Source organism: Vibrio sp. SSH13-20, from assembly GCF_040104475.1.
GTDB lineage: Bacteria > Pseudomonadota > Gammaproteobacteria > Enterobacterales > Vibrionaceae > Vibrio > Vibrio harveyi.
In genome coordinates, this window is the sequence record NZ_JBECOU010000007.1 from 57,672 (window position 1) to 288,357 (window position 230,686).

Here is a 230,686-nt window from a genome sequence, read left to right on the forward strand (position 1 = left end):
ATTCCGGTTTCCGATAAGCCCAACCACGCCATCAAACTTGCATGCAATTGATCTGAAGAAATAGTGGGAATAACACGCCCACGAGAAAGCAAATACGGACTCTGTTCAGATAAATCTGGGTACTCACCCACAATTGCTTTTCCTGCTACACCACCGCCCATGACTAAGGCGTGACTTGCCCAGCCGTGATCCGTGCCATCGGTGCCGTTTGGAATCAGAGTTCGACCAAACTCAGAGTGAGTAAATGTCGTCACTTGCTCAAACAACCCATTGTTTTGTAATGCTAATTGGAACGCTGCCATTGCTTCTGCCAACTCTTGCAACAAACCAGTTTGACGATTGATTTGTGCTGAGTGAGTATCAAATCCTCCCAACTTACAACTGAAGTACTGAGCAGGATGTTGGAATTGATCTTTATGCAGAATCAGCTTGAACACCGCTTTCAATTGCTTACCGATTCGTGTTTCAGGGAAAACATCGGTGATCTCGGAATTCAGAATCGAACTAAACTGCTCATACATTCTGGTGGAATCTACCGCGACTCCTGCGTAATGCGATTGAAAAATATTGCTGTAACTGCCGGTACTTTGCAGTTGATCGAACAAGTCGCGTGAACGTTGATCATTAAAAATATCGCTTGGAGGTTGAGATCCCACCGAGTTGGATTGTGCTTCAATACAATTTGTCCACACCTGCGTACCGCCAATATCAAACATTGGCGATAGTTCGTTTAGATTGCGCAGCATGGTACCTAGCTCGGTGGATGTCTTTGCACCAAAGCCTTCTTTCGATAAAGACTTGGTCGCATGAGACTGAACCATGGTGGATTGATGCGAGTGGCTGAACAGATGCGCTGGTCGCGTACTTTCGCCATATATCACGTTGTTTACGCGTTGAGTCAGTGGTCCTAGGTTAATCACAGGTACAAGGTTCGCGCTGTCCCAGTAAGGTTTGAGCGCCGCCATGGCAGGGTTGAGCGCCAGTTTTGCCGTGTCGTTCACGGCATCTAGGTAAATACACGTAGTTTCATCCAAAGCCAAATTGCCACGTAGGGCGCGATATTGAGCGTTGGCATTGGCTGCCGTTGGAATAAGCATGTTGTAGCCATCATTACCGCCTGCAAGGTCAATGCCGACAACAGCGCGATATCCGTTTTGGCATTGACTAAACGAGTCAGCAAAGGCAGGAAATGCCGCTAGGTTCAGCGCAGAAATACCCACACCAGCGGAACTTGCTTGTAAAAATCGACGTCGAGTTAAGTTCATGATGTTTACCCCTGTGTGATGAATTCTGGTGAAAGCAGTGCGTTCATGACGAGATTCTTAATCTCTTTGCGCCATTCCGGTTTGCGTCCCGGACACTGAGCGAGGTAATCGAGATAGCACTGGCGCGCTTGCTCACTCATTTGAAAAGCGAACAAATGCTCGTTGAGGTAATCAACAACCCCTTTATCATCAAACGCAAGGTAACGGATGAACAAGGTTTCATCCATGTACCAATCTTTGTTTTCCTGTTCGAAGCGAGCAATCAACTCACGGAACTGAATCCCGTATTGGTAAATGTCATGCCATTGATACACATTAAACTCGGGTGCCACCAAACCATTAAAATCAGGATGATTTGGCGCGTCATCAGGTTGATAGTAATAAAACACAGATGGGGCAGATAAAGGCAGCGTTCGACTATACCAATTGAATTGTTTTGGCCACATCATCACACCGTCACGACGCTTCACTTGCAGAGCGCGCATCGCATGAGTAAAGACAGATAGCGGGTCACGCAATTTGCCCACTGAGTTACCAGAACGCAGGGCGTCTTTGTCAGTTAAAATCGCAACTACTAGAGTTTGCATGTCGCCATCAGAGCGTTTAAATGCCCGGCGGACACGGCGAATGTAGCCCGCTCTCGGGTTACTGGTCACAAGCTTATTGATGAAGAACTTGGTTACAAAAGTGTAGAGTGTGTTCTGTTTCATCAAATGCTCAATCACTGCTTCCAGCTCATCCTCTGCACCTACACCGGCGGGGAAGGTTTTACCAAGAATACGTTTTTCGCCCATGTCATGCTCGCCGCGTGGCAACATCGGTTGGCTGTATTTGTCATTACCGCGGATATCAATGAACTTCCAGCCGGTAAACACGCGGGCCAGTTGTTCAATATCTTCTTGGGTGTAAGATGCCATTTCGTTACCTTCGGCATCCAAACGGACTTCACCGTTATTGCGCAGCTTGACAGGACCAAGAGTGAATAACTGCAACAGCTCTCGCGCGTAGTTTTCATCTGGTGCAGTGAGCTCATTAGAAACGTTGTTTACAAAGGTTAGGTATTCGCCCATGATTGGCGATTTCGATACAAAGCGAATCACATCACGGAAGTTCGCAAAAGCGTTATCGAGCAGCCCATCGAAGTAATTACACATGTAACGACGCTTAGACACTGCACTAAATGCTGGGTCTTTTACGCTCACGACAAACAGTTGAGAAAGGGTATAACCGACGCGTTGACGCAGAATATCGTTGCCTTCCACCGTCATGCGCGTCCAACTGCTGGCGTAATACAAGCCCTGTCCTAAGTCGGGAACATTCAACTCATCTTGTTCAAAGTGAGTAAGCCAAGATGAAGAAGGGATAAGTGTTTGTTGAGCGACCCAGTTTTCAATGCTTCCTGATTGAACGAGGTCATTAATGTCACGTTGGGATGGCCCAAATGTGCACTGTTGCAGCGTTCTTGCTGCATCTATGTAAGCCTGATTCATTTTATCTCCCGTAGGTATTGTTATCTTTGTCAGGTGAGGCGTCTTTCTCGCATCCATGTTTAAAAGCACGCTGTATCTTTAAAATCGTAATCCAGATTTTTGATAACAAGAATGTAATACCCACAGGTTTATTGTGACTTTGCTGCATAATCTAAGAATTAAATGGGTGAGCTTTAAGTGAAAGGCTGCTTATTCAACAAAAAGCGCATTTGTTACGCAGCAACATCGATAGAACAGTGACGGAAACGCATTATTTGGCAAACCATCATCAAGATGTCTTGATTAGTTCACATCCGACTCCCAGACTGTTTCTATAGTTTATGAAAGACCCTGCGTACGAGAAGCGCAGCTATAACGCGACTAAGCATAAAAACAACAAACGCTAGGGATAACAGCGAATTTGTAATCTCAACATTTAAGGAAGACCAAGATGAAACCGGAAAAAGTAGCAGTAGTCACTGGTGCGGCTCGTGGTATTGGCCAAGCTATTTGTGAGCAATTACTGGAGGATGGATTCCACGTAGTCGGGCTGGATATATCGCCTGTGGAATGGAGCCAGTCAGCGCAGTTAAGCAGTTATCAAGTCAATTTGTGCGATGCCGCAACCGTTAGCGAAGTGGTAGATAGTATCGTAAAACAGCATGGCAGAATTGATGCGCTGGTTAATAACGCCGGCATTACTCGTGATGCATTGCTGCCAGACATGCTAGAGCAAGATTGGGACAGCGTTATCGACGTGAACTTAAAAGCCGTATTCTTACTAACTCAACGTGTTGCCCCTGTTATGCTAGAGCAGGGGGAGGGCAGTATTGTAAGCATTTCTTCTATCGTGGGAACGGATGGCAATATCGGTCAGAGCAACTATGGCGCAAGTAAAGGCGGCGTTATTTCAATGAGCAAAGGCTGGACGAAAGAGCTATCGAGAAAGGGGGCACAGATCCGCGTCAATTGTGTCGCGCCAGGTTTTATCGCCACCGACATGACCAAAAACCTACCAGAAAAAGTCATTGAAATGATGGAAGGCAAAACCCCATTAGGTCGAATGGGGTCAGTACAAGACATCGCTAATGGTGTGTCCTTCCTCACCTCCGACAAGAGCGCTTACATTACAGGACAAGTGCTCAAGATTGACGGTGGTTTAGTGCTTTAACCAACGAACTAAACCTCAAATAACAAACGCCCTTCATCTGAGTGAAGGGCGTTTTTGTTGGATAGAGTCAACTTAGTTATTGGAACCCGTTTTCCATAAAAACAGGTTGAAGCTGTTAATCATAAAAACGCTTAATAGCTTCATTGACGCCTCGATATAAACGATTGAGCATTTTATTGAAGATACCTCTAATGGTTTTAAAGGTTAAATCTTTAACAATTGAACTAGCTGAACCAGCAAATACCAACATATGACCCAACAAGCCTTTTACTTGTGATGCTGCAGTTTTTCCGGCTTCTGTTATTTTAACCAAAGTTTGAGCGATAAAATCATATAAAGTCGCTCCACTGCTGATGGCAGCTTGAGCGACCACTGCAGTATAATAACCTGCGTCTTTAAGAAGCGTTAGTAGAGCGGCGCTTAATCGGTCAGTCCAGTAATTATTGTAACTAGCTTGGTTGCGCTTATCATAATCTAGCCGTACAGGGGAAAGATAATCACTAGCAGTTTTTTGCAATGTTCCCCAATCTTCTTTTTTTGCTGTAGCAAGATACCCCGGAATAGCACCTGCTTCAGGATCCATACCATGAGCGCTAGGGCAGATTCCCTGTCCACCATCGAGTCGGAACTCAAAGCCTTTATACGGAGAATGAACAAAGGGCCAAAGAGGCACTTTAGGCACGACATCTGCGCCATGAGTGCAGCGATAAATGTTGTTAACTCTATTTGTATTTGCCATAGCAAAACCAGATAGACCTGCACGAGGAGCGCCAAAGGTATATAAGTTCACATTGCTAGCAAGAGAGCTTGTCGCCAACCAGTCGGCAGTAAGCGTGGCTAAGGCACCTCCTAGGCTATGTCCAACACAATGCACGATTCCAGAATTTGAATGTCCGTACCACTCATCAAGAAACTTTTTTAGTTGGGGACGTAATAATGAAAACGTACGTTGAAATCCCGCATGTACTGTCTGTCCATTATCGCTGCCCTTTAAGCCAACTTGAGCGTTAGTCCCCCAATCGTGACCAGAGGTCATTTTTGTACCTCTTATGGCAATGATTGCATCACCTTTGTATCTCTCTTTACCATATCCTAAAGCGGCAAAACCTGTTTCTTTATTGAAAATATAACCACCAGTTTTGCTAGTTGCCCTATGTTGAGTTTCGAAATACTTTTGTATGTAAGGTAAGGGCTCAATTCTTCGTTTGCTTTCACGAATAGAATAGGCAAAGTTAGCTAGCTCAGAGGCTAACCTTGGAGAAAGTGTTGTCATTTTAATCCCTTAAATTAATCCATTAATATTACCGTACTTATCCAAATTTTTTAGCTCATCAAACTCTTCAATGTCTGCGGCTTTTCTTTTTTCAATTTCAGATCGTTTAGGCCATCTGCAAATACTGACTATAGGGTATACAATTACGCCACTGGGGTATTTTGAGTTATACACATAAATCACTTCTTCACTATTCGATAGATCGCAATTTAGAGCAGATAACATCTCTACAAAGTAAGCATTATGTTTAACTCCTCGAGAGTTCGCATCCCAAAGGTAGACTTCATCATCTTCTACCTTGTTTTGATCATCATCGTCAATACGAATTCCCTGCCAGATAACATTGGTAGCAAAGGGATTGTCGGCATGGCGTGATTGCATGGTTAACTCAGGAAAACTAAAGCGTCCCTCGCTGTCAGTTGTCGTGTAATCATGTATTTCACCATCAGTAACATCGATAAATTCATAGCTTCTTTTTAATTTAACATCTGGTAAAGGGGAACCATTGTTGGTAAGTTTTCCAGCCACTGGAGGGAAAAGCTGAACTGTTTTCTTTCTAAACATTTTGTTCTCCGAGCCACAAGCTGAAAGTGCAAAAACTAACAGAAAACTAAGGTGCGTTAACGATAGTAAACTTCTAAACATGTTCAACCTGTTGATATGCATGTAGTTTGTATTGGCATGCTATATGCTGAAAACAGAACTGGCAATATTGTCTAAGGCAAGATAGTGATCAATTTGGATTTGTTGTCAAAAATGAGACGTCAATTCCATTGGAGCGGCTTTCTATTATATTTGCCGTTAACAAGAATATTGCTTTTTTCAATAGTATATTAGACTGAAATTTCCTTAGATGTGTTATGCGACAGCTTATGGATAGAAGTTATTTGTTGTTAATGTCCTCAAATGATTATGTCCAACAATGAGTTTAGTTAAGGTTAAATAATTAAAAAAACTAATGCCTTCATTGACGCCTCGATATAAACGATTGAGCATTTTATTGAAGTTATAGCCAAGACTTTTCTAATTTACCTATTTTGAGTTTAGAAATGTTTTTGTATGTGAAGTAAGAGCGCAATTTTTCGTTTCTTATTCAATAATAGAATGGGAAAAATTAGTTGGATCAGAGGTTAACCTTGGAGGAAGTATTGTCATTTTTATTCCCTAAATTAATCCATTAATATTTCCGTATTTATCCAAATTTTTAAGCTCACCAAACTCTTCAATGTCTGCGGCTTTTCTTTTTTCAATTTCAGATCGTTTAGGCCATCTGCAAATACTACTTATAGGGTATTCAATTACGCCACTGGGGTAATTTGAGTTATACACATAAATCACTTCTTCACGATTCAATAGATCGCAATTTAGAGCAGATAACATCTCGACAAAATAAGCATTATGTTTAACCCCGCGAGAGTTAGCACTCCAAAGGTAGATTTCATCATCTTCAGCATTGCTTGGATCATCACTTTCAATACGAATACCTTGCCAGATAACATTGGTAGCAAAGGGATTGTCGGCATGGCGTGATTGCATGGTTAACTCAGGAAAACTAAAGCGTCCCTCACTGTCAGTTGTCGTGTAGTCATGTATTTCACCATCGGTAACATCGATAAATTCATAGCTTCTTTTTACTTTAACACCAGGTAAAGGAGAGCCATTGTTGGTAAGTTTTCCAGTCACTGGAGGGAACAGCTGAACCGTTTTCTTTCTAAACATTTTGTTCTCCGAGCCAAAAGCTGAAAGTGCAAAAACTAACAGAAAACTAAGGTGCGTTAACGATAGTAAACTTCTAAACATGCTCAACCTGTTGATATGCATGTAGTTTGTATTGGCATGCTATATGCTGAAAACAGAACTGGCAATATTGTCTAAGGCAAGATAGTGATCAATTTGGATTTGTTGTCAAAAATGAGACGTCAATTCCATTGGAGCGGCTTTCTATTATATTTGCCGTTAACAAGAATATTGCTTTTTTCAATAGTATATTAGACTGAAATTTCCTTAGATGTGTTATGCGACAGCTTATGAATAGAAGTTATTTGTTGTTAATGTCCTCAAATGATTATGTCCAACAATGAGTTTAGTTAAGCTTAAAAAATTTAAAAAATGTCCTTCGCTTAGGTTAAGGGCGTTTTGGTTTCAAGATAAAGGCATAAATATTTGGAGAATTAAGTTGCCAGTTGTTTACTCGGTATAACAAAACGCAATTGGTCTATCCGTAAAGCACAGATGTAATATCTATAAAAAACATGGATTATGCATATGAAAAAAATATCGCTACTCGCTCTGCTTGTTCTCTCTGGCTGTAACCAGCAAAACACCACGCCTTCAGCGCCAAATCACAATAGCCAATATCAGAGTTTTAAAAAAACACCGGAGCTTGCTGAAGAACTTAAAGCTCAGCCTACAATTGATGACCAATTTGCTCTGCTATATCGAAAATTTGATTACACACTAGACAGAAGCGACTCCCTGACTGGTCATGATGAAAACAAGGACGGAATACGCGACGATATTGAGGCATTCATCAATGCGTTAGAAGTGTCAGAGCCAGTGCGTAATGCATTGAAACAAGATGCACGTCAAACTCAGAAAAACCTATATTACGATTGGAGTGAAAAGACTGAGGCTAATATTGACAAAGCCATGGCGATTGGTGACGAATACGATAAAGTCATCGCTTGCAAAGATTTTGTGGGTATCCCAGTAGATGATTTAATCGAAACTTCTAAAACAATCAGAGCATTAACATACAATACAAAAGCCAGAACTATGGCTTATCTGGCTTACAATCATTTGCAAGATGGTGCAGTCAGTACATCGCTTCCAGCTGAGGAAAAGTACTGTGAATAAGCTAACAAGTGTTCTTTTGCTTTGATCTCCAGTGATAGTGACTTTACAAGTCTTGCCACGAGATTGAGAGAGTCGGAGATCCATGTCATTGGTGTTGGAAAAGCAATGACACCGACTTCATTTAAAAACGCTTGTGATGATTTTGTTGCTATTGAAAACTTGAATGCTGATGTTGAACTGGGGGGAGCACAACCTAACTCTAGTCAAGACGCTGAACGTGAACTTTGGCGATTGATGCATCAGGCATGGCAAAACTATAGAGACGAGTCAGGATGGGCTAAAGTTGGTGAAATTGGTAAGTATTTGAAGAGATTGAAGCCAGATTTCGATCCTAGAAACTACGGATTAAAGAAGCTGTCTGGTTTTTTTGACAAGTATCCGACACGCTACAAAACCCGCAACACAAAACGTTCTGGTATGGAGTTTCAGTTGATAACAAAGGCGAGCAAACAGAAGTAATGGGTTTTCAGGTAGATTCAATAGATGTGGTGACTCATTATTGCCCCAAAGTGTGCTTCGACCGCTATAAGGGAACATTACTTAAACTAATAAGAACCCCAATACCTGTGCGTGCCCAGTATGGTGATGGTTCCGCATGGCATGAAGAATATGAGGAGCCCAACCGCACTTATTGCGATCCAGATTTCTGGAATGCTAGTAAAGTTTGATAGCGATTCCCGATATCGAGAACGTGGTTTTGTTTTTAGCATCAATGACTATTTGCCTTAATGAGACGCCTGTTTTAGTTTTTGAGGAACACTTAACTTGCTTCCACTCTTTTATCGCTTCCTCATCAATCCAGAAGGTTAAAGAACCACGGTTATTCAGAGCTTATCAACGCTGCTTCTAGTTAAAGGTTTTATATCGAGGCTTTGGCAAGGAGCTACATGAACTGAAGAATGTAGCTGGTTAGATCATATGTTCCTGTTTTATTTCCGCCGAATTTTGCAACGAAGCAAACTCAAACCTGTGGATCTGCTTAACGTTTTGAAAAGCAAAACAGTGTAATGTTTATCAACGAGTTAAGTACGAGAATTATAGGTTATAAGGTACTTCGGAGTTAGCTAGGTAAGTAGAGGTAGGGTTTGAAAATTGAGCTATGGGACGGTGGTTTGCTTGAGCATGAAGTTAGTGCAATAGAGCGAATTGAAAAACACTTTTGTGCAGGAAAAAAATCAAAAAAAATCGACACAAAAGGATCTATGAAAGAGCAACTGGGAGCTCTAAAGAACGATGGCATGTTCCCATGGAAAGGATACGCAGGCTTTAGGTTTGTTGATAAAGGAAAAGAAGGTGAATTTGACCTTGTGGTTATCACACATTGCAAAGTCTTGATTATAGAACTAAAGCATTGGAACAACGGTGTGATTACTTGCAAAGGTGACCGTTGGTATAAAAATGACCAGGATATGGGGCGCTCTCCCGTAAGTGTTACTCGTAATAAAAAATTTCTAATGGAGAATAAGCTCAAGAAATTTAGAGGAAAATTCACCAACGAAGGAAGATTACCGTTCGTTGATTTTTTAGTTGTTATGACAGGAAATGCGGATTTCTCACAACTAAAAGGGGAACAAAAAGAACATACAATCTCTCTTAATGATTTTCTTAATTTTAAAAATGAGCATGCTTTCAATAAAAGATTCCGACCACATCCAGATTCAAAAACACTAAATAGTGACTTTCCGATATTTGATGAACTGTTTGACAGAACAAATACTGAAAACAAAACGATTTACTCAAATGGTTACAAAGCTGTAGATGAAATATTTGATCACCCTAAAGGTGTGTATAAGGAGTATCTCTCTGTTTCGGAAGCTTCAAATAAAGATGAAGCTTTGTTGAGGTTATGGAATTTCGGAAACATACCAGGGCGAAAAGCAAAAACACCAGAGGGAAGATTTGAAATTGTTTCAAGAGAGAGAGAAGTATTAGGCTATATAAAGCATCAAGATTATGAGCTCTATAAGTATTGTCTGAACTCATTGACAAGCGTACATAAAGATCAAATAACATCTCAGTTTATTGAGTTATACGAGCTTCCTCCAAGCCACATTCGATTTAATGAGTTTATTGGTAGATTTGGAGAGTCGTTACCTGATCAAGACAGATATAACCTTGTAAAAATGTTGGTTGCGAAGTTTGCAGATCTGCACGAAATTCGGTTAGCCCATCGAGATCTTGGAGATCATAGTATCTGGATATCTCCTTCAAAAGAGGTGGCTTTATCGAGCTTTATTTCTGCTTATCACCAACCCAAGGGGACCGTTGGTGATTACAGAGATATTCTTTCCGCAAACAATGGTATAGCACCATTTGGTATGAACGTTACTGATAAAACGACGCCATACCAAATAGATGTATATGCACTTTCAATTATGGCATGGCATGTATTGAAGGCAGAACGAATTTCACCAAATAGTTTAAAAACTATAGAGGAAAGGATCTCTGATAGCAGTGACTGGTATAGCTGTGTACTAGAACAGGCAGTAAAACAGCCATTCTCAAGTGCTAAAGAGTTTTTCGATGCTTTAAAAGAAAGTGAGCCTAAAGCAGATTTGAACTTAGATTTTGATTTATCTTCTTTAGAGCCATATAAAAGGAGTATTAAATTAGCAAGGCAATATCCAGAAGATGATTTGCTTTCTGAAGACGATGAAAAAGAAATCTATCGATCAAATGGATTGCTTGTTAAATCATGGCTTCATGTTAACCCATCAGACAACGACCTTCTCCTAGGGTCGAAAACTTTAAGCTTCTTAGAGAGGCTATCTAAGCTTAAAACGTTGTCTCCTCCGTATTTGCCGCAGATTCATGATTTTGGTTTGGCTACAAAAAGTGACTGTCTATATGTAGTAATGGATGAAGTTGAGTCGACTCCTTGGAATAAGTTGGATAAAGGTGTTCATAGATTAGAGCTAGTCACAAAACTTCTGTCTGTGATAGAGCATTTGCATGGTTTGCATATTCCTCATGGAGATTTACACCCTGAGAACGTTCTTGTAGACAAACAAGAGGGAAATATATTCCTCATTGATATACCTGATTTTCAATTAGATGGCGACGAACCTAAAAATCATCGTTATAGCCCTCCAAATATTGATGCCTGCTCGGCATTTGAGAGGGATAACTATGCTGTAATGAAAATGGGGATGGAAATACTCGGACTTGAATTTGGCGAACAAAACTCTGAGTTGTCACCAGTAAGTGATGCTGTGCTAGCTGAAATCAATGATATTGAGTTTGGTTTTAAATCATTAGAGAGATTTAAAAGCTCTTTGGTAGATGACTTATCACCGCAAGATGAATTTATAGAAATTGCGCATAGAGATTTAACTGAGGATCTGCTTATTTATCCTGACAATGGAAAGCTATATGTAGATCTTGAAAAAAGCAGAAAGAACCCACACCAGGCAATGGTTACTTTTCACGGGGTTGGGGGAAGTTTATCCTTTTTTTATTCTCCCTTTGAGAAGAGAGTTACAGGGGTCCTTAAGCCACGGCTTCGTTCGTCTGTTGGCAAAAAAATCATAGATGCGGCTAAACTTGAATTACCTTTTGGCCTCAAAGTCAGAAGTAGTCGTCTTAATGACTCAAATCAATTATCAGATTCACTCAGAGAGAATGATGATTTTCAACGCGCAGTAAACTTTACGATATCTCAAGATGAGGACGAGAACACAGAAGCAGAAGCAATAAGCCTTGTTGATGCTGATAAAGAGGTAGTAGCTACTGAAGAACAACAGCAGATTGTAATACCCACAACCAAACTATGGCGCAGTATATTGGAGACCGAAACTGAATCTCATCCATTTGCAGAGCTATCAGCCCAGCCTGAGAAGGTAAAACAACATCCAGATCAAATCATACTTCACCACAGGTCTGAAACAGATCCTTTAGCTTCATTTAAGAAAGGTGATGTGATAGAAGCGCTAATCATCGACAAAGATGATCGAGAGTTTGTCTTGGGTGAGGTTTTGCTAAAGTTGTCTACCCTTCACGAAGTTCGGATGAATAAGCTAAAAGCTCGAGCCTTCAAACTAGATGAAGACGATATAGTATTTTTTAGATCTAGGCAGGATAAAGCGTCTTACGTTAAACGAAGAAGCGCATTAGAAAGGATTCTGTCAAAAGAGAGTACTGTTAGTGAATTAATAAATTACTTTGAACCAGACTGTTCTTTACAAGCAGTAGAATATGGCATTGAAGTTGATGATGAGGACTATGCGAGATACGACCGTAAGGATGCTCATGGAAATAAGATAAAGTTGAATGACCAACAACGAACAGCTTTCCAGCGATTAATTGATACGGGACCTGTTTCTTTGCTTCAAGGACCTCCTGGAACAGGAAAAACAGAGTTTATAGCAGCTTTTGTCCACTTCTTAATTGAGAAGCAAAATGTGAACAACATTTTGCTAGTAAGCCAGTCTCATGAAGCTGTAAACACAGCAGCAGAGCGGATAAGAAGTCACTGCCAGCGTTTAAAAACGCCACTAGAAGTAGTTCGCTTCAGTAACCGAGAGGGGGCTGTATCTGATGGTTTGAAAGATGTGTATTCTCAATCTTTGATAAATGAGAAAAGAGAGCTGTTTGCATCAGAAGCTGCTTATAGAACATCTGCATTGAGTAAAGGGCTCGGATTACAAAAAGGTTATATTGAAGAAGTAACACTACTAGAACTGAAACTGTTTAAAAAGATCGATGAACTCATATCTATCTCAGAAGAACTGCAACGTAAAAAATTATCAGACAAAGATAAAAATGGTTTAAAGAAAGCGCACAAGCAACTTGAAGGTAATGTTTCAGAAATTTTGCTTGATAAGTATGAGTTAAAGCTGGCAGACCACGATATTGATGAAGTTAAAGGACTAATAAGGCAGAAGCTTGATAGAAACTATGCTATTCGACCAGATGAAGCAAAGCGAGCACAAGCGTTAGCAAAGATTTCTAGTGATATGTTAGATGTTCTTGCTACAGATAGCGTGAACTACGATGAGTTTTTTGCACGCTCGCGTCAACTTGTAACGGGGACTTGTGTTGGTATTGGTCAGTTTCATATTGGTGTAAGTGGTAACCAATATGATTGGGTAATCATAGACGAAGCTGCAAGGTCTATTGCAAGCGAACTAGCTATAGCGATGCAATCAGGTAAAAGAATTTTACTTGTCGGAGACCATAAACAATTACCACCTTTGTATTCAGAACCTCATAAAAAAGCCCTTGCACGTAAACTTGGTATTGTTTCTGATGATATGGATGTTGATGAGTTATTGCAAAGTGACTTTGCCAGGGTTTTTGAGTCTGAATATGGTAAGCAAACAGGTGCTCAGCTCCTTACGCAGTATCGTATGGCTCGTCCTATCGGCAACTTAGTATCCTCATGCTTTTACGATGGGGAACTAGAAACTGGTGAACGTAAGATACCTGATGTTTATAAACATGCGCCAAACCTGTTAAAAAGCTATGTAACTTGGCTTGATACCTCTTCACTTGGTAAACGCTCGTATCATCAAGATGACAGAGGAACAAGTATATACAATCGAGAAGAAGCTGATCAGATTATTAATCTTCTTAAATCTATTGCGGACAATGATAGATTTGTTCAGGAGTTAAAGAAGACTGTCAAAGAGGGAGAACCTGCTATTGGAGTCATCTGTATGTATGGTGAGCAGAGTCGTTTAATCAGAAGAAAGTTCAAAGATTTACCATGGGAAGATGATTTTAAGTCGATGGTGAAAATTGACACGGTGGACAGCTATCAAGGAAAGGAAAACAGAATAGTGATCCTTTCAATCACCAGAAGCATTTCTAACCTTTCTACGGGCTTTCTTCGTTCTCCTAACAGAATAAATGTGGCTTTGTCGCGAGCAATGGATCGGCTAGTCGTTGTTGGGGCAAGTGAAATGTGGCAGGGCAAGAATCAGACTAAGCCTTTAGGTAAGGTGTTCGATTATATCCATAGAGGTAAAAATCAAGAAGATTACCGAATTATTAATGTGAAGCCTAATAACAGAAGGAGTAAGAGATGATGTCTGAAGTAGATCATATTACCTACAACGAGGTTGAGTTTCTTATTCCAGCATATCGCTTCAATATCCGTTTCTCATACGTTACTCAGAAAGCTCTACCATTTATCAGAGAGTTTATTTTGCGCCTTGTTCATCTGGGTGAATTAGAGCCGATTTCTATTTCGGAATATTTTGGATTGAGTGAAAGAGAAGTTAGAGAAGCGTTAAGAGACTTGATTGAACGGGGAGATCTGAAGTACACGGAACAAGGTAGGTTAAAGTTAACTGAACAAGCGAAAAAGTACTTTTCAGAATATGGAGGAGCTTTAAAAGTTACTGACCTCGCTTCGACAGGTGTTGTTTTGGGATTTGAGTCAACAGCATTTAACTGTGTGTCTTCCCACACTGAGCGGTTGGATAATGACTGGAGTTTCGGCTTTCGGCTTGATGTTCCCAGTGAGAATATAGCAAAAAGGGAGAGGCTGGCTAATCAAGCATTCCAGAGACAGTTTTCGCAATTGGTTGAAGAAAAGTATTTAGATAATATCAAAAGCACAAGTGCTTTAGGAAGATTACGAATCTATAAGCTTGACTCTATAAGACAGGTCGCTCAAGGACCATTTAGAATTAAACTCAGTTTTAAAATGGATGAGTTTGGTCGAGCTATTGAACGTGAAGACTTGGAGCAGCTAAAAAACTCATCGACAGCAGATGAACTTATAACTAACGCGATCCATCAAAATACAGGCATAAACAATATCCATGAAATTCTTGGAGCCTGTGAAATACTGGGTGATACAAAAACCAAGGACTTTATAACAGAAAGAGGCATTGATGTTTCTGGTTTGAAGGAGTTTTCTAACCAAAACTTAGGTAAGGAGAGTGACTTTATTCCATTCATTGGGGCTTTATATACTGAAGGTAACTGGAAGTTATTGGAGTCTCAGTTCAAACGCATAAGAGATAAGCTTGCTAGAAACCACCAAGATGGAACCAAGGAGCTTTCTTGGCTATTTCCTAGTACTGCTTTGTGGGGAAAATCTAGTGAACTATCGACAAGGCTACAGCAGATAATAGACCAAAGAAAGACTTCGGGGAAAAAAGCAAAGGCGTTATATAAGCCAGCATTCTTTGCTCCTGTTAGTGGTCCTGATGCTAGAGGAGAAAGAAACCACTGGAAAAATGAGTTATCTTCATATCTCGACTATACAAATACCTACGTTGAAGGCTTACTAGGTGGTTCAGTAGAAACCTTATGTATAGAAAATGAACTGGCGGTGGTTGTATATCACATTAACTTACCTGATGTATATCCTGTGTCAGTTCCTTTAGGGTTCATGACCTGTGAGCCTCGTTTAGTGAACAGGATCTCTGATGGGGTTAAAGAGTATCTGGATGAGATGGTTGATGGTGAGTATCGCAAGAACTTGGGAACGATAAAGTGAGATAACTTGGAGTAGCTGGAGGATTGGTGCCTATCCTTGACCAACTAACTAACTTGCCCAAACTCAAATTATCCGAAGTAGTCGAACTCAAGTTCATACTCTAGCTCGGAATTGTCCACGGATGATTCTGAGCACCCTGAACGACTGCGTGATCGATGGCTATCAGGCTGGAACAGTTTCAGTTTATAGCCAGACTTTATGTTGACCAATAATATCGAAGAGGAGGTCAACATGAGAAAGTTATCTTCTGGTAAATGCAGCGGCATCAAAAGGCCATTTAAGCTTGAAGAGATCTGGCGGATTAGAACTAGGCTGGAGATTGAAAACGATCTAATGCAGCTTGCACTACTGAACCTAGCGATAGATAGCAAGTTAAGAGCGAGTGATTTGCTAAAGCTACATGTTTACGATGTTTCTTCGCAAGGGGTTATCTATGAGAGGGTTCAGTGCATCCAGCAAAAAACGGGCACCGATGTCCACTATGAGATTACTCCGAGAACGCAGCAAAGTATTAGCAGGTGGGTTTTTGCAGCATCCCTAGAGGCAAGCAGTTTTCTATTCCTGAGCAGCCGACGATCTGGGCAACCTATCAGCTACTCATTTTACCGTTCTATTATCAGAAACTGGGCTGAAAAACTGGGATTGAATGCTGACTATTACGGCACTCATTCCATGCGCCGTACTAAAGCTACTTTAATCTATGCCAGAACGAAAAACATCAGGGCCGTACAGATCTTACTTGGACATTCGAAGCTAGATAACACAATTCGATACCTTGGCGTTGAGCTAGAAGACGCTCTGAGGCTTTCTGAGAAAACAGACTGCTGACAGGCAGGAACTGTTACAGGCTTTTCTTCTGAAAAGCCTGTGCCCCAATGTTTGTTTCGTCAAAAAGTACGGGATCGTTGCTGGTTGAATTATGACCAAGTATAACTAATCTGACACCCACGATTCACAAAGTACGAAAAATGGGCATCATTGTGCCGTTCTTGTTTCAAACGCACTCACTCATTCTTGCCCTGTAAATCAAGTTCAAAGTGTCACAAACTTTCAAACCGATTTTTGGCTATCTAGGTGATGATTTCTTGCTAAAACACCGTATAGAGCTTTCTGGTGCTCCGGAAGCATGGTTTTTGATGGCTAACTTACAGATTTAACATAATAGGAATAATGAACACCAGATATGTAAGCCCCCGATAGTAATGTCCGGTTTGACCCATTTAGAAATGTCCTCTTTTATGGCTTATCGCCTTAAGAGGATTTACCGGAATGCTGATAACCATGAGCACCAAAGAACTAGAAAGAATCAAAATATTACAAGACGTGATCGAAGAATGCGTCAATGTGATGCTGCCAAACGATTAAATATCTCCCCTCGACAAGTGCGTCGGTTAATCAAACAGTTAGAGCAAGATGGACCATCGTCGCTAGCTCACAAAGCTAGAGGCAAACCTAGCAACCGAGGTCACTCACCAGAATACCGCCTGACGGTCTTACAAACGATAAGAGAGCACTATCCCGACTTCCCACCTACCTTCGCTAGAGAGAAGTTACTTGAGTGTCACAATCTCCCTGTTGGGTTAGAGACACTGCGCAATTGGATGATCGCAGATTTGATTTGGAAACCAAGATCTCAAAGTAAACCAAAGGTTTACCAACCTAGGCATCGACGTGACTGTTTAGGTGAGCTGATTCAAATTGAAGGTTCACATCATGATTGGTTTGAAGGTCGTCGCCCAAATGTTGCTTGCTCGTTTTTATCGACGATGCCACTGGGCGCCTGGTGAACCTACGATTCAGCGAAACGGAATCCGTCATAGATTACATGGTTACCACTCGTGAATATGTCGAGGCTCACGGAAAGCCACAGGCATTCTACAGTGACCGTCACGCAATATTTCACTCCAGCACAAAAAAGGAATTGAGGCTAAAAACTCAACTCAATTTGGGCGTTCATTAAAAGAGCTCGGCATAGAGCTCATTTGTGCCAATAGCTCACAAGCTAAAGGTCGAGTCGAACGAGCCAATTCACCGCCAGCCACTCCCGTTAACGAAATTTCTTTTCTCCCCAAAGCGGACATTTCTATCGGGGATTGACAAAACCCTGTTGCAACAATTTAAAAATGTCACACGGCACCGCAAGTTAGAAATGTCACATTGCTATGTAACCATTTCCTCTTTCATTGAGTTTAAAACAGTTAAATTCATGCGCATCTGTCTTACCTTCTTGATGATTCCGTAGATACGGCGAACACGCTGGGGTTTATTACCAAATCCCACTGACCGCCGGTTCATCTCCGTGGATATAGAGAACACAGTTCAACATGCAGTGTTGGGTACATAAGACAGCGAATGTGCTTAACAAAGTGCCCAAAAACGTACAACCACGAATGAAGGAAGCACTATAAGATATCTAGATGGCAGAAACTAAAGATGACACTTATCACGCCTTCTCAACCTTCCAGAAACGTTTTAAAGTCAAGTATCTAAAGGCAACCGACTGTTTATGCTGGCGTTCTACGATTACCCAGCAGAGCATTGGGTTCATATAAGGACAACGACCCCGATAGAATCGATGTTCGTCATAGTACGCTTACGCACAAACAAGACGAAAAATTGTGGAAACAGAAAGACTACGTTGATGATGGTCTACAAGTTAATGCGCAGTGCAGAGACTAAGTGGCGTCGTTTACGGGGTTTTGCACATCCTAACGGATGTTGTGAAAGATGTTCGCTTTATCGATGGAGTGAAAGAAATGGATGCTCATCAGCAGGCTACTGCATGATCCTCCATACACCACATTTGACATGGCTCGATTTGTGACGCACCGTCTCAAAAATATAAATTGAATAAATATTCTAAACCCTCTCAATGAAACATATGGACACAAAGTTTCATTGAGAGGGAAAGGTAATTGATTACATTGCGTTATTTAACTGATTTATTTGTGTGGGGTGCTATATATATTTTTTTGATAAAACTGTTATTAGTCAATTCTCTGAAGCTGCCTTTATTCTTCTAGCCCTTATATAGTCTCGATTTAAGAAAAATAACAAAAAATAGTAACTGAATTTATATGTATATTTCTATTATCGCAGAAACGTGGCGATATTTGAAAGTATCTTAATAATATGAACATAATTGATGTGAAATTTATCTGTCTAGTTTCCTTTATGGATCACTAATTAATGTTGCCATAATGTAAATTTAGAGGATGATTCAAAGTTAGACCTATAAATCAAATAAACTTAGCGTAAGTTTTCTCGTGAATTAAAAAGAGGAATAGGCCATTATTAATCGAAAGGGAAATAATTACTACACGTAACAACTTACATAATCATCAACAAAGATAAGGTTGAATAATCATGGCTAATACAATTGTAGATAATAAATTTGATCCATCCAAAAGAGTATTTTTGAAATACTCTTCACTCTCTGCTATCACCTTGCGGCAAGTACTGTCTTAGTACACTGTGAAGGCTAAGTCTCTTTGCTTTCGAGCGTAGCTCGCTCAGGTGGCTATGCAGCCGATTCAATATACAAATGGAATGTGTTTGTGTGGGTGCAATGAGTGAGTCATTTTATAGAGTTAAATTTATATATCGGGTAGTAATGAAAGTTAATTAATTGATTCTCATTATCAGTTTTATTAACGGATAAAATTGTCCATAAACCTTTCTAAGGTGTTATTTTAAGGGTTCGTTTATGAAAATTAACGGTTTAAATAGCTATATTATTTTTTTGCTAATTCTTTTCTCCAGTCGTTCATATGCAAAATATGGTGAGGATGTTTCGATATATAGTATTGCAAATGGTACTTTGATTTATTCGTATGAATACTCGAATGATGAGTATGTTAGTGCAGATTATGCGTATGAACTTAAGGGACGTTGGATTAAGACGGCTAATTGGAAAACATTTCATACAAGTGACGGTTATATCATGCTTCAAAATGCGTATTCAAGTAATTGTTTAACGTTTTATGGTAAAGGTTATCAAGCTATAGAAAAAAAATGTGATGTTAATGATGAAAATCAAAAGATAAAACCTGTTCTTGTAAGTACTGGTGCAGTGCAATTGACATATCCTCTTGTTAAAGATGAGGACATTTGTCTTTATAATCATGCAGGAGATAGCAGTTTTTATGTTTATACGGATTCTTGTTCAATAAAGAAAAAATATTTGTGGTCCTTAGTTCCAATTCTAAGTGACGCAGAAGAATCATAATGGAGCTTATAATGAAAACATTACTAATTATATTTGTAAGCTTATTTTCCTGTCTATCCTATGCGAGTATTCACGATTATAAGAAGGTGACTTGGAATATGCAAGGTTCTGGGGGAGGGAATAAATGGGCTACCAGTGTTCTAAATACCTTACTTAATAATGGTGATGCAGCAGCACCGGATGTTGTCGCTATACAAGAAGGAGGTGCTGGACCAGGATATTTCGACAATTTAGGTGTTTATCGTCCTATTTCTGGAGTAACTCAACTTCCTGAACCTGGAACATCCCTATCACCAATTCCAGTAACCGCTGAAGGGTTTTCTACAGGATACCCTGAAGTAATGGAGTTTAAATGGGTTATTACGAGAAGGGGGCAGGTAGTTGCGACGTATTATGTATATGGTGCTATTTCTGATTTGTCTTCATCCGGAAGGCCTGGGCGAGTGAACTCATTTTTAATAACTAGACATAGAGCCGATGAGGTAATACTAATTGCCTCTCGTTTGCAGGATACTGTATCGGGAACAAGGCCTAATTTTGGGATAAGGCTTGGTACTTCTTATTTGTTTAGTAACCATTCTGTTTCGAATACCTCAGCAGCTAGTGACTCCGCTCATAGAATGTCTCAAATAGAGCAATTTGTCTCAGCAAGAGGTCCCCAAAATGATTGGGTATTAATGGGGGATTTCAACGCTAGCCCTGAGAATGTCACTCTTCAAGCATCAAATTTTCCTGAGTTGTCAGATATTGATTTCGTTTATACAGGTGAGACAACTCAAACTTCAGGAAATGAGCTTGATTACATGGTTTTCAGAGATGTGCAAGGAGCTGGAGGCGGTAATGTCTCTGCGACGGTATTTTTTGCCATGCTTATCTCTATGTATAACTCAGATCACTTTCCTGTAAGGTTTTATTAGCTTCGTCGCTGCTTTTCTATATTTTTATTATTGAAAAAACATGGTGATTTTAAAAAATACTTTAATGATATGAAAATAATTTACGTTAAATTTATTTGCTGAGTTTGAATGATGGATTCCTGATTAATATCATCATAATGTAAACTCAGAAAAAAATTAAAGAACTACTTGATGGTTAGGATTGAAAATCCTAACCATCAAGCCTTTTTATTAGCAACTGCTTATTTAACATATCATCCGTTGTTCGCACAACAACAAATAACATAACCTAAGCCATAGGGCCATCTCAACCTAAGCGCTAGCTCTTCCTAACCCACATTGCCATACAAAAAGTAATTTATGAATTGCTAATTTAAATAGATGCTCTAAATGATTTTTGTCCAAAACGGCCCTCACCAAGCTAGAACAATACAAATAAAAACGCCTCTCCTATCTCTAGGAAGGGCGTTTTTCTTTTGTTTAAATTACCTAGGTAGATTACCTTTCACGCACGTAAGTGGTTTGTACTAAGGTATCCAAAACAACTTCGCTCTTGGTCACTTTAAAATTGAGAGGCTGTTGCAAATCACCAAACAAAGGTGCACCGCCGCCAAGTAGAATAGGGAAGCGCGTGATCACCATTTCATCGATAAGATCTTCTTTTAAAAAGTTCTGAATCGTCACACCGCCGTCGATGTATAGTTCGTTAAAGCCTTTTGCATTCAGGTCAGTAAGCACATCTTTTAGCTCGCCTTTTACTAAAAAGACTTTGTCTTCGTAGCCCTGTGGGACTTCTGTCATGGTATTGCTGAGTACGAACACGGGTTTACTGTACGGCCAATCACAATCAAAACTCAGCACAACATCTAAGGTATTACGCCCCATGACTAAGCCGTCAATACGTTCCATTAATGGGAAGAAGCCAGTATCAATATTGTCGGGATTTGGTACGGATTGTAGCCAGTCGAGTTTGCCTTGTTTATCTGCGATGTAACCGTCCAGACTGGTTGCAATAAATACGATATTTGCCATGAGTACCTCATCAAAGTAGTGATGCTTGAGCCAAGCTAAAGTATGGGTTAAAATTAATTCTACAATGTAGAATAATGCTGAGTTTATCGAGAAGATCAAATGTCTGTCAACGAAAAGAAACGTGGAAGACCGACCGCAAAGCAGTCACAACTGAGTGCAGAAAGCATTTTGGAGTCGGCTAAGTTATTGATGAAAAAGGAAGGAAAGGTACCAAGTATTCGCCTGCTAGCGACCCAATTGAATGTGGATCCTATGGCGATCTATTACTACTTCAAAAACAAAAATGCTTTGCTTGAAGCGTTAACAACATCGTTGGTGGAAGACATTTATCAACCGCAAGCAAATGAAGATTGGCAAAGCGAACTCAAACAACTGTGCGCTAGTTATATTGAGCTGTTGCGTGAGTATAACGGGCTGTTGCAAACCATGTTGAGCATGACATCCCACGGACCGGCTCAAGTGTTTACTGAGCGCTATCAATTGATTGTTCAACCCTTGGATTTATCCCAGCAAGTAGAGAAAGACAGTTTGGATCTGCTGGCGGATTACTTACACGGTTTTGCGCTGTCGATTAGCTGTTGCCATGATGCGAGCTTGATTAAGACTGATATGTTGGATGGACCGTTAAGTCTGATCTGCTCATCATTGTTGGTATCTCGAACCTAGCTCACATTAACGCGGTGTTTGGGTATATACCCTGAAAGAAATTCCCATAACCAAAGGTTCTAACTAAAAGAGATTACAGGACTTTTATTTGGTTAATTAGACCTAATATCTTGGTTATGCCCGAAGCGAAAGGCGAAGGGATACTTTCAATAATGCTTGCTGGCGTGCTAGAGCCGTCAGTTTGAAGATGCATTCAAACACAATAAGGGATAACAATGGCTAACGAATACATTCCACCAAAAGTTTGGACAAACGATAATGAAAATGGCGGTCAGTGGGCGAGCATTAACCGTCCGGATTCTGGCGCACGTCATGAGCAAGAGCTTCCAGTTGGTGAGCACCCATTCCAGCTTTACTCAATGGGTACGCCAAATGGTCAGAAAGTGACGATCATGTTTGAGGAGCTTTTGGCGGCAGGCGTAACAGCAGCTGAATACGACGCATACCTGATCAAGATCGGCGATGGTGACCAATTTGGTTCAGGCTTTGTGTCAGTAAACCCGAACTCGAAGATTCCGGCTTTGGTTGACCGTTCAGGTGCTGAACCGGTGAATGTTTTTGAGTCTGGCAACATCTTGTTTTACCTAGCAGAGAAGTTTGGTCACTTCCTACCAACAGAAGGCGCGAAGCGCGCTGAGGTAATGAACTGGTTGTTCTGGTTGCAAGGTTCTGCGCCATACCTAGGCGGGGGTTTTGGTCATTTCTACGCGTATGCACCAGAGAAGTTCGAGTACCCAATTAACCGCTTCACTATGGAAGCCAAGCGTCAGCTAGACGTGCTGGATAAGCGCCTTGCGAACAACGAATTCCTAGGTGGTGACGAGTACAGCATTGCCGATATCGCAACATGGCCATGGTACGGCAACCTTGTTCTGGGTCGTGCGTATGATGCGGCAGAGTTCCTAGATGTGGCGAGCTACAAGAATGTTGTGCGTTGGGCGAAAGCGATTGATGAACGCGAAGCCGTACAACGTGGTCGTATTGTTAACCGTTCATGGGGTGAAGAGTGGGAACAAGTACCTGAGCGTCACAGCGCTGCAGACATTGATTCCGCACTAGCGAAAAAGTCTGCGTAATCGCTTCATCGTACTAAACGAAAAAGGAATGCCTGTGCATTCCTTTTTTTGATCCCTAGTGGTGTGTTTTCTCGATTAAGAAGTCGATAAGCACACGAACCCGCTTGGCTTTTTGGGTGTTCTTGTGAAAGTAAACATATAAGCCAGAATAGGGCTGCCAATATTCTTCAAGCACAGGCACCAACTCTCCAGTGCGAAAGCCCTCTTGTACGATAGGCGTCACAATACGACCAATGCCTAACCCGTTGATGGCAGCGTCAACCATGAGATCGGTGTCGTTGACGATCAGCGCGCTTGGCATGTCGACGGTGATGGCTTCCCCTTTGTTGTTTAACTTCAGCGGTGCGATTTGATTAGAAGAAATAAAGCGGTATTGAATCAACTTATGCTTTTTTAAGTCTTCTGGCGTATTGGGTAAGCCGAACTGCGCGACATAGCTTGGTGATGCGAATAACGCTTCTTTCACTGGGTGAGTGAGCTGACGAGCAATCATTCCTTCTTCCACTTTATCGCCAAAGCGGATACCCATATCGAACCCTTCACGAATGATATCGACAGTTTTATCGGAAACAGAAATTTCCAACTGGATATCGGGATAACGTTGGCAAAACTCAATGTAGATGGGTTTGAGCAAAGATTGATAAACAAAGCGTGGCACCGTGATACGAACTTTGCCCGATGGCACTCGGCTCAAATCACTTACACTCTCGACTGCGAGGTTAAGATCAGACATGGTAGTCAGTGTTCGATCGTATAAGCGTTGCCCTGCTTCTGTCAGCTCAATGCGACGAGTGGTGCGGGTAAATAATGGCAAGCCGAGTTGTTCTTCCAGCATTTTTAATGCCTGACTCACCGATGGTGGTGCGATTTCTAACTTACGTGCTGCGGCGGTGATGCTGCCTTCTTGTGCAATAGTATGGAACATCATTAATTGATTGTAGGTGGTGCCGTTCATGTTTCATCCTAGTGTTGCGTTTATTGTTAGTTTCTACCTAATAATAATTTAAGTAAAGAGCATCTAAAACTAAAGGTTACTTCAGCGTATTCTCTCTTCATCGGTTAACGCTTCGAAACAGAGGAATCACGATGAGCAAAGTACTGGTAATTTCAGGTCACCCAAACCTAGATGAGTCATACACCAACACAGTTATCCTAGACGAGCTAAAAGCAGGGCTTAGTGATATTGAAGTTCGTCGTTTAGACACTCTGTATCCGAACTACCAAATTGATGTTGAGGCAGAGCAAACTGCGCTTATGAGTGCTGATGTGGTTGTGTTGCAATTCCCATTTTACTGGTACTCAGCACCGGCGTTGTTGAAAAAGTGGGTAGATGATGTATTCAGTTTTAACTTCGCTTACGGTCCTGAAGGCGACAAGCTAAAAGGCAAAGACTTCATTCTGTCATTTACGATTGGTGGACCTGCAGAGTCTTACGATCCACTTGGTTACAACCACTTTACTATCGAGCAGTTTGTTTACCCATTCCAACAAACGGCTTATTTGGCGGGTATGAACTATCGTAAGCCAGTTTATACCCATCGTATGGTGTACATTCCAAATGTGTATAACAAGTTGGAAGAAGTGCAAGCACGTGCAAAAGATCATGCGAGCCGCTTAGCTGCACAGATTGAAGAAATCACCGCTTCACCAGAGAGCCGTATGCAGACATTTGTTGCTGAGTGGTTCGCCAAATTTGATGTTTTAGAAGAAGGGACGGAGTTCTTCACAGACAAGCTAGCGCAAGACGTGAAATGGTCGATGCCAGAAGGTGAATTTTTAGGTCATGATGGCTTTCGTGATTGGTATGCGATTGCCCGTTCGACTTTTAAACCAAACTGTGGCCACGACGTTCAGCAGATCGAAGTGAAACCTAATGGTGATCGTTTTCAAGTGGAACTGCGTATTCGATTAACAGCAGACAGTTATGATGATTCGATGATGAAAGGTGAAGCAGTCAACTTAAACGTTAATGAGACATGGCAAGTGTCGATTGATGAGAGTGGACGAGTCATCATTCATGAATACAGCGTTGTTCCAGTGGTGAGTTAACGGCCCTTAGCTAGCAATTCATTGCTTTCGCCCTAAGCCCAGATGCTTAGGGCTTTTTTTATTTGTTTAATATCTAAAAAACGAGCGCCATATTGACGCTCGTTTTCTCTAGATTATGTGCAGCTTAAGTTAAGCAACAGATTGTTCCCGCGCGGTGTTCTGATAGGCAGGTAATTCCGATCTCAAGCCTTTGATCAAGCTGACACACATCAGCAATAGAACAAAAGTGAAAGGTAAACCTGTTGCCACCACCCCGGATTGAAGCGCTTGCAAGGCCTCTTTACCACCAATCCACAGCATTACCGCAGCGATAGAGCCTTCGATACATGCCCAGAAAATGCGTTGTGGTACCGGCGCATCAATTTTACCACCAGCAGTGATGCTATCGATAACCAGTGAACCAGAATCTGAAGAAGTGATAAAGAACACTAAAATCAGAACAATAGATAATACCGAGATGACCGAGCTAAACGGCATTGCATCGTAAACGTGGAAAAGGGTTAGTGAGATATCTGTAAGACCATTCGCACCCAGCTCGCCGACTTTGTTGACCACTTGATCAAGCGCGATACCGCCGAATACTGCCATCCAAATCAGTGTTACTGTGGTTGGAATAACGATAACAGCGAATAGGAATTCACGAACCGTACGACCTTTCGAAACTCGAGCGATAAACATACCGACGAATGGTGACCAAGATACCCACCACGCCCAGTAGAAGACCGTCCAACCATGCATCCATTCGGTATCATCTCGACCGTGAGGGTTACTCAGTGCGAAGATGTCTTTTGCGTATGCGACTGTGGTATCCCAGATCGACGTTGTTGCTACATCAAAGCTGATGAATAGCACAAAAGCCAGTAGAGCAAATGCCACCGCCATGTTGATGTTACTCAGTAGCTTAACGCCACCGTCGATGCCTCGAACAACAGAAAGTACGGCAATAAAGGTTACGAATGCGATAACGATCATTTGCATGCCAATGCCGCCATCCAGACCAAATACATGGTTGATGCCGCTCGTTGCTTGCTGTGCACCCAGACCAAGCGAAGTCGCTAGACCAAACAGGGTTGAAAGTACCGCAAGAATATCAATGACGTGACCTAACCAGCCCCAAGCTCTATCACCAAATAGCGGGTAGAACGCAGAGCGTAATGAAAGTGGTAAGCCTTTGTTGAAGGCGAAGAAAGCTAGCGAAAGTGCCACGATGGCGTAAATTGCCCAACCGTGAATACCCCAGTGGAACATGGTTGCACCCATAGCCAGGGATTTCGCTTCCTCTGTGTAAGGCTCAACATTCAGGGGCGTGCCATACCAGTCAGTGAAATAAGCCGTTGGCTCAGAGACACTCCAAAACAGAAGACCGATACCCATACCTGCGGCAAAGAGCATTGATAACCAAGAAACGGTTGAGTGTTCTGCTTGTGCATCTTTACCACCAATGCGGATTTTACCTAGTGGTGACAGTAAGACTGCGATAGCAAATACGATGAAAAAGTTTGTTGACCACATGAAGAACACATCGAAGTCAGAAATGATGCTGTTCTTTACGCCATTTAAGGCATCACGGGCTGTTGAAGGATCAACGATTAATAGAGAAGCAAGACAGAGAAGAACAAGACCAGCACTAATCCCAAATACTGGATTGTGGATATCAAATCCCCATTTTTGAACGTTATCTTGACCAACCTGATAGTCGGTAGTGTCGATACTATATTTTTTTAGTGCATTATCCATAAATACAACATGTACGCTTTATTAAATGTGCCCTTCTTGAGTAAGAAAAACACTAAAACCGCCCTCCAATTGTTTTGAGTTCAAATTAAAAAATGCGACACAATCATAATGTTTTGTGTAAAACAATGCAAATTGATGGTTTATTTAAAGGTATTAACTACGTTTTAATGTGATTTTTGGTTGAAAATGCAATGAGGTGTAATGTTTTGATGTGTAAATATTTGCTTTTTGTTGTAGAGGAAGGTTTGTTCAAAAGGGAGGGGCAAAGCACGTGAGTGGTAACAAATCCGCGTGATTCTCGATAGACATGTTTGGCTAACTTATAAGCACAAACTCCAACCGACTTCGCATTCTTTTCGACAAATATCGAGTAAACGTAACCAATCGTAACAGAGCTGCTGTAACTGAACAGCGTTTCCATATACTCGACTTAATTTGTAAGCCACAGAATGCTGCTATGAGAAAAAACACTTTAATCAATGCTACGTTAGCGACCACCTTGACCGCTGTTTCTGCGTTTAGTTTTGCTGCTCCTACCGTTGTTCCTAATGCCCCAGAGTTAAGCTCTCGAGGTTATGTTTTAATGGATTACCACACTGGCACTGTGCTGGTGGAACGTGATGCCGACAAACGCCTAAACCCGGCGAGTTTGACTAAGTTGATGACCGCTTATGTCGCGGGGCAAGAGGTGAAGTCAGGCAACATTAGCCTAGACGATGAAGTGGTGATCAGCCGCAATGCGTGGGCGAAGAACTTCCCTGATTCTTCAAAAATGTTTATCGAAGTTGGTACCTCGGTTTCGCTTTCCGATCTTTACCGCGGTTTGATTGTGCAATCAGGTAACGACGCCAGTGTCGCGATTGCTGAGCACGTCGCCGGAAGTGAAGCAGGCTTTGTTGGTTTGATGAATAGCTGGGCGAACCAGCTTGGTTTATCGAACTCTGCCTTTACCAACCCACATGGTCTAGACAGTGACGGTTTGTACTCGACCCCGCGTGACATCGCAACGCTAGGTCGTGCCATCATCCGTGATCTTCCTGATATCTACCCGCTGTACAGTGAAACGTCGTTTACCTACAACGGCATTACTCAATACAACCGTAATGGTTTGCTGCGTGACCGTAGTATGAGCGTTGACGGTATGAAGACGGGTTACACCAGCGGTGCCGGTTACAGCCTTGCAACGTCTGCTACCAATGGCGACATGCGCTTAGTCGCGGTTGTTATGGGAGCAAAAAGCCCAAGTGTACGTGAATCAGAGAGCAAACAGCTTCTGAGTTACGGTTTCCGTTTCTTCGATACTGTTGTGCCAACGCAAGCGGGTAAAGAAGTCGCAACAGCACGTGTTTGGATGGGTAACCAAGACGAACTTAAAGTTGGCGTTGAACGCGATATTTACCTAACGCTACCGAAAGGTGACGTGAACAAGTTGGAAGCAGAAGTGGAATACAACGGCGACCTAATGGCTCCGATTCAACAAGATCAAATTGTTGGCAAAGTCCTATATAAAGTGGATGGTGATGTAGTGAAAGAAGCGGATCTCGTCGCACTTGAGCCAGTAGAAGAAGGCGGTATCTTTAAGCGCCTAGTGGATTGGTTCAAGCGTTTGGTTGCAAGCTGGTTCTAACCTTCTTTTTTCTCTGATTTTATTTGAAGCCGCATCTTAGTTTTAAGTTGCGGCTTTTTGTTTATTTAAAGCTCAGTTTTTTCTCCCAATGGTTTCCCACAACGCCAATACAAGGATGACAGGAAATCTTGCCATTAGAGCAACATTTATATGACCGTGACATTTATATAAAAATCGATTCTTATGCGCACTTGGGAATGTATCGGATTGATGTTATTGTTCGCTTATAAATCAGATGCTTCTAAAAAGAAAATTCTTAATACAATCGAGATGGAACGTAATACTTCGTGAGAAAAAGCTATGTTGTCACTTTGCTAGCGGCACTGCTTTGGGTAGTGGTCGCTTTTGCTTTACACGATTACTGGCGTAAGGATTCGCCAAGTGAAAATATTCAACAAATCATCAGCCAAGATCCTCAGGTTTTGCTTGCTAAATCAGCTCAAGGTGAGGCATTGCTGGATGTCAGTGCATTGGCGTACAGTGATCCGGAACGCGCACAACAAGCATTGGCTGCAATCGGCAACACTTTTTCGACTGAGCTTGAAAAATCCTACGCCTTGTATCAGCAATATCGTGTTGCTCGTGCGAACGATGAGCCACAACTGGCGGCAGAGTATCGTGGGCAGCTCCAGACCATCGCTCGTGAAACTGAACAACCTTGGCTTGATGCAGTACTTTTGGCAGACAGTGCCATGCAGCACACCTTGCACGGGCGTAATGATGTTGGTTTGACTGAAATAAAACTTGCCATTGATATCGCCAAAAAAGAACAAATTAACTCTCTATTGCCACGGTTCTACAATATCGCGGGGGCGCTAAATAATGCGACCAATCAATTAGTCGATGCCCAGCGCTATTTCCTTGATGCAATAGATATCGCCAATAAAGTGGGGCAAGAGGCGTACAAAGGGACAATCTATAACAACCTAGGGCTGCTTTATCTGCATATTGAAAGCTGGGATAGGGCGTTAGAGTTCATCCAAAAAGCGCAGCAGATTTATCTAAAGCGTCACGCTCAAGGGCATAAAGCGCGAGGGCTACAGATTCTGTATCTCAACGAAGCGCATGTTTATAACCGACAGGGTAACGTTGAGCTTGCTCGTGCTGCTTATGAGAAATCTCAAGAGTTCTACAAGGCAACCTCAACGAACCTTCGCCATCATCTAATTCAGCTGAAAGGCAAAGCTGACATGCTGTTGCTGGAAAAGCAGTTTACTAAAGCGCTCGAAACTACGCAGCAGTGTGTTATGTTGCCTTCTGCTGCTGACTTTCCAATTGAATATGGACAGTGTTATTTGATTATGTCGAAGTCTCAATTGGCGCTCGGAGACTTAGATAAGGCGATGCAAAGTGCGGCATTGAGTGCGGCTGCGTTTCGTTCGATAGAGCATCAACGTTGGCTGATTCGAGTTGAAGAACAGAAGGCAAAGATATTCGAACAACTTGGCGAGTATGAGAACGCTTTGAATTCCTTTAAGCATTTTTCTGCTAACAGTAAGAAGCAGTTACTCGGCAAAGTGTATGATTTAGAACAGGCGTTTGCGACAGAGCACATCCAGCGTGAAAGAGACGTATTGGAAGTAGAAAAACGTTTGGCGGAATCGGAGCTGGATCAAGAGAAGCTGCGCTTTCAGATTGCGATTATCTGGATAGCGGTTTGTGCTGTCGTACTGGCGCTTACGGTGTCTAAAGTCTTAGCGACGCAGCGAAAAAACCAAGAGCTTCATCAGCTTTCTTTGCTTGACCCACTGACTCAATTGCATAACCGACGCTTTTACTATGATCAGATTGATCACCCTGCACAGTTAGACGCAAAAACAGAGTATCGCGTTGTGTTGTTTGATATTGATAACTTCAAAGACGTTAACGATATTCACGGACATGAGGCAGGCGACCGCGTTTTGGAAGGTTTTGCAGAACGATTGAGGCTTCATGTTCATGCCCAAGAGTTGTTGATTCGTTGGGGCGGTGAAGAGTTCTTGATGCTATTAAGAGCAACCGATGACCTAGCGAAACGTCTCGAAGAAATTCGTCAGCACATTGATGACGCGTTGTTCGAAACCGAAGAGGGAAGTTTGCACATCACTACGTCAGTTGGAGTAAGTCATGGTGGGCAGATTGATACCTTCACGTACAACGACGAATATTTCCGCCGCGCAGATAAAAGCCTCTATGAAGCGAAGCAAAACGGTAAGAATCAGGTGGTATTTCCTGACGGACGATAAAGAAGATTGGCAACATTGCTTGTAAACGAATCGGCAGATTGAAGCGTTCAATCTGCCGTTTTTGTTTTGTGCTTCATTTTTCTGTCGTTGCGGTCGCCTACTCAGCGTAGAGCACTCTTAAAGAGAACCATTCAGAACAAAAACGGAGTTACGCGTGCGCAAGATTCTATCTTTGACCTTGGCTATGTCACTTACTGGCTGTGTTATGCCTCAGCATCAACCTGTAGAAACGGGGCAATGTGTGGGGGTAATGTCATCACAAGATGCTTACGGCTACCTCAACCCAAACCATTACACCATGCAAGTGTTGGCATTGAAGAAAGAAAAAGATGTCAAAGAGTACATTCGTTACATTGACCCGAAACATCCGGTATGGGTGAACTGGAAAAACAGCCGCGGCACTCGTTGGTACACAGTGACGGTGGGTGACTTCAAGACCAAGCAAGATGCCTACAGTGCACTCTCTTCTTTACCAAGCCGAGTTAAGCAATCTTCTCCTTTCGTCATGACGTTTGCTGAAATGCAACGCAAGCAAGAAACCAGTGTAGTACGTATGCGCTAGTACTGTTCTCGTCATCCCAATAAGCGCTTTGTTGTTACATATAGAGCCTTTGCAATTGGTTGGAAAGGCTCAATAGAACCATCAGTCACCGATCTTCTCCAATGTACACGCAAGATCACGCTTCTAACGCGCTTTTGACTTTACTTGTTATCGGGTATTTTTTAGTCTTCGCATCCCACTTTTTCTGTTGGAGTCACCATGAAGCAAGAAATGTACACCACCTACGCAAAGCAATACGATGTGGCAGCCCAAGATAACCTGTACAACGCGCACTTTGAGCGTCCAAATACCTTTGAACTTATCGGTGATGTTACAGGTAAGAGGGTGCTGGATTTAGGCTGCGGTTCGGGTATTTACGCACAGCTTCTATTGGCGCGAGGCGCAAGCTCTGTGACTTGTATTGATGCTGCGCAAGAGATGATTGATATCGTTAAGGGTAAGCTGGGTGATTCAGTTACAGCTTATGCGCAAAACTTGGCGTTAGGCTTACCAGAAGAGCGAGATGCGCAATATGATCTTGTTATTTGTCCGCTCATGGTTCATTACATCGAAGATCTTCGCCCTTTGTTTAATGATATCCAACGTGTGTTAACAGCAGGTGGTCAGTTCGTATTTTCGACTCATCATCCATTTGCGGATTTTGAGTGTTCTGCTTCAGGCAATTATTACGACAAAGAGCTCGTAGAAGATATGTGGAACACCGTTGGTGAGCCAGTTCCTGTGGCATTCTATCGTCGCTCTTTGCAAGACATTACCGATGCGATCAGTGGGGCTGGTATGGCGATGTTGGCGATCTCAGAAGGTAAGGTGAATGAGAAGATTCGTGAAATCTCAGAAGAACATTACCAACGCTTGGCGACATTCCCGAACTTCATCTTCATTAAATGTGTGGTGCTTAGCTAGTAAAATCAGTGAGTTAAGATAGAAAAAACGGAAGCGCAGAGGCTTCCGTTTTGTGATCTTAGCGTTGAGCTTAAAGTGCTGCGAGAATGGTTTCCGCTTTGCTTGCTTCAAATGTCTTTGGCTCTTCAACGTTTAATGTGGTGACCACACCGTTGTCGATGATCATTGCGTAACGCTGTGAACGAACGCCGCCAAAACCGCCGGTGTCCATTTCTAGGCCCAGTGCTTTGGTAAAGCTTGCGTCGCCATCGCCAAGCATTAATAACTCAGACGCGTTTTGCGCTTCACCCCAAGCTTGCATCACGAATGCATCGTTAACAGAAACACAAGCAATCAGGTCCACACCTTTCGCTTTAAGTTGGTCAGCCAATACGACATAACCTGGCAAGTGCGCTTCTGAACACGTTGGCGTAAATGCTCCAGGAACCGCAAACAGAACCACTTTCTTATCCGCAAACAGTTCTGTCACTTGGTGGTTAACCATACCATCGGCAGTCAGTTCGCTTAGCGTTGCCGCTGGCAGTGCTTGACCTTGTTGAATCATGATTTTCTTCCTTTTGGGTAGCTTTATTTAGCTCACTCAGTCTAGCGCTAAAACCACGGGCTAACCACGGAAGAAATGTAAGGTCTTAATTGGCATCATAAAAACAAACCGCCTCAGTGGACGGTTTGTTTATTTTTTACATTGCGTTTAGATAAGACTTGTAAGAATGAAGTCGGACGGTTGCTGCGCCGATAACATCAATGAAACCGAACAAACTGTGTGGCTTATTCGCTGCAATCCATGCTGAACCAGTGGCTCCGATCGGGATGGTTTTGCCTTCCGGTTCGAAGATCTCCAGAATCACGGTACGACCATGGCTACTGGTATTTGCGCCGACATGCTGACGGACGCTTTGTGGTCCTTGCAATGGTGAGACAGAGGATTCCCCAGTGCCTGCCGTAATGCTGTGTACACGAGCGCGGAATACTTCGCCTGGGTAAGCATCGACGTAAAATTCGGCAAACTGTCCTTTTTCAACATAGCGGTAGGTTTGGTCAGGTATACGCATTTCTAAGAACTTACGTGACGTATCGTAGATGTGCATATTGCCGACACGGCTTCCATCCGCGATATTCACTACCGCAACTTGCCCATCATAAGGCGCTCGAACTGTCTTACGCTCTTGCTCAAATTGGGTCTTTTGCAGGTCGGCATGCAGGGATTTTAACGAGGCTTCTGCAACGCGCAGTTGAGACTCGTAGTATTCGATGTCTCGACCTTTAAAGATCTCTGGTGATGTTTTGCCGCGAATGATGTCGCGCTTCAACTGCGCCACATTTTCTTCTTGCTGAACAATCCCTGCTTTGATTTTTTCTACATCTGCCAAGGAGGTGGTATCGACAAGGGTATAAATCACATCGCCTTTCTTCACTTCTTGGTTGTGGTCGACATAGATGTGGTCAATCTGTTCTCTAAATAGGGGAGAAAGAACCGAATGAGGTGCTTTTACGGTGGATGAGTAGGTCAAATCAACCGGAGCCCAAAGGCGTGAGAGTATCCCTAATACCACCAGAATAAATGCACCACCAGAGATAATCCAAAATGCGCTTTTGAACGTCCATTTTATCGCGCCTGTCGAAACCAAAATCCACATGATCAGAATGTACGGAATCATTACCTCTTTCATGGATTATTCCCCTGCTGTTTTGGTCGTTGTTTGTTGCTGTGAAGCCAATCGACTATTGCGAATGATGTTGCTCAGTGAGCTGCCGATGTGTTCCCAGTTGGCGAACGCAATGATTAACGCCAGCACCCACCACGCTTTATGGATGAACAAACCGCATAGAGAAAGCGCAAATACCAATTGGATATGAGAGCTTTTCTTCTCTTGAGCTCGATGTACCGCAACTTCGTGGATCTGCCATAGCAAATAGATGACAAAAAGGGCAAGCGCTATGGTGACGGAAAATAGATAACCGCTGAAGTACTCGGAGTTGAAGATCACCATCATGGTGTCGTTAGGGGTATTGGTAAACAAGCTCATATCAATATCTTTCGAATTGATCGTACCCATAGGCGCAAGCACGTAAGCTCCACCGAGCATTAGAGCCATGAAAAGTGAGAACTTTAATAGCACCATAAAAATCGCAAAAATGACACGACCTATGGCTTTTATGACGTTCATAGTTATACCTTTTGTCAATGTGTGAGGGTAAAACGTTGAGCGCGTGATTATTGTTTTGTCTTTTGTAATCACATGCGCGGAATTGTATGAAAAAACGCCATAAGTTGAGTGATATATGATATAAGTTAAGCTCATGTCAGCATGAAAATATTAGAGAACACATAACCTATGAAGCACTCAGATTACAGTCTTATCCCGACCTTTGTGGCGATTGTGGAAGAGAAGAGTTACACCAAAGCGGCGCAACGTCTGGGTGTGAGTCAATCTGCGGTCAGCCAAGCGGTAGTCAGGCTTCGTGAGGTGTTTAAGGATGCGTTATTCATTCGTGAAAGCCACGGCGTTGCACCAACGGCGTTTGCAGTTGATATCTACCCGACATTAGCGAGTGCAGTAGAGAGCATCGCATATATGCTGCCAGAACATACTCGGTTTGATCCTGCTGAGTGCGATAAGCGTTTTGTGATCTCTTCCCTTAGTGTGTTCGGTTTTACTCTTCTTCCTGAACTTTCCGCTTTGATCAGTGAGAGAGCGCCAAAAGCCAGCACACGCATTGAACCGTTATACACCATGGATTTGACGAACCTACTGAGAACCCAGCAGTGTGACTTGGTGATAGAGGCTCACACTAATCTGCACCCACATTTACGTTCTAAAGTATTGATGTCTGATAAGTTGACCGTGGTGTGTCGCAAAGATCATCCTCGCTTAACGGACAACAGGATCAGTGTCAAAGAGTACCTCAATGAAAAGCACGTCACTTTGTCTCAGTTCAATCAACAAAATGGTTACCTAATTGGTCGAGGAATCAAGGATGAAAAACTCTTAGGTCAACGTGATGTGGCATGGCAGGCGAGTAGCATTATTGAAGTATTGCCGGTTGTGCAGCGTTGTGATTATCTCGCTCTGATGCCACAAACCTTGCTGAAGCAGTATTGCGACCTCTATCAGCTCAAAGAGCTAAAAGCAGACTTCATGAAAGATCCAATTGATGTCGCCATGTATTGGCATTCTTCTCGCACAAATGATCCTAGTCATCAGTGGTTGAGAGAGCAGTGTTTATTAGCCGCTGAGAAATTTACCGAAAATCATTAGATTAAAGTGAATATTTTCACTATACCGTATGGATGGTTCTTTAATGAGACACTAGACTGTAAATATATTCCTCAATATCACTGGGGCTTTTGTGCAGGGAGGTCGGTTTTTTTTCACGAGCATTCGAACTAAGTTCATTGTCATCTATACCTTGATGACGATTTGCTTTGTTTTGATTTTGTTTGGTGCCCTTTATTTTAAAGAGCAGCAACGTGTGTTTAGTGTTGCCTTAAAAAACTCGATTCAAGTTTCAAACCTCCATTCTGATGTGATTAGCCAAGAGCTACAAAGAAACGTCGCCTCACTTCAAACCATCAGTGGGCATCAAAGGGTTCAGCATGGTGATGTTCCATTCATTATTGAAGAACTGAAATGGCTGCAAAGCATGTCGAAACATGCGGTGGTCAATACTTTGTTCGTCGACAATGAATGGAACTTGGTCGATTATCAAGGTCGCAGAACCAAAGTGACGCTGGCAGACATAACTGAGGATGTTAACTGGCAACAGGCAAAATACCATGTCACTAAGCCGCACATTGGTTTGGTGACGGGAGAGCCGTTGATTGCATTGGGTGTCCCTGTTTTTAATTCACAAAATGAGTGGAGTGGTATTGTTGGAGTATCCATCTCTATTGACTATTTGAGTAAGAGACTGTCCAAAGTCAAACTTGGAAACAGCAGCTATGCATGGATTGCCGATAATTACGGAAATGTGGTCTCCCACCCGAATAACACGCTTATTCTAGCGGCAAATATCTTTGATTCTGACAGTATCGGTTTTGAAGGCTTTGGGAATATTGCCTTGCAAACACGACAGCACGATATCGGCTACGGACATTATTATGATGAGAATGTGGGTGAATCCAAGATCGTCACCTTTTCTGCCATTGATAGTCTGCCGGGTTGGACGTTGTTTGTCACAACGGAAGAGTCAGACATATTCCTTGATATCAAAGCACTAGTAGAAGACGTCACCATTACCTTATCGGTGGTGATCATCGTTTTTCTACCGATTATCATCTATCTGACCAACTCTGTGACGTTACCGATTGTGGAGTTAACGCAGGACGTTAAAAATTCGGTCAGCAGTCACTACACCGAATTTGCTGGGCAAAACTCTTTGGATGAAATTGGGCAATTGTCTAACGCATTTAAAAACACCATAGAAGAGATTCAACAGCATAATCGAAACTTGGAAGATGTGGTGGCGAGCAGAACTAACGAGCTGAACGATGCCAATCACGACCTCGCGATGTCTGTGAAATTACTCAACGAAAATAATCAGAAGTTAACTTGGTTAGCCATGTATGACCCATTGACGAACTTATTCAATCGACGAGCTTTAATTAACCAAGTACATCAAGAATTGACCAATAAGACGATACCTTTTCACTCTACTTCTCTGATTCTTATTGATCTTGACTATTTTAAAGTGGTGAATGACACCTTTGGGCACGATGTGGGTGACCAAGTGCTAATGCATATAGCCGATTTCCTGAGTAACAATTTGAGAAAACAAGATCTTATTGCAAGATGGGGCGGGGAAGAGTTTGTCATTCTAATGAGAGATACATCGATTGAGCAAGGCGAGCAAATCGCTCTCAACTTACAAGAGAAAATGAAACAGGAGAACTTTTCGCCCGTGACGTGCATGACATTTAGCGCGGGTGTTGCAACGTTAGAAGTTGGGCAAAACTTCGATGAACTGGTTGCCTGCGCTGATAAGGCGCTTTATCTCGCCAAGAATTCAGGAAGAAATTGTGTCAAAACCAGTTTAAGCGTAGCGTCGTGACAAAGAGCTAGGGTTTGTTGTTCTTTCTCGGCGAAAATCTGTTAGAAAAGTCAGCAAACCCTAGTCACCTAGCACTAATATTTAGTGGCTTGCCAAGTAGTTCGCGACTTGAGTACGGTATTTCGCTTTAAGCGCTTCATCAATGAAACTGGCGTTGATTGCATTAACCGTAAACTGAGCCAGTTCTGATTTCGTCATTGGATGAGCATCGCTGACCGCTTTAAAGTTATCCGTCATGTAGCCGCCAAAGTACGCCGGGTCATCCGAGTTAATCGTCACCGCGACCCCCTTACGCAGCAAATCGACTATGTTGTGCTGCTCCATTTGATCAAACACACACAGCTTAATATTCGACAATGGACAAACCGTTAGTGGCATTTTGCTTTCGATAAGTGCGTCTACCAATGAAGCATCTTCAACACAGCGAACGCCATGGTCCACACGACTAACGCTAAGCATCTCAACAGAATCAATGATGTTTTGCGCCGGACCCTCTTCACCCGCGTGTGCTACCGTCAATAAGCCTGCTGCTTTTGCTTGTTGGAAAGCGCGTTTGAATTTCTCTGGCGGGTGACCGAGTTCTGAAGAGTCCAAACCTACACCGATGATTTTGTCTTGATGTTTGATGATTGATTGCAGCGTTTCAATGGCGCTTTCTTCCGATAGGTGACGCAAAAAGCATGCGATAATTTGAGACGTAATACATAACTGCTCGTTACCATCTTGCATTGCTCGGTGAATACCGTTGATGACCGTTTCAAACTCAATGCCACGGTCGGTGTGGGTTTGCGGGTCAAAGAAGATCTCAGTATGGATGACGTTGTCGGCTTTGCAGCGCTCTAAGTATGCCCAAGTCAAATCATAGAAATCTTGTTCTGTACGCAGCGCGTTAGCACCTTGATAATAGATATCTAGGAAAGACTGTAAATCTTCGAATTCGTACGCTTTGCGCAGTGCCTGTGGTGATTCGTATGGGATGTCGATGTTGTTGCGCTGTGCAAGCTCAAACAACAGTTCTGGCTCTAGCGAACCTTCGATATGTAAGTGTAACTCTACCTTTGGAAGACCTTGAATAAATGCGTTCATAATAAACTCCCACTTTTTCTTATGGTTGTTGTGGATGCAATTACTCTAAGGATAGGTATAGATTGAGAAAAATCGAACGCCATTACAAAGAGTAAGATCCACAGTGATCTCGACTCTTCGTAATCAGCACTTTGCGGGAGCTGGTAGAGACCCCCAAACCATATCATTGGGGTTATACGAAGCAAACGGTTGCGATTATACGCAAAAATTGAAGCTTGGCTAGAGTCGTTGATGAAATTGTTATTTGTGGAGAACGGAGAACGGAGAACGGAGAACGGAGAACGGAAAGGCAAAAAAGTGTTGGTTTAATTGAGCGATGGAGATCTGTATCGAGGCTGTGATTCATCGCATGATGGCTTCGTTGTCAGCACACACCTTGCTGAGCGTCGAATATTCAGTGGCTAATACTGAACCACACCATGCGAGAAACATTGGGAGTCATATCGAGTTTAATGTGCGTTGCTCATTGTGAACTGAGAAGAGGGGTGGCGATACCTTGCACGTCGATATTTTAGATTGAGAAGAGTAGAGAAAAGAAAATGGAATGTATTTATAGTTCGAACATTTTATCAAATTCTCTTTGCTCCATGATGTCCTCAATTCGGCGGCGCGTTTGTTGTTTAATCGCTGCGGCGTTTTGTTCGGACTCTTTCTTTTCTTGCTCAATTTGCTTCTTGCTTTTCTTTGCCATGATTTTTCCTTTGGAAATTCTTCCTAAATATCCGCATTATTCATTAATGCACGAAAATTGATTTATTTAATAATAAAACTTCCTAGCTTTGAACCTGAGTCACACAGAATGTCTCCGGAGTAGGTTTTCTCACAGTATTTAAAATCAATGAGATAACAAGCAGATTGGAGTTTTGGCAATATATGGCGCCTTAAAATATCACTATTGAGTTGATGAATTTTGGCGTTCCAAGAGATGTCGGGTTGTTTTAAACGGAATTCAATCTCTATCATTTATTCTCCTGTTTTTTGGTGATCTTTTCTTTATTCAATAATTGGTACCAGTGTCTTTGACGACCTGTTCTTCTAGACATAATTTTTCCTAATTTTAAGTAAGTGAAATACCAACGATGGCTATCGGGTTCGATAGATCTAGTGTTCCAACGATGGATATCGTATCCGCCGCGTCTACAAACCAAGTCATTCTCGCTGAACTTAGCATCTCGAGGTTACTTGGGTATATTTTAGGCAGCAGAAAACCAAGCAAAATTTAATTGCTAAATATTAAGTTTGAGGAATTTTTTGAAGGGGGAGAGAGTTTGGTGCAGCGAGGAAATGCTGCACCAAGAAAAGCTATCTTATAGAGGAGTAACTTCAGTCGCTTGAGGACCTTTTTTACCTTCTTCTACATTGAAGCTTACTTTCTGACCTTCAGTCAAAGTTTTGAAACCGTCAGCAACGATTGCGTTGAAGTGTACGAATACATCTTGACCGCCGTTGTCTTGAGTTAGGAAACCAAAGCCTTTAGTTTCGTTAAACCATTTTACTGAACCAGTTACTTTACCAGACATAAAAACCTCTGAAATTAAACAATAATATACGAATTGTGATGGATCTTTTTTAAGCTATTGAATGTGCAATCAAGAGGAAGTTTTACGCAGGAGTCTGAATCAAGGATTCAGGGTGTTACTGAGAGGGAACTTAAACTAAATGTAGCATTAACAGCTCTTTTCTAGAGCCAGCCGCCACTATACAGGGTGTTTAAAAAATAGCTACATTTATTTTTCAAATTCTTTTCGTTCGAAAAAACTGATGGAGTAGAACAATTTCATCCCCTCATGATTTGGCATCCCCCTTCCTACAATGAGTCCATACCAATAAGGGAGGCAATATTATGAGCACAGTGAGAGAGATTCGTCAGATCATTCCATCGCATGCAACCGCAGATGGTGATGGGGTTAAAATTCGTCGCGTAGCCGGATTCAATAACACGAGCTTTTCACCATTCTTGATGGTCGATGAGCTTAAATCAGACCAACGTGCAGATTATGTGGGTGGTTTCCCTCCACATCCACATCGGGGCATTGAAACACTAACTTATATGCTCACCGGTCATTTCCAACATCGTGACCATATGGAAAACATTGGTGAGCTTCGTTCTGGCGGTGCGCAATGGATGGCTGCTGGTCGTGGTGTGATTCACAGTGAAATGCCAATCATGGAAGACGGCGAGCTGCACGGTTTCCAAATTTGGATTAACCAACCTGCACGAGACAAGATGTCTCCGGCGCAATATCACGACTTCCAACCGGAAACTATTACCGAGCATCGCGCAGAGTCCCATGGTTTGGTTCGTGTTATTTCTGGCGAGTTAAGCATCGGCGATGAGGTTGTCAAAGGACCGCTAAGTAAAACGGGTGTACCGGTGACGGTTGCTGATTGGCGATCGCATCCAGGTGCGACAATGACATTAATGACACCGAAACATCACAATATGATGACCTATGCTTATAAAGGAAGTATTAAGGTGGGCGAGCGCGTGGTCATGCAAGGTGAGATGGCACTGCTTTCGCAAGGTGAGTGGGTAGAGCTGCAAGCCAATGACGCTAGCGGAGTACTGCTCTTTATTGGCGAACCGATTAATGAACCTGTTGTGCATTATGGTCCATTTGTGATGAACAGCATCGACGAAATTGAACAAGCGATTCAAGACTACAATTCTGGTGTATTTGAAACTTATTAAGGCACCCAATACCGTTGCTTGGCACCAAGTCTTGACGCCAACTCTTGGAGTTACAGTTCGAGAGAAAAACATTAAGTGATTTGGAGTCCGTTTATTGGGCTCATACGCAAGCAAAGACGATATCCACTGCCATCGAATTTGCATCAGCCACACCAATTGGGTGTGGCTTTTTTTGTCTTTCACGAGGGCAGTGAGCTTTTTTGTGCTCTGTTTAGCTTTACTCCCAGCGTTCAATGGCTTGTGGACCACATTCCACACCCAGCTCATAAGCTTGACGTAAAGGTTCTGGCGAGCGGCTTAAACGCTTTAACTTAAAGCCTTCTGGTGGACAGATTTGGATGATCTCAACGCCAACTGGCGGGTTCTCTATCAGTTCCAGACTCTGGTTGTAACGAATATGGCGCGTGAGCATTGGCTCGATTAACGCTGGATGATCTTTCAGTAAACGTGAAGTTAGCTTTTCAAACTTAGGCTTGGATTTGCGATAGCTGGCAGGGCGGCTTCGTAGCACCATGATTTTGGTTGCACCGCGTTTGATGGCTTCGGCAATAGGGATTGCATCCGCTACACCACCATCCACATACCTTACGCCATCTAATGGCACACCATTGCGGTACATGATTGGTAGGGCGCTGCTGGCTTTCATGGTTTCCGCCAACATTTCTACGGAAGGTGTTAGGTACTCTGGTTGTCCGTTGTCTTGTCGTGTGACACCTAAAAAGAATGGTCGAGGATCGGCAGAAAGTACGGCTCGATCAATGCCCAACTCTTTAAGCGTGACGTCCCACATCCAATCTAAATCCATCATATCGCCACCGCGTACGAGTTGAGTGGGGGAGATAAATTCTTTTCGTAAACTGTAGTCGAGATAGATTTTGAGGTTTCTGCCCGGCATTTTAGCAAGGTAAGCCGCTAAGTTACTTGCGCCCGCCGAGACACCCCAAAAGCTGTCAAAAGGGGAGAAATCTTGTGCCATAAAGTGATCGAGTATGCCGCAGGAGAACACCCCACGCATCGCGCCGCCTTCTACAATCAACGCTCGAGAACCAACATGTTCCATCCTAGCCATCCGTTTCGATTATTCTGATTTGGATACGAACTAATTAGAGTAACGGATCTAATGCGTATACCCAAGTCGCGTTCACTTTGACCTTACCTTGATGAATCTATTTTTTATGTTATAACATAACAATAATCAAAATTATTATAAGGTAGCGTGTGTCTTGTGTGAGGTGAAAATGAGCGATATTGACGCCATTATTAAGCATGTTGAGGTGAGCTTTAAAGCTCAAGGAAAGCAATTAACTTCCAAGAGAAAACTGGTGTTGAAAGCGTTGGTCCATGCCGATAGAGCCTTGTCAGCTTATGAGTTGGTGGATTATTGCAAAGCCCATTTTGAACAAAATATTCAGGCAATGTCGGTGTATCGAATCTTGGATTTTCTTGAAGGTGAGCACTTGGCTCACAAGCTTAAAGTTTCTAATAAATACATCGTCTGCTCCCATATCCTCTGCGAACACGAACATGGCGTTCCTCAATTTCTCATCTGCTCCAAATGCAACAAAATTAGCGAGCAAGCCATCGACCCAAACTTGATTCACGGTCTGCAATCCCATGCAAAAGAAGAAGGCTTCACCGTTGTCAGCCCTCAACTAGAGATTAATTGTGTTTGTGATGACTGTGCGAAATCCCAGTAAGTGTTTTTGAGTGTCCACTTATTGTCGTTTTCATCACTGCCACTTTACGACGTTTATCCTTTCCCATTATTAGCATCATCAGCAAGGAGTTCTGAACCGCTATGCCTGCAACACTGATTAAAAACGCCCTTGTCGTCAACGAAGGAACCATTACCGAGACCGATTTACGAATTGTCGATCAGCGAATTGAAGCTATCTCGACCGATATCGCCTCAAAACCGGAAGACACGGTGATTGATGCTAAAGGGTGTTATCTAATCCCCGGTATGATAGACGACCAAGTACACTTTCGTGAGCCGGGTTTAACGCACAAAGGTTCGATTGCAACAGAATCCCGTGCAGCGGTTGCAGGTGGTATCACAAGCTATATGGAAATGCCGAACGTAAACCCTGCCACGACGACCATCGAGGCGTTAGAAAGCAAATTCTCCATTGCCGAGCAGAGCTCTCTCGCGAACTACTCTTTCTATCTTGGTGCGACCGAAGACAACCTTGAGCAAATCAAACAGCTTGATCCAAAGAGACATTGTGGCGTGAAAGTGTTTATGGGGGCTTCGACGGGGGATTTGTTGGTGGAAGCACCTCAAGCCTTGGAGGAAATTTTCCGTGATTCACCAGTGCTCATCGTAACGCACTGTGAAAGTGGACCTGTGATTGCGCAAAACAAACAGCGACTACTCAAAGAGAAGTCGGAATTCACCATTGAAGATCATCCGATACTGCGTGATGACGAAGCGTGTTATGCGTCCTCTTCTTATGCGGTAGAACTGGCTAAGAAGTACAACAGTCAGTTGCATGTTCTGCATATCACAACGGCAAAAGAGTTAGCACTGTTTGATGCAGATCCAATCGAGAACAAAAACATTACTGCTGAAGCTTGCGTTCATCACCTGTGGTTTAGCAATGAAGATTACGCAGAGCGTGGTAACCAAATCAAATGTAACCCAGCGGTGAAATACCCAAGTGACCGTGAGGCTATTCTAAAAGCACTTAATACAGGTCAAATTGACATTATCGCGACAGACCACGCCCCCCACACGAGGGAAGAAAAACAGGTGCCTTACGAACAAGCGCCAGCGGGGTTACCTTTGGTACAGCACGCACTGTTGTCTTTATTTGATCAAGTCGCTCGCGGACATATGACGATGGAGCAAGTGGTTCAAAAGACGGCACATAACCCAGCCATCCGCTACGGTATTGAGCAACGTGGCTTTATCCGTGAAGGGTATTTCGCTGATTTGGTGCTGGTGGATACAAAAATGCCGACCTTAGTCACCAATGACAATAGCTTGTACCACTGTGGTTGGTCGCCTTTTGCTGGCCATCAGTTCTCCTCACAAATCAAGAAAACTTGGGTCAACGGTGGGTTGGTGTATGTCGACCAACAAGTCAATGAGCAGGCAGCACATGCTATGCGATTGGTATTTGATCGCTAAGACTCACGTTTTTCAAAAACTTAGATTATTTGAAAGCTCAGTTTATTTTCGAAAGCTTACATTTATCCGCTTTCATCGGGCTTTATTTGTAGAAGTATAGTTGTCGTAACTTGAGTGTCTTTTCGGCACCAAATAAAGAGAATTCAATATGTTAAGAAGAAATCCCACAGGTCACATGCCCGAAGTGTCGGAAACAGCCTTCATCGATCCGACTGCAATCATCTGTGGCAAAGTGATCATTGAAGATAACGTTTTTATTGGTCCTTACGCGGTGATTCGTGCTGATGAGGTGAACGAGCAAGGCGATATGGAAGCCATTGTCATCAAGCGCGATACCAACATTCAAGATGGCGTGGTCATTCACTCAAAGGCAGGCGCTGCCGTGACCATTGGTGAGCGCTCTTCCATTGCACACCGATCAATTATTCATGGTCCGTGTGAAGTTAGCGATGATGTGTTCATTGGTTTTAACTCGGTGGTATTTAATGCTGTGATTGGGAAGGGTTGTGTTATTCGCCATAACTGTGTGGTAGATGGTCTAGACTTGCCAGAGAATTTCCATGTTCCGCCAATGACGAATATTGGTGCCGACTTTGATTTGAACAGCATCTCGAAAGTGCCACCTGAGTACTCGGCATTTTCAGAGTCTGTGGTTTCAGCAAACCACGAACTGGTGCAAGGCTACAGGAGAATTGCCAATGAGCTCTGAGAGCCAACCTATACTTGGTGTTCCTACCAACATGATTACGGGGTTTCTTGGTGTAGGAAAGACCTCAGCGATTTTGAATTTAATGGCGAATAAGCCAGAGAACGAGCGCTGGGCGGTATTAGTGAATGAGTTTGGTGAAATCGGCGTTGATGGTAGCTTGGTTCAGGGGCAACAAAGCGAAGATCAACAAGTGTTTATTCGCGAAGTACCCGGCGGCTGCATGTGCTGCGCGGCGGGGTTGCCAATGCAAATCGCCTTAAACCAACTGCTTAATGAAGCAAAGCCAGACCGTCTGCTGATTGAGCCTACTGGGCTTGGCCACCCGAAAGAAGTGCTGCAAGTGTTGTCGACAGATCATTATCGCCAAGTGCTTTCGCTACAAAAGAACATCACTTTGGTCGACGCGCGTAAGCTTGCGGATGAGCGCTATACACAGCATGACACGTTCAACCAACAAATTGCGATTGCCGATACAGTGGTGGGTAACAAGCTCGATTTGTATCAAGAGGGAGACACCCAGAAGCTAGAAGCTTACGTGGCGCAAGTTGGGCGCCCAAATACCAAAGTGGTTTTTGCTCAGCATGGTGTGATTCCGTTTGCCGAATTTGAAGGTGAGACCACCATTCATGAACATCCCCCGCATCACCACCATCATGCGAGTGACAAGCCTTTGGCTTCAGACATGCCAATGCCTGAGAGTGGTATGCTCAAAGCGACCAATTCAGGCGAAGGTTTCCAGAGTGTCGGTTGGCGCTTTTCACCTGAGAAAGTGTTCGATCGCCGTAAGCTGATTCCTCTGTTGGTTGAGCTGGAAGTGGAGCGCATGAAAGCGGTGTTTATTACTGGTGATGGCATTTATGGCTACAACCTAACGCCAGATGGGTTACAGGAAGTGGAGTTAGATGACTGTGCTGAAAGCCGAATTGAACTGATTGCAGACAGCATTGATGAGCAATTTGAAGCCAAACTGCTTTCTTGCGAATTGGCGTGATCTATAGGCTCAGGCATTCTCAATATGAGTGTCTGAGTCTTCTTCTATGTTTCTAATCACTTCCTGTTTTCTCCCTGTCGTTTGTGCTTTTCCGATTCAGCCCGATCCGTTACTCTTCTTGAAAACATTGAAACATGAGCACTGATATGATCGACAAGCTACCTGGCATTCTTACTTTTTTGCGCGAGGCTGAGCAGCTCAAAAGCACCTTACGCACCGCATGGACGTCTTCTGGTCGCCATGAAAGTACTGCTGAGCACACGTGGCGATTATGCTTACTTGCCATGCTGGTAGCAGAACATTATCCACATTTGGATAGCTTGAAAGTGCTAAAACTCTGTGTTGTTCATGACTTGGCAGAAGCGGTCAGCGGTGACATTTCGGCGTTGGAGCAACACGATGGGCTGGGTAAAAGCGCACTAGAACTGGCAGATTTGAAGCAACTCATCGCTCCGTTAGACGCTTCTCTGCAAAAGGATCTACTGGAGCTATGGTTGGAATACGACAGTGCTACTACCGCAGAAGCTCGACTCACCAAAGCGTTGGATAAATTGGAAACCATTCTGCAGCACACTCAAGGCGATAACCCTACCGATTTCAATTACGCCTTTAATCTGGAATACGGCAAAAAGCACACGGACTTTGATGATCTGACCAAAGCGCTTCGAGCGATCATCGATGAAGATACCCGTCGATTAGCTGAGCGCTAGTTCTCTCGCTCAACTTAAAAACATCACTTTCTGCAAAATCACTTAAGCTTCTCTGGTGAACCTATACCCAAGTAACCTCGAGATGCTAGGTTCAGCGAGACTGACTTGGTTTGTAGACGCGGCGGCGATTTAAAGGTTTAGTGGGTCTAAATCAAGAATCGGCAACAAAGTATACAAGCCAAGGCAGCTCGCCCTTTGGGAGCGTGTCATTGACCCGATTGCTGCGTCAAACAACTTGGAAAGAGCTGGCTATTACGCTGTGTTGTTTTCCTTGAACTCGAATCAATGACAACGCTCTGAATCCTGCATCTTGAAGTCACTTGGGTATAAGTGCTTTAGCTCGTTTGTGTTTTTTATACTGAGTAAGACTCTTTTTAAAACTTCCCTTTGATCAAATTCCCTTCCTAGGTTGACATTGTTTGATGGTCAAACTAAATTAAAATCAAATAATTTGATAATCAAACTAAAATTGGAAGGTAAGTGTCGCAATGGCTGTATCGCAACATTCACATGATTTCGTTTCTCACAACCAAAAGGGTGAAAAACGCACGCTCTACGTATTGATCCTAACCGTGACCACCATGGTGGTGGAGATTGCTGCCGGGACCATGTTTGGTTCAATGGCATTGCTCGCAGATGGTTGGCATATGGGTACACACGCAGCGGCATTTTGTATCACCTTGTTTGCTTACCGCTACGCGAAACAAAATGCACATAATGACCGCTTCTCATTTGGTACGGGTAAGGTGAGTGTACTCGGCGGTTTTACCAGTGCCATTGCGTTGGGGATTGTGGCATTGATGATGATGGTCGAGTCGATTCATCGTCTCTTCAACCCAGAAAGCATTCAGTTTAACGAAGCTATTATGGTGGCGGTGATTGGTTTAGTGGTGAACCTTGCGAGCATGCTGCTTCTGCAAGATCACTATCATCATGGGCATGACCATCATGATCACCATTCTCACGATCATGAGTACGAACATCATCACGACCACAACCTAACTGCTGCGTACTTCCACGTGTTAGCGGATACGCTGACCTCTCTACTTGCGATTGTCGCGTTGATTGTCGGTAAGTTTTACGGCTGGGTTTGGTTAGATGCCATGATGGGGATTGTTGGTGCTGTTGTGATTGGTAAGTGGACCTTGGGTTTAATGAAACAAACCGCACCAGTCTTGTTGGATGAGAGCATCAACAAGTCATACCGAGATGAGATTACTGAAACACTTACTCCTTATGCCGAGATTGTTGATTTACACATCTGGAAGGTGAGTGGTCATCATTATTCTGCGGCTATCGCGCTTAAAAATCATAGCAACAAAACGCTGGATGAATTTAAGCAATTATTGAGTAAATTTGATAAGATTCACCACCTAACTTTGGAAGTTCAAACGACTGAGTGATGCGCGAATTAGAAAAGCTGAATCAAACGCTTACCGAGTTCTATGACAAAATGTCTTCTTGGGAGCAATCTGTAGTAAAAGGCACGGGTTACTCACTAGCTCAAATCCACACGATTGAAGTACTGGGTGGGCATGGTGCGTTGCGTATGAAAGAACTGGCGGAAAAGCTTGGGATTACGACAGGCACGTTAACGGTTCAAATTGAGAAACTGGTGAAAGCGGAGCTTATTGAGCGCTGTCCGCATCCAGAAGATCGTCGCGCTATCGTAGTAAAGCTTACGCCAGCGGGTGAAGAGATTCACCGTCATCACAATCAGCTGCATTTAGATTTGGTTCAAGACTTAACGCGCAATATCGAGCCTGAGCATCAAGCGATCTTGTTTGCTTGCTTACAGAAGATGAATAAAGAGTTCTGATTGCGCTTTTCGTTTCTCAACTCAAATATTGAGTCTCAAACAGCAAAAAAGTAGAGCACCGAAGTGCTCTACTTTTTTATAAGCTCGATAGAATTTGTTCGATTGGCAGTTGTGTGAACGCATACGTAATGCCAACACAGAATGCAGCACCGGTAACGCCAATACCGACAGTCGTTGCGAGTAGCAGAAGGGTAATCTTAGGCATCAGAGATTAAACTCCTTCTTAAAGGTTGGGTAAATGACACCATTCGCTTCTTGATAGGATTTAAAGCCATAACCAAACGCAAATGCTGCCACCACAATGGCAAATGCCGCAATGTTTCTTCCTTTCATCCTTAAACTCTCAACTGTTTGTATTGAACAAAGGTAATAAACACCCTGCCAATAGTTTATCTATTGCTTATTTAATTCGGTTATTCAATTACTGGGTAAAACACACGAACAGTACCCATGCTGTTGTTAGCACAAGTAACGGTGTGAACACTTTCTGAATTGAAGCGCCATCGGTTAGGTCATAAATCACGATCGATTCTTTATAGAATGCGCGTTTGAATGAACCAAAGCTGATTTCATTTTTAACGTCAGATTGCTCATAGTGATGACGAGCAGAGTCTGCCATTTGAGACTCTAGATCTTGCATCTCGTATTCTTTGTTAAAAAATGCATCCCACGCCGAAATACGTGCAATAGTTTTTGGCGAACGATTGCCCTTCAGTTTTTCTAGACGCTTAGCGTATGCAGCTTGATATTTATCCACGATGATTTCCTACATGAATAGACTGTAATGCAGAACATAGCTTTAAATGCTCTGCGCAGTGGTTGTAAAAATTTGAAAATGGGAATCAAAAGGGAATTTTTACATCAGTAGGAAAGTTGTCAGATGAAGAAGTACGGCATTTGATTGTTAAAGAGCGTAAGGAATGTCATCCCTTGTGCTGCGGATAATATGGGCTGCTTTTGAATGCGACAAACAAAAATAATTAGTTAGGACAACAATCAATTTTTGTTGCGGATTGCTTCGTTCTGAGCATGGTAAGTAGTAAGAAATGAAAAAACGCCATATATAGCAAGGGATTGAGAGCAAATTAGTAACGAGAGTTTTTTGAGCGTTTTTGGTAGATAACAAAACGATAATTGCGAATGATAAATAGAGATTTTATGTATCAGAGACAAAAATAATGTCCATTCACCGACTTAAGAAAAGCGGAAGGGTGAATGGACATGCTGTTGAATTACAGGCTTTTTGCTTGAACGATCAAGCTTGCCAATTGAGCAAACCCGTAGCCGCCGTTCTCTTGTGTGACATAGTTAGGTTGATGGTTCAGTTTCGCCAATAAAGGGCGAATGTTATTCACGCCAAAGGTCATTGGCAACCACTCAAACATGCCTTCATCATTGAGTGAATCTCCCACATACGTGATGCGCTCTAAGCTCGGTAATTCGCCGTTATTGAACTGCCTAATGTACGCTTCACCACTTGTACGCTTGCTGTGACTACCGACCCAAGCATTGATGTGAATCGAACTCAATGTTGCATTGACGGGATTAGACTCCACATTCAAATTCATAATGTGGTTAAGAATTTCCATTGTCGTGGAAGGGGAAACAGGCGTTCTATCTTGCGCTATGTTCACCGCAACGTCACAGTAGCGAAAACTCTGATCTTGGCTGAACTCGACATTGGGATAGCCTGCCAAAATGCCGGTAATACTTTCTTGTAATGCGCGTTGTTCTTTGCGCATTGCTTCGGCTGGGCGAGCAAAGGTGGTGTGGAATCCTGCCGCGTCTTTTCTCATCCAAAACGCGCCATTTTCACCAATCACACCATGCAGTGACCACATCTTTGCCATTTGGTCACACCAACCGGCACATGCGCCTGTTACTGCCACCACTTTTACGCCGACACGCTCTAGCTCGGCTAACGCAATGAGTGTTTCAGGTGGCAGCTTGCCTTGCCAAGTCAACGTGTCATCCACGTCGGTTAGCAGCCATTCGATCTGTTTCAGACTCTCTAACTTGAGCTCTGATAACGGGTTAGGCATTCACCACTCCTTGCTTGTTTACTCTAGGGTTGATTGCTTGAGTTTCGTCACTGACGCCTTGCAGTGATACCGCGGAAGCCAGTGTACTCTCGATACGCTTTTCTGTGTTGGCATCAAATAGATGAACATGTTTTGGCTTTATGTCTAGACCAAGCTTGTCGCCAATTTGAATTGGCGTATGTCCCTCTACACGAACAACAAGCTTTTGTGAGTCACCACCTTCTGTGCGGCAGTAAAGCAACAGATCGGCACCGAGCGATTCAATCAATTCGACTTCTACTTGCAACCATGGGTTATCTTGGCTGATTTGTAAATGCTCTGGACGAAGTCCTAGCTTTATTTCGCCAAGATCCAAGTTTGTTGTGGAGACAGGAAGCAGCGCGTCACCGATAGTGATGCCGTCAACGCTAACATTGCCATCTAAGATGTTCATGGATGGTGAACCAATAAAGGTCGCGACGAACAAAGATGCAGGGTTGTCGTATATCTCTAGCGGTGTGCCAACTTGTTCGACGTTACCTTTGTTCAAAACAACAAGTTTGTCCGCCAGCGTCATTGCTTCAACTTGGTCGTGGGTAACGTAAACCGATGTTGTTCCGAGGCGACGCTGAAGCTTCTTGATTTCCAAACGCATTTGAACACGCAGTTTGGCGTCTAGATTGGACAGTGGCTCGTCAAACAGAAACACCTTTGGTTCACGTACAATTGCGCGCCCCATCGCCACACGTTGACGTTGTCCGCCAGAAAGCTGTCCTGGTTTGCGGTCGAGTAGGTGATCCAACTCCAGCATCTTTGCCGCTTCGTGAACCAATCGTTCGATTTCCGCTTTCGGTGTTCTGCGGTTGCGCAGACCGTAAGCCATGTTGTTGTACACCGTCATGTGTGGGTACAAGGCGTAGTTCTGGAATACCATGGCAATGTCTCGCTCGCCAGGTTCGAGATCGTTGACGGTTGTGGTGTCGATCTTAAGCTCTCCTGAGCTGATTTCCTCTAGCCCTGCAATCATGCGAAGTAAGGTGGATTTACCGCAACCACTCGGGCCAACCAACACGACCATTTCGCCGTCGCAGATATTGAGATTAAGTTTTTGGATCGCCTGATAGCCGTTCGGATAACATTTAGCGATATTAGAAAGAGTTAACGTGGACATTTATTTCTCCGAATCTACCAGACCTTTAACAAAGGCTTTTTGCATTGCAATTACCACAATCACGGGTGGCAACATGGCGATAATGGTGGTGGCCATAATTTTGTTCCATTCGATCACGCCATCAACCACTCCAAGCATCTGTTTAATGCCCATCACGATGGTGTAGTACTGCACGTCTGTGGTGATCAAAAGCGGCCACAAATATTGGTTCCAGCCGTAAATGAAGGTGATGACGAATAGTGCGGCGATGTTGGTGCGCGATAGAGGCAACAAGATATCGAAGAAGAACTTGATTGGTCCTGCGCCATCAATTCGTGCTGCTTCCACTAACTCATTCGGTACCGTTAAGAAGAACTGACGGAACAAGAAAGTCGCTGTCGCACTGGCAATCAGCGGAATGGTTAAGCCGTAAAATGAGTTCAGCATGTTGAGGTTCGTAATCACCTCAAATGTCGGCATGATGCGCACTTCTACTGGTAACATAAGTGTGAAGAAGATCATCCAGAACGCCAGCATTCGTCCCGGAAAACGGAAGAACACCACTGCATACGCTGACAGGATGGAAATGCTTAACTTGCCGATGGTAATGCACATCGCCATGATGAAGGAGTTCAGCAACATGCTACCAATCGGCAATGTATTGTTGTTGTATTGGGTGTCGTTACTCAACAAGTCAGTGAAAACGCTAAAGCCCAAATCGCCAAACCACAACGGTGTACCAGTAGCGAACGCGCTGTTCTCATGTGTGGTTGCTACGATCGCAATCCAAACGGGAAGCGCAATCGAAATAATGCCAAGAATTAAAATGACATGACAAAACAGATTAAAAAACGGTCTTCTTTCTACCATTAGTACGCCACCTTCTTCTCAACATACTTAAATTGAATCACGGTTAGGGAAGCCACCAAGATCATCAGGATGACGGATTGCGCTGCTGATGAGCCTAAGTCCAAACCAATAAAACCATCGTTATAGACTTTATAAACCAAGGTGGAAGTGCTGTTACTCGGACCGCCTTGTGTCATCGCATGGATGATGGCGAAGGTATCGAAGAACGCGTAAACGAAGTTCACGACCAATAAAAAGAAACTGGTTGGTGAAATCAGCGGGAAGCTAATGGTGATAAAGCGTTTGATTGGACCACTGCCGTCAATGGCCGCGGCTTCGTGCAGAGACTTGGGTACTGATTGAAGCGCCGCAAGGAAGAACAGAAAGTTGTAGCTGATTTGCTTCCATGTCGAGGTGATGATCACCATCCACATAGCATGGGTGCCATTGAGCGTTGGATTCCAGTCTACGCCAAACAGATTCAACAGTTCGGTCATCACACCGATGGTTGGATCGAATAGAAATAGCCATAGTGAACCTGCGACAACCGGAGCCACCGCATAAGGCCAAATCAAGAAAGTGCGATACATGGTCGCGCCACGGATGATTTGCTCGGCAAAAGCGGAAAGGATCAGCGCACTGACCAGAGCAAGCACCGCAACACTGATGCTAAATTGCAGCGTGGTCATTAACGAATCTAGGTAAAGTGGATCATGGAAGAGCGTTTCAAAGTTCTCTAAACCCACAAACTCACGGCTCATACCGAAAGCATCTTCAAGTTGTGAAGATTGGAAAATGGCTTGTCCTGCCGGCCAGATGAAGAACACCAAAGTGATCACCAACTGAGGCGCAATCAGCGCAACCGGAAGCCATTTGTGTTTAAAAACAACAGGTGAGGACATACAAATACCAAAATAAAACAGGCAAGGTGTGTAAACGAATTCCCCACCCATGATGGGCGGGGAGAGTGCATCTCTGAGTACCTACTGGAATAAGACTCGGTGCATCATTGTTCGTTATTAAGGTTCGTTATTTCTGTGTGCGCTCAAAGCGACGTAGCTGCTCGTCACCACGACGAACCGCATTATTTAGCGCAGCTTGTGCTGTTGCTTTTCCTGCCCAAACCGCTTCCAGCTCTTCGTTGATGATGTCGCGAGTTTGCAGGAAGTTACCAAAGCGAATGCCTTTCGAGTTTTCCGTTGGCTTTGTCGACGTCATTTGCAGAACGGCTGTGTCTGTGCCTGGGTTCTTAGCGTAGAAGCCTTGCTCTTTCGTTAGCTCATAAGCCGCTTTAGTGATTGGTAAGTAACCAGTGAATTGGTGCCAATCTGCTTGAACTTCTGGGCTTGAAAGGTAAGAGAAAAACTTCGCCACGCCTTTGTATTCTTCGCTTGAGTGACCACGAAGCACCCAAAGAGAGGCCCCTCCGATAATGGTGTTTTGTGGCTTAGATACTAGCTCTGAATCGTATGGCAATTGTGCTACGCCGATATCAATGCCTTTCATGTTCTCTTTGATGCCCGCCAGACCTGCGGAAGAGCCCATGGTCATTGCACACTCTTGGGTGTAAAACAGTGGCATACCATCAGACTGACGACCACCGTACTTAAAGATGCCTTCTTTCGACCATTTACCCATCTGTTCGATATGATGTACGAACGCTGAGTCATTGAACTTGAATTTTGTGTCTAAGCCAGCAAAGCCGTTGTTGTTATTGGCAACAGGAACGTTGTTACGCGCACCAAAGTTTTCGATTTGAGTCCATGATTGCCAGGTTGTGCTGAAACCACATTTCGCACCAGACGCCAGTAGTTTACGAGACACTTCTTCCATCTCTTTCCACGTCTTAGGTGGATTTGCTACGCCTGCCTTCTTAAACATGTCTTTGTTGTAATAAAGCACAGGAGTGGAGCTGTTGAATGGCAGTGAAAGCATGTTGCCTTCATTGGTGGTGTAGTAACCCGTTACTGCCGCAAGATAATCATCTGGATTAAACGACTCTTTGGTGTCTTTCATCAATTGATAAACGGGATAAATCGCTTTATCTGCCCCCATCATTGTCGCCGTGCCCACTTCGAACACTTGCACGATAGCTGGTTGCTCTTTCGCTCTGAATGCGGCGATTGCACTGGTCATGGTTTCTGCGTAGCTGCCTTTGTAAACTGGCTTGATCTCGTATTCTGATTGGCTTGCGTTAAAGTCTGCGGCAATTTCGTTGACCTTTTTACCTAGTGCGCCACCCATTGCGTGCCACCACTCAACCTCTGTTTTTGCTTGTGCTTGCGTGCTGATGAATGCCGCTGCAATTGCAAGTCCGGCGAGGTGTTTAATAGCCATAATGATTCCTTTTCATAGATGATTTGAACAGGTTGTTCCCTTGCAGGTTTTCATTTTGATAATGAATCCGCTTCAAAAAATTCAAATGAACATTAAATGAGCTAAATGACGTTCTAGTTACAGAAAAATGAACTTATTTGAGCATTATTTTCGTCACGATTTTGTAATTAAACCGTCATTGAGGGCTGAGATAGTTCATTTGAAAACAAATGAAAAAGACGGAATAAAAAATGACAATAACGGCACACCGTGGCTTATCCAGTTTGGCTCCAGAAAACACCTTATCGGCAATGCAACGCGCTATTGAGTTTGGCTGTGAATGGATTGAAATTGACGTTCAACTCTGCGCAGACAACATCCCTGTGGTTATCCATGACAAAACCGTAAACCGCTGCACAAATGGTCGCGGTAAAGTGAAAGAGCTGACTTGGCACGAGCTAAGGTTACTTGATGCTGGCTTATGGTTCGGTGATGACTTCGCTGGCGAGCATATCCCGAGCTTAGAAGAGACGCTTGAACTCACCGCAAAGGCTGGCGTGAAGCTCAATATTGAATTGAAGATCTACTCAGGCGATGAAATTGATTTGTTGTGTGAAAAGGTGGCACAGGTAATTGAGCGCTTGGATGTGGATACGGACATGATTCTGTTTTCTAGCTTTAATACGGAAGCTTTGGTGACGATGAGAAACTATCTGCCAGAAGTGAGAAGAGGACAGTTGTGGCAAGAGATTCCTGATGATTTTGCTATCGTGCTACAACACATTGATGCTTACAGCGTGCATTGTGATTACCGTTTCCTGACCGAATCGCAGGCTAAGCAAATCAAGCAGTTTGGCTACCAACTATTTTGTTATACACCGAACTTCCCTCAATTAGTTGAAGCGCATTGGTTGTGGGGTGTGGACATGATGATCACAGACACACCACAGAGTTATAAAGTTGAAGCGACTGTAGTCAGACGAGAAGCAGCATTGAATGAATAACCTCAACGTCCGTCAGCAAAGCATCATTGAACTGGTTCATCAGCAAGAATATTGTGCGATAGAAGAACTTGCTCAGCGCTTCGAAGTCACGACGCAAACCATTCGACGTGACATTAATCAGCTTTGCCAATTAGGACTGACCCGACGCCATCATGGTGGTGTCGGATTGCCTGCTACCTTGAGTAATCGCAGCTATGCTTCTCGCCAAGTTACCAATCAACAAGAAAAGCAGATCATTGCAGATGAAGTGGTCAAAGCCATCCCGAACGGCGCGACTTTGTTTTTGGGTATCGGTACTACCATCGCATTGATTGCAGAGCGTTTAGTCCACCACAGTGAGCTTCGCGTGGTGACGAATAACTTCGAAGCGGCGCACATTCTTTCTCATTTTGAGAACATTGAAACTTGGATTCCGGGTGGGCGTATTCGTACCAATGACCGCGATGTAGTAGATGGTGCGGCGGAGCACTTTTTCGCTCAGTTTTCCGCAGATATTGGCATTATCGGTTGCGCAGGTGTAACCGAAATCGCCGAACTTCATTCCGCGCAGATCAATCTTGGTAGCACTAAAGGTGATACTCATGCTTTTGCGATGGAACATGAGTTGCGAGAAGCCAGAGTGAGCCAAGCGATTTTAGCCAACTCAGAACAAAAGTGGCTGGTGGCGAACCGCAGCAAGTGGCAACGAAGAGCCAATACCAAGGTGGCGCCACTCAGTTATTTTGACCGCGTTTTCAGTAACTAAGCTTTTACTTTCCTTGTTTGTCTAGCCCTTAGGAAAATCCGTTACCTATTCAAGTTGGCATGGTGCTTTCTCATCGCGATTCGCTATGCTTAGATAATTGAAATTAAAGAGGTCATGTCATGTTTGAATCGGATAAAACCAAAGTGAAAAACTTGCTTATTGCAACGCGTTTTGGTGTCTCTGCCTCTGAAATGCCGACCATTATTGGTGTGAAGCAAGATAAAGCGCTCAAACTGATTAACGAGCTCAAACAAGAAGGGGAAGACATTCACTCGTTAGGGGAAGGGAATAACCCACAAGAGTTGGTGCTGTATTCGATTGGTGAAATAGAGCCTTAATTGAGCCAACAAGAAACTCAAAAAAGCCGCCCATCGTGGCGGCTTTTGGGATGGTTCATTCACGCTATTCGTGAATTGGTACAACTAGAATATCAACCGGAGACTTGTTGATCAGATGTCTTGAGTAAGAAATGATCTTGCTCCAGAAGTCTTGATGGTGACCACAAATCAGCAGATCAACTTCTTGTTCTTTGATAGTCACTTCCAGTTTGTCCGCTAAATCACCAGTGCCTACGAAGAAGTGCTTCAATGGTTGCTCCATGTAATCGCTAAAGGACTTCAAGCACTCCATTGAATGTTCATTCAACGGTCTTTGGTCTGGGTTTGCTTTAATATCGACAAGCTCACGATAAATTTCGCCATGAGTACCATCGATATGAATAAAAGAAATCTCGGCACCGAGATAACTCGCCATAGATACCGCTCGGTCAATCAACACAGTACTCTCATCAGACAGTTCCAGTGCGACTAGGATATGTTTGTATTTCATAACCACGCCCTCTTGTGGAATACACTACCAATAGCATAGTACGCCTTTAACAAAAAATGTGTTGATAAGATCCCGAAATCGCTCAAAGTTTTGGCAAATTACGCTTGTTGCAAATGTTTTGGAAACCATGCTTTTAAGTGATTTAAGAACAAAGATAAACGGTAGGGCACATGCTTACGTGTAGGATACATTCCATAAATATTAACCAGCGGGAATTCAGCAACGCCTTTGATTTCAACAAGAGTATTTTGTTTTAGTTCTTTGTGCACAAACAAACTCGGCATCATAGAGATTCCCATGCCATCTACCATGGCGGCGATTAGAGTATGGGTATCGGAAATGACTGCCGCCCATGGTTGGCGATAGGTGATGCTCTTACCTTCTACCTGCAGCACCCAGTTATCACCGTAACGCGAGCGCCCCATGTGTAAGCAATCATGCTGCTCTAACTCTTTGTAGTGATTTGGCTGCCCGTGTTCAAGGATATAGCTTGGTGCTGCGTACAATCCAAAGCTAGAACTGCCTAGTTTCGTTGCAATATAGGAAGAGTCCTGTAAGTCATATGAGAGACGGATAGTTAGGTCAATCTCTTCTTCAATCAGGTTTACGTGGCTATTGGACAACACCAAATCAAAGCGGATGTGCTGATAGGTTTGGCGAAACGCCTTAATCGCTTTCATCAGAAAAGGGCCCATTGCATCTGGGGCTGAAAGTCTGATTAATCCGGTTGGATTCAGTTGGTGGGCGCTAGTTAAAGAGTCTTCTAACTGCTCTATGTTTTCGAGAATCGCACGTGACCCCTCGTAATAGGCTCTGCCTCCTGGGGTCAGTTGCATGCTCCGAGTTGTGCGATTAAGAATTACAAACCCTAACTCGCCTTCCATGGCTGCAATATGTCGCCCGACAATCGCGGGTGTGACACCTAATGCTTTTGCTGCTTTTGCGAAACTGCCTTTCTCTACCACGGTGCAGAGCAGTTGCATGTTTTTGTATTTGTCCATTCGATACTTTTGGTATGTTATGAAGTTACTTTTTACTCAATTGTTTCATTAAAGTATACAAATTATCTTTAACAACACCAAACACAAGTAAGACAAAAGGTGTGTCCTATGAAGATGATTTACCAAGCTATGATTGGCGGGCTTTTGATGAGCTCAACGGTAGCGGCTGAAGCGGTGCAATTTGACCCAACCAAACCAGTGATGATTGAGTTGAAAGATGGTGTTTATCAATACTCGCAGTATTTCTATAACAGCTTAGTTGTTATAACGCCTGAAGGGGTGATTGTGACGGACCCGTCCGGTGAAGCGCGATCCAAGCAAATGATGCAAGAAATTAGCAAGCTAACCAAGCAACCAGTCAAAAAGGTGATTTATTCACACGACCATTTTGACCACTCTCGCGGTGGTCAGATCTTTAAAGAGCAGGGAGCAGAGTTCATCTCTCAAGAAAAGTGTGTTGAGCTTTTAAGTCGAGACTTAGAGAACCGCGTTGTTCAACCAGATCAAACATATGATGACACCATGAGCGTGAGTTTAGGTGGCAAACAAGTCGATTTGCATTACTACGGTCCTAATGATGGGGATTGCATGAGCATCATTCATATGCCGAAAGACAAAGTCCTACTCGCCGTTGATTGGCATTTGCCGGGTATGGTTAATGAACCACACCGTTTGAATACGCATAACTACGTCAGCATTTTGAATACCTTTGAACGTGCGCGGAATGAATTAGCATTTGACACTGTCATTAGTGGTCACATGCCTGTCTCATCAGCCGAAGCATTTGAAGAAGATTATCAATTTAACAAAGCGTTGTTTGATGCGGTTTGGAGTGGTATGCAAGCTGGTAAGACTCCAGAAGAACTCAAGCATTCAGTGAAGCTACCAGAGTTCGAACATTGGGTGGGCTATGAACAAAACCTTCCTGCTCATGTAGAGCGTATGGCTTATTCCATCTGGCATGGTAACTAGGAGGGACAGGAAAATGATGACATTACATACGTTTGATAGCTGTCCTTACTGTACGCGAGTTAAAGCATTAATTGGGTTGAAGAATCTGGATGTTAAGGTCACAGCATTCCCATTGGGAGAGCTCGAACCATCGGTCGCAGCGAAACTAGAAAAGTTTACCGTTCCTATTTTGCAGCTCACTTCTGCTGCGGAAAAGCAAACAGAGCTTATGACGGAGAGTCTCGATATTTTTGCTTTTTTGGACCAACTTCCTAGTTCCCTTAACGTCGAGCCTTATTTTAGTCGCTATACACTATCGACCGTCGTTCAGGATATGTTGGATGATTTGAAGCCACATACTGCCAAGCTGTGTTATCCGCGCATGCCATTGCTTGGGCTCCCTGAACTCAGCACGGAGTCGGCAATGGCATTATTTGTTCACTCTAGAGAAGAGTATTTAGGTGCTTCTTTAGCTGAGTTGCTGAGCAAGACCGAAGATTACTTACCTCAACTGGAGGGCGCACTGCTCAAGATGGTGCCTGAGGTTGATATGATGTCTGTTGTAAACACAACACGAGATCTGACGATTGATGACATCGCGCTGTTTTCGGAGCTGAGAAACCTAACCATGATCGGTGAGCTTTCGCTACCTCAGATAATGCGCGATTATTTAGAGATCATTTCACAGCGAACTCAAGTGGCACTCTTTGCTCCAGTTTATGCTGATCGCACGGTGAGGTAGGGGCATGGAGAAGGCAGGTAATAGGCTTTTGCCACTGATTGTTGTTTTCGCTTTAGTACCACTTGGACCTCTTGCTATTGACGTGTACTTGCCGTCCATTCCTCAGATGATGGATGTGTTTGGTGCTAGCGATGGTGATATGCGCCAAACCATCTCTATCTATATTCTTGCTCTGGGGGCGAGCCAGTTATTAGCTGGACCAATCTCTGACCGATTTGGTCGTCGGTTTTCGGCTGTGCTTGGTACGTTGGTTTACGCGATGGGCAGTATTCTTGTGTCATTGTCACCGAATATGGAAGTACTATATATCGCGAGAGGAATGCAGGGCATTGGGGCTTCCTTTACCATGATCACCGCTATGGCGTGGGTACGAGACAATTACCAAGGTAATGATGCTGGAAGGCTGTTGAGTTACATCGGCGGTGTTACTAATGCGATTCCAACCATCGCGCCATTGATTGGTAGTGGTTTAGCCATGGCTTGGGGATGGGCTGGTGGCTTCTATATGATGGCAGGGTTAGCACTGTTACTTATGGTGTTAGCGACCGTCGGATTTGACAGCCCAAAGCCAGTTAAGGTGTCGGTTGATATCGAGAACACGGTGGCATTGCGTTGCAATATCAAAGACATTCTAAGTAATAAGAACTTCCAGGTGTTTGCATTGGCAAACCTGTTGAGTTTTGGCGGGCTTTTAACTTATGTCTCTGTCGCTCCAGTAGTGGCAATGCAGCAAGGAGGTTTAAGCCAAGTCGAGTTCTCTATGATGTTTGGCTTGATTGGCGGTTCTCAAATCCTATTTAGTGTGATTGCACCTAAAGTGATGAACAGGTTGGGACGTATTGATACGGTATTAACCGGCACGATCATGGTTGCAATGGCAGGAATAGGCTTGGTATTAATGCCCGAAGGTGAAGTTGGTGGATTTTTCCTGATGGCAGGAATGGCGAGCGGCGGATTTAGCTTGTTGGCTGGCGCAGCGACTTCCATGGCGTTGGAACCATTTCAGTATTGTGCTGGTTTAGCTTCTTCCATTGATGGCTTTTTGAGAATGATGGGAGGTGCAGTCCTCGTCGCTATAGCGAGCGCGTTGAATGTGGATGGCACAACTGCGCTGGCAATAGTGTATATGATGTCACTGTTGGCAACCATGGTCTTGATGGTGAGGAAGCGCCAAATCGCTGTAGGTAAAGATCAGGTCTGATAGCTAAGAGCTGGTGTTAATACCAGCTCAATTCAATCTCTAATGGCATGTCACAGCGTATTCTTTCCCCACACATCTCATCGGATGCGTTGAGGTGGACCAGTTTGGCTGAGGAGTATCCTTCTCCTCGGAAGTGGTCTCTTGCCTCACAGAGGCTGGCGAACGTGAGTGGGCTCTTGTGCTCGTTCAAGATCAACGATCTTGTTTGGTTTTCTACGTTGTAAGCGAGGTAGATACCACCCTCAACCGATTCAATCAAAAGATTCATAGCCGTTTCCCATTAGTGTTTTCACTCTTTGGCTATTACGGCGAGCGATGGATTTTAGTTCACTTCTGATGCTCGATCGCTGCCAACAAAAACTCAGTCACTTCTTGCACGTGCTCCTTAATCTCAGCTTGCGTTGGCTTTTCCATTCCCATTAAAACGCTAGAGCGGATCGACAGTAGCATGCCTGTCCAGAGGCGAATCTGTGTTTCTGGTTCCTTAACATCGAAACGATCTTGGAAGAACTGAGTGAGCTTAGCATCGGTATCGTCCGGACCGACTTCGCGGAAGATCGTCGTGATCTCAGGTGCTTTGGCACTTTCTGCAATCAACAAGCGGAAGGTCGCCAAGTGTTCATCAGAAAGGTGGAAAGAAACGAAGTGTCCACCAAATGAGTTCAACGCTTCTCGCAGATCATCCTTTTGTAGATGAGTAATGAAGCCACCATCCATGTTTTCACCTATCTGGCGCAATGTTGCTTCAAATAGCGCTGCTTTAGATGGAAAGTAGCGATACACGGTTTGCTTTGTCATGCCTGCTTGGGCGGAGATTTTATCCATGTTCGCTAATACATATCCCTCGGACAAAAAGTTCTCTTTCGCGGCTTCCAAAATAGCTCGGCGTTTCTTCTCTCGGTTTTGCTCGATCTTGCTCATGCTCAGATTCTCTTGATTTGATAATCATACTATACGGTATGATTTTTGTTGACACAACTCCGAAATTAGAAAATCATACTCACGAGTATGATTTAATTTTTGAGGACAAAGACGATGACGACGGCATTAATGAATAACCTAAACGCCAAAGGCGCACGCTTTGCCGGGGTGATGATCACCTTGGTTGGTGCACTGCTGATGAGCTTAGACCCAATTTTTATTCGCTTCTCGGGCGTGAGTGGTGTGGATACCGCATTTCTATTTGGCTTGTTTACCGCAATTTCGATGCCAATATTTATCCAACTTCGCGATGAGCGCGGTCTGGTTCGAGCGGTGAAAGAGAGCGGCTGGCATGTCTTGTTGTCTGGCTTATTGATGCTCGGCAGTGCTGCTGGTTTGGTGATGAGCATTAAGCTCACCACGGTTGCCAATACCTTTGTGATTCTGAGTGCAGCACCAGCTTTGGCTGCATTGTTTAGCTGGTGGTTTTTGGGTGAAGTGACCCAGCGTTCGACGTGGATTGCGATTGTTGCTGTGATGGTAGGTATTGCGATTGTGGTCTCTGGTTCTTTTAAATCGGGTAACTGGATTGGCGATGGCTTAGCAGTGTTTGCTGTGGTGTGTTTGTCGCTCAACCAGGTGCAATTGCGTAAGCATCAGCACGTAAGCCGCATGGCAAGCGTTGGTTTTGGTGGGCTGTTCTTAGCGATGGCAATGCTGTTTTGGGCAACGCCTTCAACTTACAGCGCGAACACTTGGCTGATTATGGGCTTGATGGGGCTGTTTACTGCGCCGTTTGGGCGTGTGCTTTCACAAGTTGCGACTCGTTACATCACTGCACCTGAAGTAGGCATGATTCTGATGATTGAAACCGTGCTAGCACCACTTTGGGCATTACTCTTCTTTGATGAAATCCCAGCAGTGGCAAGCATTCTTGGTGGTTCAATCATCTTGGTCACTATTACCATTTACGCTTTTTCAGCGATGAAGTCAGAACAAAAATAGAGGTTGATATGAACACAATTCAAACCCCACAACTTGAGTTTATTGGGCAAATTCGTACGCCATATACTGAGGTTTCTCAGTGCCCAAATAACATTCAGCCACAAGATGGACCTGTGTGTGAAATTCAACTTAAATCTCAGTATCACCAAGGTCTTGTAGGACTTGGAGTGGGGCAGAAAATACTGGTTCTGTATTGGCTTTCTGGTGCGAACCGCCAACCTGAAATGATGCAAGGGAAGAAGGGCACCTTTGCTTTACGTTCTCCGCACAGACCAAACCCTATTGGCGCGGCGGTAATACCGATTGAGTCTATCGACGAGGGAGTAATTAAAGTGCGTGGTTTGGACTGCCTGGATGGCACGCCTTTGGTTGATATCAAACCTGCAATTTACTTTGAAGCACAGTCCTAGGTTTTTGCCCTTGTAAGCGAGGGCATCCAAACGAGCTTTCGGTTTGAAAGCGGCTTGTGACAGAAGTCGCTTGCTTTTTATACAAGAAAACCTTTAGACTTTGCCCATCACTTCTTTAGGAGATTACGCCAACATGAACAACTAAACCTGTCATCCAACTCTCATTTTATTTTTTGGATTTACAGGGTTAGTAGGCGTAGCTCACTTTCCGATATTTCTTTGCAGTTACCATTTTTCTGTTTGAAGCGCTTCTATGGGCGCGTGTATTTGCATCGATCTCATCTCTAGATTTATCTCAAGCTACGGCTGTTGTCCCTGTCATACAGGAGGCAAATTATGCCAGTCTTACAGGCTTACAATATCAGTCATCAATTTGGTAATGGCGAAACGCTGTTTCAGCAAATCTCATGTTCTATGACCAAACGTCGTGTTGGGTTAGTTGGGCGCAACGGTGTCGGAAAATCGGTGTTTGCATCGATACTCAGCGGTGAGCAAACCTCAACCAGCGGTACAGTCACCTTACCAAGGTCCTTTGCGGTGTATCGCCAGCAACCATCTCATTTGTTGGCGGGAGAGCTTTCGATTGCCCAATTTTTATCAAAGGACAAAGTGCTAAGCGCGCTCAAGCAGATCGAAATGGGCGATTGCTCAGAGCATTTGTTTGAGGTGGTGGGTGAACAATGGGATTTGCCTATCCAACTTGCTAAGCAGTTAGAAACCATGGGTTTGCCATCACAGCCAGACTTCCCTTGCTCGCAATTGAGTGGCGGACAGTTAGCACGTTTGCAACTGTGGCAGTTGTTCGACAGCGAAGTGGAATTGCTGATCCTTGATGAACCGTCGAACCATCTTGATACACATGCCAAGCAGTGGTTGATTCATTCGATGCGCAATTTCTCAGGAGCGATTCTGCTCATCAGTCATGACAGAGAATTACTTCGCGAGATGGAGGAAATCTGGGAACTGTCCGGACTAGGCTTGCAAGTGTTTGGTGGTAATTACGACGTGTATGCCGAGCAAAAGCGCACCGAACTACAAGCGGTGGAACGCCAGTTAGCCAGTGTCGATAAACAAAAAAAGCAATTAGAAGAACAAGCTCAGCGCAATCGGGAGAAAGCAGAGCAACGAGCGGCTCAAGGTAATAAGCTAAGAAAGGATGGCAGTCAGCCGAAAATCTTACTGGATGCAATGAAAAACAAAGCTACAGCCCGAGCTGCCAGTCGTAATAAAAACGAGCAACTTCGCCAAGCGCATCTGCAAGAGAAAGAGCAAAGTTTGCGAGTGCGTAAAGAGCAAATCAAAGGGCAAAAACTGTATTTGGCAGACAGTCAAAACCGTTCACGAAAAGTTGTGTCGCTTTTAGAAGGCATGTTGCCATTTGGGTCGGCTCAACCCATCACTGCGCAAGTTCATGCGGATGATAAATTGCATTTATTGGGCAAAAACGGATGCGGTAAATCGACCTTACTGAAAACCCTCTTGGGGGAGTTCTCACTGCAAAGTGGTGAGCTACAAATCAATACGCCGCTTTATTATCTCGACCAACACTTTGGTGCGATACAGCCTGAACTCTCCATGTTGGAAAACCTGATGCAACATTGTGAGGGGATGAAAGAGAGCGATGCCAGAACATTACTCGCAGGCATTGGTTTTCGCCGAGACAGTGTATTTCGTTTGGGCAGCGTATTGAGTGGCGGCGAGAAAATGAAGCTTGCGATGCTGATTGTCAGTCATCAACCAACGCAGCCTTTGTTGCTCTTGGATGAGCCAGATAATCACCTCGACTTGGACTCGAAAATCATGCTTGCTCAGGCACTAAGCGCGTATCGAGGCGGCTTTATTCTTATCAGTCACGACCAAGATTTTGCCGCGGAGTCGGGTGTGTCTCGAAGCATTGAACTGAGTTAATGCAAGTCGGTCTATAAACCGAGGTTTGTCTATCTCACGGAGGCAAAGTGAGTCACTTTGTCTCCGTGGATTCACAGCTTTATTCAGACGATTAGAATCATTTCTCTAATATAGGTAAGATGCTTGGTGCATTACATAAAACAAAAACAGAAAAGGAAGTCTATGAAAAAGAAAACCTTAGCGCTGGTGACCGCGTTTGCGATGACGGGCATATTGCCGAGTGCTTATGCCGAAGACTCAACAAAGGAGTTGGTTGAACACGTACACAAAATGGCGGTGAAGTACCCAACGACAAAGAAAGTCGATGTAGTGGACGAGTATTTTGGTACCAAAGTCAGTGACCCATATCGCTGGTTAGAGGACGACCGCAGTAAAGAAACGGCGGATTGGGTCAAAGCGCAGAACCAAGTCACGTTCGATTACTTGGCGCAAATTCCTTATCGTCACCAGATTGAAGAACGCTTAACTCAGTTGATGGATTACGAGAAGTTAGGGCGTCCATTCAAAGAAGGTAAATACACCTATTTCTACAAGAACGACGGTTTGCAAAACCAAGACGTGCTTTACCGCCAACTTGATGATGGCAAGCCTGAGGTTTTTCTCGATCCAAATACCTTTAGCGAAGATGGCACGACCTCGTTGGCGAACGTGAGCTTCACCAAAGATGGTTCTTTAGTCGCTTACAGCATTTCAGAAGGCGGTAGCGACTGGCGCAAAGTGATTGTGCTTGATGCCGAAACCAAAAAGCCTGTCGGTGAGACGCTAGTGGATATTAAGTTCAGCGGCGTAAACTGGCTGGGGAACAAAGGTTTCTACTACTCAAGTTACGACAAGCCAGAAGGCAGCGAGCTTTCGGCAAAAACCGACCAACACAAGCTTTACTATCACGAGCTAGGCACTAAGCAGAGTGAGGACAAGCTTATCTTCGGCGGTACAGAGGAAGAGAAGCACCGATACGTTCGTGGTTACACTTCGGACGACCAACGTTACCTGTTTATTTCGGCAAGCACTTCAACGTCTGGCAATAAACTGTTCTTCAAAGATTTGACCAAGCCAGACAGTCCGCTGCAAACCATTTTGGATGACACCAATTCTGATACTTGGGTGATTGATAGCAAAGGCACCAAGCTGTATTTGGTCACCAACTTAGATGCACCAAATAAACGAGTGGTGACGGTGGATGCGAGCAACCCTGAGCCGAAGAATTGGAAAGATTTAATCCCTGAAACTGACAACGTGCTTAGCCCATCAACCGCGGGCGGTTATCTATTCGCAAGCTACATTGTTGATGCCCTTTCTATGGTCAAACAATACGACATGGACGGCAAGTTCATTCGTGAAATCAAGCTGCCAGACATCGGCAGTGCTTACGGCTTTTGGGGTAAGAAAGAAGACGCTGAAGTCTACTACTCTTTCACCAATTACAAGACACCAAGCACGACCTATCGTTTAGACATCAAAGACGGTGACAGCGAGGTTTACCACAAATCGAACGCACCATTCGATCCGTCACAATTTGAATCTCGCCAGGTGTTCTACAAGTCGAAAGATGGCACCAAGATTCCAATGATCATTACCTACAAAAAAGGCACGCCGATGGACGGCAGTGCGCCAACGATCTTGTATGGTTATGGTGGTTTCAATATCAGCCTGACGCCTTACTTTAGTCCGAGTCGAGCAGCATGGTTGGAAATGGGCGGTATCTACGCTGTCGCGAACATCCGTGGCGGTGGTGAGTACGGCAAAGAGTGGCACAATGCTGGCACCAAATTAGAGAAACAAAACTCGTTTGATGACTTTATTGCTGGAGCTGAGTACCTTATCGATAAAGATTACACCTCATCAGACAAGCTTGCGATTAACGGTGGCTCGAACGGCGGCTTGCTTGTTGGTGCAGTGATGACGCAGCGCCCAGAGCTGTTCAAAGTGGCACTGCCAGCAGTGGGTGTATTGGATATGCTTCGCTACCATACCTTTACGGCAGGAGCGGGCTGGGCTTATGACTACGGTACAGCAGAGCAAAGTAAAGAGATGTTCAATTACCTCAAAGGTTACTCGCCAGTTCATAACGTAAAAGCCGGCGTTAAATACCCGGCAACCATGGTGACAACGGGTGACCACGATGACCGTGTAGTCCCTGCGCACTCGTACAAATTTGCGGCTGAGCTACAGTCTAAACAAGCGGGTACAAACCCAACTTTGATTCGAATCGAAACCAATGCAGGTCACGGTGCAGGCACACCGACTAGTAAGGTTATCGAGAAAACCGCCGATGTTTACAGCTTTACTTTGTTCAATATGGGCGTTGAAAAGCTATAAGCGAGAGGGCGAAATAAACAAAGGGCTTAAGCTCATTCACATTGGAATTAAAACGCAGTCTTCGGGCTGCGTTTTTTTGTTTCTCTCAGCCAAAATAAAAATAAGGTTATAACGCATATAACCATAGGTGATAGAACTTCCTATTATGCTTCCACTTAGTTTTATACAACGTTGAATAGTCCGTCCTTACTTATCCAAAGTTTGTTTACTTACCTGTTCTTTGAAGGGGATTGGATGACGTATGTACACCCAAGTAACCTCATCCTTCGGGAGCGCACTACCTTGAAGTCACTTGGGTATCGTTAGCTTAAGTGGAATAAATATAATATGAAAAATCTTACCAAATTCGTTGTTGTGGGGTCCCTCCTTTCATGTGCAGCAGCTCAGGCTGGAGGCTTGTACTTGTACGAGACTTCTACCACAGATATTGGTTTAGCCTCTGCTGGTATGGCAGCGCGAGCGCATGATGCCTCAGTAATGGCGGCTAACCCCGCAGGTTTATCCAATGTAGCGGGTCAATCTTTCTCTGGTCATCTGATTAGCTTGTATGGTGATGCAACACTAGACACCATCGATGGTGGAGATGCCGGTAATATCATAGGTTACGTGCCTCTTGGCTCAGCCTTCTATAGCCAACAGGTAAACGACAAGTGGACTTTAGGCATTGGTATGTATGGGAATTATGGTCTGGGATTGGAATATGACCAGCTTTTTAACCGTATCGATATTCCTAATGCCATCACTCAAGCCGTAACGGTTCAGCCTTCTGCTTCTTACCGTATCAACGAACAGTGGTCTGTGGGTGCTGCGCTTGGCATTCACTACGGGATTCTTGATATGGATGTAAAAGTGGACGGAACTTCGCTAGCCGGCGGTATTGAAGATACCGATGTCCAAGTGAATGGTCGTGTTGGCGCGCTTTATGAGCTGAACTCGGGCACACGTTTAGGTTTATCTTATTCTAGTGAAGCAGAATTCGACTTCGCAGATAAAGACCTGACAACCAGCGCAGTGTTACCTCAACAGGTAGTATTTAGTGCTTATCATGAGCTAAACGACAAACTTGCCCTTATGGGTAACTTGAACTGGCAAGATTGGAGCGCGTACGACACCTTGATGGGAGTGGAAACACAAGATACTTATCAAGTCGCGATTGGATCCCAATACAAGATCAACAGTAAGGTGACATGGAATGCGGGTTTTGCGTTTGATACGAGTATGTACGCAGATCAGTCAAACGGTGACCTTACGATTCCTGCTGGTAAATCTTATCGTTTAGGTACTGGTTTTGATTACAAGATTGATGAAGCAAGCTCGGTATCTGTAGCATTTGAAGCAATGCTAATTGATTCATCTGAAATCAAATTGGCGGGCATTCCCGTTGCGAACTTTGATGACCCAGCGTTGTATTTCCTAAGTGTCGGTTACAACTGGAAAAACCAATAAATCAGTTTAAAACAACGGTAAGCAGGTGTTCGCTTACCGTTGTTTTATTGTTATTGATTGTTCTCGAGTTTCTCGCGGTATTGTTCTTGTAGAATGTACATGCGTTTTACGTCACGGTAGCTGCCGTTGATAAAGAACTCTTGCACCAAATGCCCCTCTTCAATAAAGCCGCACTTTTGATATAGGTGAACGGCTTTTTCGTTGTCTAAAGCAACCAAAAGATAGATTTTGTGCAGGTTAAGAATCGAGAACGAATAATCCAAAGCTCGATTGATGACCTCTTCCGCGTAGCCACGTCCTTGATGGTCTGGTGCGATGATGATTTGAAATTCTGCACTACGGTGAATGTAATTAATCTCTATTAACTCTACCAGACCAATTAATACACCATGTTCATCTTCTACGACAAAGCGGCGCTCAGCATCATCGTGAATGTGCTTGCGGTAAAGTTCCTCTAATTCATCATGGGATTCGTACGGCTCTTCAAACCAATACGTCATAATATTGCGGTTGTTGTTGAGGTCGTGAATAAAGCGCAGGTCTGAACGTTCTAAAGCACGAATAGTGAGACCATTTTTCATCGTTTATCTCCAGAGAGCAAAAGCATAATCAAAGGTAATTATGATTCCTCCATCTTAGCTCATTAGGGGGAAATCTCCCCTTTACTTCTCTGAGTTTAAGACGGTAAAAGCGATCTTCGTCATACCCTTACAATCCCTTTAAATATAAGGACTTTGGTAATAATAAAAGTTAATCATAACGACAAAAAACCTGATTAGTTTAAGGGTGCGATTTCAGATTAAATACCGCCAACGACTTAAGGTCATAATCTACATACACAAGGTATTAAATATGTTTTCAATCGGTGACGTAGTAGTAGCTACTAAAGGTATCGAGCTAGGCGAAATGGTTGTTACAGGTCTAAGCAGCGGCGGTTTTTACGCGCACGTTAAAGCTGGCGAAAAAACGCTAACTTACCCAGCTAAAGATCTTAAGAAAGCATAATTTAATTTGCTGACTTGCGAAAAAGGTAGCTCACGAGCTGCCTTTTTTTGTGCCTACAATTCCTTCCTAAATTCCTACTTTATTTCCCTCTGATTTATTTTTATTCAATTTTGATTCATTGTGGTTATACCCAAGTAACCTCGAGATGCTAGGTTCAGCGAGAATGACTTGGTTTGTAGACGCGGCGGCGATTTAAAGATCTAGTCATTCTAAATCAAGAATCGGCAACAAAGTATACAAGCCAAGGCAGCTCGCCCTTTGGGAGCGTGTCATTGACCCGATTGCTGCGTCAAACAACTTGGAAAGAGCTAGCTATTACACTGCGTTGTTTTCCTTACTCTCGAATCAATGACAGCGCTCTGAATCCTGCATCTTGAAGTCACTTGGGTATATATACCATTTTTGACTCATATCAATAAAAGCTTTGGTTTTAAGTTGTTGTTTTTATGTTGTATTTTTTACTTATCTCCACAAGTGTCTGTTTTTATAAACTTTAGATGTTAAATTAGTTGCTCATCTAAATATTCGATTAATATCAATTCCTTTTTCCCATTTTTAAATATTTGGGCATTTCAATAACTTTCGCCTTAACTGATTTAGGGGAACAGTTATGAATAAAAAGAAAATAGCACTAGGGATCGTGGGAGTTGGTTTGGTGGCTTACTTCGGTACCGTTTACATGGTGAACCAAGACGATAAAAAGGTAGCTCAACAGAATCTGACGCAATTTAGCTCGTTAGATCAATCTACGTTGGATTACCAAGCAATGAAAGTACTGGCAGACAAAGGCTGCGGTTACTGCCATACACCAAATAGCGAAATGCCTTTCTACTCAGAAATGCCAGTCGCGAAACAGATAATGGAAGCGGACGTCAAAGTCGCGATGCGCCACTTTGATATGACCAATTTGTTTGATGACGTGAAGCAAAGTGACCCAGTGTCTGAGGTTGCGCTTGCTCGACTTGAGAAAGTGCTTTACGACGATTCCATGCCGCCAGCGATTTACCTGACCATGCACTGGTCAGCAAGCATGTCAAAAGATGAAAAGCACACGCTGTTAAAGTGGATTCGCGAAAAACGATCAGAGCGTCATGCGCAATCGCCTGTATCTGAAGAGCGTAAAGGCAAAGTCCTACAGCCAATTTACACCACGTTTGAAACTGATGCAGATAAAGCTGAGTTGGGTAAGGTGCTTTATCATGACACGCGATTGTCAGGAGACAATAGTGTCTCATGTGCGTCATGCCATAGCCTTGATACGGGCGGCGTGGACCGACTAGTAACCTCTGTCGGCATTCATGGTCAAGTCGGCGGTATTAACGCGCCAACGGTTTTCAATGCCGTGTACAACAAACTGCAATTCTGGGATGGTCGTGCTGCAGATCTGCAAGATCAGGCTGGTGGTCCTCCATTTAACCCAATTGAAATGGGCTCTGTGGATTGGGATGAAATTGTCGACAAGTTAAGCCAAGACCCAGAAATGGTCGCGATGTTCAAAAAGGTTTATTCAGGTGACATCAATGGCAACAACATTACGGACGCGATTGCCGAGTTTGAGAAAACGCTTACCACACCAAACAGCCGTTTCGACCAGTATTTGATGGGTAATACGGATGCACTGGACTCACATGAGAAATATGGTTTGATGTTGTTCAAGAAATACGACTGCCAAACCTGTCACGCAGGTGAAGCCATGGGTGGTGAAACGTTTGAAACCATGGGTATGAAAGCCGATTACTTCGCAGACCGTGGCACAGAAATGACCGATGCAGATCTTGGTCGCTACAACTTCACTGGCAATAAAGAAGATAAGCATAAGTTCAAAGTGCCAACGTTACGCAACATTGAACTGACGCCGCCATACTTCCATGATGGTCATGCGGATACGTTAAACAAAGCCATCTACGACATGGGTAAGTATCAAGTCGGTGTGGAGATGTCAGAACAAGAAGTTGACGCCATCAAAGCCTTCCTCAAAACCTTGACGGGTGACTATGAAGGCCGCCCATTGAGTTAAGCTTAAGCAATATGCCAAAGCGAATCTTTGATAAAAGATAGCTCCCACACTTAAGACCACCTTGAACTGAGGTGGTCTTTTTTATGCTCCGAACTCAACCAAATCAGCACTTTAGTGATTGGTTTGTCGACTCTTCTAGATGATAATGACGCCTTAATTTCATCCATATAAAAAGAACGAAAAATATTATGAAAGTGATAGTTAAGAACGCACAAAAACAACACGCTCAAGGCATTACCGAAGTGTTGAACCCAATTATCGAAGAGGGCTTATATACGATTCTCGATACCACCTTTACGACAGAGGAGGAAGAAAGCTTTATTGAGAGCTTTCCTGAAATGGGCGTATTTAATGTGGCATTGAACCCAATCGATGAGAGTGAAGAAGAGGGCAATGTGCTGGGTTTCCAAAACGTAGAGCCTTTCGCGAGTTATACCAAGGCGTTTGCGCACGTTGGTATTATCGGTACCTTCGTTGATGCAAAATATCGTCGCCAAGGTGTGGCTTCGGCTCTGTTTACCGCTACCTTTGCTGATGCGAAATCGAAAGGTTATGAAAAGCTGTTTGCGTATGTGAGAGAAGACAACCCTAACGCACTTGCCACGTATCTAAAACATGGTTTTGAAGTAGTTGGTACGGCAAAGAAGCACGCCAAGATTAACGGTCAGTATATCAATGAAGTTCTGATTGAGAAGTTTCTCTAACGCTTAGAAGGAAAGCAAGATGCACAATATGCATAAGTCAGCAGGTATCATCATTAAAAACGGCGCACTTCTGGTGTTACGTTCAAAAGGCAAAGACACCTTCTACGCGCCAGGTGGCAAACTTGATAGTGGCGAAACTTCAGAGCAAGCATTATGTCGCGAGCTACATGAAGAAGTGGGGATTAAGGTAACGGAAGAGAACTTGGTATTGTTTGGGCGATTTGAAGCACCAGCGCACGATAAAGACGGCATTACTTTGGTCATGGATGTGTTCTTCGTTAGCGATTACTCGGGCGAGGTGGTTGCCAGTAACGAAATCGAAGAGTGCCAATGGATAGATTCTTCAAACGTGGATGACATCGCGATAAGCACGATTTTTCGCAATAACGTATTCCCTCAGTTGGTGGAACAAGGACTGGTGAAATAGCGCATCCTTGAGTCACTGATAGAAAGCAACACGCCCGTAATGTGAGAGCATTACGGGCGTTGTCTTTCGAGCTTTGTTCTAATCGCTATTCAGATAATCGATTTGAATCAGCCATTGTTTGGCAGAGCTGTCAAACTTGCCTCCAAGTAAAGATTCCAATAATGGTTTTGCTTGTCGGTACTGATGCAATTCAAAATGAGCAATTGCTTTAAGCAGTTGCCACCTCTGGTTCTCTGGTTGCTGCTTAATTTGTTGCTTTATGGGCTACAGTGCCAGTCGAGCAACTTAATGATTTTTACCAAGCAAATTCGCTGAAGGTTGAGTTGAAAGGCGATGCACCAAAAGTTGAAAAGGTAGACGTGTCTTTGCGAGGTTTTAAAACCATGTATCAGACCTTGATACCAAGCTGTAAGTAAATACATAGATAGGCGTATCGAAGTGAACGATATGCCTATCTCGCGAGTCTTCAACCTTACTGTCCTAACTTCTCCGCATACTCTGTTAGGATTTGTTTATACACTTCCACTGGTTGTGCGCCTGTCACAGCACTTTCCATATTGAACACCACTGTTGGTACTGAGCTCACGCCAAGTTGATGCCATTGGCTTTCTTGATACTCGATAGAGTCAGCATTACTTGCATCGTCTAGGGTGGCGATGCCCATATTTGCATCTAAACCAATGTCAGTCAGAATCGCTGCCAGTGTGCTTCGGTCAGAGACATCTTTGCGTTGACCAAAGAACGCAGTAAACAGAGCTAACTTCAATTCAGTTTGCTTACCAAATTGCTCCGCCCATTGCAGCAGTACGTGTGCATCTCGCGTATTGACCATCTTCATGTCATCAAAGTAGTCAAAGTCGAATCCCACTTCTTTACCCAGATTAGTCAGGTTATCGCGTGCACGAACGCTGTCTTCCGGCGTTGTTCCGTATTTATTCGCTAGGTGTTGGCGTAGGTTTTCTCCTTCTGCTGGCATGTTTGGGTTCAATTCGAACGGTTGCCATTCCAACTCAATTTTGTCTTCCAATCCTAGCTCTTGAATTGCTTGTTCTAAGCGTTTGTAGCCGATGATGCACCAAGGGCAAACCACATCCGACACTACGTCGATTTTGATTACTGATTCCATAAAACAGACCTTACTTTTTCGAGTTATAAAATGGATATGGAGACCAAGAGTGTGAATTCAACCAGTTACCTTTTAGTAACCTGATGCTTTTCTCATCGCATTTTATCTTTCAGCGTATCTTTTTCTACAATTCATGTTGACCTGTCTATAACTCTACAGTTTAAGATGCTTTCATCAGCGCTGAGGAAAATTACATGTATCGGATATCGGAACTGGCAGAGATGCTGGGTTTGTCTCGCACCACATTGCTCTATTACGAGAAGATTGAGCTCATCAAAGGGCAACGGTTAAGCAACGGCTACCGCGCGTATAGCGATGCGGATCTACAACGCTTGCGTTTGATCCAGCAATTGCAAAGCGGCGGACTGACGCTCAAGGAGTGTAAAGCCTGTCTGGAAGCTAAAGTAGATCGCCAATTGATGCTAGAAAGGCTCAGGCTCCTCGATGAAGAGATTGAGCAAAAGCAGAAATCACGTCAGCTTTTGGCGGCGCTGCTGGGCGAAACACCGTTAACCGATTGGCATGAATCGTTGGATGAAGTTGCACCGGATGCGCACTTGAAATGGCTTATGACGCAAGGTTTTAGCGAGAAAGAAGCCCTTCACTTACGTTGGTTATCAAAAGATATGAACACTCATGAAGATTACATGGCGGACTTCTTCCGCGTATATGAAGCCTTGGAATTTTGGGGCCCGGGAGCAGAGCAAGACACCTTGAAGGCATTGAGTATGCTACCTACGCAACCTGATGAAATTCTGGAAATCGGCTGTGGACAAGGTATCGCGACTCGCACGCTGGCTCAACACGCACATGTTACTGCTGTTGATAATGACGAACCATCGTTGCAGCGCCTGAAAGGCAAAGCCCAAACTCTCGGTTTAAGGGACAAGATCACAACAGTGTGTGCCAGCATGACAGAGCTCCCGTTTGCAGAAGGCTCGGCCGATGTCATTTGGGCAGAAGGCAGTGCATACATCATGGGCGTGGAGAACGCATTCAAAGCATGGCGTCCATTGCTTAAAGAAGGTGGTATTTTAGTGCTGAGCGATTTGGTTTGGAACACCGAGACTCCAAGTGAAGATACGGTGGCGTCCTGGAAGAAAGAGTACCCAGATGTGGGCAGTGTCGAGAAGCGAATTAAGCAAGCAAATGCAGCGGGATACCATGCGCTAGAGACGTTCCCAATTAGCCAACAGGCATGGGATAACTACTACGTTCCTTTAGATGAGCGTGTGCAAAGTTTGAAAGCTGAGATGCTGGAATCGCAAGCATTAAAAGACATACAAGTTGAATTAGATATCGTTAAACGCCGTCGTAACGAAGTGGCGTATCAGATGTATATCTTACAAAAATATTGATAGAAAAATGAACGAAACAACAAATCAAAACACACAAAAAACAAACTACACATTTTCTCCTTACGAGAGAGTAATGAGCAGCGAGATGATCGCTTTATTTACTCAAACCTTTTCTGATTCTGAAGGCGAAGTAGAAGGCAAAACCATCGGCTCGCTCGTCGGTGACTTACTGACAACAACCCCAGAACAGGAGCTAAAAGGCTTTGTGGCTAAACAAGGTGAACGTTTAATTGCAGGTGTGTTGTTTACGCCACTACGCTTTGAGAGTGGTGAAGTAGGTTATCTGTTATCACCAATGGCAACTCTGACAGAATGTCAAGGAAAAGGCGTAGGACAAGCCTTGATCAACTTTGGTCTGGAACACTTAAAACAGCAAGGCATTGAGTTGGTATTTACCTACGGCGATCCTAACTTCTATTCGCGCGTTGGGTTCCAACAAGTCTCCGAGGAGCAGTTCAAAGCGCCACATGCCTTGAGCTTTCCACATGGTTGGTTGGCACAATCATTTACAGGTGAGTTGACGTCAACTCAAGGCACATCTTCTTGCGTGCAAGGTTTGGATAGTCCTGCGTATTGGTAGGATTGTGCACTAGAAAAAACGGAGCCTGAGAGCTCCGTTGTTAATCATAAAGTTAGTGTTAAATATTTTTGTATTCATCCAACACCAGTTGGCTAATCTGAGCAATCACTTGGTCACGAGCTTGCAGTGACAGATCGGTGCCGGTGATATAGATACTGATGTAAACAGGCTTGTGATTTTCTTTCCAGATCATCGCGGTGATACCACGTGAGCCAAAACCGCCTGCGCCAGAACGATCTGCAATTGACCAGCCTTTAGGCAACACAGAACGCATTAGAGAGTCAGATACCTTGTTGTCTTGCATCCAGATCTTTAATTGAATGCGAGATTCATACGATAGCGCGTCGCCTTCTAGTAGGGTGTGCAGGGTGTTTACCATGGCGTTAGGTGTTGTCGTGTCTTGCTTGTCGCCCGGTTTCGCTTCATTCAATCTCGGCTCAAAACGGTCAAGTCGGGTTGCTTTGTCTCCAATGGTACGCAAGAACATTGTCACACCACGAGGTCCACCCACACTGCGCAAAACAATGTTGGCTGCGGTGTTGTCACTCATCAGCATCGCGGCTTCACAAGCATGCTCAATGCGAGTCGTTTGACCAGCCATGCGGTCCATCACCGGAGACCACACCACCATGTTGCGTTCTTCTACTTTAGCGGTCGCGTTCTTATCGAGCTTTTCATTATCCATGTCATTGAGCATGGTCGCACATGCGAGTGTTTTGAAGGTGCTCATCATGGGAAAGCGCTCATCGCCACGATAATCCCAATGCTCACCGGTTTGTGTATCCCAAACCGAAACACCGATGCGACCTGAGATATGTTCTTCTATTGCAGCGAGGTCTTCATTGATTTTGGCGGCGTAAGTTGCACTTGAACAGGCTAACAATCCGAGCAGCAGAAATAGCTTTTTCATCGTTGATTTTCTTAGTGTTATTAATACCAGTTCTTACTCTGGTGACATTACCCGGAACTATAACGAGTGAATACTCTAATAACTGTTAGATTCATGTCTTTTTTCTGTAGGAATCTTTGCATATGCCAAGCTTTACCCGTTTTTACGCTTATTGACGTTGTTTTACATGTGAAGGACTAAAGTAAAGTTGTCGATTAACCGAGTAACCAATCATGAAAACAATCCGCAATATCATCTGGGCAATGATCGCTGTGATGTCCGTTTTATGGTTTGCGATGGAGCCGCAGCTTTTCTCTTCCAGCAATGTCTTTGAATGGCGATCTGCCATGATCCAATATTCAGGCATTTTGTCTTTGATGTTGATGTCGGTCACCATGGTGTTGGCAATGCGTCTGCCTGTGGTTGAAAACTGGCTACATGGCATGGACAAAGCGTATCGAGTGCATAAATGGTTAGGTATTAGCGGTGTTGCATTGGGTATTGTGCACTGGCTTTGGTATCAAGTGCCGAAATGGTTGGTTATGTCGGGAGTATTGGCGAGACCAGTAAAACACTCAGGAGCAGGACCTGCTGGTAATTTGTCTGGCATTGAAGCTTGGGTTAGTGGCTTACGTGAATTTGGGCAGAGCCTTGGTGAGTGGGGGTTCTACTTACTGTTGGTGTTGTTGGTGGTTTCTTTGTGGAGTGCGATAAAATACAAACCGTTCAAACTCTCTCACCGTTTGATGTCGGCTGCTTATCTATTGATTGCTATTCATTCCGTGCTGTTGTTAAAACGCGCGTACTGGGGTGAGCCTGTTTACTACGTTACGGTCGCCTTTGCAGTCGTTGGTTCGATCGCCGCACTTTACAGTTTGTTTGGCTTGGTTGGACGTCGGAATAAACACTCCGCTATGGTGACTTCTACACGTTACTTCCCACAAGCAGAGGTGATGGAGTTAGTTTTAAAATCAGACGCGTCTTGGCAAGGACATAATGTGGGGCAATTTGCCTACTTACGCTTTGGTGACGAAGATGCGCATCCATTTACCATTGTATCCGGTAGTGAAAGTAACGAACTGCGTTTCTTAATCAAGGAGCTGGGTGACTTTACCACTGGGCTTTATGAACGAGTGCGAAATGGGGACGCAGTCACGATAGAAGGTCCTTACGGTCGTTTAGCATTTGATTTAGATAAACCGCAAATTTGGGTTGCTGGTGGGGTAGGTATTGCTTCTTTCTTCGCTGCTTTGGAAGCATTAAAAACGAAAGCGAGTAACAATAACGTGCACTTGTTTTATTGTACACGTGGTGTGGATAGCCATTTAGTTGATGAGCTATGGCACCTTGCTCACCAAGCCAACGTCAACTTGCATGTGATAGATACACTGAAAGCACCACGTTTAAATGCTGAACGTATCATCGCGCAATGTGGTCATTTGAATCAATATGAAATGTACTTCTGTGGACCTGAAGCGTTCTCAAAAACATTGAAAAAAGAGCTCGAGGCGTGTCAATTTAATATTGAAAGAAGCTATCACGAAGAGCTGTTTGTAATGAGATAAAAATCGTTATTGAATGAGAAAGGAGCTGAATGAACAGCTCCTTTTGTATATTTGATACTACAGCTCGATACTTTTAACCATGCCAGCTTCCGCATGCCCCGGAATGTTGCACGCGAACTCAACGTTGTTGTCACCGTGGAAATGCCACAGCAACTGCTTCGCTTTACCCGGTTCTACCGTCACAGAGTTGCCCGAGTCGTGCATGTGCCCACCAGTCATTGTCTTCATCATTTCACGATGCTCTAGCTGCTCTTTGGCAGAACCGATAGTGAACTCGTGGTTGATTTTACCCGTGTTCATGACTACAAACTGCACCACATCGTTTGGCTCAATCTTAATATCCTTCTTGAACTTGATTGTCATGTCATCACCTAAGATAACGTGTACCACTTTGTCTGGCTTTGCCCCTTTTGCAGGCATACCAACTGCCGACATGCCCGGCATATCCATCATGTTTGAATGGTCCATTTTACTGTGGTCCATCTTCATGCTGCCGTGGTCCATATTTTTATGCTTCATATTGCCATGATCCATTTGGGCAAAGGCAGCCGTTGTAGTTAGGGCTAGAGCAAGAGTGATTAGTGTCTTTTTCATTTTTATATCCTTGTTTTAATTCATTAATAACTTGGTTACTTCCCCTCAAAACGGATTGTTTGATGGGAAGGTAGGGATTACGCCTTGTTGCCAGTGCGATCTTTGTTGTCGGCGTTTTCGATTTGATTACCAGCTTGCGTACTTGTATGACTAGGAGCTGAGTTACTTGGGCGCAACTCGCGTTGTTTCCACAGCTTGAAGATGGCAGGAAGTACCAAGAGCGTCAGTAGCAGTGCTGATGCCATACCACCAATCATTGGTGCGGCGATACGTTGCATCACTTCTGACCCTGTACCTTCGCCGTACATGATCGGAATCAGACCAATAATGACCGTTAGTACCGTCATCATTACTGGGCGAACACGTAAGCCTGCACCTTCGCGAATGGCATCGGTTAGGTCTTTCGCCTCAAGCTTTTGTTGGCTCTCTTCCGCATCGAGTTTTTTGTAGTGCCACGCTTGGTTGAGGTAGACGAGCATGATGACCCCAATCTCAACTGCGACACCTGCTAGGGCAATAAAGCCGACCCCGACGGCAATCGAGAAGTTGTAGTTGAGGATATGCATGAGCCACAAACCACCGACCATAGCGAGCGGTAGGGTAAGCATGATGATCATCACTTCGCCGACACGACGGAAGCTGAAGTAAAGCAGCAGCATAATGATGGCGATGGTGATTGGTACCACGACACTCAAGCGATCTTTCGCACGCTCCATGTATTCGTATTGACCAGACCAAGCCAGCGAGTAACCTGCAGGAAGCTCCAGTTGATCTGCCACGACCTGTTGCGCTTCCACGACGTAAGAACCAAGGTCACGACCATCGATGTCGACAAACACCCAGCCGTTTGGACGTGCGTTTTCCGTCTTGATCATTGGAGGACCGTCTTCGTAACGAATGTCTGCTACGTCAGCCAGTGCAATACGAGCGCCATTTGGTGTCACTAACGGTAAGTTTTGCAGTTTTACCACTGAGTCACGGTAGTCTTGTGGGTAACGAACGTTGATTGGGTAACGCTCCAAGCCTTCGATGGTTTCACCCACATTCATGCCGCCCACCGCGGTCGAGATCACCTGCTGAACATCTTTGATGCTTAAACCGTAACGCGCTGCCGCACGACGTTTAATGTCGATCGTGACATAGCGGCCTCCTGCTACACGCTCTGCATAAACCGATGCCGTGCCTTGTACACCATTAAGAATTGGCTCCAACTGAGAACCGATTTTCTCGATCACTTTCAGATCGGGTCCGGCGATCTTGATACCGATAGGGGTTTTGATGCCCGTTGCCAGCATGTCGATACGCGTTTTGATCGGCATAACCCAAGCGTTAGTAAGACCAGGGAACTGAACCAGACTATCGAACTCTTTGCGTAGCGACTCGGTTGTTACGCCTTCACGCCATTGATCGCGTGGCTTCAACTGAATCACGGTTTCGATCATGGTGAGTGGCGCTGGATCGGTTGCAGTCTCAGCACGACCAATCTTGCCCCATACGGTTTTCACTTCTGGAACGGTTTTGATCAGCTTGTTGGTTTGTTGTAGAAGCTCGCGCGCTTTACCAATCGAGATACCTGGGTAGGTCGTTGGCATGTACATCAAGTCGCCTTCATCCAGCGGTGGGATGAACTCGCTACCCAGTTTACTGGTTGGGTAGTAAGCCGACGCCATTAGACCCAATGCAATAACAATCATGGTCTTAGGGTATTTTAAGCTGGTGTTCAACAACGGGCGGTACAACGCGACCAAGCCGCGGTTAACCGGGTTTTTGTGTTCCGGTAACACCTTACCACGAATGAAGTAGCCCATAAGAACAGGGACGAGTGTGATTGCCAAACCTGCTGCCGCTGCCATGGCGTAAGTCTTAGTGAACGCAAGCGGCGAGAACATCTTGCCTTCCTGACCTTCTAAGGCGAACACCGGTACGAAGCTAAGTGTAATGATCAGCAACGAGAAGAACAGCGGTGCGCCGACCTCCTCTGCGGCTTTGCCAATTACTTGCCAGCGGTTCTTGTCGGTCAGTGGCGTTCGTTCAATGTGCTTATGAACGTTTTCAATCATCACGATTGCGCCATCCACCATGGCACCAATGGCTATCGCAATACCACCCAAGGACATGATGTTGGCGTTGATGCCTTGCCAATGCATCACGATAAACGCACTAAGAATTCCGACAGGTAGACTCAGAGCGATAACCAATGAAGAACGAATGTGGAATAGGAACAACGCACACACAATCGCAACGACGATGAACTCTTCTGCAAGCTTCTTCCATAGGTTTTCTACCGCTGAATCGATAAGGGTAGAGCGGTCGTAGGTTGCCACAATTTCTACGCCTTCTGGTAGGCTGCGTTGTAGGTCTACAAGTTTGTCTTTGACTTTCGCAATCACTTCACTGGCGTTTTCACCAAAGCGCATCACGATAACCCCACCCACAGCTTCACCTTCGCCATTCAACTCAGAGATACCACGGCGCATTTGTGGACCAAGGTTAATGTCTGCGATGTTTCCTAATAGTAACGGCGTGCCTTTCTCGGTGACTTTTAGAGGCAGTGATTTGATGTCTTCAATGCTGGTTAAGTAACCCGTGGTACGAACCATGTGTTCGGCTTCCGCAACTTCGATAACGGACGCGCCGGTTTCTTGGTTGCCGTTTTGGATTGCCATGTTCACTTGTTGCAAAGTGAGGTTGTAAGCACGCAGCTTGGCAGGATCAATCTGTACTTGGTATTGCTTCACCATACCGCCCACGGTAGCGACTTCAGAAACGCCATCAACGGTTTGCAACTCGTACTTCAAGAACCAGTCTTGCAGGCTGCGAAGATCAGCCAAATCATGCTTGCCGGTTTTGTCTTGTAATACGTAGCTGTAAACCCAGCCTACGCCTGTCGCATCAGGACCTAAGGTTGGTTTTGCGTTCGGTGGGAGCTTTGGTGCTACTTGGCTTAAGTACTCCAACACGCGAGAACGTGCCCAGTACATGTCGGTATCATCGTTGAAAATGATATAAACGTAAGAGTCACCAAAGAAGGAGTAGCCACGAACCGTCTCAGCACCCGGCACGGCAAGCATGGCGGTTGTGAGTGGGTAAGTGACTTGATCCTCGACGACTTGAGGAGCCTGACCTGGATAGCTTGTCTTGATGATCACTTGCACATCAGAAAGATCCGGAATGGCATCAACAGGCGTATTCTTTACACTGTAAAGTCCGCCTAATACAAGAGCTAAGGTCGCGATCAACACTAAGAAACGGTTGCTCAATGACCAACGAATAATTGCACTGATCATAGTGATTCCTCAACCGCCTCTGTTGCTGGCGTTAGCTGTTTAAGAATGTAATCAGATCCTTGTTTTTCAACTAGAAACCGAACTTTTTCTCCTTCTTCAAAACCTGATAAATCCACCTCTTCACCGACAGAGAAGTTCATTTCGCCCGCATCCCAATTCCATTCTGCTACTGGTAGGTGGTTTAAGGTAATCATGCCAAAATCAGCCATCAGCATCGTGATGTCACCAGTTAGCCAAACTTCAGCTGCAATGACGCTGTTGTCTGCCTTATAGTCAACGATTTGGTACTGACCAGATTCTGTTTTCTGCATTTCAAATTCGATAGCCTGACCTTTTTTCAAGTCACCCATCTCGACGCCATCAGCAAAAGTAAAGTTCATCACCATGCCTGGCCAATCCCATTCTGGTACCGGCTGGTGGTTAATAGTCAGCATGCGGTGATCTCTCATTACATCTGTGATTTCGCCTTTTGCCCATGCCGTTTCTGCCGCTGCTTCTATGCCGTTGATGCGAGACAGATCTGCTGACTGGCTTGATTCAGAGTCAAGCATGAAGTGAGATGACGTTACGATCTTGTCGTCTTGTTTAAGTCCTTGTAATACTTCGATTTGTTCGCCAGCTTCACGACCGACTTCAATTCGAGCAGAACGGTATTTGCCATTACCTTCAGCCAGAACAACGCGAGTCATACCGCCGGAGCGAATAACGGATGACTTAGGAATGGTTAATACCGCATCGTCAGTGACAGGCTGCAACGCGATATTGGCAAACATGTTAGGCTTTAGATCGCCATTTGGGTTAAGGAACTTGAGACGTACGCGTAACGTACGTGTTTTAGGGTCGAGGATTGGGTACACGTAATCCACGACACCTTGCCATTCAGTACCCGGAATGGCGTCAAGGGTCATCGTGGCTTGAGAGCCGGCTTTCATCCAATGTGCTTGACGCTCAAAGACTTCCGCATCAACCCAAACATTGTCCAAAGGACCAGCACTGATCACCGCTTGAGCCGGAGACAAATAGCCACCTTCTCGCACGTTTAAGCTCGCGATAACACCATCAGCAGGTGCTTTAATTTCAATGGTTTGGGATGCTTTACCACGACGGGTAATGGATTTGATTTGTACACGGTCAACACCAAGCGTTACTAAGCGCTCGGTCGCCCCTTTCACTAGTCCTTTACGACCAGTACGGTAAGCATTCAGCAGTTCTTCCTGTGCCTTAACCAGTTCCGGAGAGTAGAGAGTGAAAAGCACATCGCCTTTCTTCACCTTCTCACCCACAGCATTGATGTAGAGTTTTTCTACCCAACCCGCAACACGAACGTTGGTTTGCCATAACAGACTTTCATCGAAGGCGATATAACCAACCGTTTCGATGCGTGGTGATAACTGTTGTCGTGCCACGTTTGCGGTTTTGACCCCGAGATTATTTTCTACTGAAGGATCGATAGTCACCGTGCCGGGCGCCTCTTGTTCACCGGATAGGTCTTCTGCGTAAACCGGAATCAAATCCATGCCCATTGGAGATTTACCCGGTTTATCACGTTTGTAGTTGGGATCCATTGGAGCAACCCAATAGAGTGGATCATTAGAACTTGCTGCGGAAGTTCCACCCATCGCACTCATGTCGTGAGCTGAGCCCGCAAGAAAATGATTAGCACCAAACCCTAAAGCACCACCAACAATCAGCGCGATGGTTGCAACTTGTAATGTTTTCATTCTTATACCTTATTTTCCCGTTTGCGCATGACGCTACAGCGTTGTTGACTGCTCTATATCGGTCACATACTTGTAGCCCCAACGTTTTTGGGAATCACAAATTAATATGTCGAGATAGAGCGAGCTTCTGGAGAGGCCACTTGATAATCGAAACCACCGAGTAGGGTGGCTAAATTGCTGTTTGCGATGTTGAGATCGGTGAGCAGACGTTGTTGCTCTAATTGCAGAGCCAATTCGTCTGTCGTGGCTGAAATCACATCGTTAAACTGCGCTGTGTTGTTTTGGTAGCCCCGCTCAACGGCTTGAATGCGCGCTTTCGCTTGGGGCAATAAGGTGGATTGGTAACGTTCTAAACGTTGGGTTAAGTTGCCGCGATCAACCAGCAAAGTGTTCACCTTGGCATTCATCTGCGTTAATAAGGTGTCTTTTTGTGATTGTGCTGCACCAACTTGGTATTGTGCGGCAGCGAGATTGCGATCTTGGCGATCACCCGTGAACAGTGGAATGTCCATGGTTAGATAAGCGCTGACCAAGTCTGATGCTGGCTCACCCTTCATGTTATTGGCTTGACGATAAGCGTACATAACCTCCACACCAAACTGCGGGTTATAAGCTTGTTCAGCAATCTCTACCTGAGTTTTATTGGCAGAAATACTCACATCGGCCATTTTAACCATTGGGTGCTGACTAAGTTGTTGGTAGTGCTTGGTGGAATCTTTGCTGGAAGCAAGGTTGCTATTCAGTGTATCCCAGTTGAGTTGATTGGTAGCGTACAGAGCCTGTTCCGTCGCTAACCAGTCCGAGCCTAGCCATTCCGAAAGCTGAGAAACAAGGCGTCGCTGCATTTGCGCATTGGCTTGCAGTTTTTCATCCAGCTTGCTCACTTGTAATTGAGCGTTGAGTAGGTCTTGCGCTTCACTCTTACCAATCGAATAGTTGGTTTGAATAAAGCTTTCCATCTCCTTCATCAACTTGCGGTTCTCAAGCAAGATTTGCTCAGCTTTTTGCTGATATCCAAGCTCTAACCATAGTTGAGTCATGCTGTTGGCAACTTCAAGTTCGCGAGCATGAACTTGAAGCCCAAGTCCATTGGCTTGTTGATTGGCTTTCTTCTGTTGCAGATCGAGCGTGGAGCCACGTTCGAATTGCTGCATTAAACCAACAGAGATGTTGGTCATTGGGTCGTCATCGAACTTAAAGCTGTCGACAGGTAAACCACCAAAACCCACTTTGAGTTTTGGATCCATCAAGGTAGAACTTGCAACACCCGTTTCACGCATCGCAGCGGATTGCGCTGAATATTGTTGGCGGTTGCCATCATTGCTCAGGGCAACATTGATCAGTTGCGCGAGTTTTTTTGATGATGTGCGCATCTCTGGCGCAGTAAGGTTTGCTGCTTTGGTTTCTTTGCTCGGCACTTTTGTATTTGGCATCGCCGCATTCACCAAAGTTGGAGCAGAAACCAAAGCCAAGGCACACATAGGTGCAGCAAGGCGGTATGGTCTAAAATCCATAATCTAAATCCAGTGTTTGCCGAAACGACGAAGAAGGGGTTGGCTTAAAGCAGAAACAGTAATCCAGATTTATCTGCGTCGTATTGGCACATTAAAACCACCTGCGATAGCTACGCAGGGTCGAATGCAATACAGATTTAAATTATTGGAGGTCGGTACAGGTCACGGCTGACGTGTACAACAGGGGAGGTGACTTCAGGAGTAATTGCCGCGCGATAAACGATCGGCAATGCGCGATTGACAGGGACAGGTAGGGGGAGGAAAACCAGAGAACAAGCCGCCGTGCAGCAGGTGTGAACCATGCCGGAGCCTCCACCGCAGTTCATTCGGCTTTCTCTCACTTCACCGTCTTCGGTGATGGATACGTCCATCATTCCGGGCATGCCACAATGTTCACTGTCGTCCATCATCATAGATTGTCCATGATTCATCACGCCATTTGACATCATTTGGATGTTCATCAAAGGGGCACTATTCGCCACGCTTGATACTAATAGCATCAGCGTTGTGAAGAGAGTTAACCAAGTTGTATGCAGCGATTTTAGGCGCATACCTTTTCCCGTGTATTTGATTAAATGATGAAAACCACTCGATTCTAAAGGTTAACCTTAGGGTAAGGTCAATGTTTTATTACTCTTCTTATCAAAATAGTTCAGCCAACCATTTTTCGCATTATCTGACGAGTAAAACGTTTGTTGAACACTGATTCCTAGGACTTCGCGCAAGAAGCTCATTCTTTTTATGACACGTAAAAAATGTGGTTTATAAGTTTTACATCACACTAACTTGTCTTACAAATGATTATCCTTATAGAATGCATGGTTTTACTTGTGCAGATTTGGATTTGCTTTGCTGCGGGGGTTGCATGATAGAAATTGTCATCGATGGAAAATATAGAATTGTAGAAGAGGGTTTAACCCTTTTAGAAGCAGCAAAAGTGTGTGGGGTCGAGATCCCATCGCTGTGCGGAATGAACAAAAGTAATGAAAAAGTGCCGTGCGACTTGTGTGTGGTTGAAGTCGAAAGTGGCGGCACTAAACGCGCGTGTGAACTCGAAGTTTACCGTGGTCTCAATGTGGTTACGCAATCAGAGCAGTTAAGCGAGCACCGCAGAAAAGCACTTAACCGCATCATGACGGACCATTACGCCGATTGTGAAGCGCCATGTAAAACCGCGTGTCCAGCGGGTGTGGACATCCAATCCTACCTTTATCACATCGCACAGAACGATCATCAAAAAGCGATTGAAGTGATTAAGCGTACGCTTCCTATGCCGTTATCGATTGGTCGTGTGTGTCCGGCATTCTGTGAGAGCGAATGTCGCCGCTCGTTAGTCGATGAGCCTATTGCAATTCGTCAGCTTAAGCGTCATGCCGCGGATGCGGATTTGTCTGCGCATGAAGCCTATGTACCAGAAAAGAAATCAAGCAAAGGTTTGAACATTGCCGTCGTAGGCAGTGGTCCTGGTGGTCTAACGGCTGGCTACTACTTATCGAATGAAGGCTACGACGTCACTGTCTTTGAATCCATGCCAAAAGCGGGCGGTTGGTTGCGTTATGGTATTCCTGAATATCGCCTACCAAAAGACATTCTCGATAAAGAAATCGAACTGATGTGCCGCAATGGCATGCAGGTTCGCACCAACCAAAAACTGGGTGTGGATTTCACGCTTTCTCAATTGAGCGAAGAATACGATGCAGTGTGTTTAGCTGTCGGTGCGTCTCAAGCGGTTGAAATGCATTACACAGGCAGCGACCTTGAAGGTTGTTACCTGGGTGTTGATTACCTGAAAGATTACGTTACTGAGCAAAACTACGTCACGGGTCAGAAAGTCGCGGTGATTGGTGGTGGTAATACGGCAATTGACTGTGCTCGTACTGCGCGTCGTGCTGGTGCAGACACCACGTTGATTTATCGTCGTACACGTGACGAAATGCCGGCAGAAGACTACGAGATTGTCGAAGCGGAACACGAAGGGGTGAAATTCCACTTTTTGACCAACCCAGCAGAAAACCTTGCCGATGAAACCGGACGCGTGAGTGCGATTCGTCTAGAGCGCATGGCGTTGGGTGAGCCGGATGCATCTGGTCGTCGAAGCCCTAAACCAACCGGCGAGTTCTTTACCGAAGAGTTCGACACCGTGATTGCGGCAGTATCGCAAAAGCCGGATCTGAGCTTCCTCGAAGGCGAAGATTTGTCGATCCCACTTACGCGTTGGAACACCTCCGATGCAGATGAAAAGACCATGCACACAGGCACGGGTAACATCTTCAGTATTGGTGATTTCCGCCGTGGTCCAGCAACGGCAGTTGAAGCAGTGGGTGATGGTCGCGTTGCGGCAAAAGCCATTGATCTGTTTTTGAATGGCGATATGGCAGACATGCCAAAGGCGGCGTTCAACTCACGAAAAGAGAAGAAACTTTCTCAAGTCGATCCGCTTCACTTCGAGAACATCCAAAAAGTCGCTCGTTCTATCATGCCTGAACTGACTCCAGCACAACGCGAGCAAAGCTTCGCTGAAGTGGAGTTAGGCTTTGATAACGAAGAAGCGATGAAGGAAGCTGCGCGCTGTCTAGAATGTGGTTGTCAGGCAAATACCGATTGTGCGCTGCGTGATTACTCCACCGAATATGAAGCTGAGCAAAGCTTTGACTTCTCTTTGCAGATTAAATCGCATCAAGATTGGTTAGATCTTCGTGCTAAAGACTTGCGTCATAAGTACGAAGTTGACCGCAGTTCTGAGTTTATTGAGTTTGATGCTAACCGCTGTATTAGCTGCGGTCAGTGCATCCAAGCGTGTCGCGACAAAGCCGTGCACGGTGTACTGAACTTTGTGTGCGACAAACAAGGTCGCCCTGCGTTACGTCCAGACGATCGTCCACACTTTGGAAGTAACAAGAATGGTTTAACTCTGATGGGCGATTCGAACTGCGTGCAATGTGGTGCGTGTGTTCAAGTGTGTCCAACGGGCGCGATGGTCGATAGTCGTGACCGTTCGCAAGGTCGTACTGAAGATCTGAAAGCGGTCGACACCATTTGTACATACTGTGGTGTGGGCTGTAAGTTGACCATGTTCGTGGACGAAGCAACCAATACGATTCGTTACGTGAAAGGCGGTGACTCGCCGGTGAACCAAGGTATGCTGTGTGTGAAAGGGCGCTTTGGTTTTGACTTCATTGGCAGTGAAGAGCGTCTTACCACGCCATTGATTCGTAAAGACGGTTGGTTGCAGCCTGCAAGTTGGGAAGAGGCGATTCAGCTGGTTGCGAGCAAGTTCTCTGGCATCAAGCAAGATTTTGGCAGCAACGCATTAGCGGGTTTCTCTTCAGCGAAAACCACCAACGAAGACAACTACGCGTTCCAAAAATTTGTCCGCCGTGAATTGGGCACCAATAACGTCGACCACTGTGCGCGTTTGTGTCACGCATCGAGTGTAACCGGTCTTGAGGCATCACTCGGTAGTGGTGCAATGACCAACGACATTCCGAGCATTAAGCACTCTGATGTGATCTTTATTATTGGTTCGGATACCACATCGGCGCACCCGATTATCGCTTCACATATCAAACAAGCAATTCGTCATCACGGCGCTCGTTTGATTGTAGCTGACCCGAAACGTGTCGATATGGCAGAGCATGCTGAGTTGTACATGGCGCACCGTCCGGGTACGGATGTGATGCTCCTGAACGGCGTCATGCAACAGATCATCAAGAACGGTTGGTACGATCAAGAGTACATCGAAGAACGTGTCGACGGCTTTGATACCTTACTGCAAGAGGTGATGTCGCCAGCTTACAACCTCGATAAAGTGGAGTTGGTTACAGGTGTTAAAGCCGAAGACATTCAAGCAATGGCGCGTATGATTGGCACGGCAGATCGTACCGCTGTGTACTACTCGATGGGTATTACTCAGCACACGACAGGTCATGACAACGTGCGTTCTATCGCTAACCTGCAATTACTGTGTGGCAACATCGGTATTGAAGGTGGTGGCATCAATCCGCTACGTGGTCAATCAAACGTGCAAGGCGCGTGTGATATGGGCGCTTTGCCAAACAGTTTCCCGGGTTACCAAAAGGTATACAACCCAATTGTGCGTCAGAAGTTTGCGATTGAATGGAACGCGCCAAATCTGCCTTCTGAGCAAGGTCTAACCTTGACAGAAATCATTGATGCGGCTTGCCATCGTGACGTTCGTGGTATGTACATCATGGGTGAGAACCCAGTATTGAGTGACCCGAACCAAGCGCATGTGATTGAAGGCTTAGAAGCGCTCGATTTCTTGGTGGTTCAAGACATCTTCCTAACGGAAACCGCTCAATACGCGGATGTGGTTCTGCCTTCTTGCTCGTTTGCAGAGAAAGCGGGGCACTTCACCAATACGGAACGTCGTGTTCAGCGTGTGAATCCGGTTGTAACGGCACCGGGTGAAGCGAAAGAAGATTGGTGGATTATTCAAGAAATCGCCAATGCAATGGGCAGTGATTGGGATTACCACTGCGTGTCTGATATCACTAACGAGATTGCACGAGTGACGCCTCAATACGCAGGTCTTCGTTGGGAGGCGATAACGCCAAACGGAGTGCAGTGGCCGAGCAACAAGAACAACCCAGCAGGTACTCGCATCATGCACCAAACCCAGTTTACTCGTGGTAAAGGTCAAATGGTGGGCGTACCGTTCCGTTATGCGGCTGAGCTGCCAGATGAGGAGTATCCGCTTGTGTTAACGACTGGTCGTGTGCTTGAGCAGTTCCACACCGGCACTATGACGCGCAAAACCAAAGGGTTGGATAATCTTGCTGGTCCACGTGCGATGGTGAGCGTGGAAGACGCAGAAGCGCTCGGCATCAGTAATGGTCAGCGTTTGAAGGTGTCTACACGTCGCGGCAGCATTGAGATTGATGCCTTTGTGACTAAGCGCATTCAAAAAGGTGTGGTGTTCATTCCATTCCACTTTGTTGAATCCCCGGTGAACCGTCTAACGACAACGGCGACTGATCCGCATGCGAAGATCCCTGAGTTCAAGGTCGCTGCGGTTAAAGTGGAAGTGAGCGAAAAGGTTCTACATACAGAGCCTGCAACGGAAGCGGTTCATACTATTTAAGCTGATACGCTACGTATTGGTCAGCGACGCACTGGCGAGTTAGCAAACTACATATAAGCTTATGATATGTAATCGCTAAATGAGCCGTGCGTGTGCTGAGAGTCATTAAATGGATCATGTTGTTTTTACCCGCTTCAATTTGGCTGGTGGCAAGGCAATATCATGATATCTGGTGGGCGGAGAATCTGACCTCGATTCCCGCCCTCATTTTATTCGTCTATTTCAGTCTCGCTATCGCGCTTTTAGTCTTTCGTCGCTGGGCGAAGGCACTTACCTCAATTGTGATCAGCGGTGCTTTTGTTCCATTTCTCTTACCTGCACACATCAACCGCAGCGAAGCCTGTGAGCACCCACTGACAATCATCCAGTTCAATCTGTTCTACGAAAACCCAGACATCAATCAGTTTATTAACTACTTGCTAAAACATCCCGTGGATTTGGTGGTGATGCAAGAGCTCTCGCCACAAGTAGGGAATAAGTTGCACCTTCTCGATGACATTTATCCTTTTTATTACGGAGGGCAGCGTGGCATTGGTTACCCTTCTAACCAGATGATTCTAAGTCGTTATCCTTTGGAGTCAGTCTCGATTTATCACACCCCTGATGGGCAAGAAGTCATTCGCGCTGTATGGCAAGTAGATGAGCCTATTACTTTGATGACAGCACATCCTCCTTCGCCAAGAACTGAGCTGTTGTGGCAACGCAGAAATGCACTGATTCGAACCATAGAAACTCTTACTGATTTGTACCCAACACCGGAAATGATTGTGATTGGGGACTTTAACCTATCTGCAGTAAGTCCTAGGTTTAATGAGTTGTTTTCACGTTTTCATTCCCAACCTGTCGCCAGTTGGCCTGCGTCACTCAAAGGCATATCTATCCCCTCGATCGCGATGATAGGCATCGATCACCTTTGGCTTAAATCAGAAAAGGCTGACAGAAAAATTTGCTCACGTTTATCGTCGAGCCAGCCAAAGGGGTCAGATCATAGGTTAGTTACGACTCTAATAGGACAATGAACTGGTACTTTTTAATGGCAAGATGATCAAAGAACCAAAGTTTCTAATTATTTAGAATGAGGTTAGATTGTGCTACGGCTTGTCATGGAATTGACGGATTCTGGCCGTCGCTTGTTATTTGTGTGAATTCTTTAACCTAAACTTCATCCGCTTTCTATACTGAAAGTATACCCAAGCCGTTCTTATGCAATCAGTACGCAAAAGTGGATCGGGTATAACAAGAAATTCATAACGATAAGAGGCAACTTGCATGACAAGAACTACCTCAGCAGTGTTAATACTTATTTTAATGAGCGCTTACTTTGCCTATAACCGCTTTTACGTTTATCCGCAAAAGTTAGAAACGCAGGCGGAATCGATGCTGATCCAAATGGCGAACCGAGAAGAGTGGCTGGATGTACATGAGATGATGGCGCGTGTAGAAGAGCACAAAGCTCATCTAGAACTCAATGCCGACATTACCTCGACCAACGGTAAGCGGGCTTACAGTGAAGGTTATATCACTTACAGCGACCGCAGCCGAAATATCTGCAAGCAAGTAGTCTTCAATTTTAAAATCAACTCACTAAGAAGCTACATAATCTCTGATTTGCATGATTGCTCTTGGGGCGAATACTACTGAATGCTGCATCTTGAAGTCACTTGTATATAGCATGGTGAGTAGCTGATATCTTTCAATCGTCCCTTTACCAAGTAGCGAATAAACAAAAGCCCGATGTTGAATATCGGGCTTTGTCGTTTCCGGATTCGACTGTCATCGATATGAGTTACCTCGGTTTAATCACCAAGAGGCTGTCTTTCCAAACCGCCACGATAAGAGTCGAGGGCAACTTTGAGTCGACGAAGTTTATCGCGCGAGCGTCGCTTATGATTAACGGCTAACGCCATCGAAAGTACATCAACCAAAGCCAACATCGCGTAACGAGAAGCCGATGGCTTGTAGATGAAGTCCGTCTCTTGGTGCTCAATAGGCAGAACCAAATCGGCTTGCTCAGTCAAAGGCGTGTCTTTCGGAGTAATCACAATGACTTTTACGCCGTATTGCTTAGCTAATTGTGCGGTTTCAATGATGGCAGGGGTATAGCCAGTGGCTGAGATCATCACCAACACATCGTTCGCGTCTGCCGTCGCTGCAATCATGCGCGATAACAAGCCATCGTTGTACGCCACAACAGGGTAGCCCAGACGGAACAAACGATGTTGCATCTCCTGTGCTGCAATGGTTGAGCCGCCACCCATACCAATACAGATCACTTGTCTTGCGTTGTGCAGCCAGTTCACGGCAGTGTCGATATCTTCTTCAACAATCAAGCTGCGGTTTACATCAAGGGATTGCTTGATCGACTCATAAATGCCTTGGTAGCCACTTTGGTCAGGCGGCTCAAGGATGAATCGTTGCCCAACCGTTAAGGTTTGTGCCAGTTTGATCTTCATATCACGTACGTTTTTACAGCCAACAGCTTTGGCAAAACGGGTGATGGTGGCTTCACTCACTTCTGCGCTTTCTGCCAGTTCAGTAATGCTGGCATTGGCGGCAGTTTGAATGTCGTCCATGATCAACTTCGCGACCTTCTTTTCGGCATCGCGCAGCGCACTGAAACGTTCAGTGATTTGAGAGATAATATCGACTTCTAAACTCAATCTGTGTTCCTATCTATTGCATGGAGGCGATTGTGCCGCCTCCACTGGTTTGGCATGAAGTATAACGAAAAGCCTCACTAAGCTCATCATCAGAAACGGGTTTTCACCCAATGAGTGACTTGATACTCATCATCACAAACCGCCACGGCACGCCACTTATCAAACGTTAAACATGGGTGAGAGGTTGAGAAGGCAATCATATCACCCACTTGAAGGTCGCTGTTTGCGTCTACTTCGATGAACGCATGCTGATCCATCACCGCGGTCGTTACCGCACTTTCAATAGAGATTGACTCACCATCGCGGTAAGCACGCTCGGGGATTGGCAATCCAGCATCAAACGCCACGTCACGTTTGCCAAAGCCGGCAACTAGCTTGGTTGGCTCAGGACGAGAAATCACATAAGCCCAAAGCTCTAGTGCCGATTCTAAATCACCACCTAGATCACACGCCGCACCTTGGTTGTTTTCAGCGCGCTGCATGACTTTGTTTTGTGCGTCTAGGTAAATGCCTGTGTCATGAATCGCGTAGCAACCTGGGCGAATGACGGCATCAAAATCCTCTAGGTTGGCAAAGCATTCAGAAACTACGTCATACCAAGCAGAGCCAGCGCCAGTGACCAGAGGTTTAGACTCAATCAACTTGTCGTTTTGTAGTTGGGCTGCGATTTCTAATGTGGTGTTGAGGAAGTTACGGATGTCCTGCTCAGCATTGTCACCATGAATGACACCTTCGTAAACCTCGATACCTTTGAGTGTAAGGTGAGGTTGCTGGTGGATGAGTGTGGCGAGCTCAACCACATCTTGTTGATTACGGCATCCACAGCGACCGCCTTCGACACCAAACTCAATCAGTACATTAAGCGGCAATTGATGCTCAGCGAAGGCACGCTCTAGCGCTTTGACGTTTCGGCTTGAATCCACACAGCAATAGAAGTTGATTCCATGGGTTTCAATCAGGTTGGCGATGATAGTCATGTTTGCGCGCCCAACTAGTTGGTTCGCCATGATGATGTTTTTCGCTCCGCCTAGCGCCGCAATCTCTGCCTGAGCCGGCGTTGCGACGGTAATGCCCCAAGCGCCGTTTTCTAATTGCTGCTGAAAGAAAGCGGGAGTCATGGTGGTTTTACCGTGCGGTGACAACTTCACTTTGTGCTGATTGGCAAAACGCTGCATCCAATCGAGGTTGTTCTTCAATGATGAAGATTTGATCACCGCTGCGGGCAGGGTGATCTCTTCATGGATCAAGCTGTGTAACCCATCGGAATTGCACGCAACAGGTTGAGCCTTCTCTCCGTAACCTGGCGTGGTAACACACTCATTATGATAGTTTTTATCACACTTTTGGCGATTGTCTTTCATGGCGCACCTACTTCTAACATGGTCTAAGTGATTGATATTAAGTGTTTGTTGCTAACTACCATAAATAATATGTTAGAAAGTATCAAACAAATCTGAGTTTTTTGTGTGTTTCTTCACTGTTTAAATTTCAAGAATTATTAAGATGGAATCATGTTAACGACGGACGAAGAGAGTGAAGTATGTTGTTCGATACCATTATCAAAAGCGTAGAGGTATTTGACGGTACGGGTGCAGCACCATTCATTGCTGATGTTGCGATTCGTCAAGATCGTATTGAGCAAGTAGGGCAGCTAGACGAGCTTTCTGCAAAGAAGGTTATCAACGGTCAGGGTCTTGCGTTGGCTCCGGGATTTATTGATGTGCACACGCACGATGACACCAATGTGATTCGTTACCCTGACTGCTTGCCAAAGATCAGCCAAGGTGTGACGACAGTAATCGTAGGCAATTGCGGAATTAGCGCGAGCCCTGCGGTACTCAGTGATACTCCGCCAGACCCAATGAATCTATTGGGCAAGCAGGAAGACTTCAAATACCCAACCTTTGGGGAGTATGCGAAGGCGGTACAAGCGGCGAACCCTGCGGTCAACGTTGCAGCGTTAGTCGGTCACACAACTTTACGTAACAACGTAATGGACGACTTACTGCGCACGGCAACCGATGAAGAAATCGACCAAATGCGTCAAACACTGGCACAAGCGATGGAAGAGGGTGCGTTGGGTTTGAGCTCGGGTCTTGCTTATGCGAGTGCCAAGCAAGCCAACGCGGATGAAGTCATGCGCTTAGCGGAAATTCTCGGTCATCACGGTGGTATCTACACCACGCACATGCGCACCGAGTTTGAAGAAATCATCAGCGCAATGGAAGAAGCCTTTGAAACTGGGCAGTACGCGAAAGTGCCAGTGGTGATTTCTCATCTGAAATGTGCTGGCGCAGGCAACTGGGGACGCACAGTAGAAGTGCTGGATTTGATGGATAAGGTTTCTGAGCATCAAGACGTGTCTTGCGATTGCTACCCATATTCTGCGAGTTCGTCAACGTTGGATTTAAAACAGGTGACCGATGAAATCGACATCTTCATCACTTGGTCTGAAAGCAAACCTGAACACGCTGGCAAGATGCTGAAAGACATTGCTGACGAGATGCAGCTGCCTCTTATGGAAGCAGCAAAAGCGTTGCAACCTGCGGGCGCGGTTTATCACTGCATGGATGAAAACGACGTCAAACGTGTACTTAAGTATAAGTTGACCATGGTGGGCTCGGATGGATTACCAAACGACCCGCACCCACATCCACGTTTGTGGGGCACATTCCCGAAAGTCTTGGGGCATTACTGCCGTGAAGAACAGCTTTTCCCATTAGCAGAAGCGATTCACAAGATGACGGGTATGTCGGCAACACGCTACCAATTGAAAGATCGTGGGGAAATAAAAACAGGCGCTTACGCAGACTTGGTTTTATTTAACCCAAATACAATTAAAGATACTGCAACGTTCGAAAATCCAATTTCCGTCGCGCAAGGTATTGAATCTGTATTTGTAAATGGCGAACTATCTTATTTAAAAGATAAAGTCACCGAAAATAGAAATGGCGTATTTATTTATAGAAATAATACCCATCAATAACTTATTAAATAAATTAATTTTATAGATTAAGCATTATCACTGGAGAATATTATGTCAATTAAACGTTATGGTGTAGAAGGCGGCGTAGGTACTGGCGGTCAACATTTACCATTTGCACGTGCAACAGAAGCGGGCGGCTTCTTATACGTCTCGGGTCAAACACCAATGACTGACGGCGAAGTGGTAGAAGGCGGTATCGTTGACCAGTCTCGCTTAGCGATTCAAAACTGTGTTGATATCATGGAAGAAGCAGGCTACACGCTTGCTGACGTGGTACACGTAAAAGTGGTATTAACGGATTCTCGTTACTTCCAATCGTTCAATAAAGTGTTCAGAGAGTTCTTTGGTGATCACCCACCTGCACGTATTTGCATGGTGTGTGATCTCGTGGTGGACGTAAAAGTTGAAGTCGATGTGACTTGCTACCGCGAAGATCGCAGATAGAAATCACACTTTACCTAATTAAATAAAATAGAGTGCCGGAAATAATTACTTTCCTGTTATTATCTTTTTGGCACTCTCACTCCCTACATAAATATAATTTCATAAAGCAGTAGTGCCTAATATATTTAGCAAAAGCTATAAAAATAAAATTAGATAATTTCTGGAATAAAATCTAATACTTGCTGCTGGAATTATATCAATCTGAAAGATGGATTTTGATATGAGAGGTGTTCAATGAACAGTACACTTTTTCTTACCGGCTTCGGTGCGTATGTCTTATTTTTAATTTGGTTGGGATGGTTTGTCTCTCGCAATCAAAAATCAGGTGAAGACTTTCTACTCGGTGGTCGAGGTTTACCTCTGTTCCTCGTATTAGGTACCACGGTAGCAACCATGGTTGGCACGGGCTCAAGTATGGGCGCGGTTGGCTTTGGTTACTCAAACGGTTGGGCTGGTGCGCTTTACGGCATTGGCGGCGCAATTGGTATCTTGTTATTGGCGCTGTGGTTTGCGCCAGTTCGTAAACTCAACTTTATGACTATGAGTGAAGAGCTCGCATACTACGTAGGTGCAAACCGCATCGTGAAGAACGTGGTTGGTCTGCTTATCTTTATCGCTTCTATTGGCTGGTTGGGCGCACACATCCTTGGTGGTGGCATGTACCTAGCGTGGATTGCCGATATTGAGCTGAGCACTGCGAAGATGATCATTGCAGCAGCGTTTACCATTTATGTGGTTATTGGCGGCTACACTGCGGTGGTTTGGACGGACACCATTCAAGCTATCATCTTATTCGTTGGCTTCATTCTAATGGCGGTACTGTCAGTGCAGCACATTGGCGGCTTGGATAACTTGTACTCAGCCATGGACCCAGAAGCAGTGAGCTTCCTTGCGATTGATAAGCTTGGTTTAATCCCAGCAGTTTCTCTTGCTGTTGTGATTGGTGTGGGTGTACTTGCAACCCCTTCATTCCGCCAGCGTATCTACTCAGGTAAAGACGTATCAACCATCCGTCGCTCATTCGTGGCTTCTGGTGTGCTGTACTTGTTCTTCTCTATCATTCCAGCAGTCATTGGTATGGCGGCGCATGCGATTGACCCTGAACTGAACAACGCAAACTTTGCGTTCCCATACATCGCGGCAACGGTATTGCCAGTAGGTGTTGGTCTTATCGTTCTGATTGCAGGTCTATCAGCAACCATGTCGAGTGCAAGTTCCGATGCGATTGCGGGCGTGTCTATCCTACTGCGTGATGTTTACGTCATGTTCACCGGTCGCGTGCCAAATAAAGAATCCATGTTGAATTACTCTCGCTTGGCTTTGGTTGTAGTGATCGGTTGTGCATTGCTGTTCGCGCTAACTTCGAACGACATCATTAGCTACATCACTAAGATGATCTCGACAGTCATGTCTGGCATGTTCGTGTGCGGTATGTTGGGTCGCTTCTGGAAGCGTTACAACTGGCAAGGTGCATTGGCAACATTGGCAGGTGCGTCCATTGCTTCATTTGCAGTCATGATGAGCCCTAACCTGACTGCTTTCTGGGGCAACCCAGTGATTCCATCTTGCTTATTTGCCCTAACTGCTGGTGTGGCAGTGAGCCTAGTGACTCCAGCTAACCAAGTATCACCAGAAATGGCACGAGCAATCCTTGATGATGAGCGTGCTCTAATGGAAATGGAACTGTCTGACAAAGGTGTTCTGGAAGAAGACGCTTCTCTACAAAATCGCGCAACGGCGGCAAATCAAAACGCTTAACAGCAGAGAGTTTCCGGCTCGAACAGAAACTCGCTCATAAGCTCCTGACAAACTGGTGGCTCCCCCGAGCCACCATTCTAAATTTATCCAAAGTAGGTGAACGATGACCGATTCATCCCAGACTAAAATTGCTTTCTTTGGCGAATGCATGATTGAACTAAGCGGCGACCCAATTCGCAAAGGCTTTGGTGGCGACACGCTCAATACCGCACTTTACCTCTCTCGACTGACGGCTCAGCAGCCTGTCCAAGTGTCATACGCGACCGGTCTTGGGGAAGACGTACTTTCTCAAGAGCTTCTGGAAAACTGGCAACAAGAGGGCATTGCGACTGATCTTGTCGAGATCTTCCCAGCTCAACTACCGGGTTTGTACATGGTGCAGACCGACCAAGAGGGCGAACGCAGCTTTCTTTATTGGCGTGACAGCGCAGCCGTTAAAAGTTACTTCTCTACCTCTTCACTCAACAAATTAGAAGCCGCGATTGCGAACCGAGAGCTGGATTACCTCTACCTAAGTGGTATTAGCATTGCGATATTAAATGACGATAGTAAAGTAAGGCTTAAAAAGGCGTTAAGTCAGTTCTCACAAGGTGGAGGCAAGGTTATCTTTGATAATAACTTCCGTCCTCAACTTTGGTCTGCACAAGAGGCAAAGCATTGGTACAGCCAAATTCTGCCTTTAGTCGACATTGCGCTTATCACTGAAGACGATGATGTCTTGGTATGGGGTGAAGAGGAAAGTGCCGAGCAGCGCTGCCTTCGCTTTGGTTGTCAAGAAATCGTGATTAAACGTGGCTGTGAGCCTTGCAAATTGGTTTGGTCGCATGGTGATGACAAGCAAACCGCTTACGTAGCCGCCGAGAATGTCGTCAAAGTGATCGACACCTGTGCTGCTGGCGATTCATTCGCTGCAGGTTACCTTGCAGGACGATTGACCGGACAAAGCTGCGAGCAGTCTGCCCAACTCGGTCACGCACTAGCGGCAACCGTTATTCAATATCCTGGCGCAGTCATTCCAAACGACGCCATGACTCATCTAATTCGATAATTTCCGAGAACGTATTATGTCCCAAGCAATGATTGAGCAACTTCAGCAATTTAAAGTTATTCCTGTTATTCAAATCAATAAGGTTGAGCACGCGATTCCATTGGCAAAAGTGCTAGTAGAAAACGGTCTGCCAGTTGCGGAAGTGACCTTTCGAACAGAAGCCGCTACCGATGCGATTAAAGCCATGCGCGATGCCTACCCGCAAATGTGCATCGGTGCTGGCACGGTACTGACGCCAGAGCAGATTACCCAAGCAAAAGACGCGGGTGCAGAGTTTATTGTTGCGCCGGGGTTGAACCCCAATACCGTGCGTCGCTGCCAAGAAATCAATATGCCAATCGTACCGGGCGTCAATAACCCAAGTCAGGTTGAACAAGCACTCGATCTGGGTTTGAACTTCCTCAAATTCTTCCCGGCGGAAGCGAGCGGCGGTATCGCGATGGTGAAGTCACTACTCGCACCTTATGTTGATGTGAGTCTGATGCCGACAGGTGGTATCGGTAAAAGCAACGTCAATGATTACCTAGCCATCGACCGTGTGGTTTGTTGCGGTGGTACTTGGATGGTGGCACCGAGCTTAATTGAAAACGAACAATGGGACGAAATTGGCAAGCTGGTTCGTGAAGCTGTAGAGCTGGTTGCGTAACTCAAACAGAGCTCTTTTACCCAAGTCACCAGACCCCATTAAATAGCGTGACTTGGGTTGAACAATAATAACAACGACAGGATGGCGCGGATGAACAAAGGTACATTAGCACTACTCATTTCAGGCTTAATCACAATTCCAACGGAAGCGATGGTGATGACTCCCAACACCGATCTTAACCTAATGCCTTACCCACAAAATGTAGAGTTGGGGCAGGGTAAAATCACACTGGATAAATCCTTCAGCATTTACATCAAAGGCTACGATTCACCGCGCGTGCAGTTCAATGCAAAGCGCACTATGGATCGTCTATATCGCCAAACCGGCTTACCAATGTTGAACTGGCATGCTGAGTCGGAAAAAGACGCGACCTTGGTGATTGATATTCGTAATGCGCCCAAGTCCGAGGTGCAAGACATTAACAGTGATGAATCATACCAACTTGAATCGCGTAATGGTCAGATCATCATTCGCTCCGAACGCCCTTACGGTGCTTTCCATGGTTTAGAAACATTCTTGCAGTTGGTGACTACGGACGCGACTGGCTATTTTGTGCCTGCGGTGTCGATTCAAGATGAGCCACGTTTTCCTTGGCGTGGTGTTTCTTACGATACTTCCCGTCACTTTATCGAACTTGATGTGATTCTTCGCCAACTCGATGCGATGGCATCAGCAAAAATGAACGTCTTCCATTGGCATATTTGGGATGACCAAGCGATTCGTATCCAGCTCGATAATTACCAAAAGCTGTGGCAAGACACCGCAGATGGTGATTACTACACCAAAGATGAAATTCGCTATGTAGTGAATTACGCGCGTAACCTTGGCATTCGAGTTATCCCTGAAATTTCTTTGCCGGGGCATGCTTCGGCTGTAGCGCACGCTTACCCTGAATTAATGTCTGGTATGGGTGAGCAGTCTTATCCGCATCAACGTGGCTGGGGTGTGTTTGAGCCGTTAATGGACCCGACCAACCCTGAACTCTACAAGATGCTGGCGAGCGTGTTTGACGAAGTGGTTGAGCTCTTCCCTGATGAGTACTTCCATATCGGCGGCGATGAACCAAATTACCAACAGTGGAAAGACAACCCGAAGATTCAGCAATTCATCAAAGACAACAATCTGGATGGTGAGCGTGGTCTGCAATCGTATCTGAACACCAAGGTTGAACAGATGCTGGAACAGCGCGGTAAGAAGATGACTGGCTGGGATGAAATCTGGCACAAAGACCTTCCTACCTCGATTGTGATCCAAAGCTGGCAAGGGCACGACAGTATCGGTCGAGCAGCAAAAGAGGGCTACCAAGGTATTCTCTCAACAGGCTACTACCTAGACCAGCCCCAACCAACCAGTTACCACTACCGAAATGACCCAATGCCGAAAGGAATCACGGTAGATGACCAACTTCATCAAGGTGAGAAATTCGCGACTTACGATTGGGTTAAACCGCGCAACAAAGGCGGTCCGCGCACCGGCAATCTAACCATTATTGAAGCAACAGACGGCAGCTATCGTGCGTTTACCGATTACAACGGTAAGTCCCGCGAAGAGGTGTTCATCATTGAGTATGTGCCGGGTGTGAAGTTTAAAGGGCACTTCGATAACTTTATGTCTTACACCGAATTCAACTATGACTTCGCAGATGGCAAGTTGAAAGATACTAGTTACCAGTTGATAGGCAATGTTCGTTGGCCTGCGACTGGAGAGTTGGTCGCGAGCAGTGACATGGCAGGGAGTGTCATTCCTGAGCCGAACGGTGGCTATCCGGCTGAGCTGACCGAGAAAGAACAGCAGCGAATTTTAGGCGGAGAAATCACCATCTGGGGTGAGAACCTCGATTCAATGACCATCGAGCAACGCTTATGGCCACGAAGCTACGCGATTGCAGAGCGTCTATGGTCTAGCCAAGACCTGACCGATGAGCGTAGCATGTACAAGCGCATGAAGGTGATGGATACATGGTCTGAGATTTCGCTTGGTCTGCGCCATCATGCCGATGCCAATATGATGTTGAAACGTCTTGCTAATGGTGCGGACGAAGCACCGCTACAAACGTTAGCGAAGTACATCGAGCCGGCTCAATACTACGCTCGTCATTGGGAGAAGTGGATCTCTACGCCAAACGAGGGTGATTTGTACAACCAGTATGAGCGACTAAACCGCTTTGCGGATGCATTGCCAGTAGAAAGCCTAGCAGTGTACGAGATGAAAGATTTGGTCGCAGTTTATGCTCAAGGTGATAAAACCGCGTTGGATGCGTTAGCGATGCATTATCAAAGCGTTAAGTTAGCGGCGCAGCAAGCCAAACCTATTTTCGCGACCAACGTGGCGTCAGTAGAAACGGTGCCAGTTGCAGAGTCTGCCATCAAAGTTGCCGACTTAAGTTTAACCTTGATTGAGCTCGCCAAGCAGGGCCGTGGTATTAGTCAATCTGACGCTAAAGCGTATCAACAAATCATCAATGAAAATGCGATTATCTTTGATGAAACCATTGTCGCTATTGTCGTACCAACTGAGCGGTTGCTTCACACTTTAACCGATTGATAACTAAAAGGGATTGCCGTCTGGTAACGCAGGCGGCATCTTATCGTTTAAGCACTCTTATATCTCCCAAAGGTTTTCTCATGACAGTAAATGGTCACTTACATTTTTATGTAGGCACCTATACCGATTCACCAAGCCAAAGTCAGGGCATCGCGTGTGTTTCTCTTGATATTGCTACTGGCGCATTAACGCTCACCAATGAACTTGTTCCTGAAGCGGTGAAAACGGTTCGTAACCCTTCTTACCTTGTGCTCAAAGGAGAGGGGTTATATACCTTTAATGAAGTAGAACGCTTGGAAGGAGCAGAACTGATTTTTGCTGAAAAAACAGATAGCTATGGATTGCCAATTGAAGGTGACTACCCTTGCCATATCGACATTAAAGAGCCGCTAATTGCTGTTTCAAACTACGGTTCCGGTAATGTAAGTGTTTACCAACTTTATGAGCAAGGTAAGCCTTTGAAATCCATCGCAGAATTATATGTGGAAGGTAGTGGTCCCAATACTGAACGTCAAGCCTCGCCTCATGCGCATCAAGCAACGTTTCTCAACCACTCCGAGCAACTTGCTGTGGTCGATTTAGGCACAGACAGTGTTCATTTCTATGACTATAAAAAAGATGGTGAGACAGTTAAGTTTTCACTTTCTCAAAGCATCGCGATGCCTCCTGGTTCTGGCCCTCGTCATTTGGTCTTCGATAGTGATGAGTCTGTTGCGTACGTTGTTTGCGAACTGTCCGAAACGCTGGTGGTACTCCGTAAGCAAAGGGGGCAATGGAATCTGACTCAGCAAGTGAAGCTGCTAGCCGATGAAGAGAACAAAGAAGCGGCGTCTGCTATTCGTCTCTCTGCGGATGAGCGCTTTGTCTATGTCTCATGCCGTGCGCAAAATCTGATCAGCACATTTGATGTAATGAGTGATATTCCGGTTCAAATTGCCGCGTCCGATTGTGGTGGCGCGTTCCCAAGAGATTTTGTTTTATCCCGTGACGGGCAGTGGATGCTCGTTGCCAATCAACATTCACATAATGTCGCTAGCTTCCATAGGAATCCGGAAACTGGCGTTATCACTCCAACCGGATACTCATGCGACATCGGTGCGCCTGTGTGTTTGGTTGAGAAGCCGTAATTAAGAGAAATAACATGACAATTCATCGTATTAATCCATGCAAACGTTGGTCTGATGTAACGGTATTCAACGGTATTGCCAACTTTGTTGAGGTGGCAGAAGCAGACACCACTGCGGATATGAAAGGGCAAGTACAACAGATTTTCGACCAAGCTGAGCAAATGCTAGCCAGTGTTGACAGCGATAAGTCACGCATTCTATCTGTGACGATTTACGTGACAGATTTTGCTAACTTCGATGCCCTTAACGAAGTGTGGGATGCGTGGTTCCCTGAGGGCTGCGCACCGAGCCGTGCTTGCGTCAAAGTTGAATTGGCGAATCCTGAACTCTTAGTCGAAATGGCGTTCGTTGCAGCTGCGGGTGAGAAGTACCAGTAACGGCTCATCGTTAGCTTTTATCGAGATAATATACCCAAGTGACTTCAAGATGCAGGATTCAGAGCGTTGTCATTGATTCGAGAGTAAGGAAAACAACGCAGTGTAATAGCTAGCTCTTTCCAAGTTGTTTGACGCAGCCATTTGTTTGACTAAAAAAGCGAGTCAATGACACGCTCCCAAAGGGCACTCTTTGCAAATAGTAAGGGGCTTGGCTTGTATACTTTGTTGCCGATTCTTGATTTAGAATGACTAGATCTTTAAATCGCCGCCGCGTCTACAAACCAAGTCAGTCTCGCTGAACCCAGCATCTCGAGGTTACTTGGGGATAAAGTGCCACTCGTATTGAACGGAGTGGCATTTTTGTTTCTGGTCTAATCGAGTGATTTCTTAAAGCGCAAAGAGGCGACGACTAAGCCCACCACGGTAAAACCAAGCAACCATATTGTGTCTCGCCATAACTCCATTAGATCGGCACCACGAAGCACCACACCACGAATGATGCGCATAAAGTGGGTCGCGGGCAGAGCCTCTGATATCCATTGAGCTGCGACTGGCATCCCTTCATAAGGGAACATAAAACCAGACAGAAGTATAGACGGGAGGAGAATAAATACCGTCATCTGCATGGCTTGAAGCTGTGTTGTGGCGATGGTGGATATCACCAAACCGAGCGTTAAACTGGCGGCTATAAACAACAAGGTGCCAAATAATATCTGGCTAATGGCTCCATTTATCGGCACGCCAAAGATCCAATGCCCCAAGCCAAGAATAATAAATACCTGAATTAAACCGACAAAGATGTACGGAATAATTTTCGCAACCATGAGCTCAATAGAATGAATTGGCGTGGTGATGAGTAATTCCAAGTTGCCTCGTTCTCTTTCTCTCACAATGGCAGCACTGGTAAACAAGATCATCGTCATTGTAAGTATGACCCCAAGTAAACCGGGTACGATGTTCACTGCCGAGCGCCGACTCGGGTTGTAATACAACGCGACTTCAAAAGTTTTGGTGGGAGCAGGGCGGATCTCAAAGTCGAAATCAGTCAATGGCATGGTCTGCAGCGAGAGAATGGCTGAACTGATCATGGTATCAGAGCCGTCCACAATCCACTGTCCCAGCTCTCGACCTTGCACCATACGCTGAGTTAAATCGCTTGGCAGAATGAGTGCCGCGCGCACGAGACCGTCTTGTATCGCTTGTTCCGCCTCTGAAGCGGTGGCAAAGGTTTCGACCACATCGACAACTTGAGTCACTTTTACCGATTCAGTAATAACGCGACCTGCGGTGCTACCGCTTTGGTCAACAACGCCGACGGGAATATTGCGAATATCGGTATTGATGGCGAATCCAAATAACAATAATTGGATCAGAGGAATCATGACCACCATGCCAAAGGTGATTCGGTCACGAGAAAGCTGTCGAATCTCTTTGATCATCACCGCCTTCATTCGAGCAATGGACTTCATCATTGGCGACCTTCCCCCGTTACACTAACGAATACATCTTCTAAGCTAGGACGCGCGATGTTCATCTCGCAGCCTGCAAGTTCTGGGAAGGTTTGTATTAACCAATTAATCGGTTGTTCGATATGTTGATGAATTAGGATGCGTAAGCGGATACCTAACTGGGCAGCAGAACGGACTTCTTCACGTTTTATGACTTTCTCTTTCAGTTCACGCAAGTTATCCGCTTTGACCTCGACAATATTCACACCCATTTGCGCCATGAGTTGCTCCGGCTCACCATCAGCACGGATTTCTCCAGCCTCCATAATAGCAAGTCGATGGCAGCGTTCTGCCTCGTCCATATAGTGAGTGGTGACCAAAATTGTGGTGCCTTGATCGGAGAGATCAAATAATTGCTCCCAGAAGTCACGACGGTTCTCCGGGTCTACGGCGGAGGTTGGCTCATCGAGAAACAACAATTCAGGTTTGTGCATGGTCGCTGCCGCAAGAGAAAGTCGCTGCTTTTGTCCGCCACTCATGCCACCAACGCGTTGCTTACGTAATTGATCAAGTCCATATGTCGCTAATTGTTCTTCGATGCGAGCTTTAAGCGCTTTAGTATCCATGCCAAAGATCTGCCCAATAAACTCGAGGTTTTCTTGAACGGAAAGATCATCGTAGAGGGAGAATTTTTGCGTCATGTAACCAATTTTGAGTCGCAATAGCTCAGATTGTCTTGGGATCTCTAATCCTAAAACATCAACATTGCCTTCACTTGGGCTGAGTAGACCCGTTAACACACGAATGGTGGTCGATTTACCGCAACCATTTGGACCCAGAAAGCCATAAATACTGCCTTTGGGCACATTGAGCGTGATGTTATTGATGGCAGTAAAGTCACCGAACTTCTTTACCACATTCTCTGCTTGAATTGCGTATTCAGTCATCGTTTACTCCACTAAATCCACTTGTGCAGGAATGCCTGAAGGTAGAGATTCAGCAGAGTCTTGTAAATCGACTTCTGCAAGGTACATCAAGCGCGAACGCTCTTCCTCTGTTAGGGCGAAGTAGGGGGTAAATGATGGTTCAGTAGCAACCCAGCGCACGGTTCCTTCTAAAGGTTTTTCGACGCCATCCACATGGACTTGTACGGCTTTACCGGGAATAAAGTTAACTCGATAAGTCGCAGGGACATAAACACGTGCATAAGGGACACGGCTTGCTTGAATCACGGCAACGATGCCATTGACTGGAACGCGCTCGCCTAAGTTAAAAGGTAGATTGTCGAGCAAACCATCACGGGTAGCGGTAATGGTTAGCTCTGCTAGTTTTTGCTGTTGAAGAGCCACATCTGCTTTTGCTGCCATCAGTTCGGCCTTGGCTTGTTCAATGTCTTCTGGACGTGAGCCTGCGGTAAGTTTGCTGAACTCTTCTTGTGACGAGTCTAACTCGGCACGCGCAGAATCTCTTGCTGCCAATGCGGTGTCTTTTTCCGATTGGCTGATGAGTTTCTTACGTACCAATTCTGCTTTACGTTGGTAGTTCTTTTGAGCTTCGGTTAATTGCGCTTCTGCTCTTGCAACTCTTGCTTGGGCTGCTGCAATATCTTCAGGACGTTCGCCATTGGTCAGCTTTAATAGGTAAGCATCTGCTTTAGCTTGCTCAGCTACGGCGCGGGCTAATATCGCTTCTTGGTTCTTAGTATCGAGTTGAACTAGCACCTCACCTTCAGTTACTTGGCTGCCTTCTTTAATGGGTAGAGCACGAATGATTTCGCTTGAGGTGGCTGTAAAGGTGACGCGGTCACGTTCTAGTGTGCCAAGAGCTTGCTGACCATCGTCTTTTGAGCAAGCGGTCAAAAGGGTGATAACAAAGGTGCCAAGAATGATTCGCTTCATCATGCGATGCTTCCTCAAGAAGTTGAGCCTGATCGTAGGTCAGGTTGCAGAAGAATGTGGGACTGTATTCAGTGTAACGTGGACAAGTTTTAGTCGGCTAGGGCGATAATTCCCTCAATATTCATCAATTGATTAATTATTATACCCAAGTGACTTCAAGATGCAGGATTCAGAGCGTTGTCATTGATTCGAGAGTAAGGAAAACAATGCAGTGTAATGGCTAGCTCTTTCCAAGTCGTTTGACGCAGCCATTTGTTTGACTAAAAAGCGAGTCAAAGACACGCTTCCAAAGGGCACTCTTTGCAAATATAAGGACCTTGGCTTGTATACTTTGTTGCCGATTCTTGATTTAGAATGACTAGATCTTTAAATCGCCTCCGCGTCAACAAACCAAGTCATTCTCGCTGAACCTAGCATCTCGAGGTTACTTGGGTATAGAAATAGTTTTTACACTTTATACGCCACAAAGAATAATCATAGTGGGTTACCCTGATGCTAGTGGGTTTCGGTGGGATAAATTGGAGAATCGAGACGGCGATCGGGTTTTCTCTGAAGCGATAAAAGAAACAGAGCCCAATGAATGAACATTGGGCTTTGGATATGCGAGTAAAGGTAGGCTAGAAGCCTTTAATGATTGGTTAAGCCGTTTTAAATTGACTTACAATTTCTTGTAGACCAACAGCTAGCTCACTTAAGTCACGACAAGCAACCGCGGTTTGGCGAGAGCCCGTTGCCACTTCACTAGAGAACTGATTGATGTGTTCTACGTTACGATGCAATTCTTCAGTGACTGAGCTCTGCTCGCTACATGCGCTTGCAATTTGAATGCTTTTCTCTGCAATGTTGTCCACGCTTTGCTCGATTTGACCAATGGTTGCACCTGCGTTTTGTGCTTGTTCAACACACACTTGAATCAAATCATTGCTGTTGTTTGTCGCAGACACTGCGGTTTTAGAGCAGTTTTGTAGCTTGCTAATTATGGAGACGATCTCTTCTGTGGATGATTGCGTGCGACTTGCTAGTGTACGTACCTCGTCTGCAACAACCGCGAAGCCTCGACCTTGTTCACCAGCGCGTGCTGCCTCGATCGCTGCATTGAGAGCCAGAAGGTTGGTCTGCTCAGCAATATCTTGAATCACGTCGACGACAACGCTGATGTTTGATGCGTCTTGCTCAAGCTCGCTGACCATGGTGCCAACAGATTGGATCGCAACAGATGCTTCATTGATTTGCGAGATACACTCTTGAACGACTTCTAAACCTTGTTTCGCATCGTTCGACGCACCATTCGCGGTTTCAGATGCGGCTTCGGTGTTGTTGGCGACATCGTTAACTGTTGCTTGCATCTCGTTCATTGCGGTTGCAATCAGATTAAGCTGTTGCTGCTGCTCGTCCATACCAGATGAAGTTTGTTCCGAAATCGCGCTCACTTCTTCTGTTGCTGTACTTACTTGTGCGGTAGTTGAAGAAATGCTGTCAACCAGACTTAAAAGCTTCGCCTGCATATCGATACATGCATCGGCAAGGATACCAAGTTCATCATTACCAATCTTATTGCGTGGCAGTTGGTAAGTAAGATCACCAGAGGCAATCTTAGACGCCATTTCAACAACATAGTTAAGTGGTGAGCAAATTTGCTTGGTAAGGAATAGCCCTAGAGAAAAACCCAAAGCTAACAAGGCTACAATAGCAATGATGCCATAAGTAATCGCATCGGTTACCACGATATGCGTGCTGTCGATGTCTTCTTTAATGAAGGTTTGGTTTAGCTCAACAAGAGCGATGATAGCGTTTTGTAGCTCTTGGAAAGCAGGGAAGCCATCAAGCAGCATTGCGTTGGCTTCATCAACTTGCTTGGTTAGAAGCAGTGCGGAGTATTTTTCATTGAAGCTACGGTATTTTTCCCATGCATCGTTGACACGGTTGAAGGCATCACGGTCACGTTGATCCCATAACGACTGACCATACTTTTTAATATAGTTGTCAACTTTACTTTCTGATTCATCTAGACCTTTCAACCATGTTTTAAACTCAGCATGGTTTACATTCGTCAATAAAGAAAATTCATCTTTTCTTAAAATGCCGACTTCGATTTCAATGTTTTTAACTAACAAAATACTCGGAACTGTGGTGTCAGAAAATTCCGACATCTTTCCATCGATTAATTTAATTTGAGAGTTAAAGAAGAAAGAGAGTGCAATTACGGCGGCGGAGATAATTAATATCAACGCACTAATTTTACTTTTAATACTTAAGTTAGAAATCTTCATAGACTCACTGCAAATTTGGGGGGCTTGAAAAGTCCGGAGTCTAAGGGGGAGAATAGATATATTGTGTGATGAATGTCGCAAAAAATTTTATCGCAACCTGAATTAAGTTGGAAACTTAATGTTCATCTTTCGTTTGAAAATAAGTTAATAATTAATCGATATTGATGAGGGTGATTATTAATTAAATGATAAATTATTCTAATTCCCAATATGTATTATTGTTGATAACTAAATGGCAATTCAGAATTTACCTATTGTTCAATTTAGTTATTTGTGTATCCAAAACATTATTGAATGATTAAAACAGATTAGACTCGGAAATTTGAGTGTTATTTAGGCAAAATAAAAGCCCAATATTGAACATTGGGCTTTGTTAGGCATGAATCGTTTGGTTAATCGATAGAGGTTATGCCGCAGCGTGAACTTGTGGGAAATCCAACGTAGGGTGTTTGGTCACAATGGAGTGATAGCCGTAAACCTGTTCTATGCGTTCCGGTGTTAATGCGTTCCATGGCGTATCGTCACAGACAAGTTTACCGTCGTGCAGTAGTACAAGGCGATCTGCATACTGGGATGCCAAATTAAGATCGTGTAATACGACTACAACCGCTGCGTTGTGCTCTTTTGCCGCTTGACGAGCGATTTTTAGTGTATTGTGCTGGTGAGCTAAATCCAATGCAGAGGTAGGCTCGTCCAGCATTAAGATCTTCTTATCACCGGATAGATGAAGTTGTGTTAACACGCGAGCCAAATGCAAACGTTGTTTCTCACCACCAGAGAGAGCAGGGTAGAGGTTATCAGCCAAATGCAAAACATCGGTTTGCTTCATGTATTGCAGAGCAAGCTCCGTGGTCTCTTTATTAGAAATGGACAGAGGAATCGCACCTAGTTCGACCACTTCTCTCGCTAAGAACGGGAAGGTCAGCGTGCTGTGCTGCGGCAACATCGCCACGTGTTTGGCGCTCTCTGAAGGCTCCCAGTCGTTTTTTTGTTTACCAAAGAACTGGATATCATTCTGAGACGGAATCTCGCCACACAATAGCTTCAGCAGTGTACTCTTACCCGCGCCATTAGGACCTAATAATGCGGTGACCTCGCCTGCACGAATATCAATACTGATGTCGTCTAGTACCACTCGGCTCCCATATCTCATGGAGATGTTTCTGCCAGACAGAACGATGTCATTCATTACAGAATCTTCCCTTTTTGTTGGAACAGTAAGTAGATAAAGAATGGCGCACCAATCAATGCGGTTACAATGCCTACAGGCAACTCTGCGGGTGCAACAACAACTCGTGCAAACATATCAGCGGCGGTAAGAAGTAGTGCGCCCATAAGCGCTGAAATAGGCAGCAGCGTGCGATGGTCTGGACCAGCAAGCATACGACCTAAATGCGGAATCACCAGACCGATAAATCCAATTGCACCACAGATACTCACCGTAATACCCACACCAACTGCAGACAACAGGATAAGTTGGCGTTTGAGCTTCTGTACTGGCACACCTAGGTGTTTGGCTTCTGATTCTCCCAAAAGCAACGCATTTAATGACATGGCTTTTCTCTGGAACCAGAACATCAAGATGATGAGAGTCACAGCAGCTAAACCAATCCCTGACCAGTTTGCCCCAGCCAGCGATCCCATCGACCAAAGAGTTAAGTCTCGCAGCATTTGATCATCGGCGATGAAGTTCATAAAACCAATCGCAGCGCCCGAGAGTGCGCTGATTGCAACCCCCGCAAGCAACATGATGGTGACTGACGTACCAAACTTATTCGTACCTAACCAGTAAACTAATACCGTGGTAATTGCACCGCCGAGGAAGGCGAAAAATGGCAAGGCAGCTAAGTTCATTAGTGTCGGGTAGTTTTGACTGAAATCGGCAAATACGACGATTGCAAATGCGCCACCAAGCGCCGCGCCAGCGGAAACACCGATGATGCCTGGCTCAGCTAGAGGGTTTCGGAATAACCCCTGCATCACAACACCACAGATAGCGAGGATCGCACCAATAAACATACAAAGAATGGTGCGTGGAAGGCGGATTTCGTTGATGACTAACTGAATATGAGGAGCAAGGTCTGAACCTGCTCCTGTTAAGCTTCTCAGACTGTCTGAGAAGCTAATATTCATTGGACCTACTGTAATGGACGCTACTGCGATAAAAGCTAAAATGCCAGATAACGCGAGTAGGGTAGTAGATAAAGGAATTCGTCTTAACAGCATTGAATCTCTCTACGGGTAAAGCAACTCGTTTAGGCGCTTCGCCTCTGAAAGGCTCTTAAGTCCTAAACCACCAACAAGCGCATGACCGTCAATTGTCACGATGTTTTTGTTCATACCTGCTGGAGTCGCGGCAAGGAGAGGCATTGCTTTCAGAATGGCATCTGCACCGCCCATTGTTTGATAGCTACGCCCACTCACAAGAATCACGTCTGGTTGCATCTCGACCATAGCTTCTGTTGATAGTGGCTTGTATGAAGAGAGTTTGCTTGCTGCTGGGTTTTCTCCACCTGCAAGTTGAATGATTGCATCTGGTGTTGTTTCTGACCCCGCTACGTTTGCTGGGCGACCTTCGTGAATCAGTAGGAAAAGTACTTTCTTTTTGTCAGCTTTTGCTGGTTGGTTGCCTTCCAGTGCTTTCACTTGTGCTTCAACTTCAGTTTTTAGCGCTGTCGCTTGAGCTTCGCGATGCATGATGGTCGCAATTTGGTCGATACGATCAACCAAACCTTCCACGTTTGCTTCTGTATTGACGACTTCAACATCAACACCTGCTGATTTCAATTGGTCTAGCGTGGTGTTTGGTCCCATTTCATCTGATCCAATCAATTTAGTCGGGCTTAATCCCAGTAGACCTTCAGCAGAAAGACGACGGTGGTAACCAACTTTTGGCAACTCCATACCTTCCGGTAGTTGGCTTGTTACGTCGACAGCAACAAGGCTATCTTTTGCATCAAGAGCAAGTAACAGTTCAGTGACAGCGCTGCCGGCACTGACCACGCGTTCATTTGATGGAGCTTCGTTGGCAAATAGGCTCGCACTAGCAAGCATAGTAATGGCTGCAGTCAATGCGGTACGAACGGGCGAAAGTGTTTTATTCATTAGTGTGTTCTCAATCTTATGTTCTTCTATTGCGACTCTTCAGTAAGCAGTTGAGTCGCTTGAATTCCGTTTTCTTGTAAAAAGCCAAGAAGCTTAACCAGTGACTGAATGTCTGCGGTTTTTTCCGCACCAATCACAATAGGTTTGTCGGTTGATTTGCTCTCTTCTAACAGAGCCATCGTAAAGTTTTCCCAATCGATGTACGCCTTACCGTTGATCGCCCAGTGTGGCTCTTCTTTAAGGATGTTCACCGTGATTGATTGTTTGTCCACCTCAGCCACAGCTTGGGAATCGGTGCTTGGTAGGTTCACATCTAGGGAATCTAACTTCACTGCTGCAGTGAGCATCAAAAACACCATTACGATGAAAATGATGTCGAGCAGTGGCGTTAAGTCTGGTGTTAAGCCATGACTGTTGTTGTCTTGTGGTGCCTTAATCATGAACTTCTCGCTTCAACATGATTTGCAACAGTCGCGACTTCTTTGCTGTTTTCCGGAGATACATGCTGTAGAGAAATGCCTTCGAGCCACAGATTTACATAGTTCAGAGTGTGTTCAAGCTTAGCGATAACACGATCTGCCCAAAGACCAATCAGTTGCGCGCCAGAAATAGCAGGTAACGCAATGATCAAACCAGCTGCAGTCGTACGCATCGCAAGACCCAAGCCATCTGCCAAGTCGTTTGGCGTAATGTTACCGGTAGAAGAAGCAATACCTTTAAACATGTCGATAAGACCAAGAACTGTACCTAATAGACCAATCAGGGGGCTGATCACGCCAATCAAGGTCAACAGACGCAGACCTGAGTGCAACTGATGACGTTTTTCTTGAAGCCAAATACCAGCCGCATCTTCACGCAGTGATTTAGAAAAAGAGTGATGCGCAAGCAGCATTGCAACACCACGATATAAAAGAGGTCGTTTACCCGAAAACTCATCCGCTAGTGCTTCGATGTCTTTGTTGTTGGTTGGGTCAAGCTTGGTCAGCTTTTGGCGAATCGCGCGTTTACCGACTCCTAGGCTAATGAATACTTGAAAGAGTCTTTCCGCAATGATCATGACTGTAAGTGCAGAGCAAATAACTAAAGGCCAAGTCATAAGACCAAATTGGGTTTGTAAATGTTGTAGCTGTTCCATTATCCATCCAACTTAAAACGAACTGGGATTTGAACTCGGTGAGCGACTTTGTGCCCGCCAGAAATATGAGGTGAAAACTGCCATTGTTTAATGGCACGTAGAGCAGAAAGATCGAGCATTTCTGCACCAGATGATTCGATAAGTACTTGTTTAATTTGGTTGCCGTTTTCGTCAAGCCAAATTTCATACAGCGCAACCCCTTCAATACCACGCTTTTGCGCTGAACGTGGGTAACGAGGTTGTACTGGTTGAGAAACAAACGTCGGTTGGTCAATCATCACAGGCTGTGATGTCGCCCCTTTCGATTGATCAGTAGGAGCCGCTTGTTGTGGTTGAGGTTCTTTTGCGACTTTCTCTTCCACTTTTTCTTTTGGTTGCGGATCTTTCTTTGCAACGGGTTTTGGTGGTTGAGGTTTTTTAACCGGTTCAGGTTTCTTTTGGACTGGTTTTTTCTTCACCGCTTCTTTTTTTACGATCGGCTTTTCTACCGTCTTTTTAATCGGCTCAGGCTTTGGTTTTGGCTTCGGAGGCTCAGGTTGTTTCTTTGGCTCCGGGTGCTTCTCTTCCACCACTTCTTGTGGCGTAGGAGCCGCTTGTACCGGTTTTGGCGCTGAGACTAAATTCAAGCTTACCGAGCTGGTGGGATTGCCTGCTGGCATTGCAAACACTTTTGTCTCTTGGGAGACAAAAAGAAGCGCTGCGTGCACCACTAAAGAGGCGCCACCGGCAATGGCATATCTTTTTACGTTCACGGGTAAATCTCGGTAGTAGGAATCATTATCAAGTGGGAAGATTATTGCTCGAAAAGGAAATAAGATCAATTATCAATTGCATTATCATTACGTGCAAATTATGATCTTTACAGTTTTTTTGAAATGAGCCTCAATCCTTTGTGTGGTGGGCTTTAAGTGAGTAAATATGAGCGTCGACATTTATAAATTTGACGAATCAATTCTCGGGAGTGACAGCCCCGATCCGCTGCGTTTTGCGTTTGTGAAAAAACACTCTGCGCACGCGGGTGGTAGCAGTATGCCTGTGCCACCGCCACAACAAGGTGAAATCCTGTCACGGATCACTTCTGAAACAACGCAAAAGAACAATAAGCGTTGCTTGTACATTCATGTGCCATTTTGTCGTGTGCGCTGCACTTTTTGTAACTTCTTCCAAAATGCTGCGAGCCGTAAGCTTGTTGATGAGTACTTTGAAGCGCTGATGAAAGAGCTGAAAGAAAAAGCAGCACTGCCATGGACACAAAGTGGCATTTTTCATGCGGTTTATATCGGTGGGGGCACGCCTACAGATTTATCTGCAGATCAGGTTCGTATTCTTGGTCAGGCAATTCATGACTATTTCCCTTTAGCCGCCGATTGTGAAATTACCCTAGAAGGACGTATTAACCGATTCTCGGACGAGCTGTATCAGGGAGCGCTAGACGGAGGTTTCAACCGTTTTTCATTTGGTGTGCAAAGCTTCAATACCAAAGTACGTCGTAGTGCTAAGCGTTTAGATGATCGTGAAGATGTCTTGAACCGCGTTGCTGAGCTCGCTAAAGAAGACAAAATTCCCGTCATTATAGATCTGCTATATGGCTTGCCTTATCAGACAAAGGAAGTGCTCGAACAAGATTTGCACGACTTTATGTCTACTGGTGCGCACGGTTTGGACCTATATCAACTGGTTGTTGGTGGGACAGCCCCAATGTTGAACCTAGTTGAGAAGGGTAAGATGCCGCCACCGGCAACCACGCCTGAAAAAGCTGGTATGTACGAGCTCGGTGCGAAATTCATGTCGAAACACCATATGAAGCAACTCAGTGTAAACCATTGGGCGATCGATAACCGTGAACGCAGCTTATACAACAGCTTAGCGAAGACGTATGCAGAAGTGCTTCCGGTTGGTTGTGGTGCCGGCGGTAACATCGGTGGTTATGGCATGATGCAACATCGCACGCTAGACACTTATGTCAAAGCCGTCAATGAAGGGCAAAGCACCATCGCGATGATGATGAAACAGAGCCCGCTAGAGCCACTCTTTGCTGCGCTAAAGTCAGGTTTCGACCGTGGCATTGTTCAAGGGAACAAACTGCCAAACTTCATGGGTGAAGACACCTTTAACTTCCTAATGCCGTTGTTCAAAGTATGGCACGACAAGGGCTTGGTCGAGCTTCAAGAGCGTAGCTTAGTGCTAACCCTTGCAGGGAGCTTCTGGGCTGTTTCTCTCGCACAGGCATGTATTCAGGTACTAACGTCGGAAATGAACGAAAACGTACCAAAAGTATCTAACATTTAAAAGAAATGGAAAAACCAATGGAATCAATTAAGCAACAGGTTGAAAGCCTACTAGAACAAGAACCGCAACTGTTACCTGCGGCGATGGCAGAGCGCCTTGGCGTATCGGAATTTGATGTGGTTGCAGCACTACCTCAAGAAATGGTAGCGGTGGCTCCGGGAGAGCAAGCTCAAAGCATTTTAGAAGGTCTTGTAGGCTTTGGTCCTGTAACGACGATTGTTCATTCTTTCGGCTCAATCTTTGAAGTGAAAGCACCGTTCCCGAAAGGCAAAGTGGCACGTGGTTACTACAACTTAATGGGCAAAGAAGGGGAGCTTCACGGTCACCTTAAACTGGATAACGTGAAAAACATCGCGCTAGTAAGTAAGCCGTTTATGGGGCGTGAAAGCCACTACTTTGGTTTCTTCTCTGAGTGCGGTAGCAACATCTTTAAGATCTACCTCGGTCGTAATGAAAAGCGCGAACTGATTGAAGAGCAAGTAACGGCATTTCGCGCAATGCAAGCTGAGTTCAATCAGTAGTTCCAACATAGAATTAATAATGTCAAATGCATACGACGCTTGCTCCATCCGCCAACAGTTGGGGTGGCGTCGTTTATCAAAGAATAACCGAGTTTAAATTCGGAAACACAAAACAAGTAAAGTTAGGTATCAAAATGGATCAGCAAGTTAAACAAGAGCGTTTACAAGGTCGTCTAGGACCAGAAATTAAGGAATTTCGTCAGGAGCGCCGTACGATTCAACTAGCAACAGTTGATGCAGAAGGTCGTCCAAACGTAAGTTACGCTCCATACGTACAAAACCAGGAAGGTTACTTCGTTCTTATTTCTCAGATTGCTCGTCACGCGCGCAATCTGCTTGAGAATCCAAACGTATCTTTGATGATGATTGAAGATGAGGATTCATCTAAGCAGTTGTTTGCTCGCAAGCGTCTAACTTTTGATGCGGTTGCGACAGTTGTAGAACGTGACTCTGAAATGTGGCAGCAAGTTGTTGGTCAAATGAAAGATCGTTTTGGTGAAATCATCGACGGTCTAAGCCAACTAGAAGACTTTGTTCTATTTAACCTAAAAGCAGAGCAAGGTCTATTCGTAAAAGGTTTTGGTCAGGCTTACCAAGTGTCTGGTGATGATTTGGTTGATTTTGTTCACCTTCAAGAAGGTCACAAGAGAGTCGAAAAAGCGTAAGCTGGCTTTCTAACTTATGATCGTCTAAACGGGTGTGAATGCCCAAAGGGAGTTAGGTTATAATGACTCCCTTTTTTATTAGAACCAAAGCACAGAGAAAGAGCATGAGACCAGTAAGTAAGGAACTTGGCGAGATTTGTTACCCATTCATTTATGAAGACAGTCCGGTCTGCGATTTTGAAATTACGGCAGACGAGTTGTGCAGTCGAATTGGGCTTGTGCTATCGATGGAATTAGATGATTTTAGTCGCGACGTCCTAACTCGCATGCAGCCAAACGTGTACCATGTGAACGGCTCTATCCGCGGCAAGCTCGCAATCACAGAAGCGGAAGTTGATGAGTTAAAAGCTGATTACGACGCAATCAAAGCGCGCATTGACGGTGGTTTTAAGGGGTTTGTACTTCCCGGTGGTCACCCAACTTCCAGCCAATTACATTTGTGTCGCTGCCAAGCCAAGAAGGTCGTTCGCGCATTGGTTGCAGTAGAGCATTCAGGTAAGAAGCAACCCGCCCCAATTTTGTTCCGCTATTCAAACCTGCTAGCTAACGTGCTTTATAGCTTGGCTTCCTATATCAATCACATTTATCAAGTGGAAGAAACGGAGTTTGTGTCTCGCAGCTACACGATGCCAAGTAAATAACGAGACAAACTAAAGTCGTTATGATGCCATCGCTTTTGCTTCTAGCTCTTTTGCGCCGCGCAGCATAGCTTCAATCAATTCTCCTGCATTGAACTTCTCTAGTGCTTCATGAGCGCCAACTTGGTGAGCTCGGTCAACACAAATCTCGCTAGAGAGAGAGGTGTGAAGAATACGGTAAGAGTTGTTCAGTGCGGAATCGTTTTGAACTTCAAACGCAAGTTCATAACCGTCCAATCCTGGCATTTCGATATCACTTACTAGAAGATCAATAGGGCGGTTTTCTTCTGCTTCTCGCTTCATTAAATCGAGTGCATCAGAGCCATTTTTGCAAATTTGATAAGGGATATTGATGCGATCCAACGCGTCACTTAACTGTTTGCGTGCAATCGAAGAGTCGTCAACTAAAAGGATACTCAAGGCTTTCAGGCGTTCACGCTCAATGTCTGTCAGCATAGGAATCTTAGTGTTTTCATATTGAGGGTAGATCTTCGAAAGCAGAAGCTCGACATCTAACATTTGGACGATTTTCTCTTCATAGCGAGTAATGCCAGTAACAAAGATGTTGTGACCTGCACTTTCTGGTGGCGTTTCAATTGCTTTCCAGTCACATTCGATGATTTTCTCGATACTTCGTACCATGAACGCAACCACCGTGCGCAAGCAATCTGTCACGATCAGATAGCAGTTTTTGTATTCCTCTTCTTGAATCGGACGGAATCCAATCGCTGCTGCCATATCAATCACTGGTACCGTTAAGTCACGAATCGTGACGGTCCCAATCACGTGGTGATGAGAATATGGAATCTTGGTCGTTGGCATGTAAGGAACAATTTCACGGACTTTAAGTGTGCCAATTGCGAAGTTCTGTTGCAGGGTGAGTTTAAACACCAACATGCCCTGAGATTGGTTCGCTTTACTTGCGACTTTTGCCATGAAAATAACCTTATCAATATCACTGATTTATGTAACTAATCTAATCTTATAAGGCGACAGCTTCAACCGTAGAGCGTGGAAAAATGAGCTTTTTAGGAAATAGAACAAATAAAGAGAGAAATAACGTTCAATAATGGGTAACTTTTCATCAACTTGTCCGCGAGTTCCGATCATTAATGGATGAAGATAGAGCCTGAATTTGAGAAATTATTGCGATATTGAAGCGTTTCGGTAAACTTGCGCCACCCGAACAGTGAGAGACAAACACATGGCAAATACAGCAGCCGCTTTACACATTCTGGTAAAGCACAAAGAACAAGCTGAAGACATCATTAAGCAACTTAAGAAAGGTGCTAAATTCCAGACGTTGGCAAAGAAATACTCAACTTGTCCATCTGGTAAACGTGGTGGCGACCTAGGTGAGTTTCGCCGTGGTCAAATGGTGCCACAGTTCGACAAAGTTTGCTTTTCAGGTGAGGTTCTAACTCCGCACCTAGTAAAAACTAAATTCGGCTGGCACGTTGTGAAGGTTCTTTACCGTACTTAGTTAATAGTTTCTGCCTAGAGATGCTAGGTCGTAGGCAAAAATTATTCCCTTCTGCGAACTATTAATCTACAATTCTTTCGCCTAAAACGATAAAGAGCGGTTGGTTATTCCGCTCCTTGCCCCGCAAGAATTCACCTTTAGATTCCTTGGCACTACTTTTAATCATGGAGTAGTGCATCTGTTGTGCTACTCCCAATGGAGTGCATTATGCCATTTACAATCGAACCAATTACACATAAACACATCGACTCTGTAGCTAAAGTTATTTTCGACTCGTTTGCTAGCAATCAAGTTGACAGCGAACATGTCAACGAAGAGTTTCTAGATTACTTGACATATATGAGTGTGACCAACGTGGAAAGCAATCTAGGTTATGTCGCAGTTGATAGCAACAATGAAATTATTGCTGGCGTATTGTGTTGTGACCTCAAAGAAGCATTATCTTTTGACAATGCTGATGATGATTCAATGATGGCTATTCTCAAAGAGCTCAATTCAAAATACTTTGAGACGCTTACTGTTCCTGAGCGTTCTTATTTACAAGTTAAGTTTATCGGTGTTCGCAATGATCACAGTGGTCAAGGTATTGCCTCTGCGTTGATTAACGCAGCGCTTAATAATGGTCGGGCACTTGGTTTCCGTTTTGTGCAAGCTGAATCTGCGGGTTCTCGTTCACAATATGTGTTTGAAAGAATGGGGTTCAGTGCAAAAGCAAGTGTGAAATATGACGAATTTCTTTTTAATGGTACGAAGCCGTTTCATGCTACAGAAGAACACCAATCAATAAAACTTATGATCAAAAAGTTGTAAGAACAACATCGGAGCAAATAACAGACTTTGAGCGCTTTAAAAAGTACAGCGTAATGAGCATGCTGTTTAGATGTGGTACCGTACTTAAAATTAAAAAAGCCAAGCATCACTTGGCTTTTTCTTTAGCTAGTACTCATTGCATACTGAGTTCCTGAATTGAAGTCCTCTAACCGTAGCGATGATTGTTCTGGCTCTTCGACAAAGACAAAGATTTCACCGTCTTTCTTGAGGACCTTCACGCCCATTTGCGATAACTCTAGTGCTAATTGGAATGGGTTGACGTGATAAAAGTGTTCTACATAACTCCATAGTACATAGTTCGTCAGTATTTCCTGCTCACCAAATAACCCTTCTAATGCATATTGCAAAAAGATGTGCGCATCGATCATTGTCTCGCCCGAGTTGTTGGATATCGTGACGATGGCAATTTCATTTAGAGCATCCAGTACTTTCGAAACTTCGTCTTCAAGGTCTGGGTAGGTATCTTTGTTCCCTCTACGGACATTACGTTGAAAGGAGTGAGATTCGTCATTCTTGAACCCAAACGCATGACTTGCTTTGTATGAGAGGCGATACACTGTTGAAACAGAGGCTTCGAACTCTTTTAGCTTATTGAGCACCGTCTGGTCGTCTGCTGGTACTTTGGTTACCGCCAGTGCTTTTGCTTGTTGAACCCGCTGATAGACCTCTTCTCCTGCAGGTAAAATATCGAGACAAGAGGCTTGCTTTTCTGAGCTTGCTTTCCAAGCGCCAAATCGAATGACATCGTCAAGTTTGAACTTAGATAAATCCTCATCGGTTTCTATTTCTAACGTCTCATACCAGTGCTCACGCCACATTTGCATTTCCTTCATGCGGTATGCTTTGCTGTACCTTAAATGGCAGTATATGTGGTACGAAAAACCAGTCAGAGCAAAAAACCAAGGCAGCCCTAGATATTGATAGTAATGAGATGAGTCACTAAAAATAAGACCGTAGATTAATAACCCGACAGAGGCAAATAGCGCTAGGATAAAGCAGATAAAATTAACGAGGAAAAACATATGTTGGTAATCGTTTTTATCATAAGTTTCTGCTTTAAAAGCAATCCAAGCCGCTACGACCATTCCAAAAATGCCTGCAGTAACCAGCTGAATGCAGATCGCGAATGTAACTCCCCAAAAAGACATGTTTTTCCTCATGCACTCAAAAATAAGCACAAATTGTTGCATATGTAATTTTAAAAGGTGACCACCCTATAGCTAGGTGACGACGCGCTTCATAGTTTCATTGCTCTATGTATTGTTGTGTAGTTCTAAAGTGTTGAACTTGATGGATTCTTTTTCCATCTAAAGGGTGATTAAAGGGATAGGTTTCACTTTGAGCGTTTTATTATTCGCACCAACTGTGACGTAAGCAGCAGTTTCACTTTCTTAAATATTTGTTACATATGGTCTTGTTGCGCTCTTTTCTCTCATTCTTATTGAGAAAAGGCGTATTAGCTCGATTAAGCATGGGTTATGATGAGTTCAATAAAGTATTTATAAAACAGATGCTTAGTGGTTCATGTTTTCATGTCTAGTTATCTCTATGGTGTTAAAGTGCTTTTAAACACACGTTTAACCCTTAACAAGGGATGAGCTACGCCTTGTTTTTCCCCCTAGCAGAAACACAAAAGGGGTGAGGGCGACGCGTCAATAGTTCTTATAATTTCGGCTATTGGATTCGCTCACGACGAATTTGAGTAACAATAGGTGAGCGAACGCGACGAGGAGAGAAACATGAGTGGCTTACAGGAAACACTATCAACAGGTGCAAATGTTATCTTGCACGCTTTTGATTGGAAGTATGCTGACATTGCCCAACGCGCATCGGAAATCAGCGAGCTAGGTTATGGCTCGGTGTTGGTTTCTCCACCGATGAAAAGCGCACAAGACGAACGCTGGTGGCAGCGTTACCAACCTCAAGATTATCGGGTTATCGACAATGCACTCGGTAACACAGTAGATTTCAAAAACATGATTGAAGCACTCAATCATGTAGGCGTACTGGTTTATGCCGATGTCGTTTTTAATCATATGGCGAACGAAGCGCACCTTCGTCCGGATCTACAGTATCCACGTCAAGGCGTGATGGACGACTACCAACAAAATGCGAGCAAGTATCAAGACCTGATTCTATTTGGCGATTTATCTGAGCCGCTATTTGACGAAAATGACTTTGTTGAAGCCTTTGGGATCAAAGATTGGAAAGACAAATGGCAAGTGCAAAACGGTCGAATCACTGGTGGTCCTACCGATCCTGGCTTACCAACTTTGCGTGTATGCAAGCATGTTGTTGAGCAGCAAAAAGCGTATTTAAAGGCGCTTAAGTCAATGGGTGTGAAAGGTTTCCGTATCGATGCTGCGAAGCATATGACTCTAGAGCACCTAAAGTTGGTTTGGACAGAAGAGATCACGCGAGATGTGCATATCTTTGGTGAGATCATCACCGATGGTGGCGCAACAGAAGAAGAGTATGAGCTGTTCTTGGAACCGTATTTGAAAGAGACACGATTGGGTGCATATGACTTTCCGTTGTTCTCAACCATCTTTAAGGCGTTCTCAAAGAAAGGCAGCTTTAAGTCTTTGATCGACCCGTACTGTTTTGGTCAAGCGTTGTCGAACCGTCGAGCCATTACTTTTGCTATCACTCACGATATTCCAAATAACGATGTGTTCTTGGATTTAGTAATGGATGAAGAGAACGAGTGGCTAGCGTATGCCTATATCCTAGGTCGCGATGGAGGTGTACCACTTGTTTACACAGATTTGGATACCAGTGGTATAAAGGGCGCAGATGGACGACCAAGATGGCAAAATGCGTGGAAAGATGCGCGTATGGCGAAGATGGTAGCGTTCCATAACCTAGTGCATGGTGAACCGATGACGGTGCTTGAAGGTAACGACGATATGTTGGTGTTGCAACGTGGTGAAAAGGGCATCTTAGTGCTGAATAAATCTTCACGAGCGCAATCACTACAACTTACCTTGAATAAAGCCTTGGTAGACATGATGACAGGCGAAGAGATGCCTTGTACTGAAGAGATTAAAGTGGCAGCAAAATCGGCGATGCTGCTTGTAGAGAAATAATACCCCTTGAAGCGCAAACTGCTTTGGAGTTTGCGCTTCCTTTTCCTTTTTGTCGCTTGGGATTGAGTGCTTAGTCGATGAGCTTCGCGACGATTTTTCCGACCGTTCGTTGCTGACGAATAAAGACTAGAGCTTGAGCGACGTTTTTTAGTTCTACCACTTCCAATTTTGGCACCATAACCTCTCCGCGTTCTAACATATGCGAGAATTCCACCCCAGCGTTAACCATAGAAGCAAAGCCTTGTTCACCATGAACATGCCCTGAGCCTAGACTCAACTGATGAAAAGTGAGCCCTTGCAGGAAAGCGCCTGGGTATTCTGTTGCGCGAGTTGTTCTTACTAGTTCAACCATTTCACCTTCAAAGCCAAGCACAGAGGCGCATAAGATGTCGTTGTCGCCACCAACGCAATCCAAAGATACTTCCACTCCTAAGTCTTCAGTAATTGACATAACTTGCTCACGTACATTCTCTTGTTTGTAGTCAATTACGTGTGTTGCACCCAACGAACGTACGAAATCATGGTTTGCAGCAGAGCTTGTGGTTATGATGGTTTCTACGCCGAAGAAGCGAGCTAACTGAATAGCAAAACTACCAACGCCACCAGAGCCGCCCGCAATAAAGATACTCTTACGGGTAGAAATGTTCAGCTTGTCGACAAGGGCTCGATAAGCCGTCCAACCTGCACATGGAGAAGCGGCTGCGATTTCTGGATCAACATCAGGATGCGTAACCAGCGTGCGCGAGTCCTGAATTGCGTATTCGGCAAAGCCACCGCTCATTCGACGCATGTTGCCATGGTAGAGTACGCGATCGCCCACCTGCCAACCTGATACCTTGTCGCCAATGGCAACGATTTCCCCCGAAACATCGAGACCACCAACGAATGTATCATCTATCCCGTCGACCATCTCGTGCCAAAGGTTTACTTTTGCATCGACAGGATTGAGCCCAACGGCATGAACTTTCACTAGTACATCGAAGCTGCCGTTTATCTCTGGCGTATCGATGTCAGTATAAGTAAAGGTATCTTGATCTTTTTGATAGGTGATTGCTTTCATTCGTTTCCCCAGAGGGTTTGGAACCCAGATTTATGCAGCCCAACAAAGTTAGAATAGTTGGAAATTTCCATGTTGTTCGATGCGTATTCCCACGCACCTTGAAGTCATTTCGATATGTTAGCCATCACATAAGTGAGCTAAAAATTATCATTTGTTTTGAATGTAATAAATTTCTGTAATCAGAGGTCTCTTAATGAGTGGCACGATTGGCGAGCAAGATGGCATCTTTTGCCAGTGTGTGGCGTGATTGGATTGCATAAACTGTGTCCATACCAACTACGCTGTGACCAACAGCGAATCAGTCAGAACATTAAGAGGACAAGCACATGGCAAATACAGCATTAATTACAGGCGCATCAGGTGGTATCGGTGAAGAATTAGCGCGTATACACGCCGAAAAGGGTGGAGACTTAGTGCTTGTAGCCCGCTCTAAAGACAAGCTAGAGGCACTGGCATCAGAGCTTCGCGATAAACACAAGGTTCAGATTGCTGTGATTGCAGAGGATTTGACTCAGGCTGATTCTGCTACACGTGTGTTTGAGCAAACCGAAGCGCAAGGGTTGCAAATTGATATGCTCATTAACAACGCTGGCTTTGGTGGTCACGGAAAATTCCATGAACGTGATCTCGTGGCGGACCAAGCCATGATGCAACTTAATATGGTGACGTTAACCAATCTGACTCACTTGTATCTGCAAGGTATGGTGGCACGCAATCATGGTAAGATCTTAAATGTGTCATCAACGGCGTCGTTTATGCCAGGTCCATTGCAAGCGGTGTACTACGCAACTAAGGCTTATGTTACTTCGTTTACCCAAGCGATAGCAGAAGAGCTGAGAGACACCAACGTAACTGCCACAGCTTTGTGTCCGGGTGCGGTAGCGACGGGTTTTGTTGCCGCAGGGGATTTACAAGGAGTGGAAGTCTTCAAAAATGCTAAGTCTCCTCGTTCTGTTGCTGAGTGTGGCTATAGCGCTATGGAACAAGGCAAGTTGGTGGCCTTCAACGAAGGTGGTTTGAAGTTCATGCTTGAATGGATTGTGCCTTTCCTACCAAGAAAATTGGTGCTAAAAATATCGCGTCAAACCATGGAAAAAAGTGCTTAGGAATCAGATATGATCAAGCGAGCGAGTCAGTTCAGCGTACCTCAGAGTTGGAAAGTGCTGCTTAACGATATGGATATCGACCCGCAATTGGTGCTGGCATACGCCAAGTTACCTGTCGACTTATTCAATCGAGAAAAGGCAACGCTTAGCCCAGACGAGTACTTTCAGCTTTGGGTTGGGGTTGAGCAAGCCTCTGGTGAGCGCGAGATGCCGCTACTCCTCGCTGAACATATGTCGGTGGAGGGGTTTGATGCTCCAATTTTTGCCGCTATTTGCAGTCCGAACTTGAACACCGCACTCAAACGGATTCAGCAATATAAGCCGTTAATTGGACCTATGGTAATGACGCTGAACGTTACCGATAAAGAAACAAAACTCAGCATTAGTTGCTATGGCCAACGACAAGCGCTGCCTAAATCTTTGGCTTTGACAGAAGTGGTATTCTTTACTCAACTAGCACGTTTAGCGACGAGAAAGCGGATGCAACCGCTACAGGTTACGTTACCTGAGCTTCCCTATAACCTTGAGGAATACCAAGCTTACTTTGGTTGCCAGTTGGTCAAAGGTGATGGCGTAGAGGTGCGATTTAGCGCTGAAGATGCGGCACATCCGTTCGTGACGTCAAATGCGCAAATGTGGAGCTTTTTCGAGCAAGGCTTGAATCAGAAACTCATCGATCTCGATTCCAGCGCGTCAACCGTTGAACGTGTTCGAGCGGTCTTGATCGAGTCATTGCCTGCGGGGAACAGTACTATTGAAATGGTGGCAGACAAACTAGCAATGAGTAAACGTACATTGCAACGCAAGCTCACGGCCGAAACTGAAAGTTATCAATCCGTGTTACAAATGGTGAGAGCAGAGCTTGCTGATCACTATTTAGAGAAATCTCAAATGTCGCTGGCTGAAATATCGTTCTTGCTTGGTTTTCAAGAAGTGAACTCATTCATTCGAGCGTATAGCACTTGGAGGGGAGTCTCCCCTGGGCATTATCGAGAGCAGCGTCATTGAGTACAAAACGAATAGAAAGGAAAAGCGCCGAGCATGTCGGCGCTTTTTTGAATGGTGCTTTTGTCCACACACCTTTCAAGTTCTGTTTTTTTACATAATCAGAGCTATTTCACTAAGTGCTGACCCATTACACCGTCGCCTTTTTCTAAGCGAGATGAAATGTCACCAAACAGATCCGGTAAGTCGGCTTTGATCGTGTAGTTATGACCGTCATTCAACTTATTAAAGTCCACTGAGTACTGTGTGTAGCTGTCATCATACTGATAGCGTACGTTCATCACTTTTTGGTCTAAGTTGTACACCAAACCATAGATGGTCGCGTAGCCGCGCATTTCACCATTCACAGGGCGGTTTGCTGCATCCAATGGGATTTTGTAGGTCACACTGTCGAGTTTCGCAATGCCATTGGTGTAGCTACTTGGCTCTTTAAGCTGATCCTTCATATAGCTATTCCAGATAAAGCGCTGAGCAGAGTTGATGTTACCCGGAATTGGGAACTCACCATTCACATCACTCTTCGATTTTGGTTGCGCTTCTTGCCAGTTTTTCAAGTGTTGCGCGTACTCTGGGCTGTTAGTCATCACGTCATATTGTTTGCCATGATGCACTTGCCAAGCACCATTAATGTATTCCAATACGGCAGAATCGCCACTTGCATCTTCTAGTGAGTAATGTCCCTTCATTTCAATGCCATTGTGACTGAACTGTTGTATTTGGATTGAATCTAGGTGCTTCAATGCTTCATCAACGGATGCAAAACTATCGATCAGGTAAGCGACAAAGCGCGAGTTTTCAACTTGTTGTTTTTCCGCTTGTGGCGCGCCAGGGTTCTCTTCATCCAAGAACAATGCATTAGCCGCAAAGCCTTTCTCGTTAAAGCCGTCAATAATGCCCACGCCGTAGATACTTACACCGATAGAAGCGTATTTCGATGTCCACGTAAGCGCATCGCCTTTATCGTATCCACGGTAGGTTTGACCTGCGTGGCGAACGTCAATAGTTGGCTGATTGGCTTCCATCCAATCCATGGTACGAGAGACAAATACACCGTGGTCTTGAGTCTCCCAAACCAAACGTGAACACGCATTTGCTGCGGTAGAGATGCTGCCGACTGCCATTGCGACTGATGCTGCTAGAAGTACTTTTTTGCTAAAACCTTTCATTGAATTGCCCTCGTAACGTTTCAATACGAGGTCATTATTACGTGGAATATTCACCATGTAATCTCAGTTATGTTGCAAACTTTGCAACAAAAGAATGTCGGTTGAGCTAAGATAAACGGGTTTATTGTTTGAGGATCTTCTAATGCCCAGAGCCAGTTTTGACCAACTTACGGCATTTGTTGCTGTCGCGGAGCATGGATCGTTTAGCCAAGCCGCAAGGGTAATCGGGAAAGACAGGGCGACGCTGCATCACCAAGTCAGCGATCTCGAAATTGATTGGGATGTGATCTTGTTTGAACGCAAAGGAAGAACACCAGTCTTGACGGAAGTAGGGGCGACGTTAGTTACTCAAGCCAAGCACATCCTTTACCAAATGCAGTCTTTAGAACTTTCTTGTGATAGCTACTCTCAAGGGGATGTTCCGGAAATAACGATTTGTCACGACATGTCGGTGCCGTGTGATGCCATCGCAGACATCGACCTGTCTCTGCGCAAGCAATACAAAAATACGGCGATTCATTGGTTACATCGCAGCCGAGATGAAGCGCTAGACATGCTTATGGCGAAACACGCGGATTTTGCGGTGGTACTTAACAGTGGTAAAGCGTTCCCAACTGAAGGGATGTCTTTTATAAACTTGGGCTATCCGAGGTTTACCTTCTATGCGCATCGGAAAAGCTCGATAGCGCAGAACCCCGTTGTGACTCTGCAGGACCTCGCATCACATCACCAATACATTGCAGAGAATTTCAGTACCAGTGCACTTGGCAATCAACAGGTGATGTCACCAAATATCTCCCGAATCAGCAACATTGATGTGTTGATGCGATTATTGAAAAATGATGGCTTTGCCTTGCTTCCTCATCATTTAGTGCAAGCTCATGATGAAAAGAGCGAATTTGTCCCTTTAAACATAGACTTTATGGCGAACGAAGGTCGTGCAGGTTATGTATTATTAAAGCGAGGCAATACGTTAAGCCCTGTGCATCAAAAGCTGGTGGCGTTGGTGACCGAATGGTTTGATAAGCAGGTTTAAAAACTGCTTAGCATTTATCGCAAGAAGAACCGTTTTGGTTGCAATCTGTCATGCGACCTTGTTTATCGAATGAGAAGCTACAACATTCTTCAAACAGCTTTTTCAATTCTACTCGTCCTTTCTGAACACGTGATTTGAGAGTCGAGTAGCTGATGCCTTGCTGTTCTGCGAGCTTCTTTTGGCTCATACCTTCAAGCTCAATAGAAGAGAGCAGTTGCGATTGCTCTTCTGGTAGCGCCTGCACAAACGGTGCAATGCACTTTGACAACTCTTGTTTAAGACTCGCTGCTTGTTCTTCAAACCACAGATCTTCAGCGATGAGGTCATTATCACGCTGGTTTCGTGCACGTTTGCGGTAGAAATCGATGATGGCGTTATTCGCGATTTGGAATAGCCATGACTTGACGCTCGATACATCACGAATATCCCCAAGATTCTGATAAGTCTTAAGTAAGATCTCTTGTTTGAGGTCGTCTACGTCATCTTCATTACTGACTTTAGAGCGCAAGAAGGCGTGAATAGCGTGTTCGTATTCGCTCCAAATCGATTCAAGGTTAGCAGTTTTCATTGATACAACACTCGTCACGCAGGAAGCCAATAACCGTATCTAAACATTCATACTCAGCAACACAATACAAAGTACGACCTTCACGACGCTGACTGATTAAGCCAGCTGAGGCAAGGCTTGAGATGTGATGAGAAAGAGTAGAAGCTGGAATGCCAAGTTTATCTTGTACGCCACCAACTGCGATACCTTCATAGCCCGCTTTAACCACTTCTTTATAGATACATAGACGGGTAGGGTGTCCTAGCTCTTTGAGCGCTTTTGCTACAGCTTCGAGTTCCATACTGACCTCTTGGAATGACTGACGATAAATACATTTCGATGATAGTGAAAGTGTAGATGAATAGCAAACAAGAAAATTTTAATATCTAATTTATTGATTAGTAAGGGTTAAATTTATATTTCGACATTTGTCGAAATATAATGATTGACGCATCGATTTTTAATTCTATAATTCGAGAAAAATAGAAATGAAGAATTCAGCTTCATTAGGAAATTTACAGTTACTGATGTGACATCAGTAGGAGATAAAATATGAATCCAGAAATCATGACAATGGCCAAAGAAGCGCTTGATATGTTTGCGTTTCTTGCAACCGAACTAATCATTCTATTCCTAGCAATTAGCTATATCGTGGGTGTGTTGCAAGACTTTCTAACACCAGAAAAAATTCAGTCTATCCTGAGCTCTAAAAAGGGTAAGGGCTACTTTATTGCAGCGTTGCTAGGCTCGATTACGCCTTTCTGTTCATGTTCAACGATTCCTTTCCTAAAAGGATTGTTGCGTGCAAGGGCGGGTTTTGGACCAATGATGGTGTTCCTATTTGCAAGTCCACTGCTTAACCCAGTGATCATTGGCTTGTTTGTGGTGACCTTTGGTTGGAAAGTGGCAGTATTCTACTTTGCTATTGCGATGACAGTATCAGTAGTAGCAGGTTATGTACTTGAAAAACTTGGGTTTGAGCGCTACGTAAAACCAGAAGCATACGAAGCAGTAGGTTCTTCTTCATGCGGTACTTCTTGCGGTGACTCAAGCAAGAAAAAAGAAGAAGCGAAACCAGCATCTAGCTGTGGTACCAGCGCTTGTGGTGAACCAGCTCCAGTTGTGGCGAAAACATCTTGTTGTGGTGATGCGCCAAAGGCGGAACCTAAAGTGGAAGTATCTTGCTGTTCATCAGACGGTACTGCAACAGCGACGATTGTCGAAGAGAAGCAACCAAGCCGTTGGGTTCGTATTTGGCACTCAACTTGGAAAGACTTTAAACAAGTGTTCCCTTACCTAATGATGGGTATTGCGATTGGTTCATTCATTTATGGTTTCATCCCAACGGATCTGATTGCAGAATACGCAGGTGAAGCGAAGTGGTACGCGATTCCGGTAGCAGCAATCATTGGTATTCCATTGTACATCCGTGCAGAGGCAGTGATTCCACTAAGTGCGGCGTTAGTACAAAAAGGTATGGCATTGGGCTCAGTTATGGCATTGATCATTGGTAGCGCTGGCGCAAGTCTTACAGAAGTGATTTTGTTGAAATCTATCTTTAAGAACCAAATGATTGCAGCTTTCCTATTTGTCATCCTAAGTATGGCAATGGGCGCGGGTTACTTATACAGCTTTATCTTTGCTTAATAAAAGTTAGACGGGATAAGCACGATTACTTAAAAACAAAAATCCCCAAGTCATTCAGACTTGGGGATTTTTTATGTTTACCGGATGCACCTGTCAGGGATAAGGAAACAAAAAGAGCCCATTTAAATACAGCGAAATAGGCTCTTTGTTTCCGGAAGAATGTTCATAGTCGAGGCTTAATTACTATAAGACAATGACTAGGGGTTCTTCTGATTCTGCGATTGGCTCTCGCGTAGGATGTGAATATTCCGAGTTTTGAGTAAAGTCATCAGGACTGTTGCCATTTAAAGCGGCACACTCTTCGTCGGTAAGCCATCCAATAAACTCCGAATCTTGATCGAAGCACACTTCTTTGGGCGTAAACGCCGCAGACTGAAATGATAAAAGCATCAAAAGTGACGCAAAAAAGAGTTTTGACATGATTAAATATTCAACCAATTGTTTATTAATAGACGGATAATTATAATTATTGTGATGTTCGTTCACATTTTTCCGGCTGAAATGATATTGATTGGTTATTTTATTGTCAATGTAACTGAATAAATATTTGCGATAACTATCAATAACTTTTATCGTTCGCCAAGTACTTCGAACTCGTCATAGGTCAGACGAGAAAGACCGTCAGCTTGGATCTCCCATAGTTCTTTATGCACCACACCAAACGCTTTGTTCATCGTCCAATCGGACGTCAGAATGTAACCTTGTTCGCTATCTTGTTCCCATTTCGTGTTGGTGTAGTCCACGCTGTTAAAACCTTGGTCCATGATGTTTTGCCAGAATGCTTGAATTGCTTCACGACCTTCAAATGTACCAAAAGGTTTGGCAACCATGATTGCATCTTCGGCGTATTGTGCTGCGCATCCTGCAGCGTCCTGATTATTAAAAGCGATTTGCCATGCTGAAATGCCTGCTTGAGCGCGTTCTAAAACTGATTGAGTCATCCTGAAATTCCTGTGTTTGGTGTTTGTTTATGTGGCAATCATAGAGGTAGAATTGAATTAGAAAAACAAACGAATAAGAACAGAATGTTCTGATAAATAGAACAATGAGGAAAAGTGATGAATAAGCTGCGTTTGATGTCTCTATTCGTTCATATTGTAGAGTGTGGGTCGATCTCCAAAGCCGCAGAGAAGTTAGAACTTTCTAAATCTGTACTGAGCTCTGCACTCAAACAACTTGAGGGGGAGTTGGATACGTGTTTACTTAAACGCACGACCAGAAAGCAAACGTTGACACCCTCTGGTGAGCGCTTTTATCAGCAGTGCGCGCAAATGACGAAGCAAGCGGAAGAGGCGTGGCTAGAAGCAGCAGAGTTGAAGCAAACCCCAGTGGGAGTGATCACAGTGACGGCTCCCAACGCATTAATGCGCTCGATCGTATTACCTGCCTTAACGGCTGCTTTTGCCGATTACCCCGATGTGCATTTAAATTTGATCAGTGATGATAAACATGTCGATATCATTCAGCAGAATATTGACCTTGCAATCCGAGTTGGAGCGTCTGGTGATTCAAACATTAAACAGCGGAAAGTTGGGCAGTTTTGTGACGTATTGTGCCGCGCGAGAGGGGAGCAATCTGACATTGAAGATGCTTCTTATATCGCTCAACATTGGCAGGTCGAACCCATTGTTCATACGTTCTTTTTGGAGAAACAAGACCACCAAGTTCAATACCCAGTGAAGCATCGAGCGAACAGCGTGTTTGATGTGGTGAGTCTTTTAGAGATGGGATTGGGCTTTGGGGTTGTTCCTGATTTTATTCTGGACTCGAATCCACTCCTTGAACCAGTACCTAATGCACAAGCCTCAAAAGTGAATCCAATTTACGTATTACATCCTTACCATGCTCATGTGCCGATGTCTGTGACATTAGCGATTCAAGCAATTGAAGAACGTATTGAGCAAGTGATTACATGCAGAAGATAAGAGTTTGACTCCATCAAAATTGAGAATGTAAGGAGCATTAATCCGCTGCATTTTTATTCGGGATCAATCTTCATCATTATTTCACCCCACGTTCAAAATCCCTCGTCTACACTGTTTGATGAGTTGTCAGTTGGCAGACCAAGGAGGTAGCCATGATTGCAGTTCATCGAGAGTATTGTTTATCGAATAGCCCAGATTTACACGCCCATGTTGAAGTCAATCCCGTCGGCAAATTGGAAGTCGAAATTGTCGAACTTCAAGAACACCATACCACCGAGTTTGATGATCTTTCTTTTGAAAGCAGCGGTGCTCAAACTCGTATTTGTGGTAAAGAAGATACGGTCCCATGGCAGTTTAATCTTGCTAAGACCGATGCGTTAGAGCTTTCCCATTTAGTGGATGAAGCGAATGAAGAGTACGAGATCTTAATGAGTGATCTTATGTAACGCGGTTGTTTTTGGGGCAATAAAAAACCTCCCAGTGGGAGGTTTTCGCGTTTATTGAGCGTCTTCTTTTGGAAGGTGAAGTTCTTGAACATTTTCTTCGTTGAAGTCGTCCGCGTACCCTTTTGGTGGTGGTGTCCAACCACGTTCGGAACGCGAAAGCTTATCGTGACGATCCTTCTGCATCTCCTCAGCCATTTTTTCTTCTAGATGAATAAATAGCTGGCGGAAGTTATTGTCGTAACGTTCGCCTTCCGAATCATCTGCCCACGCTTCATAAAGCATGTCGGACTTACGATCTTCTACTCGTTTGTAAGTCGCTTTTTGTTGCTCAACGAAGAACGGATGAATCCCTAAAGACTTCATCACATGACCGCCCATTTCTAAAGCGGAGTGGTATGTTTCGGATTCAATGATGTCAGCACCCGCCTGTCGAAGCAGATAACCGTGACCACGGTCGAAAGCGCGCGCGATCACTTTCACTTTCGGATAGGTGTGCTTAACGTATTTGACCAATTCAACGCTCGCTTCTTGGTTATCTATGGCAACCACAAGTGCTGCTGCGTGCTCAATGCCTGCTGTGTGCAACATATCTGGGCGCATAGCATCACCAAAGTAAGCGCGTGTGCCGATTTGGCGCATGTTATCTACTTGGCTTGCTTGGTGGTCTAATACGACCGTTTGAACGCCGTTAGAAACCAACAAGCGATTGATGATCTGACCAAAACGACCGATGCCCGCAATGATGATTGTGCCTTGTTCTTCAATGGTGTCACTTTCACGCTCATTCGATTCACTCTCGAAGCGAGGAAGGATAACCTTGTCGAATAAGATAAATAAGCCGGGTGTTAGGAACATAGAGATCGCAACGACTAATGCCAGTGTTTGCGAAAGTTCGAACGGAATGACGTGGTTTTGAACTGAGAAGCTCAGCAATACGAAGCCAAATTCACCCGCTTGCGCCAAGCTCAAGGTAAATAACCAACGGTTGCTGCCTTTGATACGGAAGATAAAAGCAAGGATAAAGAGAATCGCCGCTTTCAGGACCATTACGCCAAGCGTCAAGCCGATGATCAAACCAAAGTCGCTGAACAGCACAGAGAAGTCGATGCCAGCACCGACGGTAATGAAAAACAGACCAAGCAAGAGCCCTTTGAATGGCTCAATGTTTGATTCTAACTCGTGGCGGAATTCACTGTTCGCCAATACTACGCCTGCTAGGAAAGTACCTAGAGCAGGGGAGAGACCGACTAAGCTCATTAACGCAGCGATACCGATCACTAGCATCAATGCTGTAGCGGTAAAGATTTCACGTAATCCCGAGCTTGCTACGTAGCGGAATAGTGGACGACTTAAAAAATGCCCACCAACGACTACGATAGCGATAGAAGCCGTAATGACCATGCCGTACGCCCAGCCAGGAAGTCCAGCAACTAAGCTGAGCTCTTCGTGATGCTCCGCCGCAGATTGCGCTGCAGACTGTGCCTGCTCCACAAGTTCAGGGAGTGCCAATAGTGGAATGAACGCCAACATTGGAATAACGGCAATATCTTGGAAAAGCAGTACCGAGAATGCGTTTTGACCCCCTTCGGTTTTGGTTAACCCTTTTTCGCTAAAGGTTTGCAAAACAATCGCCGTGGATGAAAGCGCAAAAATTAAACCGATCGCTAATGCAATCGTCCATGGCTGACCAAAGTAAAGCGCAATCGCCATGATCAGTGCTGCTGTACCACCAACTTGGAGTCCACCTAAGCCCATTAAGCGATTACGCATCGCCCAGAGCATTTTGGGTTCAAGCTCCAAACCAACGAGGAACAGCATCATCACTACGCCAAATTCAGCAAAGTGTTGAATTGTCGTTGTTTCTTCACCAACTAAACCAATGATTGGACCAATAACCACACCGGCGATGAGATACCCAAGCACCGAGCCTAAGCCTAAACGTTTTGCTAAAGGAACGGCTATGACGGCGGCAATAAGGTAAACAAAGGCTTGTAAGAATATCCCTGTCATGACGCTTCCTTAATTAGTTGTGGTAGTGCGCTATTAAGCTTGATAAGCGAAGCGGCGGCTTCAATATCTAGCGTGTCGCTAACTAACGCATTGAGCAGTGTTTTGTAGCGTTCAACATGCTGATCGATTCGGTTTTCTTCTTGTGCAGTACGAGAACCAAATAGCGCGAGTGGTGCGATGTAATTCATCCCCGTGAGTGCTGACATTTGCTCGATTGGAGCAAGTAGCTCTCGAATGGTGAAATGGTTATAACCTTCAGCTTTGTACGCTTCCTCTTTACCGCCAGCAGATAACACGCAGAGTAGGGTTTTGCCATGAAGCTCTGTGCCTTCAGAGCCATAAGCAAAGCCATATTCCAACACGAGATCTTGCCACTCTTTTAAAATGGCTGGTGTGGAGTACCAGTACAATGGGAATTGAAAGATCACCACATCGTGGTCACGCAATCGCTGCTGTTCGCGGTCAATGTTGATATTGAAGTGCGGGTATTCTGCGTAGAGATCGACACAGGTCACGCCTTCAACGGTATTAGCTGCTTTAAAAAGAGGAGCATTCACTTCAGAGCGATGCTGGGAAGGATGCGCAAAGAGAATGAGGACTTTTTTATTTATCATGAGGATCCTTGCTAAGCGTCTAAACTATTTTTGCTATAAGAATGAAAGACTTTTAATTGCTGTAACAAACTGTAACTCATAAACCTTATCCTATCTACTTTAGGGATAGAACATCGAAAAGTTTAAAATCACTTTCAACGAAATGAAGATAATCTTAATTCGCGAAAGTGATACTTTTTCTATATGCAGTAGAGCGATTACACGAAGATTTTTCCCTGCATGTAAAGCACACCATCGCCCGAGACTTTTACCTGCTCTGCTTTAACCTCACAATGAAGAATGCCTCCGCGTGTGGAAGCTTGATACGCCACGAGAGAGGTTTTTCCTAGTTCTTCTGCCCACAAAGGTGCCAAGCCGGCATGAATTGATCCAGTTACTGGATCTTCATCACCGCCGTTAGCTGGCCAAAAGTAGCGTGAAACGAAATCATGCTCTTCTCCTTTTGCTGTGACGACAACATCATAAGGAGCAAGTGTTTTAAGCTGTTCGGATTGATATTGAACCTCGAGTATTTCGTCTTGGTTTTCGAGCACTACAAAGTACGCTTGTGAGCTCAATAACACGCGCTCTACTTTGCAGCTTAAGCCTTCAATCAGTGCTTGTGGAATATCGGAAATAGGTTGAGGGATTCGTAAAGGGAAGGTCATTTCGATCTTACCCAATGCGTTTTTTTCTACGCTGAGTGTCCCCACTTCTAACGTATGAAACTCGATTTTTTCCTGTACGCCTAATTTCTCAAACAACACCAGTGAAGCGGCGAGAGTGGCGTGACCGCAGAAATCGATTTCTGTCATTGGCGAGAACCAGCGAATTTCATATTGGTTTTCACCGACAGACTTGAGAAAAGCAGTTTCAGACAGGTTATTTTCAGTAGCAATGCTCTGCATGAGGTCTGGGGTTAACCATTCTTTTAATGGGACGACTGCAGCAGAGTTACCTTTAAACTGAGTGTCAGTAAATGCGTCGACGATATAAATATCTAATTCCATCCGTTCTTCCTTGTTCATTGGTAATGAGCTAACCAGATCAGTCTGTACTCGGTGTCGAGAAGCATTTAAGTGGTGATTTAACTTAAAGTGTCAAAAAATGGCTTAAACTGATTTAGTGTGATACTTATTGAAAGGTTGCTATTTCTATTCGGGAATACACTAACTCCGAACTTAAGAAATAGGAACATTATCATGAAAGCAATGACTAAATCGGTATTGGCACTCAGTTTACTTACTATTGGTTCGGCTCAAGCGTTTGAGCTGTCGAGTAAAGATATTCAAGAAGGTCACCCAATGGCGAAGACTTTTGAATACAACAGTTGGGGATGTGATGGTGGAAACCATTCACCACAATTGATGTGGAAAGATGCACCGGCTGGTACAAAGAGCTTTGCTATCACGGCGTACGACCCAGATGCGCCAACAGGTAGTGGCTTTTGGCATTGGATTGCATTCAATATCCCGGCGTCGGTCAGTGAGTTACCTCGTGATGTTAATATTGCTAAATTGGGTGGTAAAGAATCTCGCATCGATTATGGAACGGTTGGTTTCGGTGGCGCATGCCCTCCAGAAGCTGACGGCATGCACCGTTACCAATTTACGGTTTGGGCACTGCCAACAGATAAACTGAATTTAGATGAAAATACACCAGCAGCTGTGGTTGGTTTCACACTGAATAGCATGGCGTTAGACAAAGCTAAGCTGACGGCGACTTACACCCGCTAAAGTGCAGCAGGAATTAGGGCGAGGGGAATCGATGAGCCACCAATATCAAGTCACGTTGTTTCGTGCAGAGCAGTTACAAAAACTGCGTAATGTGAGGATTCATTCCCCTAGTATTGTGCAGATCATCACGGGCAGTAAGCGTTTATTTTGGAAAGAGTCGGCACTGGATCTCTCTCATTCTGAATTACTGTTGTGTGAAGCCTCTGCATCGCTGAGCTTTGAGAACTTGCCACAGAAAGGAAAGTTCCTTTCGCGTATGTTCAGTTTCCACTGTTTGCCAACAGAGACCATGCTTGAACTTAGTATGAGCATTGGTGGAGAAGGCGAACAACCGACACTGTTGGCGGATAAAGCATTGGAAGATACGTTAAACGCCCTGTTTTCATTTGACCAGCAGTCGATGAGTCAAGAAACCCAGACCTTCTGGGTGATGGGGTTGTATCAACAACTCGCGGAACGAGGTGTTTTGCACCACTTGTTTGCCAGCGCTAATACCACATTCAGTCAAAAATTAAGCCGTTACTTATCACATTCACCTGGTGAAGAGCACTCACTAGAAGGGGTCGCTGAGCGCTTTGCAATGAGCCGAGCAACCATGATCAGAAAGCTCAAGCAAGAGGGAACGCAATACCGAGAAGTTCTCGCAGAAGTACGCTTAAATCATGCTCTGTATTTAATGCAAAACGGTCACTACAACGTTGCCATGTTGGCACAATTGTGTGGTTACCAATCCGAAGGACGCTTTAGCCAACGCTTCAAAGGGAAGTTTGGACTTACTCCAAGCGATTACATCAAAACGGTTGTTGTGAACTAAATCCGACGACAACATTCAGGTCACTTGAACCCCTGTTGCGGTGGGAGCGGGGTTAAATCGGTTGTAGCGAGTTCTGTTAAGAGTTGCTGAAGTAACTGTGCTGCGTGAACGTTCGCCCTGACTTTATCGGTGTCATTCAGCTTGCTGCTGTTTTCTTCATTCAAGTATTTAATCGTTTCTTGGGAAAGCTTGAGAACAGCATGCCACTTCAGTTTTTTATATTCTAAATTCATACCCAAACTCCTTTTGAATCTTCAATTTAGAACATTGTTTAACCCTCAAGTTAGCATATTAGAATTTGTTGAGCGCGTTATGCCTATTAACACAAACAAAAAACGCCTTTCACATTTATGAAAGGCGTTTTTGAGCGATGATTACGAGTTGTTATTTATAGTATTTCTGCTTCATTTTAAGCGCAACGTTCACCAGAGCAATCAATACGGGTACCTCGATAAGCGGACCAATTACACCTGCAAACGCTTGATCTGAGTTCAGACCGAATACTGCAATGGAAACTGCAATAGCAAGTTCGAAGTTGTTACCCGTTGCGGTGAAGGCAATTGATGCGTTCTTGTCGTAATCGATACCCATTTTCTTACCAACGAAGAAACTCACGAAGAACATCAATACGAAGTAGATTGCGAGCGGAATGGCCACTCGGAATACGTCCATTGGCAGTTCTAGAATCATTTCGCCTTTCAAGCTGAACATCAGCACGATCGTCGCCAGAAGGGCAATCAAAGTAATTGGTGAAATGCGCGGAATAAATACCTCGTTGTACCATTGTTCACCTTTTGCTGCGACCAGCCATTTACGGCTTAGGAAGCCTGCTAAAAATGGAATACCAAGGTAAATTAGCACGCTTTCAGCGATGTCCATCATTGAGATATCAACCACGAAACCTTCGTAACCAAAGACAGGTGGCAAGACAGTAATGAATAGCCATGCCATCACACTGTAAGTCACGATTTGGAATGCACTGTTCAACGCAACCAACGCTGCACCGTATTCTTTGTTACCGCCGCCAATGTCGTTCCACACCAATACCATCGCGATACAGCGAGCAAGACCGATAAGAATAATGCCGACCATGTACCCCGGATGATCACCTAGGAAAGTCAATGCAAGGATGAACATCAAAATAGGGCCGACAATCCAGTTCATGACCAAGGACAGCGTTATAGCTTTTTTGTCTTTAGTCACCGTGCCTAGTAGGTTGTAGTTCACTTTTGCGAGTGGTGGGTACATCATCAAAATCAAACCAATCGCTAACGGTACGTTTGTACTGCCAACAGACATTGACTCGTTCCACTCTGCAACTTGAGGGAATGCAGCGCCAATACCTACACCGATTGCCATTGCCACAAAAATCCAAACCGTTAGGTAACGGTCCAAGAAGCTCATTTTGTCGCTGGCACTATTTAAAACTTGAGTAGTCATAGTGTTCTCTTATTCGTTTATCGTCGAAAGGCGATATTTGAAGGTATAGTTTATCTTTGTGTGCCGTACCAGCACACAAAGACAATTAGTTAAATAGTTTGGAAAAATCTAGATTGAATTGATCAAACGCGTCGCGCTGAATGCGGTAGCAAACCTTAGGAGGATTTGGCTCTGCACTGATAAAGCCAGCCTGCTTAAGAATACGTAAATGCTCTGAAACGGTAGATTGTGCAAGACCAAGCTCAGAGACCAAATCACTGTTTAGGCAACCGCCCATGGTATCAAGCGTATGCAGAATATGAAGGATGCGCAAACGAGCGGGATGTGACAGCGCCTTAGCTTGAGCCGCTAACGCTTGTTCCTTCTCAAGTTGCTGCTGTGTGGTCTCAAAAGCTACGCCGCAAGTTGTGTTGCATTTATCACTCATTGACAAGCCTTAATAGTTAATCGTCGAATTGCGATAAAGTGTACGCCTGCTCTATGTAAGATGCAACAATTCAATGGAAATTTAATCGGGAAATCACGATAAAGAAAAAGTTTAAGAAATATTTCCTTCAAAAACAGAGTTATAAGAAAAATCTTAGCAGGTTGCTAAAAGTTAACTAATTGCATTGTGGCTCTAGGTTACCATAATAAACCACATGAGGCGCACCACGGTTATCGCGTCATCTTGTGAACTTATTTAAAGGTAATCCCATGAGCAATGTACTGATCATCAATGCACACGAGCCATCTCCATACTCTGAAGGTCGTCTAAACGCTTCTCTTGTCGACAAAGCACAGGCGCTTCTACAAGCAAAAGACCATGAGGTTCGCGTTGTGACAATGCAAGATGAAATCAACGTAGAGGAGCAACTCGCGCACTTTGAATGGGCTGATCGAGTGATCATCCAAAGCCCAATAAACTGGATGTCTGTGCCTTGGTCATTCAAAAAATACATGGATGACGTGTTTACTGCTGGCATGGGGGGCGCGCTATGTGCTTTCGATGGACGTAGTGCAGAGGACCCAAAGAAAAACTACGGTACGGGTGGTACTCAAACAAACAGCAAATACATGCTGTCACTGACATTCAATGCACCAAAAGAATCGTTTGATGATGAGAACGAATACTTATTTCAAGGTAAAAGTGTGGACGATTTAATGCTTCATATGCACGCTAACTTCCGCTTCTTTGGTATGGGTGCACTACCGACTTTTGCTTGCTATGACGTAATGAAGAATGGCGACATTGAAAATGATTTTGCTCGTTTCGAAGCGCATATAAACGAAAACTTCTAATTATCCTAGAGTAATCGATGAATTAAGGTGGACTGCTGTATGCGGTCCATTTTTATTTGTTTGCGGCGAGGGAATGTTTTTATTACTCTAAAGCACGAAATGTAACTAACGTACTTTTCGTTACCTAGATTAGGTGCGTATCTTGAGGTGAATCGTGGAAAGTAGAATCAGTGTGGATAACAAAGGTCGCAAGTCTGTGGCGAATGTGTGCTCAGAGCCGTGTGCTATTGAAAAAGGGATGCGCTTAATTGGTGGCAAATGGAAAGGTTCTCTGATTTATCACTTGAAAGATGGTCCAGTTCGTTTCAATGATTTAGCGCGAATGCTTGGCGGCGCCAGTAAGAAGATGATTGACCAACGTTTAAAAGAGTTGGAAGCCGAAGGCATGGTAGTACGCCAAGTTATCAGTGACCGCCCAATAGCAGTCAGTTACGAGCTGACCGAATTTGGGCGTACGGCACTTAAGATCCTTGATGATTTGCGAATTTGGTCTGAAACACACCAAATTGAGTTACGAAAGTAATAGCCGAATAGTGGTTTAGCACTACGAATTCACCGTTTAAGCCAATAAAAATGCCAGCGTATTGCTGGCATTTTTTATGTCTGATTGTTGTCTAGCGAGAGGTGTTTAGTAATCTAACGTACCTCGGATAGGGTAGTTATTATCTGGATTACGGATCCAAGCTAAACCACGTGATAACGCCCCAAGTTCTGGTCGAACAAACGGGTTGTTTGAGATATCGACGACATGCAAGTTGCCATGTTCATTCACCACAAACAAACCGGGTTCTGCGAAATTGTGGTCGGTCTCTTGTTCTGAACGCGGTATGGAAATGTACAGACCCAACGTTTTCATTTGCTCTTCGGTGAGTCCGTAAGCAATAGGGAAGCTGATTTCGAGTTTCTCTAGGTGTCCTTCTAGCTGCTCTTTTGAATCGCCTGAAACTGCAAGAATATCAACGCCCGCTTCCGCGAAAGCTTGTTTGTATCCCTCTAACTCGTTGAGGTATTTGGTACACAGAGGACAGTGCTTACCACGATAAACGAATACAGCTTGCCAAGTCGCATCACCTTGCGGCTGACCTAATGTCACGCTTGAACCATCTAGCAAAGTTGCTTGAAGAGAAGGGAAATTGTCGCCCGCTTTAAGTTTTACTGAAGTTGCCATATTGACTCCTGAATCGGTCATTATCCATGAACCTCCTTTCTCAATAGCAGCTATTGGGTTGGAGATTTAAGCTTCAATGTAGACCCTGTTTCGAAGCATTTCAACTAGTTAACTTTTAGTAACCTAGTCGGAAATGGCAAGAATAAAAGATGGGAAAAGAAAAAGCAGAACTTAAAGATACAACAAAGTGGGGGTGTGGTATCAGGAGCTAAGTTCTGCTTGGTGTTGTTCTTTCCGTTATGACCAATTAAACAATTCGATCATGTAAGTCAGAGCTAAAACTTCAAGTTTGTTTTCTGATTGCGCTACGCGCTTTTGGAAATAAGCTGCCATGGTAGGCAACGTTTCAGTCGATTGAGTTGTGCTTCTACATCGCATGACATTTCCTCCTTGTTGCTGATGGATTCAGTATGCAAAGAAAAGAGGAGCTGAAAAAGAGAGTAGATTTCTGGTGTTTATTCCTAATTAGGTGCGGGAAGTGCGCTAAATCACCAATTTTTATTATCAGGGGAGCAAAAAGAGGAACAAAGTGATGGGAAGTTTTCTTATTTTCTACGGATGAAGTTGAGTAAAATAAACTTATACCCACTTATTGAGGGCGCTCGGTGTCTGATCTCAACTTGTTTCGTTATTACCAACGGCTTACTCCACTTGGCATTGGTGGTGAAGTCAAAACCACATTGCAGGAAGTTGCTGACTTGCTGTTTACTTCTCCTCGCCATGCACGCAGCTTGCTGTCTCAAATGCAGGAGCAAGAATGGTTGAGTTGGCAACCAAAAGCAGGGCGAAATCAACGTTCGACGCTTCTGTTAAATATTGAGCTGAGCGCACTAAAGGAAGGTCTCGCATTGGAGCGGATCAAACGAGGGAAATATGAAAAAGCGCTAACGATCCTTGATGAAGACGAGGCGGCATTTGGTCGACTACTCAAGACCACATCGGGTGCATCCGTTCAAGAAGGTCGACTCAATATTCAGCTCACTTATAAACGCATGTTTGAACGTATTGTCCCGCACCAATTGCACCGCAGCAGTGAACGCTTTTTCTTGCGCCAAATTTATTGCTGCTTGGTATCGAGTGACTACTACGGTGTGGTGAAGCCAGAGCTGGCACACCATTGGCGATATGATGAGAAAAGCTATGAGTGGACGTTTTATCTTCGTCCGGGGCTAACATTCCACAATGGCACACCGATAAATGCCGATACAGTCGTTAGTCTTTTTGCCAAACTCAGTTCACTCGAACTGTATGAAAAAGAACTTGCCCATGTGGCAAACATTACTGCGCCAAATCCTCTAAAAGTGGTCTTTACCCTTAGTAAGCCAGACTTGGGGTTTGCAGGGCTAATCTCTGGTGTAAAATATGGCATTCAACCTGTTAGCCAAGTCAACGTTGCCAACAACAACTTGGTCGTTGGTAGTGGTCCGTTCTCTGTGATTGAGCACAGTACTCATCGGTTAAAGCTGCAGGCGTTCGATGGTTATTACGCATGTCGAGTACTGACTGATATGGTGACGATCTGGATCGTCAATGACGAGAAGATGGAAAACCCATCCTTAGCCGCAAATCCCCCTCAAAAGCAGGTGGAAAAAGTCAGAGATGAGCTTTCTGAGAGCATGTGTGGGCATTATATGTCGACCCAAGATGCAGAGTCTGCACCTGCAAGCCAACATAGTCGCACAGAGGATGGATGTTTGTTCGCTCTGTTTAATCAGCATGCTAGGCATCCGCTCTCTCAGAGTCAACGTCGCTATATTGCCGAGTTAATCCAACCGGAGCGACTTACGGAGGTCATGCGCAAAGAAAATATTGTGTTTGGAAGCGTGCCTGCTTACAACTTGCTACCAAACTGGAAGCCTGTATTACGTCCGTTTGGTGAAGAGAGCAAACTACCAAAAAACATCACCATTGCCGGCTATAACTATACGGCATTGCGTCGATGCGCGCGTGCAATCGCGAGTCGTTTAGAGGGAACGGGAAGTAAGGTTGATATCGTCATGTACACCTACCGAGAGTTAAGTGAAAAAGCTCGAAATGGTACCCTTGATGAGACGTTAGTGATCACCAATATCAACTTGGATGACAATCGCCACGCTTCGGCGTTTACTAACTTTTTCAGCAACGTCGTATTACATCACACCTTGGGAGAAGAGAATGCCGAATGGTTGAATGAGCAACTAGAGAATGTACGTGGCTATACGGCGTTAGAGGATTATCTCAAAGCGTTAGAGCCGATCGCCTCAACACTGGTCAGTGAGTATTGGATAGCGCCTATGTTCCATCATACGCAAACTTTACGCTTTCAAGGTGTTCTAGAAGACGTTGCCCTAACCAACTGGGGCTGGCCGGATATTCGCTCGGTGTGGTCGGCAGATTAAAGTAAAAAAATCCCACCAATGTGCTTCGCTCGACACTGGTGGGTATGGTCAAAAGTCTTGGTGATGGAGTGGACCATGAATATTAACGGTAACGGTCTGCTCGTCTTCGAAAAGCGTCATCGAAGTGGAGCGTGACAAGGTGGTTATTGCTGACCACTGACAAAATCAGCGCAAACCTAGGTTAGGAGCGTGCTTACTGGATAACAGAAAGCTGCTATCCAATAAGCTGTCAGTTCATTTTGCCAATCAGTTAAAGGCGCGAGCTAAGGTGCCCTGACCTTGGCAAACGTATTTCACTGAGTTGCTGCAGACGAATACCGATTCACCCGCTTTCAAAGTGATGTGATCGTCTTGGCTAGAAACCGAGATTTCCCCTTCGATACAAAACAAAATCTCTGCGCTACGTACGAATTGAGTCGTTGCAGTGCCTTCAACTGCCATCACTTCAAAACCGAAATCATCCACCGGAATTGGGTAACTAAGCTTACCTTGTTTATGTACTGGCGCGAGCTTGATCTGCTCTGGGTCAATCGCGTTGAAGATGGTGTTGTCGATAAGCTCAGGAACGTCGATGTACTTCGGAGTTAAGCCAGCGCGCAACACGTTGTCTGAGTTCGCCATGATCTCCAAACCTGTCCCTTGAACGTATGCGTGTGGCGTTTCAGCATGGAGGAACATTGCTTCGCCCGGAGCCAGTTCAATCGTGTTCAACATCAATGGCGAAAACAGACCAATATCGTCCGCGTAATGCTGACGGAAGTCCTGAATATAACCGTAAGCTTCTCGTGCCATGGCGGTTTTCGCAGGGCGCTCTAGGCTTGCGTATAGCTCATTCAAAGCCTGCTGTTTGCCTTCGCCTTCTAACGACATAATTGCTGAGAAGAACACTTTAAGGCCTTCACTGTTTGGTGTCGCTTTCAGTGCGTTGATTTCTGTCTCTAGAGCAGAGATGTTCGCTTGTTCAAACAGAGATAAGATCTGCTCAATTGGGCGGAAACCGTTCATCGCTTTGTAAAATGTCAGCGCATAAACCAACTCCGGTTTATGGTTTGGATCTTTGTAGTTACGGTTTGCAGCATTAAGCGGGATACCTTGTTCGTTTTCACGAGCAAAGCCAATTTCCGCTTTGTGCTTACTAGGGTGTACTTGGATAGACAGCGGTGTTTCAGCGGCAAGTACTTTAAATAGGAACGGTAGCTCACCAAAACGTGCAGCGGTGTAATCACCCAGCGATTGCGTTTTGTTTTGGTTGATGACTTCTGACAGCAGTTGTTTGGTGTCAGCAAGCTTTGAACAACCGTTTGGATGAGCACCCATCCAGATTTCCGCTTGTGGCTCGTTCGCCGGATTGTCGATGCCGAATAAATCATGAATCGAGGTGTGGCTGCCCCAAGCGTAGTTTTGAATCACATTGTCCAGTTTGAATAGAGCGTGTTGCATGGCGATATTCTCTTGATTGGAACGAAAGAAGAGGAGAGGCTTGCTCCACGATGAGAGCAAGCCTGAGTCGGTTTGGACGGGTTATCTAGTTGATGACCTTATCCTGAGAACCGGATTAGAACTTCACTTGGAAAGACTTAACCTGACACGGTTTCAGAGTACCGAACGATGCTGTGTCCACTTCGTTTGATAGCACTTTCTCGTCTAGCTGTGTTTCTTTCCATGACGTTACTTCTGAAGTAAATGCCACGGTGTCGTTAATCACTTCGCTCTCTGAAGGGTTGTAGACGCGTAGGATGAGTGCATCCTCGTCTTCCGCTTTCTTCAGTACGCTCAGTACCGCACCTTCTAGCGATTTGTTTAGCAAGCTGTGCGTTAGCGGTAGGTTTTGCTCGCCTACGTTCAGCTTCATCGCGTTGTAAGGGATCTTGTTGTAGCATTGGATTGGAGTCACGTTGTCACGCGCTGCCGCCATTACGTTTGCTTCGATGTGGTTGCCCGCGAAACCGAATAGTGCGAACTCACAAACGATCTTGCCGCGTACTTGTGAATCTGGCGTCGGGATCTTGATACCAGATGGACGACCCGGACGAAGCAACAACTCTTCTTTACCCAACACGCCGATACCACGCAGAAGGGTTAGGGCGAATGTGTCACGCTCTTCATTGCCTTGGCTTGAAATTACTTCAAACTCACGCAGACCGTTGCTCATCAGCGCCATACCACCTTGTGCGTTCTCAACCGCAGCAAAGTTCATTAGCTGGTAAACTGGCACTGGTGCTTCTTTCCAGCCGTCTGCTTCCCAGTTCGCCATTTCTGGATCGTTCGTTGGGCGAGTGATCAAACCGAACTGGTTGTCCGCTACTACGGTCTCAGACACAAACGGCGTTGGCACCAATACGCGAACGCGGTGGTCGTCAGCTTGGTTGTCCAGCTCCATGCGAACTTCAATACGGCGTGTACCTTGTTTTAGAACCACTTGGCAGTTCACGTCTAGGTAACCGTTTTGACCTGTGCGCTCTTCACGTTGTTGTAGGTTCTCTGGCAAGTTCATGCGCAGCTTGATGGTTGCCACAGATTGGAAACCTTCGTGCTTCACATTCACTTCTGCATCGAATTCGTCTGAGTACAGTAGCCACTCTTTACGAGAAGGTGAGTAGTCGTATTCATCACCATCGTCAGAGCCGTCTTCAATGCGCAGCGCTTGTTCGTAAAGGTGCTCTGTTTCTTTGTCGAAGATGTTCAGAGTGCCGTTTGCGTTGACGTTGATGCGGTAGAATTCGTTCTCTAGCAGGCTATTTTCATATGAGAAAGCTTTCTGCTCAGCCACTTTTTGCGTGCCTTTCTCATTCGCTTGAATGTGTAGGGTAGTGAAGCCCATCGCTGGCACAGTGTGTTTGATTTGAATGTCGTATTCGATGAACGGGTCGTAGTTACCGTAGTGAACGATTTGACGGTCAATCTTACCTGGGTCGATCACGCGTTGATCTTGGATGAAGTACTCAACTGGCGTGCCGTTTTCATCAAACAGGTTGAACTGTTCTGCACGGATAGTGATGGTGGTGTTTACCACTTCTTCACGAGCGTATGGCGATAGGTTGAATAGTGCTAGCTTGTCGCAACCTTTGCGTGCAGGCATGTGGTCAACAATCTTACGTTTGTAGAAGTTGATCAGGTTGGTCGCCATGTCGTCCGCAAGGATGTAACGGTTCAAGATCTCTGCGTGTACTTTGTCTGAACAGCAGCAGCCAATCGAGTCGTGAGCGTGGTTCTTCATGCTCTCTTTCCACATCTTCTCGATTAGACCGTGGTGGTATTCGAAACCTAGTGTCCATGCGATAGACGCTAGTGGCTCAAGAATGTTTACGATCTTGTTTTCTACTTCTGCGTGGATCAGTTTGATGTCCATACGCGTTGAAGAAATAGTACGGTGAACACGCATGTATTTACCGTCGTTGAACTCGCCTTTGATGGTATCAAGCTGATCGCGCTCGGCTTCAATACGCTCGAACACTTCTTCAAAGCGGCTCATTTTGAATTCTTTGTCTGGGTAGATTTCACGTAGCTTATCCATCACCTCGAAGATGTCTTTTTGGATAGGCATTTGGTCGTGACCGTTTGGTAGTAAGATGTCTTTGGTTACCGACGGTTTTTCTAGCACTGGGAAGTACTTATCTAGACGTGCGCGCAGACCTTCTTCGTCTTGCGGTAGGTATTTACCAATCGCGTAGCCCAGTGGCAGTACTTGCGCAGAGACTTCGCTGCCATCGTTTGATTGCCACAAGAATTCGGTTTTATCTGTACCGTGACGCTCTGAACAACCACGCCAGAACATCGCGCGATTGATACCGAAACCGTTGTAGATAGCTGGTAGCTGAGAGCTCATAGAGAATGAATCTGGCAGGTAACCAATCTTCATTGGCTCGCCTAGCGCTAGACAGTCGCGCAATCCGTAAAGCATGTTACGTACGATAGATTCGCCAGATACTTGCATCGTATCCGTTTGAGAGTACCAAGGACCAACAATCAGTTTGCCTGCTTGTACTAGCTCACGTACGCGCTCTTTGTTCTCTGGTTTGATTGCGAAGTAATCTTCCAGAACTGCGGTTTGACCGTCTAGAACGTAGTATTTGTAGTCTGGATCGTTTTCCAGACGAGTCATGATTTCTTCCATGTTGTTCACTAGCAGAATGCGAGACTCTTCTGTAGTGAAGTACCATTCACGATCCCAGTGCATGTGAGGAGTAATATGAACGCGAGATGTAGTCATAACTTTTACCGTCTTAGGCAATAATTGCCGTTAATTTGTTTTAAATTTGATTGTTTTCTATTCGTTTTTGCGGCGTTTATGTTTGCCGACGAATATTTAGGGCGCAGAAATCCCACGCCCAAAGTTTGTGTTGAGCGAATCTATATACCCAAGTGATTTCAAACTGCAGGATTCAGAGCGTTGTCATTGATTCGAGTTCAAGGAAAACAATGCAGTGTAATAGCTCTCTATTTCCAAATTGTTTGAAGCAGAAATCGGGTCAATGACACGCTCCCAAAGGGCGAGTTGCCTTGGCATGTATACTTTGTTGCCGATTTTTGATTTAGACCCACTAGACCTTCAAATCGCCGCCGCGTCTACAAACCAAGTCATTCTCGCTGAACCAAGCAGCTTGAAGTTACTTGGGTATAAATAATTCGGGTTATGGCTGAGCAGCAGCCTCAGTGACAAATTTGCCCTTTTTTACTGCGTGTGCTCGCCACATGATGAGAGTGATGGTCGAGATAGTTGCACCAATCAGCGCAGCGCCAAACCAGATTGCCGCAGCCGTGAATGCGCCTAGACCTGCATCGTGTAGTAGGAAGATTGAGAAGATACCTGCACCTGGAGTCGATAGACCTACGCCAGCAGCACCTACCATTGCGCCTGTTACGACAGAGCCAAGTAGGAACGAGCCAATAACGCGGATTGGATCTTCGATAGCCATTGGAATCGCACCTTCAGTGATGCCCGCTAGACCAAGCAACCAAGTTGATTTACCCGTCTCGATTTCAAAATCTTTAAACAGGCGAGGTGCAAGCATGGTTGAAGCCGTTACCGTGAACGCAGAGACCATTTTCACCGAACCGAAGATAGCGTATGGGCCGTAAACGCCGTTCGCCATTGCACCCAGACAGAATGCGTAAGCGGCTTTGTTTACTGGACCACCAAGATCGAACGATACGAATAAACCAATTACTGCGCCTAGAAGTAGGGCGTTGGTGCCAGACATGCCGTTTAGCCAGTCCGTCAAACCTTGGTTTAGCCAAGCAACAGGTTTACCGATAACGAACAGCATCAATGAACCAGCAACCAAAGTACCGATAACCGGGTATAGGTAGAAGGTTAGGAAGCCGTTGAACGCAGGGTTTAGACGTACGTTTTCTTTTACCCAACGCATGACGTAACCAGCAATCAAACCGCCGACAACACCACCAAGGAAGCCAGAGCCGATAAGGTTCGCGGCGATACCTGCGGCAAAGCCTGGACCAAGCGCTGGTTTATCTGCCAATGAGTAAGCGGTGTATGCCGCCAGTACAGGAACCATCAATGTACCCAGTAGACCACCACCTAGCTTGCGGTACATCCACAGCCAAGAGCCTTCTTCTGCATACAAATCTTGTAGGTTGAACATTTGTGCCAATAGCACGGCAACAGCAAGTACGGTACCGCCAGCGACGATAAGAGGAACGGCGTAAGAGATACCTGATAGCAGTGCTTGTTTCAGTTCAGTCTTAAGCGGTAGCTTCTTCGGTTTGTCATTGGTTGCAACCGCAGCGCCTGCGCTTCGACCTGCTTTACCTGCTTCAATCGCTTCGTTAAGAATGCGCTCAGAGTGTTTGATTGGCTCCGCAACTGGCACTTCTACACGAGGAATGCCTTCAAAACGTTCAAGTTCTTTGATCGCCACTTCTGCCGCGAAAACGACTGCCGTTGCACTGTTTAGCTGTTCGGCAGTCAGACGATCTTCAATACCGTTCGCACCTTGCTTTTCAACATGCACGTTGTAACCCAGCTTCTTACCTGTCTTCTCTAGGTATTCTGCTGCCATGTAGGTGTGGGCAATACCCGCAGGGCAAGCCGTCACACAAACGATGGTAGGTGCATTTGTATCTAATTGGTCTTGTTTTTCTTCTTGCTCTGTTTGACCATCAAGCAAAGCGAAAATTTGTTCTACATTTGTAGCGTTTAGCACTGCCTCACGAACATCGTCATCCACTAGGGTTGTGGTCAGTTCGGTCAACAGGTGCATGTGTGTTGAACCTGCTTCCGCATTTGGAATTGCGATTAAGAAGATCAGGTTTACGTCTTCGTCTTCATCCAGACCTTGCCACTTTAAGTCTTGCTTTAGTGTGGCTACGGCAAATGCCGCCTCTTTTACTGCATCTGTCTTACCGTGCGGTACTGCTAAGCCTTCGCCTAGCGCCGTCGGACCTTGCTCTTCGCGAGCAAACACTGCTTGTAGGTATTCTTCCTTGTTATGCAGTTTGCCTTCCTGGTTTAGCTGGTCGGCAAGTGCACGAATCGCTGCGTCACGACTTTCAAACGTCGTTTGTAGGTTTATCAGCGATGGGTTTGTAAGAGAGGTTAATTTCATAACTTTTGTCCCATTGTCACATTCGACATTGTTGTGCATTCAACAATGATGTGAATAATACCTTTTAAATACAAATGATCCGTGATCAGGATCGCAGTTGAATTAAAATATGTATTATTTTTGTATTGTTTTGGCTTGTTTTTGTATGTCGATATGCGAACAAGTGCTTGTCATGTTGACCTGAATTCGTATTATAGAGCCTATAAACCAAGTCTTTCTTGCAATGATAGTTCACTCTGGTGTGTTCGGTTCTTGAGTTGTCTCAAACAAGCTCACTTGAACGATCATTTGTATTGTTTTTATAGAGGTAAACATGGCAAGACTGCCAATGTATCGCCAGATTGCAGATGCGATTCGTGAAAAGATCAGCGATGGCGAATACGAAGTAGGAACCGCTCTTCCTACCGAAGCCCAGTTACGCGAGGAATTCTCTTGTAGCCGAGTCACGGTTCGCCAAGCGTTAAAATTGCTGATTGAAAATGGTGAACTGGAAAGCGTGCAGGGTAGTGGTACCTATGTGAAAGAGAACAAGGTTAACTACGATATTTACCAGCAGACCAGCTTTGCAGAGAAGTGGGCACATTTAAATGCGGTGACGCACAGTGACGTGGTTGCGTTCGAGATCACCAAAGCATCGTTAACTATGGCTGAAGCTCTGAACATTAATGAGGACGACAAAATCTTTTACGTGAAGCGTGTTCGTTATCTTGATAACAACCCAATTACAGTAGAAGAAACCTGGCTACCAACAGAGATGTTCCCTGATCTCACCTACCAAGTGATGCAAGGCTCTAAGTATCACTTTATCGAGAAAGAGAAGGGCATGGTGATTGATCGCAGCGAACAAGAAATCATCCCGGTATTGCCGCCGCAAGACATTGCAGACTTGTTAGACATCGACCCAGCACAACCGATCATTGAGAAGCGCACACGTGGTTTCTTACAAGGTGATGTGGTGTTTGAATACAGCCGCAACTATTTTAAATCGACCGACTATAAGTTTACGCTGGTGGCGAAACGTCATAAGTCGTAAGTGCGATACAACTCACTTCTTCTCAAACCCGCCACTCGGCGGGTTTTCTGTATCTGCTATTCACTATCTACTTGCTATTCATTATTTGCTGAAACTAAGCAACGTTTCGATTTCTTTTCGCAAACAAGTGTGATGATTGTCCCTGTTCGAAACGTGTTGGCACCGAATCAGTGGAAAATGAAGTTTGAATTTAATCACGATAAATAGTGAGTCAAGAGTCGTAATGTGATCAAGGTATGTTATTGGTAAATTTTAGAAATGTTTGGATTGGTGCGTGGGTTCAAACTATGCCTATTGACATGTTGCTTAAAGAAAATTTGTTGCTAATTTTCTTTGTCTATTTTTGAACTACGTTGATTAAAACAAATTGACAGCTATTTAATTGTGATTTGTTGCACAAAAGGAGCGTGGTTGCGTGGTTTAGCTACTCTTATTGATAATTAACCCATCGAAACCGAACTGTTGATAGGGTTTAAAAATGCTGTATGAATTAATCGACCACGAACTAGTAGATGTTATTAATGACCGCGCTTACCAATGGCAAGACGCAGTTAAAAAGACAACGCAATACCTAGAAGACAAAGGTTACGTTTCTCAGCAATACGCGGATGCCATCATCCAATCGACCGAAGAAAATGGTCCTTACTATGTGTTGTGCCCAGGACTGGCAATGCCACATGCTCGTCCAGAAACCGGTGTGCTAAAAACGGGCTTGGGCATTCATATCTTCCCTTCACCAGTTGATTTTGGTTCGGACCTTGGTCCTGCCAATATTCTTATTACCCTAGCTGCAAAAGACTCTGATACCCACATTGAGGTGATTCAAGCGTTAAGCGAGATGTTTGTGGACGAAGAGAACATTGCAAAGCTGGCACAAGCCTCATCTAAGGAGCAAGTGCTAGACATAATAAAAGCATACTAAAAAGGAATATAACGTGAAACCAAACATGCGAGCCAATGTGCAAGCCTTCGGGGGTCATTTGACCGCCATGGTGCTGCCAAATATCGGAGCCTTTATCGCTTGGGGCTTTATTACTGCACTCTTTATTCCAACGGGTTGGATGCCAAACGAAGCATTTGGTGAACTTGTTGGTCCAATGATCACTTACTTATTGCCGCTGTTAATTGGATATACGGGCGGTCAGATTGTTGGTGACAAACGCGGAGCGGTTGCTGGTGCCATCGGTACCATGGGCGTTATTGTTGGTGCTGACATTCCAATGTTTGTCGGCGCAATGATTATGGGTCCGCTCAGTGCTTGGGTTGTGGTGCAAATGGATAAACGAATCCAACATCGCATCCCTTCGGGCTTTGAGATGGTGGTGAACAACTTCTCATTGGGTATTGTGGGCATGATTTTATGTCTATTCGCCTATGAGATTGTTGGTCCTGCAGTAACAGCGGCTAACTTATTCGTTAAATCGGGCATTGAAGCTTTGGTTGCAACGGGATTCCTTCCTTTGCTTGCGATCATCAATGAACCAGCGAAAGTGCTGTTCCTTAACAATGCCATCGACCAAGGGATTTACTACCCGTTAGGTCTGCAGGCAGCAGCTGAAACAGGCAAATCTATCTTCTTTATGGTGGCATCTAACCCAGGTCCGGGTCTTGGTATGCTGTTGGCTTACGCGAAGTTTGGTCAAGGTCTGTCTAAACGTTCTGCGCCAAGTGCCATCATCATTCACTTCTTTGGTGGTATTCACGAGCTGTACTTCCCATACGTGCTAATGAAGCCAATTATGATTGTGGCAATGATTGCAGGTGCGGCGACTGGTATCGCAACCTTCAACCTACTGGATGCAGGTTTGGTAGCAGGTCCAAGTCCAGGCTCAATCTTCTCTTACCTAGCTCTTACTCCAAAAGGCAGTTTCCTAGCGACCATCGCAGGTGTCACAACAGCAACAATAGTTTCCTTCCTTGTCGCAAGTGCGATTCTGAAGATGAGCAAAGCAGAAAACAAAGAAGACGAGTTTGAACAGTCTGTCTCTGAGATGAAAGACATGAAAGCGGAAGGTGCAATTAAACCTGCAACGCAACAAGTAAACAAACCAATTTCATTTGTCGCCTTTGCTTGTGACGCTGGTATGGGCTCAAGCGCGATGGGGGCTTCAACCTTCAAGCGCAAGTTAGTACAAGCCGGGATTGATATTGAAGTGAAGAACTTTGCCATCGAAAAAGTGCCAAGTGAAGCCGACATTGTCGTGACACACGAAAGTTTAGAAAGCCGCGCAGTAAACGCAACAGGCTTGCCTGTCGTGACAATTAAGAACTTCCTTAATGACCCAGCGCTTGACGAGCTGATGGATAAGATTAAGCAACAAACGGTCGCTACTGAGCAACCAGCCTAACAATGCAGTATGGGGTGGACCATTCCGCCCCATGTAGGAGAGAAATCATGGTACAAACAACGGCAGCAGTTATCTGTGGCGAGAAAGACGTTCAACTAAGAACTTTTGATTTGCCAAACATTTCAGCCGATGAACTTCTGGTTAAAAACATTTCAAACAGCATCTGCCTTTCCACTTACAAAGCGGCATTGCTAGGCAGCAAACACAAACGCGTACCTGAGAACATTGATGAAGTGCCGGTGATGACGGGTCATGAGTACGCCGGTGTGATTGTTGAAGTCGGTGAGAACCTAAAAGACCAATACAGAGCAGGCGATTACTTTGTTCTGCAACCTGCAATGGGTTTGCCTACTGGTTACTCGGCAGGCTACAGCTATGAGACTTTTGGCGGCAACGCAACGTATTCTATCATTCCTAAAATCGCTATCGACTTAGGTTGCGTTTTGCCTTACCACGGTGACTACTTTGCAGATGCGTCTTTGGCTGAGCCAATGTCATGCATCATCGGTGCTTACCATGCTAGTTACCACACTAAACAATACGTGTACGAGCACGATATGGGCATCAAAGAGGGGGGGGCGTTAGCGCTGTTAGCTTGTGCTGGTCCAATGGGCATTGGCGCGATTGATTACGCGATTAACGGACCAGTGAAGCCAAAATTGATCGTGGTGACGGACATCGACGCCGCACGTTTAGACCGAGCAGAGTGCTTAATTCCGGTTGAGAAAGCAAAAGAGCAAGGCGTTGAGCTGCATTACGTGAATACAGCCCAAGTTGATGATCCTGTCACTTATTTGAAAGCGCTTAACGACGGCAAAGGCTACGATGACGTGATGGTATACGCAGCAGTATCGCAAGTATTAGAGCAAGGCGACGAGCTGTTGGGTAACGACGGCTGCTTGAACTTCTTCGCAGGACCTACCGATAAGAAATTTAAAGTACCGTTTAACTTCTACAATGTGCATTACGAGTCAACGCATATTGTGGGCACGTCTGGTGGCTCAACTGGCGACATGGTGGAGTCTATCGACTTGTCTTCACAAGGTAAGATCAATCCATCGTTCATGATCACACACGTTGGTGGTCTGCAAGCTGCGCCACATACGATTTTGAATCAGTTGGATATTCCGGGTGGTAAAAAGTTGATTTACCCGCATATTGACCTGCCGTTGACCGCGATTGATGACTTTTTATCGTTGGCAGACCAAGACCCGTTCTTCGTCGAATTAGACGCAATTTTGAACGCAAACAACTATGTGTGGAATGCTCATGCAGAAAAAGCGTTACTTGAGTTTTATGACGTGAGCTTAACGGTTTAGTTGCAACGAATTTGTGTGGTAGCCTCTGTGCTGCCACATAATGGAGAGGTCATAAGACGTTGTCACGTGAAGATGAATTACTGGAGAAGCTGGACGAGTGCGAAAATGCCACTGCGTTTCTTCAGGTTTCTAACAAAATAATTAACCTCAAGTTAAAAGCACTGCTTCCGAAAGTGTTCGTTCAAGACGACCTCGTGAAGGAGTATGCTGTGGATCCTTTATTGAAAGAAGATGGTCCGTTAGCAACAACCGATGTGGTGTCTAAGTTGATGTTTGCAATGGGCAAGATCTCACTGGAAACTTACGCTGACATTGGGTTGTACGATCAGGTGTTGGAGTTCGCGGTCACTCAGTCGGAAAAGGTCGAGTTTGCCGATGACGTGATTTACGACTTCATCAAAAACCAATCAGTACTCTCTTCCCAGCAAGACAGCTTTTATCTTGAGTCGATCAATCAGCTTAAGTTCTCTTCGTTTGAGTCCTTTTCGCAAATGAGATACGAAGCGCTCATCAAAACAGTATTAAAGCTGTCGTGCGAAATGTTGATAGAAAGAATCGAAGGGGAGATAAATCAATAAGGGTTCACCATGAAAGTGAATTTAAATGTCAGTGGTTTTGAGACCGAAGCTACCTTTCCTGAAGCCGACGTAAAGCGAATCCATCAACCTCTTATCGAAAAGTTTACCCGCCTTTATCACGAGAAGCAGGAGCGTATTGTTGTGTTCTTGTGCGCCCCTCCGGGTAGTGGAAAGTCTACGCTAGCAGCCTTTTGGGAATATTTATCAGAACAAGATGAAAACCAAGAGCCACTTCAGGTTCTGCCTTTTGATGGTTTTCACTACCCGAATGAAATCCTCGACAGCAACACCATTGAGCGTAATGGTGAACGTGTTCCACTGCGCAGCATTAAAGGCTCTTACGAGACGTTCAATCTCACGGAGCTTATCGACAAGCTGAAACAACTGAAAGTGAAAGACAGTAAGTGGCCTTACTACGACCGCAACTTACATAACCCAGTTGATGATGCCATTCAAGTTAATCGCAACATTGTCGTTGTTGAAGGTAACTGGCTGCTGCTTGATGAACCAGTATGGAAAGAACTGCATCGTTTGGCAGATTTTACGGTGTTTATTGATACCCAAGCGGAGTTTCTACAAGATCGTTTGGTCAATCGTAAAATCCGCGGCGGTACAGACCCAGAAGCGGCATTGGAGTTCTATTTACGTTCTGATGCGGTCAACGTTGATAAAGTTCTGAATCATTCGGTTCCTGCTGACTTATCTTTGTTCCTTAATCAAAACGGCTCGTTCGAAATTCGATAGTTCGTCCACAATCTCAGGAGGTTACCATGGATATCGTGATTGATAGCCACACCCATACTATTGCCAGTGGACACGCTTATAGCACAATTTTAGAGAATGCGTTGGCTGCCAAGAATAAGGGGCTAAAACTTCTTTGTACCACCGATCATGCTCCTGAGATGCCAGGTGCCCCCCACTACTGGCATTTCAATAATCAAAGAATTTTGCCCCGCTTTTTACATGAGGTTGGTATTCTTCGTGGCGTCGAAGCCAACACGCTGAATGTGAAGGGGGAGATCGATTTACCGCCTTCTTCTGATCAACATCTTGATTGGGTGATAGCGAGCTTTCATGAACCCGTGTTTAAGCCCACAACGGAAGTTGAGCATACCGCCGCTCTGATTAATGCAATCAAAAGTGGCAGAGTGGATGTTCTCGGTCACTTAGGTAACCCGAATTACCCATTCGATATGGAGCAGGTTCTGCGTTGTGCAAAAGAGCACAATGTCGCGGTAGAAGTAAACAATACGTCTTTGACAGGTAAAAGCCGTAAGGGCAGTGATAGTCGCTGTGACCGTATTGTGGAGCTAGGTAAAGAAATTGGCGTTTACTTCACCACAGGATCGGATGCTCACTTCAGTGAAGAGATTTCCAAGTTAGAGTTGGCCATTGCTTTGCTGGAAAAACATGGTGTTGAAGAAGAGAAAATACTCACTACATCAACGAGCCGGTTCTTGAACTTCTTACTGCTGAGGGGCAAGGCGAAAATTCCAGAGTTCGAAGCGCTGTATTGAGAAGCGATTGATCCAAATGGTTATCGGCTAAGCAACATAAACCCGCAGCGTGCGGGTTTTGTTTGTTTAGGATGAAACAAAAAGCACTACAACGGAGGCTCTACCACAACAAATTTGCGCTCGGCTCTGAGTGGTGCAAACCAAGTATTTTTATATTTGAAATAACTTTGCCCGTTAACGACGACAGTTTCTTTAGTGTGAGGCAGCGAGTCTACGATTTCACCAAGTTTATAGGGGCTTGGCTCAGGCTTTGGCGCTGGTGGTATTGGACTCACTCTTGCTGTATTTGAGCTTAATGATGGCGAAATGATCTGCCTTGAAGGCGGAGCATCATTGGTCGTCGATGACGTTATCACACGGTCATCGCGCAATATGGTGTAGTTACCACTTGGTGGATAACGAACGTACACATAGCGGACACCATCACGACGGTAATAGGAATCTTGAACAATGGCATAAGTAATACCAGCGAAGACAGCAAAGGTCGCAATATCTACTAAATCACTGTGATAATAATAGTAACGTCCACGATAAGGTGGATACCAATACCCCGGTCTTACATAGATAAACGACGAATGATAACGGGGTGGTCTCACGACATAATGAGGTCGATGATAGTAGGGTGGTCGGTAGTAAGGCGGACGGTAATGGTGCGGTGGCTTAATGGGACGGTAAGGGCGGTTTACTGGGCGTAAATCGTGTTTGTTACCCGGTTGAGTTATCGGTTTTACTGCTGGTTTCACCTGTGACTGTGCTGAAAGGCTTGTTGACCCAACCAAGCAGAGTAGGGTGGTGGCGATTACCCAGATGCTTCTCATAGTACATTCCCCCATAATTTGGAGTATCGAAGCGCTAATCTTTAAGTTTAGCTCACCATAACTGTGTTTGATTCATGCGTCTAGAGCACTACTTTTGGGATGCCTTAGTTTTTTGCTCTAGCACTAAGAAGATAAGCTTGGTCAGCATAGACTGTGCTTCCGGGGGAAGTAATCTTGCCGCAGACGCAACGTCTTCTGCAGAAATGTTATCAACACCTCTTGCATCCAATGCGATGTCTAAATCGGTCAGGTTTAATGCACGCAAAATTGAACGGTATTGTGAGAGTTTTAAATCAGATTCGCCTCGCTCTATTCGCTGATACGTCTTTTCACTCATTCCGGCAATTTTTGCCATTTGTTCGCGTGACACGCCTTTCATTTTGCGTCGCCTAATCAGAACTTCAATCAACGGGTCTACTTGCATCGCTCCTCCTTAGTGGACAGTTTTGTCCTGAAGCACGCAATAACCGGACCAGTTTAACCACCCCATATTTACCCGAATGGATATAGTGATAAGAATGACGTTCCACAAAAAAATAACGTGAATTCAGTCAGTTTCAGAAAATGGAAAAATATCAGTTTTATAAATCAATTTCTGGCGAAGTTAATATTCGCAAAATGCAACGCATTTTAGATCAACTTCTTGATGAAATTCGCAATAGTAGCCGGGATACAAGATTAGATGTTACTTGGCTAACGCGAGAATCCCAAAAGCGATTGATGAACTATAAAGAGCTGTTTTTACATCGCAGTGATATTGAGCAACAGGAGTTAGTTCAATCATATGAACACTTGAGTTTGATGGAACGTTCGGTTGCTGATTTGGGGATTGCTGTGCTGACATACATTATTGATGCGCTAGACAAGGAGATGTAATACGTTGAAGGTTTGGTTCGTTTAACAAAATACGGACGAGCGAAATCCCACAAAGGCGTTTGTGTGAAATAAAAGCACTTGGAATAATTAACGAAAGGATACAAATGCTGGGGAACCAAACCCAGCATTCGGAACACTCACTTACCTATATTTTCGAACCGTAAATCAGTGTTTAGAGGTATGTGAACCGAAACATGTCGGTACGGAGCGAATAATAACGATATTGCTGAATCTAGGCTATGTTCCGGGTTTCTAACACCTTCTAACAAAGTGTACATTTTCATGTACACCTCAAAAATTGAGTACCATCGCTCACTTTCTATTCTTTATAACGACAAAAGGCTAAATAAACGGCGGTTTTACAACATATCTGTTGCATCAACTGATAGTTGTTAAAATATATGGCTATAAGATGGAGCTTTTGCTTTTCAATCGTCCTATTTATGCCTTACAATCCTTTCGAACCAAATCCATTCAGCAGAGAATGGGATTGACGAAAAAGGATGCGCTGATTTTGCTTCGAACCCAAAGTGAGACGTTCCGTTAATCGAACTCTGCCCGGAAATGATTCCCTACACCCTTTATATGCTCAGACAGGATAGATCCCTCTTGAATCTAGGCTTTTTGCATCCTGAATTCCGGCTTCGCGCTGAGTTCTGGGGCTGTAAGGTAGGGCGTTTCCGTAGATCGTACTTCGAACCAAAGTACGATAAGTCACAATAAAACGGATTAAATTTAGAGGTATTAACCGTGAACCTAAAACTTGTCGGCAGCTCCCTGATCGTAGCAGGTACTGCTCTTGGCGCTGGTATGCTTGCCATACCAATGGTGCTTGCTCAATTTGGCCTTCTTTGGGGCACTCTCCTTATGCTGTTCATTTGGGCAGGTACAACTTACGCTGCACTTCTTCTATTAGAAGCAAGCTGCAAAGTAGGTGGTGGTGTCAGCATGAATGCAATCGCTCGCGAAACCCTTGGTAAAGGTGGTCAGCTTGTTACTAATGGTCTTTTGTATGCACTACTTGTTTGTCTGCTAATGGCTTACATTATTGGTGCGGGTGACTTGGTACAAAAAGTCACCACGTCAATGGGACTACCACTTTCTACGATTTCTAGCCAAGTTGGCTTTACTGTGCTGGTTGGTCTTATCGTATCAGCGGGTACTGGTGTGGTGGATAAGCTAAACCGTGGCTTGTTCATCGGTATGATTGTCGCGCTCATTCTAACGCTATTCTCTCTTGCGCCAAATGTGTCATTTGAAGGTCTAAGTGAAGTGGTAAATGCAGACAAAATGGCATTGATCAAACAGAGCTCAGTTCTATTCACCAGCTTCGGCTTTATGGTGGTGATTCCTTCTTTAGTGACCTACAACAAAGAAGCAAGTAAGAATCAACTGCGCAACATGATCATTGTTGGCTCTACGATTCCTCTTGTGTGCTACCTACTTTGGTTGTTTGCAGTCGTGGGTAACCTACCTCCACACGAGCTTATTCAATTCTCTAACGTATCTGAGTTGATCTCTGTGCTTGGTCAACAATACTCGGGTCTAGAATTCATTCTATCGATGTTCACTGGTCTGGCGCTTCTAACGTCTTTCTTGGGGGTAGCAATGGCGTTGTATGACCAAAATGCGGACCTTCTTAAAGCTAGCAAGCCTGTGGTATTTGTGACAACGTTCATCCTACCGCTGCTTGGTGCCGTGTTTGCTCCAGAACACTTTCTCGCAATCCTAAGCTACGCAGGTATTATCCTCGTGTTCTTAGCAGTTTTTGTCCCACTATCAATGACGATGAAAGTACGTCGTGTGCCTGTGGATGATGACAATGTGTACGAAGCAGGTGGCGGTGCGATGGGCATGAGCGTGATCTTCCTATTTGGTTGTTTCCTGTTGTTTGCACAAGCGGTGTAGTATCCACTGATTGATTGACGCTTAAGCGACTCAAATTTTAAAAAGCCGTTTGCCTCGTGGGGTAAACGGCTTTTTTATGCCTTTTGGCGAGTGATACATCTGTAGCTCTTATCGGATTGGCCTTGGCTTGATAAATCGTGATGATATTTGACCATGGGATGAAATTGTCTCGCTAGCGCCTGACAAGAGCGATTGCCTCTCTTTTTATCATAACGCCCAAGTTATTAAGAAAAGGGGAATTGAGTGTCGAAGCGACTTTCTCTTACCATGATTGGAATGATGCTTTCGTTAGGAGTGTTCAGCGCTGATGTTTCCGCGCATCCAAAGCATCATCATAATAAACACGGTCATCATCACCATAAACATAAACACAAGCATAAAAAGGTCGTCGTGGTGAAACACAAACGACCAAAACATTATTATTATCACTACAAGCGTATTCCACCGCGCAGTACGTATATCCAGATTGGGAACTTTACTTACCTGAAGGTGGATGAGCACTATTACAAGCGTTCAAAAGATCGTTATGTTCATGTGGTGTTGTAATCGATAAAAAAACAGCGAGCACTGTGCTCGCTGTTTTGCATTTGTAAGTAAGAGAAGTGTTACACCGTAAAGCGGTTAAGGATTTCGTCTTGTTTACGAACGTCTTCATTCTGCGCTTGCATTGCATCGTTGGTGCGGTTTGCAGAGTCAGCAACTTGAGTCGATAGATCTTTGATGTTGACCGTGTTGTTGTTGATCTCTTCTGCTACCAAGCTTTGCTCTTCAGCTGCCGAAGCAATCTGCAAGTTCATGTCCGAGATACGTTGAATCGCATCGCGGATGCGTTGTAGAGCGTCATTTGCGTGTCCTGCTTTTTCTACCGCTTCTACTGCGCTGCCTTTGCTTTGGTGCATTGCGCTAGCAACAGAAGATGCGCCTGATTGCAATTGCTCAATCATGCTGCGAATTTCGGTCGTAGACTCTTGAGTACGTTGTGCAAGAGTACGTACTTCATCGGCTACCACTGCGAAGCCACGACCAGATTCACCTGCACGCGCCGCTTCGATTGCCGCATTCAGTGCAAGTAGGTTCGTTTGGTCTGCAATATCGTTGATAACTTTAAGAATAGTCTCAATGTTAGCTGTCGCAGACTCTAAACCTTGAACTTCTTCAACCGCTTGATCGATGCTGTCAGAAAGTAGGTTAATCGTTTCAGTCGACTCATTTACGATAGAAGAGCCTTGCATGGTCGCTTCATCCGCTTCTTTCGCTGCACTTGCCGCGCCTTGCGCGTTGTTAGCTACTTCGGTTGCCGTTACTGACATTTCGTGCATAGCTGTTGCAAGTTGTTCTAGCTCTTGAAGTTGAGTCTGAATCGCAGACGCAGAGTCACGTGCACCTTCAGCAGTAATTTGCGTTCCGCTGAGGATCTGATCAGAGATACTCTTCGATTCGATGATCTGGTGCTGCAAGTTCTCCATAAAGGTATTGAAACCTTTTGCTAGTTCAGAGAATTCTTGATCGGTATTGGTGTCCAAACGCTGCGTTAAATCGCCTTTGCCTGATGCGACGGCTTGGATTGCTGTGTTTAGCTCATCAAGAGGGCGCATCAAGGTACGGATAAGGATAGTCAGTGCGATGATAGAGGCAATCACGGCAATCAATGAGTAGATGATTGCACTATTACGCAGCTTACCTACTGCAGAATACGCAATGCTTTCGTCGACAAGCGCGCCTACATACCAATTTTCACCCGCAATGTGCGACAGGCTCGCCATGTATTTGTTGCCGTTAATCTCAATGTGTTGAGCGCCAGGTTTGATCTCGACTTGTGGCAAGTAGCTCGATAGCTTCTCACCATTGTATTTCGCTTCTGGGTGAGCAATCGTCGTGCCGTCTGCAGTAACGAGGAAGAGGTAGCCGGCATCAAATAGATTGACTTGGTTTACCAAGTCAGAAAGGGTGGTCAGCTCCATATCGTAGAACATCGCTGCTAGGAATCGACCAGCTTCGCGAACTGGCGTACCGATAGAAATAATGACCTTCTTAGAAGAGACATCAACATAAGGGTCAGTGACGATAAGTTTGCCCTGTGCTTTTGCAGAGACAAACCAAGGGCGAACACGAGGATCATAGTCGGCACCAGCTTCCCAGCCGTCATCGTTTTCGATTAAGGAACCATCGTGGTCGTATGCGTACCCGATTGCCAAGAAGCTTGATTTTGGCATTGGCTTTTCTAGTACATCTTTTACGTAATCGTGATCGCTTGGATTAATTTCCAAGATCTCGGTCATCGATTGAGCAAGATCTTTCTTCGCGTTCATTTCGGACTCTACAGTGTTCCCCACACTGGAGAGAATTTCGTTCACACTCGTATCAATGTTTTCTTCGATCTGCGAACGGATAGTCATAACCTGTTGTGTCGACAGCAATGCCACAGTAACAAGCAGTAAAATAGAAGAGGCAGTTACAACCTTATGTCTGAATTTCATACTTTTCCCTCTCGAGTCTCCCGGCTGGTTTACTCTGCTTTCACCTCTTCTTCCCTGGGTGATTTCGGCAGATGTGAACACAGAATTGTGTTTGTTATTTTGTTTATCGACAGATTTATCAGAAACCTGAAGGCTATTTACGGCTTTTATTGTCGAAACGGGATAAAAAGCCTAGATGAATTTAAAAGTTGTGACTTTGATCTGAATTGTTGGACTTCGTCATTAAACTGTTAAAAACATAAGAATGGTATCACTGAGCCTTATAGAAACAAGTCTTATCTTGGGTGTCTAACTAATTTAAATAGATGAATTTGAAATGATATTTATAAGTTATGTATCAAAAATGAGACGTAAAGAAAGCGAGGGTAGAACCAAAGAATATGGTAAATATGAGCTAAGAAAACAAACTGATGTTACAAATACAAAAAAGGCCCCGACAGAGCGGAGCCTTTATTAATTGCATCAAATTTAGAAAATAAGATGAGCTACACCTGCAATGACCGGTAGCGTAATCAGCGTGCGTAGAATGAAGATTACGAACAGTTCTACGATGTTCACTGGAATCTTACTACCTAGAAGCAGAGCGCCCACTTCTGACATGTAGATAAGCTGAGTTACTGACATTGCTGCAATTACAAAGCGAGTCATTTCGTTATCGATAGATGCCGCTAGGATTGCTGGGATAAACATATCTGCAAAACCAACAACGATAGTTTGAGACGCTGCTGCTGCTTCAGGGATTTGTAGCAATTCTAGGTAAGGGATAAATGGTTGACCTAGGATCTCAAATACAGACGTGTATTCTGCAATGATTAATGCCACGGTACCAAGACCCATAACCACAGGAAGCACGCCAAACACCATGTCGATTGCGTTATGTACGCCTTCTTTAAATACCGACTGTACAGAAGTCACTTGACCAGCGCGTTTTAGCGCAAGATCCATACCCCAAGAAAAAGTCGTGTGACCAGCAGGTACTGCGTCCGCATCTTTTTTCGGTTCGCTGCCATCCATGTAACGGTCTTTCTTTAGGCTCAATGGTGGTAGGCGAGGGATGATAATTGCTGCAATAACGCCAGCTAGACAGATTGCGCCGTAGAAAGGCAGGAATAGGTGCTCTAGTTGAACCTGAGCAAGGACAACCAAACTAAAGGTAATCGATACTGCTGAGAAAGTCGTACCTACAACCGCAGCTTCACGTTGAGTGTAGAAGTTGTTTTCGTATTGTTTACTGGTTAGTAGGATACCCACACTACCATCACCCAACCAAGAAGCCATACAGTCGATCGCGCTACGACCTGGCAAGTTGAAGACTGGGCGCATTACTTTACTTAGTAGGGCACCGAACAGTTCTAATAGACCAAAATTAAGTAATAAAGGCAGCAATAGACCTGCGAAAATAAATACCGCGAATAGCGTTGGTAGCAGACCAGTAAGAACAAGACCGCCTGTGTTTTCTTCCCAAATTGCTTTTGGACCCACTTGGAAGAACGTCATCAGCACCGCTGCACCGCCAATTAGGCGAACCAACAACCAAAGTGGAGACGGATTAAATAGACCGTTCAAGAAACCGTTACGTAGGATTGCTGCTGGCTTGAAAATTTTGCAAAGAACAGAAGCTAGCGCCATGAAAGCAACAATAGCGGTTACGATAGCAATTAAAGTATCGCCAAGAACTGCAGGAATGACTTTTGCCATTACCGCGACAGGGATTGTCAGACCACCATCGTAAGAGATTGGTGCCATGAAAAGTAGAAGACCGATTAGGGATGGGATGAAGAACATCCAAAAGTTGCCCTTAGGCGCTTCAGCAGCATTAGTGTTGTTATGCATTGTTTGTCTCATGTTACTACTAGTCAATACTCGCCATATTCCATGACATAAATATTCACTAAACATCCGTATTTAATCACAGTGTGCGGAGATTACCCGCAAACTGCATCCATTGCAATACTATTCATTAAATACATCTAGTTATTCAGCCGTTTTTTCGGCTAAAAGTACTAAACCTAGAATCTTGTATATGAATTTGTTGCTCGTGTTAGAAAATTGTAGCACGTAAGCTGCTCAGTGCAGAGTGTTAAGGGGTACAGTGTGACTAGAGCAATAAAAAGCCTAGCAAATGTGATTGGGATCTCAAGCCAATGACAGCGTTTTCTGCCAGTAGATAGGGTTTATAGGCTAACCGAGTGACAAGAGAGATAAGACGGTTTAAGTCGAATGCTTAAACCGTCATTAAAAACTAGGCGGTTTGGTTGCGGCTCTGCAAGTAGAGGTAACTCCAGTATGCAATGGCAATTATAAAAGCTAACAGAGCCGGGAAGGCTAATGCGTACAGCTCGTAAACGTTAAATAAACCTGCACCAGCTGTACCGCCTAATAAGAAGCCAAGGAAGATAAAGATAAACAGCTTGGCTTTACGTCGGTCAAACTGACGTCCTCGCAAGCTCTCTCCAATCATAATACCGAGGTCAGTAATAATACCGGTCATGTGAGTGGTTCGGACGACAGCTCCGCTGAATGTTGTGATCATCGCATTTTGTAAGCCGCAAGCGGCAGAGGCAAGGTATTGACCATAAACATTACCTTGTACCAGAAAGCCCAAGCTGAGCAACAGCAGGCTACCCTCTATGCAAAGAGCTACACCATAGCGACGACCAAGCTTGAGCGCGCTGCTTTCGATAAAGAATCCACTAAATGCAGAGCCAATCAAAAAGCTAAATACAATAAGGAGCAGGTGAATGGTTGTATCCACACCTGTTAGCAAGCTGTTCCCTAGCTGAGTTACGGTTCCGGAAAGATGCGTTATCGCTTGATGTTGAAAGCCGAGAAGACCCACGGCATTGACGCAACCTGCGAGAAGAGCAAGCAGAAAAGCGCCATATTCCACCCAACGAGGAAGTCTGGAAATCACAATAAAGCCTCACCAAATGTTAGGAGCAGATTATAGCGCTCGTGGCGCGGAACGAAAGTACTTACGCGATTACTTGGTTGATCATTCTCAATAAAGTCTCAACTATTGTTGAGCAAACTCAAATGTTGAGAGAGTTCAAATTCTGCATAACAAATATTTATCTAACGTGTTCCATGGTGCAATCAAAGCTGACCCATCCCTGTTTTCTTTGCTCATAAATGGAAATAGTGGGTTGTGGAAACTCTTTATTGTTAAACAATCCCATTGGGATCACCACGTAGTCTGGGGCGTCTGAAAGCAGTAAGCGCATTGTTGTACCGCATGCCGGGCAAAATTCGTAATGCACTTGATTTCCTGAATCGGCGATACGAGTATAACTGGTGGTATCGCCATCTAATATTACTTGGTCTTTGTGAAACCGAGCTTGAACACCAAACACACTCCCCGTGCGCTTTTGACATTCGAAACAGTGGCAAATAGAAGTGCGAATGGGCTCCGCCGTGCAACGCAGTTGGACTAAGCCACAGGCACACTCGCATGTGTGGGTGATTTTTGTCATCGTTATTACCTATTGGTTGCCCACCAAACAGTTTAGTTTAATTTTGAAACACTTGAGTCAAAATGAACGGATAGGCAGAGCGGTCTTCGCTCTATAAATGGTATATACTCCGAACATAATTCAGAGAACAAGAACACAAGGAAGTCTTCATGACTCGTAAGAGAATCCTACCTATTCCCCTCATTCTCCTGATCCCAATCGTACTGTTAGCTGTGGTTATCATTGCGGGCATTTACCGGTTTAGCCTTTCTGATGATGAGATCATGGCAAAGTTTCCTAAAGCGCAGGCACAATCTAATTCAATCGTAGCGGAAGTGCTGGGTATTCAGTCACGAAATCCGTGGACTGTTCAAGTTCCAGAGCAGGGTGCGGTGACTTTTCTTGATGAGTGGGATAAAGAGCATGGTTTTTTAAAAGGTCAGTATGATGCTGGTGCAACAAAAGGCGAGGTGCTGGTACCTACCGAGTTTATTGCGCAGCGTAACGTAAGTGAGACCCCTTGGATTGTGGCTCCTGTTATCGTGACAACACAAGGTTCTGGGGCGTTTTACTACATCGGTTTATTTAAGTTTGATGCTGTACCAAGCCGTGTTGTATTGCTTAACAGCGTTTTCATTGGTGATCGAATCAAGATGTCTTCATTGAAATGGAACAGCGATACACAAATTTCGCTTTCATATCTTCAACATGGAGAAGATCAAGCGATGGCAGAACAACCAAATCAATTGATTACAACCACTCTTAAACGTGTAGGTAATAACTTACATATGCAACAGTAATGAATTTTTTTGTCTTCTGTAAAAAATAAGTGTTTTCTGCGCTAGATCTCGTAATTTCATAGTGATTTCTTATGCGGGAATGCATAAGCTATGAGCCTTGTTATAAAGGAGATAGTAATTCCCGTGTCTACAAATGAAATTACAACAAGACGGTTGCCGAATCTGACAAGTCGTAAAGCGCTACTGTTGTACTCCTTGCCAGTATTAGTTGCGATTGGTGTTTCCAACTCTCTCAAAGAGTCTTCCCTTACTAAAACCATCGCCCTTAACTTGCCTGAATCGCGAGTTGTAGAAAATATTCTTGAGGCGACAACAGCAGAAGTTGTCTCTCCCCCAAATTTTGAATACCAAATCCAAGCAGGTGACAACCTGAGCTCCATTTTTAGCCAACTGGGCTTCGGCTACAGTTCGTTGATGAAAGTGATGGAGACGGATTTGAACTTCCTTGCTCTTGATACTTTAAAACCCGGCAACACATTGCGTTTTTGGCGTGATGAGTCGACGGGTGAATTGGAAAAGATGGAGCTTCAATTTTCTATCGCCGACAAAGTCGTTTATCGTCGTAATGCTGATGGCAGCTACGATTTCTCGGACATCTCAATCCCAGGTGTTTGGCATCAAGAACCTTTAGTTGGCGTGATTCATGGTAGTTTCTCGTCATCAGCAAATCGTTTGGGCTTGAGCTCAGCGGAAATCAGCCAAGTGGTGAACCTACTAAAAGAGCAGGTTAACTTCGGTAAAGATTTACGCGCAGGTGACCGATTCGAAGTGGTTCGTCGTTCTCAAAGTATTGATGGCGTGCCGACTGGCAAGAACGAAATCGAAGCAATTAAGATCTACAACCGTGGTCGTGAAGTGACTGCTTATCTTCATACCGACGGTCAATTCTATAATGCGAAAGGTGAGAGCCTACAGCGTGCCTTCCAACGTTACCCTGTTAGTCGAGGCTGGCGTATCAGCTCAGGCTTTAACCCGAAACGTCTTCATCCTGTAACGGGTCGAGTTGCACCTCATAACGGTACTGACTGGGCTGTGCCTATCGGTACACCAGTAGAAGCAACGGGGGATGGCACGGTTATCATGACTCGTAAACACCCATATGCGGGTAACTACGTAGTGATTGAGCACGGCAGTAAGTACAAGACGCGCTATCTGCACCTAAGTAAGATCCTAGTGAAGAAAGGTCAGAAAGTTTCTCGTGGTCAACGTATTGGCTTATCGGGTAAAACGGGACGTGTAACAGGTCCGCACCTTCACTACGAATTGATCGAATACGGTCGTCCTGTTAATGCAATGCGAGCGAAGATCCCGATGGCAAGCTCTGTGCCTAAAAAGGAAATGGCGAGCTTTATTGCTACTCGAGACGAGATGGACAAACTGCTTAAAGACAAAGAACAAGCCGTTTTATAAATCACAAAAAAGACCAAACATTGTTTGGTCTTTTTTATGCGCTTTTCATCTGCTTTTCGTTGATGATGCCAATTAGCTCGTCAACATTGTGTGGTCTCGAATAAAAATAACCTTGAATATGGTGGCAACCCATTTCAATGAGCTTTTGCAAGGCTCTGTCATCCTCAACCCCCTCAGCAATAAGATCAACCTCAAGCAACTGAGCCAGTTGAGCGATCAACAAAACGACTTGTTCTGATGTCGTATTTGAGAGCATGTTGCGTACAAATGTCGCGTCGATTTTGATGCTATCGATAGGGTAGTTGTGAATGTAGTTTAAGCTTGAGTAGCCTGTGCCGAAATCATCTAATGCGACCTTAAAGCCTAGATAGCGTAACGAATTCAATACCATCTGTTCTCGACCACTTTGTGACAGCAAGACTGTCTCTGTAAGCTCGATAACAAAGTCTGTAGCTTGGTGATGGTATTTTTCTAGAATCCGAGTAAGGAAGTTCATGTAGCGATTAGAATCAATAAGTTCATGAGCTGAACAGTTAATTGAAAGCTTGACGGTGTAATCCAGTTGTCGTTCTAAGTTTTGTTTTGCGCGGCAGGCGAGTTCCACGATGCGCTCGCCTAGCTCAATGATTAACCCTGATTGTTCGGCGGCTTCAATAAATTCCACTGGCGAGACGTTGCCATAAACGCTGCTGTTCCAACGCGCGAGGATTTCAAAGTAGTCCCAACGGTCACTGGTGATGTCAACAATTGGCTGGACTACGACATAAAGCTCTTCATTTTCATCAATGCTTAAACGAAGCTGCTCACGCAGTGCTTCAATCAGTTGTGTCTGGCGATGGTAAAGTGCACTTAAGTGGGTGTCGTAATGTTGAATACGGGTGTCTCGGCGTTTTTTACAGTCTTTTAGCGCAAGGCTCGCATTCAGTATTAAGTCATCACTATTCAGCATATGCACAGGCGCTCTCGCGATCCCGATACTGACAGTGAAAGAAATACGATTGGATTTGTCTGAATAGCCTGCTTCGATTTTATCGAGGATTTCTTGGCAGACGCTAACAGGATCTTCGTCATAGGTAATAAAAGCAAACTCGTCACCTGCGACTCGAAACGCATTGTTGGGCGAGGTTAAGCTTTGTTGAATCGCATTTGCAGTGAACTTAATGATTTGGTCACCGATGTAGTTACCGTTGATGTCATTGATGGATTTAAAGTTGTCGATATCTAGATACGCAAGACTAAAAGGGCGAGTTGCCTGCTGAGTTAAGGTCTCCAACGTATCAGCTAAACAACTGCGATTGAGCAGCCCTGTTAGATTGTCATGAGAGACTTCGTAACTGAGTTGGTTGAGAAGTTTGTCTGAGCGTTCACTGATCCACTTTTCTCGCAAACTATGGATGATGATGTTTGCATAAAAACGGTGATGGAAGATGATTTCTTCGGCTTCAGCTTCACTGATGGAGTGAGTAAATGTTGACACTAAGATGCCTAACACTTCACCTGTATGTGTTTTTAAAGGAAGTCCGATATACGCTTGAATGCCAGCGTCCTGAAACATTTGGTCTTCAGGAAATAGCTTGTAAACTTCATCTTGATAGAAGATGAGTTCGCCAATGTCTTGTGCGACTTGCTCACAAGGAGTGCCTTCTAATCCGTAACACATGCTGTCTGCGATGGTTCCGCCACTAGAGTTGGAAAGTGTCACCGCACAATGTTGTAGGTGTGCTATCTCAACTACGCAAGTACAGTAGCTTTGAAATTGCTGATGGAGCTCAAGCGTTACTCTGTCGAGTAGTGCGCTACCATTGAGCTTTAGAATTTCATCAAGTAACTGGATACTTTTTTGTTCATGATCCATTGAACATTTCACCCGACGTTGTGTTTACCCATATCGTGTTTGTGTTGGCTTTATTACACGATCTTTTCTCATTTAATCGATATGCATCACGTTAACTATTGTTTACTTCAGGTGATTTTTCAAACTCAAGATACGTTTTATTGGTGATTTTCAACCATAGGGTGAGGTGCTAGGGGAGCTAACTCTCATCAAAGTGGTAGTTGCTTTGGAGAAGGCTAGTTACTCTCTAGTACTTGAAGCACCAGAGAGTCAAAAGTTTAGGCACGTTTCTCTTCTTCTAAGCGCGTTTTTAGATAGTCGAGAAACAGTTGAGTTCGGGTGTGTTGATAGTCCAGCTTTGGGTAGTAGGCATATACAGTCGCTTCATCAGCGGTCACTTCCGGAAGAATGGGTACTAAAGCGCCGGATTTTAGGTCTTCTTTGATCATCACGTTATTAGACAGCAAGATTCCCATGCCTCGTTTAGCACCATGGAAGAGGGCTTCTGGGTTCGTCGTGGCGAAATTTCCCGATAGGCTGACACGTTTTCCACGATTGGTCTTGATTTCTCGTACTGGTTTCTCACCCCAGATTAAAACGTTATGCTGCGACAATTCTTCGATTGTTTTTGGTGTACCGTGTTTCTCTAGATAACTTGGCGCAGCATAAAACTGAGCTTTGTGCTCGAACAATGGGCTGGCTTTAAAGCTGAGGGAATTGAGTTGCTCCAACTCACGGCTGATAAACAAATCTAGGCTAAGTTCTGGTATCTGACCTGGTAGCGTGGTGATCAACTGAAGTTTAATATCAGGGTATTTTTCAAGAAAATCATCAAGATAATGTACTAAAAATTTAGAGCCTACCGCCAAAGTCGCACCAATTTTAAGTAGTCCTGCTGGTGATTGGTTAACAGAACGGGTTTCATCTAAAACGGATTGCCAAGAGTCGAGTTGGACTTTGGCTCGTTCATAAAACAAAGCGCCTGCTTCAGTTTGGCTGATCGAGCGAGTGGTTCGCTTTAATAATTGAACACCAATCTTGTCCTCTAACCATTGGATACGTTTACTGATGGCGGAGCTGGTGGTGTTGAGTTTTCTCGCTGCTGCGTTAAAGCTACCTTCCTCGACTACGCGAATATAGCTATTAACGCTCTGAATCCAATCCATCTTATTCCATCCTCAGGGGAAATAATCCCTTTCCATTTTGGTTTATTATCATCTTTGAGTATCAAATATACACTGTCTGTCGTGAAACTGTCATGATGTAAGGAGGGTATATTGCGTAAAACACCATTATTGTTGGCGATGATGATCATCGCGACTGGTCAAGTAGGCGTCAGTATCTATCTTCCCTCTTTGCCTTTGATTGGTCACGATTTGAATCTTCCTCAGCATACGATTCAAAACTTGGTTACGCTGTTTCTTGTCGGATTTGGTGTCTCACAGCTAATTTATGGCCCTTTATCCGACGCAATTGGTCGCCGTCCTGTATTTATCTTGGGACAAAGTGTGTATCTCGCCGGAACCATCATCTGTATTGCCTTTGCGGACCACATTTTTGCACTTGAGACCGGACGTCTACTACAAGGTCTTGGGGCTGGGAGTGCCTCTGTTCTTGGGCGCTCTGTGTTGCGAGATAGCTATGATGGAGCGCAGCTCACCAAGGCGTTGTCATACATCTCGGTGACTGCTTCTGTGATGCCGATTGTTGCGCCTTTGTTTGGTGGATGGATTGCTTATCACATTAGTTGGCATGCGGTTTTTGTCTTCGTTCTTATTTATCTTACGGCGATCTTTACCCTTGGCTTTATTGTGCTGCATGAAACGTTGCCATACCCCAAACGCCGCTTTGAGCCAAAACGTGTGATGCGCAATTACTTTGAGTTGTTGACCAACAAACAAGTAATAGGCAGCGCAAGCTACAACTGGTTGAGTTACTTATCAGCTTTGGTGACACTGTCTCTCTATCCGTTCTTAATGCAACAAGAGCTTGGTCTCACTGCTGCCGATTACGGTACCTTGATGATTGTGCCTTCGGCAGGTTTATTGATGGGGAGTTTAGTTCTCAACATCATCAATGCTCGATACAAAGAGCAACAGATCCTTTTGATGAGTTTTGTCATTGTTGCCTTTTCGGGAGTGATGCTTCTTATATTGCCGTTTACAGCAACATCTTTGCTCATTGCCTTTACGTGTTTGAGCTTCGCGCAAGGCATGTCTTTCCCTGTTTCGATCAGTTTACTGTTATCGCCTCATAAACAACAGGCAGGTGCGGTATCTGCATTGTCGGGTTCTATTCAGATGTGTTTAGCAGGGCTATTTGGTGGCTATCTGGTAGAAACTTGGGTAACAACTCAACATCAACTCGGCGTCTTTTATATTTCGATTGCAGTGATTTCTTGTTTGGTGTTGGTGGTTGGACAGTTCCGTACCCCTTCTGGTGGTTTAGTCCAACCAGAGCGTTCTTAGTTGAATGTGGTTGCAAGGGCATGTTGTCCTCTCTAAAATGCGCAACCAATTATTGTGTCGTTATCTACACTTGGTTAATAGTGGCATATCGACAACACCCGTTCATTGTTAGGTGAAATCATGCAACAAAACGAATTTGAAGCTCTACTGAAAGAAATCGGTCAACAAGAAAACCTACCTCAAGCGCTAGAGCTATTAAAAGCATCTGAGGAAGAAGAAGTCGCTCAGGCTGCTGAATCGCTAACAGGTCAATTCGGTCTTGCTGAAGTAGAAGGTGAAAAACGCATTTACCACATTACGGTTCAAGCAGATGAGTCCGGTGAAGAGAAAGAGTTCGTTGAGCATGTAATGAATGAAGGTGACCACCTGATCAAGTTTGCGGCTTGGTTCTTCGAGACTTTCTTTGAAATTAAACCGAAAGACACCTACAAAGCAGCAGGTAAAACATACCAGCAACCTAAACGTTAATTACGTTTCTTATTCGCTAGGATAAAAATCTTTGTAATTAAATTACAAAATAAATGTGACCTATGTCTTGTTTTATGGTTTTTGTGGTGTAAAATTACAACATAAACCAGTTAATTGCTTCTTAGGAGAAGGTCATGGGTTACGAACTTGGTGGTGTTTACTTTGGTCAAATGATGGCTAAAGACGCGATGCACAAAGCGCTTTACGGTAAAGCGAAGAAGAAAAAGCCTTCTATGTTTGCTCGCGTAATGAAAAAACTAGCGAATTAATAAGAAAAGCCCCGATGTCATATCGGGGCTTTTTGCATTCTGGCTCTGGGTACCTCAATCGATATATCTAGGCCGTTTGACTTGGGATCTCGACAACGTTATCTGGCACGCTATCTAATCCTTTCTCAGCCAACCACTTTTCCAGATTATCCGCGCCTCCAATGTACTTACCGTCTAACCATATTTGTGGCACGGTCACTGGTGTTTTTTCACCAATGATGGCTTTCACTTCAGGGATCATACGATATAGGGCTGCGCTGTCTTTCACTACATCATGATATTTGTAGTCAACGCCAGCTTCATCAAGCAACTTTTTCGCTTTAACACAGTAAGGGCATGTCGCCTTACCGTAAACGATGTTGCCTTTAAGCTGATCTCGCTTGGTCCATTCAGCAATGACAGATTGAACAAGCACGCCTCGGTTTAGCGCTTCCCCTTGGCTGACGACTTTGCCTTCAACGACTAGGATAGGGGCATGCCATGCTCCAAGTTTTAATGGCTCCCACCAATGAGACAACCAATCTTTCACTTCTAGCTCGACTGGCACATCTGCTAATTCATTTTCAAATGTGTCAGCAAGAATATCTTTGGTTAATGTACATTCCCCGCATGGGATATTGACTTTGAATGGTCCCCAACTGCCGGCCCAACGATACAATGTAATTTTGATTGGCTGTGTCATAAGATGCTCCTCATTTCCTTTCCTGAAAATATAGAACTCAAAACCGAGAAATTTCTTTCAAATTACTTTCTTTTTTTCGCTTCCCAATGAGTAATGAAAGCAATGGAGCCGATAATGATTGCAGCACCAAGCCATAGTCGACCTGGTGGCACCCAGTTGAATACTAGCCAGCCTGCAAAGACATTTAAGGGCAGTTTCGCGTGGTCGAATGGTTGTACAAACGATGCATCAGCGACAGCGTAAGCTTTGACTACTGCCCACTGGGCTAGTGCCGTAAGTATGCCTGCGGCGATTAAGATTCCCCAAATGTTCCAGCCTTCAGGCATTGCAAATGTAGGTGCCGCCAGCAAAATATTAAAGGGCGTGATCAAGAGCAGTAAGTAAACCACCATGGTTGATGGTGGATCGTTCACCGACAGCTTTTTCACCATTAAAGAATAAGATGCCCAGAAAAAAGCCGCGCCGACAGGCAGTAACGTTGCCCAGGTAAAAGAGTCTGACCAAGGCTCAAGAATGATCATTGCGCCAATAAAGCCAGTAAGCGTTGCGATCCAACGAGCAACACCTACTTTTTCCTTCAGAATTAAACCTGAACCTACCGTTGCAAACAACGGTGAAGTCATAAGCAAAGCGATGCCTTGCCAGATAGGAACCGGATAAGCGAGAGCCCATAACCAAAGCTGGATACCGATAACCGCCAAGAAGATGCGCAATGCATGCCACCCAAAGTGGTTAGTACGTAGAGACTGACGAATTCCTAATGTTCGCAGATACGGCAAGATAGCGAAAAAGGCGATAGCGTATTGGAAGAGTGCAAATGTCGTGGATGACACACCAAAGTGAATACTTGCGATTTGAGCAAAGCTATTAACGATGGCAAAAGCCAAGCCTGCGGTAAGCATCCAAGATGCTCCTTGGACAGGATGATGATTCAATTGGATATTTCCGGTTTTAAACAATAGATAGGATCATACGTTCTAATGTTGGGGTAGCCAATAAAAAAATGCCTCCCAGAGGGAGGCGACATTACCAATTCAAAGGACGTGCCTACCGAAGTAGGTACAAAGAACGAGAAGCACAAACGCTGCCATGCATTTGCTCGTTTTTAATATTGCAGCTAGTGTGCCAACTTTTAACGTGTTGATTTTTAAAGGGTGAGAAGGGCGTGTCTAACGGCTACTAGAGGAATTGCACTAACTTCGGGAGTAAATGCATTAAAAGAGGGCAGTTAGGTTTAAGTAGAAAAGCTGTTGGTCTTATCTCAATAAATAGAAAATGACCGACACGAAGTGCCGGTCAAAAACTTGCTGCGATGCTGGCTTGGGCAGAAGCCGCAATTAGAAGTCGTAGCGTACGCCAAGACGAAGTGTATCTTCGCCTTCGGTTACTTTACCTTCCGCGTCTTTCGCTTCATCAAGTTGGTTCATGTAGTAAGAAAGGTAAGTGCGGAAGTTGCTATTCAGTTTGTAGTATCCCACAAGCTCAAAACCTTCAACTGCATCGTACTTTACAGCGCCATTTGGATCGTTTTCTTGGAAAGTGTAAAGACCAGCGACGGTAAACTTACTTGCGATCTTGTAGCTTGCAACTAGCTCATAAGCGGTAAAGTCTTCAGAATCTGTCAGTGCACCTTGTGAGTACGTACCTGCAAGGTAGAGGTTATCCAGTGAGTAAGCGATACCACTAAGGATTTGGTCTTCTGAATTGTCTTTGTCTACATCACCGCCTGAGTATGCAAGACCTAGGTCAAGACCGATTGGTAGAGAGTAAAGACCAGAAATGCCGTATTTATCTTGGCTATCCTCGGAGTTAGCTTGGTAAGTGGCTTGAACTTGTAGAGCATCGAATTCACCACGGTAAGCGAAAACGCTATCTTGCTTATCCGAAGATGAGTCAATGACTTGCTGAACGCCAGAAAACTCGGTGATATCCGTCATGTCTGAGATGATAACGGCAGCCATGTCTTGACGACCTACAGAGAAGCTACCTGCATCTGCACTTACTCCTGCGTACATGTAGCGGTTTTTAAATTCGCTCTTACCGGTTTTTTGTTCTGCTTCGTAAACACCAAATGCAGACAGACCGTTACCGATGTCAGCCTTACCTTTGAGGTTTAGACGCGCACGTGACTTATCTTCCATAGAACCGTCTACTTCAGCACCGCCTGAACCAATAAAGTCACCACGAAACTCGACGCGACCGCCAACCTTCAATTCAGTGCCGCCATCTTTGTACACTGTCGCCGCAAAAGATGGTGCTGATACCAATGCTGTTAACACTGCAGTAGTTAGTGCTGCCTTTTTCATTTTCTTATTACCCTAGTTGTAATCGATGAGCTTTCTTGCTCGATGTATTGATGACGCTAAGGTAAACCGAGAAAATTAAAGATAGATTTCTATTAAGTTATGATTTGTTTGCATATTTATTTCAAATGTATGAATGCCTTCTTATTTATGAAAATAAGAGAAAAAGGGGGTTTTATGTTTTTTTATGTTTTTCTAATGACTACCGAACGACATATTTTTAAAAAAGATCCTAATCATTTTTTTCTTCTCGAATTGTAATTCAAGATTTCATGTTTGAATTTTCATTGTTTGTTTTAACAATGATTTAGCTGGATTTTTTGTTGTTACATGTAAGCATTTGTTTCCAATTTGGGTGTATTTTTCAGAATTTGTATAAAGAAAAAAGGTAAACGTTTGCGATTTTTCTTTTTTATTACATCTTTTCACTCTGCTCTGGGGAACTTCTGAAATACATTGATTGGCAGTTGTTAATCAAAAGTGACGCACATTGGTGGAGAAGATGCCCCAATCTACTTTTGTATAAAACTGACTTATAAACTAATGAATAAATACATGGATTTTATAATGAACAAAAAATTCCTAGCAGCAGCGATCGCAGCAGCAACATTCGGTACACAAGCAGTAGCAGTGGAGCTTTACAACAACGATGGCACAACGTTCTCTGTTGGCGGTCACGTATCTATTAACGTGAACGGTTCAGAGCAAGGTGACACTGATGTAGGTACTAACTCTCCACGTATCAACTTCACAGCAACTCAGGATCTAGGCAACGGCTTTACTGCTGACGCTCGCGGTGAATGGGCTCTTAACTACCTAGATGGTGGTGACGAAACATTTACTACTCGTCTTGGTTACCTAGGTCTAACTCACGATGTTTACGGTCGTGCAGTTGGTGGTACTCAGTGGGCACCTTACTACGATGTAGCTGGCGTTGCTGATATGCCTATCGCGTTTGCGAACGACTTTATCTACGACGATCACGGTAACCTAGGTACAGGTCGTGCGGACAAGATGCTTTCTTACCGTAACGCGATTGAGCTGGGCGAAGCTGGTGCAATCAACTTCGGTCTAGGTTGGCAAGGTTCTCAAACAGACGCTGATACCTCTCTAAACTACGATGACCGTGTTCAAGCAGCTCTTTCTTACGAAATCATGGGTGCTAAGATCGGTTACACATACACTGGCGGCGACATTAAAGATGGTGTGAGCAAAGAATCTGCTGAATCTCACCTAGTATCTGCAGCGTACGGCTCATACGGTCAAGGTCTATACATTGCAGCAGTTTACGGCTCAAACGAGAACATGAACTTCAGCACTACTGGTGATCGCTTAGTTGATAGCGATGCGTACGAAGCGCTACTAGCTTACGCACTACCAAGCAGCCTTAACCTAAGCATTAACTACGAAATGGTTGAAGGTAAAACATTTAAGAACTCTAAAACTGAAACTGCTCGTGAAGAGATGGCTGTACAGGCTGAATACAACTTCACTCCTAAGTTTGTTGGTTACGCTGGCTACCAGTTCGACCTAAACGATGCAAACGATCGTAAAACAGATGACAAATGGGCACTTGGTGCTCGTTACTACCTATAATAGTAACCTGTCCTAGTTACTATGGAAGCCAGCTTCGTGCTGGCTTTTTTTTGTCTGTGGTTCTTACCTTATCGAAGTTCAATTTAGTGATGATTCACTCAAAACGGGCTGAATGTCTTGTTTTTAACACCTCGAAACGAGAACTAGTGTCAACAACGTAACGTGTTGGATTATTATGCGTTTTTTGTTTTGCAGGGAAGAGCAATGAGCGTCGTTCAGGTTGAAGAGAAGAAAATCAAAGTCGGCAAAGTTCTGTGTGTCGGGCGTAATTACGTTGAGCATATTCAAGAGCTAGATAATGCCGTACCAGAGCAAATGGTAGTGTTCAATAAACCGGCGACTTCCGTTTCAACCAAACTCACCTCATTCCATCAAGAGCCTTTGCATTACGAAGCCGAAATCTGCTTTGTGATCAAAAACGGTCAATACTGCGCGGTTGGGCTCGGCTTAGATCTGACCAAACGCGGTTTACAATCTAACCTCAAAGAAAAAGGATTACCTTGGGAACGTGCCAAAGCGTTTGATGGCTCAGCGGTATTCAGCCGTTTCCGTTCTCTTCAAGGTGTCGATATTGACGATCTCAACTTAGAGCTTTTGATTAACTGTGTTCATGTTCAAAAAGGGCATGTTAAGCAAATGCTTTACCCACCGATGAACATTCTCGATGAGTTGAAGAGCTACACAACGCTAGAAGATGGCGATGTCGTGATGACAGGGACACCAAAGGGCGTGGGTGAAGTGCATCAAGGCGATGTCTTCCTTGGACGTTTGAAGTGTGGAGACATCACCTTATTAGAGATTGAATGGTTGGCTGTTTAGTCGCGAGCTTATAGCCAAATTCGAAGCAGTAAAAACGCGACCATACTTACGATGGTGGTGAGCAATACATTCTTTGTGAGGTATGCAATCGCAGCAGCTAATAGGGCAGCCAATAGAAATGGGTTTTGCCATGTGACGCTCAGTTCACCTTCTGGCATAAACACGATAGGAGCCCAGATCGCGGTGAGCACTGCAGGGCTTGCGTAGCTTAATATCTTTTGAGTTCTTACCCCCAATTTAAGCGGCAATTTTGGTTCGAGAAATAGATAACGGCTAGTGAATACCAAGGCTGTCATGGCTAAGATAGACAAAAAGATCATTGACGTTCCTCCGGTGTATTCTCAATGTTTGGGGCTTTCGTCGTAAACTGTTCGACCAAATAGCCCGTCAACATGGCGAGAATACTCGCGAACATCAAGCTTCCTTCCACTTGGTAATAATTCAGCGTCACTGAGCTAACTAATGCTACCAATACACTGCATAGCACGGGAATGCTTTTTATCGTTGGCACCACAATCGCGATAAAGGTGGCAGCAACGGCAAATTCCAATCCGAGCTCATTCAATTCAGGTATCAAACTGCCAGCGACGATGCCAGCAAGTGTTGCGAAGTTCCAAAATAGGTAGAAGCTTAATCCAGCGCCAAGGGCGTACCATCGTTCAAATTGTTTATCGGATTGGTGCCCGACGATGGCAAACAGTTCATCAGTGAGTAAGAAGCCAAGTGAAAGACGCCACTTTAAGGGCAATGGCGAAATTTTACTGCGCATCGAAACACTATAAAGAAAATGGCGAGAGGTAATGAAAAAGGTCGTCAGCAACATGGTGGTTAAGCCTGCACCAGCTTTAATCATGCCCATGGCAACAAGTTGTGCGGAGCCAGCAAACAGAATGGCGGAAAGCGCCTGACCTTCCAGCGGGTGTAAGCCAGTATCGATGGCAAATGAGCCCGCAAGTAATCCCCAAGGCAGTACGGCGATGCTTAATGGCATCATTGCGATGGTACCTTGTAAAAAGAGTGAGAATTTTGAGTCTTGATGAGTTGGCAAAGTAGTATCCATAACTTCAACTTGAATAGAAAAACATGCTGTTAAGGTAGGCTGACCTAAGCATGCTGCCTTGTACAAAATTGCTAACAGTGCTTGATGTACTGCCCAGGCGTTACCCCCATGGTTTTTTTAAAATGACGATGCAAGTGGCTTTGGTCGTGAAAACCACATTCTTGAGCAACATCGGAAATCTTTTGTCCTAGCTTGAGCAGCTTTTTCGCCATTCTTAGCCTTTGTTGAATCTGAAACGCGTGCGGCGGAAAGCCAAACTGCTTTTGAAATTCACGCAACAGGTGGAAGGGGCTCAACCCTGCTAACTTCGCCAGTTCTTCTAAAGAGACATCGGTTTGAGGAAAGTCTTCAAGAAACTCTTTGACCAGATGTACTTGCTTTTGCGCTTTTGTCGTATCTTTAAGGGGAGCTCGATGTGTACTGTGCTTGCTGGCAAGTTTGACCAGTGTGCCGTAGACAAGTGTCTCTCTTAATAAGCGGTTATCGGATTTCTCTAGAGTATCGAACACTAATCGCAGTTGATTCGCGAGCTCTGGATCGTAAACGACGGGCTGCGGGAAGTAGGGCTGAGCGACATTGGGCGCGCCAAGTTCTTCCCCAAGCGTTTGAAACTGCTCAGGTACGGGATACATGGCTTTGTATTCCCAGCCACCTTCTGACGCTGAGTGACCATTATGCACCTCATCAGCGTTTACAAGAATGATACTGTCTTGCGGTGCAATGTGGTTGCCACCGGTACGAAAGAATTGCTGCGCGCCTTTTTCAATCACACCAATGGTGTAGCCTTCATGGCTATGGCGAGAGAAGTTTTGTTTTTCGTATTTTGCATCGAGCAGCTCTAACCCGCCCAACTCTTGAGCAATCTTAAAAGTCGCGATTTCCTTATTCTTTTCTTTCATCTCGGTCCAAATAGCTCAAGCGTAAACAGTAGCACCACATCATTTGGAGTCTACCGGATCCATCCTGCTTATTTTTGTACAAAATTGCTATTGGTATTAAAAATAAACATCAAAAAGGTTAATTGTTTTTAAATTGAGCATTAAACCTTTTGTATTTTCTGAATATTGCTTCGTAGAAAGATATTTGGTCTGGTTGTTATCTATTCATTGGTATAAGATCCGCCGCCTGTTTTAGAAAGCCAGTTCCACCATGATCGATTTATCTGTACTCCCTGTTTATCTTACCGCTGTTATTGCACTTCTTTTGTTGCCTGGACCTGACATGTTGTTGATTGCCAGCTCTAGCATGAGTTATGGCAAAAAAGTTGGTCTGTTTGCAAGCTTAGGCAACGCGACATCCGGCGTGATCTTAACGTTATTGGCAGCTATGGGTGTGTCGACCTTGATTGCCATGAGCCCAATCGCGTTAAAAGTGCTTCATCTACTGGGGGGCGCGTACTTGCTCAAAATGGGGTGGGACTGTTTACGAGCGGACGTTTCTGCTGCACCAGAGCTTGACCAGAAAAACAAGATGGCATCGACTTACTATCAACGCGCTTTGATGAGTAACCTGCTGAACCCGAAAGCCTTGGTGTTTTTCGTGATGTTTTTGCCTCAGTTTGTCTCTAGCAACATTACCGCATCGTCGGGTGAGCAAATGCTCGCGCTTGGTTTGCTGCTAAACGTATTAGGCTTGCTATTCAATATTTTGTTAGTTGCATTGGCGGGGACATTAGGCAAAGGGTTGCTGGAAAACGATAAATTCCGCATGTACCAAGGTAAGCTAATGGGCTTGGTGTTCGTTATCCTTGCGGTGTGGATGCTCAGTAGCTTCGCGATGTAATGTGTAGGAACAATCAGATTTTTGAACAAAAGCCAGCACTCGCTGGCTTTTTGTTTTAGTATCACACTGATTTTCCAAGGAGTGGCAGTATGAAACTTGAATTTAAACTCAATCCAGAACAAAACGATCTCGATTTTATCCGTGATGGCATCCGAGCTTATAACAACATGCATCTACCGGATGGGGACGTAGACGCCATTGGCTGTTTTGCTCGTAATGACGAGGGTAAGGTTGTTGGCGGACTCACGGGAGAAATGTTTAATAACACCGTGTTTGTTGAATACCTGTGGGTTGATGCAGAGGCACGCACTTCGGGATTAGGAAGCAAGCTGATCGCTCTACTGGAAGAGCAAGTGAAACCGCGTGGAGTCACGCATTTGTATCTCGATACTTATAGCTTTCAAGCGCTCGATTTTTACTTGAAATTGGGTTTTGAAAAAGTCGGGCAATATTCAGGCTACCCAGCAGCAGGCATTGATAAACATTTCCTGCAAAAACAGATTGTTTGAGTTGGTTTGAATTGCATAAAAAAGAGGCGCTCGATGCGCCTCTTTTGCTATTTGTAGCTGTCAAAGAATCGATGTTTCAAACTCGAATTACAAGCTTTGTTGATGCGCTTCGATAAGTGCGTTCATTTTCGCTTCCGCTGCTTGGTTAGCTTGCGCGTAATCCATCTCTGCTGGGAAGTCGCTGATTACCTCGTAGTAACACTTCAACTTAGGCTCAGTACCAGAAGGGCGAACAATCACACGTGATTTGTCTTCTAAGTGGTAAACCAGTACGTCACTTGCTGGCAAGTTAATCGCTTCTGTTGGACCATCGGTCACAAAGCGAAGTGATGACTTCAGATCTTCAATCACTTCGATACGTTTACCCGCAATCTCTTTCGGTGGGTTTGCGCGAAGTTTGTCACCGATTGGTGGTGATTTAGGGTCAAGTGCAATGCTGCGCTGCGCGTTGAAGTAGAAACCGTGCTGGCGGTATAGTTCTTCTAACTTATCCCACAGCGTTTTGCCTTGTGCTTTCAATTTTCCTGTCAATTGAGAGAAAGCGACCAGTGCTGACAAACCATCTTTATCCCATACCTTATTACCTACTGTGTAGCCTAGTGCTTCTTCGTAAGCGAATAGGAATGGGTTCGCTTCAGTTTCTTGTGTCATTGCTACGTTAGTTAGCCATTTAAAGCCAGTTAACGTTTGGTAGTATTCTGCGCCGTGTGCTTTCGCAATACTGCTCAATAGACGAGAAGACACAATGGTATTCCCAACAAGTGCATTTGGTTGACCTTGCAGTAAGTAGTCACCAAACAATGAACCCACTTGGTCACCTGTTAGCATCTGATATTCGCCATCTGGGCGTTTTACAGCCACAGCAAAACGGTCTGCATCAGGATCGTTCGCGCAAGCAATGTCCGCATCGACAGATTTACCCAGTGCCATCACCATGTCCATTGCGCCTGCTTCTTCAGGATTCGGGAAGTTTACGGTAGGGAACGTACCGTCCGGTTCACGCTGTTCTGGAACGCTTGCGACTTTTTTAAAGCCAGCGTCTGCGAGCAACGTTTCTGCCATGTCCGCACCGACACCGTGCATTGCCGTGTAAACAATCGAGATATCTGTGTTGCTGTCCGGTGTTAGCAGGGCATTGTCGTTCATTGTTTTGCGATAAGTTTGGTAGTACTCGTCTTCAAGCCAAACTAACAAACCTTTTTGTTTTGCATCGTCCAGTGACATCAGAGGAAGCGGTTTTGTTGTTGCTTCATCGATTTTTGCAGCAATACCAGAATCGTGAGGTGGAATAATCTGTGCGCCATTTTCCCAGTACACTTTAAAGCCATTGTATTCTGGTGGGTTGTGGCTTGCGGTAACAACCACAGCAGCGGCTGCATTTAATTCACGAACACCAAAAGCAACAATTGGCGTTGCTGCTACTTTATAGGTTAGGTAAACCTTGATGCCCAAAGCAGTAAGTACAGAAGCTGTATCGTGTGCGAACTGTTTAGAATCTGGGCGACCATCGTAGCCAATAACAACACCGCGAGACGATGCGTCTTTCACTTGTTCAATCAGATAGTGACCGAGACCTGTTGCTGTCTCTTGAATCACTAAACGGTTCATGCGATTTGGACCCGCACCGACTTTACCGCGCAGACCTGCGGTACCAAATGCTAAGCGTGAACCAAATCGATCTGTCAGTTCTTGTTCGTTATTTGTATCGACTAGGTGTTGAAGCTCTTCACGAGTTTTTGGATCTGGGTCTCGTGCTAGCCATTGAGTAATTTGTGCTGTCATATTCGTCTTTCCTTAGTAGGGGGAGCCTACTTGTTTAGACACTTCTTTGCTTAAAAGCGTCCCAATGTTTTCTTTTAATTAATGTAAATGGTTCTCAATTACATTTCAAAGAGGGCAATCGATAAACCGAATTTATTTTTCAGTCTGTACGGAATTTATTCACAGTTAATTTCTTGAAGAACTATTGAACTATAACTAGCCTTTTAACATAAATATAACAAAGAGTGCTGAAATCGTAGTTTTTGTGATTTTTCGTAAATTTGTTCGATATTTGCATCGGGAAGCAAGGAAGCTCGCGCAAGCGCAGCGGCTGAGCAGAGGAGAGATCTTTTGAAAAGATTAGCAACTACTCTAGCCTTATTAACGAATGTGATTTTTATCACGTTTTCTTCGTCCAGTTGGTCAGAGCAGAGTGATTACAACATGACGCGAGGTGTTACGGGGATCAGTGAGCAAGTGTATGAATTACATATGCTGATCTTCTACATTTGTTGCGCTATCGCTTTTGTTGTATTCGGTGTGATGTTCTATTCCATCTTCAAACATCGCAAGTCAAAAGGGGCAGTTGCCGCTAATTTCCACGAAAGCACTAAAGTGGAGATCATCTGGACCGTTATTCCGGTCATTATTCTTATCGCTATGGCGATTCCTGCGACCAAAACGCTGGTGGCGATGGAAGACACCAGCCAATCTGACCTTACTGTGAAGATCACCGGCTCTCAATGGAAGTGGCACTACAGTTATTTCGGCGAGGATGTCGAATTTTTCAGCCTACTTGCTACCAGCCAGAAAGAAATCGATGGCATCGAAGCGAAAGGGGCGCACTACTTGCTCGAAGTGGATAACCCGCTGGTTTTGCCTATCAACCGTAAAGTTCGCTTCTTAATGACTTCTGATGACGTAATTCACTCTTGGTGGGTACCTGATTTCGCTGTTAAGAAAGATACGATCCCTGGTTTCATTAATGAGGCTTGGACCAAGATTGATGAACCGGGCGTATATCGTGGTCAGTGCGCGGAGCTTTGTGGTCGAGCGCATGGTTTCATGCCAGTTGTTGTTCATGCGATGGCGGAAGATGATTTCGACCAGTGGATGGCAGACAAGAAACAAGAAATTGCCTTACAAAAGGCGGCTGCCCAAGAAGCATTGACGCAAGACCGTTCAATGGAAGATTTGATGGGACAAGGCGAGTCGGTTTACACCGCGCGTTGTGCTGTGTGCCATCAAGCGAACGGCGAAGGCATTCCGGGCGCGTTCCCGGCAATCAAAGGCAGCGAGATAGCCAAAGGTCCGGTTGTTGCTCACATCGATGTATTGGTGAACGGTCGAGCTGGCACCGCCATGCAAGCTTTTGCTAACCAACTAAGCGATCAAGAAATTGCCGCTGTAATTACCTATCAACGTAATGCTTGGGGAAATGATACTGGCGATACCGTTCAAGCATCCGATGTTAACGCCTTTAAGGCACAAAACAGTGCCAAGGAGGAAATATGAGTAAGCCAATTGAAAAAGCGGTGAAGTCTGCTCCTGCTGAAGCGCAAACTACTGCAAACACGACCATTGCGATTGAAGACGACCACGATCATCATCACGCACCAAAAGGGCTAGCGCGTTGGCTTTATTCCACCAGCCATAAAGACATCGGTACGCTTTATTTATGGTTTAGCTTTGCTATGTTTCTCACTGGCGGTGCGATGGCGATGATCATCCGTGCTGAGCTATTCCAACCGGGTCTACAATTGGTTGACCCTCAGTTCTTTAACCAAATGACGACCGTACATGGACTAGTGATGGTGTTTGGTGCCGTCATGCCAGCGTTTACTGGTTTAGCCAACTGGATGATTCCAATGATGATTGGCGCTCCAGATATGGCTTTACCACGGATGAACAACTTGAGTTTTTGGATCTTACCTTTTGCGTTCCTCATTTTGATCGGCTCTTTGTTTTTACCGGGTGGTGGTCCTGATTTCGGTTGGACTTTCTATGCGCCGCTTTCCACAACTTATGGTCCTGATAGTACGGCGTTGTTTGTTTTCTCAGTCCATATCATGGGTATCAGTTCCATTATGGGTGCCATCAACGTTATCGTGACTATCGTAAACATGCGTGCACCAGGCATGACTTGGTTCAAGCTACCAATGTTTGTTTGGACTTGGTTAATCACTGCATTCTTGTTGATCGCGGTTATGCCCGTATTAGCCGGTGCGGTCACCATGGTTCTGACCGACAAATACTTTGGTACAAGTTTCTTTGATGCCGCTGGTGGCGGTGACCCTGTGATGTTCCAACACATCTTCTGGTTCTTTGGTCACCCTGAGGTATACATCATGATCCTGCCTTCGTTCGGGATTATCTCGGCAATCATTCCGGCTTTCAGTGGCAAGAAACTGTTCGGCTATCATTCGATGGTTTACGCAACCTGCAGTATTGCATTGCTGTCATTCCTAGTGTGGGCACACCATATGTTTACGACGGGGATGCCAGTATTCGCCGAACTCTTCTTTATGTACTGCACCATGTTGATTGCAGTGCCAACTGGCGTGAAAGTGTTTAACTGGGTGGCGACTATGTGGCGGGGCGCAATGACGTTTGAGACGCCGATGTTGTTTGCCATTGCTTTTATTGTCTTATTTACAATAGGTGGCTTCTCAGGCTTGATGTTGGCGATTGTACCTGCGGATTTCCAATACCATGACACTTACTTTGTTGTTGCGCATTTCCATTATGTCTTGGTATCCGGTGCGGTGTTCTCGATTATGGCCGCGGCGTATTACTGGCTACCGAAGTGGACAGGCAATATGTATGACCACAAGCTGAGTCTATGGCACTTCTGGTGTTCAATCATTTCGGTCAATGTGTTGTTCTTCCCAATGCATTTCTTGGGCTTAGCAGGGATGCCAAGACGCATTCCTGATTACGCTATCCAGTTTGCCGACGTTAACCAAATCGTATCGATAGGTGGCTTTGCCTTCGGTCTGTCTCAATTGATCTTTCTGTGGCTAGTCATCAAATGTATTCGTGGTGGTGAAAAAGCAACGGCAAAACCTTGGGAACGTGCAGAGGGTTTAGAGTGGACGGTACCTAGCCCAGCCCCACATCATACATTCACAACTCCGCCAAAAGTCGATTAACCGAAGAGTGAGGTGAGTGAGATGCCAAGTAATTCATCCAATAAGAGACTCACTATCAAGTTGCTGCTAGCGACAGTGCTGATGTTCGGCTTCGGTTTTGCTCTTGTGCCACTCTACGACATCATGTGTGATGCATTGGGCATTAACGGTAAAACCAGTGATGTGGCCGCAATTCAACCGACGGGTATGCAGGCGGATATTACCAGAACGATTCGTGTGGAATTTATGGCGCACGTTAGCCCGGACATGCCTTGGGAGTTCAAACCAAAAGTCGTTTTTATGGATGTTCACCCTGGTGAAGTGATTCAAACCGAATATCTTGCTTTTAATCAGAGCGGTGAAGATTTGGTAGGGCAAGCTGTGCCATCCGTATCGCCGGGTACTGGTGCGGCTTACTTCAATAAAATCGAGTGTTTTTGCTTTAATCAACAGCCATTGGAAGGTAAGCAGCAAGCGAGTATGCCTTTGATTTTCTACATTGAGCCGGATGTGCCGGATTCAATTCATACGTTGACCTTGTCTTACACACTCTACAAATTTCCTCCTCAATCGGGCGAGTCTTCAACAGCTAGCCTCTTAGGGAGCGAGAAACAGACCTTAACGCCGCAAACCGAGGCGCGTCTGTAAGGAGAGAACTTATGAGTAACAAGCCTGAGACCTATTATGTTCCCGCACAAAGCAGTTGGCCAATCGTAGGAGCTTTTGCGCTGTTCCTCGTTGCTGTCGGTGCCGGAATGACCGTTCAAGGTACTCAAAGTGATGGCGCGGTTGGTACGTTAGGCGGCATCATTCTCGCCATTGGTATGTTGTTTTTGCTCTATATGCTGGCAGGGTGGTTCAGCAACGTCATCACAGAATCTCTTACCGGAAAGTACAGTGCGCAAATCACGCGTTCATTTCGACAAGGGATGAGCTGGTTCATCTTTTCGGAAGTGATGTTCTTTGGTGCTTTTTTTGGTGCTCTTTTCTACGCAAGAATGATTTCCGTGCCTTGGTTAGGTGGTGCAGATAATAACTTAATGACACATGAGGTATTGTGGCCGAGTTTCGAAGCAATCTGGCCACTCACCACCACGCCGGGTGGTGATACGACCCAAGCAATGCCTTGGCAGGGTATCCCATTAACCAACACCATCTTGCTGCTATTGTCATCGATTACGTTACATATGGCACACATCAGTTTAGAGCAAGATAAACGAACTGCACTGATTGTCTGGTTGGAAATCACCATCGTCTTGGCGGGCTTCTTCCTCTATTACCAAGCCGTTGAATATGCACACGCTTATCAAGATATTGGGCTGACGTTGCAGTCCGGTATTTACGGTAATACCTTCTTTATGCTCACGGGCTTTCACGGTTTGCACGTTTGTCTCGGTACCATTTTCCTCATTGTGCTGTTATTCCGCATCGCCAAGGACCACTTTTCTCCGAAAGACCATTTCGCATTCCAAGCTGGCAGTTGGTATTGGCACTTCGTTGACGTGGTTTGGCTATGCTTATTTGTTTTCGTTTATGTGCTGTAAAGCTAGTAAGGACGAGGATTTGGGGCTATCCATCCTGCCCCTAACGCTACGAGAAGGAGAATCACGACTAACGCAGAAAACATGACACGACGACCGAGATAGTGGCTCATTGGTTTGCCTTTCTTCGATGAATCCTCTGGGTCTTCGCGAACCATTTCGATAAGCGCTTTTGCGAGGTTAAAGATGATGAAAAGCAGCAAAAGGACAAGCGTTAACTTAAACAGAAATACGGTGGACATGGCACCTCCGGTTTCGTCGTCGATATTATCGAAATGGGTTTGGGTTGCTGTCTTTTTAACTGTGGCTGTGTTTTCTCTATTGGTCAAACTGGGCTTTTGGCAATTGGAACGTGGTAATGAAAAGCAGCGTTTGGAACAAGCGATTTTAGCAAGGGAAAATACCTCTTATCAGGACATATCTGAAGTACTGGAAAAGAACGATTGGCGAGAAGAAAGTGTTATAGGGATTAAAGTACAAGCAAATGTGACGCCTGAACCACTCCCAATTATTTTATTAGATAACCAGACCTATCAGGGGGAAGTGGGTTACCTAGCGTTTCAAATCGTATCGATGTCTCATGATCCTGCGACTCTGACGCTGCTTGAACTTGGATTTGTGAAGGGGAAAAGATCCAGAGCCGTACTTCCGAAGGTTGAATATCTGACAACGCCATATGACATCACAGGGCGTTTGTATCGTAAATCTACTAATCCACTAAGTTCAGACCTAATGGCTGAAATGGGCGATACGATAAGAGTGCAAAACCTCAACATTAATCAACTTAGCCAACTGCTTAATATTGAGTTAATGCCTACGGTCATTCAACCTGACAATCTAACGCAATGGTCGTACCCATTTCCTTGGAATCCCTTACCGTTAACCAGTGCAAAGCACTTTGGTTATTCTTTTCAATGGTTTGCTATGTCTGGCGTATTTTTGTTTATCACAATCCTGATTTTTATTCGTTGGATTCGACAACCACGCTCACAAGGAGGTGAGAAATGACAAATGCAGTCACGAAAGGACGAATTGTATTGGTGTCTCTGATTTGTCTATTTGCGCTCCCCGCGATTATTGCCAAGGTTGTATTGATTCAAGGTTGGTATGAAACGGGGGTAACCAATCGAGGTGAATTGGTTGAGCCATATATCACGCTCGAACAATTAGGTCAGCCATCACCATTAGACGAAAAAGGTTGGCAATTAGCGTATGTGTTGCCTCCGGAGTGTAAAGAACAGTGCCAACAACAAATACATTTGATGCAACAAAGCCACATTGCATTAGGTAAATATCAGGAGCGTGTGGTGCCGGTTATCTGGACTTCGGAAGAGACCAATAATGTTGCTCAGAGCATTGTGGTGATGCAAATGAATGATTCGTTGTCATCGAGAGTGAAAGCAGGGCAGATGTTGATCGTCGACCCTCTCGGGCAGCTAGTTATGTCCTATACGCCAGAAGCCAACGAGGATTTGGTGCGGTTAAGTAAAGATGTATTGGCGGACTTACGAAAGCTATTGAAGTTATCACGCGTAGGCTAGGGAGAGTGCAATATGACGTTAAGTCGTTTGGTTAAGTTCAGCCTGTGTCTTACTCTTGTAGTCATTATGTTGGGAGCATATACACGCTTGGCTGATGCGGGGTTGGGATGTCCAGATTGGCCTGGTTGCTATGGTCAGTTATTTGTACCCCAAACTGAAGCTGAAGTTACTAAGGCAAATGCTCTGTTTCCGGAGCGAGCAGTGGAGCAAGGAAAAGCGTGGTTAGAGATGATTCATCGTTACTTCGCTGGAACTTTAGGCTTAGTCATTCTGATGATGGCAATCATGGCGGTGAGAGCAGAGCGAGTTGATCCGACAATTCCGGTTTTGCTTTGCGTTCTTGTTTTGGGCCAAGCGGCATTAGGAATGTGGACGGTAACGTTAAAGCTGATGCCAGTGATAGTTATGCTTCATCTACTTGGCGGCTTTACGCTGCTTGCACTTCAAGCGCTGTTCTACTGCCAATTACAATCTAAAAACAGCCTCTACTTTTCTCCTTCTTCCAAGAGCGTGAGAACGTTCTCTTTGATGGCTTTTGGTGTGGTGTTGTTGCAGGTGTTGCTTGGCGGATGGACATCATCAAATTATGCCGCATTAATGTGTACCACTTTGCCAATATGTGAAGGTAACTGGACAAGCTATTTGTCTTGGAAAGAGGCATTTTCGTTTTGGCAGACAGGTTTTGATAACTATGAGTTCGGTGTCCTAGATTACCCTGCCAGAATGACTATTCATGTTAGCCACCGTATTGGTGCCATTATTACCGCATGCGTGGTGTTGATTTACTGCATCTTACTATTAAAACAAGATTCACATCATTCCCAACGCCTCGGTATCTGGATTGGATTCACCTTGGTGTGTCAGATCTTATTGGGCGTGAGTAACGTTGTGTTCCAGCTCCCTATTTATGTTGCGGTGGCACACAACCTCGGCGCTGCCATTATGCTTACACTTATTTGCGTTAGTCAGTTCTACCTATGGCAGGGTAAAGCTCGTTGGGGTCATCAAGCGAAAGGAGTTCGCTATGAGTAAAGAGATCGCGCTACCTCTAGAAAGTGGTAAGAGAAAGATTGGGTCAACCTATTTAAAACTAACTAAGCCAAAAGTCGTCGCTCTTATGTTAATTACGGCTATTGTTGGGATGAGCTTAGCTCCGGTTGCTGACTTTCCTTGGTTACAAGCTGCCATTGGTCTTACTGGTATCGGCCTAATGGCAGGCTCTGCTGCAGCGTTTAATCACCTGATTGATCGCCGTATTGATGCGCGAATGGCTCGTACGCACAAGCGACCTTTGCCTTCAGGTGATACTAACCCTTTGTCTGTTGCGATTTTTGCTACTGCTCTGGGGGGAATTGGGTTTGTGTTGCTTCATGCATTGGTCAACCCACTGACGGCATGGATGACCTTCTTAAGCTTGTTAGGTTATGCGGTGGTTTATACCATGTATCTTAAACGAGCAACCCCGCAGAATATTGTGATTGCAGGGATTGCAGGCGCAATGCCGCCACTACTCGGTTGGACGGCGGTAACTGGAGAGTTACACGCGCATGCTTGGCTATTGGTAATGATTATTTTTATTTGGACGCCGCCACATTTCTGGGCGCTCGCAATTCACCGTGTCGAAGACTATCGCAAAGTGGATATCCCAATGCTTCCAGTCACTCATGGCATTGAGTACACCAAGACATCAATTCTTTTGTATACGATTCTACTCACGCTTGTCTGTATTTTGCCTGTGCTGGTGGGGATGGTCGGCTCTGTATATTTATTCTCTTCATTGCTCCTCAATGCTGGCTTTATGTATCAAGCGTGGAAGTTAAAGTTTTCACCGGAATTAAATAGCGCAATGGAAACGTTTAAATTCTCCATCTATCACTTATTGGCGCTGTTTGTTGCGTTATTGGTGGATCACTATATTGGTGTGTTTTTATGATCTAGAGCCACACAAGGGCAAGCTCACAACTGCACCGAACTCCGGTGCAGTTTTTGTTTGTACGGCGCAATACTAGGGTCTGCTGCTGTAGTTCTCACCCCAGTTAACTCGTCCTTCGGGAGCGTGTGATTGACCCGATTACTGTGTCAAACAACATGGAAAGAACCAGCTATGATACGACCTTGTTTTCCTTACTTACTTTCGGTAATCAAAGGAGCGATGACAATGCTCTGAATTCGGCGTCGTGGAATCACTTGAGTATATTGGTTTTGGAACCAAGAGCGATGAACTATGTGTCTTTGAGAAAACTGCTACTTTTCACCAAACTTGAAATCAAATATTTAATCGAGCGTACCATCAGGTCGCCTTTAGTATAAGAGTCGGAACCAGATAGGATGGAGAAGGGCGAACAGAGAAACTGAATGAGTTTGATAAAGAGTGAAGGGTAAAGCTGAAGCAAACAAAAAGGGATGCCGAAGCACCCCTTAGACTAGATTAGAGCGGGAACTCTTATTCTGGTTGTACCAATTCTTCGTATTGGAACTCAGGTACGACAACTTCAACACGACGGTTCTTCTCGCGACCTTCGTGAGTGCTGTTGTCTGCAACTGGGTTTTCTTCACCCATACCAGTAACTGTGAAGCGGTCTGCATCGATGCCTGCTGCGATTAGGTAATCCGCAACAGATTGAGCACGACGCTCAGACAGTTTTTGGTTGTAAGCTGCTGGACCAGAGCTATCTGTGTAACCAGTGATTTCAACTTGAGCTTGTGGGTACTCGTTCAAGAAGTTTACGAAGTTGTCTAGACGCTCAGATACTGAATCAGTTAGCTTCGCACTGTCGAATTCAAACGTACCTGTACCGTACTCTTCTTTGTGCGTCTTCGTCATCATTACTGGTTCTGGCTCTGCAACCACTTCTTCTGTTACTACTGCTGCAACAACAGGTGCTGCTGCGAACTTGTAGTTAACACCGATACCAAAGAAGTTTGCATCCATATCATCTAGGACATCATCAGAGATATCTTGGTAACGTTGGTATTCAGCACGAACACTCCAGTTTCTATCGATAGTGTATTCAGCACCAAGCGAGCCTGTAGGAACGAAATCTTTTTCGTCACCCGAAATCATGTAAGCACCACCGATTTTCGCGAATAGATTCCACGTATCGTTTAGATGCCAGTTGAATTTAGGCGCAAGCGTTAATGCCCAAAGATCACCGTCGATCGTATTGACTGTATTAGCCCCTGACTTGAAATTAGCTTCGTAGTCACCTAAGTAATCAACACCGTACTCAAGGCCAATGATATCGGTAAAGTCGTAACCGATGTGCATTCCGGCACCGAAAGCATCATCATCACAAGGGCTGTTTAAATAGCAAGCATCATCTAGCGTAGTCATGCCCACTTTGCCCCCGATATACATTTCAGCTTGAGCAGAGTTAATTAAACCACCAGCTACCACTGCTGCTACTGCAATTGCTACTTTGTTCATAATGTTTCCTTGTATTGATTGCATATTAGTTTCTACTTTGTTTTTACAACTTGAGTAAAACTAGGTAGTTATAAGAAATTAGTTTAATAAGAAATAAGTTTAATATTCATTTAAATTAACATCAAGCAACAATATCTTAGATCTTGCTACACTTTTCGTCGCCAAATACCTCACAAACTTCTGATATTTCTTACATTGTAGACAAGATTTTCAAAGTTACAGGAAAATATATGATAATTTTGAACTTTCCGTGTACATAAAAATTTACGCTGTGTTTTGTTTTGAACATTAGTAGTTAATTTGCATTTTTTTAAAAAAAGTGATTGCAAGCGGTCGGCGAAGTCGATAAGTTACTTGCATTGACACGATTAAATGAGCCCACAGCCCTTACTATTGCTTGCTTTGTGAACAATGTTGCAGTGAGTAAAGTTTGAGCAAAATAGTGGGACTTGGATAGTAATTAGGAAGTAGAAGTAATGTTTCAAACTGATGATGTAAGAATTAATAAAGTAAAAGAGCTATTGCCACCTGTTGCAGTGCTTGAAAAATTTCCGGCGACCGAAACTGCTTCCACAACTACTTTTGAATGTCGTAACGCCATCCACAATATTCTTGAAGGTAAAGACGATCGCCTACTAGTGATTGTTGGTCCATGTTCTATTCATGACCCAGAGGCGGCGGTAGAGTACGGTAAAAAACTGAAAGTACTTCGTGATGAACTCGGTGAGCAACTAGAAGTTGTGATGCGCGTTTACTTTGAAAAACCACGTACTACGGTAGGTTGGAAAGGTCTGATTAATGACCCGTACCTAAACGATACTTACAAACTTAACGACGGTCTTCGCATCGGACGTAAGCTTCTGCTTGATCTAACTGATATGGGGCTTCCAACGGCAAGCGAGTTTCTAGATATGATCACGCCGCAATACGTTGCCGACCTGATCAGTTGGGGGGCGATTGGTGCTCGTACAACAGAGTCTCAGGTTCACCGTGAGCTTGCGTCTGGTCTGTCTTGCCCTGTTGGCTTTAAAAACGGTACAGATGGCAACATCAAGATCGCAAGTGATGCAATCCGTTCGGCAAGCGCATCTCACCATTTCTTGTCAGTCACTAAGTACGGTCATTCTGCTATCGTTGAAACGGCAGGTAACCCTGATTGCCACATTATTCTGCGTGGTGGTAAGGAGCCAAACTATAGCACATCTCATGTAGGTCAAATTAAGGATGAGCTGGATGCTGCCGGTCTGCCTAAGAAAGTGATGATCGACTTCAGCCACGCGAACAGCTCTAAGCAATTTAAACGCCAAATGTTAGTTTCTGATGATGTGTCAGAGCAAATTTCTGGCGGTGAAGATGCTATTTTCGGTGTGATGATTGAGTCGCATCTTGTTGAAGGTCGTCAAGACTTGGTTGATGGCAAAGTTTCAACTTACGGTCAATCGATTACTGATGCATGTATCGGCTGGGAAGATACGGAAACAGTTCTACGTCAGCTATCCGACGCAGTAAAAGCGCGTCGTGCCAAATAAAAATTGAGCGAATAACACTCACAAAAAGCCAGCTTCTCGCTGGCTTTTTTAGTTTAAGTAGAGAGTAGTTAGCTATGTCATGGCTTAACCTGTCGCACATAACCCATGTGTTTTAGCCTTAAATCCGTTAAGGTGTCTGGGTAGATTAAAAAACACTCAAGGAATGAGATGAATAGAAACGTCTGGCTATTATCACTTTGCCAAGCCTTATTGATGACGGGAAACATACTTCTGATTTCTGTCATTGCGCTTATCGGTAAACAAATTGCGCCTTCTTCAAGCATGATCACTTTGCCAGTAGCGTTGCAGTTTCTCGGATTAATGTCTGCGACGATCCCGGCGTCCTTAATTATGGGAAAGCTGGGACGCCGTCTGGGTTTTAGCTTAGGTAACATCATAGGTATAGCTGGAGCGTCGTTGGCAGCCTATGCGCTATCTCTGCAAAACTTTACTTTGTTTTGTGCTTCGACCTTTTTGCTAGGGGTAGGGATTGGTTTTGGTACTTTATATCGATTTGCTGCGATAGAAGTGTGTGATGAATCAGCACGGCATCGAGCGATCTCGATTTCTATGGCAGGTGGCGTGCTAGCTGCCGTTTTGGGACCAAGCCTCGCTATCTATTCGCAAAAGTGGTCGACAGATGGACTTTATATTAGTGCTTTTGCTGTACTCATTGTCTTGTATATAACGGCATTAGTTTTACTACAGACGATACGATTTCCAGCGGCGCATACGCAAAATTGCCATGCAAAACCAGACTCTCTCAAGGACATTATTTATCATCCTAACTTTATGATTGCGGTGTTAGCAGCGATGGTTGCCTATGCCGTGATGAATATACTAATGACAGCGACACCGTTAGCCATGATTGGCTGTGGGTTTGATTTCACAAGAGCTGCTGGGGTTATTGAATGGCATGTATTGGGCATGTTTGTGCCTGCTTTTTTTACTGGTCGGTTAATTGAACTATTCGGTGCAAAGAAAATGATTTTAGCTGGTGGTGTGCTGTTCATCGCGTGCATAGCAATTAACATGCATGGGTTATCTATTTGGCACTTCAGTACGGCGTTGATCTTACTTGGTGTTGGATGGAATTTTATGTTCATTGCCGCAACCAGTTTGTTTAGTCAGAGCTATGAAGTGAAAAATAAAAGCAAAGCGCAGGCGTTCAACGAGTTCTTCGTATTTAGTTGCGTCACCATTACTGCACTTTTGTCTGGTTGGTTGGAGTCGACAGTAGGGTGGCAAAATTTGAATTTGTACGTCTTACCTTTTGTCTTATTGGTGATGGCAATCTTTATTGTTAAAACGAATAATAATTCTGAATCTCAAATTGCATAAACTGAGTTCAAAATTTTATAAGACCCAGCTATTAAGGCTGGGTCTTTTTTGTCTATCAGCTCACAACCCGTAACATTATTGATTAATTATTGTTATCTAAGTGAGTTTTTTGGGCTTTAAATGTCGCATCGGTAAGATTTTTTCTCTAGCATTTTGTAATAAATATAACAATCGTGTATATATCCTGTCGCAATTTAATAAAAACTATAGAAGTCTCATCTATGTCAGCCTCAACTTCCAATAAAGCTCAAGAAAACCTCGTAGGAGATTCTGACGAACTGGTCTCCACCACCGATCTCAAAGGTGTTATCACTTATTGCAATGATGCGTTTTGCAGAATTGCTGAATACAGTCACGATGAACTGCTCGGACAAAACCACAATATCGTTCGCCACGGAGATATGCCCAAAGCCGCTTTTGGTGATATGTGGGCTCGCCTAAAACAAGGCAAAGCGTGGCGCGGAATTGTAAAAAACAGTACGAAGTCGGGTGGTTACTATTGGGTCGATGCTTACGTAACTCCAATTTATGAAGACCATCAAGTTGTGGGTTATCAATCGGTTCGTGTTAAGCCCAAGCGAGAGTGGGTGGATATCGCTTCTAAAGCGTACCAAGGGCTTCTAAAAGCAGAGAAATCCGGTCGAGCGTGGGCGTTGAAGTTAAATGACACCTTGCGCTATGCAATTCTTCTTGGTGCGTTAGTAGCACCAGTAACGAGCTTGGCTCTGTCACTTGAAGGTCCTCTTGCTTGGTTAACGACATTGTTACCGGCAGGTGTTTTAGCTGTTCTCTTCCGCCAGGAACTTGTTGATACGCCTCTGCAATTTAAAAGGTTACAAGCGCAGTACGACAGTGTAAGTCGTCTGGTGTATTCCGGAAATAAACCATTCTCGATTGCAGATTTCCATATCAAGATGCTCTCTGCCCGTATTCGCACCGTGTTAGGACGTATGACGGACTCAGCTCTGCCTTTACAAAGTTGCGCGGAAGAGCTTAGCAGCACGACGGCAGAAGTTTCATCAGCGCTAACTCAGCAGAACATAGACATTCGGCAAGTTCGCGATGCGACAGAGTCGATGGAAGCGTCTGCAAATTCAGTTTCATCCAGCACTAACGACGCGCATCTACTGATAGACGATACGTTGCAGTCATGTCTGATGGCGAAAGAGACCATCGACCAAACTCATACCAACTTAGCGCAACTTAGCTTACAAGCTGAGAAAGCGACGGAAACGACCTATCAATTGAGCGATCAAGCGCAAAAGGTAAGCCAATTAATGGAAGAGATTGGCGGGATTGCCGACCAAACTAATCTGCTAGCACTTAATGCTGCAATTGAAGCTGCGCGAGCGGGTGAACAAGGTCGTGGTTTTGCTGTTGTTGCTGATGAAGTAAGAGCGCTCTCAGGGCGTACTTCGAATGCGACTGAGCAAATTAAAGCATCCATTGAAACCATGCTTACAACGATTCAAGGTTGGCAGAAAGACATTATTGCCAACAAAGAACAAACGGACACTTGTTCAAATGTTGCAGAGCAAAGTGCATTGCGATTATCTGAAGTCGAGCAGATGATGCAAACCATGAGTGGTTTGATGGTGAATGTCGCGGACTCTGCTAATAAGCAGTTGCAGCTTTCTAGCGACGTAAATCAGCACATTCATTCTATTGCTTCGACAGCAGAGCAGAACTTAGCGGCAACACATTCTGTAGAGCAAAACAGTAAGCAGTTGAAAGAGCAAGTCCAAGATTTCTATCGACTAGCCATTCAGTTTGAAGAGAAGTGATTCCAACCAGTTAGCTGAATCGTTGTTGAAAAATGATTAGATAAAATAAAGCCCCGCCGAAGCGGGGCTTTTCAGTTTTCAAATTCGCAATAGAGAAAACTGATAATACTAAGCGATTAAGCTAGCAGTTCTTTTGCTGTGTTCACTACGTTTTCTACAGTGAAACCAAACATTTCGAACAGTTGGTCAGCCGGTGCAGATTCACCGAATGTTGTCATACCGATGATACGACCGTCGAAACCAACGTACTTGTACCAGAAGTCTGCAATGCCCGCTTCTACAGCGATACGTGCAGTTACGTCAGATGGCAGTACTGATTCACGGTAAGCTGCGTCTTGCTTGTCGAATGCATCTGTTGATGGCATTGAAACAACGCGCACTTTCTTACCTTCAGCGGTTAGTTGCTCAGCCGCTTTCACTGCTAGTTCAACTTCAGAACCAGTTGCAATTAGGATTAGCTCAGGCTTGCCATCACTGTCTTTCAGGATGTAAGCACCTTTCGCGATGTCCGCTACTTGCTCAGCCGTACGCTCTTGTTGTGCAAGGTTTTGACGAGAGAAGATAAGTGCAGATGGTGCATCTTTACGTTCAATCGCCAGTTTCCATGCTACTGCAGACTCAACTTGGTCACATGGACGCCATGTGCTCATGTTTGGAGTCAGACGTAGAGACGCGATTTGCTCAACTGGTTGGTGAGTTGGACCATCTTCGCCAAGACCGATAGAGTCGTGCGTGTAAACTTGGATGTTCTGAACTTTCATCAGAGCAGCCATACGCATAGCGTTACGAGCGTATTCCATGAACATTAGGAATGTTGCACCGTAAGGAACAAAACCGCCGTGTAGTGCGATACCGTTCATGATCGCTGTCATACCGAATTCACGTACACCGTAGTGGATGTAGTTACCAGAGAAGTCGTTCGCTTCTAGAGACTTAGAACCAGACCACATAGTTAGGTTAGAAGGCGCTAGGTCAGCAGAGCCGCCCATGAATTCTGGAAGCATTTGACCAAACGCTTCTAGTGCGTTTTGAGATGCTTTACGTGATGCGATGTTCGCAGGGTTTGCTTGAAGGTCTGCAATGATTTGGTTTGCTTTTGCTTCCCATTCAGCCGGTAGATCACCGTTTACGCGGCGTTTGAATTCAGCTGCCAGCTCAGGGTACGCTGCTTCATAAGCTGCAAATTTCTCGTCCCACGCTGCTTCCTTAGCTGCGCCTGCTTCTTTCGCTGACCATTCTGCGTAGACTTCCTGCGGAATTTCAAAAGGACCGTGCTCCCAACCTAGTTCTTTACGTGTCGCTGCAATTTCTTCAGCACCTAGTGGTGCACCGTGACAGTCGTGTGAACCAGATTTGTTTGGTGAACCAAAACCGATGATAGTTTTAGTACAGATAAGTGTAGGGCGTGGATCTGCTTTTGCCGCTTCGATTGCTGCGTTGATCGCTTCAGAGTCGTGACCATCTACAGCAGGGATTACGTGCCAGCCGTAAGATTCAAAACGCTTAGGCGTGTCGTCAGAGAACCAACCTTCAACGTGACCGTCGATAGAGATGCCGTTGTCATCCCAGAATGCGATCAGTTTGCCAAGACCTAGCGTACCAGCAAGAGAACAAGCCTCGTGCGAGATACCTTCCATCAGACAGCCGTCGCCCATAAACACGTAAGTGAAGTGGTCAACGATGTCGTGGCCTTCTTTGTTGAACTGAGCCGCTAGTGCTTTCTCAGCCATTGCCATACCAACAGCGTTAGTGATGCCTTGACCTAGAGGACCCGTTGTAGTCTCGATACCAGGTGCGTAGCCGTACTCTGGGTGACCAGGAGTCTTAGAGTGAAGCTGACGGAAGTTCTTAAGATCGTCGATAGATAGCTCGTAGCCTGCAAGGTGCAGTAGAGAATAGATAAGCATAGAGCCGTGACCGTTAGACAGTACGAAACGGTCACGGTCAGCCCACTCTGGGTTTGATGGGTTGTGGTTTAGGTGAGAGCGCCAAAGAACTTCAGCGATGTCAGCCATACCCATAGGTGCGCCTGGGTGGCCAGAGTTAGCTTGTTGAACACCGTCCATGCTTAGTGCACGGATTGCATTTGCAAGGTATTTACGATCCATAGTAGTTACTTCTCGATATTTGATTTAAATAGAGGGAACTCGTCGGAACAAGTTCAAATAGAATTTTTTGAATAAAGCGCTGATGCTAAAAGCGAGTAGGCTGGCTACTCGCTTTTGGTAAGCAATTAAAGCTTAGCTGCGATCATGTCTTCTAGTTTGCCTTGGTCAACCGCGAAGTTACGGATACCTTCAGCTACTTTCTCAACAGCCATTGCGTCTAGGTTGTGCTCCCATAGGAACTCAGCGTGAGACATTGGAGCTGGACGCTCTTTAGAACCTTTAGAATCAACTAGCTTCTCTACAACTTCGCCTTCAGCAGCTTCTAGCTCAGCAAGAAGAGCAGGAGCGATAGTTAGACGGTCACAGCCAGCAAGTTCTAGGATCTCGCCGATGTTACGGAAGCTTGCGCCCATAACAACCGTGTTGTAACCGTAGTCTTTGTAGTAGTTGTAGATGTCTGTTACTGAGATTACACCTGGATCTTCTGAAGCTTCGAAGTCACGACCTTCTTTCGCTTTGTACCAGTCCATGATGCGACCAACGAATGGCGAGATTAGGAATACACCTGCTTCAGCACATGCACGAGCTTGTGCGAAAGAGAATAGAAGCGTTAGGTTACAGTTGATGCCTTCTTTTTCAAGGATCTCTGCAGCGCGAATACCTTCCCAAGTAGAAGCCAGTTTGATTAGGATACGGTCGTTAGTGATGCCTGCGTCGTTGTACATTTTTACAAGTTGACGCGCTTTAGCAACACTGCCTTCTGTGTCGTAAGAAAGACGAGCATCTACTTCTGTAGAGATACGACCAGGAATAGTTTTTAGGATCTCTTTACCGATGTTTACTGCAAGCATGTCACAAGTGTCTTGTACTTGTTGTGCTTTGTCGTTGCTTTGTGCTTTTGCGTATTCGATAGAAGCGTCGATTAGAGGTGCGTACTCTTCGATTTGAGCCGCTTTTAGGATAAGAGATGGGTTCGTTGTTGCATCTTCAGGTTGGTACTTTTTGATTGCGTCAATTTCACCAGTGTCCGCTACTACAGTTGTTAGTTTACGAAGTTGCTCTAACTTGTTGCTCATAATCGATCATCCTATATAAATGGGCTTAAGTGTGGTTTTGAGTACCACAGCTTGTGCATTTGCAAGCGTGTCGGCTAATCGTCTCATCATAATTAACGAGACATCTGCTCAGCCAACTACGGAAAATTTCGGTACCGAACATTTGCTTTGAACATTTGATCGGTAGCTGAGTAAATGATGAATCCATATTTATCCTATCCATGCTGAAAGTCAATCGTCGAAACCGACTTTAAGTGAAGTTCATCAACGTTTTTTTGCTGTGTGTTCAGAGCGTGACCCAAATAAACGTTTGCCCTTATTGTTCAAGGCTTGAGCAGCAGTGAGATTAATAAAAAGACATAGTGAGAAAATGTCATTGCAGTGAGCAAATGTCGCAGTAAAATTGGTAGGTAACATATGCTAAGTCAATGAGCAGATGCTCACTAATGCATACAATGTCGATCCTCTAAAAGGGCGAGAAAAATCATGAGCAGTTCTAACCAAGATATTTCTATTGAAAGTACAGACTTGTTGACGGAGATCTCCGTTGCTTATTATCAAGATGGTGCGACACAAGAAGAGATATCGAAAAAATTTTCCATATCACGTGCCAAAGTTGGGCGAATGCTGAAACAGGCTCGTGACGAAGGCATTGTTGAGATTACCGTAAAATATCACCCTGTGTTCAGTGCCAAGATAGAGCAGCGCCTCATCGAACGCTTTGGTGTGAAGCGAGCGCTGGTTGCTTTAGATCAACCTAATGAAGAAGCGCAACGCCTGCAAGTTTCTGGTTTAGTTTCTAATTACCTGACGAGTACCCTTAAGAACGGCATGGTGGTGACGGTAGGACAAGGGCGTAACGTATCTTCTGTGGCGCACCACATTGGTGTTATTACGCCGCGCGATTGTAAATTTGTGTGCGGTATCGGCGGGATTCACCCTCGTGGCGGTATGTTCAACGCCGACCATATATGTCGACAATTTGCCAAGAAATACGGCGGCACATCGGAAACCCTATACGCGCCTGCCTATGCTGAAAACCGCGAGCAAAAGGTCGCCTTTATGCAAAATGCCACGGTTAAGCAAACCCTGGATTTGGCGCGCAAAGCGGATGTCGCCCTCGTTGGTATCGGTGATATGAGTGAAAACAGCTACATGGTTGACCTTGGTTGGTTCACTCCAGATGAAGTGGTTCAATCTCGCTTGATGCAAGGTGTCGTAGGGGACTTTGCCGGTTATGACTTCTTTGACATTCACGGCAACGTAGCAAATACGGTGATGAGTGACCGTGTCATAGGCTTGGGTATTGAAGAATTTAGACCTATTGCAGAAGTGATTGCGATTGCAGCTGAAAACAGTAAGCCATTGGCGCTACTTGGAGCGTTAAGAACCGGAGCCATTGATGTGATTGCAACCAGCGTAAGTAACGCACTGACGGTTCTTAACTTGGATGAGCAGATGCACGGCAACAGTGCATCAGAGGTTTAGCACAAATAATATGCAAACTATGTAATCAGGTGATGAGGATTTATAAATGACTCGCAACCTGATTTCGTTTCCAAGTTAAAAATAATCCTCAGGAGTAATTTGTAGTTAATTACTCTGGAGGAAACGATGAAAAAGACACTTCTCGCAGCTGCTTTATTTACGGGGTTAACGGGCATAGCGCACGCCGAGCAAAAAGTCGTCGCAGGCTATTTTGCTGACTGGCAGTATGCAAACGCAGACAACCCTTATACGGTTAAAGATATTCCGGCTGATAACCTGACTCATATTATCTATGCGTTTTTGAGCATGTGTGGTCCTCACACTGGTGCCTCAGAAACCGTACAAAAACTGGTCGCAAAACAGTGTGAAGGTAAAGAGCCGTATACCGCGATTCTGGTTGATACCGAGGCGGCACTTGAAAAAGACTTTGGTCCGGTCTCTGTCGGCGTTCCATATAAAGGGCACTTCGCTCAATTAGCCGAACTTAAGAAGCAACACCCTGAACTGAAAATTCTCCCTTCTTTTGGCGGTTGGACCATGTCTGAACCTTTCCACGCGATGGCAAAAAACCAGCAAGCGATGGATCAGTTCTCTAAAACAGCAGTCGAGCTGATTGCTCAATACGATTTCTTTGATGGTATTGACTTGGATTGGGAGTATCCAGGGGGGGGCGGCTTGACTACGTCTCCTTGGAACCCAGATACCAAACTGACGGATGAGCAAAAAGCACAAGAGCGTGACGCCTTCACTTACCTAGTTAAGACTATGCGTGGTGATTTAGACGCGTTAGCGAAAAAGACCAAGCGCGAGTACGAGCTTTCAACAGCAGTGGGTGTTGGTCCAAAAGCCGCGGGCATTGATTGGAAAGCGGCGCAGCCCTACTTAACCAATATGTTTGCCATGACGTATGACTTCCTTGGTGGTTGGGGACAACAAACAGGGCACACAACAAACTTGCATGCCACTGACCGCAGTTGGTGGGGCATGGGCGCTGACGTGTTCATTAATCAAATGATTGAGCTGGGTATTCCTAGTGAGAAGTTGGTGATTGGTGCCGCGTTTTATGGTCGCGGTTGGCAAGGAACCAAAGATTTCTCCGGTGGTTTACCAACTCAAGATTTATTGTCAGAGAAAGGCGCGCAGTTTGGTACTGGTGAGAATGGCTACTTCATGTTTTGGGACCTTATGAAGAACTACAGCGCAAAACAAGGTTACGAATATAAGTACGATGAACAATCTCAAGCCCCTTATTTATGGAACCCTGAGAAAAAAGTGTTCATTTCATTCGAAGATCAACGCTCTATCAAAGCCAAAGCTGATTGGGCAAAGCAAACGAATCTTGGTGGCATCTTTACGTGGGAGCTATCAGGTGATCCGAAAGGCGAGCTTGTTGAAGTGATGTATAAGGAAATGCAGAATTAATCTGTAAAACGTCACATTATTGTTTGTTCTTAAAGCCGTCGTTATTCTGCGACGGCTTTTTCATTTTGGTTTTGCTCAGAGAATTCGATTAATTGTTTGAAAGGTAATGGCTTAGAGTAGAAATATCCTTGAATCAAGTCACAGCCACACGCGGCTAACTGATCACGTTGCTGACGAGTTTCTACGCCTTCCGCGAGAACTTTCATGCCAAAGTTCTTACCAATCGCAATGATGTTTTGCACCATGTTAAGTGCTTTTTCATCATCTTCGATATTATCAATAAAGCTCTTGTCAATTTTGACTTCATCAATCGGAAGTGCTCTTAGCATCGAGAGGGAAGAGTACCCGGTACCGAAATCGTCGAGAGATATTTTAAAACCGAGCGCATGCAAGCGCTCACAAATAGGTGCGAACTTATCGAGGTCTTCAATGAATAAGTTCTCAGTGATTTCAAGCGTGATGCGGTGTTGATCGACTTTGTATTTGTCTATTAACGCCACTAAGTCGTCAATGAAGTTTATTTGAATAAACTGTTTTACCGAGATATTAATCGACATCTGAATTGGCTGCGCTGCCATTTCCGTAAGGCGAGCCATGTCGATCAAGCTTTTCTCGATAATCAACTCCCCCAATCTCACCATCAGACCTGAACTTTCCGCTACTGGGATAAACTCATTGGGTGGGACGAACCCAAGCTCTTCATCTTGCCAACGCACCAAGGCTTCAACACCATAAATTTTGCCATTAACGTTCAATTGCGGTTGATAAACTAAGAATAGATTTTGTCGTTCTATCGCTAGCCTTAAACGTTGTTCCATCTTCATCTTGTGAAGGTGTTTTGCCTGCATTTGTTGGTCAAAAATACTGTATGCATTGCGCTCTTTTTTTGCTTGATACATAGCGATATCTGCAGAACGAAGCAAGGCATCTAAGTTTTGACCGTGAGAAGGGTAAAGAGCAATACCGACGCTGCAACTCAACAGAAATTGGTTTTCTTGAACTAAGTAGGGTTCGGATAGGTAATTGATCAGCTCTTTTGCCAACGCTCTCACCGTACCTTCGTCGGTTTGGTTAACAAGCAGTATAAACTCGTCACTTGCTTCTCGAACGATCAGACGACCATCACAACCAAAGGTCTTTAAGCGTTGTGCGATCAGCTTCAATACCTCATCCCCAAATTCGTGACCATGGGTGTCATTCACGGATTTAAAGTTATCGATGTCGATAAACATCAGGCTAAATGGCGTGGCTGAGCCATTCACCCAGTGTCCAATATGTGCGCGCAGATATTCTCGATTTGGGAGTAGCGTGAGGTGGTCATGATGCGCTTGATATAAGAGTTTTCGTCGGGTACCCAATTCATTATTCGCAATGGAACGAACCAGCGCATAGAACCCACCTTGAATAAATAGGAACACGAGCGAGTATAGTGCGAACTGATCGAAAAAACCGCTCTGGATATACCGAAGATCCGTCGAAGACGATGCCCAAAGTTTATAATCTGGTAGGTATTTCAATGTGACCAGTTGATTAATTCTTGTGTCATCAGCAACAATGTTTACTGCGCTTGCAAGTGTTCTGACTGTATCTCGGCTCCATCCATACTTGTTTTCGATCTGTTCGAAAACGATAGCCTTGGTATGCCCGTCAGCAGGATGGCTGTAACTGTTGAGGTTTGCTTGTTCAGCCGAAGTAAAGGTTAGATAACCATCTTCACGATTTAATGACACTCGATTGTGTTCATTTGCGTGAACGTCGCTTCGAAAAACCAAAGAGGAGTTCATGTTGAAACCCGCCGTCATCACCGCGAGAACCTTACCATTTTTATCTCGAATAGCTTTTCGGATGGGGATAACAAGAGAGTCGAGCGCAGGCATAAAGTAAGTTCTACCAACCACCATGTGATCAGACTGTAGTGCGGCTTCAAACGTTCCTCTTGTTTGAGGATCTTGCTTCAAGTTACGCAGTTTTTGTAGATCCAGATTCGAGCTTATCGCTAAATAATCGCCTTGTGGGTTTGTAAGACCAAATGCGGCGATCGCTGGGTGGATATCCATCAGCTCATCCAGAAGAGGTCGCATTTGCAATGAGGCGGTTCGAGTAAAGTCGTTCTGTTCAATCAATTGGTGACCGACAACTTCCAGTAAGGTTTCCTGTCCTTTAAACAGTGACTGTACAGATGAAGCAAACAGCTCTAATTGCAAGAGCTGCTTGTCTTTGTATTTATCGAGTATGGATTGGTAATGATAATGACCAAACAGAGAGAACAAACCGACACTGATGGTAAAAAGTGTCAGATATAGCGTCCAAATGTTCTTCTTTAAGCCGATCATATCGTATTACTGCTCCTGATATTAATGCTCGATTGGTAGGGTTTCATCGGCACCCCACTCAGTCCAAGAGCCGTCATAGACTGATAAATTCTGCAGACCAATTTGATAGGCGGCGAGCGACAAAATGCACGCGGTCACACCGGAACCACAGCTAAAAATGATTGAACTATCACTGTCTAATGTTAATCGGCTAAATATCTGTTGCAACTCGGAATTTGGCTTAATGTGACCGTCCGTTAAGAGTTCTTGAAACGGCAAGCAAACTGAATTAGGAATGTGTCCACTGCGTAACCCTTCTCTTGGCTCAGGAACTTCACCTAGGAAGCGGGCTTTAGCTCTAGCATCGACAATATTTGCACTGCAGTTATTAGAATGGGTTAACACGGTATGCGCGCTTAAGAATGCATCTGGGTTTAGTTTACCTGTGAAGTTGCCAATCTCTGTTGGTTGAGACAAGGTATCGACAATAGGTAATCCTGCTTCAACCCAAGCCGGAAGCCCCCCATTTAGAATGCATACGTTGTGATGACCCATCGCTCTGAACATCCACCAAGCTCTTGGTGCGGCAAGAGTGCCGGAATTGTCATACACCACAATCACATCTTCGTTATTTAACCCAAGTTGTTGAGCACTGCTATTAAAGCCTTGCTCTGTTGGCATCATGTGAGGCAGGTTGGAGTTAGGTAGGCAAAAGTCGTTGTCGTAGTCAAAGCGCAAAGTGTTAGGTATCCATTTATCTTTGATCTTTTTGCCTTCTGATGGGATCTGAAAAGCAATGCTGGCGTCTAGGAGTTTGACATTGGGTTGGCTGATGAGCTCTTTGAGTTCATCTGTTGTGATCAGTGCTTGCATCGTCTTTAGTTTCCTCACAGTAGTATGGAATGTTTTGGCGTGAACAGCTTAAGCTCATTCGCAGTTTATAAACGTGAGCGGTTGCTCGAAGAGAGAATCAGTCGCTTGGCTAAATGTGACGATGGCACCTTCTGAACACTGAACATTTGTGGGTACTGCGACTCGTTTGAGCCCCAAAACGTCGGATTCTACTGTTAAGTAACGTCTTTGACCGTCCAGTGATTGCGTTAAGGTGTTCGATATTACTTCCGCTGTAATTAACTGTTTTTCTTCTGAGGACGTTAGCCATAGAGCCAAACACAACAGAGCAATGGCACTAACAAAAGCCAAGATGTAGGTTTTGGGGTTGTCCAACGTATTTTTCCCGCCGCATTAATAATCTTACTGTTTTACAACAAAAAAATCGCATGTTCAAAAGAACGATGCGATTTTTAAGTGTGAGTTGTTTTCTATCTTCACGTTTTCAGCTTGTTTTGGCTAAAGAATCCAATTGCTATCACCTGAAGAAATCACTTTTTGTATTGGGTCCGAGCCATCATAAAACCAGATTTCTACTAGAAGATTCCCTTGGCTGTCTGAGACGTTGAAGTCAAAGTTTGCGGTTCCGTTATTCAGAGGTACAGAGGCCACTTTGCTCGGGTATTTTGCGTCGTATTTTCCAGAACCACTCTCTTTGAAATCTTTGTAAACGCTTAGGTGTGCACGCTGTGAAGAGAAACCGCTGATATCCACATTTAATGAGCCTTGTACTACAGGGTTGTAGTTAAAGCCATCGGGCACTTCAAGATCTTGCATTGTAGGATCTTCCTCTGGCACTGCAGTCTGTGTCGGTGGAGGGGGCGCACTCGTACCGCCTCCACCACCACCGCCGCCGCCACATGCTGTTAAAGCTAATCCCATGATGATTGTAATTAAAGTTCTCATAATGTTCTCTCCCTATGGAATGTAGCACTTGTTTGGTGTTGGAGCGGTATGCCAATCTGTACCTAGCTCGCCAGCAGATTCAGCCCATGTTTTGAACTGAGGATAAGCCTCAACCATATCGATACGTTCGAGTGGCCAATCCCAATCCTCAACGATTAATAGTGCCCAAGGTAGGTTGTTGGCAGTTTTAAAGTACACACCTTGTGAAGGGTTACTTGCGTCCACACCAACACCGAAGAGGTTTTGGTCATCAAATTGCTCTGTTGGCGCTTGGTCGGCTAAGTGAACTTCCCACTTACGTCCTGGTTGGAAAGTAATGCCGTCACCATGGTAAGTTCCTGGAGTCGCGAAGATGAACGGGTCGTAAGGCATCGCTTGTATGGATGAACGGTCAGAGCCTTCAGTAAAGTAGACGTTTAGAGTAAAGGTGAGAGACACGCTGTCGTCGCACCCAGCTTCTGTTCTAAAGAAGTTACAACCGCTCGAGGCATGTTGGCTCAAGTCTTCACTAATGATGAATATTGCTTCGTCAGAAATGCTTTCTAGCCCGTTGGACGCCTGCTCAATGCCATTAAAAGAGAGTGTTGTGAGACCATTTTCAATCGCGCTTCTCGAGATGCCCGGTAAGCGGATGGCGAACCCATTTTTGTAGTCTGCACCGTACGCAGCCAAGTCACCAGTGATTTGGATGTTCTCTACATGACCATCTAAGCTGGTTTCCGTGATTTGGAAGGTCACGACAACGTCATTCATGTCGTAGTCTGCTGTGTAGGGCCAGTTATCTTCATAAGCAACGGTGGCGAAGCTTTCTGCACTTGGGAAGTATTCAACAGAATACCCATTTCCCGTGATCGCAATAGGGTAATCTTCGACCTCACCAGATGTCGAACCACCGTCGTAATTCAACCCAGTTTGTTGGCTGAAGCGGAATCGACTCCAACTCGAACCTTCTGTTGCCGCAGTAGAAACAACGAATGGCAGTGGATTATTTCCGGCTGAAAGCAGTTCATCGGTAAAGACCTGTTCGCCTTCATCATCAAAGTCACCATCGCGGTTCCAGTCAAACCACGCAGACAGATAACCAGAAGTGGAGGCGGTGACATTCACAATGGAGCTTAAGCCAGGATCAAGCGCGGATACAAAACCAACACCATCCTCATCTGCTGTGCCCACGGAGTTATCATTTGCTTGACCGTCAGCGTCACCATCTGGGGGGACAGAACCAAGCCAAGTTACGTCGTCGACTTCGTGACGAGGTCCGTTAGAAGCTAGAGTTGTACTGTAACTATCGGGTGCATCGCCGAAATCGATAGGATCGTCTTCATCAATAACAGGTGCATTTGCACAACGTGCACCATCATTCTGACTTGAGCTTGGTCCGTTTGAGACAAACTCAACTGCCGGAACAATCCCTGCTGAAATGTTAGCGGCGTTTTCTGAAGACAAGTTGATACGATAGATCTTACCGTCTTGGTTACGTGATACATAATAGTTGCCGTTTACATCGAAATAACCAGCGCCGAATGTGCCTGTCTCGCCAGTATCACCGATTGCAGTTGCATTGCCATTTGATGGATTGAACTGGTATAGGACACCAGAGTTGTTGTCGATACCATAAAGAGAACCGTCACCGGGATGGAACGCAAAGTCGGTAAGGTTGACAGTCGCCGTCGAGTTAATCTTTACGATGTTTAATGTTGCGTTTGGATCCGAGTCTAGTGGGGAGAGGTCAATGGAGAATAGACCTTTCCCTTTACGGTACAAATAGTAAACGTGATTGTAGACGTCACCCACAAAAAAGGTGTGATCGGTAGGTAGACCGGAAACGTTCAGTGTTTCTGCTTGAAAGTCTTTCCCTAATCGAACTATCTTTTTGTTCGTAGTGTCGTAGCCATAAATGTAACGGTCAGTGAAGTCAAAGCCCACGCCGTTAATACCCGAAGCTAAACCCGTGTCGTCCTCTAAAAGAGTAGTAGAGCCTGTAACCAAATTGACGCCATAGATTTGAACTGGGGTTGATTGAAATAGGTATGCTTTGCTTGGGCAGGTGTCGAACGGCGTGGCTTGAGCATACGCACTTGCCATTAAAGTCCCAAGTAACAGTGATGTCCTTTTCATAATTCGCCCTCTCATTGGTTCGTGATATATGCAATGAAAGGAATGTGCCATATTTTAAGGTTATGATTTTTAATGAATTATGATTATTAAATAGGCAGGTTTTAATTCTGATTGTCAAAATGAAAAAAAGCCCAACATTGAGTTGGGCTTTTTGGGAATGATTGAGTAAAGAGCTAACTACAAACCGGACAGGTTGGCATTTTCATCAGATTCATTTCTCGCCAAGACATGCTTAGCGCATCCAAAATAAGGATTTTTCCTTTCTTTGGCTGCCCGTAGTTAGCAATCACCTTGATGGCTTCCATTGCTTGGACTGCACCGACAATACCGACGACAGGTGCCATTACACCGGCTTCAACACAGCTTAACGCGCCACTGCCGAAGAGGGCGCTTAAGCACTGGTAACATGGTTGAGTAGGATCATCGTAAGTGAATACGCTTACTTGCCCTTCCATGCGAATAGCGGCACCCGAAACCAATGGTGTTTTTGTTTCAAAACACAAGCGGTTGAGTTGGTTGCGTGTATCTACGTTATCTGATGCATCTACAACGATAGTGTGTTGTTCGATGAGTTCTTTGAGCTCAGTATCACCAAGGCGTTTTGCAATGGTGTCCACGGCAATATGCGGGTTTAGCTCCCTTAGTGCCTCAGCCGCTGACTCGACCTTCTTACGACCAATATCTGCATCGTGGTGCAGCACTTGACGCTGTAGGTTAGATAGCTCAACGATATCATCATCAATCAATGTGATTTTACCTACACCGGCAGTCGCTAAGTATTGGCTTGAGGCGCAGCCTAAACCGCCAGCACCAAGCATCAATACCGATGCTTGCTTAAGTGCTTCTTGCCCATCAAAGTCAAATTGACGAAGAATGATTTGGCGGTTGTAACGCAACATTTCCTGATCGGAAAGAATATCCACAACGACTTCCTAGTAAAGGGTTGAGTTGAATAGTTGAATCTGAACCGTTTCGCCTACTTCGACACGGCCGCGTTCACGCTCCAATACAACAAAACAGTTCGCTAGGCTCATTGAACGGAATGCACCAGAGCTTTGGTTACCTGTTGTTTCAACCACAAACTTGCCATCTTCTAAGGTATAGATGCCACGTTGATAATCGGTACGCCCCGGTGCTTTCTTAAATGCTGTTTTGGTTGTCGCTGGAATAGACTCCGGAGCCTTCCACTCTGTATGTCCTGCGAGTTTTGCCAACATCGGTTGAACAAGCACGTACATGGTTAGCACCGCAGAAACAGGGTTGCCCGGCAAACCACAGAACCAAGCAGTACTTAGCTTACCAAAGGCGAAAGGCTTACCTGGCTTGATTGCCAGCTTCCAGAAACCGATCTCACCAAGTTCTTCAAGAATGTCTTTTGTGTAATCCGCTTCGCCAACGCTGACGCCACCAGAGGTAACAACGACATCAGCCAACGTTTGTGCTTTTTCAAAGGTCGCTTTGAGTGTTTCTGGGCAGTCGGGGATGATGCCTAAATCGACGGCTTCACAACCAAAGTTTTCAATCAACGGTTTGATCCCGTAACGGTTGCTGTCGTAGATTTGACCTTCTTCTAGCGATTCACCCAGTGGTTTTAGCTCATCACCAGTAGAGAAAAACGCCACTTTTGGTTTACGAACGACGGTCACATGGCTGACGCCAAGAGACGCAATCATTGGAATATCACGCGGCGTTAAACGAGCACCTTGCGCAAGTACAATGTCGCCTTGCTTGATGTCGTCACCTGTTGGGCGGATGTTGTTTTGTGGCTTCACGTCCGTTTGGTTGAACTGAACACCTGCATCCGTTACTTCGGTGTTCTCTTGCATGATAACGGCGTCACAACCCTCAGGGATTTTTGCGCCAGTCATAATGCGAACACAGGTACCTTGAGGCCATTCACCTTCAAAAGGTTGCCCTGCGAATGATTTGCCCGCCAAAGGCAGTACCGAAGACGACTCAAGATCTTGAATGCGAATTGCGTAACCGTCCATTGCTGAGTTATCGAATGGTGGCACATGGATAGGAGACAAGATGTCTTCTGCCAGTACAAAGCCAAGAGCATCAGCAAGTGGAAGAGAAAGAGTGGTTTGGATAGGTTTGATTCGCGATAGCATTTTATCCATCGCTTCTTCAATTGGCATCAAGCCAGGTGCGTCGCAGCAGCCCATTGAGAAAATCCTGTGTTCTTTTGTTTTGTGGCAACTTTACCATAAAAAGGGGACTGAGTAAGAATGTCCACCTATAAAATATGGGTGTAATTATTCAAAAATCCGAGTATCCTTGTCAGCCATCCGAAAGGGGTAAAAAACCTGCGGAGCTCAAGAAAATCAGCTCAGTACCTTCATTTGATGTGACTTGGTGGAAAGACACGAACTGAGCAACTCAAAGCGAAAAGTATGAATGCAATTTTGGTTGGATTTGTACAATCGGCTGAAGTAACAAAAGAGGAAGTGGAATGTCAGGTCTTAGCGAGTCAGCGAAGTTAGTAAAAGAAGCGCTAGAGCAACGTGGTTTGGAAACGCCAATGCGCCCAAACAATGTAAGCCGTGAAGAGAAGAAAGAGAAGATCGAACACCACATGCGTGAGATCTTAAGTTTGCTTCAACTTGACCTTACTGACGATAGTCTAGAGGAAACGCCGCATCGTATCGCTAAGATGTACGTGGACGAAATCTTCTCCGGTCTAGATTACGCCAATTTCCCGAAAATCACTGTGATTGAAAACAAGATGAATGTAAGTGAGATGGTTCGCGTGAAAGACATCACAGTGACCAGTACTTGTGAACACCACCTTGTTACGATCGATGGCAAAGCTGCCGTTGCTTACATCCCACGTGGCAAAATCATTGGTCTGTCTAAGATCAACCGTATTGCCCGCTTCTTTGCACAGCGCCCTCAAGTTCAAGAGCGTATGACACAGCAAATTCTTGTAGCACTTCAGACGTTGCTAGGTTCAGATGATGTGGCGGTGACTATTGATGCAACGCACTACTGCGTGAAATCTCGTGGTGTTATGGATGCAACCAGCGAAACAACGACGACAGCATTGGGTGGTATTTTCAAAAGCAACCCAGCGACACGTGCCGAGTTTCTCCACGGTTTACGCTAGGTAGGTAATCAAGCAAGTTTCTAAGAGGATGGTAAATGCCATCCTTTTTTTTATCTATCTGAAAGTCATAGATAAGATGGATTTGAGACGACAAAAATCATTTATCGAACTTCGTGTTGACAGTTGTTTGAGTTGCCCTTAATATCCGCGCCCAGCAAACGGTTGCGAGGGTTTTCTCTCTTATTTGATTTGCTTATCTGATTCTTCAAGTTCAGCTGATCTCGGTCAGTTGTCTTTCTTTTTTCTAATAATAGAAAGGCAACAATATTGAGACTTGGCATGACCACACAAACTACCGTTCACTCTTCTATTCCGACTTCTGCACAAGCCTCGGAAAATAGCTGGCAAAAGAAAGCTATTCTTAGTGTCGCATTCCTAATGGCGACTACCTCTGTTGGTCCTGGCTTTTTAACTCAGACAGCAGTCTTCACCAATATCTACAAAATCGACATGGCGTTTCCAGTCTTTGCATCCATGTTCATTACTTTCGGTATCGTGATGAACTTATGGCGCATTGTGGGTGTATCTGGCATGCGTATTCAAGACATTGCCAATAAAGTAGCTCCGGGCATGGGCTACGTGGTGGGTATTCTCCTTGCTCTTGGTGCGGTAGCGTTCAACTTTGGCAACGTGAGTGGAGCTGCACTTGGCATCAATGTTGCTAACAGGGGTTGATACTACCTGGGGGGCTTTGTTTACCGGGGTTGTGGGATGCCTGCTGTTTGTGGTCCACAATGCATCTAAACGTATGGATCAGATGGCGCGCTATCTTGGTCTGTTTATGATCATTCTGATTGCTTACGTTGCAATGACCAGTTTGCCACCAATGGGTGAAACCTTGAGCGCAGCGGTGATGCCGACAGATATTGGTAGCTTACTGCTCCCAACACTGACCATTGTGGGTGGTGCCGTCGGTGGTTACTATACGGGCGCACAACGCTTGGTTGATATCGGCTTACAAGGAAAAGACAAGGTTCCGGCGATAAAAACCGCGGCTTGGGCGGGCATTTCTATTGCAGTGGTGATTCGTATTCTGCTGTTCTTAGCCGTATTTGGTGTGATTGCGACAGGCGCAACGTTGGATTCTGCAAACCCAGCTGCTGATGCCTTCCGTCAAGGTGCTGGTGAAGTGGGTTACTTCATTTTTGGCTTGGTATTATTTGTCGCGTCGATTACCTCGGTTGTGGGGAACTCGTACATGGCCATCTCCCTGATCAAAACTCTATTCCCAATCGTGGCTCGTAACGAGAAAGTGTGGTGCGTTGGCTTTATCATTATCACATCACTTGGCACAGTGACCATGAACATGCCGATTCTACTTCTTATGCTTGCGGGTTTGGTTAACAGCATTATTTTGCCAATTGTACTAGGCATGATGTTGGTAGCGACACGCAGAAAAGATATTGTGGCTGACTACAAGCATCCGGTCTATTTAACCTTTACGGGTATTGCGATTGTGGTGGTAATGGCGGCATCAAGTATGACCAACATCAGCAATTTTGTGTCGAAGTTCATCGGGTAACGTTGCTCGTTGAAGACAAAAGAAAACGGCCTCACAATGAGACCGTTTTTTATGTTTGTTTCGATGGTGTCCTAACAAGCTCTGGCCAGTACATTTTGACATAACCAGCAGACACCCAAACCACGAGCACGGTTGCGATGCTTAGTTCTAGAAATCCAAAATCGTGTAACCAATGCCAATGTGGGTGAGATTCCGCGAAGAATGTGGTGAGACGATGCATTGCAATCGCACTGATCACGGAAGGAAAGGTGACCGCTGCGATAGATGGTTGAAACTTCAAACGCATCAAACGGAAATAACACAGATAAATTAACAAGGTCATCGTAATGGCGATGCCTGCCAGTGCGCCCGTCAGGATCGGATCTGGTTGCGCAAAGTTGACTAGGTACGCAGCCAGAGAAAGATTCACAGGCGCAGCCATGATCGCGAGTGTTGGTCGTGCTCGACGCGGCAGAGAGCCAAAGAATACCAAGCGATACAACACCAAAGGCAACATGAAGAAGTAAATGCCGATACACATCATCGCCAAAGTTTCAGAAAACACGTTGTGTCCAAACTGAGAGCCAGCAAGAGAAGAGCTGATCAAGCCCACAGGGTAAAGAAACCAGCTTGGCACGATGTTCGACATCTTGAAGTTCATGATCTGAAAACCAAAGAACAGCACCATCATCGTGAAGTGCAGTAACACCGCCATAAACCACAGCGGGTAGGCAATGATTGGTGTTACCACGGCAAGATAGTCACACAACATGAGTAACGCCATGCTCATTGGCGCCATTAAACTACCGCTCAGTGGGTGCTTGATGTCCGCCATAAACAGTCGAGGGCTGGTGGCGTATTTAAGTAGAACCGGGGTAAGAAGAAGAGCTCCGAGTGCAGCAAGAAATGGTCTTATTGGTTCTCCAATCTGTGGAATGTACAAAGCCCAAGCTTGTCCAAGCCCTATCATGCCTAGTGCTAACGCCGCTTGTGACGGAGGAACACTATAAAACTGCACAAGTCTTTTCCAGTTCAAAACGACTCCAGAAATGGGTTAATTGCTCTAATTTGAGGCGCAAATACTAACAAGTTTAACGTCTTCTTACCTTTCATTATGATAGGTAAATTCCAGAGAATGGGAATTTTGTGAGTTTGGTAGGAGATTTATGTAGAGACTTGCAAAAAAGTAGAATTACTGGCTCCAAAAGAATCTTAATGGTGAAAGATAATTTGGAGCCGGTATACCCAAGTACGTTGAAGTCCCTTGGGTATATTAGGTTAAGCTTGGTTTTCAGGCAGGTCTTGTTGACGTAGCTTGTCATTCTTAAGCGTACGATGTAACAACTGGCTGTAAATTGGTTGTCCACCAAGTAATTGTGCCACTATTACTGCGCCTAAGCTGGTAATAATAAGTGGTAGGATCAGGTAGTAGTTATTGGTCATCTCGATAACCAGTAAGATACCTGTGATTGGCGCACGTACTGTTGCGGCAAATAGAGCCCCCATGCCTGCAATTGCGAAGACACCTGGTTCGATAGTCAATGAAGGTAACAGCATGTCTGCACTTGCTCCAAATGCATAGCCAAACAATGTGCCCAAAGCCAGCATTGGAGCGAAGATACCACCAGGTGCCCCAGAACCAAAACAAAGTAGGGTAGTGATCACACGACCAACGAACAGCATAACTAAAATAGAAATTGAGTAGTTGCCGTTGGTAATGTCTGGAATCAAACCAATACCGCCTCCGGTTAGCTGAGGAACATAAAGCAGTAGCAAGCCAAACACACCGCCCAAAATAGTACCTGTGATCAAGTAACGTTTACGGTCGTTTTTATGTAGGGCAACAAAGCTGTCTTGCGCGATGGTGATTAGCTTATTGAAAATCACACCAAATACGCCAAACAAAGAACCGAGTAGCAAGAACAACCATAATGATTGTAATTCCGGTGATTGGTATTGCGGCATGGTGATTACCGCTTCTTGACCGTTAATCGCGCGAAACACAATGTTTGCCATGATCGCCGAAATGATCACTGCTCGAATAGAAATTAAAGAGTAGCGAAATTGAGGACGCATTTCCTCAACAACAAACATGATGCCTGCTAACGGTGCATTAAACGCCGCGGCTAAACCACCGGCTGCACCGGATGCTAATAGAGAGTGGCGAGTATCATCGTCTTTAATACGAAATATATCGGTAACCATGCGACCAACCGCGCCACCCATTTGTACAGTTGGACCTTCACGACCTAAAACCATACCTGAGCCAAGTGCACCCATACCGCCAAAGAACTTCACCGGGATGACACGCCACCAACGTACCGGGCGAATATTGTCCATTGCACCTTCTATCTCAGGAATGCCGGAGCCAGAGGCTTCTGGTGCGAAACGGTGCACAAGGTAGTAACCGATGAATGCTAATGCACCACTGATTAAGATTGCGGCCAGCCACAAAGGCAGCACGCTACCGATTTCGCTTTTTAACCACTCAGTACGGGTTTCAGAAACAAAGTGAACAGCAATCTCAAAGTAAGTGCCGACAAGACCTGCTAGCGTACCAACGATGGCCGCCATAAAGAGGACGGAAAATGAAGTTGGCGTTGACCCTCGAGAGACAAACTGGTTAATCGCATCTTTAGGTACGTGCGCTAACACAGATTTCACAATTCTCTCGCGTTTGGTCATTAACAGATTCTCCTGACTACAGATTGGAAGGGACGGAAGAAATTATACGCTCAGGAGAGTCTAGACCTAATCAATAAAGATGCAATTTAGCTTTCCACTATTGAGCGGTTCAAGTGTCGATTGTCTAAATATTGATAAACTTTGTGCTATTGATCCCATATATGGCACTATTTTTTTATCGGCAAAACTTGTTTTCTGAGCAAAATGAACCATGCTTTAAGTGTAAAGCAACATGACTGCTTCAGAAGGAGGGATGTGAGGTTTTACGCACAATTTGGATGGATTCAAACCCTACAGAAATTCCTCGTTATTTGTTCGGGATGCATCAATAGACTTCCCGATTCGCATACTCACGATTGAGTCACGAGGCAGAGGCGCACGCATAGGTGCGCCTTTTTAATGCCTATTATCTTCCCCGTTACTTATTTTAAATAACCGTACGAAGTGTTGATAATTTCATTTTGGTATGGCATTCTGTTTTCTCGTAATGGTTCTCGGCGTGATGGATTACGCGGTTTAGGCTTTATACAAAGATTGATGCGGGCTAGAAGGTCCGCTTTTTTGTGTCTGAAATTCGAGCTGAGTACTTGCTTATCTTAGGTATAGGGGCAAAGATAGCGTTTTCGATAACATCAAATTTAATCGTCAAGTAATACCATGTCGCGCTTTTCTCTTTGTTTGCTCATCTTCTCAGGGTTATTTTCTCAAACTACATCGGCTCAAGATCTATGGTGGCAGGCGATATTATCGAGTGCTCCTGTTGAACAAATTCAACAAGCGATAACGACAGGTGGAGCTTGGTATCGATGTGAGACACAAGATAGTACCGAAGCGTTTTGCTTGGATGATTTTCACTACTACCATCAGCATCTCTACGGAGAGTCAACAATAGAAGATCGTGAGGTCTATTTGTCTTTTCTTACCGAGTACCAACCCCAGAGTTTGAGCGAACTGATTTTAAATTTGAGGAAAGATGGGCTGGTGATGCAGAAGGTGGAGATTGATGGGCAACAATATGATATTTCTGAAGCGATGAGGCACGCCACGCCTGAAGAGGTAGATAAAGAGCTGATTGTCTTTATTAATCGCTATCCACAGCAAGCGCCACGAAGTATTGATTGGGTGTTAGCACAAGAGTTTGGCACGCCAACGCCAAGATTAAACGTCATGTTAAACAGCGATGGCGAGATGATTGAACTAAAGGTGATCCGTTTCTAAAGTGTTATGCTTTAGACGTCTGAAGCCTCAGTTTTGTTTTCGTGATGGAGAGCCAAAAATGTCGCCATCGCAGATTCATCCAAAAAACCATCCGACTTTTTATGCGCGCGTAGATACTGATAACCCGCAACCAATTTGCGGTGCTGCGCTTCTTCTTCCCCAGAAATTACACCATTCATGACATGTTGATAGGCGAGTTTGTAAGCCTCCATATCCACTACTTCGGCTTGGCGATATAAGTAACCACAACCCGTCGCTAGCCATTCTAGTGAGCAGTTTGCTCGCATCGCTATTTGGTTCGCTTTGGTTAAACTTGGTTCACTTCCTTTGAGATATTTCCTGATCAAAGCTTCAGATACATCGACGCGTCGAGCGAAGCCGCTGACACTTTCTTCGCCTATAAGGGTGGCGAGTCGTTGGGCAAAAGACATATTTCGTACTCCAGTTCGAATTGCGAAAGTTTACCCGTTGAGCGAACGGTAAAACAAGACTAGGATGAAAGCAGATTAAGAAAAGGAGAGAAACCCATGGTTGCAAAAGTAGTGACTGCACCAAACGGTCCAGAGTTTTCTGAGCTGGTTCAAGGATATTGGCGTGCAGTAGATTGGGGCATGACAGCGCAAGAACGTTTGTCATTCCTAAAGCAACATATTGAGTTAGGTATTACGACTGTCGACCATGCTGACATCTACGGTAACTACGAATGTGAAGCGCTGTTTGGTGAAGCATTGGCGTTGGATAAAAGTGTTCGTGAGCAAATCCAGATCGTGACCAAATGCGACATTAACTTGTGTGGTGATAAAACACCTGAGCGTAAGATCAATCATTATGATACTAGCGCGGCGCATATCTACCAATCCGTCAACAACTCACTTGAGCGTTTAAATGTTGATGAGATTGACGTGCTCTTGATTCATCGTCCTGACGTTTTGATGGATGCAGATGAAGTGGCAGAAGCGTTTTCGGAGCTTCATAAAGTCGGTAAGGTGAAGCACTTTGGTGTTTCTAACTTCACACCTCGTCAATTTGAACTTTTGCAATCGCGCTTAAGCAAGCCACTTGTGACTAACCAAGTGGAAATCAATCCCCTTAACTTTGAAGTTGCACACGATGGTACGTTAGACCAGATGCAAACTTTACGAGTGCGCCCGATGGCATGGTCGTGTCTAGGTGGTGGTTCAATCTTTACGGGTGATACGGAGCAAGCGGTTCGTGTTCGCAACGAGTTAGAAATGATTCGTGAAGAAGTCGGTGCGAACAGTATTGATGAAGTGATTTACGCTTGGGTTCGTCGTTTACCATCGAAGCCAATGCCTATTATTGGTTCGGGTAAGATTGAGCGAGTTCACTCAGCGGTTAATGCACTGAATATTGAATTGACGCGTGAGCAGTGGTACCGAGTTTGGGTCGCTTCAAAAGGTCACGGTGTGCCATAGAAAGACCGAAAAGTTTTATCTTCTTAGGCACTCTTGATATCCAAGTAACCACGCATTTCGAGGTTATAGGATATATTGGGTGCCTTTTTGCCTTCTAGATTATCTTTTTCATTCTAATTGCTAAGAGCAACCCTTTGCGTATCAGGCTTTGTCGAAGTTTTAATCACACTTGCGCAACATCACTAAATGTATAGGGAATTGCGTTTTTTATTGGTTCACTGGTTCACTCATCTATTCATATTGCGTATGCTAGTCCGGTAAACAAGAAATAATAAAAACTCCTCGTCAGTTTTCTCGTACTTTGTGCTGCGACAATCTGTTAGACTCCTGCGCAGATTGTTGAATATATAAAGGTGGTAGAATGTCTTTTCCTGTACTCATCTGTGATGACTCTGCGTTAGCACGCAAACAGATGGCAAGATCACTGCCGGCAACATTAAATGCAGACGTGACATTTGCCATTCATGGTAAAAACGCGCTAGAAGAACTAGCGCAGAAAGAATTTAAACTGATGTTTCTTGATTTGACCATGCCAGAGATGGATGGTTTTGAAACATTGGAAAACATGAAACGCTTAGGCATTCAAACTCCAGTTGTGGTTGTGTCTGGTGATATTCAACCCAAAGCAAAAGAGCGTGTATTTGCACTCGGTGCGAAAGCGTTTATTCAAAAGCCAATTGGTAAAGACGAGCTTAAAGCGACGTTAAAAGAGCTGATTGAGCCTAATGATCGTCCACAGGTTATCACTCCTACAACGATTGAGCTGCCTATTCTGCGTCGTCGTGATATTTACATGGAAGTGGCTAACGTGTCGATTGGTCGAGCGGCAGATGCCTTGGCGCGTCACTTTGATGTTTTTGTTCAACTTCCACTTCCAAACGTAAATATCTTCGAAGTCAGTGAGCTTCATATGGCATTGAGAGATTTAGCATCTCATGACAACGTCTCAGGTGTTTGTCAGGGGTTTTGTGGAGAAGGCATTGCGGGCGAAGCACTGGTTATCCTAAGTGACTCAAGTGTCTCTGACTTGAAGAAGCTAATGAAGGTGCCAGCAGACAGCGAAGAGTTAGAAGAGCTCGAACTGCTGATGGATATCTCTAATATCTTGGTAGGCGCATTCTTGAATGGTTTAGGTGAGCAATCTGAGGTGCGATTCTTCCAGAGTTCTCCTGTATTGCTCGGGCAGCACATCTCCATCGATTCAATTATTGAATCAACCACGGGGGCATTTAGTCGAACCATGACATTTGAAGTGAGCTACAACATTGAAGGTACATCAATTCGTTGTGATCTTCTGTTTATGTTCGTTGACGAGTCGCTGCCTTTGCTAGACAACAAATTGTCATACCTAATGGAGGACTTCTAATGCTGAATCTACCTGCAGAATTTGAACAATTCCATTGGATGGTCGACATGGTTCAGAATGTCGACATGGGTTTGGTTGTGATCGATAAAGATTACAACGTACAAGTATGGAATGGGTTTATGACCCATCACAGTGGCTTGCAATCTCACGAGGCAATTGGTCGCTCCATTTTTGATATTTTCCCAGAGATCCCACAAGAGTGGTTCAAGCTAAAAACCAAGCCAGTTTATGATTTGGGCTGCCGAAGCTTTATCACTTGGCGTCAGCGTCCGTATTTGTTCCGCTGCCGTAACGTGCGTCCTGTGACACAACAAGCAGAGTTTATGTACCAGAACGTAACGCTGAACCCAATGCGTACACCTACAGGAAAAATCAATTCCTTGTTCTTGTCTATTCAAGATGCGACGGCTGAAGCGTTGATGTCTCAGCAACACAACTAAAGGTTGATTAAATAACGATATTAAAAGCCGAGGTTCGCCTCGGCTTTTTTGTATACTTAAATCGTGTCTTCAAATGCGCAGAATAATCATATGGACTTTAATCTCGCTCTCAAGCTCTACACCGCTGAACAAGTCAGAAATGGAGAAGTAATGGCAGCTCAATTGGCGGGGGTATCAATGTATAGCCTTATGCAACGCGCTGGAATGGCTGTGTATGAGCGTTTTCTTCATCTTTATCCCAGAGCACGAAATGTGTTGGTGGTGTGCGGTAAAGGCAATAATGGTGGTGATGGTTATGTATTTGCCACTCTAGCAAAGCAGGCACAGCTGAATGTACGCGTGTTTCAGTTGGGTGACCCTTTAACCTTGAAAGGTGATGCTCTGAGAGCGTTCGAAGATTGGCAAGCTAGCGATGGAGAGAACAGTGCTTGGGATGATTGGCATACTGCATTGTTAGAAGCTGATGTGATTATCGATGGCATGTTAGGGACGGGGTTAATGGGAGAAGTCAGAGCCGACTCTCGCCGTTATATAGAGCAAATCAATCAAGTCCATTGCCCTGTAATCGCTATTGATGTGCCATCGGGTCTACATGCTGATACTGGCGCCGTTTTGGGAGAGGCTATTCGTGCAGACCATACCGTGACATTTATTGGTGTAAAGCAAGGTTTGTGCACGGGGCAAGCAAGAGATTACGTTGGAGACCTACATTTTTCCGGCTTAGGTGTGAACGTCGAGTTCGAGTCGATTGAAGAAGAAAGCGCGTTAGGTATTGATCATCAGATTATCGGTAGGTTGCTACCGGAAAGGAAAGCCACTGCCCATAAAGGCGATAACGGGAAACTCCTCTGTGTAGGAGGTAATCAAGGTATGGCAGGCGCGATTCGATTATGTGCTTCTGCCGCAGCGAGAACAGGGGCGGGTTTAACTGCAGCGATTACCTATCCAAGCTCGCTACTACCGTTACAAGTGGGAGCTCCAGAAATAATGAGTCGAGGCATTACACTTGATGAGCTCAAAGACACCGATAACGAGCTGGTTAAGCGTAGTCGTTGGGCTGATGTTCTCGTCTTTGGTCCTGGTTTTGGGCAAGATGAATGGGCACATCAGGCATATCAATTCTTATCTCAGAAAAACAAACTCAAAGTGGTGGACGCTGACGGACTAAACATCCTTGTTATGCTCAATCAGAGAAATGATGTCGTGTTTTTACGAGACGAGCAACGCGTTATGACACCGCACCCCGGAGAAGCTGCACGCTTGCTCCATGTTTCAACAAAAGAGGTAGAGCAGGATCGTTTTGCAGCGGCGAGGCAGCTTCATGAACGCTACGGTGGGGTTGTTGTACTCAAAGGCGCGGGCACTCTTATCTATGACGGTGTCAGAATGTATGTTTGTCTCGCGGGTAACCCTGGGATGGCGAGTGGGGGAATGGGAGACGTCTTGTCTGGTGTGATTGCTGCGTTACTTGCAAAAGGACTTCCTATTGCTGTGGCGGCTCGTTTAGGCGTGATACTTCATAGTCATGCAGCCGATATTAATGTCCAGCAAAGTGGTGAAGTTGGCTTGTTGGCGAGTGACGTTATCGAATCTCTTCGATGTGCCATCAACACACCAAAGAACTGAACAGAGCTTTTTTAGCTCATTCGCTTTCAAGAAGAGGCAAAAAAGTGATGTTGGGCATGAAAAATTTGAAGAAATATTTTTTGAAGAGTCGCACTAACTTGGTTCGTTTGGCGTTATTTTGAGCGTTTATGAGAAGTTAAACGGTAACCTACGATGAAAATGACGCAAAGGTTTGCGCAAAGGATAAAATAATCGAGCGTTTTAACTGTTTGATATTGTTAATTAAGTTGCGATTTTGGGAAGAGGGGAGGTGTTTTTGATATGCGATTTCCAAGATGGTATCACAAAAAAAATTCAAATATCAGACTTGTAGGAAATAAATCACAGCCTATAATGCTGAAAACCGGAGCGTCTGCCAACGCTCCGGTTTTTTTGTGTCCGAAGAACAGTGAACTCGTCTGCCAACGATTTCACTACGCACTCTGAGATGACACATATACTTATGAATCAAGGAATTACACAATGCGTATCGAACAAGAACTTAAGTTAGGTTTTAAAGATGTACTGTTTCGCCCGAAACGTTCTACCCTTAAGAGCCGTTCTCAAGTAAATTTAACCCGCGATTTTACATTCAAGCATAGTGGTCGTCAATGGTCTGGCGTACCAGTAATTGCGGCTAACATGGATTCGGTTGGTAGCTTTGCAATGGCTAAAGCGCTAGCAGAGCATGGTGTAATGACCGCTGTTCACAAACACTACACAGTTGAAGACTGGGCAGAGTTTGCGAAAACAGCAGACAAAACAACGCTAAACAACGTGATGGTGTCAACGGGCACGTCTGATGCAGACTTCCAAAAAACTAAAGACATCATGGCGATTTCTGATGAGTTCATCTTCATCTGTATCGACATCGCGAACGGCTACTCAGAGCATTTGGTGGAGTACGTACAACGTGTTCGTGCTGAATTCCCAGACAAGGTTATTTCTGCTGGTAACGTCGTAACTGGTGACATGTGTGAAGAGTTGATTCTTGCTGGTGCAGACATCGTGAAAGTAGGTATCGGTCCTGGTTCTGTATGTACAACTCGCGTCAAAACCGGTGTTGGTTACCCACAACTTTCTGCAATCATCGAATGTGGCGACGCAGCTCACGGTCTTGGCGGTATGATCATCGGTGATGGTGGCTGTTCATGTGCGGGTGATGTAGCGAAGGCATTCGGTGGCGGTGCTGATTTCGTCATGCTAGGTGGTATGCTTGCTGGCCACGAAGAGTCAGGCGGCGAAGTCATTGAGAAAGACGGCGAGAAGTTCATGAAGTTCTATGGTATGTCGTCGAAGAGCGCGATGGACAAGCACTCTGGTGGTGTTGCTGGCTACCGCGCAGCTGAAGGTAAAACCGTATTATTGCCATACCGTGGCAGTGTTCACGGCACTATCCAAGACATCCTTGGTGGTGTTCGCTCAACATGTACTTACGTAGGTGCAGCAAAGCTTAAAGAGCTAACCAAGCGAACTACGTTCATCCGCGTGCAAGAGCAAGAAAACAACGTATTCGGTAAAGAGTAAGTCGACTGAATATCGGAAATTTCTAATAGTTAAGAGCCGCTAGCTAATAGCGGCTCTTTTTTTGCGTAAATTGTGTTGTTAAACAAAGAAGTAACAGAACTGGTGGTTTGAAGATCATGCTGTCCAAGTTGATGTTGATAAAGAGACTAGAGAAGAGCATAACGACACGTTTTCGGGGGAAGTGGTCAAAGTTGGTAAACCCACGAGATTGGTCCGACTAACGTGCATACTGGTTTTCATTATATGGGGGAGGTGAGCGCTAGGTGCATGGCAATGGAGATTCTAGTCCATGTATTTAGCAGTGAAACTTGGATTCACTCGAAATGTTCGAAGGGCATTCTAACTAAACAGGATTTCTAGGTTAACCTACTTCGGGTAAAAATCGAGTTAAAGAGCAGCGCATATTTCAAGATGCATTGGAAGCTAAGAATGAAATTTGGAAAGGATGATGACGGTTTACAGGATTACAGATAATCTAAATGATTTTCAGACAATATGTACGACTCCCGATGAAATCGCTATCCAGTTAGATGATTTCGACTACTTTGTGAGGATCTTATCGCAGGCTACTGAAAATCAGTCTCTGAAAGATATCTGGAAGCCAGTAGAGCTAGAGTTTGAGGATGTTTTTGCCAACAATTCTGTGTTGCCTGATATTAGCTTATGGTTGCGAACATATCTTGTTTTATCCCCCAAAGCATTTGGAATTTTACATAGTTACCTATCCAAAAGCGGAGAGTTTTTACCCACTTACTACCAAGGCGAACAATGGCATTTATATACGTCGATGACATTTGGACAAGAAGACAGACAAAAGTGTGTCGAAAAGATCTCTTATGGAAGCATTGAAGGGTTAGATACTCTTGTTTTCATTGATGATGATGTCAAAGACAAAGCCGTATTTAAGTCGAGATTGGAAGGTGTGGCAAATTTATACTGTACCGATCATCTCAAGTCTTTATGTGAACAAAACCAGATCGATGGCATCGTATTCTCTTCCGAGTTAACTGACTATTTTAATTGAGTTCTTTTCATCAAAATTTGGTTAGTGGTGAAACTTATAGTTTGCTCGCTGTTGCACCTCGACGCATTCATTGACTTCATTAAGATGAGGGGTGAGGGCGGCGGTTAGCACCTAACCAAACTTTCTCGCCATGCTTTAAGTTATCTCTCTAACTTATCAAGTCACACCTTACTTAGGGTCTTATGGTGACTACTTCTGTATATATCCTTATATTGTTGCTACATGGCAACAGTGATTTGATTTAATTGCTATATATCAACATCAGTGCTTTTTCATAACATACCTCTGTTGCAACGGGGAACGTTGTAAACCTCAGAAATCAATGGAGTAAGATATGAAAACTACAAAGTTAATTGCCCTTTCATTAGTTGCTAGTGCTGTTTTAGGTACAACATCTGTAGCAGCAGAAACCTTCTTAGGGGCTGACTATCATGATGGTAAGAATAAAGTTGCTTTCCTTAGTGAAAATGTTCGTATTGCTGGCAATGTGTTTCTACCGCCAAATTATGATAAGAGCAAAAACTATCCAGCATTAGTGGTCATTACGCCAGCTAGCGGTGTGAAAGAGCAAACGGCAGGTATTTATGCCGAAAAAATGGCAAAGAAAGGTTACATTACCTTAGCTTTTGACCATCGTACTTATGGTGAAAGTGGCGGCTATCCACGTGGTATGGAAAATGCGCCAATGAAAGTTGAAGATATCAAAAATGCCATTACATTTTTGAGTAATTTCCCAGGTGTTGACTCTCAGCGTATCGGTGAACTGGGGATCTGTTCAGGTGCTGGTTACAGCTTGCAAGTTGCGATGCAGGATACCCGCTTAGATTCAGTCGCGACAGTTAGCGGTTTTGTTGACTTTACTGACTACGGCATGGGTGGTGCAACACAATATATGGACCAACTTACCGGTGATCCTGTTGAACAATATCGCCAACAAATTCAAATGGCTAGTGATGCGCGCCAGAAGTATTACGAAACCGGCGAGGTTGTGCTTGTTGATGGAATCCCATCGGCAGAAAAAGCCAAATCGATGAATGAGTTTTGGGTGCGTGCTGCAGATTACTATCGTAACCCTGCACGTGGCGGTGGTGCGGAAAACTACTCACCTATGCGCGCTGCAATGTCACTAGATACGCGCTATGCCTATAATCCATCAGAAAATATGGCATTACTGGGAGATACACCTTTCTTAGCCATTGTTGGTACAGAGGCGCTATCAGCATACTTCAGCGAAGTTGCAGTAAAACGTGGCAAAGATGCTGGTATTGACGCTGAACTGTTTAAGATTGAAGGTGCGCAACATTTCGACTTATATGATCAAACCAAGTATGTTGATCAAGCTGTCATTAAGCTAGATAAGTTCTTCTCAACAACGTTGCTATAACTTACTTGATGCTTTTATAGAGGCGAGTGGACATCACTTTTGTAGATGATCATCAACGAATAAGAGAAGACAGTCTTTAGTAAAAATTAACTCTTTGTTTTTAAGAGACTAAAAAGACTAAGAGCCGCGATGAGCGGCTCTTTTTTTATCCTGTTTTTAGAACAGCAGCTTGTACAATGAGGTCGCTTTTACTACTGCGCTAAGTCAGCAATAAAAGTCTGTTTTTTGCTTACGCAAGTCTGCAGTTCACCTTTGATCCATTGGTTAAACAAACCAAAGTCAGAATGCACCGGCCAGAAAAGGGAGGCGACAACTCTCTTGCCAAAAAAGTCGGGATGGTCGGTAATGATCTTTAGCTTATTCTCTTTCATGTTCTTCTCAATAAGAAATTCTGGCAAAAATGCCATGCCTCTTTGAGCTTTGCATAAATCGAGAA

At 44.7% G+C, this 230,686-nt stretch carries 210 protein-coding genes, 4 pseudogenes and 1 riboswitch (2 of these 215 only partly in view); of the genes and pseudogenes, 116 read left to right on the top strand and 98 right to left on the bottom strand.

Features of this window, described 5'->3' with window-relative positions; genetic code table 11:
- Window positions 1–1,265: the 5' portion of a DUF1501 domain-containing protein gene (locus ABMY42_RS19225; protein WP_349266660.1), read on the bottom strand. Its footprint begins 82 nt before the window's first position; the window shows 1,265 of its 1,347 coding nt (coding positions 1–1,265); the start codon lies at window positions 1,263–1,265; the stop codon falls past the left edge of the window.
- Window positions 1,266–1,270: 5 nt separating this feature from the next.
- Window positions 1,271–2,755: a DUF1800 family protein gene (locus ABMY42_RS19230; RefSeq protein ID WP_349266661.1), complete on the bottom strand. Its 1,485-nt coding sequence runs from the start codon at window positions 2,753–2,755 to the stop codon at window positions 1,271–1,273.
- 430 nt (window positions 2,756–3,185) lie between these two features.
- Here ABMY42_RS19230 and ABMY42_RS19235 point away from each other — a divergent pair, with 430 nt between their 5' ends.
- Entirely contained in the window at window positions 3,186–3,905 is a 720-nt protein-coding gene (locus ABMY42_RS19235; protein WP_349266662.1) for a beta-ketoacyl-ACP reductase, read from the top strand.
- Between the two features lie 115 nt (window positions 3,906–4,020).
- On the opposite strand, the gene ABMY42_RS19240 is transcribed toward ABMY42_RS19235, so the two are convergent.
- The 3 genes from ABMY42_RS19240 to ABMY42_RS19250 all read right to left on the bottom strand — a co-directional run bounded on the left by ABMY42_RS19240 (window position 4,021) and on the right by ABMY42_RS19250 (window position 6,897).
- Complete coding sequence (locus ABMY42_RS19240) at window positions 4,021–5,178, bottom strand: lipase family protein (protein WP_050907470.1); 1,158 nt, start codon at window positions 5,176–5,178, stop codon at window positions 4,021–4,023.
- A gap of 9 nt (window positions 5,179–5,187) precedes the next feature.
- A complete protein-coding gene (locus ABMY42_RS19245; RefSeq protein ID WP_050926510.1) occupies window positions 5,188–5,742 on the bottom strand; it encodes a DUF6795 domain-containing protein in 555 nt (184 codons plus the stop codon).
- A gap of 600 nt (window positions 5,743–6,342) precedes the next feature.
- A complete protein-coding gene (locus ABMY42_RS19250) occupies window positions 6,343–6,897 on the bottom strand; it encodes a carboxypeptidase-like regulatory domain-containing protein (RefSeq protein ID WP_050926509.1) in 555 nt (184 codons plus the stop codon).
- Between the two features lie 546 nt (window positions 6,898–7,443).
- Here ABMY42_RS19250 and ABMY42_RS19255 point away from each other — a divergent pair.
- Window positions 7,444–8,034: a chromosome partitioning protein ParA gene (locus tag ABMY42_RS19255; protein WP_349266663.1), complete on the top strand. Its 591-nt coding sequence runs from the start codon at window positions 7,444–7,446 to the stop codon at window positions 8,032–8,034.
- A 21-nt stretch (window positions 8,035–8,055) separates the two neighbouring features.
- On the top strand, window positions 8,056–8,493 hold the full coding sequence (locus ABMY42_RS19260; RefSeq protein WP_349266664.1) for an OST-HTH/LOTUS domain-containing protein: 438 nt from the start codon (window positions 8,056–8,058) through the stop codon (window positions 8,491–8,493).
- 300 nt (window positions 8,494–8,793) lie between these two features.
- On the opposite strand, the pseudogene ABMY42_RS19265 reads toward ABMY42_RS19260, so the two are convergent.
- A pseudogene (locus tag ABMY42_RS19265) lies at window positions 8,794–8,913 on the bottom strand (IS5/IS1182 family transposase); the annotation flags it as partial.
- Between the two features lie 206 nt (window positions 8,914–9,119).
- On the opposite strand from ABMY42_RS19265, the gene ABMY42_RS19270 reads away from it, so the two are divergent.
- The 7 genes and pseudogenes from ABMY42_RS19270 to ABMY42_RS19300 all read left to right on the top strand — a co-directional run bounded on the left by ABMY42_RS19270 (window position 9,120) and on the right by ABMY42_RS19300 (window position 20,632).
- The gene (locus tag ABMY42_RS19270; protein WP_349266665.1) at window positions 9,120–14,063 is read left to right on the top strand and encodes an AAA domain-containing protein; all 4,944 of its coding nucleotides are present in this window, start codon (window positions 9,120–9,122) and stop codon (window positions 14,061–14,063) included.
- Complete coding sequence (locus ABMY42_RS19275) at window positions 14,060–15,487, top strand: hypothetical protein (protein WP_349266666.1); 1,428 nt, start codon at window positions 14,060–14,062, stop codon at window positions 15,485–15,487. The genes ABMY42_RS19270 and ABMY42_RS19275 overlap by 4 nt, the downstream gene beginning before the upstream one ends.
- A 231-nt stretch (window positions 15,488–15,718) precedes the next feature.
- Window positions 15,719–16,315 (top strand): tyrosine-type recombinase/integrase, encoded by a 597-nt coding sequence (locus ABMY42_RS19280; protein WP_349266667.1) that lies wholly within the window; start codon window positions 15,719–15,721, stop codon window positions 16,313–16,315.
- A gap of 453 nt (window positions 16,316–16,768) precedes the next feature.
- A pseudogene (locus ABMY42_RS19285) lies at window positions 16,769–17,515 on the top strand (ISNCY family transposase); the annotation flags it as partial.
- A 293-nt stretch (window positions 17,516–17,808) separates the two neighbouring features.
- Window positions 17,809–18,273: pseudogene (locus ABMY42_RS19290) on the top strand (transposase); the annotation flags it as partial.
- 920 nt (window positions 18,274–19,193) lie between these two features.
- A complete protein-coding gene (locus ABMY42_RS19295) occupies window positions 19,194–19,715 on the top strand; it encodes a hypothetical protein (protein WP_069688225.1) in 522 nt (173 codons plus the stop codon).
- Between the two features lie 11 nt (window positions 19,716–19,726).
- Entirely contained in the window at window positions 19,727–20,632 is a 906-nt protein-coding gene (locus ABMY42_RS19300) for an endonuclease/exonuclease/phosphatase family protein (protein WP_069688226.1), read from the top strand.
- Window positions 20,633–21,109: 477 nt separating this feature from the next.
- On the opposite strand, the gene ABMY42_RS19305 is transcribed toward ABMY42_RS19300, so the two are convergent.
- The gene (locus tag ABMY42_RS19305) at window positions 21,110–21,643 is read right to left on the bottom strand and encodes a dihydrofolate reductase family protein (protein ID WP_017189549.1); all 534 of its coding nucleotides are present in this window, start codon (window positions 21,641–21,643) and stop codon (window positions 21,110–21,112) included.
- Window positions 21,644–21,742: 99 nt separating this feature from the next.
- Between ABMY42_RS19305 and ABMY42_RS19310 the strand changes: the two genes are divergently transcribed.
- Window positions 21,743–22,309 carry a TetR/AcrR family transcriptional regulator gene (locus ABMY42_RS19310; RefSeq protein ID WP_349266668.1) on the top strand — a complete coding sequence of 189 codons (567 nt, stop codon included), beginning with the start codon at window positions 21,743–21,745 and terminating at the stop codon, window positions 22,307–22,309.
- Between the two features lie 215 nt (window positions 22,310–22,524).
- Window positions 22,525–23,385, top strand: a complete 861-nt coding sequence (gene yghU / locus ABMY42_RS19315; RefSeq protein ID WP_009697048.1) for a glutathione-dependent disulfide-bond oxidoreductase — start codon at window positions 22,525–22,527, stop codon at window positions 23,383–23,385.
- A 55-nt stretch (window positions 23,386–23,440) separates the two neighbouring features.
- Here yghU and ABMY42_RS19320 read toward each other — a convergent pair whose 3' ends face one another.
- A complete protein-coding gene (locus tag ABMY42_RS19320) occupies window positions 23,441–24,340 on the bottom strand; it encodes a LysR family transcriptional regulator (RefSeq protein ID WP_005452707.1) in 900 nt (299 codons plus the stop codon).
- Between the two features lie 131 nt (window positions 24,341–24,471).
- Here ABMY42_RS19320 and ABMY42_RS19325 point away from each other — a divergent pair, with 131 nt between their 5' ends.
- Window positions 24,472–25,434 (top strand): NAD(P)H-dependent oxidoreductase, encoded by a 963-nt coding sequence (locus ABMY42_RS19325; protein ID WP_349266669.1) that lies wholly within the window; start codon window positions 24,472–24,474, stop codon window positions 25,432–25,434.
- Window positions 25,435–25,563: 129 nt separating this feature from the next.
- Here ABMY42_RS19325 and ABMY42_RS19330 read toward each other — a convergent pair whose 3' ends face one another.
- On the bottom strand, window positions 25,564–27,171 hold the full coding sequence (locus ABMY42_RS19330; RefSeq protein ID WP_005452704.1) for a BCCT family transporter: 1,608 nt from the start codon (window positions 27,169–27,171) through the stop codon (window positions 25,564–25,566).
- 457 nt (window positions 27,172–27,628) lie between these two features.
- On the opposite strand from ABMY42_RS19330, the gene ABMY42_RS19335 reads away from it, so the two are divergent.
- From ABMY42_RS19335 to ABMY42_RS19350, 4 genes are all read left to right on the top strand, one after another.
- Window positions 27,629–28,798 (top strand): D-alanyl-D-alanine carboxypeptidase family protein, encoded by a 1,170-nt coding sequence (locus ABMY42_RS19335; RefSeq protein ID WP_017818550.1) that lies wholly within the window; start codon window positions 27,629–27,631, stop codon window positions 28,796–28,798.
- A gap of 287 nt (window positions 28,799–29,085) precedes the next feature.
- Entirely contained in the window at window positions 29,086–31,023 is a 1,938-nt protein-coding gene (locus tag ABMY42_RS19340; protein ID WP_038897827.1) for a tetratricopeptide repeat-containing diguanylate cyclase, read from the top strand.
- A 154-nt stretch (window positions 31,024–31,177) separates the two neighbouring features.
- Window positions 31,178–31,585: an SPOR domain-containing protein gene (locus ABMY42_RS19345; RefSeq protein ID WP_005452696.1), complete on the top strand. Its 408-nt coding sequence runs from the start codon at window positions 31,178–31,180 to the stop codon at window positions 31,583–31,585.
- A 198-nt stretch (window positions 31,586–31,783) separates the two neighbouring features.
- Window positions 31,784–32,488, top strand: a complete 705-nt coding sequence (locus ABMY42_RS19350) for a class I SAM-dependent methyltransferase (RefSeq protein ID WP_045486516.1) — start codon at window positions 31,784–31,786, stop codon at window positions 32,486–32,488.
- 70 nt (window positions 32,489–32,558) lie between these two features.
- Here ABMY42_RS19350 and ABMY42_RS19355 read toward each other — a convergent pair whose 3' ends face one another.
- The 3 genes from ABMY42_RS19355 to ABMY42_RS19365 form a co-directional block, all read right to left on the bottom strand.
- Window positions 32,559–33,032: a peroxiredoxin gene (locus tag ABMY42_RS19355; RefSeq protein WP_005531886.1), complete on the bottom strand. Its 474-nt coding sequence runs from the start codon at window positions 33,030–33,032 to the stop codon at window positions 32,559–32,561.
- Window positions 33,033–33,168: 136 nt separating this feature from the next.
- Window positions 33,169–34,158, bottom strand: a complete 990-nt coding sequence (locus tag ABMY42_RS19360; RefSeq protein ID WP_009697054.1) for an efflux RND transporter periplasmic adaptor subunit — start codon at window positions 34,156–34,158, stop codon at window positions 33,169–33,171.
- A 3-nt stretch (window positions 34,159–34,161) separates the two neighbouring features.
- Window positions 34,162–34,656: a magnesium transporter gene (locus tag ABMY42_RS19365; protein ID WP_349266670.1), complete on the bottom strand. Its 495-nt coding sequence runs from the start codon at window positions 34,654–34,656 to the stop codon at window positions 34,162–34,164.
- Between the two features lie 168 nt (window positions 34,657–34,824).
- Here ABMY42_RS19365 and ABMY42_RS19370 point away from each other — a divergent pair, with 168 nt between their 5' ends.
- Window positions 34,825–35,748 carry a LysR family transcriptional regulator gene (locus ABMY42_RS19370; protein ID WP_199449674.1) on the top strand — a complete coding sequence of 308 codons (924 nt, stop codon included), beginning with the start codon at window positions 34,825–34,827 and terminating at the stop codon, window positions 35,746–35,748.
- A gap of 154 nt (window positions 35,749–35,902) precedes the next feature.
- The gene (locus ABMY42_RS19375; protein ID WP_069687768.1) at window positions 35,903–37,540 is read left to right on the top strand and encodes a diguanylate cyclase; all 1,638 of its coding nucleotides are present in this window, start codon (window positions 35,903–35,905) and stop codon (window positions 37,538–37,540) included.
- 81 nt (window positions 37,541–37,621) lie between these two features.
- Here the strand turns inward: ABMY42_RS19375 and ABMY42_RS19380 are convergent, their stop codons facing one another.
- From ABMY42_RS19380 to ABMY42_RS19395, 4 genes are all read right to left on the bottom strand, one after another.
- Window positions 37,622–38,626, bottom strand: a complete 1,005-nt coding sequence (locus ABMY42_RS19380) for an adenosine deaminase (RefSeq protein WP_349266671.1) — start codon at window positions 38,624–38,626, stop codon at window positions 37,622–37,624.
- 100 nt (window positions 38,627–38,726) lie between these two features.
- A riboswitch (purine riboswitch) is annotated at window positions 38,727–38,826 on the bottom strand.
- Window positions 38,827–39,176: 350 nt separating this feature from the next.
- Window positions 39,177–39,317 carry a hypothetical protein gene (locus tag ABMY42_RS19385; protein ID WP_005452683.1) on the bottom strand — a complete coding sequence of 47 codons (141 nt, stop codon included), beginning with the start codon at window positions 39,315–39,317 and terminating at the stop codon, window positions 39,177–39,179.
- Between the two features lie 62 nt (window positions 39,318–39,379).
- A complete protein-coding gene (locus ABMY42_RS19390) occupies window positions 39,380–39,589 on the bottom strand; it encodes a hypothetical protein (protein WP_005452681.1) in 210 nt (69 codons plus the stop codon).
- Between the two features lie 344 nt (window positions 39,590–39,933).
- Window positions 39,934–40,146 (bottom strand): cold-shock protein, encoded by a 213-nt coding sequence (locus tag ABMY42_RS19395; protein WP_005452678.1) that lies wholly within the window; start codon window positions 40,144–40,146, stop codon window positions 39,934–39,936.
- Window positions 40,147–40,469: 323 nt separating this feature from the next.
- Between ABMY42_RS19395 and ABMY42_RS19400 the strand changes: the two genes are divergently transcribed.
- The gene (locus ABMY42_RS19400) at window positions 40,470–41,318 is read left to right on the top strand and encodes a pirin family protein (protein ID WP_349266672.1); all 849 of its coding nucleotides are present in this window, start codon (window positions 40,470–40,472) and stop codon (window positions 41,316–41,318) included.
- A 217-nt stretch (window positions 41,319–41,535) separates the two neighbouring features.
- Here the strand turns inward: ABMY42_RS19400 and ABMY42_RS19405 are convergent, their stop codons facing one another.
- A complete protein-coding gene (locus ABMY42_RS19405) occupies window positions 41,536–42,378 on the bottom strand; it encodes a patatin family protein (RefSeq protein ID WP_349266673.1) in 843 nt (280 codons plus the stop codon).
- 178 nt (window positions 42,379–42,556) lie between these two features.
- Here ABMY42_RS19405 and ABMY42_RS19410 point away from each other — a divergent pair, with 178 nt between their 5' ends.
- From ABMY42_RS19410 to ABMY42_RS19440, 7 genes are all read left to right on the top strand, one after another.
- Window positions 42,557–43,015: a transcriptional repressor gene (locus ABMY42_RS19410; protein ID WP_049537969.1), complete on the top strand. Its 459-nt coding sequence runs from the start codon at window positions 42,557–42,559 to the stop codon at window positions 43,013–43,015.
- A gap of 101 nt (window positions 43,016–43,116) precedes the next feature.
- Window positions 43,117–44,451, top strand: a complete 1,335-nt coding sequence (locus ABMY42_RS19415; protein ID WP_349266674.1) for a dihydroorotase — start codon at window positions 43,117–43,119, stop codon at window positions 44,449–44,451.
- A 148-nt stretch (window positions 44,452–44,599) separates the two neighbouring features.
- A complete protein-coding gene (locus ABMY42_RS19420) occupies window positions 44,600–45,160 on the top strand; it encodes a carbonate dehydratase (RefSeq protein ID WP_005426373.1) in 561 nt (186 codons plus the stop codon).
- Complete coding sequence (locus ABMY42_RS19425) at window positions 45,150–46,151, top strand: GTP-binding protein (RefSeq protein WP_349266675.1); 1,002 nt, start codon at window positions 45,150–45,152, stop codon at window positions 46,149–46,151. Before ABMY42_RS19420 ends, ABMY42_RS19425 begins: the two co-directional genes overlap by 11 nt.
- 146 nt (window positions 46,152–46,297) lie before the next feature.
- Window positions 46,298–46,861, top strand: coding sequence for an HD domain-containing protein (locus ABMY42_RS19430; protein WP_281188251.1), 564 nt, complete (start codon window positions 46,298–46,300; stop codon window positions 46,859–46,861).
- A gap of 488 nt (window positions 46,862–47,349) precedes the next feature.
- A complete protein-coding gene (dmeF, locus tag ABMY42_RS19435; protein WP_281188252.1) occupies window positions 47,350–48,264 on the top strand; it encodes a CDF family Co(II)/Ni(II) efflux transporter DmeF in 915 nt (304 codons plus the stop codon).
- A complete protein-coding gene (locus tag ABMY42_RS19440) occupies window positions 48,264–48,680 on the top strand; it encodes a MarR family transcriptional regulator (protein WP_009697065.1) in 417 nt (138 codons plus the stop codon). Before dmeF ends, ABMY42_RS19440 begins: the two co-directional genes overlap by 1 nt.
- A gap of 76 nt (window positions 48,681–48,756) precedes the next feature.
- Here the strand turns inward: ABMY42_RS19440 and ABMY42_RS19445 are convergent, their stop codons facing one another.
- The 8 genes from ABMY42_RS19445 to ugpB form a co-directional block, all read right to left on the bottom strand.
- Window positions 48,757–48,885, bottom strand: a complete 129-nt coding sequence (locus tag ABMY42_RS19445; RefSeq protein WP_005452653.1) for a hypothetical protein — start codon at window positions 48,883–48,885, stop codon at window positions 48,757–48,759.
- A complete protein-coding gene (locus ABMY42_RS19450; protein ID WP_005426337.1) occupies window positions 48,885–49,013 on the bottom strand; it encodes a hypothetical protein in 129 nt (42 codons plus the stop codon). Before ABMY42_RS19450 ends, ABMY42_RS19445 begins: the two co-directional genes overlap by 1 nt.
- An 88-nt stretch (window positions 49,014–49,101) precedes the next feature.
- Window positions 49,102–49,437: a hypothetical protein gene (locus ABMY42_RS19455; RefSeq protein WP_005452650.1), complete on the bottom strand. Its 336-nt coding sequence runs from the start codon at window positions 49,435–49,437 to the stop codon at window positions 49,102–49,104.
- 475 nt (window positions 49,438–49,912) lie between these two features.
- Window positions 49,913–50,722 (bottom strand): HAD-IIB family hydrolase, encoded by an 810-nt coding sequence (locus tag ABMY42_RS19460; RefSeq protein ID WP_085319565.1) that lies wholly within the window; start codon window positions 50,720–50,722, stop codon window positions 49,913–49,915.
- A complete protein-coding gene (locus tag ABMY42_RS19465) occupies window positions 50,715–51,872 on the bottom strand; it encodes a sn-glycerol-3-phosphate import ATP-binding protein UgpC (protein WP_349266676.1) in 1,158 nt (385 codons plus the stop codon). Before ABMY42_RS19465 ends, ABMY42_RS19460 begins: the two co-directional genes overlap by 8 nt.
- On the bottom strand, window positions 51,873–52,721 hold the full coding sequence (ugpE, locus tag ABMY42_RS19470; protein ID WP_038897840.1) for a sn-glycerol-3-phosphate ABC transporter permease UgpE: 849 nt from the start codon (window positions 52,719–52,721) through the stop codon (window positions 51,873–51,875).
- Entirely contained in the window at window positions 52,721–53,602 is an 882-nt protein-coding gene (ugpA, locus tag ABMY42_RS19475; RefSeq protein WP_005452642.1) for a sn-glycerol-3-phosphate ABC transporter permease UgpA, read from the bottom strand. The genes ugpE and ugpA overlap by 1 nt, the downstream gene beginning before the upstream one ends.
- A gap of 127 nt (window positions 53,603–53,729) precedes the next feature.
- Complete coding sequence (ugpB, locus tag ABMY42_RS19480; RefSeq protein WP_045486552.1) at window positions 53,730–55,037, bottom strand: sn-glycerol-3-phosphate ABC transporter substrate-binding protein UgpB; 1,308 nt, start codon at window positions 55,035–55,037, stop codon at window positions 53,730–53,732.
- A 230-nt stretch (window positions 55,038–55,267) separates the two neighbouring features.
- Here ugpB and ABMY42_RS19485 point away from each other — a divergent pair, with 230 nt between their 5' ends.
- The 3 genes from ABMY42_RS19485 (at window position 55,268) to ABMY42_RS19495 (ending at window position 57,103) form a co-directional block, all read left to right on the top strand.
- The gene (locus ABMY42_RS19485; protein ID WP_239213723.1) at window positions 55,268–56,020 is read left to right on the top strand and encodes a glycerophosphoryl diester phosphodiesterase; all 753 of its coding nucleotides are present in this window, start codon (window positions 55,268–55,270) and stop codon (window positions 56,018–56,020) included.
- A complete protein-coding gene (locus ABMY42_RS19490) occupies window positions 56,013–56,765 on the top strand; it encodes a DeoR/GlpR family DNA-binding transcription regulator (protein WP_061066617.1) in 753 nt (250 codons plus the stop codon). Before ABMY42_RS19485 ends, ABMY42_RS19490 begins: the two co-directional genes overlap by 8 nt.
- Before the next feature lie 119 nt (window positions 56,766–56,884).
- Window positions 56,885–57,103, top strand: coding sequence for a hypothetical protein (locus ABMY42_RS19495; RefSeq protein ID WP_009703435.1), 219 nt, complete (start codon window positions 56,885–56,887; stop codon window positions 57,101–57,103).
- Between the two features lie 64 nt (window positions 57,104–57,167).
- Here the strand turns inward: ABMY42_RS19495 and ABMY42_RS19500 are convergent, their stop codons facing one another.
- Window positions 57,168–57,593 carry a universal stress protein gene (locus ABMY42_RS19500; protein ID WP_005439056.1) on the bottom strand — a complete coding sequence of 142 codons (426 nt, stop codon included), beginning with the start codon at window positions 57,591–57,593 and terminating at the stop codon, window positions 57,168–57,170.
- 98 nt (window positions 57,594–57,691) lie between these two features.
- The gene (locus ABMY42_RS19505; protein WP_239213725.1) at window positions 57,692–58,594 is read right to left on the bottom strand and encodes a LysR family transcriptional regulator; all 903 of its coding nucleotides are present in this window, start codon (window positions 58,592–58,594) and stop codon (window positions 57,692–57,694) included.
- Window positions 58,595–58,702: 108 nt separating this feature from the next.
- Here ABMY42_RS19505 and ABMY42_RS19510 point away from each other — a divergent pair, with 108 nt between their 5' ends.
- From ABMY42_RS19510 to ABMY42_RS19520, 3 genes are read left to right on the top strand one after another with little or no spacing between them, the layout of a single operon-like run.
- Window positions 58,703–59,566, top strand: coding sequence for an MBL fold metallo-hydrolase (locus ABMY42_RS19510; RefSeq protein ID WP_349266677.1), 864 nt, complete (start codon window positions 58,703–58,705; stop codon window positions 59,564–59,566).
- A gap of 13 nt (window positions 59,567–59,579) precedes the next feature.
- Complete coding sequence (locus ABMY42_RS19515; RefSeq protein WP_349266678.1) at window positions 59,580–60,287, top strand: glutathione S-transferase N-terminal domain-containing protein; 708 nt, start codon at window positions 59,580–59,582, stop codon at window positions 60,285–60,287.
- A gap of 4 nt (window positions 60,288–60,291) precedes the next feature.
- Entirely contained in the window at window positions 60,292–61,488 is a 1,197-nt protein-coding gene (locus tag ABMY42_RS19520) for a multidrug effflux MFS transporter (RefSeq protein ID WP_349266679.1), read from the top strand.
- Between the two features lie 16 nt (window positions 61,489–61,504).
- Here the strand turns inward: ABMY42_RS19520 and ABMY42_RS19525 are convergent, their stop codons facing one another.
- Both ABMY42_RS19525 and ABMY42_RS19530 read right to left on the bottom strand, forming a co-directional pair.
- Window positions 61,505–61,756, bottom strand: coding sequence for a DUF6482 family protein (locus ABMY42_RS19525; RefSeq protein ID WP_005452623.1), 252 nt, complete (start codon window positions 61,754–61,756; stop codon window positions 61,505–61,507).
- A gap of 59 nt (window positions 61,757–61,815) precedes the next feature.
- Entirely contained in the window at window positions 61,816–62,409 is a 594-nt protein-coding gene (locus ABMY42_RS19530; protein ID WP_349266680.1) for a TetR/AcrR family transcriptional regulator, read from the bottom strand.
- A gap of 114 nt (window positions 62,410–62,523) precedes the next feature.
- Here ABMY42_RS19530 and ABMY42_RS19535 point away from each other — a divergent pair, with 114 nt between their 5' ends.
- From ABMY42_RS19535 to ABMY42_RS19555, 5 genes are all read left to right on the top strand, one after another.
- A complete protein-coding gene (locus ABMY42_RS19535; protein WP_349266681.1) occupies window positions 62,524–63,414 on the top strand; it encodes a DMT family transporter in 891 nt (296 codons plus the stop codon).
- An 8-nt stretch (window positions 63,415–63,422) separates the two neighbouring features.
- The gene (locus ABMY42_RS19540) at window positions 63,423–63,824 is read left to right on the top strand and encodes an SAM-dependent methyltransferase (RefSeq protein WP_349266682.1); all 402 of its coding nucleotides are present in this window, start codon (window positions 63,423–63,425) and stop codon (window positions 63,822–63,824) included.
- Window positions 63,825–64,160: 336 nt separating this feature from the next.
- Window positions 64,161–65,732, top strand: a complete 1,572-nt coding sequence (locus ABMY42_RS19545; protein ID WP_272760002.1) for an ATP-binding cassette domain-containing protein — start codon at window positions 64,161–64,163, stop codon at window positions 65,730–65,732.
- A 162-nt stretch (window positions 65,733–65,894) separates the two neighbouring features.
- The gene (locus ABMY42_RS19550) at window positions 65,895–68,051 is read left to right on the top strand and encodes a prolyl oligopeptidase family serine peptidase (RefSeq protein WP_274877210.1); all 2,157 of its coding nucleotides are present in this window, start codon (window positions 65,895–65,897) and stop codon (window positions 68,049–68,051) included.
- Window positions 68,052–68,378: 327 nt separating this feature from the next.
- Complete coding sequence (locus tag ABMY42_RS19555; protein ID WP_009697082.1) at window positions 68,379–69,497, top strand: outer membrane protein transport protein; 1,119 nt, start codon at window positions 68,379–68,381, stop codon at window positions 69,495–69,497.
- 50 nt (window positions 69,498–69,547) lie between these two features.
- On the opposite strand, the gene speG is transcribed toward ABMY42_RS19555, so the two are convergent.
- Window positions 69,548–70,078, bottom strand: coding sequence for a spermidine N1-acetyltransferase (speG, locus tag ABMY42_RS19560; protein WP_005452602.1), 531 nt, complete (start codon window positions 70,076–70,078; stop codon window positions 69,548–69,550).
- Window positions 70,079–70,349: 271 nt separating this feature from the next.
- Between speG and ABMY42_RS19565 the strand changes: the two genes are divergently transcribed.
- The 4 genes from ABMY42_RS19565 (at window position 70,350) to ABMY42_RS19580 (ending at window position 73,650) form a co-directional block, all read left to right on the top strand.
- Window positions 70,350–70,502 carry a hypothetical protein gene (locus tag ABMY42_RS19565; protein WP_005452601.1) on the top strand — a complete coding sequence of 51 codons (153 nt, stop codon included), beginning with the start codon at window positions 70,350–70,352 and terminating at the stop codon, window positions 70,500–70,502.
- 610 nt (window positions 70,503–71,112) lie between these two features.
- Window positions 71,113–72,519: a cytochrome-c peroxidase gene (locus tag ABMY42_RS19570; protein WP_005452598.1), complete on the top strand. Its 1,407-nt coding sequence runs from the start codon at window positions 71,113–71,115 to the stop codon at window positions 72,517–72,519.
- Between the two features lie 188 nt (window positions 72,520–72,707).
- Window positions 72,708–73,223, top strand: coding sequence for a GNAT family N-acetyltransferase (locus ABMY42_RS19575; protein ID WP_009697085.1), 516 nt, complete (start codon window positions 72,708–72,710; stop codon window positions 73,221–73,223).
- Window positions 73,224–73,251: 28 nt separating this feature from the next.
- Window positions 73,252–73,650: an NUDIX domain-containing protein gene (locus ABMY42_RS19580; protein ID WP_045486787.1), complete on the top strand. Its 399-nt coding sequence runs from the start codon at window positions 73,252–73,254 to the stop codon at window positions 73,648–73,650.
- Window positions 73,651–74,122: 472 nt separating this feature from the next.
- Here the strand turns inward: ABMY42_RS19580 and ABMY42_RS19585 are convergent, their stop codons facing one another.
- Window positions 74,123–74,776, bottom strand: coding sequence for a DsbA family oxidoreductase (locus ABMY42_RS19585; protein WP_005452585.1), 654 nt, complete (start codon window positions 74,774–74,776; stop codon window positions 74,123–74,125).
- Between the two features lie 194 nt (window positions 74,777–74,970).
- Here ABMY42_RS19585 and ABMY42_RS19590 point away from each other — a divergent pair, with 194 nt between their 5' ends.
- A complete protein-coding gene (locus ABMY42_RS19590; protein ID WP_349266683.1) occupies window positions 74,971–76,134 on the top strand; it encodes a MerR family transcriptional regulator in 1,164 nt (387 codons plus the stop codon).
- Window positions 76,135–76,141: 7 nt separating this feature from the next.
- Window positions 76,142–76,714 (top strand): N-acetyltransferase, encoded by a 573-nt coding sequence (locus tag ABMY42_RS19595; RefSeq protein ID WP_349266684.1) that lies wholly within the window; start codon window positions 76,142–76,144, stop codon window positions 76,712–76,714.
- Window positions 76,715–76,772: 58 nt separating this feature from the next.
- Here ABMY42_RS19595 and blaCARB read toward each other — a convergent pair whose 3' ends face one another.
- Window positions 76,773–77,624 carry a CARB/PSE/RTG family carbenicillin-hydrolyzing class A beta-lactamase gene (blaCARB, locus tag ABMY42_RS19600; RefSeq protein WP_349266685.1) on the bottom strand — a complete coding sequence of 284 codons (852 nt, stop codon included), beginning with the start codon at window positions 77,622–77,624 and terminating at the stop codon, window positions 76,773–76,775.
- A 212-nt stretch (window positions 77,625–77,836) separates the two neighbouring features.
- Between blaCARB and ABMY42_RS19605 the strand changes: the two genes are divergently transcribed.
- Window positions 77,837–79,168, top strand: a complete 1,332-nt coding sequence (locus tag ABMY42_RS19605) for a ferric reductase-like transmembrane domain-containing protein (protein ID WP_274884260.1) — start codon at window positions 77,837–77,839, stop codon at window positions 79,166–79,168.
- Window positions 79,169–79,225: 57 nt separating this feature from the next.
- Here the strand turns inward: ABMY42_RS19605 and ABMY42_RS19610 are convergent, their stop codons facing one another.
- The 5 genes from ABMY42_RS19610 to ABMY42_RS19630 all read right to left on the bottom strand — a co-directional run bounded on the left by ABMY42_RS19610 (window position 79,226) and on the right by ABMY42_RS19630 (window position 86,835).
- The gene (locus ABMY42_RS19610; protein WP_349266686.1) at window positions 79,226–79,762 is read right to left on the bottom strand and encodes a copper-binding protein; all 537 of its coding nucleotides are present in this window, start codon (window positions 79,760–79,762) and stop codon (window positions 79,226–79,228) included.
- Window positions 79,763–79,839: 77 nt separating this feature from the next.
- On the bottom strand, window positions 79,840–83,049 hold the full coding sequence (locus ABMY42_RS19615) for an efflux RND transporter permease subunit (RefSeq protein WP_349266687.1): 3,210 nt from the start codon (window positions 83,047–83,049) through the stop codon (window positions 79,840–79,842).
- On the bottom strand, window positions 83,046–84,770 hold the full coding sequence (locus ABMY42_RS19620; protein WP_349266688.1) for an efflux RND transporter periplasmic adaptor subunit: 1,725 nt from the start codon (window positions 84,768–84,770) through the stop codon (window positions 83,046–83,048). Before ABMY42_RS19620 ends, ABMY42_RS19615 begins: the two co-directional genes overlap by 4 nt.
- Before the next feature lie 101 nt (window positions 84,771–84,871).
- On the bottom strand, window positions 84,872–86,284 hold the full coding sequence (locus ABMY42_RS19625) for a TolC family protein (protein WP_349266689.1): 1,413 nt from the start codon (window positions 86,282–86,284) through the stop codon (window positions 84,872–84,874).
- Between the two features lie 137 nt (window positions 86,285–86,421).
- The gene (locus ABMY42_RS19630; protein ID WP_009697106.1) at window positions 86,422–86,835 is read right to left on the bottom strand and encodes a hypothetical protein; all 414 of its coding nucleotides are present in this window, start codon (window positions 86,833–86,835) and stop codon (window positions 86,422–86,424) included.
- Window positions 86,836–87,149: 314 nt separating this feature from the next.
- Between ABMY42_RS19630 and fdhF the strand changes: the two genes are divergently transcribed.
- The 3 genes from fdhF (at window position 87,150) to ABMY42_RS19645 (ending at window position 93,029) form a co-directional block, all read left to right on the top strand.
- Complete coding sequence (gene fdhF / locus ABMY42_RS19635; RefSeq protein ID WP_005452565.1) at window positions 87,150–91,388, top strand: formate dehydrogenase subunit alpha; 4,239 nt, start codon at window positions 87,150–87,152, stop codon at window positions 91,386–91,388.
- Window positions 91,389–91,480: 92 nt separating this feature from the next.
- A complete protein-coding gene (locus ABMY42_RS19640; RefSeq protein WP_349266690.1) occupies window positions 91,481–92,407 on the top strand; it encodes an endonuclease/exonuclease/phosphatase family protein in 927 nt (308 codons plus the stop codon).
- A gap of 250 nt (window positions 92,408–92,657) precedes the next feature.
- On the top strand, window positions 92,658–93,029 hold the full coding sequence (locus ABMY42_RS19645; RefSeq protein ID WP_193222983.1) for a hypothetical protein: 372 nt from the start codon (window positions 92,658–92,660) through the stop codon (window positions 93,027–93,029).
- A gap of 155 nt (window positions 93,030–93,184) precedes the next feature.
- Here ABMY42_RS19645 and ABMY42_RS19650 read toward each other — a convergent pair whose 3' ends face one another.
- Together ABMY42_RS19650 and ABMY42_RS19655 are read right to left on the bottom strand one after the other, a co-directional pair.
- Window positions 93,185–94,048 carry a MurR/RpiR family transcriptional regulator gene (locus ABMY42_RS19650; protein ID WP_005425077.1) on the bottom strand — a complete coding sequence of 288 codons (864 nt, stop codon included), beginning with the start codon at window positions 94,046–94,048 and terminating at the stop codon, window positions 93,185–93,187.
- An 89-nt stretch (window positions 94,049–94,137) separates the two neighbouring features.
- Entirely contained in the window at window positions 94,138–95,409 is a 1,272-nt protein-coding gene (locus tag ABMY42_RS19655) for an amino acid deaminase (protein ID WP_349266691.1), read from the bottom strand.
- Window positions 95,410–95,588: 179 nt separating this feature from the next.
- Here ABMY42_RS19655 and ABMY42_RS19660 point away from each other — a divergent pair, with 179 nt between their 5' ends.
- The 8 genes from ABMY42_RS19660 (at window position 95,589) to ABMY42_RS19695 (ending at window position 104,978) form a co-directional block, all read left to right on the top strand.
- Window positions 95,589–97,034, top strand: coding sequence for a D-aminoacylase (locus ABMY42_RS19660; RefSeq protein WP_078609818.1), 1,446 nt, complete (start codon window positions 95,589–95,591; stop codon window positions 97,032–97,034).
- A 51-nt stretch (window positions 97,035–97,085) separates the two neighbouring features.
- Entirely contained in the window at window positions 97,086–97,478 is a 393-nt protein-coding gene (locus ABMY42_RS19665; RefSeq protein ID WP_005425100.1) for a RidA family protein, read from the top strand.
- Window positions 97,479–97,712: 234 nt separating this feature from the next.
- Window positions 97,713–99,236 (top strand): sodium:solute symporter family protein, encoded by a 1,524-nt coding sequence (locus tag ABMY42_RS19670; protein ID WP_349266692.1) that lies wholly within the window; start codon window positions 97,713–97,715, stop codon window positions 99,234–99,236.
- A gap of 103 nt (window positions 99,237–99,339) precedes the next feature.
- Entirely contained in the window at window positions 99,340–100,284 is a 945-nt protein-coding gene (locus tag ABMY42_RS19675; RefSeq protein WP_349266693.1) for a sugar kinase, read from the top strand.
- A gap of 16 nt (window positions 100,285–100,300) precedes the next feature.
- On the top strand, window positions 100,301–100,930 hold the full coding sequence (locus tag ABMY42_RS19680) for a bifunctional 4-hydroxy-2-oxoglutarate aldolase/2-dehydro-3-deoxy-phosphogluconate aldolase (protein ID WP_349266694.1): 630 nt from the start codon (window positions 100,301–100,303) through the stop codon (window positions 100,928–100,930).
- A 90-nt stretch (window positions 100,931–101,020) separates the two neighbouring features.
- Window positions 101,021–103,474, top strand: coding sequence for a beta-N-acetylhexosaminidase (locus ABMY42_RS19685; RefSeq protein ID WP_349266695.1), 2,454 nt, complete (start codon window positions 101,021–101,023; stop codon window positions 103,472–103,474).
- A gap of 80 nt (window positions 103,475–103,554) precedes the next feature.
- Complete coding sequence (locus tag ABMY42_RS19690; protein ID WP_349266696.1) at window positions 103,555–104,601, top strand: lactonase family protein; 1,047 nt, start codon at window positions 103,555–103,557, stop codon at window positions 104,599–104,601.
- A 14-nt stretch (window positions 104,602–104,615) separates the two neighbouring features.
- Window positions 104,616–104,978, top strand: a complete 363-nt coding sequence (locus ABMY42_RS19695; RefSeq protein WP_005452545.1) for a RidA family protein — start codon at window positions 104,616–104,618, stop codon at window positions 104,976–104,978.
- Between the two features lie 371 nt (window positions 104,979–105,349).
- On the opposite strand, the gene ABMY42_RS19700 is transcribed toward ABMY42_RS19695, so the two are convergent.
- The 10 genes from ABMY42_RS19700 to ABMY42_RS19745 form a co-directional block, all read right to left on the bottom strand.
- Entirely contained in the window at window positions 105,350–106,447 is a 1,098-nt protein-coding gene (locus ABMY42_RS19700; protein ID WP_005452544.1) for an ABC transporter permease, read from the bottom strand.
- Window positions 106,447–107,373, bottom strand: a complete 927-nt coding sequence (locus ABMY42_RS19705; RefSeq protein ID WP_009697272.1) for an ABC transporter ATP-binding protein — start codon at window positions 107,371–107,373, stop codon at window positions 106,447–106,449. Before ABMY42_RS19705 ends, ABMY42_RS19700 begins: the two co-directional genes overlap by 1 nt.
- 3 nt (window positions 107,374–107,376) lie before the next feature.
- Window positions 107,377–108,324, bottom strand: coding sequence for an HlyD family efflux transporter periplasmic adaptor subunit (locus ABMY42_RS19710; RefSeq protein WP_033008374.1), 948 nt, complete (start codon window positions 108,322–108,324; stop codon window positions 107,377–107,379).
- Between the two features lie 638 nt (window positions 108,325–108,962).
- Window positions 108,963–110,594 carry a methyl-accepting chemotaxis protein gene (locus ABMY42_RS19715; protein WP_050908714.1) on the bottom strand — a complete coding sequence of 544 codons (1,632 nt, stop codon included), beginning with the start codon at window positions 110,592–110,594 and terminating at the stop codon, window positions 108,963–108,965.
- 406 nt (window positions 110,595–111,000) lie between these two features.
- Window positions 111,001–111,783: a heme ABC transporter ATP-binding protein gene (locus ABMY42_RS19720; protein ID WP_009696422.1), complete on the bottom strand. Its 783-nt coding sequence runs from the start codon at window positions 111,781–111,783 to the stop codon at window positions 111,001–111,003.
- Window positions 111,783–112,820 carry an iron ABC transporter permease gene (locus ABMY42_RS19725; RefSeq protein ID WP_009696421.1) on the bottom strand — a complete coding sequence of 346 codons (1,038 nt, stop codon included), beginning with the start codon at window positions 112,818–112,820 and terminating at the stop codon, window positions 111,783–111,785. The genes ABMY42_RS19720 and ABMY42_RS19725 overlap by 1 nt, the downstream gene beginning before the upstream one ends.
- A 9-nt stretch (window positions 112,821–112,829) precedes the next feature.
- A complete protein-coding gene (locus tag ABMY42_RS19730) occupies window positions 112,830–113,699 on the bottom strand; it encodes an ABC transporter substrate-binding protein (RefSeq protein WP_005452534.1) in 870 nt (289 codons plus the stop codon).
- A gap of 26 nt (window positions 113,700–113,725) precedes the next feature.
- Window positions 113,726–114,139, bottom strand: coding sequence for a biopolymer transporter ExbD (locus tag ABMY42_RS19735; RefSeq protein WP_005452533.1), 414 nt, complete (start codon window positions 114,137–114,139; stop codon window positions 113,726–113,728).
- Window positions 114,136–114,834 (bottom strand): MotA/TolQ/ExbB proton channel family protein, encoded by a 699-nt coding sequence (locus tag ABMY42_RS19740; RefSeq protein ID WP_005452532.1) that lies wholly within the window; start codon window positions 114,832–114,834, stop codon window positions 114,136–114,138. The genes ABMY42_RS19735 and ABMY42_RS19740 overlap by 4 nt, the downstream gene beginning before the upstream one ends.
- Complete coding sequence (locus ABMY42_RS19745) at window positions 114,834–115,586, bottom strand: energy transducer TonB (protein ID WP_005452531.1); 753 nt, start codon at window positions 115,584–115,586, stop codon at window positions 114,834–114,836. Before ABMY42_RS19745 ends, ABMY42_RS19740 begins: the two co-directional genes overlap by 1 nt.
- A gap of 166 nt (window positions 115,587–115,752) precedes the next feature.
- On the opposite strand from ABMY42_RS19745, the gene hutW reads away from it, so the two are divergent.
- The 4 genes from hutW to ABMY42_RS19765 all read left to right on the top strand — a co-directional run bounded on the left by hutW (window position 115,753) and on the right by ABMY42_RS19765 (window position 118,950).
- Window positions 115,753–117,123 (top strand): heme anaerobic degradation radical SAM methyltransferase ChuW/HutW, encoded by a 1,371-nt coding sequence (hutW, locus tag ABMY42_RS19750; protein WP_009701463.1) that lies wholly within the window; start codon window positions 115,753–115,755, stop codon window positions 117,121–117,123.
- Between the two features lie 17 nt (window positions 117,124–117,140).
- A complete protein-coding gene (gene hutX / locus ABMY42_RS19755; RefSeq protein WP_005452528.1) occupies window positions 117,141–117,644 on the top strand; it encodes a heme utilization cystosolic carrier protein HutX in 504 nt (167 codons plus the stop codon).
- Between the two features lie 134 nt (window positions 117,645–117,778).
- The gene (hutZ, locus tag ABMY42_RS19760) at window positions 117,779–118,309 is read left to right on the top strand and encodes a heme utilization protein HutZ (RefSeq protein WP_005452526.1); all 531 of its coding nucleotides are present in this window, start codon (window positions 117,779–117,781) and stop codon (window positions 118,307–118,309) included.
- A gap of 104 nt (window positions 118,310–118,413) precedes the next feature.
- Window positions 118,414–118,950 (top strand): ATP:cob(I)alamin adenosyltransferase, encoded by a 537-nt coding sequence (locus ABMY42_RS19765; protein ID WP_005452525.1) that lies wholly within the window; start codon window positions 118,414–118,416, stop codon window positions 118,948–118,950.
- 18 nt (window positions 118,951–118,968) lie between these two features.
- On the opposite strand, the gene ABMY42_RS19770 is transcribed toward ABMY42_RS19765, so the two are convergent.
- Entirely contained in the window at window positions 118,969–119,883 is a 915-nt protein-coding gene (locus tag ABMY42_RS19770) for a chemotaxis protein (RefSeq protein ID WP_005452523.1), read from the bottom strand.
- Between the two features lie 253 nt (window positions 119,884–120,136).
- Between ABMY42_RS19770 and ppiC the strand changes: the two genes are divergently transcribed.
- Both ppiC and ABMY42_RS19780 read left to right on the top strand, forming a co-directional pair.
- Window positions 120,137–120,430: a peptidylprolyl isomerase PpiC gene (ppiC, locus tag ABMY42_RS19775; protein ID WP_079722410.1), complete on the top strand. Its 294-nt coding sequence runs from the start codon at window positions 120,137–120,139 to the stop codon at window positions 120,428–120,430.
- 207 nt (window positions 120,431–120,637) lie between these two features.
- The gene (locus ABMY42_RS19780) at window positions 120,638–121,240 is read left to right on the top strand and encodes a GNAT family N-acetyltransferase (RefSeq protein ID WP_009696417.1); all 603 of its coding nucleotides are present in this window, start codon (window positions 120,638–120,640) and stop codon (window positions 121,238–121,240) included.
- Window positions 121,241–121,362: 122 nt separating this feature from the next.
- Here ABMY42_RS19780 and ABMY42_RS19785 read toward each other — a convergent pair whose 3' ends face one another.
- The gene (locus ABMY42_RS19785; protein ID WP_274877194.1) at window positions 121,363–122,409 is read right to left on the bottom strand and encodes a hypothetical protein; all 1,047 of its coding nucleotides are present in this window, start codon (window positions 122,407–122,409) and stop codon (window positions 121,363–121,365) included.
- 591 nt (window positions 122,410–123,000) lie between these two features.
- Between ABMY42_RS19785 and ABMY42_RS19790 the strand changes: the two genes are divergently transcribed.
- Window positions 123,001–124,350, top strand: a complete 1,350-nt coding sequence (locus tag ABMY42_RS19790; protein WP_017818605.1) for an alpha-amylase family protein — start codon at window positions 123,001–123,003, stop codon at window positions 124,348–124,350.
- Window positions 124,351–124,420: 70 nt separating this feature from the next.
- Here ABMY42_RS19790 and ABMY42_RS19795 read toward each other — a convergent pair whose 3' ends face one another.
- A complete protein-coding gene (locus tag ABMY42_RS19795; RefSeq protein WP_050933682.1) occupies window positions 124,421–125,410 on the bottom strand; it encodes a zinc-binding dehydrogenase in 990 nt (329 codons plus the stop codon).
- A gap of 326 nt (window positions 125,411–125,736) precedes the next feature.
- Between ABMY42_RS19795 and ABMY42_RS19800 the strand changes: the two genes are divergently transcribed.
- Window positions 125,737–126,516 (top strand): SDR family oxidoreductase, encoded by a 780-nt coding sequence (locus tag ABMY42_RS19800; RefSeq protein ID WP_239212624.1) that lies wholly within the window; start codon window positions 125,737–125,739, stop codon window positions 126,514–126,516.
- A 9-nt stretch (window positions 126,517–126,525) separates the two neighbouring features.
- Window positions 126,526–127,524 (top strand): AraC family transcriptional regulator, encoded by a 999-nt coding sequence (locus ABMY42_RS19805; RefSeq protein WP_080992732.1) that lies wholly within the window; start codon window positions 126,526–126,528, stop codon window positions 127,522–127,524.
- Between the two features lie 104 nt (window positions 127,525–127,628).
- Here ABMY42_RS19805 and ABMY42_RS19810 read toward each other — a convergent pair whose 3' ends face one another.
- Window positions 127,629–128,744, bottom strand: coding sequence for a linear amide C-N hydrolase (locus ABMY42_RS19810; protein ID WP_069687725.1), 1,116 nt, complete (start codon window positions 128,742–128,744; stop codon window positions 127,629–127,631).
- Between the two features lie 85 nt (window positions 128,745–128,829).
- On the opposite strand from ABMY42_RS19810, the gene ABMY42_RS19815 reads away from it, so the two are divergent.
- Window positions 128,830–129,723 carry a LysR family transcriptional regulator gene (locus ABMY42_RS19815; RefSeq protein WP_005452507.1) on the top strand — a complete coding sequence of 298 codons (894 nt, stop codon included), beginning with the start codon at window positions 128,830–128,832 and terminating at the stop codon, window positions 129,721–129,723.
- A gap of 7 nt (window positions 129,724–129,730) precedes the next feature.
- Here ABMY42_RS19815 and sigZ read toward each other — a convergent pair whose 3' ends face one another.
- Both sigZ and ABMY42_RS19825 read right to left on the bottom strand, forming a co-directional pair.
- Complete coding sequence (sigZ, locus tag ABMY42_RS19820; RefSeq protein ID WP_045486667.1) at window positions 129,731–130,291, bottom strand: RNA polymerase sigma factor SigZ; 561 nt, start codon at window positions 130,289–130,291, stop codon at window positions 129,731–129,733.
- The gene (locus ABMY42_RS19825) at window positions 130,278–130,571 is read right to left on the bottom strand and encodes a metalloregulator ArsR/SmtB family transcription factor (protein ID WP_005433559.1); all 294 of its coding nucleotides are present in this window, start codon (window positions 130,569–130,571) and stop codon (window positions 130,278–130,280) included. The genes sigZ and ABMY42_RS19825 overlap by 14 nt, the downstream gene beginning before the upstream one ends.
- 251 nt (window positions 130,572–130,822) lie before the next feature.
- Here ABMY42_RS19825 and ABMY42_RS19830 point away from each other — a divergent pair, with 251 nt between their 5' ends.
- Window positions 130,823–131,917 carry a permease gene (locus ABMY42_RS19830; protein ID WP_005452504.1) on the top strand — a complete coding sequence of 365 codons (1,095 nt, stop codon included), beginning with the start codon at window positions 130,823–130,825 and terminating at the stop codon, window positions 131,915–131,917.
- A gap of 183 nt (window positions 131,918–132,100) precedes the next feature.
- On the opposite strand, the gene ABMY42_RS19835 is transcribed toward ABMY42_RS19830, so the two are convergent.
- Entirely contained in the window at window positions 132,101–132,403 is a 303-nt protein-coding gene (locus tag ABMY42_RS19835) for a hypothetical protein (protein ID WP_230844664.1), read from the bottom strand.
- Between the two features lie 83 nt (window positions 132,404–132,486).
- Window positions 132,487–132,858: a nuclear transport factor 2 family protein gene (locus ABMY42_RS19840; RefSeq protein WP_009696409.1), complete on the bottom strand. Its 372-nt coding sequence runs from the start codon at window positions 132,856–132,858 to the stop codon at window positions 132,487–132,489.
- A 117-nt stretch (window positions 132,859–132,975) separates the two neighbouring features.
- On the opposite strand from ABMY42_RS19840, the gene ABMY42_RS19845 reads away from it, so the two are divergent.
- Together ABMY42_RS19845 and ABMY42_RS19850 are read left to right on the top strand one after the other, a co-directional pair.
- The gene (locus ABMY42_RS19845; RefSeq protein WP_274886705.1) at window positions 132,976–133,842 is read left to right on the top strand and encodes a LysR family transcriptional regulator; all 867 of its coding nucleotides are present in this window, start codon (window positions 132,976–132,978) and stop codon (window positions 133,840–133,842) included.
- A 152-nt stretch (window positions 133,843–133,994) separates the two neighbouring features.
- Window positions 133,995–134,288: a hypothetical protein gene (locus ABMY42_RS19850; protein WP_005452495.1), complete on the top strand. Its 294-nt coding sequence runs from the start codon at window positions 133,995–133,997 to the stop codon at window positions 134,286–134,288.
- A gap of 51 nt (window positions 134,289–134,339) precedes the next feature.
- Here ABMY42_RS19850 and ABMY42_RS19855 read toward each other — a convergent pair whose 3' ends face one another.
- The 3 genes from ABMY42_RS19855 to ABMY42_RS19865 all read right to left on the bottom strand — a co-directional run bounded on the left by ABMY42_RS19855 (window position 134,340) and on the right by ABMY42_RS19865 (window position 137,901).
- Window positions 134,340–136,298, bottom strand: coding sequence for a monovalent cation:proton antiporter-2 (CPA2) family protein (locus tag ABMY42_RS19855; protein WP_256892501.1), 1,959 nt, complete (start codon window positions 136,296–136,298; stop codon window positions 134,340–134,342).
- On the bottom strand, window positions 136,295–136,912 hold the full coding sequence (locus tag ABMY42_RS19860; protein ID WP_005452493.1) for an NAD(P)H-dependent oxidoreductase: 618 nt from the start codon (window positions 136,910–136,912) through the stop codon (window positions 136,295–136,297). Before ABMY42_RS19860 ends, ABMY42_RS19855 begins: the two co-directional genes overlap by 4 nt.
- A 197-nt stretch (window positions 136,913–137,109) precedes the next feature.
- On the bottom strand, window positions 137,110–137,901 hold the full coding sequence (locus tag ABMY42_RS19865) for a PhzF family phenazine biosynthesis protein (protein WP_050936381.1): 792 nt from the start codon (window positions 137,899–137,901) through the stop codon (window positions 137,110–137,112).
- Window positions 137,902–138,093: 192 nt separating this feature from the next.
- On the opposite strand from ABMY42_RS19865, the gene ABMY42_RS19870 reads away from it, so the two are divergent.
- Window positions 138,094–138,627 carry a YbhB/YbcL family Raf kinase inhibitor-like protein gene (locus tag ABMY42_RS19870; protein ID WP_005452491.1) on the top strand — a complete coding sequence of 178 codons (534 nt, stop codon included), beginning with the start codon at window positions 138,094–138,096 and terminating at the stop codon, window positions 138,625–138,627.
- A gap of 31 nt (window positions 138,628–138,658) precedes the next feature.
- Complete coding sequence (locus ABMY42_RS19875; protein WP_017190784.1) at window positions 138,659–139,441, top strand: helix-turn-helix transcriptional regulator; 783 nt, start codon at window positions 138,659–138,661, stop codon at window positions 139,439–139,441.
- 20 nt (window positions 139,442–139,461) lie between these two features.
- Here ABMY42_RS19875 and ABMY42_RS19880 read toward each other — a convergent pair whose 3' ends face one another.
- The 3 genes from ABMY42_RS19880 to ABMY42_RS19890 form a co-directional block, all read right to left on the bottom strand.
- Entirely contained in the window at window positions 139,462–139,674 is a 213-nt protein-coding gene (locus tag ABMY42_RS19880; protein WP_005452486.1) for a hypothetical protein, read from the bottom strand.
- A gap of 151 nt (window positions 139,675–139,825) precedes the next feature.
- Complete coding sequence (arsB, locus tag ABMY42_RS19885; protein WP_005425129.1) at window positions 139,826–140,881, bottom strand: ACR3 family arsenite efflux transporter; 1,056 nt, start codon at window positions 140,879–140,881, stop codon at window positions 139,826–139,828.
- An 85-nt stretch (window positions 140,882–140,966) separates the two neighbouring features.
- On the bottom strand, window positions 140,967–141,308 hold the full coding sequence (locus ABMY42_RS19890) for a winged helix-turn-helix domain-containing protein (protein ID WP_005452482.1): 342 nt from the start codon (window positions 141,306–141,308) through the stop codon (window positions 140,967–140,969).
- 269 nt (window positions 141,309–141,577) lie between these two features.
- On the opposite strand from ABMY42_RS19890, the gene ABMY42_RS19895 reads away from it, so the two are divergent.
- Together ABMY42_RS19895 and ABMY42_RS19900 are read left to right on the top strand one after the other, a co-directional pair.
- Complete coding sequence (locus tag ABMY42_RS19895) at window positions 141,578–142,162, top strand: NAD(P)H-dependent oxidoreductase (RefSeq protein WP_050932622.1); 585 nt, start codon at window positions 141,578–141,580, stop codon at window positions 142,160–142,162.
- A 154-nt stretch (window positions 142,163–142,316) separates the two neighbouring features.
- Window positions 142,317–142,685 (top strand): helix-turn-helix domain-containing protein, encoded by a 369-nt coding sequence (locus ABMY42_RS19900; protein WP_017190783.1) that lies wholly within the window; start codon window positions 142,317–142,319, stop codon window positions 142,683–142,685.
- A 105-nt stretch (window positions 142,686–142,790) separates the two neighbouring features.
- On the opposite strand, the gene ABMY42_RS19905 is transcribed toward ABMY42_RS19900, so the two are convergent.
- Both ABMY42_RS19905 and ABMY42_RS19910 read right to left on the bottom strand, forming a co-directional pair.
- A complete protein-coding gene (locus ABMY42_RS19905; RefSeq protein ID WP_009701413.1) occupies window positions 142,791–143,330 on the bottom strand; it encodes a redoxin domain-containing protein in 540 nt (179 codons plus the stop codon).
- A gap of 237 nt (window positions 143,331–143,567) precedes the next feature.
- Window positions 143,568–143,708, bottom strand: coding sequence for a hypothetical protein (locus ABMY42_RS19910; RefSeq protein WP_009696400.1), 141 nt, complete (start codon window positions 143,706–143,708; stop codon window positions 143,568–143,570).
- A 227-nt stretch (window positions 143,709–143,935) separates the two neighbouring features.
- Between ABMY42_RS19910 and ABMY42_RS19915 the strand changes: the two genes are divergently transcribed.
- Complete coding sequence (locus ABMY42_RS19915; RefSeq protein ID WP_349266697.1) at window positions 143,936–145,708, top strand: SgrR family transcriptional regulator; 1,773 nt, start codon at window positions 143,936–143,938, stop codon at window positions 145,706–145,708.
- A gap of 246 nt (window positions 145,709–145,954) precedes the next feature.
- Here the strand turns inward: ABMY42_RS19915 and manA are convergent, their stop codons facing one another.
- The 3 genes from manA to mngA all read right to left on the bottom strand — a co-directional run bounded on the left by manA (window position 145,955) and on the right by mngA (window position 152,274).
- On the bottom strand, window positions 145,955–147,148 hold the full coding sequence (manA, locus tag ABMY42_RS19920) for a mannose-6-phosphate isomerase, class I (RefSeq protein ID WP_349266698.1): 1,194 nt from the start codon (window positions 147,146–147,148) through the stop codon (window positions 145,955–145,957).
- Window positions 147,149–147,263: 115 nt separating this feature from the next.
- On the bottom strand, window positions 147,264–149,918 hold the full coding sequence (gene mngB / locus ABMY42_RS19925; RefSeq protein WP_349266699.1) for a mannosylglycerate hydrolase: 2,655 nt from the start codon (window positions 149,916–149,918) through the stop codon (window positions 147,264–147,266).
- Window positions 149,919–150,339: 421 nt separating this feature from the next.
- Entirely contained in the window at window positions 150,340–152,274 is a 1,935-nt protein-coding gene (gene mngA, locus ABMY42_RS19930) for a PTS 2-O-a-mannosyl-D-glycerate transporter subunit IIABC (protein WP_045486799.1), read from the bottom strand.
- 313 nt (window positions 152,275–152,587) lie between these two features.
- Between mngA and ABMY42_RS19935 the strand changes: the two genes are divergently transcribed.
- The 7 genes from ABMY42_RS19935 (at window position 152,588) to ABMY42_RS19965 (ending at window position 159,069) form a co-directional block, all read left to right on the top strand.
- Window positions 152,588–153,307 (top strand): GntR family transcriptional regulator, encoded by a 720-nt coding sequence (locus ABMY42_RS19935; RefSeq protein WP_009702404.1) that lies wholly within the window; start codon window positions 152,588–152,590, stop codon window positions 153,305–153,307.
- Window positions 153,308–153,785: 478 nt separating this feature from the next.
- Window positions 153,786–154,229, top strand: coding sequence for a PTS sugar transporter subunit IIA (locus ABMY42_RS19940; protein WP_005425097.1), 444 nt, complete (start codon window positions 153,786–153,788; stop codon window positions 154,227–154,229).
- Window positions 154,230–154,242: 13 nt separating this feature from the next.
- Window positions 154,243–155,655 (top strand): PTS mannitol transporter subunit IICB, encoded by a 1,413-nt coding sequence (locus ABMY42_RS19945; protein ID WP_005452449.1) that lies wholly within the window; start codon window positions 154,243–154,245, stop codon window positions 155,653–155,655.
- A 47-nt stretch (window positions 155,656–155,702) separates the two neighbouring features.
- Window positions 155,703–156,974: a zinc-binding dehydrogenase gene (locus ABMY42_RS19950; protein ID WP_349266700.1), complete on the top strand. Its 1,272-nt coding sequence runs from the start codon at window positions 155,703–155,705 to the stop codon at window positions 156,972–156,974.
- 59 nt (window positions 156,975–157,033) lie between these two features.
- The gene (locus tag ABMY42_RS19955) at window positions 157,034–157,552 is read left to right on the top strand and encodes an MltR family transcriptional regulator (protein WP_029788584.1); all 519 of its coding nucleotides are present in this window, start codon (window positions 157,034–157,036) and stop codon (window positions 157,550–157,552) included.
- A gap of 9 nt (window positions 157,553–157,561) precedes the next feature.
- Window positions 157,562–158,296 (top strand): nucleoside/nucleotide kinase family protein, encoded by a 735-nt coding sequence (locus ABMY42_RS19960; protein ID WP_349266701.1) that lies wholly within the window; start codon window positions 157,562–157,564, stop codon window positions 158,294–158,296.
- A 26-nt stretch (window positions 158,297–158,322) separates the two neighbouring features.
- A complete protein-coding gene (locus ABMY42_RS19965) occupies window positions 158,323–159,069 on the top strand; it encodes a phosphatase (RefSeq protein WP_029788583.1) in 747 nt (248 codons plus the stop codon).
- 86 nt (window positions 159,070–159,155) lie between these two features.
- Here ABMY42_RS19965 and ABMY42_RS19970 read toward each other — a convergent pair whose 3' ends face one another.
- Both ABMY42_RS19970 and ABMY42_RS19975 read right to left on the bottom strand, forming a co-directional pair.
- The gene (locus tag ABMY42_RS19970) at window positions 159,156–159,887 is read right to left on the bottom strand and encodes a hypothetical protein (RefSeq protein ID WP_049537821.1); all 732 of its coding nucleotides are present in this window, start codon (window positions 159,885–159,887) and stop codon (window positions 159,156–159,158) included.
- 88 nt (window positions 159,888–159,975) lie between these two features.
- Complete coding sequence (locus ABMY42_RS19975) at window positions 159,976–160,311, bottom strand: helix-turn-helix transcriptional regulator (RefSeq protein ID WP_009696387.1); 336 nt, start codon at window positions 160,309–160,311, stop codon at window positions 159,976–159,978.
- A gap of 140 nt (window positions 160,312–160,451) precedes the next feature.
- Between ABMY42_RS19975 and ABMY42_RS19980 the strand changes: the two genes are divergently transcribed.
- The 3 genes from ABMY42_RS19980 to ABMY42_RS19990 all read left to right on the top strand — a co-directional run bounded on the left by ABMY42_RS19980 (window position 160,452) and on the right by ABMY42_RS19990 (window position 163,217).
- Window positions 160,452–160,763 (top strand): hypothetical protein, encoded by a 312-nt coding sequence (locus ABMY42_RS19980; RefSeq protein WP_349266702.1) that lies wholly within the window; start codon window positions 160,452–160,454, stop codon window positions 160,761–160,763.
- 750 nt (window positions 160,764–161,513) lie between these two features.
- The gene (locus tag ABMY42_RS19985) at window positions 161,514–162,671 is read left to right on the top strand and encodes an aromatic amino acid transport family protein (protein WP_005452440.1); all 1,158 of its coding nucleotides are present in this window, start codon (window positions 161,514–161,516) and stop codon (window positions 162,669–162,671) included.
- A 243-nt stretch (window positions 162,672–162,914) separates the two neighbouring features.
- Window positions 162,915–163,217 (top strand): hypothetical protein, encoded by a 303-nt coding sequence (locus ABMY42_RS19990; protein ID WP_079325282.1) that lies wholly within the window; start codon window positions 162,915–162,917, stop codon window positions 163,215–163,217.
- 59 nt (window positions 163,218–163,276) lie between these two features.
- Here ABMY42_RS19990 and ABMY42_RS19995 read toward each other — a convergent pair whose 3' ends face one another.
- The 4 genes from ABMY42_RS19995 to ABMY42_RS20010 form a co-directional block, all read right to left on the bottom strand.
- Window positions 163,277–165,148: a methyl-accepting chemotaxis protein gene (locus tag ABMY42_RS19995; RefSeq protein WP_009696385.1), complete on the bottom strand. Its 1,872-nt coding sequence runs from the start codon at window positions 165,146–165,148 to the stop codon at window positions 163,277–163,279.
- Window positions 165,149–165,616: 468 nt separating this feature from the next.
- On the bottom strand, window positions 165,617–166,981 hold the full coding sequence (locus tag ABMY42_RS20000) for a YjiH family protein (RefSeq protein ID WP_005452434.1): 1,365 nt from the start codon (window positions 166,979–166,981) through the stop codon (window positions 165,617–165,619).
- Between the two features lie 409 nt (window positions 166,982–167,390).
- Complete coding sequence (locus tag ABMY42_RS20005; RefSeq protein WP_026000373.1) at window positions 167,391–168,062, bottom strand: YoaK family protein; 672 nt, start codon at window positions 168,060–168,062, stop codon at window positions 167,391–167,393.
- Window positions 168,063–168,219: 157 nt separating this feature from the next.
- On the bottom strand, window positions 168,220–168,621 hold the full coding sequence (locus tag ABMY42_RS20010; RefSeq protein ID WP_080654166.1) for a GFA family protein: 402 nt from the start codon (window positions 168,619–168,621) through the stop codon (window positions 168,220–168,222).
- Between the two features lie 149 nt (window positions 168,622–168,770).
- Here ABMY42_RS20010 and ABMY42_RS20015 point away from each other — a divergent pair, with 149 nt between their 5' ends.
- Window positions 168,771–169,400 carry a hypothetical protein gene (locus tag ABMY42_RS20015; protein WP_050907351.1) on the top strand — a complete coding sequence of 210 codons (630 nt, stop codon included), beginning with the start codon at window positions 168,771–168,773 and terminating at the stop codon, window positions 169,398–169,400.
- 123 nt (window positions 169,401–169,523) lie between these two features.
- A complete protein-coding gene (locus tag ABMY42_RS20020) occupies window positions 169,524–170,810 on the top strand; it encodes a peptidoglycan DD-metalloendopeptidase family protein (RefSeq protein ID WP_005452428.1) in 1,287 nt (428 codons plus the stop codon).
- Between the two features lie 34 nt (window positions 170,811–170,844).
- On the opposite strand, the gene ABMY42_RS20025 is transcribed toward ABMY42_RS20020, so the two are convergent.
- On the bottom strand, window positions 170,845–172,665 hold the full coding sequence (locus ABMY42_RS20025) for a bifunctional diguanylate cyclase/phosphodiesterase (protein ID WP_050907352.1): 1,821 nt from the start codon (window positions 172,663–172,665) through the stop codon (window positions 170,845–170,847).
- Window positions 172,666–172,922: 257 nt separating this feature from the next.
- Window positions 172,923–173,810 carry a LysR family transcriptional regulator gene (locus ABMY42_RS20030; RefSeq protein ID WP_017190772.1) on the bottom strand — a complete coding sequence of 296 codons (888 nt, stop codon included), beginning with the start codon at window positions 173,808–173,810 and terminating at the stop codon, window positions 172,923–172,925.
- A 111-nt stretch (window positions 173,811–173,921) separates the two neighbouring features.
- On the opposite strand from ABMY42_RS20030, the gene ABMY42_RS20035 reads away from it, so the two are divergent.
- From ABMY42_RS20035 to ABMY42_RS20045, 3 genes are all read left to right on the top strand, one after another.
- Window positions 173,922–175,112: a multidrug effflux MFS transporter gene (locus ABMY42_RS20035; protein WP_017190771.1), complete on the top strand. Its 1,191-nt coding sequence runs from the start codon at window positions 173,922–173,924 to the stop codon at window positions 175,110–175,112.
- A gap of 120 nt (window positions 175,113–175,232) precedes the next feature.
- Window positions 175,233–175,580, top strand: a complete 348-nt coding sequence (locus tag ABMY42_RS20040) for a hypothetical protein (protein ID WP_005452418.1) — start codon at window positions 175,233–175,235, stop codon at window positions 175,578–175,580.
- 134 nt (window positions 175,581–175,714) lie between these two features.
- Complete coding sequence (locus tag ABMY42_RS20045) at window positions 175,715–175,849, top strand: hypothetical protein (protein ID WP_005452414.1); 135 nt, start codon at window positions 175,715–175,717, stop codon at window positions 175,847–175,849.
- Window positions 175,850–175,916: 67 nt separating this feature from the next.
- Here ABMY42_RS20045 and ABMY42_RS20050 read toward each other — a convergent pair whose 3' ends face one another.
- The 3 genes from ABMY42_RS20050 to ABMY42_RS20060 all read right to left on the bottom strand — a co-directional run bounded on the left by ABMY42_RS20050 (window position 175,917) and on the right by ABMY42_RS20060 (window position 178,837).
- Window positions 175,917–176,531, bottom strand: a complete 615-nt coding sequence (locus ABMY42_RS20050) for a glutaredoxin (RefSeq protein ID WP_005452412.1) — start codon at window positions 176,529–176,531, stop codon at window positions 175,917–175,919.
- A 62-nt stretch (window positions 176,532–176,593) separates the two neighbouring features.
- Window positions 176,594–177,433, bottom strand: coding sequence for a DMT family transporter (locus tag ABMY42_RS20055; RefSeq protein ID WP_005452406.1), 840 nt, complete (start codon window positions 177,431–177,433; stop codon window positions 176,594–176,596).
- 435 nt (window positions 177,434–177,868) lie between these two features.
- A complete protein-coding gene (locus ABMY42_RS20060) occupies window positions 177,869–178,837 on the bottom strand; it encodes a porin (RefSeq protein WP_349266703.1) in 969 nt (322 codons plus the stop codon).
- A gap of 564 nt (window positions 178,838–179,401) precedes the next feature.
- On the opposite strand from ABMY42_RS20060, the gene ABMY42_RS20065 reads away from it, so the two are divergent.
- Together ABMY42_RS20065 and ABMY42_RS20070 are read left to right on the top strand one after the other, a co-directional pair.
- Window positions 179,402–180,430, top strand: coding sequence for a porin (locus ABMY42_RS20065; protein ID WP_009696379.1), 1,029 nt, complete (start codon window positions 179,402–179,404; stop codon window positions 180,428–180,430).
- 204 nt (window positions 180,431–180,634) lie between these two features.
- Window positions 180,635–181,249, top strand: coding sequence for a fumarylacetoacetate hydrolase family protein (locus ABMY42_RS20070; RefSeq protein ID WP_005452403.1), 615 nt, complete (start codon window positions 180,635–180,637; stop codon window positions 181,247–181,249).
- A gap of 8 nt (window positions 181,250–181,257) precedes the next feature.
- On the opposite strand, the gene ABMY42_RS20075 is transcribed toward ABMY42_RS20070, so the two are convergent.
- From ABMY42_RS20075 to ABMY42_RS20085, 3 genes are all read right to left on the bottom strand, one after another.
- Window positions 181,258–181,569 carry an AzlD domain-containing protein gene (locus ABMY42_RS20075; RefSeq protein WP_009696378.1) on the bottom strand — a complete coding sequence of 104 codons (312 nt, stop codon included), beginning with the start codon at window positions 181,567–181,569 and terminating at the stop codon, window positions 181,258–181,260.
- Window positions 181,566–182,309, bottom strand: coding sequence for an AzlC family ABC transporter permease (locus ABMY42_RS20080; protein WP_005452401.1), 744 nt, complete (start codon window positions 182,307–182,309; stop codon window positions 181,566–181,568). The genes ABMY42_RS20075 and ABMY42_RS20080 overlap by 4 nt, the downstream gene beginning before the upstream one ends.
- Before the next feature lie 71 nt (window positions 182,310–182,380).
- The gene (locus tag ABMY42_RS20085; protein ID WP_349266704.1) at window positions 182,381–183,208 is read right to left on the bottom strand and encodes an AraC family transcriptional regulator; all 828 of its coding nucleotides are present in this window, start codon (window positions 183,206–183,208) and stop codon (window positions 182,381–182,383) included.
- A gap of 250 nt (window positions 183,209–183,458) precedes the next feature.
- Here ABMY42_RS20085 and ABMY42_RS20090 point away from each other — a divergent pair, with 250 nt between their 5' ends.
- Together ABMY42_RS20090 and ABMY42_RS20095 are read left to right on the top strand one after the other, a co-directional pair.
- Window positions 183,459–184,091 carry a LysE family translocator gene (locus ABMY42_RS20090; RefSeq protein ID WP_005452399.1) on the top strand — a complete coding sequence of 211 codons (633 nt, stop codon included), beginning with the start codon at window positions 183,459–183,461 and terminating at the stop codon, window positions 184,089–184,091.
- An 89-nt stretch (window positions 184,092–184,180) separates the two neighbouring features.
- Window positions 184,181–184,600, top strand: coding sequence for a GNAT family N-acetyltransferase (locus tag ABMY42_RS20095; protein ID WP_050904396.1), 420 nt, complete (start codon window positions 184,181–184,183; stop codon window positions 184,598–184,600).
- A gap of 87 nt (window positions 184,601–184,687) precedes the next feature.
- Here the strand turns inward: ABMY42_RS20095 and ABMY42_RS20100 are convergent, their stop codons facing one another.
- Window positions 184,688–186,382: a phospho-sugar mutase gene (locus tag ABMY42_RS20100; RefSeq protein ID WP_009700990.1), complete on the bottom strand. Its 1,695-nt coding sequence runs from the start codon at window positions 186,380–186,382 to the stop codon at window positions 184,688–184,690.
- A gap of 330 nt (window positions 186,383–186,712) precedes the next feature.
- On the opposite strand from ABMY42_RS20100, the gene coxB reads away from it, so the two are divergent.
- From coxB to ABMY42_RS20120, 4 genes are read left to right on the top strand one after another with little or no spacing between them, the layout of a single operon-like run.
- Window positions 186,713–187,876 carry a cytochrome c oxidase subunit II gene (coxB, locus tag ABMY42_RS20105; protein ID WP_349266705.1) on the top strand — a complete coding sequence of 388 codons (1,164 nt, stop codon included), beginning with the start codon at window positions 186,713–186,715 and terminating at the stop codon, window positions 187,874–187,876.
- The gene (gene ctaD, locus ABMY42_RS20110) at window positions 187,873–189,513 is read left to right on the top strand and encodes a cytochrome c oxidase subunit I (RefSeq protein WP_005452395.1); all 1,641 of its coding nucleotides are present in this window, start codon (window positions 187,873–187,875) and stop codon (window positions 189,511–189,513) included. Before coxB ends, ctaD begins: the two co-directional genes overlap by 4 nt.
- Window positions 189,514–189,534: 21 nt before the next feature.
- Entirely contained in the window at window positions 189,535–190,140 is a 606-nt protein-coding gene (locus tag ABMY42_RS20115) for a cytochrome c oxidase assembly protein (RefSeq protein WP_349266706.1), read from the top strand.
- Between the two features lie 11 nt (window positions 190,141–190,151).
- On the top strand, window positions 190,152–191,036 hold the full coding sequence (locus ABMY42_RS20120) for a cytochrome c oxidase subunit 3 (RefSeq protein ID WP_005452393.1): 885 nt from the start codon (window positions 190,152–190,154) through the stop codon (window positions 191,034–191,036).
- 2 nt (window positions 191,037–191,038) lie between these two features.
- Here ABMY42_RS20120 and ABMY42_RS20125 read toward each other — a convergent pair whose 3' ends face one another.
- Window positions 191,039–191,275, bottom strand: coding sequence for a DUF2909 family protein (locus ABMY42_RS20125; protein WP_005452392.1), 237 nt, complete (start codon window positions 191,273–191,275; stop codon window positions 191,039–191,041).
- Between ABMY42_RS20125 and ABMY42_RS20130 the strand changes: the two genes are divergently transcribed.
- From ABMY42_RS20130 to cyoE, 4 genes are read left to right on the top strand one after another with little or no spacing between them, the layout of a single operon-like run.
- A complete protein-coding gene (locus ABMY42_RS20130; protein ID WP_349266730.1) occupies window positions 191,274–192,041 on the top strand; it encodes an SURF1 family protein in 768 nt (255 codons plus the stop codon). The two genes, ABMY42_RS20125 and ABMY42_RS20130, sit on opposite strands and share 2 nt — an antisense overlap.
- On the top strand, window positions 192,038–192,574 hold the full coding sequence (locus ABMY42_RS20135; RefSeq protein ID WP_069687710.1) for a cytochrome oxidase biogenesis cluster protein: 537 nt from the start codon (window positions 192,038–192,040) through the stop codon (window positions 192,572–192,574). Before ABMY42_RS20130 ends, ABMY42_RS20135 begins: the two co-directional genes overlap by 4 nt.
- A gap of 12 nt (window positions 192,575–192,586) precedes the next feature.
- The gene (locus ABMY42_RS20140; protein ID WP_005452387.1) at window positions 192,587–193,606 is read left to right on the top strand and encodes a COX15/CtaA family protein; all 1,020 of its coding nucleotides are present in this window, start codon (window positions 192,587–192,589) and stop codon (window positions 193,604–193,606) included.
- Window positions 193,599–194,507: a heme o synthase gene (gene cyoE / locus ABMY42_RS20145; protein WP_101905201.1), complete on the top strand. Its 909-nt coding sequence runs from the start codon at window positions 193,599–193,601 to the stop codon at window positions 194,505–194,507. Before ABMY42_RS20140 ends, cyoE begins: the two co-directional genes overlap by 8 nt.
- 510 nt (window positions 194,508–195,017) lie before the next feature.
- Here cyoE and ABMY42_RS20150 read toward each other — a convergent pair.
- Window positions 195,018–196,001, bottom strand: a complete 984-nt coding sequence (locus tag ABMY42_RS20150) for an OmpA family protein (RefSeq protein ID WP_005452383.1) — start codon at window positions 195,999–196,001, stop codon at window positions 195,018–195,020.
- A gap of 476 nt (window positions 196,002–196,477) precedes the next feature.
- Here ABMY42_RS20150 and aroG point away from each other — a divergent pair, with 476 nt between their 5' ends.
- The 3 genes from aroG to ABMY42_RS20165 all read left to right on the top strand — a co-directional run bounded on the left by aroG (window position 196,478) and on the right by ABMY42_RS20165 (window position 200,655).
- Window positions 196,478–197,530 (top strand): 3-deoxy-7-phosphoheptulonate synthase AroG, encoded by a 1,053-nt coding sequence (gene aroG, locus ABMY42_RS20155; RefSeq protein ID WP_050908753.1) that lies wholly within the window; start codon window positions 196,478–196,480, stop codon window positions 197,528–197,530.
- 168 nt (window positions 197,531–197,698) lie between these two features.
- A complete protein-coding gene (locus tag ABMY42_RS20160; RefSeq protein ID WP_050908754.1) occupies window positions 197,699–198,871 on the top strand; it encodes an MFS transporter in 1,173 nt (390 codons plus the stop codon).
- A 221-nt stretch (window positions 198,872–199,092) separates the two neighbouring features.
- Window positions 199,093–200,655, top strand: a complete 1,563-nt coding sequence (locus ABMY42_RS20165; protein ID WP_005452374.1) for a PAS domain-containing methyl-accepting chemotaxis protein — start codon at window positions 199,093–199,095, stop codon at window positions 200,653–200,655.
- Window positions 200,656–200,771: 116 nt separating this feature from the next.
- On the opposite strand, the gene tkt is transcribed toward ABMY42_RS20165, so the two are convergent.
- Together tkt and tal are read right to left on the bottom strand one after the other, a co-directional pair.
- Window positions 200,772–202,763, bottom strand: coding sequence for a transketolase (gene tkt, locus ABMY42_RS20170; RefSeq protein ID WP_005425860.1), 1,992 nt, complete (start codon window positions 202,761–202,763; stop codon window positions 200,772–200,774).
- Between the two features lie 125 nt (window positions 202,764–202,888).
- Window positions 202,889–203,839: a transaldolase gene (tal, locus tag ABMY42_RS20175; protein WP_005425862.1), complete on the bottom strand. Its 951-nt coding sequence runs from the start codon at window positions 203,837–203,839 to the stop codon at window positions 202,889–202,891.
- A 465-nt stretch (window positions 203,840–204,304) separates the two neighbouring features.
- Here tal and ABMY42_RS20180 point away from each other — a divergent pair, with 465 nt between their 5' ends.
- Window positions 204,305–205,306, top strand: coding sequence for a sugar-binding transcriptional regulator (locus ABMY42_RS20180; RefSeq protein ID WP_005452372.1), 1,002 nt, complete (start codon window positions 204,305–204,307; stop codon window positions 205,304–205,306).
- Between the two features lie 126 nt (window positions 205,307–205,432).
- Window positions 205,433–206,728 (top strand): glycoside hydrolase family 18 protein, encoded by a 1,296-nt coding sequence (locus tag ABMY42_RS20185; RefSeq protein WP_029788558.1) that lies wholly within the window; start codon window positions 205,433–205,435, stop codon window positions 206,726–206,728.
- A gap of 41 nt (window positions 206,729–206,769) precedes the next feature.
- On the opposite strand, the gene ABMY42_RS20190 is transcribed toward ABMY42_RS20185, so the two are convergent.
- The 7 genes from ABMY42_RS20190 to moeA all read right to left on the bottom strand — a co-directional run bounded on the left by ABMY42_RS20190 (window position 206,770) and on the right by moeA (window position 215,123).
- The gene (locus tag ABMY42_RS20190; RefSeq protein ID WP_349266707.1) at window positions 206,770–209,061 is read right to left on the bottom strand and encodes an EAL domain-containing protein; all 2,292 of its coding nucleotides are present in this window, start codon (window positions 209,059–209,061) and stop codon (window positions 206,770–206,772) included.
- Window positions 209,062–209,082: 21 nt separating this feature from the next.
- On the bottom strand, window positions 209,083–209,913 hold the full coding sequence (locus tag ABMY42_RS20195; protein ID WP_349266708.1) for a sulfurtransferase: 831 nt from the start codon (window positions 209,911–209,913) through the stop codon (window positions 209,083–209,085).
- Between the two features lie 54 nt (window positions 209,914–209,967).
- Entirely contained in the window at window positions 209,968–210,267 is a 300-nt protein-coding gene (locus tag ABMY42_RS20200; RefSeq protein WP_017818646.1) for a hypothetical protein, read from the bottom strand.
- Window positions 210,268–210,390: 123 nt separating this feature from the next.
- Window positions 210,391–210,837 carry a hypothetical protein gene (locus ABMY42_RS20205; protein ID WP_274877180.1) on the bottom strand — a complete coding sequence of 149 codons (447 nt, stop codon included), beginning with the start codon at window positions 210,835–210,837 and terminating at the stop codon, window positions 210,391–210,393.
- 12 nt (window positions 210,838–210,849) lie between these two features.
- On the bottom strand, window positions 210,850–212,955 hold the full coding sequence (locus ABMY42_RS20210; protein WP_050907587.1) for an LruC domain-containing protein: 2,106 nt from the start codon (window positions 212,953–212,955) through the stop codon (window positions 210,850–210,852).
- Between the two features lie 173 nt (window positions 212,956–213,128).
- Window positions 213,129–213,878, bottom strand: a complete 750-nt coding sequence (moeB, locus tag ABMY42_RS20215) for a molybdopterin-synthase adenylyltransferase MoeB (RefSeq protein ID WP_005452365.1) — start codon at window positions 213,876–213,878, stop codon at window positions 213,129–213,131.
- Between the two features lie 9 nt (window positions 213,879–213,887).
- A complete protein-coding gene (gene moeA, locus ABMY42_RS20220; protein WP_005452364.1) occupies window positions 213,888–215,123 on the bottom strand; it encodes a molybdopterin molybdotransferase MoeA in 1,236 nt (411 codons plus the stop codon).
- A 287-nt stretch (window positions 215,124–215,410) separates the two neighbouring features.
- Between moeA and folE the strand changes: the two genes are divergently transcribed.
- Window positions 215,411–216,064 (top strand): GTP cyclohydrolase I FolE, encoded by a 654-nt coding sequence (folE, locus tag ABMY42_RS20225; protein WP_349266709.1) that lies wholly within the window; start codon window positions 215,411–215,413, stop codon window positions 216,062–216,064.
- A 279-nt stretch (window positions 216,065–216,343) separates the two neighbouring features.
- A pseudogene (locus tag ABMY42_RS20230) lies at window positions 216,344–217,586 on the top strand (NRAMP family divalent metal transporter).
- 49 nt (window positions 217,587–217,635) lie between these two features.
- Here the strand turns inward: ABMY42_RS20230 and ABMY42_RS20235 are convergent.
- Together ABMY42_RS20235 and clcA are read right to left on the bottom strand one after the other, a co-directional pair.
- Window positions 217,636–218,583, bottom strand: a complete 948-nt coding sequence (locus ABMY42_RS20235; protein WP_009697295.1) for a TDT family transporter — start codon at window positions 218,581–218,583, stop codon at window positions 217,636–217,638.
- A 260-nt stretch (window positions 218,584–218,843) separates the two neighbouring features.
- Window positions 218,844–220,250, bottom strand: coding sequence for a H(+)/Cl(-) exchange transporter ClcA (gene clcA, locus ABMY42_RS20240; RefSeq protein WP_009697296.1), 1,407 nt, complete (start codon window positions 220,248–220,250; stop codon window positions 218,844–218,846).
- 657 nt (window positions 220,251–220,907) lie between these two features.
- Between clcA and ABMY42_RS20245 the strand changes: the two genes are divergently transcribed.
- The gene (locus tag ABMY42_RS20245) at window positions 220,908–221,468 is read left to right on the top strand and encodes a hypothetical protein (protein WP_005452356.1); all 561 of its coding nucleotides are present in this window, start codon (window positions 220,908–220,910) and stop codon (window positions 221,466–221,468) included.
- 11 nt (window positions 221,469–221,479) lie between these two features.
- Here ABMY42_RS20245 and ABMY42_RS20250 read toward each other — a convergent pair whose 3' ends face one another.
- Window positions 221,480–221,899 carry a helix-turn-helix transcriptional regulator gene (locus ABMY42_RS20250; RefSeq protein ID WP_005452354.1) on the bottom strand — a complete coding sequence of 140 codons (420 nt, stop codon included), beginning with the start codon at window positions 221,897–221,899 and terminating at the stop codon, window positions 221,480–221,482.
- A gap of 96 nt (window positions 221,900–221,995) precedes the next feature.
- On the opposite strand from ABMY42_RS20250, the gene ABMY42_RS20255 reads away from it, so the two are divergent.
- The 7 genes from ABMY42_RS20255 to ABMY42_RS20285 all read left to right on the top strand — a co-directional run bounded on the left by ABMY42_RS20255 (window position 221,996) and on the right by ABMY42_RS20285 (window position 230,250).
- On the top strand, window positions 221,996–222,904 hold the full coding sequence (locus ABMY42_RS20255) for an aldo/keto reductase family oxidoreductase (protein ID WP_005452353.1): 909 nt from the start codon (window positions 221,996–221,998) through the stop codon (window positions 222,902–222,904).
- 361 nt (window positions 222,905–223,265) lie between these two features.
- Window positions 223,266–224,270, top strand: a complete 1,005-nt coding sequence (locus ABMY42_RS20260) for a response regulator (RefSeq protein ID WP_009697299.1) — start codon at window positions 223,266–223,268, stop codon at window positions 224,268–224,270.
- Window positions 224,270–224,710 (top strand): PAS domain-containing protein, encoded by a 441-nt coding sequence (locus ABMY42_RS20265; RefSeq protein WP_005452351.1) that lies wholly within the window; start codon window positions 224,270–224,272, stop codon window positions 224,708–224,710. The genes ABMY42_RS20260 and ABMY42_RS20265 overlap by 1 nt, the downstream gene beginning before the upstream one ends.
- 90 nt (window positions 224,711–224,800) lie before the next feature.
- On the top strand, window positions 224,801–226,336 hold the full coding sequence (locus tag ABMY42_RS20270) for an NAD(P)H-hydrate dehydratase (protein ID WP_349266710.1): 1,536 nt from the start codon (window positions 224,801–224,803) through the stop codon (window positions 226,334–226,336).
- Between the two features lie 462 nt (window positions 226,337–226,798).
- Window positions 226,799–227,842 carry a GMP reductase gene (locus ABMY42_RS20275; protein WP_005452348.1) on the top strand — a complete coding sequence of 348 codons (1,044 nt, stop codon included), beginning with the start codon at window positions 226,799–226,801 and terminating at the stop codon, window positions 227,840–227,842.
- A 445-nt stretch (window positions 227,843–228,287) separates the two neighbouring features.
- Window positions 228,288–228,866, top strand: a complete 579-nt coding sequence (locus tag ABMY42_RS20280) for a hypothetical protein (RefSeq protein ID WP_349266711.1) — start codon at window positions 228,288–228,290, stop codon at window positions 228,864–228,866.
- A 334-nt stretch (window positions 228,867–229,200) separates the two neighbouring features.
- Window positions 229,201–230,250 carry an alpha/beta hydrolase gene (locus ABMY42_RS20285; RefSeq protein ID WP_349266712.1) on the top strand — a complete coding sequence of 350 codons (1,050 nt, stop codon included), beginning with the start codon at window positions 229,201–229,203 and terminating at the stop codon, window positions 230,248–230,250.
- Between the two features lie 191 nt (window positions 230,251–230,441).
- Here ABMY42_RS20285 and ABMY42_RS20290 read toward each other — a convergent pair whose 3' ends face one another.
- Window positions 230,442–230,686, bottom strand: partial view of a LysR family transcriptional regulator gene (locus ABMY42_RS20290; protein ID WP_005452341.1) — the end only. It continues 646 nt past the right edge of the window; the window shows 245 of its 891 coding nt (coding positions 647–891); its start codon lies off the right edge, out of view; it ends in the stop codon at window positions 230,442–230,444.

Excerpts from the sequence above, each read along its gene's own strand:
- ABMY42_RS19795 (WP_050933682.1), bottom strand. The coding sequence starts at position 125,410 with ATGAAAGCAATCACCTATCAAAAAGATCAAGATACCTTTACTTATACT.
- ABMY42_RS19415 (WP_349266674.1), top strand. The coding sequence starts at position 43,117 with ATGCCTGCAACACTGATTAAAAACGCCCTTGTCGTCAACGAAGGAACC.
- ABMY42_RS19360 (WP_009697054.1), bottom strand. The coding sequence starts at position 34,158 with ATGAAAGAGGTAATGATTCCGTACATTCTGATCATGTGGATTTTGGTT.
- ABMY42_RS19425 (WP_349266675.1), top strand. The coding sequence starts at position 45,150 with ATGAGCTCTGAGAGCCAACCTATACTTGGTGTTCCTACCAACATGATT.
- ABMY42_RS19460 (WP_085319565.1), bottom strand. The coding sequence starts at position 50,722 with ATGCCTAACCCGTTATCAGAGCTCAAGTTAGAGAGTCTGAAACAGATC.
- ABMY42_RS19895 (WP_050932622.1), top strand. The coding sequence starts at position 141,578 with ATGAGCAATGTACTGATCATCAATGCACACGAGCCATCTCCATACTCT.
- ABMY42_RS19525 (WP_005452623.1), bottom strand. The coding sequence starts at position 61,756 with ATGAATCTTTTGATTGAATCGGTTGAGGGTGGTATCTACCTCGCTTAC.
- ABMY42_RS19605 (WP_274884260.1), top strand. The coding sequence starts at position 77,837 with ATGAAAACAATCCGCAATATCATCTGGGCAATGATCGCTGTGATGTCC.
- ABMY42_RS19580 (WP_045486787.1), top strand. The coding sequence starts at position 73,252 with ATGCATAAGTCAGCAGGTATCATCATTAAAAACGGCGCACTTCTGGTG.
- ABMY42_RS19670 (WP_349266692.1), top strand. The coding sequence starts at position 97,713 with ATGAACAGTACACTTTTTCTTACCGGCTTCGGTGCGTATGTCTTATTT.
- ABMY42_RS19890 (WP_005452482.1), bottom strand. The coding sequence starts at position 141,308 with ATGAGTGATAAATGCAACACAACTTGCGGCGTAGCTTTTGAGACCACA.
- ABMY42_RS20190 (WP_349266707.1), bottom strand. The coding sequence starts at position 209,061 with ATGATCGGCTTAAAGAAGAACATTTGGACGCTATATCTGACACTTTTT.
- ABMY42_RS20060 (WP_349266703.1), bottom strand. The coding sequence starts at position 178,837 with ATGAAAAAGGCAGCACTAACTACTGCAGTGTTAACAGCATTGGTATCA.
- ABMY42_RS19530 (WP_349266680.1), bottom strand. The coding sequence starts at position 62,409 with ATGAGCAAGATCGAGCAAAACCGAGAGAAGAAACGCCGAGCTATTTTG.
- ABMY42_RS19240 (WP_050907470.1), bottom strand. The coding sequence starts at position 5,178 with ATGACAACACTTTCTCCAAGGTTAGCCTCTGAGCTAGCTAACTTTGCC.
- ABMY42_RS19865 (WP_050936381.1), bottom strand. The coding sequence starts at position 137,901 with ATGGAATTAGATATTTATATCGTCGACGCATTTACTGACACTCAGTTT.
- ABMY42_RS19815 (WP_005452507.1), top strand. The coding sequence starts at position 128,830 with ATGCCCAGAGCCAGTTTTGACCAACTTACGGCATTTGTTGCTGTCGCG.
- ABMY42_RS19295 (WP_069688225.1), top strand. The coding sequence starts at position 19,194 with ATGAAAATTAACGGTTTAAATAGCTATATTATTTTTTTGCTAATTCTT.
- mngB (WP_349266699.1), bottom strand. The coding sequence starts at position 149,918 with ATGACTACATCTCGCGTTCATATTACTCCTCACATGCACTGGGATCGT.
- ABMY42_RS19720 (WP_009696422.1), bottom strand. The coding sequence starts at position 111,783 with ATGAATGACATCGTTCTGTCTGGCAGAAACATCTCCATGAGATATGGG.
- ABMY42_RS20045 (WP_005452414.1), top strand. The coding sequence starts at position 175,715 with ATGGGTTACGAACTTGGTGGTGTTTACTTTGGTCAAATGATGGCTAAA.
- ugpE (WP_038897840.1), bottom strand. The coding sequence starts at position 52,721 with ATGGTAGAAAGAAGACCGTTTTTTAATCTGTTTTGTCATGTCATTTTA.
- ABMY42_RS19585 (WP_005452585.1), bottom strand. The coding sequence starts at position 74,776 with ATGGAATCAGTAATCAAAATCGACGTAGTGTCGGATGTGGTTTGCCCT.
- ABMY42_RS19705 (WP_009697272.1), bottom strand. The coding sequence starts at position 107,373 with ATGACTGAATACGCAATTCAAGCAGAGAATGTGGTAAAGAAGTTCGGT.
- ABMY42_RS19675 (WP_349266693.1), top strand. The coding sequence starts at position 99,340 with ATGACCGATTCATCCCAGACTAAAATTGCTTTCTTTGGCGAATGCATG.
- ABMY42_RS19690 (WP_349266696.1), top strand. The coding sequence starts at position 103,555 with ATGACAGTAAATGGTCACTTACATTTTTATGTAGGCACCTATACCGAT.
- ABMY42_RS19405 (WP_349266673.1), bottom strand. The coding sequence starts at position 42,378 with ATGGAACATGTTGGTTCTCGAGCGTTGATTGTAGAAGGCGGCGCGATG.
- ABMY42_RS19965 (WP_029788583.1), top strand. The coding sequence starts at position 158,323 with ATGGATATCGTGATTGATAGCCACACCCATACTATTGCCAGTGGACAC.
- ABMY42_RS20080 (WP_005452401.1), bottom strand. The coding sequence starts at position 182,309 with ATGGATACTACTTTGCCAACTCATCAAGACTCAAAATTCTCACTCTTT.
- ctaD (WP_005452395.1), top strand. The coding sequence starts at position 187,873 with ATGAGTAAGCCAATTGAAAAAGCGGTGAAGTCTGCTCCTGCTGAAGCG.
- ABMY42_RS20280 (WP_349266711.1), top strand. The coding sequence starts at position 228,288 with ATGATGACGGTTTACAGGATTACAGATAATCTAAATGATTTTCAGACA.
- ABMY42_RS19395 (WP_005452678.1), bottom strand. The coding sequence starts at position 40,146 with ATGTCTGGTAAAGTAACTGGTTCAGTAAAATGGTTTAACGAAACTAAA.
- ABMY42_RS20255 (WP_005452353.1), top strand. The coding sequence starts at position 221,996 with ATGGTTGCAAAAGTAGTGACTGCACCAAACGGTCCAGAGTTTTCTGAG.
- dmeF (WP_281188252.1), top strand. The coding sequence starts at position 47,350 with ATGGCTGTATCGCAACATTCACATGATTTCGTTTCTCACAACCAAAAG.
- ABMY42_RS19325 (WP_349266669.1), top strand. The coding sequence starts at position 24,472 with ATGAGCAAAGTACTGGTAATTTCAGGTCACCCAAACCTAGATGAGTCA.
- ABMY42_RS19245 (WP_050926510.1), bottom strand. The coding sequence starts at position 5,742 with ATGTTTAGAAAGAAAACAGTTCAGCTTTTCCCTCCAGTGGCTGGAAAA.
- ABMY42_RS20265 (WP_005452351.1), top strand. The coding sequence starts at position 224,270 with ATGCTGAATCTACCTGCAGAATTTGAACAATTCCATTGGATGGTCGAC.
- ABMY42_RS20260 (WP_009697299.1), top strand. The coding sequence starts at position 223,266 with ATGTCTTTTCCTGTACTCATCTGTGATGACTCTGCGTTAGCACGCAAA.
- ABMY42_RS19660 (WP_078609818.1), top strand. The coding sequence starts at position 95,589 with ATGTTGTTCGATACCATTATCAAAAGCGTAGAGGTATTTGACGGTACG.
- ABMY42_RS20285 (WP_349266712.1), top strand. The coding sequence starts at position 229,201 with ATGAAAACTACAAAGTTAATTGCCCTTTCATTAGTTGCTAGTGCTGTT.
- ABMY42_RS19805 (WP_080992732.1), top strand. The coding sequence starts at position 126,526 with ATGATCAAGCGAGCGAGTCAGTTCAGCGTACCTCAGAGTTGGAAAGTG.
- ABMY42_RS19825 (WP_005433559.1), bottom strand. The coding sequence starts at position 130,571 with ATGGAACTCGAAGCTGTAGCAAAAGCGCTCAAAGAGCTAGGACACCCT.
- ABMY42_RS20030 (WP_017190772.1), bottom strand. The coding sequence starts at position 173,810 with ATGGATTGGATTCAGAGCGTTAATAGCTATATTCGCGTAGTCGAGGAA.
- ABMY42_RS19665 (WP_005425100.1), top strand. The coding sequence starts at position 97,086 with ATGTCAATTAAACGTTATGGTGTAGAAGGCGGCGTAGGTACTGGCGGT.
- hutX (WP_005452528.1), top strand. The coding sequence starts at position 117,141 with ATGGAATCAATTAAGCAACAGGTTGAAAGCCTACTAGAACAAGAACCG.
- ABMY42_RS19305 (WP_017189549.1), bottom strand. The coding sequence starts at position 21,643 with ATGGCAAATATCGTATTTATTGCAACCAGTCTGGACGGTTACATCGCA.
- ABMY42_RS20085 (WP_349266704.1), bottom strand. The coding sequence starts at position 183,208 with ATGAAAGAAAAGAATAAGGAAATCGCGACTTTTAAGATTGCTCAAGAG.
- ABMY42_RS19995 (WP_009696385.1), bottom strand. The coding sequence starts at position 165,148 with ATGAAATTCAGACATAAGGTTGTAACTGCCTCTTCTATTTTACTGCTT.
- ABMY42_RS19880 (WP_005452486.1), bottom strand. The coding sequence starts at position 139,674 with ATGAATTTAGAATATAAAAAACTGAAGTGGCATGCTGTTCTCAAGCTT.
- ABMY42_RS19495 (WP_009703435.1), top strand. The coding sequence starts at position 56,885 with ATGTTTGAATCGGATAAAACCAAAGTGAAAAACTTGCTTATTGCAACG.
- ABMY42_RS19875 (WP_017190784.1), top strand. The coding sequence starts at position 138,659 with ATGAGCCACCAATATCAAGTCACGTTGTTTCGTGCAGAGCAGTTACAA.
- ABMY42_RS19655 (WP_349266691.1), bottom strand. The coding sequence starts at position 95,409 with ATGAAAGACAATCGCCAAAAGTGTGATAAAAACTATCATAATGAGTGT.
- ABMY42_RS19950 (WP_349266700.1), top strand. The coding sequence starts at position 155,703 with ATGGTACAAACAACGGCAGCAGTTATCTGTGGCGAGAAAGACGTTCAA.
- cyoE (WP_101905201.1), top strand. The coding sequence starts at position 193,599 with ATGAGTAAAGAGATCGCGCTACCTCTAGAAAGTGGTAAGAGAAAGATT.
- ABMY42_RS19485 (WP_239213723.1), top strand. The coding sequence starts at position 55,268 with ATGACAATAACGGCACACCGTGGCTTATCCAGTTTGGCTCCAGAAAAC.
- blaCARB (WP_349266685.1), bottom strand. The coding sequence starts at position 77,624 with ATGAAAAAGCTATTTCTGCTGCTCGGATTGTTAGCCTGTTCAAGTGCA.
- ABMY42_RS19545 (WP_272760002.1), top strand. The coding sequence starts at position 64,161 with ATGCCAGTCTTACAGGCTTACAATATCAGTCATCAATTTGGTAATGGC.
- ABMY42_RS19710 (WP_033008374.1), bottom strand. The coding sequence starts at position 108,324 with ATGAAGCGAATCATTCTTGGCACCTTTGTTATCACCCTTTTGACCGCT.
- ABMY42_RS20245 (WP_005452356.1), top strand. The coding sequence starts at position 220,908 with ATGTCGCGCTTTTCTCTTTGTTTGCTCATCTTCTCAGGGTTATTTTCT.
- ABMY42_RS19570 (WP_005452598.1), top strand. The coding sequence starts at position 71,113 with ATGAATAAAAAGAAAATAGCACTAGGGATCGTGGGAGTTGGTTTGGTG.
- ABMY42_RS19620 (WP_349266688.1), bottom strand. The coding sequence starts at position 84,770 with ATGAAAACATTACAAGTTGCAACCATCGCGCTGATTGTTGGTGGTGCT.
- ABMY42_RS19355 (WP_005531886.1), bottom strand. The coding sequence starts at position 33,032 with ATGATTCAACAAGGTCAAGCACTGCCAGCGGCAACGCTAAGCGAACTG.
- ABMY42_RS19790 (WP_017818605.1), top strand. The coding sequence starts at position 123,001 with ATGAGTGGCTTACAGGAAACACTATCAACAGGTGCAAATGTTATCTTG.
- ABMY42_RS20090 (WP_005452399.1), top strand. The coding sequence starts at position 183,459 with ATGATCGATTTATCTGTACTCCCTGTTTATCTTACCGCTGTTATTGCA.
- ABMY42_RS19505 (WP_239213725.1), bottom strand. The coding sequence starts at position 58,594 with ATGGACAAATACAAAAACATGCAACTGCTCTGCACCGTGGTAGAGAAA.
- ABMY42_RS19445 (WP_005452653.1), bottom strand. The coding sequence starts at position 48,885 with ATGCCTAAGATTACCCTTCTGCTACTCGCAACGACTGTCGGTATTGGC.
- ABMY42_RS19695 (WP_005452545.1), top strand. The coding sequence starts at position 104,616 with ATGACAATTCATCGTATTAATCCATGCAAACGTTGGTCTGATGTAACG.
- ABMY42_RS20205 (WP_274877180.1), bottom strand. The coding sequence starts at position 210,837 with ATGAGAACTTTAATTACAATCATCATGGGATTAGCTTTAACAGCATGT.
- fdhF (WP_005452565.1), top strand. The coding sequence starts at position 87,150 with ATGATAGAAATTGTCATCGATGGAAAATATAGAATTGTAGAAGAGGGT.
- aroG (WP_050908753.1), top strand. The coding sequence starts at position 196,478 with ATGTTTCAAACTGATGATGTAAGAATTAATAAAGTAAAAGAGCTATTG.
- ABMY42_RS19785 (WP_274877194.1), bottom strand. The coding sequence starts at position 122,409 with ATGTCTTTTTGGGGAGTTACATTCGCGATCTGCATTCAGCTGGTTACT.
- ABMY42_RS19715 (WP_050908714.1), bottom strand. The coding sequence starts at position 110,594 with ATGAAGATTTCTAACTTAAGTATTAAAAGTAAAATTAGTGCGTTGATA.
- ABMY42_RS20095 (WP_050904396.1), top strand. The coding sequence starts at position 184,181 with ATGAAACTTGAATTTAAACTCAATCCAGAACAAAACGATCTCGATTTT.
- ABMY42_RS19235 (WP_349266662.1), top strand. The coding sequence starts at position 3,186 with ATGAAACCGGAAAAAGTAGCAGTAGTCACTGGTGCGGCTCGTGGTATT.
- ABMY42_RS20130 (WP_349266730.1), top strand. The coding sequence starts at position 191,274 with ATGGCACCTCCGGTTTCGTCGTCGATATTATCGAAATGGGTTTGGGTT.
- ABMY42_RS19910 (WP_009696400.1), bottom strand. The coding sequence starts at position 143,708 with ATGCGATGTAGAAGCACAACTCAATCGACTGAAACGTTGCCTACCATG.
- ABMY42_RS19905 (WP_009701413.1), bottom strand. The coding sequence starts at position 143,330 with ATGGCAACTTCAGTAAAACTTAAAGCGGGCGACAATTTCCCTTCTCTT.
- ABMY42_RS19515 (WP_349266678.1), top strand. The coding sequence starts at position 59,580 with ATGATGACATTACATACGTTTGATAGCTGTCCTTACTGTACGCGAGTT.
- ABMY42_RS19725 (WP_009696421.1), bottom strand. The coding sequence starts at position 112,820 with ATGCTGTTAAGACGAATTCCTTTATCTACTACCCTACTCGCGTTATCT.
- ABMY42_RS19420 (WP_005426373.1), top strand. The coding sequence starts at position 44,600 with ATGTTAAGAAGAAATCCCACAGGTCACATGCCCGAAGTGTCGGAAACA.
- ABMY42_RS19980 (WP_349266702.1), top strand. The coding sequence starts at position 160,452 with ATGGAAAAATATCAGTTTTATAAATCAATTTCTGGCGAAGTTAATATT.
- ABMY42_RS19960 (WP_349266701.1), top strand. The coding sequence starts at position 157,562 with ATGAAAGTGAATTTAAATGTCAGTGGTTTTGAGACCGAAGCTACCTTT.
- ABMY42_RS19550 (WP_274877210.1), top strand. The coding sequence starts at position 65,895 with ATGAAAAAGAAAACCTTAGCGCTGGTGACCGCGTTTGCGATGACGGGC.
- ABMY42_RS20025 (WP_050907352.1), bottom strand. The coding sequence starts at position 172,665 with ATGGATCATGAACAAAAAAGTATCCAGTTACTTGATGAAATTCTAAAG.
- ABMY42_RS19595 (WP_349266684.1), top strand. The coding sequence starts at position 76,142 with ATGAACGAAACAACAAATCAAAACACACAAAAAACAAACTACACATTT.
- ABMY42_RS19335 (WP_017818550.1), top strand. The coding sequence starts at position 27,629 with ATGAGAAAAAACACTTTAATCAATGCTACGTTAGCGACCACCTTGACC.
- ABMY42_RS20140 (WP_005452387.1), top strand. The coding sequence starts at position 192,587 with ATGACGTTAAGTCGTTTGGTTAAGTTCAGCCTGTGTCTTACTCTTGTA.
- ABMY42_RS19380 (WP_349266671.1), bottom strand. The coding sequence starts at position 38,626 with ATGAACGCATTTATTCAAGGTCTTCCAAAGGTAGAGTTACACTTACAT.
- ABMY42_RS19830 (WP_005452504.1), top strand. The coding sequence starts at position 130,823 with ATGAATCCAGAAATCATGACAATGGCCAAAGAAGCGCTTGATATGTTT.
- clcA (WP_009697296.1), bottom strand. The coding sequence starts at position 220,250 with ATGACCAAACGCGAGAGAATTGTGAAATCTGTGTTAGCGCACGTACCT.
- tal (WP_005425862.1), bottom strand. The coding sequence starts at position 203,839 with ATGAGCAACAAGTTAGAGCAACTTCGTAAACTAACAACTGTAGTAGCG.
- ABMY42_RS19780 (WP_009696417.1), top strand. The coding sequence starts at position 120,638 with ATGCCATTTACAATCGAACCAATTACACATAAACACATCGACTCTGTA.
- hutW (WP_009701463.1), top strand. The coding sequence starts at position 115,753 with ATGAGCGTCGACATTTATAAATTTGACGAATCAATTCTCGGGAGTGAC.
- arsB (WP_005425129.1), bottom strand. The coding sequence starts at position 140,881 with ATGACTACTCAAGTTTTAAATAGTGCCAGCGACAAAATGAGCTTCTTG.
- ABMY42_RS20000 (WP_005452434.1), bottom strand. The coding sequence starts at position 166,981 with ATGCATAACAACACTAATGCTGCTGAAGCGCCTAAGGGCAACTTTTGG.
- ABMY42_RS19500 (WP_005439056.1), bottom strand. The coding sequence starts at position 57,593 with ATGAAATACAAACATATCCTAGTCGCACTGGAACTGTCTGATGAGAGT.
- hutZ (WP_005452526.1), top strand. The coding sequence starts at position 117,779 with ATGGATCAGCAAGTTAAACAAGAGCGTTTACAAGGTCGTCTAGGACCA.
- ABMY42_RS20050 (WP_005452412.1), bottom strand. The coding sequence starts at position 176,531 with ATGACACAGCCAATCAAAATTACATTGTATCGTTGGGCCGGCAGTTGG.
- ABMY42_RS20075 (WP_009696378.1), bottom strand. The coding sequence starts at position 181,569 with ATGATCTTTTTGTCTATCTTAGCCATGACAGCCTTGGTATTCACTAGC.
- ABMY42_RS20120 (WP_005452393.1), top strand. The coding sequence starts at position 190,152 with ATGAGTAACAAGCCTGAGACCTATTATGTTCCCGCACAAAGCAGTTGG.
- ABMY42_RS19565 (WP_005452601.1), top strand. The coding sequence starts at position 70,350 with ATGTTTTCAATCGGTGACGTAGTAGTAGCTACTAAAGGTATCGAGCTA.
- ABMY42_RS19520 (WP_349266679.1), top strand. The coding sequence starts at position 60,292 with ATGGAGAAGGCAGGTAATAGGCTTTTGCCACTGATTGTTGTTTTCGCT.
- ABMY42_RS19940 (WP_005425097.1), top strand. The coding sequence starts at position 153,786 with ATGCTGTATGAATTAATCGACCACGAACTAGTAGATGTTATTAATGAC.
- ABMY42_RS19255 (WP_349266663.1), top strand. The coding sequence starts at position 7,444 with ATGAAAAAAATATCGCTACTCGCTCTGCTTGTTCTCTCTGGCTGTAAC.
- ABMY42_RS20065 (WP_009696379.1), top strand. The coding sequence starts at position 179,402 with ATGAACAAAAAATTCCTAGCAGCAGCGATCGCAGCAGCAACATTCGGT.
- ABMY42_RS20210 (WP_050907587.1), bottom strand. The coding sequence starts at position 212,955 with ATGAAAAGGACATCACTGTTACTTGGGACTTTAATGGCAAGTGCGTAT.
- ABMY42_RS19275 (WP_349266666.1), top strand. The coding sequence starts at position 14,060 with ATGATGTCTGAAGTAGATCATATTACCTACAACGAGGTTGAGTTTCTT.
- ABMY42_RS20015 (WP_050907351.1), top strand. The coding sequence starts at position 168,771 with ATGACTCGTAAGAGAATCCTACCTATTCCCCTCATTCTCCTGATCCCA.
- ABMY42_RS20160 (WP_050908754.1), top strand. The coding sequence starts at position 197,699 with ATGAATAGAAACGTCTGGCTATTATCACTTTGCCAAGCCTTATTGATG.
- ABMY42_RS19610 (WP_349266686.1), bottom strand. The coding sequence starts at position 79,762 with ATGAAAAAGACACTAATCACTCTTGCTCTAGCCCTAACTACAACGGCT.
- ABMY42_RS19860 (WP_005452493.1), bottom strand. The coding sequence starts at position 136,912 with ATGATAAATAAAAAAGTCCTCATTCTCTTTGCGCATCCTTCCCAGCAT.
- ABMY42_RS20150 (WP_005452383.1), bottom strand. The coding sequence starts at position 196,001 with ATGAACAAAGTAGCAATTGCAGTAGCAGCAGTGGTAGCTGGTGGTTTA.
- ABMY42_RS19280 (WP_349266667.1), top strand. The coding sequence starts at position 15,719 with ATGAGAAAGTTATCTTCTGGTAAATGCAGCGGCATCAAAAGGCCATTT.
- ABMY42_RS19250 (WP_050926509.1), bottom strand. The coding sequence starts at position 6,897 with ATGTTTAGAAAGAAAACGGTTCAGCTGTTCCCTCCAGTGACTGGAAAA.
- speG (WP_005452602.1), bottom strand. The coding sequence starts at position 70,078 with ATGAAAAATGGTCTCACTATTCGTGCTTTAGAACGTTCAGACCTGCGC.
- ABMY42_RS19730 (WP_005452534.1), bottom strand. The coding sequence starts at position 113,699 with ATGAATAAAACACTTTCGCCCGTTCGTACCGCATTGACTGCAGCCATT.
- ABMY42_RS19770 (WP_005452523.1), bottom strand. The coding sequence starts at position 119,883 with ATGGCAAAAGTCGCAAGTAAAGCGAACCAATCTCAGGGCATGTTGGTG.
- ABMY42_RS19540 (WP_349266682.1), top strand. The coding sequence starts at position 63,423 with ATGAACACAATTCAAACCCCACAACTTGAGTTTATTGGGCAAATTCGT.
- ABMY42_RS19765 (WP_005452525.1), top strand. The coding sequence starts at position 118,414 with ATGAGACCAGTAAGTAAGGAACTTGGCGAGATTTGTTACCCATTCATT.
- ABMY42_RS19310 (WP_349266668.1), top strand. The coding sequence starts at position 21,743 with ATGTCTGTCAACGAAAAGAAACGTGGAAGACCGACCGCAAAGCAGTCA.
- ABMY42_RS19630 (WP_009697106.1), bottom strand. The coding sequence starts at position 86,835 with ATGCGCCTAAAATCGCTGCATACAACTTGGTTAACTCTCTTCACAACG.
- ABMY42_RS19535 (WP_349266681.1), top strand. The coding sequence starts at position 62,524 with ATGACGACGGCATTAATGAATAACCTAAACGCCAAAGGCGCACGCTTT.
- ABMY42_RS19700 (WP_005452544.1), bottom strand. The coding sequence starts at position 106,447 with ATGAAGTCCATTGCTCGAATGAAGGCGGTGATGATCAAAGAGATTCGA.
- ugpA (WP_005452642.1), bottom strand. The coding sequence starts at position 53,602 with ATGTCCTCACCTGTTGTTTTTAAACACAAATGGCTTCCGGTTGCGCTG.
- ABMY42_RS19510 (WP_349266677.1), top strand. The coding sequence starts at position 58,703 with ATGAAGATGATTTACCAAGCTATGATTGGCGGGCTTTTGATGAGCTCA.
- ABMY42_RS19855 (WP_256892501.1), bottom strand. The coding sequence starts at position 136,298 with ATGACAGGGATATTCTTACAAGCCTTTGTTTACCTTATTGCCGCCGTC.
- ABMY42_RS19870 (WP_005452491.1), top strand. The coding sequence starts at position 138,094 with ATGAAAGCAATGACTAAATCGGTATTGGCACTCAGTTTACTTACTATT.
- ABMY42_RS19375 (WP_069687768.1), top strand. The coding sequence starts at position 35,903 with ATGACGATTTGCTTTGTTTTGATTTTGTTTGGTGCCCTTTATTTTAAA.
- ABMY42_RS19385 (WP_005452683.1), bottom strand. The coding sequence starts at position 39,317 with ATGGCAAAGAAAAGCAAGAAGCAAATTGAGCAAGAAAAGAAAGAGTCC.
- ABMY42_RS20010 (WP_080654166.1), bottom strand. The coding sequence starts at position 168,621 with ATGACAAAAATCACCCACACATGCGAGTGTGCCTGTGGCTTAGTCCAA.
- ABMY42_RS19555 (WP_009697082.1), top strand. The coding sequence starts at position 68,379 with ATGAAAAATCTTACCAAATTCGTTGTTGTGGGGTCCCTCCTTTCATGT.
- ABMY42_RS20250 (WP_005452354.1), bottom strand. The coding sequence starts at position 221,899 with ATGTCTTTTGCCCAACGACTCGCCACCCTTATAGGCGAAGAAAGTGTC.
- yghU (WP_009697048.1), top strand. The coding sequence starts at position 22,525 with ATGGCTAACGAATACATTCCACCAAAAGTTTGGACAAACGATAATGAA.
- ABMY42_RS19850 (WP_005452495.1), top strand. The coding sequence starts at position 133,995 with ATGATTGCAGTTCATCGAGAGTATTGTTTATCGAATAGCCCAGATTTA.
- ABMY42_RS19350 (WP_045486516.1), top strand. The coding sequence starts at position 31,784 with ATGAAGCAAGAAATGTACACCACCTACGCAAAGCAATACGATGTGGCA.
- ABMY42_RS19845 (WP_274886705.1), top strand. The coding sequence starts at position 132,976 with ATGAATAAGCTGCGTTTGATGTCTCTATTCGTTCATATTGTAGAGTGT.
- ABMY42_RS20275 (WP_005452348.1), top strand. The coding sequence starts at position 226,799 with ATGCGTATCGAACAAGAACTTAAGTTAGGTTTTAAAGATGTACTGTTT.
- ABMY42_RS19935 (WP_009702404.1), top strand. The coding sequence starts at position 152,588 with ATGGCAAGACTGCCAATGTATCGCCAGATTGCAGATGCGATTCGTGAA.
- ABMY42_RS19390 (WP_005452681.1), bottom strand. The coding sequence starts at position 39,589 with ATGATAGAGATTGAATTCCGTTTAAAACAACCCGACATCTCTTGGAAC.
- ABMY42_RS19685 (WP_349266695.1), top strand. The coding sequence starts at position 101,021 with ATGAACAAAGGTACATTAGCACTACTCATTTCAGGCTTAATCACAATT.
- ABMY42_RS20040 (WP_005452418.1), top strand. The coding sequence starts at position 175,233 with ATGCAACAAAACGAATTTGAAGCTCTACTGAAAGAAATCGGTCAACAA.
- ABMY42_RS19300 (WP_069688226.1), top strand. The coding sequence starts at position 19,727 with ATGAAAACATTACTAATTATATTTGTAAGCTTATTTTCCTGTCTATCC.
- ABMY42_RS19740 (WP_005452532.1), bottom strand. The coding sequence starts at position 114,834 with ATGGAACAGCTACAACATTTACAAACCCAATTTGGTCTTATGACTTGG.
- ABMY42_RS19800 (WP_239212624.1), top strand. The coding sequence starts at position 125,737 with ATGGCAAATACAGCATTAATTACAGGCGCATCAGGTGGTATCGGTGAA.
- ABMY42_RS19970 (WP_049537821.1), bottom strand. The coding sequence starts at position 159,887 with ATGAGAAGCATCTGGGTAATCGCCACCACCCTACTCTGCTTGGTTGGG.
- ABMY42_RS19465 (WP_349266676.1), bottom strand. The coding sequence starts at position 51,872 with ATGTCCACGTTAACTCTTTCTAATATCGCTAAATGTTATCCGAACGGC.
- ABMY42_RS20165 (WP_005452374.1), top strand. The coding sequence starts at position 199,093 with ATGTCAGCCTCAACTTCCAATAAAGCTCAAGAAAACCTCGTAGGAGAT.
- ABMY42_RS19400 (WP_349266672.1), top strand. The coding sequence starts at position 40,470 with ATGAGCACAGTGAGAGAGATTCGTCAGATCATTCCATCGCATGCAACC.
- tkt (WP_005425860.1), bottom strand. The coding sequence starts at position 202,763 with ATGGATCGTAAATACCTTGCAAATGCAATCCGTGCACTAAGCATGGAC.
- folE (WP_349266709.1), top strand. The coding sequence starts at position 215,411 with ATGTCAGGTCTTAGCGAGTCAGCGAAGTTAGTAAAAGAAGCGCTAGAG.
- mngA (WP_045486799.1), bottom strand. The coding sequence starts at position 152,274 with ATGAAATTAACCTCTCTTACAAACCCATCGCTGATAAACCTACAAACG.
- ABMY42_RS19410 (WP_049537969.1), top strand. The coding sequence starts at position 42,557 with ATGAGCGATATTGACGCCATTATTAAGCATGTTGAGGTGAGCTTTAAA.
- ABMY42_RS19575 (WP_009697085.1), top strand. The coding sequence starts at position 72,708 with ATGAAAGTGATAGTTAAGAACGCACAAAAACAACACGCTCAAGGCATT.
- ABMY42_RS20070 (WP_005452403.1), top strand. The coding sequence starts at position 180,635 with ATGAGCGTCGTTCAGGTTGAAGAGAAGAAAATCAAAGTCGGCAAAGTT.
- ABMY42_RS19810 (WP_069687725.1), bottom strand. The coding sequence starts at position 128,744 with ATGGTGAATATTCCACGTAATAATGACCTCGTATTGAAACGTTACGAG.
- ABMY42_RS19370 (WP_199449674.1), top strand. The coding sequence starts at position 34,825 with ATGAAGCACTCAGATTACAGTCTTATCCCGACCTTTGTGGCGATTGTG.
- ABMY42_RS19430 (WP_281188251.1), top strand. The coding sequence starts at position 46,298 with ATGATCGACAAGCTACCTGGCATTCTTACTTTTTTGCGCGAGGCTGAG.
- ABMY42_RS20185 (WP_029788558.1), top strand. The coding sequence starts at position 205,433 with ATGAAAAAGACACTTCTCGCAGCTGCTTTATTTACGGGGTTAACGGGC.
- ABMY42_RS19590 (WP_349266683.1), top strand. The coding sequence starts at position 74,971 with ATGTATCGGATATCGGAACTGGCAGAGATGCTGGGTTTGTCTCGCACC.
- ABMY42_RS19490 (WP_061066617.1), top strand. The coding sequence starts at position 56,013 with ATGAATAACCTCAACGTCCGTCAGCAAAGCATCATTGAACTGGTTCAT.
- ABMY42_RS19440 (WP_009697065.1), top strand. The coding sequence starts at position 48,264 with ATGCGCGAATTAGAAAAGCTGAATCAAACGCTTACCGAGTTCTATGAC.
- ABMY42_RS19330 (WP_005452704.1), bottom strand. The coding sequence starts at position 27,171 with ATGGATAATGCACTAAAAAAATATAGTATCGACACTACCGACTATCAG.
- ABMY42_RS20115 (WP_349266706.1), top strand. The coding sequence starts at position 189,535 with ATGCCAAGTAATTCATCCAATAAGAGACTCACTATCAAGTTGCTGCTA.
- ABMY42_RS19450 (WP_005426337.1), bottom strand. The coding sequence starts at position 49,013 with ATGAAAGGAAGAAACATTGCGGCATTTGCCATTGTGGTGGCAGCATTT.
- ABMY42_RS20100 (WP_009700990.1), bottom strand. The coding sequence starts at position 186,382 with ATGACAGCACAAATTACTCAATGGCTAGCACGAGACCCAGATCCAAAA.
- ABMY42_RS20270 (WP_349266710.1), top strand. The coding sequence starts at position 224,801 with ATGGACTTTAATCTCGCTCTCAAGCTCTACACCGCTGAACAAGTCAGA.
- ABMY42_RS19645 (WP_193222983.1), top strand. The coding sequence starts at position 92,658 with ATGACAAGAACTACCTCAGCAGTGTTAATACTTATTTTAATGAGCGCT.
- ABMY42_RS19975 (WP_009696387.1), bottom strand. The coding sequence starts at position 160,311 with ATGCAAGTAGACCCGTTGATTGAAGTTCTGATTAGGCGACGCAAAATG.
- sigZ (WP_045486667.1), bottom strand. The coding sequence starts at position 130,291 with ATGAAAACTGCTAACCTTGAATCGATTTGGAGCGAATACGAACACGCT.
- ABMY42_RS19735 (WP_005452533.1), bottom strand. The coding sequence starts at position 114,139 with ATGATTAAGGCACCACAAGACAACAACAGTCATGGCTTAACACCAGAC.
- ABMY42_RS19625 (WP_349266689.1), bottom strand. The coding sequence starts at position 86,284 with ATGGATTTTAGACCATACCGCCTTGCTGCACCTATGTGTGCCTTGGCT.
- moeA (WP_005452364.1), bottom strand. The coding sequence starts at position 215,123 with ATGGGCTGCTGCGACGCACCTGGCTTGATGCCAATTGAAGAAGCGATG.
- ABMY42_RS19320 (WP_005452707.1), bottom strand. The coding sequence starts at position 24,340 with ATGAACGGCACCACCTACAATCAATTAATGATGTTCCATACTATTGCA.
- ABMY42_RS19840 (WP_009696409.1), bottom strand. The coding sequence starts at position 132,858 with ATGACTCAATCAGTTTTAGAACGCGCTCAAGCAGGCATTTCAGCATGG.
- ABMY42_RS19615 (WP_349266687.1), bottom strand. The coding sequence starts at position 83,049 with ATGATCAGTGCAATTATTCGTTGGTCATTGAGCAACCGTTTCTTAGTG.
- manA (WP_349266698.1), bottom strand. The coding sequence starts at position 147,148 with ATGCAACACGCTCTATTCAAACTGGACAATGTGATTCAAAACTACGCT.
- ABMY42_RS20180 (WP_005452372.1), top strand. The coding sequence starts at position 204,305 with ATGAGCAGTTCTAACCAAGATATTTCTATTGAAAGTACAGACTTGTTG.
- ABMY42_RS20135 (WP_069687710.1), top strand. The coding sequence starts at position 192,038 with ATGACAAATGCAGTCACGAAAGGACGAATTGTATTGGTGTCTCTGATT.
- ABMY42_RS20195 (WP_349266708.1), bottom strand. The coding sequence starts at position 209,913 with ATGCAAGCACTGATCACAACAGATGAACTCAAAGAGCTCATCAGCCAA.
- ABMY42_RS20125 (WP_005452392.1), bottom strand. The coding sequence starts at position 191,275 with ATGTCCACCGTATTTCTGTTTAAGTTAACGCTTGTCCTTTTGCTGCTT.
- ABMY42_RS19680 (WP_349266694.1), top strand. The coding sequence starts at position 100,301 with ATGTCCCAAGCAATGATTGAGCAACTTCAGCAATTTAAAGTTATTCCT.
- ABMY42_RS19230 (WP_349266661.1), bottom strand. The coding sequence starts at position 2,755 with ATGAATCAGGCTTACATAGATGCAGCAAGAACGCTGCAACAGTGCACA.
- ugpB (WP_045486552.1), bottom strand. The coding sequence starts at position 55,037 with ATGGCTATTAAACACCTCGCCGGACTTGCAATTGCAGCGGCATTCATC.
- ABMY42_RS20055 (WP_005452406.1), bottom strand. The coding sequence starts at position 177,433 with ATGCTTACCGCAGGCTTGGCTTTTGCCATCGTTAATAGCTTTGCTCAA.
- ABMY42_RS19365 (WP_349266670.1), bottom strand. The coding sequence starts at position 34,656 with ATGAACGTCATAAAAGCCATAGGTCGTGTCATTTTTGCGATTTTTATG.